Source organism: Streptomyces sp. NPDC091209, assembly GCF_044757755.1.
Classification (GTDB): Bacteria; Actinomycetota; Actinomycetes; order Streptomycetales; family Streptomycetaceae; genus Streptomyces.
In genome coordinates this window covers 1-179747 of sequence record NZ_JBIVVR010000014.1, presented here as the reverse complement: position 1 = coordinate 179747, position 179747 = coordinate 1, and the positions used below count along the sequence as shown (strand labels likewise).

Sequence of the window (179747 nt, the reverse complement as noted above, 5' to 3'; positions counted from 1 at the left end):
CCGGGCCCTCTCACGTCCCCGGGACCGTCCCCGCGCGATGACCACCGTGAACCTGCAGCCCTCCTGGCCGGGTCTCCTTGCCGCTACGCGCCCGGGGCGCGGAAGGCGACCTGCCGGCGGGCGGCCTCGTCGACCTCGTCCAGGGTGAGGAGCAGGGTGGCCCGGGTGCGAAGGCCGCCGCTGGCCTTGACGGTGAGGCCGGCGGCGGCCATGGAGATTGGGTCGGGGAGGTCGACGACGAGGACGATGTCGTCCTCGCCGAAGGCGAAGTACATGGCCTCGACGGTGCCGCCGAGGCCGGTGACGACCTGTTCGACGGCGGCGCGGCGGCCGCTCGCGCCCTCCTCGAGCAGCCCCTTGGCGCCTTCGTGCGTGTAGGTCGCCTGGATGAGGAACTTCGGCATCGGGACGCTCCCTGCCCATCGCTTGTCCGGTCCGCAAGGGCCTTCCCGCAGGCTCGTCGCCCGCCACCCACCCCCACCTGATTCACCCGGACCCCACCGGATTCACCCGGACAGCGGCAGAGCGCCGGTCACCGGCCGGCCGTCGTGCCGCGAGCCCCGCCACCAGGTGCCGGGCGCGGGCGGCGGGCAGTCCCGGCGCCGGTCCCGGGCACCCCCGTTGAGGCCGCCGAGACCGCCGTCGCGGCCACCGGCATGCGCCACGGCCGTGGGCGTCGGGTGAGGCAAGCACCCCCGAGCCGCGAGGCCGGGCAGGACGTCGGCGAGGACGGACACGTACCTGCTACCGGTCCTGAGCAGGGCGTTCAAGTTACGGCATATGCCCGGGGCCCAGGCGTGTCTCCTTGATCGTCTGCTCGTTGTCCTGCCGACGGGCCGTCGGGCCCGCCCCACCTGCCTGCCGGTACGAGCCGGGGCCCGGCGTCGCGGAACTCTCGCCGCGCGTCGAGCCGGCGCGGCCGGCCGGGGGGATTCAACTGCCGGAGAGGAAGTCATGAGCGACAAGCGCGATCAGTTCGCGGAACTGACGACGGTGCGGATGTGTTTCCGCGACGAGGGCGATCCGCAGGGGGAGCCGCTGCTGCTGATCATGGGACTCAGCTCGCAGCTGATCCACTGGCCGCAGGAGATCGTCGACGCACTCGTCGAGCGCGGCTACCGGGTGATCCGTCCCGACAACCGCGACAGCGGCCTGACGGAATGGAAGACCACACCGAGCCAGTACTACCTGAGGGCGCTCGCGCGGGACACGGTCGAACTGCTCGACCATCTCGACATCGAGCAGGCGCACGTCGTCGGCGCCTCGATGGGCGGGATGATCGCCCAGCTGCTCGCGATCGAGCACACGCCGCGCGTGCTCAGCCTGTGCTCGATCATGAGCACGCCGCACATCAGCATCGGCATGGCCGACGGCAATGTGCTGGAGGAGCTGACCAAGCCGCTGCCCCCCGGCCGTGAGGACGCGATCAAGCAGATCGCCGCCCTGTACGCGACCATCGGCTCGAAGACCTACGCCGACAGCGAGAGCGAGCGGCGCCTCGCGATGGCGACGCAGGCGTACGACCGCGCGCAGCACCCCGAGGGCGGAACACGCCAGGTGACCGCGGCCCTGATCGCGCCCGACCGCACCAGGAACCTCAAGCAGTTGAGGCTCCCGGCGCTGGTGATCCACGGTGGCGAGGATCCGCTGATCAAAATCGCCGGCGGCGAGGCCACCCACGCCGCGCTCGCCGACTCGGCCTATCTGCCGCTCGACGCGATGGGCCACGACCTGCCCGCGCCGCTCCACGACCAGATCGTCGCGAGCATCGCCAAGAACGCCGTGCGGGTGACAGGCCGCCCCTGATCCTGCGGCTCTGGCAGGACGCCGCCCCACCGGCTTCTGCCTCGCCGCCAGGACGGCCCGAGTCGCCGACCCGGCGACTCGGGCCGCACCCGCGGTCGTGAAGGACACCGTCCGGGACCCGCCCGAGGACCGGCACGGGATCTGCGTCCGCCGCCGTCCACGTCCGCCGGCACCTGCCCTGCACCAGCAGCCGAAGCACCCGACGGCTCCTCTTCCGGCCGCCGGCCCGGACAGCCGATGAACGGCCGGACTCCAGGACCGTCCACGCGCAATCGGCGTCCCTCCCCGGCGGGGCACACCTTCCGCGATCCGCGGACTCGCCCCTCCGGGCCCCGGCTCCCGCGTCGTCTCCTCGAACCGATTCCGAAGCCGCTCACGGCGCGGGCTGTCCTCGCCGGCGGACAGCAGCGAGTGATCGACTTCCGCTGCCGGCCGGTGAGTTGCCCCTGTCTCACGATCGCCGCCTTGACCGGTCCCTCCCTCCGCCGGGCCGGGCTTGGCGCAGGCTTCCCGCGGACCCGAGTGACACAGGTTCTTCACATGTGATCAAATCCGGGTGTTCCAGCAGGCCAGGGTGCTGGACCGTCATCTCTTCGCACCACGGAAAGGGACTCCATGAGAATCCGGATGTCCCGTCGCGCGCAGGTGGTCATGACTCCTGGCGTCTTGGGAATGCCACGGTTCCGGGGCGGGAGCGGACGGGTGAGCAGTGGTCATGCCGGTGTCTTCTGCTCCAGGTAGGCGCGGTCGGCTGATCGCCCAAACCGTGCTGCCGGCCGTGGTGGTGGCCCTGGCGGCCTGGCTGGTCCCGCGGGGACCCGATGCCGACGGCACACGCGAGGGCCATGCGCTCGGCGGAGGCTGGTACGACCAGGCCGACTTCGGGAACGAGAGTCTGCGGACCGGCAAGGAGTACTGGGTGAGCCTGCCCCAGGCGTGGAACGTCAGCGGTGAACCGGTGACCGTACTCAAGGCCCGGTTCGTCAGCCTGCCGAAAGGGCTGGAGCTGATCGGCTACAAAGTGGTGAGCACCGAGGACACCGACGGATTCGGGATGGGCTCGATGCTGACGGGTTCGCCGGCCGATGACATCACCGGCCTGCCGGAACGGCCCAACGCCTTCACGGTGAAAGCCCGCAGACCGGCCGATTGGTATCACGTGGCCCGGATCAGGGTGAGCGGACCGGTGACAGGCGACACGTCGCGGTGCCGGTTCTGGTACCGGCAGGGTTCGGTGACGTACCGGCAGGACCTGCGGTGCGTGAACCAGCTCCGCCTCGCCAGGAAATAGAACCACCGGATACGCCCGCCAGGACCTGCGGTCCGGGGGTGTCCTGACGTCGCGGGCCGAGGCGATGGACTCCGGGCGCCGAGACCGGCTTCGCCGAGACCGGCTTCGGCGAGACCGGCTTCGGCGAGACCGGCTTCGCCGTGCCCGGTCCGGTCTGCGACCGCGGCGCCGAGAGACGGTCACCACCGGCCAACCCGCCAGGCCGGCACGGGTGCGACCTCGATCGGGCACCACGTCGGCAGGGTCTCGAAGCCGTTCCGGCCTGCCTCGCCTGCCTCGCCCGCCCTGCCGCAGTGCGTCCGGGCGTCTTGCGGCGGTGCCGGATCCCGTGCCACGGCCGGCACATATCGGCTGGTCCCGGGGCCGCTGCGGCGTGGTCGGGGAGCGTCTGCATACTGCTCGTCATGAAGGTCTCGCCCGGCACCCGTCTGCACGTGTTGTTCACCATGGTGATGGTGGTGTGCGTGGTGGCCGGCGGTGCCTGTTTCGGTTTCGTCTTCGGCGGCTGGGCGGGAGCCGCGGTGGGGGCGGGCACGACGGCCGTGGGCGTCGGGCTCGGGGGCTTCTTCCACAGCCGGATCGCGATGGATCCCTTCCCGGGCGTCGAGAGCGGCGGGGCCTCGCAGGGCATCGCGGACGTGGTGGTCATGGGGGTCGCGCTGTACGAGGCCGCGGTCTTCCCGGTCGTCCCCGGAGGGGTGAGCGAGAGGGAACAAAGGGCCCGCCGGACGGTGGCGTACCGGCTCGCCGCCTACGACGGTCTTCCCCGCGCCGTCCGGATCTCGGCAGCCGGCGCACTGGAGGTCATCGACGAGGGCCTGGACAAACAGCGCGCCCGGACCGCGGTGAAAGCACTGTCGCTCGCGGCCTACGACAGCCGCGGCGGTCACTGACCTGCCGTGCCGGGAACACCTGCGCGCGTGCGCACCCGCGCCGGCAATGGCTCAGCGCCCGGGCGCCAGGACGGTGAGCACACCCGGTGGGATCCCCGGCAGGCCCAGTCGGGACGAAAATGAACACGCGCAACGTCCGCAGGGCGAACGCCGCCCGCGAGCACGAGCTCCGAGCTCGCGGACCCGGACGCCATCCTGACCCGTCACCTGCGTGGCCTTCCCGCAGGCAGCCGGTCGCCTCCACAGACAGAAGTCGCCGCAACCCGATCCCCCGGGCGCTCAGCCGGTGCCGGAGGGACGCGGACGACACCGCGCGGACAGCGGTCGAGCGTCCGTCGTGAACCTCAACCCGCCTCGGCCGCAATCCCCTTCTCCCAGGAGGGGGAGGATGCCAAGAGCGGTCGAGGGCTTCCCGGACTCTTCTCCGGTAACCGGTGGAGGGCCTGCCCCGAAGGCCGGCCGCTGACAGGCCCGCCGCCCGGCAGACGCCTCGCCCACCCCCGCACGGTCCGTCCCGCCGGACCCCTCCTGCCGCGACAGGACCCCCGGCCGCCGCCGCGGCGGACCGCTGAACCCACCGGCCCCCGCCCACCGAGAAGACCCCGGCCAGCAGGAGGAAGCAGCCATGCCCGACGACGACGTCGAAATGCACGGTCCGGCGAACGGGGAGGGACCGCCCCGCCGGTACGGGCCCGTCTCCCGCGTCGCCGTGCTCTCCGACGTGCACGCCAACATCCCCGCCCTCGACGCGGTGCTCGCCGAACCGGACGTCGCCGCGGCCGGCCTCGTCGTCCTGTGCGGCGACCTGACCTGGGGCCCCCAGCCGCAGGAGACGTACGAACGGATCGTCGCGCTGGGCGGCCGCGCCCTGTGCGTACGCGGCAACGCCGACCGCTACGCCGCCCGGATCGGCACGGCCGCGGGGACCGCCGGCACCCCGCGCCAGTCATGGATCGCCGCACAGCACTCGCCCGAGGCGATCGCCTTCCTCGGCCGCCTCCCCTTCGGGGCGGTCGTGGAGATCGACGGGCTGGGACCGGTGCACTTCTGCCACGGTTCGCCGCGCAGCGACCATGAACTGGTCACCCCGGGGACACCGCCGAAACGGTTCGCGGAACTGTCCGCGGCCCTCGACGCGCGGGTCCTGGTCACCGGACACGCGCACCTCCAGTTCGACCGCGCCGTGGCGGGCCTGCGCAGCGTGAACCCGGGCAGCGTCGGACTGCCGTACCACACGGGTGAACCGGGCACCGCGTACTGGGCGTTGCTGGGCCCCGATGTCCGGCTCAGGACCACCCGCTACGACGTCGCGGACGCCATGGCGCGCGCCCGCCGCGCCGCAGACCCGGACGCGGAACGGTACGCGGACACCCTGTCGAACCCGCCCGATCCGCAACAGATCATCGTGGAGGCGGAGACCCGGATCTTCGTGAACTGACCGCGCACCGCCGTCAGCGGATTCCTCCTGCTTCGCCGGCCCGTGCGGCGGCGCGCTGCTCCACGTGGTCAAGGACTACATCGCACAGCACAAGCGCCCAGACTGAGCGCGGGCAGCCGTGGGCGCGGGCAGACAGTGCTGACCCGTGCCCACGGCCAAGGCCAGAGCAGTCCAGAGATGCGATTCACCCCCGGCCCGAAGGCCGGGGCACTCTCGCAGGATCAGAGGTAGAGCAGAGCTGCACCGCGACCGGCACGACAGGAGTCGGCCGGGGCCGGCCAGCGGGCCGGCCCGCGGTTCCCGGGTCACCCCGTTGGGCCGTGCCCGGGGCCGGTCTCGGCGTCGCTCGATGACGACCGACGCCGACAAGGACCGACAGGCCGATGTCAACGCCGTTCGTGCCGGCCGCGGCCCCGCCCGGTGGGCGGGGCCGCGGCCCGGTGCCGTGCGGGTGGCCGCGGCCCGGTGCCGTGCGGGTGGCCGGTCAGGGGGCGACGATGCCTTCTCCGCCGATGCCGCCCGGTACGGTCCGCGAGCCCAGCGGGGTGAGTGAGCCGTCGTGGCGGACCGCGAACTCGTCGACGATGCCGTTGATGCCCGTCTGGACGTAGAGGTAGTGCCCGTCCGGGGTGGTCGCGGCGTCGACGGTGCCGGGGTCGGTGGGCGTGTTGCCCAGGGGGGTCAGCCGGCGGCCGTGGTCAAAGGCACGGAAGCCGCTGAGGGTCGAGCTGCCCGCGTTGGAGGCGTAGAGCAGGCTGCGGGCGGCGACGATCCAGCAGGTGGCCGACTGGCCCGTGGCCGCGAACGCCTCCTGTGATGCGGTGCCGTCGCGGTGGACGGTGAACGTGGCGACGGCGTTCGTCCCGGCCTCGGCCAGGAACAGGCCGTGGCGGCCGTTGGGGACGAAGGCGAAGGGCACGGCACCCGGCAGATTCGTCACGACAGGGGAGTGGGCGGGTGCGCCGGAGCGGTCCAGGTTGAACACCAGGAGGCTGCTGCCGTTCGCCTTGGTGGTGACGACGAGCTGGGAACCGTCGCCGGTGAAGCCCACCTGCCCCGGGGTGTTGGTGAACTGGGGTGTGGCGTTCGGGTCGAGTCCCAGCGCGCGGTGGCGTCGGGGCTGCTCGTGCAGGAGGCCGCGGTGGACCGTGTAGCCCTGGATGGAACCGCCGTCCAGGGCGTTGAGCACGTACACGTTGTCCTCGTGCACGGCGACGCTCACCGGGAACCGGCCGCCGGAGCCGATGACCTGCCGCAGCTTCAGGCGGTCGCCGTCCACCGAGAACACGGAGACGGTGTCGCTGCCGGCGTTGACGGCGTACAGCAGGGCGTGGTGCGGGTCGTAGGTCAGGGAGCCCTGCGAGGCGAGGTGGTCGGCGACCGAGCCGTCCAGTACGCCCCCGAGCCCGTTGGTGTCGTAGGTCCTGGCCTGGGTCAGCCGTCCGTTCGCCGCGCGCCGGTAGGCGACGATCTGGTTGCCCGCCGGGTTGTCGGTCTGGACGAAGACCGCATGGTGGCCCTCGCGGTGGTGCCCGTCGCCGCCGCCGTGCGCGGCGGCGGGCACGGACGGAGCGCATACGGCTGCTGCGGCGAGCGCGGTCGCGACGGCCATGCCGAGACGAGTGATCTTCTGCACGATGGTTCTGCCTCCACGAGGGACCGGGATCGGCGTCCCGCTGGAGGCCCGCGTCTCTGGTCGAGCCAGATTCGGGCACCGTGGCCGCGAGCGGAGACGACATGGACGAGGGCGGTGGCGGGCGTGCACGCAAACGCCGGCGGCGTCCCCGTGCGGGAGCCACCACTGCCCCTCGCCGGAAAGATATGTGATGTTCTGTCATAAATCTTGGAGGTGCTGCGGTTCGGCGCCGCCGGGTCGCGCGATGGCCGCCGCCGCCGTCCCCTGCAGGTCCTGCAGGTCCTGCAGGTCCCGCGGGGCCGGCGCTTCAGCCCGCACCCTGCTGTGATCGGCCGACCGGATGAAGTTGTCCCCCGCGCTGTCGGCACGGCGCCGCGCAGCAAAACGTGCGCGGTTCGTGTTCCTACGATGCGGCCAGGAGCGCCCCGGCGGGCAGGGCCCGTGCACGTCGGCCCCGTGCGATGCGGGCTTCTTCGACTCGGCTTCTTCGACCCCAGAAATGGCGGAATGCATGAGAGCGATGAACTGTGGCCGGCTCCGGACCTGGGCGGCTTCCGGCGCGACCCTCGTGTTCCTGGCGGGGGCGGCGGCCGCCGGCCCACCGGCGGCCGCGCACGACGGCGGCCTCGGGCCCGCCATCGAGGCGATCATGCACAAGCCCGGTTACGAGCACGCGCAGTGGGGCGTGCTGGAGACGGACCCGGAGAACGGCCGGGTGATCCACTCCCGGTTCGCGAACCAGTTCTTCGTCCCCGGCTCGACGGTCAAGCTGGTCACCATGTCGACCGCCTGGCACACCCTGGGCCCGGACTACGGCTTCACCACTCCCGTGATGGCGACCGGCACCCGCACCGGGTCGACGCTGCACGGGAACCTGGCGCTGGTCGCCCAGGGCGACCTGACCATGGGCGGACGCACCAAGCCCGACGGCTCGGTGGACTACACCGACATCGACCACACCGAGGCCGCAATCCCCGGCGCGACCCTCACCCCGGAGAACCCGCTCGCCGGCATCAACCAGATCGCCCGGCAGATCCGCGAGGCCGGCATCACCAGGGTCGACGGCAACGTCGTCATCGACCCCCGCCTGTTCGACCTCCCGGACCTGAGCCCGCAGCCCACCCCGCTGATCCTCAACGACAACCTGATCGACCTGCTGACGACCCCGACCAGGCCCGGGCAGGCGGCCAAGCTGTTCTGGCGCCCGCAGGTCTCCCCGTACCACGTCACCTCCACCGTCCGGACGGTGGCCGGCGGCGGGACCACTTCCGTCAACGTGACCGCCTCGCCCGACGGCACCCAGATCCACCTCACCGGCACCATCGCCGCGGGTTCGCAGCCACTGCTGCGGGTCTCCGGCATCAAGGACCCGAACGCTTTTGGCCGCACCGCGCTGATCGAGGCCCTCGGCCGCGCCGGAGTCACCGTCACCGCGCCGCCCACCGGCCCCAACCCGCAGGACCAGCTGCCCCGCTCCTACCGCCACGACCCCCGCGTCGCCGCGTACGTCTCCCCGCCGTACAGCCAGTACGCCAAGCTGATCCTCAAGGTCAGCCACAACCTCGGCGCCAACCTGGCCCTGTGCAACATGGCCGTCGCGCGCGGCAGCAAGAACTGCTTCGACGCGTTCCCGATCGAGCACGACTTCCTCACCGGTGTCGCGCACATCGACCCGAAGCAGTTCCAGCTCGCCGACGGGCGCGGCGGCGTGCCGGCCGAGCGGGTCACCCCGAAGGGCCTCGTCGAGCTCCTCACCTACTGGCTGCACACCCCCGACGCCACGGCCTTCCGCAGGCTGCTCCCGATCCTCGGCGTCGACGGCTCGAACGCGATGTCCTGCACCACGAACTGCCCGGCCAAGGGCAAGGTGTTCGCCAAGCCCGGCACCATTCTCGGTGACGACCTGCTGAACCAGCAGCTCGCCGCCTCGGCCCAGAACGAGGCCGGCTACCTGAAGACCGACGACGGCCGCCTGCTGACCTTCTTCGTCGGCGTCAACGGCGCCGCCAGCCCCGACCTGCAGAGCTTCCTGAGCATCTTCAACGACGTCAACCAGATCACCGCGCTCCTCCAGGAGCAGGCCTCGGCACACAAGTAGCACGCCGCCCAAAACCCGCCGCACGACCGCCCGGAGCGCAGGGGCCCGGCTCGAGAACGAGACGGCCGCTGCGCTCCGGGCACTCCGGCGGTCGGTGCGGTGCCCCCGTCCGCGGTTCCTCGGTCCGCCCGTGCCGGGCCGGCAGGGCGGCGAGCCGCCGCGGCCGTTGAGCGCGGCGGCATCGCGTTCTGCCGTCGGCCCGGGCAGGCGGTGCGCCCGGCACAGGGTCCCCCGCCGTGCCGGGGCCTGCCGCGCGGGGGCGGCTCCTCAGGCGCCGGGGCCGGGACCCCGGGGTGCAGCCGCCCTGGCGGGGCGGCTGCACCCTGCCGGCGGACCGTATACGGCCGGGCCGCGGCGCGCGGGCGTGGCCTCGGCCGGATATCTGGCCGCCGGTCGGTGCCGTGCCCGCGGCGCCCGTTGCCGCGGGGCCGGGGGTCAGCTGGTGAAGGTGAACCAGTTGATGTTGGTGAAGTCCGAACTGCTGCCCGAGAAGACCAGGTAGACGTCGTGGACTCCGGTGGCGGGGGCGGCCATGTTCGTGGGAACGGTCTGCCAGTTCTGCCAGCCGCCGTTGTTGGCGAAGTCGATCTCGGCGATCTTCGTGCCGCCGGTGCTGTCGAGCCGCACCTGGACGGCACCGCTGACACCGGCGGCCGCGCCCGAGGCCAGCCGGGCCTTGAACTGGCTGGGGGAGGCCGAACCGAAGTCGACGGAGGAGAACTTCAGCCAGTCGCCGTTCGCGATGTAGCCCACGTCGCTGCCGCCGCCGGTGTCGGAGCAGGCCTCGGTGGTGGTCCCGCTCTGTGCCGAGTAGGACTCGGCCTGGATGGTGCTGTAGGCGCTGACGGTGCCCGAGCCGCCGCCCGATCCTCCACCGGAGGCGCCGGCGCCCAGGGTGATGCTCCACGAGGTGGGCGCCCCGTCCTGGATGTGCCCGTCGACGGGGGCCGAGCCGGTGGGGCCGACGTCGTCGTAGGGGAACGCGTAGCCGATGCTGGCGTACTTGTGGACCAGGCGTGCGTAGTGGTTGGTGACCGCGTCCGTGTAGTACTGCGCGGGCGTCACGCCGTCGGGGTTGTTGTTCCCGCCCGGGACCAGCAGCGAGCTGCGGTTGATCGCTGCGGCGAGCCGGGCGGCGATCGCTCCGCGGGCGTCCCCGCCGGAGTTGTAGAGGGGGCCGGACGCGCAGCCGAAGATGTCGACGGCGCTCGGCTTGGTGAACGGCACGCCGTTGGTGTTGAGCCCGGAGAAGACGATGGCGTTGCCGGAGACGGTGCCGGTGTAGGAGCCGATGCTGCCCTGGCCGTTGATGGTCAGCGGGGTGGAGGCGTAGTGGCTCCAGACCCGGTTCAGGTAGTCGTTCCAGTAGCCGCCGAAGTCCACCGGTGAGTGCGAGGGCGCCATGACGCGCAGCACCCCGCCGGAGGAGTCGGTGACCACCAGCCTGTCCCAGGGGGCTCCGTCGGAGGCGTGCTGGGTCTGCAGGCCGGAGGCGATGGAGGCGAGGGCGCCGGCGGGCAGCGGACTGACCGACTGGGTGCCTGCGCTGCCGGTGCTGGCCATCGAGACCGGCAGCGCGACCATGTCGACGTAGGAGATGTTCGCGTACAGGTTGGCGCTGTTGAAGGTGAACTCGCAGAACGTCCAGCTGGTGGCCCAGTTGGGGTCGGAGCTGACCAGGGCGGGCTGCACCACGCCGGGCGGGGAGCCCGGGTTGACGAAGAACTGGAGTTTCTGCCCGACCGAGAACCAGACACGGCCGCCGATGATGTAGTCGGTCAGGGTGATGGTCCTGGCGGCCGAACCGGAGGCGCCCAGCGCGATGGAGTAGTCGGCGATGGGGGTCACCGCGGACGACGGGTTGGGCAGCCGGTTCAGGGCGCCGTTCGCCGAGACGAAGACCGGCCAGCCGCTGCTGTCGGTGCCGGATATGTAGGCGTAGACGGTGTCGTGCCCGGAGTTGTTCGCCAGTTTCACGGGGAGCGGGACTCCCGCTGCCGCCGCGGCGGAGGTCGACGGCGAGAGCGGCGAGAACGGGCTGAGTGCGGCCGCACCGGTGAGGGCGCCGGCCGCGGTCAGGAAGGAACGTCGGGAAACCACAGGGGCCCTCCCGGAGGGGGTGATGGTCCGTCAGCAATGCGACGGTGCGGGGGAGTTGGTTCATGTGAGGTTCTGTGCGGGGGTGACGTTATTGGACTGGACCAATAACGTCAAGGTTGCGGAACGATTACCTCCACGTGACGGCGCCCGCGGCTGGCGGCAGGCCGGGGCGGCGGCGTCCTCGGGGGCGGAGGGGGCCCGTCGTGTCGCGGGCGCGGGTGATCGCCCGCAGGTGCCGGCGGCCCGGAGGCGTCGGTCTTTTCGGGAGGTCCGCCGCGCCGCGGCCGGTGATGCGGACGGTGCGGCCGCGGTGGCCGCGGCCCCGTTGCGGCGGGCGGGGGCGAAGGAGCGGGGCCGGCGCCTGCGGGGGCCGACGGCGGGGGCGCGGTGGGGGTGCGGAGGGGGCGGGTGGGGCGGTGCGGAGACCGGTCCGGCGGCGCCGGGGACCGCGCCGGCCGTCTTCTCGCCGGGGCCTGCCGGCTCGACGGTGACCTGCGGGCGGAACGGGCGCAGCTCTACGCGCCCTGCAGGGCGTGGTGCCAGAATGAGGGGGTCCCGGCCGTCCCGTCACGCGCCTTTAGGGCCCGGGTGCGCGAAGTGGTGGGACCGGCGTCGCCCAAGAGGATGATCCTGTCCGGCCGGCGCACGTACGACCCGGGTATCGGACCGGTCGCCGACGAGGAGACAGCATGAGCGCTCTCATCGCTGAGGATGGGCTCGTTCACGAGGCCGGCCCGGTCCGGCCCGGGGGCATCGGCGCGCCCGGCTGCGTACGGCAGGGCCCGGACCCGTTGCCGGCGCGGCGCGGCACGCCGCCCCGCCGCCGCGACGCACGCACGGCCGGCCGCGCGCTGCCGGGCCCCGGCGCCGAACCGTCCCGCTCCTCGGGCGCCGTCCGCCGCCGGGCGCTGTGGCTGCTGCCGCACGGCCGCGGCACCGGCCCCGAGGGCCTGTGCGCGACCGGGGCGCCCGCCGGGGCCGTCGGCCCGCGGACGCTGGCGCCGGGCGGCAAGGGGTGCAAGGGGTGCGAGGCCGGGCGTTCGGGGGGCGGGCCGCCGTCGTCGGCGATGCGGGAGGCGGGCATCGCGCTGCCGTTGTAGCGGCGGGACCCGGGCGGTCTGTTCTCCCCGGGGAGCCGTGTGCGCCTGCCGCCTCCGGCCGGGGGAAGCGGGACCGGCACCGCCGTTGCAAAAAAACCGCTCACCCGGTATATTTTTCTTCGCTCGTACGGACGGGTGAGCTGGGCGGCTCGCCTCCCCCCCCCCGCCGGGGGGAGGAGGGGAGTTGTTCGGACGGGGTGGCCGCCGAGGACCGGTGCGCCGCGCCTCCTTCGCCTCGCCGCTCGTGTACTGGTCCACGACTGGGGGAGGTCCGGGATGGTGCGCTGCGTACAAGGGCAAGTGGTGATCGTCGGCGGGGGGCCCGTGGGGATGCTCCTCGCCTGCGAACTGGCGGGGCAGGGAGTGCGCACCGTGGTGGTCGAGTCGCGGACCGCCGTCTCCCGGTGCCCCAAAGCGAGCACACTGCACGCCCGCGCGGTGCAGAGTCTCGCGCGGCGCGGGCATCTCACCGGGCTCGTGGCCGAAGGGGAGGGCGAGGGCCCGGCGCCGGTCAGCAGCCCGTTCCACTTCGCCGGCATCCCGGGGCTGGCCATCTCGGCCCCGCCCGCCGAGCCGCAGCCGATCCTGAAGTGCTCACAGGAAGAACTCGAGCGCCACTTCGAGCGGCGGGCCCGGGCCGCCGGCGCGCGGATCCTGCGCGGGCACCGGGTGGCGGAGGTACGGCAGGGGCCGGGCGGCGTGAGCGTCACCGCGCAGGGGCCGGGCGGCGCGGTGGTCTGCACGGGCAGCTACCTCGTGGGAGCCGACGGGGCGCGCAGCCTCGTACGCCGTCAGGCGGGCTTCGCCTCCCGCACCTACCCCGCCACCATCTCGGCGATGGCGGGCGACGTCCGCGTCGGGGAGGGCGTGGGCCTGGAGGCGGGGTGGCACCGCACCGAGCGTGGCTGGGTCGTCGCCAAGCACGTGGGAGGCGGAACGGTCCGCCTGCGGACTCTCAACTGCCAGGGCGCGCACACCCGGCGCGATCTGCCGCTCCTGCTGGAAGAGCTGCACCGCGAGGTCAGCTGGATCACCGGAGAGGACATCGCGATGCGCGATCCCAGGTGGCTGAGCAGGTTCAGCGACTTCTCCCGGCTGGTCGCCTCCTACCGCAAGGGGCGCATCCTGCTGGCCGGGGACGCCGCGCACGTGCACTTCCCGGTCGGTGGCCAGGGGCTGGGCACCGGACTGCTCGACGCCGTCAACCTCGGCTGGAAGCTCGCGCTCACGGTACGCGGCAGGGCGGGCGAGGGGCTGCTCGACACCTACGACCGGGAGCGCCGGCCCGCAGCCCAGCGGGTGATCGACAACACGCGCGCCCAGCTCGCCCTGATGCGGCCCGGCCCCGAACTCGACCCGCTGCGCGCCCTGTTCGGCGAGCTGCTGGCCGGGGGAGGGGAGAGCGGTGTGCTGGCCTCCATGGTCAGTGCCCAGGACACCGTACTGCCCGCGCGCGCCGCGGACTCCTCGCCCTGGGAAGGGACGTTTCTGCGCAACGCCGTCCTGCGGACCCGGGAAGGCCCGGCCGATGTGATCGGCCTGCTGCGCGAGGGGTCCCCGCTGCTGCTGCTCTTCGGCGACAGGGGCGGCAGCGGCGGCTATGCCGAGCAGGCCCGGGGCTGGGCCGGGCTGGTGCGGGTGGTGCATGCCGAGCCGGTGCCTCAACTGCCCTGCGACGCCCTGCTGGTGCGGCCCGACGGCTACATCGCCTGGGCGTCGGGGGCCGGCGGGCCGGCCGCCGCCCTGACGGCGTACTTCGGCCGGGGCGCGGGAGCGCAGGCCGCCGGTGTCCTCGCCGGGGTGGTCAGCTGACGGGTGCCGGCTCGAGCTCGGGGTGCAGGGCCTGCAGCTCGGCGTAGACCGCGGCCCCCCTGGTCGCGGTGAGGTCCACCGAGGCGAGGACGGACGGAACGACCACACTGGGCAGCACATGGCGCAGCAAGGCGCTGACCCTGGGGGGCAGGTCCTGGTAATTGCACACGGCCTGGGACATGGCCTGGACGCCGGCGAAGGCTCCCACCAGGACGTCGGCGGTCTCGCCCGGCACCACATGGGGCAGCAGCTCGCCCTGGGCCTTGGCCTTGTCCAGCAGTTCGGCCCCCACTTCGCTCCAGCGCAGGAAGGGTCCGCTGCGGTCGAGCCCCTGGGCCTGCTGGTCGAGCGACAGGCGGACGCCCGCCCGGACCATGGGGTCCGTCTGCAGGCGGTAGGCGTGCAGGACCACGGTGTCCACCAGCTGCTGCACCATGCAGGCGCGCTCGGGGATGGGCACGTTGAGGTCCTGGGCGTGCAGGACGCCCTCGGCGAGGTGTTCCTTCGAGGGGAAGTGGAAGTACAGGGCTCCCTTGGTCACTCCGGCGCTGGCGAGGATCTCGCTGACGGTCGCCGCCTGGTAGCCGCGTTCCTCGAAGATCCTGGCTGCCGACGAGAGGATCGCGTGCCGGGTCCGGACCGCCCGCTCCTGCTTCGCCATGCCGGCCTCCTCCTGTCGATGAGCCCGGAGACCCAATAAAAAACCGTCCAGTTTGTATATTACAGCTGTTTGGTGTTTGCGTACCCCCTTCCAGCCGTACGGCATTCAATCAGTTGCGGAAAAGCATCGCCGGAGGAGCAGGAGTCCATGGACGGATCGCATGACGGCGTGGCCCCGGCGGGCGAAGGAGACCCCCGGTGATCCTGGTGACCGGGGCGACGGGGACGGTGGGCCGGGAACTGCTCGGGCGGCTTGCGCCCGGCCGGCGTGTCCGCATCATGGCCAGGCATCCCGCGAAGGTGACCGGGGCGGCCGCGACGGCGGAGACGGTCGCCGGGGACTACAGGGATCCGCGATCGCTGGCCAGGGCTCTGGACGGCGTACGGACGGCGTTCCTCGTCACGACCAGCGTCGCCGGTGACGACGACGACCGGTTCGTCCGCGCGGCACGAACGGCCGGAGTGCAACGGGTGGTGAAGCTCTCCGCCGCCACGGTGCTGGACGGGCAGGCCGACGATCTCATCACCCGTTGGCAGCGCGCCAACGAGGATCTGCTGCGCGCCTCCGGCCTGGAGTGGACCCTGCTGCGCCCGCGCGCGTTCACCTCCAACGCCCTGTCGTGGGCGCCGTCCGTCCGGTCCGCGCGCACCGTTCGCGCGCTGCACGGGACCTCGGGCAACGCCTGTGTGGACCCGCGGGACGTCGCGGAGGTCGCCGCACGCGTCCTGACCGAGGAGGGGCACGCCGGCCGCGCCTACACGCTGACCGGACCCGAGGCCGTCACCGCGGTCGGGCAGACGCAGCAGCTCGGCCGGCTGCTGGGCGTCCCGCTGCGTTTCGAGGAACTCACCCCGGACGACGCGCGCGCCGCACTCGCACGCCGTTATCCGGCGCCGGTGGTCGAAGCGCTGCTGGAGAGCGCGGAACGCCAGCGCGCAGGCGCGAAGGCCGGGGTGGAGGACACCGTCGGCACACTGACCGGCCGCCCGGCGGGCACGTTCGGTGCGTGGGCCGAGGACCATCTGGCGGCTTTCGCGCCGGGCGGGTGACCGGCGGGCGGACCCGAGTGGCATCCGCTTCCCCCGGAGAGCCGCGGCCTCCCCGGGGGAGCGGATGCCCGAGGGCGGTCACCGCAGGGGCGGGGCCATGGTCACGGTGCACCGGAACACGGTCGCCCCGCCCTGCCGGCCGGTGACGAGCACGGTCCTCGCGCCCTCCTCGCCCGTCCCCGCAACCAGGCACGCCTCGATCGCGCAGGGGGCGTCCAGCTCGACGTACCGCAGGAACTCGCTGGCGACGGCGAGCGGCAGGCAGGCGTGTCCCAGGGTCGCCGTCGCGGCCTGGCGGGCGGCCTCGAGGAGCAGCATGCCGGGCACGTGGTCGACCATGTGGTCGAAGAGCACGGGGTGGCGGGTGTCCACCCTCAGCTGCCACCGGTCCGGCTCGCCGACGGGGGAGAGGACCACGTCCATGGGGGACATGCGCCCGACGGTCTGCGGTGACTCCGGGGCCGTCAGCGGGAGGACGCGCGCGCAGCCGGGGTCGCGGACGGCACGCAGCCGCTGGTGGACCCGGGGGGCGATGCACGTCAGCGTGCCGCCTCCGGTCGCGACGAGGTCGCCGTCGCGGTAGATCTCCACCTCGATGCGGAACCCCGTCACCTCGCCGCGGCGCTCCTTCACGTCACGGCACCTGACGTCGAGTTCGAGCGAGGCGGGAGTTCCGTTGACGCGCAGATGCGCAGGCCGTACCGCCACGCTGAGATCGCTCACGAGGAAGTGGTGGCCGAACGGGACCCCGTACTCGGCGTGCGCCAGGAGCAAGCCGCTCTGGCGGATCGTCTCGGCGGCGATCAACGGGTCGTGGCAGCCGTCGACGTTCGTGTAGAAGCTGTGCCCGCGAGGCCACTGGGCGGCCAGGGCGAAGTGGTGATCGCCCCTGCGCGCCCAGTCGGTCAGCATGACCTCGGCGACGCTCGCGCGGTGGACGAGTTCCTTGGGAACAGTACTGGTCAGAGGCTGGAGGGCGAGGACGCCGCCTCCTGCGGGGGCCGCATGGCCCCCCAGACCCGTCATGCCGGGTATCACGCGGTTCATGCGGTACGTACTCGTAGACATGGTCCCCCCGAGCCGCCTTGGCCTTGGCCTGAATGTGGGTGGTGGATCCCCGAGGACATGGAAGATACATACCACCCGGTTTAATTTCTAGAAGGAATACGAAGTTCCAATGTGCAATATGTGGACCGAGTAGTTCCAAATATGCAGAGGACTGCCCGTATCCCTTCATGCCGACCGGAAGCGGACAAGCCGTCCGCGGCCGCGGCGCCGTGGGCCGCCCGCGGTCCACGGGGTGCGCGGGAGGCGTCACCCGCCTGCCGCTCGAGTCGCCCTCGAGCGGACTGTCCGACGGTGTCTTTCGGGAAAAGGAAAAAACCCTGATCAAGGCAGGTCGTCGGCGGCCGGGCGAAGCGAACCGGCGGCCGTGGTCCGGGTGTTGCCCCGCCGGCGGGAAGGCGCGGCGGCCGTGGGCGGGGAGGCGCCGGTGGCCGGATTTCGCCGACGGCCGGATCCGCATCCCGGCGCGTCGGAAAACAGCGCCGAAGCGGCACTGGCTTCGCTGTATCTTCGCAGATAAAATAGAGACCGCGTGTGCGGTTTGTTATCATCGTCCTCGTCGGCCGGGCCGCGAAGGTCCATGAGTGAGGAGCGCAAGTCCGATCCCATGGGCCCGTGTCGCGCGGCTCGGTGGGCGGCCGCGCCGACCACCCGGACACGCCTGCGGGTACGCGCCCGGTCCCTCGCGGGGCCTCGTACGACCCACGCCGGTCTGCCTTCCCGTGTGCACGCGCGGGGCGCGGCAACCCGCCCCCGGCAGGCCGCACGAGCAGGCACGAACGTGAGAGCCGGTCCGCGGTGCGGCCGGCCGACCGCAGTCAGGGGAGATCCGTCGATGGTGAAGCAGGAGCGTGCCGCGCGCACGCGCGAGTCCTTGGTGCGAGCGGCGGCCGAGGTGTTCGCACGGGACGGCTTCGCTCTGGCCTCGCTCACCTCCATCAGCAAGAGGGCCGGAGTGAGCAATGGCGCGCTGCACTTCCACTTCGAGAGCAAGCAGGCCCTGGCGCGCGGGGTCGAGGACGAGGCGGCCGCCATGGTCCGTGCGATCGCCGCGTCGGCGCGGGCAGGCGGCCCCGGTCCGCTGCAGCGGCTCATCGACGCCACCCATGCCCTGATGGAGCGGCTGGACCAGGACGTCGTGGTCCGGGCCGGCTTCGAGCTGGGCAGCGGCCCGCCGCGCCGCGAGGGGGCCGTGGATCTGCGCGGACAGTGGCAGAGCTGGGTCGAGGAGGCGCTCGGGGACGCCGAGCGCGAAGGCGTCCTCGCCCCGGGGGTGTCCGCAGCCGATGCCTCGGTCACGGTGGTGGCGGCGACCGTCGGTTTCGAGCAGCTCGGCGCGGACGACCGTACGTGGACGTCGGCGCAGACGCTGGTGCAGTTCTGGGATCTGCTGCTGCCCCGGCTGGCCTCGGCCGACGTCCTGAGCGGGCTGAAGCCCGGTGGTACGACGGCTGCGGCGCCCCGCCGGGGACAGGCGGGGCACGGACGGGCATGAGGTCCAGCCGTCCTGTAGCAAGCCTCGAGGGCTGGGGTCCCGGTGGATGCTGCACTGACCGCAGGGACCGGGCTCGGCCGAGCGCCCGGGTCGGTCTTCGCGACCCGAGGGCTCCGGGAGGCAGATTCGTCACGACAAGAGCATGAGCAATGCCAAGAGCGGCAAGCGCGAGGGGTTCCCGGCCGGGGAACGGGCCGCGATGAAGGAGCACGCCCAGGAGCAGAAGGCGGCGGCGCGGCGCGGCTCGCGGGCGGTCCACGGCGGCGCTGGCGGAGCAGGACGTACTCGCCAAGATCGCCGAGATGCAGGACACGGACCGGGTCATGGCCGAGCGGGTCCACGCCGTCGTCACCGCCGGCGCCCCACCCTGACCGGACCCGGGCCGATCGGTGCGGCCGAGCGGACGGAACGGCTCGGCCGGCTGCTCGGCAACCCCTGCGCTTCGGGGAACTGTCCCGGACCGGGCCCGCGTCCTGCCGGCGAAGCGTCATCCCGCGGCCGTCGTCGAGGCGTTGCCGGCCGCGGGATGACGCCGGCGTGCGGGGGACAAGGCGCACGGGGGAGGCCACCGCCGGCCGCCTGACCGGCCGTCCGGCCCGTCCTTCGCGGACCTGGGCCGAGGACCGCCTCGCGGCATTGGGCGCCGCGGCGCGGCAGACGGGTGCCGTGCCTGTCCGGGGACCGGGCGGGCCTCGCCGCGCCCTCCGGCCGTGGCGAGGAGGGGAAGGTCCCCGGGGCGCTCCTTCTTCGCGCGGTCAGTCGAACGGGGCGGCCCGCAGGGTCGAGGTGAACACGGGCCGGCCCTCCTGGTGGCCCGTGACGAGAACCGTCTCCGGGTCGTCGGGTGCGGCCCTGGGCAGGCGCAGGGCGTCGATCAGGCAGGGCAGGTCCAGTTCCACGTACCTCATGAACGCGCAGTCGAGGCCGAGCGGCAGGATCGAGGGTCTGTCCAGGACCGCGGTCGCCGCCTGGCGGGCGGCCTCGAGGAGCACCATGCCCGGAGCGTGGTCGACCTGGTGGTCGAAGAGGGTGGGGTGGCAGGTGTCCACGCGCAGTTGCCAGCGGTCCGGCTCGCCGGTGGGGGAGAGGACCACGTCGGTGGGTGAGAAGCGCCCCACGGCGGCCGGGGCCACCGGAGCCGTCGGCGGGAGGGGGCGGTCCCCGGCGTCGAGGACGCGCTGCGGACGCAGCCGCCGGTACACGGCCGGAGTGATGGTGTTGAAGGAGATCCGTCCCGACGCGGCGAGCCGCCTCTCGCGCAGCACCCTGGTCTCGACACACATGCCGGCCAGCCGGTGGCCTCGCTTCCTGATCTGCGAACAGGTGACGTCGAGGTCCAGCGCGGCGGGCGTTTCGCCGACCCGTATCTCCTCGGGACGCACGGTGAAGGCCAGCTCGTCCAGCAGGAACTGGTGGGCGAAGGGAACGCCGAACTCGGCGTGGGCGAGCAGGGCACCGGCCTGGCAAATCGTTTCAGCAGCGATCAGCGGGTCGTGGTGGGTTCCGTTCACGGGAGTGAAGAAGCTGTGGCCCCGCGGCCATTGGGCGGTCATCGCGAAGCGGGCGTCACCCAGGCGCTGCCAGCCGGTGAGCACGACCTCGGCGACGGCTGCCCGGTGCACCAGTTCCCTGGGGACCGTGGTGGTCAGGTGCCCGTGAAGCGGTTCGGCCGACCGGAAAGGTGACTGAGCGGCTTGCGTCGTCGTGTGCCCGATCGACGGACCTTCGAACCCGAACGTGCTCGCGGTCATCGCTCCCCCTGAACAGATCGGAGATGGCTGTGGAGGAAAAATAGAGGGCAACCGGTTTGATATCTAGAGGAATCGGAGCCTCCGTACGGGATCGTTCGCCGTCGCCGCCCGCGGTCGGCGGCACTGCTGTGCGCGGCCCGCCCCTTCTCCGGCGTTTCTCCGGCTCACAGCGCGGGTGGCACTTCGGGCCGCCCGCTCCGGCGCCTCTTGAGCGGCACTGAAGTGCCTCTGTAGCGCGGTACCGGACGGTGGCCGGAACCGAGAGGAGCGGACATGGGTGAAGCGGACGTCACACCCCTCGCGCTGCGGGTCGAGCGCGGACGGGCCGACGATGACGAACTCGCCGCGGTGGCCGTCGTGCTGTGCTCGCTGCTGGCCGGGCGGACGGCGGTGACCGGTGAGCAGGAGCCGCTTCCCGCCGTCCCCTCGTGGCGCAGTCCCCGGGGCCCCGGCAGCGAGTGGCGTTCCCCGTACGGCTGGCGATAGAGCCACGAGCGCCGGCCGCGAATCGGCAGGCGCTCTTTCCAGCACTGATTCACGCGCGTGCCAGCCCTCACCTCATGTAAACCGCACATGCGGTTTGTTGACTGGGTGCAGTCCGGCCGCGCTCATGAGGGAGGCAGGCACAGTGACAGTCCTCAATGACATTCTCCAAGTGACCGCCGAGCCTTCGGACGCGCGCGGCCGTGTGGCCGAACTGCACGCCATCCGTGCGCAGGCGCTGCGGGGTCCCAGTGAGAAGGCGACCGGGGCGCAGCACGCCAAGGGCAAGCTGACCGCCCGGGAGCGCATCGAGCTGCTGCTGGACGCGGGCTCGTTCCAGGAGGTCGAGCAGCTTCGCCGGCACCGGGCGACCGGTTTCGGCCTGGAGGCCAAGAGGCCGTACACCGACGGTGTCATCACCGGCTGGGGCACGGTCGAGGGCCGCACGGTCTTCGTCTACGCCCACGACTTCCGGATCTTCGGCGGCGCGCTGGGCGAGGCCCACGCCACCAAGATCCACAAGATCATGGACATGGCCATCGCGGCCGGCGCGCCGCTGGTGTCCCTGAACGACGGCGCCGGCGCCCGTATCCAGGAGGGCGTCTCCGCCCTCGCCGGCTACGGCGGCATCTTCCAGCGCAACACCAAGGCCTCCGGGGTCATCCCGCAGATCTCCGTGATGCTCGGCCCGTGCGCCGGCGGCGCGGCCTACTCCCCGGCGCTGACGGACTTCGTGTTCATGGTCCGGGAGACCTCGCAGATGTTCATCACGGGCCCGGACGTGGTCCGTGCGGTGACCGGCGAGGAGATCACCCAGAACGGCCTCGGCGGCGCTGACGTGCACGCCGGCACATCGGGCGTGGCGCACTTCGCGTACGACGACGAGGAGACCTGCATCCTTGAGGTCCGCTACCTGCTCTCCATGCTTCCGCAGAACAACCGCGAGTACCCGCCGTGTGTGACGTGCACGGATCCCCGGACCCGGCGCACCGAGGTGCTGCTGGACCTGGTTCCGGCCGACGGCAACCGCCCGTACGACATGGCCAAGGTGATCGAGGAGCTCGTCGACGACGGCGACTACCTGGAGGTCCACGAGCGCTGGGCGCGCAACATCATTTGCGCCCTGGGGCGGCTGGGCGGCCAGGTGGTCGCCCTGGTGGCCAATCAGCCGCAGTCGCTGGCCGGTGTGCTCGACATCGAGGCCTCGGAGAAGGCCGCGCGGTTCGTCCAGATGTGCGACGCCTTCAACATCCCGATCATCACGCTGCTGGACGTGCCCGGCTTCCTGCCCGGTGTCGGCCAGGAGCACGGCGGCATCATCCGGCACGGCGCCAAGCTGCTGTACGCGTACTGCAACGCCACCGTCCCGCGGATATCGCTGATCCTGCGCAAGGCCTACGGCGGCGCCTACATCGTCATGGACTCCCAGTCCATCGGTGCCGACCTGACCTACGCGTGGCCCACCAACGAGATCGCGGTGATGGGCGCCGAGGGCGCCGCCAACGTCATCTTCCGCAAGCAGATCGCCGAGGCCGAAGACCCCGAGGCCATGCGCGAGCGCATGGTCAAGGAGTACAGGGCCGAGCTGATGCACCCCTATTACGCCGCTGAGCGCGGCCTGGTCGACGATGTCATCGACCCGGCCCGGACCCGCGAGGTCCTCATCAACTCGCTGGCGATGCTCCGCAGCAAACACGCCGACCTGCCCTCTCGCAAGCACGGCAATCCCCCGCAGTGACGGAGCACTCGATGGCCGGACAAGAACGTGCGGTGCGAACGCGGGAGAGGCTGATCAGATCCGCCGCCGAGACCTTCTGCCGCGAGGGCTTCGCGGTGGCGTCCCTCTCCGTGATCAGCGCACAGGCCGGAGTGAGCAGCGGAGCGCTGCACTTCCACTTCGGCGGCAAGGCGGCCCTGGCCGACGCCGTGGGGGGCGCCGCGCTGGACCGGTTGCGGATCATCGCCGGGGTGGCGTCGCGGGAGGGGGCGGGCCGGCTCCAGTGCCTGGTCGATGTGACCCACGGGCTCGCCCTCGGGCTGCGCAGGGACGTGGTGCTGCGGGCGGGTTTCGGGCTGGGCCGCGACACGGCCCGCGTGATGCCCGGCGGTCTGCGTGAGCACTGGCGGTGCTGGGTCGAGGAGGCCGAGAAGGCGCGGGAGCTGCGGCCGGGGGTGGCGCCGGGGAACGCCGTGACCGCGGTGGTGGCCGCGACCGCGGGCTTCGAGGCGCTCGGCTCCCGGGAAGAGGTCTGGCTCATGCCGCGTACGATCGCCCGGTTCTGGGAGCTGCTGCTGCCGGCGCTGGCGGCAGGGGACCGCCTCGCGGCGTTGGAACCGGAAGGATCATCCGGCGGCTAGGAAAGACCAGCCGGTTTGTTTCCGCTCGCTGATGAAATCTCGACCCCGGCCGCCCATGCGCCGCGTTTCAGCAGGTGAGGGCAGGTGCGTTCAGATGGCCCCTGCTCTTCGCGAAGACGCGAGGGGCCGGGGCCGCTTGCGTGCGGCAGAGGGGAAGGTTTCGGACATGTCGTGGTGACCCTCTTTCGTCGGTGTTCGGCTGGATCGGTGCGCCGACTTGCCTGGAAATACAGGTCAATTGGCGCCCGGGTGGGAGCGGTTGGGGTGGTCATGGAGTCAAAGGGTGGCTGGAAATAGTCTGCCGGACCCCCCGGATGGACATCCGGGATTGACAAACCGACCGTGCTGTTTTTTTATCAAGGGGTCCGGTTGGCTGCACACCCGGGCCCCGGCGGCGGGAAACGCGGGAAACGCGCAGGCCGGGAACGGCTCCAGGCGACCTTTGGGGAAAACGTGGACATCGAAGTGCTTGGTGCGCTGTCCGTTCATGAAAACGGGGTGTCGATCACGCTGACGGCACCCAAGCCGCGGCAGGTCCTGGCCCTGCTCGCGCTCCACGCCGACCACGCGGTCCCTGTGGCCACGCTGATCGAGGAGCTGTGGGAGCAGAACCCGCCGCGCAGTGCGCGCACCACGTTGCAGACGTACGTCCTGCAACTGCGCGAGCTCATCGGCGTGGCACTGGCGTACGGCGAGAACGAGCGCTGCACCCCGAAGGACATTCTGGCCACTCTCCCCGGCGGCTACCGTCTGGAGACCCGTGGCGGAAGCGTCGACTACCGGGAGTTCGAGCGCAGGGCCGGTGCCGGCTACCGGGCGATGGACGCCGACGACTACCAGGGCGCCGCGCGCCGGCTGGCGGACGCGCTCTCGCTGTGGACCGGTCCCGCGCTCACCGACGTACAGGCCGGCAGCCGGATCGAGACGGAGGTCAGGCGCCTGGAGGAGCTGCGCCTGTGCGCGCTCGACCAGCGCATCGAGGCGGATCTGCGCCTGGGCCGCCACCGCGAGCTGCTGTCGGAGCTGACCGTCCTGGTCAAGCAGTACCGCCTGCACGAGAGCCTGCACGGTCAGTTCATGCTGGCGCTGTACCGCTCGGGCCGACGCGGCGAGGCGCTCAACGTCTACCAGCGGCTGCGCACCATGCTCGTCTCCGAGCTGGGCCTTGAGCCCTCGGCCGCGCTGAGCAGGCTGCAGCGCTCCATCCTGATGGCGCACCCCGAGAGTGCGGCCCCGCCCAAGGCGACTCTCCCGGTGACCGCTCCGGCGGGGGCCGGCGGCGGGCGGCTCGTGGCGCGGACGAACTGACCGCCCTGGCCTCGCGGCAGCCGGCGGCATGACCACTGAAGCCCTTCTCCCGGCCCCTCGAACGAGGGGCCGGGAGAAGGGCTTCAGCGCTGTGTACGGGGCGCCGAGGGCGGCCGTCAGCGGCTCGCCGCGCGGTCCGTGGCCAGCTGCTCGAAGCGGTCGGTCAGTTCTCGCTGCTGCCGGCTCAGGACCTCGATCTGGTGGCGCAGCCGGGCCACCTCGGCGCCCAGCGGGTGCAGGCCCGCCGCCCCTTCCGTTTCTCCGGTTTCTCCGAGTGCCGGGTCCTGCCGGTGGCGGATCGACTCCATACGGCCGCGCAGTACGGGCCCCGGCTCCACTCCGAGGTCGTGCACGAGCCGGCGTCGCGCCCGGTCGTAGACGCCCAGTGCCTCGGCCTGGCGCCCGCACTGGTACAGCGCGGTCATGAGCAGCTCGTAGAACCGTTCACGTAGCGGGTGAGAGGCCGTCAGCTCCGCCAGCTCGCCGGCGACCTCCCCGGCCCGGCCGGCCCGCAGGCAGGCGTCGTACAGCGTCTCCAGGGTGACCAGCCGGCTCTCCTCCAGCAGCGATGCCTCGGTCGAGCAGATGGTGCCGCGGCCCGCGCCCTCCAGCGCGGGGCCGCGCCACAGCGCCAGCGCCTCGCGCAGGACCTCGGCCGAACGCGCCGGGTCGGTGCCGGCCAGCGAGCGGCCCCGGGCCGTGAGGCGGTGGAAGCGCTGGGCGTCGGTGCCGGCCCGGCCCAGGCGCAGTACGTAGCCCAGCGGGCGGGTCACGAGCCACTCGTGGTGGCTCTCGCCGGAACCGGAACCGGAGCCGGGTGCGGGGACGGGCAGCAGCCGGCGCAGCCGGGCGATATGGGTCTGGAGGGCATTGGCGGCGTTGGCGGGCGGATGTTCACCCCACAATTCGTCGACGAGCCGGTCCGGGGAAACGACCTGGCCGGCCTTCACGACGAGCGTACCCAAAAGGGCGCGCTGCTTGGCGCCGGCCGGTGTGATCCGCATATCGGCGCGCTCGCCGAAGACCTGGACGGGACCCAGGATCCCAAACTCCATCTCATCCTCGCACGGGGAGAGTCGGCAAGTACGCGGCCGCGGATCCGTATTCGGCATTCACTCGGAAATGGCCGCGGACAGATCCTTTCGCTCTTACCGGACTCTAGGCGCTTCTCGGCGCCGGTGGAGGATCTATCAGCCGTACGCGGGGAGTCGTGGAGTGTTCCTTGAGGGGGATTCAGGTGCCTCGCGTTTTCACGGCCGGTCGCCGGTCAGGTCCGGAAAGCCCACCTGCACCCCGCGCCGGTGCCAGGCGCTCAGCAGCCGCAGCAGGGTCTTCGGATCGGGCAGGCCCTGCAGCCCGGGCGGGCCTGCAGCCCGGGCTGCAGGGCCTGCGGCCCGGTCCCGGGCGAGTCGGTTCAGCAGCCCGCGGGTGAGCGGGTCGGCGCCGCGCGCCGTCGAATCCGTTGCCATGGCCGGAAACCTAACAGCGCCTCCTAGGGCGCCGGAAGAGAACTCGGTCGGCCGGTACGGGCCTTTACATGACACGTCGGTGTTTTCTCGGCGCTATGTCGGCTGCCTGTGCGCCGGGTCCGGCGGCCCCATTGGAAGGTCGCTCAAGACGCACTCAATTTCTGCATATGCGACGGTCGGGGAAGGATATGGTGCCACTCGTCCGCCGTCGACGGAAAAGACAAGAAGGGCCGGAAGGCGACACTATTGAAAACTCGAACACCGACTTGTTGCCGAAGTCGGCCGGCAAAGTGCGGAGGGGAATCATGAAGATCAAGGTCCTGGGTCCGTTGAATGTCGAAGTCAACGGTATATCGGTCGTCCCGACTGCGGGCAAGCCGCGCCAGATCCTGGCGCTGCTCGCGCTCTACCCGGGCAGGGTGGTGCCCGTGTCCACGCTGATGGAAGAGATCTGGGGCACCCACCTGCCACAGAGCGCGCTGACCACGCTTCAGACCTACATCCTCCAGCTGCGCCGCAGACTGGGCACCGCCATGGGCCCGGACGCGCCCGGCTCGGCCAAGGACGTGCTCGCCACCCGGTACGGCGGCTACCTGCTCCAGATCCCGGCCGAGGCGGTCGACGTGCGCGCGTACGAGTGCCTGGTGGCGGAGGGGCAGCAGGCGCACGAGGACGGCGAGGACGCCCGGGTGGCCAAGTGTCTGCGCGCGGCACTGGACCTGTGGGAGGGGCCCGTGCTGGTGGACGTACGCGTCGGCCCGATCCTCGACATCGAGGTGATGCGGCTGGAGGAGAGCCGGCTCGTGGCCCGCGAGCGCCGCATCGACGCCGACCTGCGGCTGGGCCGGCACATCGAACTCATCGCCGAGCTCACCGACCTGATCGCCCGCCACCCCCAGCACGAAGGGCTGCACTCGCAGGCGATGGTCGCGCTCTACCGGTCGGGCCGGCAGGCCAGCGCGCTCGACGTCTACCGCCGGATGCGCCAGCGGCTGATCGCCGAGCTCGGCGTGGAGCCCTCGCCGCAACTCCAGCGGCTGCACCAGGCCATGCTCGCCGTCGACCCGCGCCTGGACGTGGCCAGCGGGCCGCGGCGCACCTCGACCTTCGATCTGTACGCAGCCTGAATCGAGCACCACTCAAGCCACACAGGTGACGCTCGGGCCGCGGCGGCGCCGTACGACGAACGTTTCCGCACAGCTTCCCTGAGGAGGGCGACCGATGGCTTCGCTGACGGCGGTAGAGGGGGCGGTGGGGCGGCGGGTACGGCTCCACTGCCTTGCCCACGCGGGCGCGGGGGTGGCCAGCTACCGTCGCTGGCCCGTCGCGGCCGGGCCGGGCGTGGACGTCGCGGCGCTGGTGCTGCCGGGCCGTGACAGCCGGCGGCGGGAGCCGCGCATCACCGAGCGCGCAGGACTCCTGGCGGATCTGCTGCCTCCGCTGCTGGAGGCGGCCCGGTCCGGACCGTACGCGCTGTACGGCCACAGCCTGGGCGCCCTGGTGGCGTACACGCTCACCCGGGCGCTGGCGGACGCCGGGGTGCCGCCGCCCCTGTTCCTCGCGGTGGGCGCCTGCCTGCCCCCGCACGCCAGTGCCGCCCTGGTGGCCGCGGCGGAACACTCCGACGAACTGCTGCTGCCCCTCCTGGGTGAGCTCGGCTCGCTGCCCAAGGGAGCAGCCGCCCACCCCGGCGGGCTATGGCACCGCAGTGTGCTGCCTGTCCTGCGCGACGACCTGCGCCTGGCCCGGGCACTGCGCCAGGCGGCCCTGGACCCCGTCACCGGCGGATCCGTGGACCTGCCCCTGCTCGTCTTCGCGGGCAGTGACGATCCGCTCGCCGTGCCCGCCGCCCTTGAAGAGTGGCGGCAGTGGACCACCGGGCCGATCACCGTACGCACCGTCGACGGCGACCACTTCTTCGCGGGCGCGGACGTACTGCCGGCCCTGGTCGGCGAGGCCTGCCGCGAGTACGAGGCGGCGGACGCCGCCGGGACCGCGGCGAGCGCGAGCGCGGGGGGTGCGCGGTGAAGCGCGTGGTCATCACCGGGGTCGGCGTGGTGGCCCCCGGAGCCGTCGGCACCGCCAACTTCTGGTCCCTGCTGACCTCGGGCCGTACCGCCACCCGGGGCGTCACCCTCTTCGACGCCGCCAGCTACCGCTCGCAGGTCGCCGCCGAGGTCGACTTCGACGCCGCCGCGCACGGCTTCACCCTCGCCGACACCGAACGCATGGACCGGGCCGCCCAGTTCGCGCTGGTCAGCGCCCGGGAGGCGGTGGCCGACAGTGGCCTGCACGCCGTACTGGCCGCAGGGAACCGGCTGCGCACCGGGGTCAGTCTGGGCAACGCGGCAGGCTGCGCCACCGGGCTCGCCACCCAGTACGCGCTGCTGAGCGACTTCGGCAGCACCTGGACCGTCGACCACTCCCGGGCCGCCGAGTGCCTCTACGACTACTTCGTGCCCAGCTCGCTGGCGGCCGCCGTGGCCCGCGACAGCGGCGCGCAGGGCCCGGTCAGCCTGGTCTCCAGCGGCTGCACCTCGGGCCTGGACGCGATCGGGCACGCCGCCGAGCTGATCCGCGAGGGCAGCGCCGACGTGATGATCGCGGGCGGGGCGGAGGCACCGATCTCTCCCATCGCCATGGCCTGCTTCGACCGCATCCGCCTCACCAGCCCCCGCAACGAGGACCCCGCCACCGCCTCGCGCCCCTTCGACCGCACCCGCGACGGCTTCGTGCTCGGCGAGGGCGCGGCCGTGGTGATCCTGGAGGAGCTGGAGCACGCGCGCCGCCGGGGCGCCCACGCGTACGCGGAGCTGTCCGGCTTCGCCTCGTACAGCAGCGCGCACCACATGACGGGGCTGCGGCCGGGCGGCCAGGAAATGACCGACGCCATCCGGGCGGCACTCGACGAGGCGCGGCTGAACCCGGTCGACGTGGACTACATCAACGCGCACGGGGCCGGCACCCTGCACAACGACCGGCATGAGACGCACGCCTTCAAGCAGGGACTGGGCGACCACGCCCGGCGCGTCCCGGTCAGCTCCATCAAATCGATGATCGGACACGCGCTCGGCGCCGCCGGAGCCCTGGACGTGGTGGCCAGCGTGCTGGCCATCGAGCACAGTACGGTGCCGCCGACCGCCAACCTGCACGAGCCCGACCCGACCTGCGACCTGGACTACACACCGCTGTTCGCCCGCGAGCAGCGCACCAGTACGGTGCTCAGCGTCGCCAGCGGCTTCGGCGGCTTCCACGCCGCCACCGTGCTGACCCGGCCCCGGCTGCGGGAGACGGCATGAGCGGCGTCAACGGCGCGAGCGGGGGCGTGTGCAGCCGCGCCCGGGCCCGGGCGCTGGTCACCGGCATCGGCGTGGCCGCGCCCAACGGGCTGGGTACCGAGGCCTGGTGGAGCGCCGTGCTGGAGGGCCGCAGCGGCATCGTCCCGATCACCCGCTTCGACGCCTCCGGCTACCCGGTGCGGATCGCGGGCGAGATCCGCGGCTTCGTCGACGAGGACCACATCCCCAGCCGCCTGCTCCCCTCCACCGACCGGGTAACCCGCCTGAGCCTGGTCGCGGCCAAGGAGGCCCTGCAGGACTCGGGTGCCGACCCGGCCGCGCTGCCCGGCTACCGGGCGGGCGTGATCACGGCCAGCTCCGCAGGCGGCACCGAGTTCGGCCAGCGAGGGCTGGAGGCATTGTGGGGCAAGGGCGCCCGGTACGTCAGCGCGTACCAGTCCTTCGCCTGGTTCCACGCGGCGGGAACCGCCGAGATCTCCATCCGGCATACGCTGCGCGGCCCCGCCTCCGCCATGGTCAGCGAGCAGGCGGGCGGGATCGACACGCTCGCCCGCGCCCGGCGCGAGATCCGCAAGGGCGTGGGCCTCATGGTGACCGGAGGCGTCGACTCGGCGCTGTGCCCCTGGGGCTGGGCCGCGCACCTGGCAGACGGCCGGCTGAGCACCGACCCCGATCCGGCGCGGGCCTACCGGCCCTTCGACGCGGAGGCCCGCGGCCATGTCGTGGGTGAGGGCGGCGCGCTGCTGGTGCTGGAGGACGCGGCGGCCGCCACCGCGCGCGGCGTCAGCGGGTACGCCGTGGTGGCCGGGTACGCGGCGACCTTCGACGGCGGGCCAGGGGAGGAGCGGCTCAAGGAGGCGGCCGAACTCGCTCTGGCTGATGCCCGGGTGAGACTGGACCAGGTGGACGTGGTGTTCGCCGACGGAGCCGGGGAGCGGGCCGCCGACCGGGCCGAGGCCGAGGCGCTGGCCGCGCTGTTCGGGCCGCGCGGGGTGCCGGTGACCGCGCCGAAGTCGATGACGGGCCGGCTGGGCGCCGGGGGTTCCTCACTGGACCTGGCAGCGGCGGCGCTCGCGCTGCGCGACAAGGTGGTGCCCCCGACCACCGGGACGCGGCGGGTCGCCGCGGACTGCCCGCTGGATCTGGTGACGGGCGCGGCGCGGGAGCTGCCCGGGCTGCGGACCGTGCTGGTGCTGGCGCGGGGGAGGGGCGGCTTCAACTCGGCCGCGGTGTTGCGGGCGGCCGATGCCTGAGCCGGCCTACTGGGCTGTCGGCTGGGTGACCGCATCCTGGTGGCAGCGCCGGGCCGAGGAGACGTACGGCGTCGCCGGGGCGGAGCTGACCGAGTGGCGGCCGTGGTCGCTGCCCGCGCTGCGCAAGGAGTTCAACCAGGCCAAGAAGACTGATCCGCGCTTCGCCGCCTGGTGGGAGGAGAACTCCAAGGAGGCGTACAACACCGGCCTCGCCAACGCGTCGGCGGCGTTCGACAACTACGCCAAGTCGAAGAGCGGCAAGCGCAAGGGCGTCCGGATGGGTGCGCCGCGGTTCAAGTCGAAGCGGAAGGCGCGTCTGTCCTGCCGGTTCACCACCGGCACCATCCGCCTCGAGGCCAGCGGCCGTCACGTCACCCTGCCGAGGCTCGGAACCATCCGCGTCCACGAGCCCACCGCCAAGCTCCTGCACCGCGTCCAGGCCGGCAGGGCGCGGATCCTGTCCGCGACCGTCCGCCACGAACGCGGACGCTGGCTCGTCGCCTTCCAGGTCGAGACCGCGCGGGACATCCGCCGCGTCGCACGCCCCGACGTCGCGGTCGGCATCGACCTCGGCATCAAGACCCTCGCAGTCACGGCCGACAGCACCGGCGAGATCCACACCGTCCCCAACCCGCGGCACCTGAGCACCGCGCTGAAGCAGCTGCGCCGCGCCTCCCGCGCCGTCTCCCGGCGCCGGGGCCCGGACCAGCGCACCGGGCGGAAGCCCTCCCGCAGGTGGGAGAAGGCCAACGCCCGGCGGAACAAAGTCCACCACCGGGTCGCGAACCTCCGCGCGGACGCCCTGCACAAGCTCACCACGAGCGTTGCCGGCCAGTACGGCACCGTCGTGATCGAGGACCTCAATGTCGCCGGCATGGTGAAGAACCGGCGCCTGGCCCGGCACATCGCCGACGCCGGGTTCGGCGAGATCCGCCGCCAGCTCACCTACAAGACCCGCCAGCGCCACGCCACCCGCATCATCGCGGCCGACCGCTGGTTCCCCTCCTCCAAGACCTGTTCCGGGTGCGGCGCGGTGAAAGCCAAGCTGCCGCTGCACGTGCGGACCTACGCATGCGACGTGTGTGGCCTGGTCATCGACCGGGATACGAACGCGGCACGAAACCTCGCCGCCCTCGCAGCAACCGCAGTCACTGGTACCGGAGTGGCCGGAGACCAGGACACCGCCCCGGCGGTGTCGAAGCCCCGTGGAGCCGACCACAAGACCCGCACCACCCGCCCCCGCCGCAAGACGGGGACGGGGCGGGCAGGTGGCGCAACCCTGCCGCACCAGCAGCAGAAGGAAGCGGGAGACCGTCCTCAAGCCGAGCCCCTGAAGCTCTGGTGACGTGACGGACCTTCCAGGCAGAAATGCCCGGAATGCTGAGACCTGACTACGGGCTCAGCAACGGCCGCGGAAGTCTTGGACACCACCCCACCCCGGCGGCGCGCAGCCCGAAGCCGCCCACCAGGACGGGGGTGGCCGGGTGGGTGGCGGTCACGAGCCGGGCCGGGGGAGGGGAACTGCCCCGGGACGCCGGAGGCGTTGTCCGTCAGGTCGACGCCGCCTGAGCTTCCGCCCGGAGAGTCTCGGCGGCCGGGCTCGAGGACGGCTCAAACGGCGGGGCTCGAACCCTTCCGCGAGACCGGCGTACGTCCGAAAGGGGAGGCCGGGCCTTCGGATCGAGGCGGACGCAGCGGGTGGCTTGAGCCGCGCTCCAGTCAAGCCCGTGCGGTCTGCGAGCGGTTCCGGACAGTGTCGTGTGGGCACGGCCGTCAGCCCAGCGCCGCACGACAACGTCTGTCGGCGGCCCTCAGCGGCAGGCGGACGGGTTCGCCGGTGCGAGGTCACCGGCGCAGTGATGGCACCGTGCCGGGCGGAGGTCGGAGTCCCGCCGCAGCCCGGACGCCGCTGGCCGGCGTACCAATGAGGAGGGTGTGGAAGATGTCGGATGCGCGTGTGCACCGCACGGTCCACGAAGTGATCGCGGCGGCCCCGGCCGGAGTGATGTACGGGCTGATCGCGGACGCCACCCGGTGGCCGCTGTTCTTCCAGCCCTGTGTCCATGTCGAGCAGCTCGACTTCGACGGGAAGCGGGAGCGGCTGCGCATGTGGGTCACCGCGGGCGAGACCGTCAAGTCCTGGGTGTCCAGCCGGCACCTGGACGTGGAGCGGCTGCGCGTGGAGTTCACCCATGACCTGCCCGCCGCGCCCACGCGGTCCATGAGCGGCGTGTGGACGGTGGTGCCGCTGGGTGAGTGCGCCGCCAAGGTGACCCTGCAGCACTCCTTCACCGTCGCCGGGGACGTGCCGGCGGACGTGGCCTGGGTCGAGCAGGTCACCCGCGACAACAGCCGCGCCCAGCTGGACCGGCTGGCCGAGCTCGCCGAGCGCTGGACGCGTCTGGACGACCTGGTGTGGTCCTTCGAGGACACCGTACGGGTCAACGCCCCCGGCGAGCCGGTGTTCGACTTCCTGTACCGGGCGCGGGACTGGCCCGCCGGACTCCCGCACGTCAACCGGGTCGACCTGGTCGAGGACGAGCCGGGAGTACAGCTGATGTCCATGGGCAGCCTGTCCGTCGACGGCGGCGCGCACAGCACCGAATCGGTGCGCATCTGCTTCCCGGGCACCCAGCGCATCTGCTACAAGCAGACCCGGACCTCGCCCCTGCTGACCGCGCACACCGGCGAGTGGTCGATCGAGCCCGACGAGTCCGGGGTGAACCTGACGGCCCGGCACAGCGTGCTGCTGTGCGAGGAGAACATGGAGAGCGTGCTGGGCGAGGGCACCGACGCGGTGGCCGCCGGCCGGCACGTGCGCGAGGCGATGGGCCAGGCAGGCCTGTCCGTACTGCGCCACGCCGCGCAGTACGCCATCGACTCGATCCGCGTCCTGTGACCGCGGTCCAGGACACCATGGCCGCCCCCGCACGGGACGAAGGTGAGGCGGCGCCCGCCACCGCGTCCGAGCGCGCCGCCCGGCTGGAGGCGGCCCTCGGCGACCCCCTTGATCCGGGCAACCCGCACGGACACCTGGCGCTGCTGCGCGCCGACGAGGCCCGCGACGCGCCGGCGGCCACCGAGGCACTGCTCGCCGAGGCGGGCCTGGGCGCCGAGTTCGTCCCGTACGACCTCGGCGGCCGGCTCACCGATCTGGAGGAACTCGCGCGGGTACTGCGCCCGTTGTTCCGCCGCGATCTCGCGCTCGGCTACGGATTCGGCATCACCTCGCTCTTCGCCGCCTGCGCGGTGTGGACCGCGGGGGACGAGCCGCAGCGCCGGGCGCTGGCCGCGCACCTCCTCGGCGGAGGCCGGGTCACGATCGTGCACCGCGAGGTGGCGCACGCCAACGCGATCCTGCGCAACGAGGTCGAGGCGGAGCCCGGCCCGGACGGCGGCTGGGTGCTCAACGGGCACAAGGACGCGGTCATCAACGCCCACCGCGCCGAGGCCTTCGTCGTGTACGCGCGCACCGCGCGCGAGGAGGGTCCGCGCAGCCACTCCGTGCTGCTGCTCGGCCCCGAGCCGCCCGCCTCCGGCGAGGTGCGCAGGCTGGGCAGGGTCGAGATGCCGGGCATGCGCGGCGCTCACTTCTCCGGACTCGAATTCGCCGATGTGGCCGCGGGACCCGAGGCGCTGGTCGGCGAGGTCGGCGAAGGGGTGTCGCTGGCGCTGCGCAGCTTCCAGATCAGCCACTGCCTGATTCCGGGCGTGGTGCTGGCCGGCGTGGACAGCGTGCTGCGCCAGGCGGTGCGCGCGGCCGTGGAGAACCGGCCCGACGGATGGCCTGCCCGGCGGTGGCAAAAGGTGCTCGCCGGGGTCTTCGCGGACCTGCTGGCCTGCGACAGCATGGCCGTCACCGGGCTGCGGGCGATGAGCCTGCTGCCGGAGGACTCGTACCTGCTGGCCGCCGCGGTCAAGTACACGATGCCGGACCTGCTGCGTGAGGACCTGGAGGAGCTGGCGACCGTGCTCGGCGCCCGCGGGTACGACCGCGGGCCGCTGCACGGCGGCTTTCAGAAGCTCGTACGGGACCTGCCGGTGGCCGGTCTCGGACACGCGGGGACGGCCGTATGCCAGGCGGTGCTGGTGCCGCAGCTGCCGGCGCTGGCGCGCACGGCGTGGTTCCGTACACCGGAGCCGCCGGCGGGGCTGTTCGAACCGGGGGCGCCGTTGCCCCCGTTCGACCACCGGCGCCTCGCGCACTCCGGTACGGACGACCTGCTGACGGCGACTCTGGTCGGCGCGGCGGGCCGGCTGGCGAAGGGGCGCTCCGGGTACGCCGACGGGTCGCCGCACGCGGTGCTGGCGGGGCTCGCGCAGGCGTTCGTGGCGGAGCTGCGGGTGCTGAGGGCGCGGTGCGCCGCGCTGAGCGCGCCGGTCGGCGGCACCGGATTCGATGCGCAGGCCTGCGCGCTGGCCGACCGGTACGCGCTGGTGCTCGCGGCGGCGGCGGTACTCGGCATGTGGGAGGGGCAGGCCGGGACCGGATCGTTCCTGGAGGAGCCCGCCTGGGCCCTGCTCGCGCTGAGCCGGATCGCGCGGCGGCTGGGGGCGGTGGTGCCGAACCTTCCCGAGAGCGTGGTGGGCTCGGTGCTCGGTGAGGTGCTGGAGCGGTGCCGGGAGGGGCGGAGCCTCGACCTGTACGGGACGGCGCTGGCGGGCTGAGGCGTGCGGTGACCTCGCCCGCCCGCCTTCGGGTCACGGCACCGGAGACGTGTCGGGGCGGTGGACGAACGCCTCGGCCAGATCGCCGTCCGTCCCGCGGGACCGGGACGGACGGCACTACACGCAGGAGACGACGATGGACCAGGTGAGATGCGCCGCCCCCCTTCGTGTGCCGCGGCCGCGCGGTCCGTGGCACGGGGTGAAGGAGAACCTGACCGGGCTCGGCAACGCGGTGGTCCACACGACCTGGAGCGAATGGCTGCCCAGCGTGCTGACCACACCCCGGCTGCGCGAGCTGCTCGGGCCGGACTGGGACCGCTACCGGCGTACCCCCGACGCCACCGTGCGCTACCGCTTCGCGGCCGCCCGGCTGCTCATCAAGTACACGGCGGCGGCGGCGCTCGGCATCCCGCCGGAGTACCTCGACCTGGCCTACCGGCTGGGAGGGCGCCCCTATCTGCGCGGCTTCGACCAGATCGAGCTGAGCCTGTCCCACACCGGCGACCTGATGGCCGTCGGGCTGAGCCGCACGGGCCGGATCGGCGTGGACGTGGAGCTGGCCGGCCGCAACGTACGGCTGGACCTGCTGGAGGCGCAGATCCTGACCCCGGCCGAGGCGGCGGAGATCGCCGGGTTGCCGGAGGCGGAACGGGTCCCGTACGCGCTGAAGCTGTGGACCCTCAAAGAGGCGTACAGCAAGGCGCTCGGGCAGGGGCTGCGGCTGGGCTTCAAGGAGTTCGGCTTCAAGGAGTCCGGCTTGACGGGCGCCCGGCTGCACGCCGCGGACGGCAGCGCGGCGACCCGGGGGGAGTGGGGCTTCGCCACGCACCCGGTGATGGGCCGCTACCTGCTGAGCACGGCCTGCCACGACGCGGGGCTGTACACCGCGAACGACACGTCGGTGGGGACCATGCTCGACCAGGGGTTCCTGTCGGCGATGAACCAGAGCGCGAGCTGACCTGCGGCCCGGGTCCGGGGCTTGAGGGCCCGGGGCTTGAGGTGCTCTGCGGCGGACTTCGAGGCGCGCCAGCGCTCTGCCAGGTCCCCGGCAGCGGGTTGCTCCACAGTGGACCCGGGAGTACCGCGCCCTCGGGCGCCCCGCTCTCCGGGTCCTCCGGCGTTCCGGGCGCCCCGTACGGGACGATCTGGACCGGAGGAGGGCGACCACATGGCCAGGCCGAGCCGCCCGCGCGCGGGCCGGGGACGAGGCGGCCGCCAGGCAGGCTCCGCCCTGCCGCTGACCTGGTGGCAGCACGACCTGCTGCTGGACTCACTGGAGCACCGCGGCACCGGCCGCCACGTCGAGCAGCTGTCCTGGCGCTGGTGCGGACCGCTGGACACCGAGCGGTTCACCGCGGCCTGGCAGTCCGTCGCCGACCGGGAGACGGTGCTGCGCGCCGCCGTCGACTGGGAGCCGTGGCCGCGCGTGGTCCTGCACGACCGGGCCGCCGTCGAGGTCGTACGCCACCGGGCCGGCGGAGTCGACTGGGACGAGCTGGTGGAACGCGACCGGCTGCGCGGCTTCGACCTGCGCGGCCCCGGACCGCTGCGGGTCACCCTGGTCGACGACCCGGCGCCCGCCGCGCGCGTGCTGCTCACCTTCCACCACGGACTGCTGGACGCCTGGAGCGTGTTCGTCCTCCTGGACGAGTTCTACCGGGCCTATCTGGCCGGCGGCGCGCTGCCCGGAGGGGAGAGGCGGCCCGACATCCGCGACTGGGCGCGCTGGCTGGAGCACCAGGACCCGGGCCCGGCACGGGAGTTCTGGACCCGGACGGTACCCGAGGGCGCGCCTGCCGTGCTGCCCGCCGCGCCCGGCCCGGACACCCTGGAGAGCGGCTGCGGCCGCGCCGAGGCGCGCTTGTCGGCCCAGGAGGCCGAACGGCTGTACCGCTGGGCCGCGGCCCAGGCGGTGCCCGAATCCAGTGCACTGCAGGCGGTCTGGGCGATGCTGCTGTATCGCGGCGCGGGCCTGAGCGGCCCCGCGCAGGTCGGATTCGGCGTCACCGTTTCGGGGCGCGGCATCGCCCTGGAGGCCGTCGAGCGGCTGCCCGCGCCGATGCGCAACTGCCTGCCGATGTCCGTCCAGGTCGATCCGGCGCACCGGCTGGGGCGGCTGCTGACGGTGCTGCGCGACCGCGCGCTGGACATGGCGGCGTACGAGTGGGTCTCCGCCGGGCAGATCCACGAGTGGACCGGCCGGGCCACGGGCGGCGGGCCGCTGCTGGCGAGCCTGGTAGCCGTCGGAAGCGTGCCGCGCCCGCCGCGGGAGCTGCGCGCCGGGCTGGCCGACCACGGCGTGCGGATCGAGCCGCTGTACGCGAGCGGTGCGCACACCGCCTTCCCCGTGGCCCTGCTCACGCAGCGCGGCCCCGACGGCTCGCTGACGCTGACCGCCGCACACGACCGGTCCCGGATGTCCGGAGCCGATGCGGTCCGTCTGGTCGGCCACTGCGCGCGGCTGCTGCGCGAACTGCCCGCCACCAGCGCCGAGACGACGCTCGCCCAGGTGCTCGCCGTCCTCGAAGGGGACGAGCCGCCGCGGATCGCCCAGCGGCGCGGCTCGGCCGCTCAGCGGGCGGCACGCTTCCGCCTTCACTCGATCGGTGAGCGATCCGACGTCGAGTGGATCCCTAGCGGGTCTTGACACCGTGGGACGACTCATCGTGAAGGAGCCGCCCATGTTCACCTACGACATCAGGCAAGATTTCCGGGAGGTCGAGATGTTCTTCTTCGGCTTGGTCCCGCTGGGGGTCGCGCCGCCGCTGCGGCTGGCCGGCGTGGACGAGGACGACACGGAGTTCCTCGAGGAGTCCACCATCGTCCGCGGTATCGACTAGCCCGTGTCGTACGGGACACCACCGGCCGACCGGCTTGCCGGTCCTCTCTCCGCTCGGCTCTCCACCCGCTTCTGCGCTCACCCGACCCTTCGCGTCGCGCGGCTGCGCCGTGTTGTCCGGCTCGCCGTACGGGGTGCGGATCCGGCCGTCGGCCGCCCCGTCGGCCCGGCCCGCCGGGTGGCCCATGGCCGAAACCGGACGGTTCCGAGCGGAACTCGATCCATCGCGTAGCGCCGCTCCAGCCCCGGCCGAGCGGTCTTTTGCACGCTGCCTGCCCGGACCCGGGCCGCCTGGCGGACCGGTTCGGCCGCTGCCGGGTCCGCCCCCGTGCGGGACAGCGCCGCCGGCCTCGCCGCGGCCGTCGAGCACCAGCGAAAGAAAGGAATCACCCGATGTCGCTGTCGAAGCAGCGCGCCGGCGCACCGCAGGTGTCGCCCTCGGCCGAGGCGTTTCTCAACGACCCCGGGCACGTGGGCGTGCTCACCACCGTCAGGCCCGACGGGACACTGCACACGGCGCCCGTACGGTTCACCTGGGACGGGACGGCCGGCCTTGTCCGGGTCATGACCGTCGCCTCCTCGCGCAAGGCGCGCAACCTGCTGACCGACCCCGGCGGCCGGGTGGCGATCTGCCAGGTGCAGGGCTTCACCTGGGTCACGCTGGAGGGCTCCGGCACGGTGGTGCGCGAACCTGAGCGGGTGGCCGAGGGAGCCGAGCGGTACGCCAAGCGGTACCGGTCGGCGCCGCCGAACCCGCCCGGCCGGGTGGTGATCGAGATCGAGGTCGACCGGGTACTGACCCTCAACACCTGAGCAGTACCTGCGCACCACCGCGGCCCCGGCACCCGAGCGCGCGGCGGCAGCCTTCCCGGCTGCGCCGCGCGCTCACCCGTATCGCGCGCGCCTACGCGACCGGCGGAGGAGTGCCGTCCGCCCACAGCAGGCGGAAGGACAGCAGGGTCAGCCGCCACCCGACGGGGGTGCGCAGGGCCTCGCCGTTGACGAAGGTGCCGGTGGTGAACAGCGGCGCGAGCACGCCCTGCGGCGGGACATGGCGCGGGTGGTGCACCTGGGTGGAGATCAGGTTGGCGCGGAGGGTGGCCCGGTCCCCGTCCAGGACGACCACGGCCGGGGAGCCCAGGTGCTGGGTGACGGCGAAGGACGACAGGGCCTTGCGGTGGAACCCGGCCATGCCCTCGGTGCCCTCGTGCCGGCTCATCGGCGGGAAGGCCACCACCGCGTCCGGGGTGAACAGCTCCGCCGCCCAGGCGTCGTCGAGCTCTTCGTCGTCGAGGGAGACCAGATAGCGGTTCAAAAGGGCCGCCACAAGAAGGCTTGCGGTGCCGGATTCCTCGAGGGTTTCGGTGGAGGTCATCCTTGAGAATGCGCCTGGCCCGTCCCGTCCGGGCAACCCCGCCTGACAAAGATCTGACATTGCTGACGCTTTTCTGTCATTGATTGTCGAAGGTCTGTATCAATCCGTCTTTACGCCCCGCCCGGGCCCTCGTGATACTGGCCGAACACCAGTGGGAAGAGGCGGGATGAGCACCTTTGATGTAGATGTCATTGTCGTGGGAGCCGGGCCCACCGGACTCATGCTCGCGGGCGAGTTGAGGCTCAATGGAGCCTCGGTGACAGTCCTTGACAAACTTGCCGAGCCGATTATGGAATCCCGGGCGCTCGGCTTTTCTGCGCGGACCATCGAGGAATTCGCCCAGCGCGGCCTGATCGCCCGCTTCGGCGAGGTCGGCGTCATTCCGGTCGGCCACTTCGGCGGCGTCCCGCTCGACTACCAGGTGCTCGAAGGCGGCTCGTACGGCGCCCGCGGCATCCCGCAGGCCCGTACCGAGGGCGTCCTCGGCGGCTGGGCGCGCGAACTGGGCGCCGAGATCCGCCGCGGCGTCGAGGCCACCGGCCTGGCCCAGGACGCCGAGGGCGTGACGCTCACCGCGCAGGGCGCGGACGGCACCCTCACCCTGCGCGCCCGTTACGTGGTGGGCTGCGACGGCGCCCGCAGCATCGTGCGCAAACTCGCCGGCATCGACTTCCCCGGTACCGAGTCGGCCGTCGAGCTGCGCTTCGCGGACGTGGCCGGCGTACCGCTGCGCCCGCGCTTCAGCGGCGAGCGCGTCCCCGGCGGCATGGTGATGGTCATCCCCATCGGCCCGGACCGCAGCCGCGTCATCTACTTCGACAGCGCCGAGCCTTTGCGCAAGAGCCCCGAGGCGATCACCTTCGAGGAGGTGGCCGCATCCTGGCAGCGCCTGACGGGCGAGGACATCAGCGGCGCCACGCCGCTGTGGGTCAGCTCCACCACCGACAACAGCCGCCAGGCCGCCGAGTACCGGCGCGGCCGGGTCTTCCTGGCCGGTGACGCCGCGCACATCCACCTGCCCATCGGCGCGCAGGGCATGAGCGCGGGCGTCCAGGACGCGGTGAACCTCGGCTGGAAGCTCGCCCTGGACATCCAGGGCCGGGCGCCCGAGGGCCTGCTCGACACCTACCACGCCGAACGGCACCCGGTCGGGGCCCGGATCCTGACCAACACGCTCGCCCAGCGCATCCTCTACCTCGGCGGCGACGACATCACCCCGATGCGCGAGGTCTTCACCGAGCTGGTGGAGAACCACGAATCGGTCCGCCGCCACCTCGTCGGCATGGTCACCGGCCTCGACATCCGCCACGACGTCGGCGCGGGCGACCACCCGCTGCTCGGCCGGCGCCTGCCCGACCGGGAACTCGTCGTCGACGGCGAGAAGACCTCGGTCTTCGCGCTGCTGAACGCCGGCCGCGCCGTGCTCCTCGAACTCGGCGGCGACCACGGCCTGCGCGAGGCGGCCGCCGGCTGGGCCGACCGCGTCGAGGTGGTCCGCGCCGACCAGCCCGACTGCGACGCCCCGGTGGACGGCATCCTCGTCCGCCCCGACGGCTACGTCGCCTGGCTCGCGCCCGAAGGCGCCGGCTCCGAAGGCCTCACCGACGCTCTCACCCGCTGGTTCGGTCCCGCCGGCTGAGCGCCTTTCCGTCCCGCTCCGTCCGTACCCTCCACAGGAAGCGAAGAAGAATGCCTTTCATCTCCCTTGAGGACAAGCACCTGACCGTCCTCAACCTCTTCACCACCGACACGCCTGAGAAGCAGGACAGCCTGATCGAGGAGATGCGGAAGATCGTCGACGCGGCGACGTACGACGGCTGGATGAACAGCACCGTGCACGCGGGCGTCGACAGCCTGGGCACCGCCAACTTCATCCAGTGGCGCAGCGGCGAGGACCTGGAGCGGCGATACGAGGGCGAGGAGTTCAAGCACCGCACCCTCCCCGTCTTCGGCGAGATCACCACCTCGATCAAGCTGCTGCAGAACGAGGTCGCCTACACGCTGACCTCGGACGCCCTCGACGGCAAGGTCGAGGTCGGCCCGCACCGCGACGACTACACCGTCCTCGGCGTCTTCTCCGTGACCGACGACGGCCAGGACGAGGCCATCGACGCCCTCGGCAAGGGCCAGGACTTCTTCGCCGAGGTCCCCGGCTTCCGCTCGCACGTGGTCCTCAAGGGCCTGCGCGCCCGCGGCCTGGACGGCAAGTTCGTCGTCTCCTACTCGCAGTGGGACAGCAAGGAGGCCTACGACTCCTACCGCGACCAGGCCCCGGAGCAGCAGTCCGCCGCGCGCCAGGAGGCCCAGAACCGTGTCCGCGCCGTCTCCACCGGGGCCCCGTACATCAACTCGTACACCGTGGTGCACTCCCGCTCCGCCGGCGAGTGAACCGGCGCGCTTTCCACGGCGCGACGGGACCGCAATGCCCTGGACGCCCGGCACCCCGCTCAGGGCGCCGGGCGTCCCGCGTACGTGCCCCCCATCCACGAGAAGGCGCACTGTGCACCCGCTCCGGCGGAATTCGAGAATCCCCCGTGCGGCGCGCTATCGCCAGGCGGGACCGTCAAGCCAGTGGCGAATTCAGGCCGCCACACAGCCCGCGTTTGCACCGCGCTCTCCCGCGCACACGCTGAGGAGCCAAACCTTATGCACAGCACGTTGATTGTCGCCCGGATGGCAGCAGCCTCGTCCGCCGATGTGGCAAAGCTGTTCTCCGAATTCGACGCGACGGACATGCCCCAGCGCATGGGAACGCGGCGCCGCCAGTTGTTCTCGTACCGGGGCCTGTACTTCCACCTCCAGGACTTCGACGAGGACAACGGAGGCGAGCTGATCGAGCAGGCGAAGGGCGACCCGCGCTTCGTCGGGATCAGCCAGGACCTCAAGCCCTTCATCGAGGCCTACGACCCCAAGACCTGGCGCTCACCGGCCGACGCGATGGCCGCACGCTTCTACAACTGGGAAGCGTCCGCATGACCCGCCGACGCGTCGTCATCACCGGAATCGAGGTGCTCGCCCCCGGTGGTGTCGGCAAGGAGAGGTTCTGGAACCTGCTGAGCGAGGGCCGCACCGCCACCCGCGGGATCACCTTCTTCGACCCCGCGCCCTTCCGCTCCCGGGTGGCCGCCGAGATCGACTTCGACCCGTACGCCCACGGGCTGACCGCGCAGGAGGTGCGCCGCCTGGACCGGACCGCGCAGTTCGCGGTGGTCGCCTCGCGCGGCGCGGTCGCCGACAGCGGCATCGAGCTGGGCGGGATCGACCCGCACCGCATCGGTGTCACCGTGGGCTCCGCGGTCGGCGCCACGATGAGCCTCGACGAGGAGTACCGGGTCGTCAGTGACGGCGGCCGGCTCGACCTGGTCGACCACGCCTACGCGGTCCCGCACCTCTACAACCACATGGTGCCGAGCTCCTTCGCCTCCGAGGTCGCCTGGGCCGTGGGCGCCGAGGGCCCCTCCACCGTGGTCTCCACCGGCTGTACCTCCGGCCTCGACTCGGTCGGCTACGCCGTCGAGCTGGTCCGCGAGGGGTCGGCGGACGTGGTGATCGCAGGCTCCTCGGACGCCCCGATCTCCCCGATCACGATGGCCTGCTTCGATGCCATCAAGGCCACCACCCCCCGCCACGACGATCCGCACAGCGCCTCGCGCCCCTTCGACGGCACCCGCAACGGGTTCGTGCTGGGCGAGGGCACCGCCTTCTTCGTGCTGGAGGAGCTGGAGAGCGCCAAGAAGCGCGGCGCGCACATCTACGCCGAGATCGCCGGCTATGCCACGCGCTCCAACGCGTACCACATGACGGGCCTGCGCCCCGATGGCCTGGAAATGTCCGAGGCCATCAACATCGCCCTCGGCGAGGCCCGCATGAACCCCGAGGCGATCGACTACATCAACGCGCACGGCTCGGGCACCAAGCAGAACGACCGGCACGAGACGGCCGCCTTCAAGCGCAGTCTCGGCGGCCACGCCTACCGCACGCCGGTCAGCTCCATCAAGTCGATGGTCGGGCACTCGCTCGGCGCGATCGGCTCCATCGAGATCGCCGCGTCCGCCCTGGCCATGGAGTACGACCTCGTACCGCCCACGGCCAACCTGACGACGCCCGACCCCGAGTGCGACCTCGACTACGTCCCCGTCACCGCGCGGGAACAGCTGGTCGACGCGGTCCTCACGGTCGGCAGCGGATTCGGCGGCTTCCAGAGCGCCATGGTGCTGGCCAGCCCTGAAAGGAACCTCGTATGACCGCGTCGGTAGTGGTCACCGGCCTCGGCATCGCCTCCCCCAACGGGCTGGGTGTCAAGGACTACTGGTCGGCGACTCTTGGCGGGAAGAACGGCATCGGCCGGATCACCCGCTTCGACCCGTCGAGTTACCCCGCCCGCCTGGCGGGTGAGGTCCCCGGCTTCGTCGCCGAGGACCACCTGCCCTCACGCATCCTGCCGCAGACCGACCGGGTCACCCGGCTCGCGCTGGTGGCCACGGACTGGGCGCTGCAGGACGCGGGCGTCGACCCCGCGCAGATGTCCGGGTTCGACATGGGCGTCATCACGGCCTCGGCCGCGGGCGGCTTCGAGTTCGGCCAGGGTGAGCTGCAGAGCCTGTGGGGCCGGGGCAGCCAGTACGTCTCGGCGTACCAGTCCTTCGCCTGGTTCTACGCCGTCAACAGCGGCCAGATCTCGATCCGCAACGGCATGAAGGGCCCGGCCGGCGTCGTGGTCAGCGAGGGAGCCGGCGGCCTCGACGCCGTCGCCCACGCCCGCCGCCAGATCCGCAAGGGCACCTCGCTGATCGTCACCGGAGCCGTCGACGCCTCCATCTGCCCGTGGGGCTGGGTGGCCCAGCTGTCCACCGGCAAACTGTCCACCAGCAACGAGCCCGCCCGCTCCTACCTGCCCTTCGACCGCGACTCCCGCGGGTATGTGCCCGGCGAGGGCGGCGCGATCCTCATCACCGAGGACGCCGACGCGGCGCGCGCCCGCGGCGCCCGCATCTACGGCGAGATCGCCGGCCACGGCTCGACGATGGACCCCAGGCCCGGCAGCGGCCGCGAGCCGGGCCTGCGCAAGGCCATCGAGCTCGCCCTCGCCGACGCGGGCGTCGACTCCGGCGACATCGACGTCGTCTTCGCCGACGGCGCCGGCGACCCCGAGCCGGACCGCATCGAGGCCGAGGCGATCACCGCCGTCTTCGGAGCCCGGGCCGTCCCGGTGACCGTGCCCAAGACAATGACCGGACGCCTGTACTCGGGCGCGGCCCCGCTGGACCTGGCCGCCGCCTTCCTCGCCATCCGCGACGGGATCATCCCGCCCACCGTGCACGTCGACCCGTGCCCGGACTACTTGCTCGACCTGGTCCTGGGCCAGCCGCGCCCGGCACCGGTGCGCAGCGCGCTGGTCCTGGCCCGCGGCAGCGGCGGGTTCAACTCCGCCATGGTCGTGCGCGCCGCCGAATAGGGCGGCCTCGTCCGCACCTACGCCACCACCCACGCAGCATCATGATGAAAGGGACTCCACCATGGCCACCAAGGCGTTCACCCTCGACGACCTCAAGCGCATCCTGAAGGAGGCCGCGGGCGTGGCCGAGGGCGTCGACCTGGACGGCGACATCCTCGACACCGAGTTCGACGTGCTCGGCTACGAGTCCCTCGCCCTGCTGGAGGCCGGCAGCCTCATCGAGCGCGAGTGCGGCATCTCCCTCGACGAGGAGGCCGTCAACGACGCGCACACGCCGCGGACCTTCATCGACGTCGTCAACATACAGCTCGCGCCTGCCACGGCTGCCTGAAGGGATCCGGACATGACCCAGCACGCCACCCCCAAGGTCGCCGTCGTCACCGGCGCCACCAGCGGCATCGGCCTCGCCTCGGCGCGTCTGCTCGCCTCGCAGAACCACAAGGTGTTCATCGGCGCCCGCAACGCCGACAACATCGCCGCCACCGTCAAGGAGCTCCAGACCGAGGGCCTGGACGTGGACGGCGCGGTCGTCGACGTCCGCGACACCGCCTCGGTGGACGCCTTCGTCCAGGCCGCCGTCGACCGCTTCGGCACCGTCGACGTCGTGGTCAACAACGCCGGCCGGTCCGGCGGCGGACCGACCGCCGACATCACCGACGAGCTGTGGCAGGACGTCATCGAGACGAACCTCAACAGCGTCTTCCGCGTCACCCGCGCCGTGCTCAGCACCGGCGGCATGCGGCACAAGGACCGCGGCCGGATCATCAACATCGCCTCCACCGCGGGCAAGCAGGGCGTCGTCCTCGGCGCTCCGTACTCCGCCTCCAAGCACGGCGTCGTCGGTTTCACCAAGGCGCTGGGCAACGAGCTGGCCCCCACCGGCATCACCGTCAACGCGGTCTGCCCCGGGTACGTCGAGACCCCGATGGCCCAGAAGGTCCGCCAGGGCTACGCGGCCGCCTACGACACCTCCGAGGACGCCATCCTCGAGAAGTTCCAGGCGAAGATCCCGCTCGGCCGCTACTCCACCCCGGAGGAGGTCGCCGGCCTGGTCGGCTACCTGGCCTCGGACACCGCCGCCTCCATCACCTCGCAGGCGCTCAACGTCTGCGGCGGCCTGGGCAACTTCTAGCAGGGCCCGCCCCCACGCACCCCCCGAACACCACCTGAGGAGAACCCGTCATGACCACGCGTGAGGTCGAGCACGAGATCACCGTCGGCGCCCCGGCCGCCGCCGTGTACCAGTTGCTCGCGGACGTGAGCAACTGGCCGCACATCTTCCCGCCCACCATCCACGTGGACCAGGTCGAGGCCGGGGACGCCGAGGAGAAGATCCGGATCTGGGCGACCGCCAACGGCCGGCCGAAGAACTGGACCTCGCGCCGCACCCTGGACCCGGCGGGCCTGCGCATCACCTTCCGCCAGGAGGTCCCGGCGGAGCCCGTCAAGCACATGGGCGGTACCTGGATCATCGAGCCGCTCGGCGAGGCGGAGTCCCGCGTCCGGCTGCTGCACGACTACAGCGCCATCAACGACGACGCGCACGACCTGCTGTGGATCGCGCAGGCGGTCGACAAGAACAGCACCTCCGAGCTGGCCGCGCTCAAGGTCAACGTCGAGGCGGCGCACGCCGCGGAGACCGAGGAGCTGACCTTCTCCTTCACCGACACCGTCCAGGTCGCGGGCTCCGCCAAGGACGTGTTCGACTTCATCAACGAGGCCCAGCTGTGGGCCGAGCGGCTCCCGCACGTGGCCGTGGTGCGCCTCGAGGAGGACACCCCGGGCCTGCAGGAGCTGGAGATGGACACCCGCGCCAAGGACGGCTCGGTGCACACCACCAAGTCGTACCGGGTGGTCTTCCCCCACGACAAGATCGCCTACAAGCAGGTCACCCTGCCGGCGCTGATGACCCTGCACACCGGCGAGTGGACGTTCGTCGAGACCGACGAGGGCACCGCCGCATCCTCGCAGCACACCGTCAGCCTCAACACGGAGAACATCGCGCGCATCCTCGGAGACGAAGCCACCGTCGCCGACGCCCGCGCGTACGTGCACACGGCGCTGTCCACCAACAGCTGCGCCACCCTCGCGCACGCGAAGGCCTACGCCGAGTCGAAGGCCTCCTGAGCATGGCGCCCGACCTTGCAACGGGCGGTGCCGAACCGGCACCGGGCGGCGCGGGCCGCCCGGACCGGCTCGGCACCGAGGTCCTGGTCGTCGGTGCCGGACCCGTCGGGCTGATGCTCGCCGCCGAACTCGCACGCGGCGGCGTGGACGTGGTCGTGGTCGAGAAGCGCAAGGCCCCGTCCACCGAGTCCCGGGCCTCCACACTGCACGCCCGTACCATGGAGATCCTCGACGCGCGGAAACTGCTGCCCGACGTCGGCACGCCGCCCCACGAGCCGCGCGGCCACTTCGGCGGCCTCCCGCTCGACCTCACCCTGCCCAGCACCCACCCGGGCCAGTGGAAGGTGCCGCAGACCAAGACCGAGGCGGTCCTGGAGGAGTGGGCGATCTCGCACGGCGTCGACATCCGGTGCGGCCACGAACTGGTCGCTGCCGGCGAGGTCGGCGAGTACGTCGAGGCCGAGGCCGTCGGACGGGACGGAGTCCTGCGGCTGCGCGCCCGCTACCTGGTCGCCTGCGACGGCGAGGACAGCACCGTACGGCGGCTGACCGGGGTGGACTTCCCCGGCCACGACGCCGGCCGGGAACTGCTGCGCGCCGACGTCGAGGGCATCGACATCCCCAACCGGCGTTTCCAGCGCCTGGAGCGGGGGCTGGCCATCGCCTGGCGCAACGACAAGGGCGTCACCCGCGTCATGGTCCACGAGTTCGGCTCGACGGCCGGCCCGCGCACCGCGGACGCTCCGTTCGAGGAGGTCGCCACCGTCTGGAAGCGGGTCACCGGAGAGGACATCAGCGGCGGTACCCCGCTGTGGGTGAACTCCTTCGGCGACGCCTCCCGGCAGCTCGCCTCCTACCGGCACGGGCGCGTCCTGTTCGCGGGGGACGCCGCCCACCGGCAGATGCCGGTCGGTGGCCAGGCCCTCAACCTCGGTCTGCAGGACGCCTTCAACCTCGGCTGGAAGCTCGCGCTCACCGTGCGCGGGCTGGCTCCCGAGAGCCTCCTCGACACCTACCACGAGGAGCGGCACACGGTCGGCCGCAGGGTCCTGGCGAACATCCGGGCCCAGGCCCTGCTGCTGCTCGGCGGCCCCGAGGTGGAGCCGCTGCGCGCGCTGGTGGTCGAGCTGACCGGCCTGGAGGAGGTACGGGCCCACCTGGCCGGGATGATCAGCGCACTCGACGTGCGCTACCCGGTGCCCGGCCCCGCGCACCCGCTGCTCGGCGCCCGGCTGCCGCACACCGTCGTGCGGTCCGGCGGGCGCGAGCGCGGCAGCACCGCCGAGCTGCTGCGCGCCCGCGGCGGTCTGCTGCTCGACGTGGACGGGACCGGCGTACGGGTGCCCGCCGGCTGGGCCGACCGGGTCACCGCGGTCGCCGGCGACCCGGAGCCCGGCTCGCTCCCCGGTGAGCCGGGGGCCGTTCTCGTACGGCCCGACGGCCACGTGGCGTGGGTGGGCCGGGACGAGGACGGGCTGGCCGAGGCGCTCGACCGCTGGTTCGGCCCGGCCCGCCCACCGACCCCCTGAGCGTCCCCGGAGCGGGGGCACGTCCGCAATCCCCCCACGTGCACGTCCGCACCCCGCCGCACACCCACGCACAACCCAGTCACCAGTGATCCCCACTGCCAGGAAGGACAGCCCATGCAAGGGAGCGAAGGGACAGTGGCGGACACCGACGTCATCGTCGTCGGCGCCGGCCCGACCGGACTGATGCTCGCAGGCGAACTGCGCCTGGGCGGAGCTCGCGTCGTCGTGATCGAGAAGCTGGCGGCGCCTACCGGGCAGTCCCGTGGCCTGGGCTTCACCGCCCGTGCCATGGAGGTGTTCGACGAGCGCGGGCTGCTGCCCCGGTTCGGCCAGGGCGAGACCCTCGCCACCAGCCCCGTAGGGCACTTCGGCGGGGCCCAGTTCGACTTCACCGTCCTTGAGGGCGCCCACTTCGGCGCCCGCGGCATCCCGCAGGGGCAGACCGAGGCCGTGCTGGAGGGCTGGGCCGCCGAACTCGGCGCCGACATCCGGCGCGGCTGGGAGTTCGTCTCGCTCGCCGGCGGCTTCCTCGACGGGGACCACGTCGAGATCACCGTCCGTACGCCCGAGGGCGACGAGCAGCGGCTGCGCGCCGCCTACCTGGTGGGCGCCGACGGCGGCTCCAGCCGCGTCCGCAAGGCGGCCGGCTTCGAGTTCCCGGGCACCGACGCCACCCAGGGCATGTACCTCGCCGACGTCACCGGCTGCTCGCTGCGGCCGCGGTTCCTCGGCGAGCGCCTGAGCAACGGCATGGTGATGGCGGCCCCGCTCGCCGAGGGCGTGGACCGGATCATCGTCTGCCCCGACGGCCGGCCGGCGCACGACCGCGAGCGGACCGTCACCTTCGAGGAGGTCGCGGAAGCCTGGCAGAGCATCACCGGCGAGGACATCTCGCACGGTGGCGCCGACTGGGTGTCCTCCTTCACCAACGCCACCCGCCAGGCCTCCGAGTACCGGCGGGGCCGGGTGTTCGTGGCCGGCGACGCGGCGCACATCCACCTGCCGGCCGGCGGCCAGGGCCTGAGCACCGGCGTGCAGGACGCGGCCAACCTCGGCTGGAAGCTGGTCGCCGTGGTCCGCGGCGACGCCCCCGCGGAGCTGCTGGACACCTACCACGCCGAGCGGTGGCCGGTCGGCCGCCGCCTGCTGGCCAACACCCGTGCCCAGGGGATCGTCTTCCTCGGCGGCGCGGAGTCGGACCCGCTGCGCGAGCTGTTCGGCGAGCTGGTCCGCTACGACGACGTCAAGCGGCACCTGGCCGGAGCGGTCAGCCACCTCGACATCCGCTACGACCTCGGCGCAGGTGAGGACGCCCACCCGCTGGTCGGCCGCCGGATGCCGGCGCGGCTGCTGGTCGGCGCCGACGGCGAGCAGCGCACCACGCGACTGCTGCACCCGGGCCGGGCCGTACTGCTCGACTTCGCCGACGATGCCGGGGCGCGCCGTACGGCAGCCGGCTGGCAGGGCCGCCTCAACGTTCACACCGTGTCCGCCAAGCCGGTTGACGGCCCGGACGTACTGGCCGGCGTCCCTGCGCTGCTGCTCCGTCCCGACGGGTACGTGGCCTGGGCCGGCGAGCCCGCGCAAGGGCTCGCGGCCGCGCTGGAGCGGTGGCTGGGAGCCGCTTCCGCCTGACCACCCCAGGGCGCCGCAGCCCCCGCCCCGCCGTCCGACCGGCGGGGCGGGGGCTCCGGCATGCGGGGGGGGGGCGACGTACGGGGCGGGCACGCGCAAAGCCCCGGTTCCGCGTCGGGGGAAACGCGGAACCGGGGCAGCTCAGGGGCGGCGCGTCAGACCGCGATGGCCTCCACGACCGAGACGGCCGCAGCGGTCTCCACGACCCGCTCCAGCTTGAAGCCGGCCTTCGCCACCAGCTCCGCGTACTGCGACCGGGTGCGCTCCTTGCCGCCCACGAGCAGCAGCAGCCACAGGTCGACGAGCTTCCCGGAGTGCGGCTCGTCGCCCTCCGGGACCACCATCTCCACCAGCAGCAGCTTGCCGCCCGGCTTGATCGCGGCGCGCACGTTGCGGAGGATCTGCAGGGCCTGCTCCTCCGGCCAGTCGTGCACGATGTGCTTGAGGACGTACGCGTCCGCACCCGACGGCACCGGGTCGAACAGGTCGCCGTCGGCCAGGGCCACGCGGTCCGCGACACCCTGCGCCGCCAGGAACTCCGCAGCGCCGTTCGCGGCGATGCGCGGGTCCGAGAGGATGCCCTTCGTGTCGGGCGCGCTGTTGAGGATGCCGGCCAGCAGCCCGCCGTTGGCTCCACAGAAGTCCAGGACCGTGCCGAACTGCGAGAAGTCGTACGCGGCCACGACCGGTGCGGTCTCGGTGGAGGACATGTTGCCCATCCCGCCGATGAACACCGCACCGTATTCCGGATTCTGCATGAGGTATTCGAAGGCGCCCATTCCGCGCCGCTTCGGCAGGCTCGGCTCGCCGGTTCGCACCGAGTCCAGGAAACCGTTCCAGTCGTCCCAGTGCGTCGGGTGGCCCATCAGCACGCAGAGGTCGCGCATCGTCACCGGGTGGTCGGCGCGCAGCGCGTCGGCCATCGCAGTCAGCGCCCAGAGGCCGTCGTCCTGGCGCGTGAACACGCCCTGGGAGGCGAGCAGGCGCAGCACCCGGCCCAGCGCCTCGGCATCCGCGCCGACCTCGGCGGCCAGGTCTTCGACCGGTCGCGGACCGGCCTGCAGGGCCTCGGCCACGCGCAGTTCGGCGGCGGCGTACAGGGCCTGGGTCACCATGGAGCCCATGGCCAGTTCGAGCAGGGCGAACGGGGGCGGGGCCAGCTCCCGGACCTGCTTCTGCAGGTCCGCCCGGGTCTTCTCCACGGCGCGGACGACTTCGGGGGGCGGCACAGCGGGCATGTGGTTCCTCCATGGCAGAAGAGCGAGAACTCTGTCCCAACCGCCGGAAGGGACCCGTCCCGCCACGGTAAGGAGGAGGGATAGACCCGCCCTGGAAAGCGACTTGCACATATCTGGAGCGGGGCGCACGCCTCGCACGCCCCAGGAGTCTCGCCGCGGCCGCCGGACGGCCGGCCCAGAACTGCTCGGCGGCCGCTCGACGTGGGCCGGAGACCGGTTCGTTCGGGACGAAGTACTCGGCATCCTTGGCCCGGCATCGCGTTGCGCAGCCCGACGCCCCTGGAGGTCGTCCGTGTCCCTTCGTACCGAGCCCCCCTCGCCGGAGACCGGCGCGCCGTGTGCACCCTGCCCGGGGACGCCCCGGCCGGCGCCGCGCCCGAGCGGGCCACCGCTCCCGCCGAGGTGCAGGCCCGTGCGCCTGCGCCACCGAGACGGCATCAGCGTCCATCCCTCGTACTCGACCGGCGTGCACCCGGCCGAGACCCCTGACCGGCTCCTCGCCCACCTGCGCAGCTCGTCGACGGCATGGCCGCCGAACTCGCGTCCGCCCGCGACCTGCTGACGGAGCACGGCCTGAAGGAGCTGCCGTGACCACCCTCTCCACCGCCCCGGCGGCGGCCCCGCCGCACACCGCGCACCGGCAGTTGCCTCGCGCGGGTGAGGAACGGACCTCAAGGATCGCCTGAGCGATCCTGCGGTCCCGCTGCACCGCCCCTCGACCCCCCTGGTCTTTTCTGAGGACCAACCGTCTGTAGGAGGAATCGAAAATGGCAAAGAGCGCGATCATCGTGGGTGCCGGGCCGGTCGGTCTGATGCTCGCGGGTGAGCTGCGGCTCGGCGGCGCGGACGTCGTCGTCTACGACAAGCTGCCCGCCCCCAGCGGCGAGTCGCGCGGCCTCGGGTTCACCAGCCGTACCGCGGAGGTCTTCGACCAGCGCGGGCTGCTCGGCAGGCTCGGCGACATCCGCTGGGGCAAGCAGGGCCACTACGGCGGTGTCCGCATCGACTTCTCCCTCCTGGACGAGAGCCACTTCGGCATCATGGGCCTGGCCCAGTCCGTCACCGAGGACATGCTCGGCCGCTGGGTCGACGAGCTCGGCGTCGAGGTGCGCCGCGGCTACGACCTGACCACCCTGACCGAGACCGAGGACGGCGTGGTCCTCGGCTTCCAGGGCCCCGACGGGTACACCGAGGCCACCGGCACCTACGTCATCGGCTGCGACGGCGGCAAGTCCACCGTGCGCATCCTGGCCGACATCGACTTCCCCGGCGACGAGGCCACCCGCGGCATGTACCTGGCCGACGTCGTCGGCGCGGACGTGCGCATGAGGCCCATCGGCGAGCGCATCGAGGGCGGCGGCATGGTGCTGTCCGTCACCCTGGAGCCGGGTGTGGACCGCATCGTCATCCACGAGCCCGGCGTCCGCCCGCACCACGGCGAGGGCGAGCTGGAGTTCTCGGAGCTCGCCGACGCCTGGCAGCGCATGACCGGCGAGGACATCCACGGCGCCTCCGCCTCCTGGATGTGCGCCCTGACCAACGCCACCGGCCTGGCCGCCCAGTACCGCAAGGGCCGCGTCTTCCTCGCCGGCGACTCCGCCCACGACCACGCCCCGCTCGGCGCCCAAGGCGTCAGCGTCGGTCTCCAGGACGCCGTCAACCTCGGGTGGAAGCTCGCCGCCGTGCTCGGGGACCGGGCACCCGAGTCCCTGCTCGACACCTACCACGCCGAGCGCCACCCGATCGGTGAGCAGCTGATGCGGGACGTGCACTCCATGTCGATGCTGTACCTCGCCGGCGAGGAGATGGAGCCGCTGCGCGCCGTCGTACGCGAACTCGTCACCCTGCCCGAGGCCGCCCGGCGGCTCGCGGGCCGCGTCTCCGGCCTGCACATCAAGTACGACGTGGGCGCCGAGGGACACCCCTTCCTGGGGCTGCGCCTGGCCCCGCACCGAGCCGTCGAGCGCGCCGACGGCAGCCGTACGAAGGTCGCCGAGCTCCTGCACGCAGGCCGCGGCGTGCTCATCGTCTCGGACGGGGACGGCGGCCCGGCCGAACTCGCCGCCCGCTGGGCCGACCGCGTGGACGTCATCACCGGCGCCTGGGCCGACCAGGAGGCCGACCACCACGACGCCCCACAGGCCGTGCTGGTCCGCCCCGACGGCTACATCGCCTGGGTGGCGCCGGCAGGCGGCGACCTCGAAGCCGCCCTCACCCGTTGGTTCGGGGCGCCCGCGGCCGTCCGACGGCCCGCCGCATGACACCCCCCGGCCGCCCGCGCCCCCGAGGAGGGGCCGGAGCTGAACGGCCGGTACCTGCTGGTCTTCTTCGCCTGACCACCGCCGACCTGGCGCTGCCCCATGCGCGGCAGCTCTGATGTTTGAGGAGTAGGACATGGCAAAGGGCGCGATCATCGTCGGCGCCGGGCCGGTCGGGCTGACGCTCGCCGGCGAACTGAAATTGGGCGGCGTGGACGTCGTCGTCCTCGAGAAGCTCCCCGCGCCCAGCGGCGAGTCCCGCGGCGTGGGCTTCACCCGCCGCGCGGCCGAGGTCTTCGACCAGCGCGGCCTGCTGGAGCGCTTCGGCGACGTCGAATGGGCCCAGGGCCACTTCGGCGGGGTCCACATCGACTTCTCCAAGCTGGACGACAACCACTTCAGCGTCCGCGGCATCCCGCAGTTCCGCACCGAGGAGATCCTCGAAGGCTGGCTGAAGGAGCTGGGCGTCGAGATCCGCCGCGAACACGAGGTGCTCGGCTTCCGCGAGACCGAGGACGGCGTCGTCGTCGAGTACGAGGGCCCCGCCGGCCGCGGCGAGGAGAGCGCCGGCTACCTGGTCGGCTGCGACGGGGCGCGCAGCATCGTCCGCCGGCTCGCCGGCATCGACTTCCCCGGCTGGGAGCCCACCCGCGGGATGTACATGGCCGACATCGTCGGGGCGGACGTACGCCAGCGCCCCATCGGCGAGCGCGTGCCCGGCGGCATGGTCATGGCCTTCAACCTGGAGGACGGCGTCCACCGGATCGTCATCCACAACGAGTCGCTGCGGCCGCCGGAGGACAAGAGCGGCCTCACCTTCGAGACCATCGCCGACGCCTGGCAGGACATGACCGGCGAGCGCCTGCACGACGCCGAGGTCCGCTGGATCAGCTCCTTCACCGACACCACCCGCCAGGCCGCCCAGTACCGCAAGGGCCGGATCTTCCTGGCCGGCGACGCCACCCACATCCACATGCCGGCCGGCGCGCAGGGCATGAGCGTGGGCGTGCAGGACGCGGTCAACCTCGGCTGGAAGCTGGCGGCCACCATCAACGGTTGGGCGCCCGAGGGCCTGCTCGACACCTTCCAGTCCGAGCGGCACCCGGTCGGGGAACTGCTCATGCGCAACACCCGCGCCCAGACCAAGCTCTACCTCTCCGGCGAGGAGATGGAGCCGCTGCGCGCGGTCATGCAGGAACTCGTCCAGGACGTCGCGGTGGCCCGCCACCTGGCCGGCCAGGTCTCCGGCCTCGACGTGCGCTACGACGTCGGCTCGGGCAGCCATCCGCAGCTCGGCCTGCGGCTGCGCCCCGACACCCCGCTCAAGCTCACCGACGGCAGCCCCGCCACCGTGCGGGACCTGCTCAAGCCGGCCCGCGGCGTACTGTTCGTGACCCCCGCGGCGGCCGACTCCGACGCACTGCGCGCCACCGCGGCGCGCTGGGGTGACCGGGTGGACACGGTCACCGGCGACTGGGCCGAGGGCGAGGGGGCCGTGCCGGACGCCCCGCACGCGCTGCTGGTCCGCCCCGATGGCTACATCGCCTGGGCCGCCCCGGACGAGGCCGGCCCGCATGAGGCGTTGGAGCGCTGGTTCGGAGCCGTTTGAGCGAGTTCTTCAGCGGTGATCTGCCGTGCGGGCTGATCTCCTCGTTCGAGGAAGGTGAAGAGCTGTCGGCAGATTGCACGCCTGAGGCAGCGTCCGCAGCGCGGCCCCGGCACCCAGGCGGCGCCGGCGCTGCGCGGAACCGGCCCGAGAGCACCCCCGCTCCACGCGAGGGGTGCTCTTCGCGTGTCACGGCGCCCGCACGCGTGCCCGACCGGCCCGCACGGCGCCCGAAACCGGTCCAGGACCGCTCTTCCACTCGGATCCGAGCACTGGTTGAGCGGCGGGACCGACCGTTGGCGGACACCACCCTGACCCCCGGGGGCAGGCCGGGCAGGCACACCGGCGGGGCCGACGCGTCGGCCCCGCGGTCCAGCCGTCCCCCGTCTCCTGAGCGGAGTGCTTCGTGACTAGCGGACGTATGGAAGTGTGCCTTGTCGGCGCCGGACCCCGCGGGCTGTCCGTACTGGAACGGCTCTGTGCGCAGGAGCGGAAGTCCCCCCGCTGGGACCAGCTGACCGTGCACATCGTGGAACCGGACCCACCGGGCTCCGGCCGGGTCTGGCGGCCCTCCCAGTCCCGGCACCTCCTGATGAACACCGTCTCCTGTCAGGTCACGGTCTACACCGACGCCAGTGTGGCCATCGAAGGGCCGCTGGAGGAGGGGCCGAGCCTGTACCAGTGGGCCAAGGCGCTGGGCCCCAGCGCTCTGACGCCCGGAGCGGGCACGCCGTACGACGACGAGACCCTCGCCGAGGCCCGGGACCTCGGGCCGGACACCTACCCCACCCGCGCCTTGTACGGCCAGTACCTGACCTGGGTGTTCGGCCGGGTGACCGCGAGCGCGTCCGCGAACACCACCGTCCGTGTGCACGCCTCGCGCGCCGTGGCCCTGGAGGACGCCGAGCCCGGCACGGGCCCCAGCGGGGCGCAGACCGTGCTCCTGGAGGACGGCACCCGGCTGACGGGCCTGGGCGCGGTGGTGCTCGCGCAGGGCCACGTGCAGGTGCGGCCGACCGACGAGGAGCGGGAGTTCGCCGCGTACGCCGCCCGGCACGGGCTGACCTACATCACGCCGAGCAACCCGGCGGACGTCGACCTGTCCACCGTCGCCCCCGGCGAGACGGTGCTGCTGCGCGGCCTGGGCCTGAACTTCTTCGACTACATGGCGCTGTTCACGCACGCCCGCGGCGGGCTGTTCGAACGCGTCGACGGCCGCCTGGTGTACCGCCCCTCGGGCCGCGAGCCGCGGCTGTACGCGGGCTCCCGCCGCGGCGTGCCCTACCAGGCGCGCGGCGAGAACGAGAAGGGCGCGCACGGCCGCTACCACCCGCGGCTGCTGACCACCGATTTCGTGGCGTCCCTGCGCGCCCGGGTACGGGGCGGGGAGCCGATCCGCTTCGGCACCGAACTGTGGCCGCTGATATCCAAGGAAGTGCGCACCCTCTACTACGAGACGCTCCTCGCGCAGCGCGCGGAGCCGGCCGCGGTGGCCGCCTTCGGGGAGGCGTTCCTGCAGGCAGGGGATGACGAGGCCGAGGACCTGCTGCTCAGCGCCGCCGGCATCGGCAACGACGAGCGCTGGGACTGGGACACGGTCGCCCGGCCGTACGGCGGGCAGGTCTTCCGGGACCTGGCCTCCTTCCGCGGCTGGCTGCGCGGCTACCTCGACGAGGACGTGCGCCGGGCCCGGGAGGGCAACGTCAGCGGCCCGTTCAAGGCAGCCCTGGACCTGCTGCGGGACCTGCGCAACGAGCTGCGCCTGGCGATCGACCACGGCGGCCTCGACGCCGACTCGCACCGCGACGAGCTCGACCGCTGGTACACGCCGCTCAACGCCTTCCTGTCGATCGGTCCGCCGGCCTCCCGCATCGACGAGATGGCCGCCCTGATCGACGCGGGCATCCTCGACGTGACCGGTCCGGGGCTGCGGGTGGCCACCGACCCCCTCGACCCCGCGGGCGCGGCCTTCGTCGGCACCTCCCCGGACATGGCCGACCTACGGGTGCGGGCCACGGTGCTGATCGAGGCCCGACTGCCGGAGATCGACGTGCGGCGCACCGCCGATCCGCTCATGGACCGGCTGCTGAGCACCGGTCAGGCCCGGACCCACCGCATCGCGGGCGCGGACGGCTCGTCCTACGAGACCGGAGGCCTGGCCGTCTCGCAGCGCCCGTACCACCTGCTCCAGGGGCAGGGGGTGCCGCACCCCAGACGGTTCGCGTACGGGGTTCCCACCGAGGCCGTGCACTGGGTGACCGCGGCCGGCATCCGGCCGGGCGTGGGCTCGGTGACGCTGGAGGACTCCGACGCCATCGCGGCGGCGGTGCTGGCGCTGCCGGAGCCGCGCCCCGCGCTGCGGCTGCCCGGGACGCCGGCGGTCGCGGCGGGGCCGGCGATGTCCGGCAACGCGGGCGCGGGAGCGGTTGCGTGAGCCAGACCGCCGTCCGCACCGCGGGCCCGGACACGGGGCTGCTGTCCCCGGTCCGGGCCGGCACGCCCGTCGAGGCCGCCGTCGCCGACGACGGCTGGGTCCAGGCGATGCTCGACGCCGAGGCTGCGCTGGCCCGCGCCCAGGCGCGGTGCGGCACGGTCCCGCCGGCGGCGGCCGCCGCGATCACCGCCGCCGCCCGGGCCTCGGACTTCGACACCAGGGAGCTGGCGCTGGCCTCGCGGGAGACCGCCAATCCGGTGGTGGGCCTGGTCGCGGCGCTCACCGCGCGGGTCGCGGCCCGCTCGCCGGAGGCGGCCGAGTACGTGCACCGCGGCTCCACCAGCCAGGACGTCTTCGACACCGGCGCGATGCTGGTGGCGACCCGGGCCCTGCGGCTGATCGTCGCGGACCTCAGGGCGGTGGCCGACGCCCTCGCCGGCCTGGCGGCCGACCACCGGGACACGGCGATGGCGGGACGCACCCTCGCCCTGCACGCCGTACCCACCACCTTCGGGCTGAAGGCGGCGGGCTGGCGCCAGCTGGTCCTGGAATCCATCGAGCGGCTGGAGCGGCTGGCCGAGGGCGGCCTACCGGTCTCCTTGGGCGGCGCGGCCGGCACACTGGCCGGCTACCTCCAGTACGCGGGCGACGGCGCCGACCCGGCGACCGTCCTGGCCGAGCTGGTGGACGCCTTCGCGGACGAGACCGGGCTGGCCGCACCGGTGCTCCCCTGGCACGCGCTGCGCACGCCGGTCGCCGACCTGGGTGCGGCCCTCGCGCACACCACCGGGGCACTGGGGAAGATCGCCGTCGACGTGCTGGTTCTGGCCCGCACCGAGATCGGGGAGCTGGCCGAGCCGGCGGTGGCCGGGCGGGGCGCCTCCTCGGCGATGCCGCACAAGCGCAACCCGGTGCTCTCGACGCTGATCCGCTCCGCCGCCCTCCAGGTCCCGGCGCTGGCCGCCGTCCTCGTGCAGTGCCTGCCGCACGAGGACGAGCGGTCGGCGGGGGTCTGGCACGCCGAGTGGCAGCCGCTGCGCGAGGCGCTGCGGCTGACCGGCGGGGCCGCGCACACCGCCGTGGAGCTGGTCCGCGGGCTCACCGTGTGCCCCGAGCGGATGGCGGTCAACCTGGAGGCCACTGGCGGGCAGCTCGTCTCCGAGCGGGTCTCCGCCGTGCTCGCCCCGAGGCTGGGCAAGGCGGCCGCGAAGGAACTGCTGACGCGGGCGTCGCTGCAGTCGGCCGAGACGGCCCGCCCGCTGGCCGCCGTGCTGGCGGAGTCCGACGCGCTGCGGGGGGTGCTCACGCCCGCGGATCTGACCGCGCTGCTCGACCCGGCCGGTTACACCGGTGCGGCCGGGCCGCTGGTCGACCGGGCGCTGGCCGTCGGCCGCTTCGACGCCGATACCTGAGGGCTGTCCGCAGAGTCCCGCCCGCCCCGAGCCCGGCTGTTCCTCCTGGACGGTCGAAACGACGCAGGAGCAGCTTGACATCCTCCCCCTCTTAAAAGAGGGGGATTCCAGCTCGTGCGGGTTGGGGTTCACGGGTGTTCGAGCGGCTGGTGGCCGTTGTCACCCCTGCGGCATCGGCTGTTCGCCGGGGGCGGGGGATCCCGCCCTGTCCTGCCGCGACATTGACTGCTGCGTTGGTATCGGCGTTGCAGGTGAAGGCGCAGAGGGAGCAGACGAACTCGGCTTGGTTCTTGCGCGAGTTCTTGTCGATCCATCCGCAGAGGCTGCAGCGCAGGGAGGTGTAGGGGGCGGGGACGTCTTCGACCCGGCCGGGGGCCTTGTGTCCGGTGCGTTGCCGGAGCAGGCCCCAGCCCTGGGCGAGGATCGCCCGGTTCAGCCCGGCCTTCTGTGCGACCATCCTGCCGGGTTCTGCCACGGTGCCGCTGGCCGAGCGGGTCATGTTCTTGATGTTCAGTTTCTCGAACCGCACCTGGTCGTAGGTGCGGGCGAGCATCGTGCTGGTCTTCTCGCACCAGTCCTTGCGCCGGTCTGCTTCACGGGCCTTGATACGGGCGGCCTTGGCGTATGCGGCGCTCTTGCGTTCGCTGCCCTTGGGTGCGCGGGCGGCCCGTCGTTGGTGTTTGCGGATCCGGGCGCGTTCCTTGACGGTGAGCTGGGGGCAGTTCAGTTTCCGGCCGTCGGAGAGGGCGGCGGTGATGGTCACGCCCCGGTCGATGCCGATGATCTCGCCCGTGCCGGGGCCGTCGACGGGCGCGGGGACGACGGCGAAGGCGATGTGCCACCGGCTGTTGCGCAAGGTGACGCGGAAGGTCTTGGCCCTGGGCAGTTCGGGCCGGCTGAGGCGGAAGCGGACCCAGTCGCAGCCGGGCACCCTGACCTGGGCCCACCGGCGGTTGAGCTTGCGCACCACCACCGACCGGCCCATGATCTGCTTTCCGGTCTGTGCGTTGAGCTTCGGTAAGCCGTCCGCCTCGAACTCTTTGATGCGGTCGGTGCCGATGACGCGGAAGCCCTCGTGCACGTGCTTCCTGCGCCAGGTCGGCTCACCGAACCCGGACGTGAAGCGGGCGTTCTTGGCCGTGGCGAAGTCCTTCAACGCCTGCTGCTGCACGTCCGCGTTCCCGGCGCCGAGCCATGCGTTCTCACGCCGGGCCTCGGTGAGTTGGCGGCACTGTTCGGCAAAACCGGGCGCCGCCCTGCGACCCGTGCGCCAGTGCGTGTGCTGCTCGACGGCAAGGTTCCAGACGTACCGGGCGTGCGCGCAGTGGCCGAGCATGACGCCCGCCTGCTCACCCGTCGGATACATCCGAAACCGCGCCATGACCGTGAACCTAGCCAACACGTTCCCCGACCGCCCACACCATCGATCAACATCACCCGTGCGAGTGACCGTTCCCGGCCACCGACCCGCCCGACCACCGACCGCCGGCCACCGTCGAGCGACCACCGTCGGCTCCGAGTTGCCGCACCTGCTTGAGGCCGGCCTCACCACCGTCTCGCCCGAGACGCCGAACCGCCCTGGCGGCGATTCGGCTTCCCCTGCCCCGCTCCGCGGGAGCGGGCATTCACCCCGGCCCTGAAGGACCGGGCACCCTGCCCGAAAGCAAGGGGGATCTCGGACCTCCGGTACCGGAGGAATTCGGTCCACGGGCGCGGGGGGCGAGGCGTCAGACGGTGCCGAGGCGGAAGCCGACGCCGCGGACGGTGACGATCCAGCCGGGGTTGCCCAGCTTGCCGCGAACGCTGCTGACGTGGGTGTCCACGGTGCGGCGCGACCAGGAGTTGCCCCACACCTGCTGGAGCAGCTGCCTGCGCGGGACGACGGTGTCGGGATGCTGCGCCAGCAGGCACAGCAGGTCGAACTCCTTGCGCGTGAGGGTGACCGGCGCGCCGTCGACGGTCACCTCGCGGGAGCCGACCTCGATGCGCAGCAGGCCGTGCCGGATCTCCTGGGCCGGGCCCGCGGCCGCCGTCGGCTGCCACTGCGTGCGGCGCATGACGGCCTCGATCCGGGCCAGCAGCTCGCGGATCCCGAAGGGCCTGGTGACGTAGTCGTCCGCGCCCGCTTGGAGTCCGAGCACGCAGTCGATCTCGGACTCGCGGGAGGTGACGATGATGAGCGGCACCCGGCTGACCGACCGGATCGCCCGGCACACCTCAAGCCCGTCCAGGTCCGGCAGTTCGAGGTCGAGCAGGACGAGGTCGGCGCTGCCGTAGGCCTGCAGGGCCGCACCGCCGTGGGCCGCCCTGGTACAGGTGTGGCCGTGTCGGCGCAGCTGGTGCGACAGCCCGTCCCCGGCGTCGGCGCCCACGACCAGGATGTGCCGACCGGAGACCGCGGGCGCCGGCCGGGGTGCGTCCCTGCCCAGTCCGTCGCGGGGCGACGTCTGACCGAGGGCGCCCGGTCCGGGCACGCTCTGGACGGGGCTCCTGTGGCCGGGCGCGTGCTGGCCGGGGGGCCACGCGCCAGAGGATCCGGGGCGCGGCGGCCACGCCTCCCGTACCAGCGCGCGGGACCGCGGCTCATCGTGCTCGGGGTGTGGAGCGGACGTCTGGTGCTCCGGCAGTGCCTGCGCCTGAACCTGACTCATGCCTCCCCCGGGGGGTCTTGGCGAGGCCGGACCGGTTCGGCCGCCGCCCGCGCCGACGCTAGCGGTGTGCGGTCGAATCCTGGTGCAGGGCCGGTCCAGGGTCCGCCCGGCCGCTCGCCGTCCGCGGCCGGCCCGCCCCTTACACCGTGAACACCTCGGTGGCGCCGTGGTTCGGGTCGCCCGCCCGCAGGTGCAGCTCGCCCGCCCCGGGCAGCATGACCACCGAGGCCACCGTCCTCTCCAGGCGGTAGATCCCGTGGTCGGCGATGCATACCGGTGGCCGGCACAGCACCGCGAAGTGCTCCTCCGCAGTGGCCTGTGGGTCGAGTCCGGCCAGCCCCTTCGTCACGGCCTCCAGCCGGTCGTCGGAGTTGACGCGGTCGGGGGCCGACTGCCGGTCGAGCGGGGCGAAGTCCTCGTGCAGGTAATGGTTGGTGTGCACGGCCTCCCGCGAGGCGGGCTCGGTCACCCGCAGCCCGGTCCCGCACACCTCGGCGTACACCGCGCGCCGCCGGTCGCACAGCACCAGGTTGCGCGAGCTGGACAGGGTGAGCCCGGCCAGTATCTCCAGGGCCTCGTCCACGCTCCCGGCACGGTCCAGCAGGTGGCGGATGGTCAGGTACGGCGTGACGCCGGGCCGCCACCGGCCGTCGGTCACCAGGTTCAGCCCGATTGCGAGCCCGTCGCTGTTCATGCCGAGATACCCGAGCAGGCCCGCGAAGCTGAGCACCGTCACCCGGCGCGGCCCGCCCGCCCGGGCCAGCGACAGCACCGCGATGTGGCTGTCGATGTCCGCGTTGAGGTCCACCGTCTGCGCCAGCACCGGCCGGGCGGCCGGCCCGGTGCGCGCGTACGCCGTGCAGTCCCCGGCGCTCGGCACCCCGGTGTAACCCATGACCTCGCGGCGCAGCTGCAGCAGCCACGCCTCGTCCTCGGAAATCCCGGCCCCCGCCGCCAGCCCCGCGACCTCCTCGGCGAGGTCCGGGACCGCCGCCGTGATCTCCGCGCGGTACGTGGTGATCGACGGCAGCAGCCCGGCGAACGTCAGCGGCCGGTCGGCGAGGGGCTCCAGCCGCGCCAGGCCGTCGCGGAGGAAGCCGCGCAGCGGGCCGGCGAGTGCCGCCCCGTGGGTGCGGCCCAGTTCGAAGGGGGTGCCGGCGGCCTTGACGTACGCGACGCTCATGCGGAGGCGGCCGCCTTCTCCGGGCCCTGGGAGAGGGCGTCGAGCACCTGCGGCCACTCGGCGCGCAGGATGCTGTAGAAGACCGCGTCGCGGCGGCGTCCGCCCGGCATGTAGTTGAAGGAGCGCAGGGTGCCCTCCTCGGTGGCGCCGATGTTGCGCAGGCCCTTGCGGGCCTGGACGTTGAGCTCGTCCGTCTTGAACTCCACCCGCTCGGCCTCCAGCACCTCGAAGGAGTGCTGGAGCAGCAGCAGCTTCGCCCAGTGGTTGATGCCCTTGCCGCGGAAGTCGTGGCCCAGCCAGGAGGCCCCGATCTCCAGTCGGCGGTCCTTCTCGGCGAAGCTCAGCAGGCTCATGCTGCCCGCGATCCGGCCGCTCTTCCTGTCGGTGATCACGTAGACGGCGCGGCGGCCGGCGGTGTGCTCGGCGAGGTTCGAGTCGAAGAACGCCTCGAAGGCCGCGTCGTCGCCGACGACGACCGTGAAGTAGCGCCAGATCTCGGGGTCGAGGGCCACGGCGCGGATGCCCTCGCGGTCCGCCTCGCTGAGCGGGGTCAACAGGACGTGCTCGTTCTCCAGCGTGGTGGCGGCTTTCTCGGACCAGCTCATGGTGAGGGACTCCCTAGGGCGAAGAAGGGGATGGCAAGAGGAGGGTGGGGCGCGTCCGGACAGCCGGGTCGGGCTTTTCCGGGATCAGTCCGGATCAGTCCGTCAGCACACGGAGTTTCTCCAACCGGCTGTGCACCACGTCGTGGTGGACGAGGAAGTCCTCGGGCTCGCGCGGGCTGCTCCGCACACCCTCCTCGGCCAGGGCCTCGCCGAAGTTCTGCCCGTACTCCGCGGTGCGCTTGGCCGCCGCCTGCACCGCCCGGTAGGCCTGGTCGCGTTCGACGCCGGCCTCCAGCAGCTCCACCAGCACCGACGACGAGCACACCAGCCCGTTCGTGGCGGCGATCGAGTCCCGCATGCGGTCCGTGTCGATACGCAGGTTCTCCAGCAGGTCCGCGGCCCTGACCGTCTGGAAGTGCGCCACCGTCAGCGCGTCCGGCAGCAGCACCTTCTCGACCGCCTGGTGGGCCAGGTCCCGCTCGTGCCACAGCGCCACGTTCTCGAGCGCCGTGTTGGCGTACCCGCGCAGCAGCCGCGCCAGTCCGCACAGCAGCTCGCTGCCCGTCGGGTTGGCCTTGTGAGGCATCGCGCTGGAGCCCTGGTAGGCCTCGACGCGCTGCTCCTCGACCTCGCGCACCTCGGTGCGCTGCAGCAGCCGCAGCTCCAGGGCGATCTGCTCGATGCAGGCACCCAGCACGGCCACCGCCTGGATCAGCTGGGCGTGCCGGTCGCGGGCCACGACCTGGCTGGGGGAGGGCTCGACGCCCAGCCCCAGCTGCTCGCACACGTACGCCTCTACGGCCGGGTCGATCAGCGAGTACGTGCCGACCGCGCCCGACACGGTGCCCACGGCGACGGCCTCGCGGGCGGCGGCCAGCCGCTGCAGGGACCGCTCGACGGCGAAGGCGTAGCCGCCCAGCTTGTGGCCGAGCGTGGTGGGCTCGGCGTGTACGCCGTGGGTGCGGCCCACCATCACCGTGTCCCAGTGCTCGAAGGCCCGGTCGACGAGCACCTTGCGCAGCCGCTGGGCGGCGGAGGTGAGCACGTCCGTGGCGCGGGCCAGGGTGAGGCCGAGGGCCGTGTCGACCAGGTCGTAGCTGGTCATGCCCAGGTGCACCCAGCGAGCGGAGGACTCCGGCATCTGCTCGGTGTACGCGGTCAGGAAGGAGATCACCTCGTGGTCGCGTTCCTTCTGGATCTCCACGACCCGGGACGGCAGCGGGGCCGTGGCCGCGCGCATGTCGTCGAGGACCGCGGCCGGTACGCGGCCGAGCCGCACCTGTGCCTCGGTCGCGAGGATCTCCACGCGGACGTAGGTCTCGTACCGGTACTCGTCCGAGAAGAGGTGCGCCATCTCAGGCAGGGTGAAACGAGGAATCATGGGACAGCCTTCGTCGTTGCGGTTGCGGTTGCGGTTGCGGTGGTTGGTCGGGCCTCCCGGGCGTCAGAAGGCCGCGAAGTACTCGCGCTGCTCCCACTCGGTGACCTGGCCCGGCACCGGGGCGGCCTGCAGGGCCCAGGCCTCGTACCGGCGCACCTCGCTTTCCTTGAGCCTGGCCAGACAGGCGGCCAGCGGGTCGCCCAGCAGCCGGGCGGCCCGGCCCGCCGTGAACGCCTCCAGCGCCTCGCGCAGGGACTGCGGGACGGTGTCCGAGCCCTCGCGGGGCCCGTCGGCCGAGCCCCCGGCGAGCCCGTCGAGGCCCTCGATGCCGGCGAAGAGCTGGGCGGCGATGTTCAGGTACGGGTTCGCGCTCGGCTCGCCGACGCGGTTCTCGATGTGCGCGCCGGCCCCCGAGCCGACCACGCGCAGCATGGCCGTGCGCGACTCCAGGCTCAGGCTCACCCGGGTCGGGGACAGGGCGTGCTGCGTGCCCAGGCGCTGGTAGCCGTTGACCGTGGGCACCGACAACAGGAACAGGTCGCGCAGCCAGTCCCGCAGGCCCTCGGCGTACGCCTTGCTCGTGGGGGAGAGCCCCGCCGAGAGGCCCTCGGCGCTGAAGACGTTGCGGCCGGTGGCGGTCTCCAGGACGGACTGGTTCAGGTGCCAGCCGCTCGGGTCCGCCCCGGCGATCGCCGGTTGCGACATGAACGAGGCGTGCAGGCCCCGGGCCGCGCACCAGCGCTTGGTGAAGACGCGGAAGAAGAGCATCGCGTCCGCCGTGTCCAGCGCCGACATGGGGTCGAACGTGGTCTCCACCTGCCCGGGGCCCATCTCGTGCTCCATCGACCGCACCGGCAGCCCCAGGCCGAGCAGGGCGAGGGCCAGCGGGTCGGTGACCGGGGCGACCGTGTCGTACGCGGCGTCCAGGTTGAACTGGTAGCCCGCGTTCATCGCGGCCACCCGCGGGGCCGGGCCCTGCAGGCCGAAGCCGTTCCCCTCGTTGCCCGGCTCGTCGTCCAGGCGGCGCGCCAGGTACCACTCGACCTCCAGGCCGAGTACGGGCGTCAGCCCGCGGCCGGCGTAGCGGTCCAGCACCCGGTGCAGCACGTGCCGCGAGGACAGCGGGTGGGGGCGGCCGTCGCGCAGGTACTCGTCGCCGATCACCCAGGCCGTGCGCGCCCCCTCGCCAGGCAGCACCAGGAAGGTCAGCGGGTCGGGCACCAGCACGAAGTTGCCCAGGCCGGCGATCTCGTCGACGCCGATGCCGTGCTCGCCCCGGTAGTCCACCGCCGTGGTGCAGGCTGTGTCCTTCAGGAACGGGCCGGGGCTGTAGTTCATGCCGTTGCGCAGCACCCCGCGGAAGGTGCGGACGGTCAGTGTCTTGGAGCGCACCAGGCCGTGCGGGTCACCCCACACCAGACGGACGAAGTCGATCCCGTCCAGCCCCGCCCCGATCCGCTCGGCGGCCGCCAGCCGGGCGTCGTCCCACAGCCCGTGTTCGGCGACGAACGCGTGGCTCCCGACGCTGCCCTCCGTGGCAGGGGTCGACCATGATCTGGAATACATGACGGGGAGCGTCCTTTCGTCAGGAGGTCGACAGGGGGCGTGTCAGGGGCGATGGAGGTCCCCGCGGGCCGGCGGCCGGCCCGCGGTGAGCCGGCTAGCCGACCCGGGACCGGGCCGGCTCCGGGGCGGCCCCCTCGACCGGGGTGCCGGTGACGGACCTCCAGTGCCAGGCCGAGTCGAAGGCCGTCACATCGGCCTGCTCCCCCTGCTCGGCGAGCGCGGCCGCCTGCTGCGTCATCCGGGCGATGAAGGCGGACACCTGGTGCGCCGCGAGCATCTCCTGCTCGGTGTACGGCTCCCCGTCGGCGCGGACGATGCGCAGGTCCATGAATCCGTTGAAGGGCCGGCCGCACACCTCGACCGACTGGGGGCTGCGGATCGTGAAGCGCACCATGTTGTTGACGTGCCCGTGGTGGTGCTGGTCGGAGAAGTGGGCGATGTCGGGGATGGTGGGCGGCACGAAGTGGTCGCGCTCCAGGACCTTCGAGGTCCGCGGCAGGTTGCCGGCGATGAAGTGCCAGGAGTTGTACTGCATGCGCGAGGACATCGCCCAGGCGGTGTCGGCGAGCGTGGCGAGCGAGTCGCCGTAGTGCCGCCGGGCCTCCTGCGCGGGGACCACGCAGCAGAAGAAGTCCGTGATGCCCCAGGCGCTGATCTCGTCCCAGGCCTCCGCGCGCAGCGCGCGGACCAGCTCCGGCAGCGACCGGATGCCGCGGCTCATCGAGAAGTCGGCCCTGAACGCGGCGGTGGTGGCGGCGACCGCCTCGTACACGACCGCCTCCAGACCGGTGCCGAACTCGCCGTAGGGGCGGGCCAGCCAGAGCGGGTCGGCGTCGTCGGCGAGCCGCAGCTCGGCCAGCCGGTCGCCGACCACGGGCAGCGTGGCGCGCAGGTGATCGGTGACCTGCCGGTCCCGGTCCGCGGCCACCTTGCCGTACGGGGCCGCTACCTTCTCCACCTTGTGGATCAGGGCGCCGTGGATCTCGCGGTACAGCTGGACGGTGCGGGTCACCTCCGGGCGGTGCGCGCCCAGCCCCGTGGCCAGGGCCATCAGCGCGTCGATGCCGGCGTCGGGACCGGCCGCGGGGATCCGCTCCCCGCCCAGGGCCCCGTTGTAGTTGCGGCGGGTGCGCTCCAGCAGCCGGCCCACGTTCTCCGGGGTGAGCTGCGAGCCGTTGACTTCTTCGATGCGGCCGTACCCGGCCGAGCGGATGAGCAGGCTGATGCCCACGACCAGCAGGGCGTCGTGGTCCGACCACAGCTCCAGCGGCAGGCCGGCCAGGCTGGTGAACACGCAGTCCGGGTGGCCCGGCCACAGCGTCTTGCCCACGACCGTGTTGGTGTCGCGGAAGTTCGTGTACTGCTTGTCCTCGACGTAGAGCATGAAGGGGGCGGTGCGCCGCGCGCCCTCGGTCAGCTGCGCCAGCAGCGCCTCGCGACCCTCGCGGCCCTGCTCCGCCAGCCAGCGGCGGCTGTCGGCCGCGTCGCGGTCGAACCGCTCCTGAGCCGTCGTCACCTCGCGCTGGTAGTCGTCCAGGTGCCGCGAGGTCCACGGAACCCGCAGCACGCCGGCGACCAGCGTGTGCTGCTGGGCGAGCGGCTGCTGGGAGGGAACGCGGACGACGACCCGGCCGCCGGTGGTCAGGCCGATCTCACCGAGGAACACGGTGCGCTCCGCGGGGTCCGCGACGGCCCCGGCCGGTTCGCGTGCGGCTCCGGACAGGCCGGCGACGACCTTCAGCGCGGCGGCGTCCGCGATGCGCAGGGCGCCCTCCTGGACCTCCGCGGGCACATGTCCGTCGAGCGTGAGCAGGGTGTCCAGGGCCGCGCGTATGTCGGCGGCGGCCGAGGCCTTCCGCCACACCCGGGCCAGCAGCCCGGGGAACCCGGCATCCTCCTCGCGTACCCGGTCCGGCTTGGGCGTGGCGCCGGCCGCCAGGCCCAGGCGGCTGGGCCGCCGGCTCTGGCGCTTGCGGGAGTTGGCGGCTCGACGGGATCCTTCGCGGTCTACGGGCGCGGTCATGCGGTGCCTTTCCCGGTGAGTGCGATGTGGCTCCACATCGCGTCGTCGGTGGGCGTCCAGTCCTCGTCGACGTAGATGCAGTCGACCGGGCACTCCAGGACGCAGACGGGGCAGCCCGAGCACAGCTCGGGGATGATCACGACGTCGAGCCCGCGGTCGAAGATCGCGCCGAATTGTTCCGGGCAGCTGCGCAGGCAGCTGTCGCAGGTGATGCACTCGGACGTCTCGATGCGGCGCGGGGGCTTGGTCCAGTTGCCGGCGCGGCTGCGCGTGGCGATCCGCAGATCTCGCCCGGACGGCACATCTGAAGAAGCGTTGCTTTCCACGGGCATGAGACCCCTTAGGCGTCGTGTCGATGACGGCTCGAACGGACGCTTCGAGCATCCGGGGTTCCTCTGGACCAACTCCTGAACCCCGGTCGGGGCGTGCTGGAGCGTCACACCCGGGACGCCGTCACGCCGGCCGGGCAGGAGCGTTTCGTAGAACTGACGGCCCCGGATCGCCGGCGTCACCCAAGCTGAGCGCGATGCGTACACGGCAGGCTGCTGATGGATCTGCACGTGGTGAGGTGCGTATGACACAGCAGCAGAAAGGGCCGGTGAGTGCATTCGGGAGCGTTACGGTGAGCTCCTGGCCCTTGCACGGATCGCAGAAAGCGCTCTGCTCAGCCGGTTCCATTTCACGCGGCTGTTCAAAGAGGAGACCGGGCTCACCCCTGGCAGGTTCCTGGCCGCGGTCCGCATCCACGAGGCCGAGCGGCTGATCGGGAAGACCTCGATGAGCATCACCGAGGTTTCCTACGCAGTCGGATACAACAGTCTCGGCTCGTTCACGAACTTCACGGCCAGCGTCGGAGTGTCCCCCAGCCGGTTCCGCCGGCTGGCGCGGGACGGGGGGACGGCCTGCCAGTGACGGAGCCCGGCCCGTGGTCGGGACGGGGCACGGTCGGCGGAACCGTCAGTCTGCCCGAGGGCCATGGGAACGCGCGCGTGTTCCTGGGTGCCTTCGCCACGCCCGTCGTCCAGCACCCGTGTGTCGCCTCGGCCGTCTTCGACGTACCGAGCGGCCGGCCGTCCTGCTGCACCCTGAAGAACGTCCCCGAGAAAGGGAGTTGGCACCTGCTCGCAGTAGCGGTGACCGACAGCCTCGGACCCGACCGGACGACCCGCCGGACCCCGCTCGTCGGGGGGGCGCGGCGTGATGTCCGTGACGGTGACCGCCGACGACGTCACGAGCGCGGTGGTGCGGCTGCGCCCGAGCCGGCCGACCGATCCGCCGGTCCTGCCGGCGTTGCCCGAGCTCGTGCCCCCGGTCACCTTCGTGTCGGCCCCCGGGTGTCCGTCCACCACCCCGCGTCAGGGTGCAGACGACCAGCCCCGGGCCGCGGGCCACCTCCGGCTGGAGTCCGCGGCACCGGTGCCGTGACGGGCGTGCCCGCAGTTCAAGGCATCATGTCCTGCCTGGTCTTGAGCCCCTCGGCGAGCAGGCTCCATTCCTTGCCGATGCGCTCGGCGATCGGGGCGATGACGCCGAGCCAGTGGGCCGGAACCGCCTCGATCAGCTCCCGCCAGCTGTCGTCCGGCTCGGCGGCGTGCAGCTGCATCCAGCGGAGGAACTCCCGGCCGCCCGTGGTGTAGCGGAGGGTGGGATCGGCGGCCATCTTCGCCGCCACCGTCGTCCAGGCCGGAATCTCGTCGGTGCGGTCCCTACGCTGCGGCGCGCTGTCGATGCTCGGTGCCACCCGCAGCGGCACATGGGCTGCGCCACCGGAATCCGCGCCACCGGAATCCGCGCCACCGGGAACTGCCGAGACGGGCCGCGAGGGTTCCCCGGACAGCTGTACGGACCGCACGGGGTGGACGGGGTGGACGGATCGCAGGGGCTGCGCCGCCGCGTCGGGTGTCCGGCGGCCGCTGCGCTCGGGGCTTTCGCCACGCCGCAGCCGGGCGCTCACGTCGTGGACCGTGCCGAGCGACACGTCGGTCTCCCGGGCGACCTGACGGAGCGGGGCGTTCGGGTGCTCGGCGATGTACTCGGCGGCCCGCAGCCGGCCCTCGCCCGGGCCCACCGGACGCCGCCTGCCGTCCCGGCCGATGCGCTTGCCGTCGAGCGGTCCCTCACTCGACTTCTCGCGCAGCGACGCGATCGTCTTCGCGCTCAGCCCGGTGATGCGGGCGACGGCACGGTCGGACCAGTCCGGGTGGGAACTCAGGACACGCTGGGCTCCGGACACGCGGTCGGTCTTCGACAGTGGCAGTCCGTGCGAGCCGTTCGCCTTCATGGCGATGACGAGCGCCTCGGAGTTCGAACAGTCGACGAAGCGCGCCTTGATGCTGCTGTCGCCGCGCAGCTTGGCGGCTTCCAGCCGGTGCAGGCCGTCGATGACGCGGTAGCCGTCGATCTGGACCAGAATGGGCGGCAGCTCCGCCGAGCCGGCCGCCTCGACGAGAAGCTGGATGTGCGCGGCGTCCGTGCCGCTCCGGCGCAGAGACAGGCCCGCCGACAGCGCGTTGACGAGGATGTCGCAGGCGGGAAGCCGCTCGAGGTTCTTCAGGTCGAATTCGCTGCGGGCCGACGCGTCGACGCCTTCCGTCCTGACGGAGCCGAACGCGTTCGTGGTCAAGATGGCCTGCGCGCTGCTCTGAGCCATTCCTTCACTTCCTCTCTGCTGCCGCTGCCGATGAGCATCGCAGGAGGGGCTCCAGCTGCAGTTGAGGGGAGATTGAGGTCTCCTGGAAATGCAGGACAGCGGGTGTCCGCCGGACCGGCGGACACCCGCTGCGGCAGCACCGCGGCGACGGCCGGCAGGGCGGCCGCCCGGAGTGCGAGCATCCCCGCGGGCCACGAGGCGGACCGTGCGGCGGGCTGTGTGGCGAGGCGGTCGAATACCTTCGCGGTGAGCGTGCCGGGGGAGAGGTGAACCACAGCGCGGGTAAAGGGGTCCCCGTCTGTGATATCAGGAAGGTCATTCCGTTCAGTAGGCGTCGGCCTGCCAGGTTTTGAACGATGGCCGCCGCTTTACGTAAACGGCTATTTTATTGCCGTTATGGCTCTCCGCGGAAGCGGATGTTGCATCTGCCTACTTTCCTCAGTTGAACCCGGAAATCCATGAAGGTGGCTATGAAATCATTCGTGAATGGTTCGGCGAGCACGGGGCGGCCAGTGATCGGGATCTGTGCGCGGACCGCGCCGGTCACGTTCCAGGGCAGCGACATGGTCGTCAGCTTCGCGCTCCAGTCCCACCTGGCCTTCCTGACCGCGGCGGGCTGCACGCCCCTGCTGCTTCCGCTGCTGCCCGGCGTCGAGGCCATGGCGGACCGGATCGACGGCCTGCTGATCCCGGGTGGCCCCGATGTGGATCCGGCGCTGTACGGCGAGAACCCGCACTCCGGCACGCGGGCGATGACCCCGGAAGCCGACCGCGCCGAACTGGCGTTGATCCGGGCGGCACTTGACGCCGAGCTGCCCGTGCTGGGCATCTGCCGCGGCATGCAGCTGCTCAACGTGCTGCACGGAGGCACGCTGCACCAGCACCTGCCCGAAGTCACGGGCCACGACGGCCACCGCCCGAACACGCCGTCCTTCACCCTCGGCTCCCACCCGTTGAAGCTGGAGCCGGGCAGCCGGATCGCCGGTGTCCTCGACGAGGACGTGCCGGTGACGGCCTGCCATCACCACCAGGCCGTCAACCGGCTCGGTGCCGGCCTCACCGCCACCGGCTGGGCGGAGGACGGTACCGTCGAGGCCGTCGAAGTCACGGATCGCCCCTTCGCCGTCGGCGTGCAATGGGAAGCAGGATTCACACCCGACCAACGACTTCATCACGCACTCGTGCACGCTGCCGGACGCTGACCCGCCGCCGACGTCGGAGGCCGGCTTCTGTACCGTGGCGCCCGCCTCGGCGAGCTTCGCCTCGATGCCGGGGACGTGCCAGTAGGCCAGGGCGAGGTCATGCCCGGGTCCGGCACCAGGCCGGTGTGCTGCCCCGCGACGTCGTAGCCGACGTAGTGGTCCCCGTCGGTCTGCGGCTCGCTCATCGGTTCATTCTGACTCCAGCAGGTTTCGAGCCGCTTCAAGGACCCCCTTGCCACGCTGTGTGCGCCGTGCATCCAGAAGGGGTATCCATGAAAAAGCTCGCATTGGTAAATGCGGTGATCGTGATCGGCCTGTCGGTTCCGGCCGCCACCCCCGTGGCGGCGGCCGAGGGGGCTGCCGCCACGGCCACGGGAACAATCGACTGGTCGCCGTGTCCTGACACCGACCCGAACCTCGGTGCGTTGCTCAAGGGCCTGGAGTGCGGCTCGGTGGAGGTCCCGCTCGACTACGCCCAGCCCAGCGGTCAGAAGATCAAGCTGGCGCTGACCCGCGCCAAGCACACCGTCACCGACGACCAGTACAAGGGCGTCGTGCTGCTGCACCGCGGCCAGTGGCCCGGCCCGATCAGCCGCGACATGCCCACCCGGTACGCCAAGGGCACGACCGGGCTGGCGAAGGACGTCGGCGCCGCTTACGACTGGATCGGCTTCGACCCGCGCGGCGTCGGGGCCAGCGAGCCGGCGATCGTGTGCGACCCGTCCTACATCAACCCGGTGCTGCCCGACCCCGTGCCGAAGACGGCCCAGGACGAGCAGAACGCCGTGGCCAAGGCCGAGGCGTACGCCAAGAGCTGTGGTGACAAGTACGGCGACCTGCTCAACCACTTCACCACCAAGGACTCCGCGCGCGACCTCGACCAGATACGGATCGCGCTCGGCCAGGAGCAGATCACCTACTACGGCATCGACTGGGGCGGCTACCTCGGCTCGGTCTACGCGACGATGTACCCGACCCGGGTGAAGCGCATGGTGCTCGACAGCGTGCCCAGCCCCAGCGGCGTGGGGTACCAGAACCAGATGTCCAAGAACATCACGTCCGAGTACAACGGCGGGCTCTTCTTCGCCTGGGTCGCCAAGTACGACTCCGTCTACCACCTGGGCACGACCGCCGACGAGGTCGAGGCGAACTACTACAAGGGCCAGGACGCCCTCCGTGCGGCGCCGGTCGACGGCAAGATCGGACCGGGCGAGTGGGCGAACGTCTTCGAGCAGGTCGTCTACCGCAGCTGGACCTGGGTGAGCCGCGCGAAGATATTCTCCGACTTCGTGGTGCGCGGTGACGCGACGGCGCTGCGCGCCGACTCCCCGACCCCGGGCTTCCCTCAGCAGAACCGCGTCGCGATGACCAACGCGGTCAACTGCACCGACGGCTGGTGGCCGAAGGACTGGAAGGTGTGGAGCGCCACTCTCGCCAGCCAGTACGCGGCCGGGAACCACCTCCTGACCTGGAGCAACGGCTGGTACAGCGCGCCGTGCGCGTTCTGGCCGGTGCAGACCCAGGCTCCGGCGCGGGTCGGCAACGGCAGCGCCAACGTCCTGCTGGTGCAGCCGCAGTACGACAGCGCACACGGGATGTTCGGCGCTCTCGACATGCGTATCCGGTTCCCCAACTCCCGTCTCATCATGGAGTTGGGCGGCCACAACGTCGGCTCGGCGTTGTCGGCGAACAACAACCCCTGCCTCAACACCTACGTCAGCGACTACCTGAGGGACGGCACCCGTCCCACCTCGTCGTGGGGCATCGACGCCACCTGCCAGGCGCCCGAGGACCCGGTGCCGCCGACGGCCTGATCCGTCGTCAGCCGGGCCCCGCATGATCACCATGCGGGACCCGCTGTCTCCATCCCCGAAGGCGTGCTCACCGCCGTCTACGGCGGAGCCGACACCGGCCGGCTGCTGTGCGACCACCCGGCCGTCGGGACGGTCTCCTTCACCGGCTCGACGGCGGCGGGGCGCGAGGCCGCGCGACGCTGCGCGGACGGCCTCAAGCCCGTCTCACTGGAGCTCGGCGGCAAGAGCCGGCGGCGGGTGCGCCTCAGGTGGGCAAGGAACCGCTCCACGATCCACCGCTTGGGCAGCACCACGAAGCCGCGCATGTCGTCGCTGCGTTTGACGATCGCCAGGACCAGGGCGAGAGCGGTGAGGCAGTGGGTGACGAGGCTGCCGGTGTAGCCGCCGTCGGCCCAGACCAGCTCCAGGCGGTGGCGGGCCTCGACGATCCGCGCGAGGAGTGTCTGCGCGGCGGTGCGGTCGCCGGTGTCCGCGGGGGTGACTATCACGGCGAGCAGCAGGCCGAGGGTGTCGACCACCGCATGGCGCTTGCGTCCGTTGATCAGTTTGCCGCCGTCGAAGCCACGGCTGTCGGCGCCGACGACGGCGTCCGCCTTGACGGACTGGGAGTCGATGGCCCCGGCGCTGGGCTCCGGGTCCCGGCCCGCTCTCGCGCGGACCTTGCCACGCAGCCGGTCGTGGAACTCGGTGACCAGGCCATGGTTGCGTCAGCGGCGGAAGAAGGCGTAGACCCGGTCTCACGGAGGTCCCACGGAGGGAAGTCGGCCGGCATGGCCCGCCATTGGTTCCGTTGTCGACCAGGTAGTGGACCGCGTCCAGTATTGCCCGGTGGCCAGTACGCCTCCGGCTGCCCGCCACGTCCCTTCAGCCAGCCCGGCACTGGTAGCAGCGGACGGACCGCGGCCCACTGCGTGTCCGTCATGTCGGTGGGGTAGCGGCGCTCGCGCGTTCCGTTGTCGGCAGCGTTCCCGAACCGGTGCGCGAGGCAGTCACACGACGGAGTTACCGCACTGGACCCTGCCGGCACGAGGGCGTACAACTGCGACAACAGGGCCTCCTGGATCGCTTGTTGGCGTAGACACCTAACGGGCTACCGTGAGGCCCTGCTTTCATGCCCGGCGTCCGCCGCTATCACCCGAACGAGGCCCCGCTTCCAAGTCGCCGACGGTCTCGTTACGGTGAGAGTCCAGGCGATCGATTGCTTGCTCGCTCCATGCACGGATGACCGATGCCTGCTCAGGGGCCAGGGTGTCGAGGAAGTGGCGCCGGATGTTGTCGCCGTGCACGAGGACTGCACTCTGGGCGGCGCGGGTGCCCTCGGCGGTCAGACCGATCCCTGCGCGGCGGCCATCTGCCCCGTACTGGGTGCGTGCGACGAAGCCGCGATTTTCCATGCGCGTGAGCTGATGCGAGACGCGGCTCTTGTCCCAGTCGAGCGACTCGGCGAGCTCACCGACACGCATCTCCCGGCCAGCGTTTCGCCACAGGGCCATGAGCACGCTGAACTCGGCCTTCGAGATGTCGCAGTCACGCTGCAGTCCCCGTTCCAGCTCCCTGGCGAGCAGGCGCTGAGCGCGCATCCAGGCATCCCAGATCTCCCACTCCTCGGGGTCCAGCGGTCGAGTCTGCGTCATAGCGCCGAGAATACCGCTACCAGTGGAGTTGTCACTTCAACTCACGTCGACCTAGAGTTGACGTATCAACTCTATTTGAAGGAAGAATCATGGCATTGCGCATCGCACTCATCCTCGGAAGCACCCGCCCCGGGCGCCGCGGCGACCAGATCGCCGCCTGGGCGCTGGAGACCGCACGAGCCCACGGCGGCGCCGACTACCAGCTCGTCGACCTCGCCGACCATGACCTCGGCAACCTCGACGAGCCCGGCAACCCGAACTTCCAGCAGTACCAGCACGACCACACCCGCAGCTGGGGCGCCCTGATCGACAGCTTCGACGGCTACGTGTTCGTCGTCCCCGAGTACAACCACTCCTACCCCGGTGCCCTCAAGAACGCCCTGGACTACGTGTACCGGGAGTGGAACGACAAAGCCGCCGGAATCATCAGCTACGGCGGATGGGTCGCCGGCGCCCGGGCTGCCGAGGCACTACGGCTCGTCCTGGCCGAACTCCAGATAGCCACGGTCCGCGCTCAGCCCACCATCTCGACACACCCCTCGTTCCACACCGGCGCCTTCGTCCCCCAGGAGGGTCTACAGACTGCCGTGGGCGGCATGCTCGACCAGGTGATCGCCTGGGCCGAGGCCCTTCGCGGGGCACGTGAGGCCAAGTCGCGGACGGCCAGCACTGTTTGAATGCGTGTTGTACTCCCATGACTGCCGCAATCGCTTGATCGAAGCTCCCGTTCGATTGGAACTCCTCAAGATCGGAACGACAACAAGCACTGAGGCCAGAGCAGTCCAGAGACGCGATTCACCCCCAGCCCAAAGGCCGGGGCACTCGCAAGATCAGAGGTAGACGTCGACGGAGTACAGCACCCGGGCGTGCACCGCGCCCACCGCCTCGGCGGCCACCGCTCCCGCGAACGCCTTGGCGCCCCAGAGCACCAGGTCCGGCCGCCCGCGCGGGCCACGGCGACCGGGTCCTCCATCATCGAGTCGTTGGACCGCCGCGCCTGCGGAAGCACCAGGTCGTCGAAGACTCCGGAGGCCTGCTCCCGGCTCAGCCGCTCGCGGTTTGGCCGTATGTCGAACAACGGGTCGAGCCCTGCTGCGGGGACCGTTTCGCCGCGGCGGCACGGTCGGACGTCTGGCGCCGGTCCCGTTGCCTGCGCACCTTCGACGTCTCGCCGGGACCGACACCCACCGCCGTCAGCCCGGCCGAGGTGACGGCGTCGAGCAGATCCGGCCAGCAGGCCGCCCGCACCTCGTGCCCGGCCGTCCGCAGCGACCACGCGAGCGGCACCAGGTTGAACACATGCGCCTTCCAGGGAAACGGCACGACGAGAACTCGCACAACGCACTCCGTTCAAATCGGGGGCTATCGAATTCTGTTCGCCGGCCTGCTTGCTCAACTCGCCGGCCTGCTCGTTCAACCGTGGGAACTCGGCAGTTGAACAAGACCTTCAGTTCATCAACAACGCGGAAAAACCGTGAACTTGACAGAGCCGAGCATTCGACGGGATGGTCGATCCACTCGATTGCCGATCCCATCCGAGGAGGTGAATCAGATGAAGACGCTTCGTCAGTGGAACGCTCTGCGCTCGCAGCGAAAGGGCGGTGTCCGCCCGGCCGGTAAGTACTTCAAGTGGGCGGCCTGATCAGGGCAGTCTCGTGGCCTGTGGAGGGTCCTGGCACCCTCCACAGGCCAGGGTTCTCGGCCTCAGGGATATCTGACCGTGGCAATCGAGGTGGGATCAGTGCACAGGTGGAGTTACGAACGTTTTGCCGTCGAGCAGAAGACTTTGAACGGGCTGGTGGATCGTTTTCTGGCCCCGGAAGCATGGCAGGAATCGCGCGAACCGCTGACCGGCGAAGAACGCGCCGAACTGCGTGAGACGATCGCCGGACTTCGGCACCCCCAGGTCATCGAAGAACTCTGCGCGATGGCGGCGACCCACCCCCGTGCGGATGTCCGCCTGACGGTTCTCGAAGGTGTCGGTCCGTTCACGGCCACTCTTCCCGCGGCGCGGGAATTCCTGGTCTGGCTGCTCGGCGACGACGAGGACTTCATCGTGTTCTCCGCCGCGAAGATCGCCGGCCGGCACCGCATCGGCGAGGCCTACGAGGAGCTGCTGCACATCACCGGACCGGCCGAGGCCGGCCTGTTCCGCAGCACCAAGCCGGTGGGCATCGGCGCCGCCGTCGTGGCCAAGGCGATGGACGAAATCCTCGGTGCGCAGGATCGCGCTGCCAGGCTGGAGATCGAGCGGGAGCACACCAGGACCGGCCAGTTGCCGCAGGGAACCGCACTGGGCGAACACTGGGACTACGACCCGCAGAACCTGCCCCGTCCCGTTCCCGACGCCATGGTGCTCGTCCCCGCGTCCGAGTTCGTCGCCGGAATCGGCATGGACGACGTCGTCCATCCGCTCTACGACGTGGACGACGCGGCCCCCCGGCAGACCCGCTACCTGCCCGACTTCCTCATCGACCGGTACCCGGTGACCAACCGGGAGTACGACCAGTGGGCGCAGAGCCCGCAGGCCGCCGAGCACGCGCTCTGCCACCCCGACGAGCCCGAGGACAAGGACCACCGCCGCGGGATCGTCGGCGACGCCCGGTTCGGCCCCGACCACCCCGCGACCGGTGTCGACTGGTTCGACGCCTACGCCTACCTCGCTCACCTCGGCAAACGGCTGCCGACCGAACTGGAATGGGAGAAGGCCGCACGGGGCGAGAACGGATCCCTCTATCCGTGGGGCGACGAATTCGACCCGGACGCGCTGCGCTGGTTCGGTGCCTCCTTCGGCGAAGCGCAGAGCCTGGAGCACTGGCGCGACACCCTGAGCACCTTCGACGAGACAACTCCCGCGGTCACCACGGTCCCGGTCGGCTCCCACCCCAGGAACGTCAGCCCCTACGGCGTCGCGGACCTGGTCGGGAACTGCTGGGAATGGACGGACACCAACTTCTTCACCCGTGACCGGATGAAGCCGATGATCTCCGGCAGGCCCCGCACCGAATGGGCGACGGCCGAGGAGACCTCGGTGGTCATCCGGGGCGGCGCGTGGACCTCCATGCGGGAGCAGGTCACGGCCTACTTCCGCGGCAAGGACCTCTTCACGGACCGGCACAACGAGATCGGGTTCCGAGGGGTGATCCGATGAGCTCGCCGCAGCGCATCCCGCGGTTCCGTTACGACGGCACGGTCACGGCGGAACAACGCGCCTTCTACGAGCAGTACGGGTTCGTCATCTACCGCGGCGTGTTCGACGCGCAGGACGTGGAGATCATCCAACGCGATGCCGAACGCCTGGAGCGCGACACGCTCGACGGGAAAGTGCCGGCCGAGCACCGCGACCAGGTGATCAAGCCCTCGTACGACGAGAACGGCCGGGCGACCCTGCACCGGCTGCCCTATTTCACCCTGCACTGCGCGGACACCCGGGAACTGATCGAGCGCCGGAAACTCGATGCGCTCGGCCCCGGTCTGCTGGGACGCCCGACATGGCAGTTCGAGGACGCCGTCGACGGAGCCGTGTGGCAGATGAAACGGGGCAAGCGAAGCTCCTACAGTGCGCTGGACTGGCACCTCGACTTCCCGCACGACCTCCCGCTGACCCCCCTGGTGAACGTGGGCATCTACCTGGACGAGGCCACCGTCCGCAACGGCTGCCTGATCCTCGTGCCCGGATCCCACCGGTATCCGCCGCGGCGACTGGAGCCCTTGGGACTTCCGATCGAAGCCGAGGCGGGCGACGTCATCTGCCACACCTACAACATCCTCCACCACTCCGGCCCGGTGCTCGACGACACCAGCCGGGCGACGCTGTACGTGTACTACTCCGCGGGACAGAAGCCCTCGGCGGGCACGGCGTACAGCCACCGGGCGGGCGAGGATTTCGCCAAGATGATCACCGGAGCGGAGGCCCACGCGCGATGACCACCACCACCCCGGACGTTCCGTCCGAAGTCCTGCAGATCGCCGCCTGGGCCGACGGTCCCACGGCGGAACGCGACGCCCTGCTCGACGGCTACCTGCGCACCCTGGAGCAGCTCGCCGACCCGCACCTGCTCGAAGAATGCCTCGCGGTCGGCCTGCTGCACGACACGCCCGGGATACGGCGCCAGGCCCTGGCCGCCGCCGTACGGCTCGCCCCGGAACTGGCGGCGGAGGCCGTCGGCTGGGCACTGGCCGACCCGGACGAGACCGTGCGCGGACCCGCACTCGCCTCCCTGGCCACAACACCGGCCCTGCGCTCGGCAGGCGGCCCCTCCGCGCTGCACGCCCTGCTGGCCGTCCTCGGCCGGTCACCGGACCAGATCGCCTCGGGCGTCGGGAACTACGTGACGGTGGCGGACGCGCACGCACTCGCCTCGGCACAGACACTGCTCGCCGACACGGCACTGGCCGGCACGGTCCTGGAGGACCTCCCCGTCCCGCTGTCGGCCGACCGGCTGCCCAGCCGGCTCTCCCCGGACGGGATGCGACACGTCCCGGCCGGACGGCTGCGCCGCGGGACGCACCCCGGCGGGGAACACTCCTTCGGCGACCCGGGCGAGCCCGTGGTGGACGAGGTCACGGTCGAGGGGTTCTACCTGGACACCTGCCCGGTCACCAACGACGAGTACGACGCGTTCGTCGCCGACGTCGGTGCCCAGGGCCACCTGTGGTGCCACCCGGACGAGCCGAGGAACACCGACCACACACGCTCCACCGCCGACGACCCCCGCTGCGCCGGCGACCACCCGGTGACCGGGGTCAGCTGGTACGACGCGGTGGCCTACGCCGCCTGGTGCGGCAAGCGGCTGCCCACCGAGGACGAGTGGGAACGGGCCGCCCGGGGAGACGACCACCGGCACCACCCCTGGGGTGCCGAGTTCCGGCCCGAGCTGGTGCGGGGCCTGCACTCGGTACTCGGGGAGGACGCCGGGACGGTCCTGGACCGCCGGGCGTGGCTGCGCCGGCTCACGGATCTGTCCCTCGCCGAACTGCCCGCGCTGACCGGTCCGGTGAACCTGCCGGGCAGCGAATCCCCCTTCGGCGTCCGGGACATGTGCGGCAACGTGTGGGAGTGGACGTCCACCCGGTTCCTGGACGGCCTCCCGCTCCAGCCACGCTTCGGCACCATGGACCCGGGCGACCTGTGGGGCGAGTGGTCGGCCGAGGTCAGTGTCCGCGGCGGAGCGTGGAGTTCGCCCCCCGCGCTGCTCACCGCGGTCAGCCGGGCGGGCAAGACGCTGGTGACCAGGAGCCCGGAGATCGGGTTCCGCTGCGCGGCGAGCGAATCCGAGGTGCCCGTTCGATGACCGCAGTACGGCGAATCCAGCGGGTTCTGCCCGAGGGCTACACCCGCTGTCTCGCCAACCCCGACTTCCGCCGGCTGCAGCCCGGATTCCTGGTCTCCTTCCTCGGCGACGGCATGAGCTTCGTCGGTGTGGCGTGGCTGGCCGTCGAACTGGCCGCTCCGGCCGACCGGTCCCTCGTGGTGGGACTCGCCGTCGCCGCCTACAGCATGCCCGCCGCGATCGGCTCCCTCACGCTGGGACGCTGGCTGAGCGGGCGCAACGCCAGGAGCCTGATCCTGGTGAACGCGCTCCTGCGCGGCGCCCTGTTCGCACTGATCCCGGCGCTGTACTGGACGGGGCTGCTGAACACCGCGACCTACATCGCCCTGCTCGCCATCTCCTCGGTCCTGCACGCCTGGGGGATCGCCGGCCGCCAGACGTTCGTCGCCGAGACCCTGCCGGCCAAGGACCGGCTGGCCGGCCACGCGCTGGTGGGCAGCCAGGAACAACTGTCGTTCATCACCGGACCGCCGCTGGCCGGTCTGGTCACGGTCGCGTTCGGGCCGGCCGCGGTGCTGGCCGCTGACGCGGTCAGCTATCTGTACCTCGCCCTCGTGACGGCCCGGGTGCGCGGCGACGGCACCCTCGAGCGCCGTCCCGCGGTGCCGTTGCGGCGCAGCGGCAGGACCCTCGCCCGCCACCCGGAGCTGATGGGCCTGCTCGCGCTCTCGTTCGTCTTCTACCTGCTGTACGGGCCGATCGAGGTGGCGGTCCCGGTCGTCGTGGCCGAGCGGATGGGTGGGGACCCCACCGCCCTCGGATGGATCTGGGGCGCGTTCGGCGTCGGCGCGGTGATCGGGACCTGGGTCACCGGAACGCTGCGGCGGCTCCCGCTGTGGCCGACCGTACTGGGCATCGTGGCCGGCTGGGGGCTGGCGATCCTCCCCTTCGCCGAGTTCGGCACCCTCGCCGCGGGCATCGCGGGCTTCGGCCTCGGCGGGCTGATCTACGCACCCTACGGACCGGTGACCATCACCCTGCTGCAACAGAAGGCACCCATCGAGGAGTTGGTGAGCCTCAGCGCCTTCCGCAGCGCGATCCTCGTGATCGCGACCCCGCTGGGCGCGGTACTCGGCGGCCCCCTGGTCGACACGCTCGGCGCGTCGGACACCATCGAACTGTCCGGCCGGACCACCGTCGGCCTCGCCGTCCTCGGCACGGTCCTGATCCTGCTGGTACGACGCCACCGGCACCGCCGGGAGGGGCGGGAACCACTCCTGGACACCGTGCGGCGGTGAACCCTGTCGGGACCCGCGCGACAAACCGGCCGCCGTGACGGCCACTTCGCCATGCCCAGCGCCTGGGCCCCACAGACAAGGAGCGGTGATGAAACTCGGGCAGCAAGAGATGCGCAGCCGGTTCGAGGGCGAGCGGGCCGTCCGGTTGGCCACCGTCGACGAGCGCGGGCGCGCCCATGTCGTGCCCGTCATCTTCGTGGTCGACGGCGACACCTTCTACTCACCGACCGACAAGCCGAAAAGCGGCAATCCGCGGCCCAAGCGGCTGCGCAACCTCGACCGCGACCAACGGGCCACGGTCCTGGCCGACTGCTACGACGAGGACTGGCTGAAGGCGTGGTGGGTACGGCTGCGCGGCACCGCCCGGGTCATCGACGAGGGCCCGGAGCGCACGCGTGCGCTCGGCCTGCTGGACCGCAAGTACGAGTCGTTCGACGGCCCCCGCTACCTCCAGGACGGCGGACCCGTGGTGGCCATCGACATCAAGGACTGGCTCGGCTGGGCGTACAGCGAGCGATCCGCGGAAGCCGGCCGACGGCGCTCGTGGCGCGACCGGTCATGGCTGCGGTCCAGCCGTGCTTGACCGGTGCTGAAGACGGCTTTGCCGGGCTGCGACTGGCACGGCACGTCCCCGCGCTCGCGGGGGCAGCTCACGCCGGGAGGCATCGTCTTGACATCCTCCCCTCTCTTTTAAGAAGGGGGAGGATGTCAATTCCAAGCCGAGGTCATCCAGCCGGCAGAACGTCGTCAGGTCAGCAGGGCAGAAGGTAGCGTCACGCACGAGCCCAGGGCGCAACCGCTGATGATCGTCCGGTGGCGTTTGGTCGATCAAGCGCGGTCGTGGAGCGTGACCTGGTAGCCGTCGGGGTCGGCGAAGGTGAAGGTCCGACCGAAGGGACCGTCGATCGGTGCGGAGACGATGGTGTGACCGTCGGCGACGAGCGCGTCGTGGATGGCCTGGACGTCGGTGGCGTGGAGCCAGATCGCGGCACCGATGCCGGGCTGAGCGACGGATGCGAGGTCGGTGCCGGGAATGACGTCGCGGAGTGCGAACGCGATCGGCTTCGTCTCGAAGACGACGGCGTGCGGAGGTCCGGCCGGCGAGCGGACGAGGCCCAGGTACTGCTCGTAGAACGCCTGCGAAGCGTCGAGGCCGCGCACTTGGAGCGAGATGAAGTCGGGGCCGGTGGCGGGCATGATGACGCTCCTTCTTTCGTGTCAGTTTTCTGACATGCGTCAACCTATGTCAGAATACTGACATGAGTCAAGAAGGTGTCGGCGTCAACCTGGAGACGTCACTGGGCTACCTGCTCAAAGAAGCGTCGAGCGCCCTCCGCGCGGCCATGGAGGAAGTGCTGCGGCCGCTCGGGATGAGCGTGACGCACTACTCCTGCATCGAGCTGCTGGCGCAACGACCGGGCTTGTCGAACTCCGAGCTCGCGCGGGGCGCGTTCGTGACACGGCAGACGATGAACGTGCTGCTCCAGACCCTGGAACGAGACGGCTACGTGACCAGGCCTGCGGAGGCACCCGTCGGGAAGGTGCTTCCCACGCGGCTCACGCCTCGCGGCCGACGAAGCCTCGAGAAGGCGAGCGCAGCCGTCCGGTCCGTCGAGGCCAGAATGCTGGCCGGCCTGACCGAGACCGAGCAGTCAGACGCGTTCCGGATCCTGCAGAGCATGATCCATTCCCTGCGCGGTGACAACGAGGGTGCATAGCTCGTTCCGCGGCGCTCGTCGCGCTCGGACAGGAATGCAGCCGAGCCTGAAATCCGTGTCGGCGACCTCGAAAACCGACAGACCCCGACTACACCCTCTACTGCGATGGAGCCGCTTACGGGCAGGACGAGAAGGGCCGTGCCCGGGCACGACCCTTCTCGTCCTTGCCCGTTCCGCGTCGCGGAAGCGGCGGTCTTCGTCGCGGCACCAGAAGATCCGGTCAGCGCTCGGATCGCTGACCGGATCTCTGATCGGATCCTGATCGGATCCCTGACCGCATCAGCGGTCCAGGATCGTAGCGAAGACCTCCGTCAGCGCCTGCTCCGCGTCCTTGCCGGCGCCGGTGCTGCGCCAGGCCACGTGCTGGTCGGGACGGATCAGGAGCGCGCCGGCACCAGTGATCTGCCGGACGGCCTCCCATCCGCCGTCCACGTCGGCGTACTCGGCGCCGTCGCCGATGCGGACCGCGTTGACCTGGACGGAGAACTTCTCCGCCACGCGTGCGGCCGCCTCGCTCCACGCCGTCCCCTCCGGGCCGGTGATCAGCGTGAAGCCGGTCCTGCCCGTCAGGTCGAGGGTGGACAGGCGCTCGCCGTCCCGGGTGATCCAGGCGTGCGGCAGCCGGTGGCCGGGGCGCGACGTCGGCGTGTGCTCGTCGCGCATGGGGACGCGGGCCGGGCGCTCGGTGCCGTCGGAGACGACCGCTCCCTCCTCGTAGGCGAAGCCGATCTCCATCTCGAACGACTGGCAGCCGCCGCGGTGGGTGTTGAATATTTCCAGGGCCCGCGCCCGCACAGTGTCGCCGAGCGGGGACGGGTCGAAGTACGCCGCCAGACGCTGCCCGCGGCGCCCCGCCGGGATGTTGTGGCCGCCGCCGATGGCGTCGATGACCGCCTGGTGGTGCTGAGCGGCGGAGACCGCCCAGTCGACGTTCTCGCGGCCTACGGGCCGGCGCTCGGCCTCGTAGGTGTCGATCAGGCTCTCGGGCGCGCTGCCGTTCAGTACCGCAGCCAGCTTCCAGGCGATGTTGTGCGCGTCCTGGATGCCGGTGTTGAGACCGAGGCCCACGGCGGGCGGCTGCTTGTGCGCGGCGTCGCCCGCGATCAGCACCCGGCCGACCCGGTACTTGTCGGCGAGGACCGCGTTCACGATCCAGTCCGTGATCTTGTGCACGGTCACTTCCAGATCCGGCACCTTCAGCACTTCACGGATGCGGTCGACGACCGTCTCGTTGTCCCAGCGGCCGGCCGGGCCGGGGGCCATGTGCAGGCCCCACTGCTCGCAGGCCTTGCCCCAGCTCGGACCCATCTCGATGAGGTTGACGGAGAGGTCGGGGTCCTCCGGGCTGAGGTAGTGCGTGATGAGCGTGCCCTCCTCCCACCACTGCGACAGGTCCGCGGAGAAGTACACGGTCGTCGTGTTGACGTTGCTGGGCGGGCCCTGCAACTCGATGCCGACCTTGGAGCCGACGAAGCGGCCGCCGTCGGCGCCGAGGAGGTACTGCGCCTTGACCGTGATGACCTCGCCGGTCTCGACGTTGCGCACCTCGGCGACGACGTGGTCGCCCTCGTCGGAGAAGTCGATCACCTCGTGGCTGAAGAGGATCCGCCCCGGACTGCGCTGCTCCGCGTGACGACGCAGGATCGGCTCCAGCCACATCTGCGGCAGCTTCGAGGGCAGTTCCGGCCCGGCCGCCCCGTAGCGCTCCGTCAGTTCGCCACCGCCGAAGGCGTCCATCTCATGGATCTGGCGAGCGTCGATCGGCCCGTCACCAGCGAACGTGGTCGCCCAGCGCACCTTGCCGAACTTGTCCAGCGGCGCCGCCTCCGCGAGGACGTCATCGCGGATCCCGTGCTGGCGGAAGATCTCCATCGTGCGCTGATTGAGGTAGTGCGCCTTCGGCACCCTCGACGTGTCCGCGTGCCGCTCCACCAGCAGGTGGTCGATGCCCTGGTCAGAGAGAAAGACGGAGGCGGACAGGCCACACCCGCCGCCGCCCACGATCAGGACCGGAACCTCGATTGACGTCATGTTCGCCCTTCCAGAATTCAGATGGCTTTCCCGCACAGCCTGACAACGTCATCCGCAGCCCTGGTCAAGAACGACTGGACTCCGAAAAGCCGCCGGCCGGTCACGCGGGTGACCGGCCGACTACGTGCCTCAGGGGAAGGGGGCGACAACTGCCATGGATTTCCTAATCATTCATAGTCGTCTCTGGTCAGGCATCTCACGTAGCTTGGTTTTGTGAGGCTGTCGGAGTGGGCGCGTCAGCAGGGCGTGAGCTGCCAGACCGCCTGGCGGTGGGTGAGGGACGGGAAGATGCCCGTTCCGGTCCGCCAGGCGCCGTCCGGGACGTGGCTGGTCGACGAGGTTGCCGCCCCGTCGTCCGGGCGCGTGGTGGCGTACTGCTGTGTGTCGTCAGCCGGTCAGAGGGCCGACCTGGATCGGCAGGTCGCGCGGGTGGTGTCCGGCGCGAACGGGCTGGGCTGGCTGTCGCGGAGGTCGTGACCGAGGTCGGGTCGGGGCTGAACGGGCGCCGCCGCAAGCTGCACCGGCTTCTTGCCGACCCGGGCACGGCTGTGATCGTGGTCGAGCACCGTGACCGCCTCGCCCGGTTCGGCGTCGAGCACCTGGAGGCCGCGCTGTCGGCGTCCGGCCGGCGCCTGGTCGTCCTCGACCCTGCCGAGACCGCGGACGACCTGGTGCGGGACGTCAGCGAGGTGCTGACCTCGATGTGCGTACGCCTGTACGGGCGGCGTGCGGCGAAGAGCCGGGCCGCACGCGCGGTGGCCGTGGCGACCGGCGAGGCCGGCGAGGACGGCGAGTGAAGGAGTTCCGGCCGCAGCCGGGGTTCGTGGTGCAGGCGTTCCGGTTCGCGCTGGATCCGAACGCCGCCCAGGAGGCCGGGCTGCGTTCGCACTGCGGTGCGGCGCGCGCGGCGTACAACTGGGCGGTGGGGTGGGTGTCGGCGTCGTGGTGGCAGCGCCGGGCGGAGGAGTCCTACGGCATCCCTGCCGACGGGCTCACCGAGTGGCGGCCGTGGTCGCTGCCCGCGCTGCGCAAGGAGTTCAACCAGGCCAAGAAGACTGATCCGCGCTTCGCTGCCTGGTGGGAGGAGAACTCCAAGGAGGCGTACAACACCGGCCTCGCCAACGCGTCGGCGGCGTTCGACAACTACGCCAAGTCGAAGAGCGGCAAGCGCAAGGGCGCCTGGCGCCCGGATGGGTGCGCCCCGGTTCAAGTCGAAGCGGAAAGCACGCCTGTCCTGCCGGTTCACCACCGGCACCATCCGCCTCGACATCGACGGACGGCACGTCACCCTGCCGAGGCTCGGAACCATCCGCGTCCACGAGCCCACCGCCAAGCTCCTGCACCGCGTCCAGGCCGGCAGGGCGCGGATCCTGTCCGCGACCGTCCGCCACGAACGCGGACGCTGGCTCGTCGCCTTCCAGGTCGAGACCGCGCGGGACATCCGCCGCGTCGCACGCCCCGACGTCGCGGTAGGCATCGACCTCGGTATCAAGACCCTCGCGGTCATGGCCGACAGCACCGGCGAGATCCGCACCGTGCCCAACCCGCGGCACCTGAACAGCGCCCTGAAACGGCTCCGCCGGGCCTCCCGCACGGTCTCCCGCCGACGCGGCCCCGACCGCCGCACCGGACAGAAACCCTCCCGCAGGTGGGAGAAGGCCAACGCCCGGCGGAACAAAGTCCACCACCGGGTCGCGAACCTCCGCGCGGACGCCCTGCACAAGCTCACCACGAGCGTTGCCGGCGAGTACGGCACCGTCGTGATCGAGGACCTCAATGTCGCCGGCATGGTGAAGAACCGGCGCCTGGCCCGGCACATCGCCGACGCCGGATTCGGCGAGATCCGCCGCCAGCTCACCTACAAGACCCGCCAGCGCCACGCCACCCGCATCATCGCGGCCGACCGCTGGTTCCCCTCCTCCAAGACCTGCTCCGGGTGCGGCACAGTGAAAGCCAAACTGCCGCTGCACATCCGGACCTACGCATGCGACGTGTGCGGCCTGGTCATCGACCGGGACGACAACGCAGCCCGCAACCTCGCCGCCCTCGCAGCAACCGCCGCAACCGCAGCAACCGCAGTCACTGGTACCGGAGTGGCCGGAGACCAGGACACCGCCCCGGCGGTGTCGAAGCCCCGTGGAGCCGACCACAAGACCCGCACCACCCGCCCCCGCCGCAAGACGGGGACGGGGCGGGCAGGTGGCGCAACCCTGCCGCACCAGCAGCAGAAGGAAGCGGGAGACCGTCCTCAAGCCGAGCCCCTGAAGCTCTGGTGACGTGACGGACCTTCCAGGCAGAAATGCCCGGAATGCTGAGACCTGACTACGGACTCAGCAACGGTACATGCGGAACTTTGCCATGCCGTCAGGGTAATAGCGCGATAACGCCATACCAGCGGAATGTTCAATTCACGCTTCGTATCCCCAAGGAACTCCACGCCCGGCTCACCGCCCGGGCGGCTGCCGACCGGCAGCCCTCAACGCCGAGATCCTGCACCTGCCCGAGATCGCCCTCGACGCCGTCAGGGCGACGACGCCCTGACGGCGATTCCTCTGCCCTGCCCTGCTCCGCAGCAGCTCGCATTCACCCCCGGCCTGAAGGCCGGGGCACCCTGCAAGGAAACGAGGTGGATTCGGGCTCACACCCCGGCTGCGACCGAGTCAGCTATTGCAGCTTTCTTCACGACGGGGAGGATCTGGTCGACGGCCCTGCGCGAGGTCATCATGCAGACACCGACGCCCACGCCGTCGTACACCGCACCGCAGACCGCGAGTCCGGGCTGGGTCGCCACGGTCTCGCGGATCCGCCGCACCCGGTCCACGTGGCCGACGGTGTACTGCGGCAGGGCGCTCTCCCAGCGGCTCACGCGGGACGCCACCGGGACACCGGTCACGCCGGTGGCCTCGGCGAGCTCGGCCGTCGCCAGCGCGACCAGGTCGGCGTCGTCGAGCTGGAGCAGGTGCTCCTCGCCGAACCGTCCGAGCGAGCAGCGCACGATCTCCACCTCGCCCGCCAGGTGCGGCCACTTCACCGTGGTGAACGTGACCTCCTTGACGGCCTTCCTCTCCTCCGCCGGCACCCGGTAACCGGCGTAGCCGCGGCCCGAGAGCCCGCCCGGGAACGCCGTGCGCGGGTAGGCGAGCGTCACCATGGCCACGCTGGAGTACGGCACCTCGGAGAGCGCCGAGACAGCGGAGGACGTACCCGGGACCCCGGCGAGCAGGCTGCCCGTCGGGCCGGCCGGGGTGGCGATGATGACCGCGTCGGCGTCGATGACCTCCGAGTCGGTGGCCGACCCCACGGTCACCTGCCAGCGGTCACCCTTGCGGGTCAGGTCCCGGACGGGGGTCCCGGTGCGCAGGGCCGTGTCCGGCGCGGCGTCCAGTACCTGCTGGACGATCGCCGCGGGCAGTGTGCCGAAGCCGCCCTCGAGGGTGGCGACGCTCACCGGCGGGGGTTTCTCGCCCTCTTGCAGGTGCGGCACCAGCGAGCCGGCCGCGTCCGCGAGCGAGATGTGATCGCGGGACGCCCTCGCCAGCGGGGTCAGGGTGGCTTCGAACGAGAGGTCCGCGGCACGCCCGGCGAACACACCGGCGAGGAACGGCTCGACGAGGCGGTCCACGACCTCCTGGCCGAACCGCCCGCCGACGAAGGACGCGACCGAGATGTCGCCCTTCAGGTCGAACGAGGGCAGCACGAGGTCCTGCTGCGCCCGCTCCACGCCCTCGGCGGACAGCACCCCGGACCGGGCGAGGTCGTCGATGTCACAGGGCACACCCATGAACTGACGGTCGGGCTGGTGCCTGATCGTGCCCCCGGTCCAGATCGCCGACGCGGTGACGGGGCCCGCCGACATGATCTGCTCGCCGAGTCCCGCCTCCTTGATCAGGCCGGTGGTCTTCTTGCGGTTGGCGTACAGCGACTCGGCGCCCTCGTCGACCGCGACTCCTGCCACGTCGGAGACCAGCAGCTTTCCGCCCAGCCGGGACGAGGCCTCAAGGAGCGTTATGCGCACCGGCTCGTTCCGCAGGTGGAAGGCCGCCGCCAGTCCCGAGATCCCGCCACCGACGATGACCACGTGGGGCTTGCCGCTCGCCTGAGCCTGTTCGCTCCCAGTCATTCCACCAGCTCCTTCATGGTTACGGTGTCGTAAGGCCCGTACGGCCGGCGCCGAGACAGGCCGTGGGCAGTCTGGCCGAGCGCCCCGGACCCCGGGTGGAGGGCGCCTTGAAGGCGGGCCGATCTTTCGCGATTGCCCGCCGGTCGGCTGTTCGACCGCGGGCTTTCGGCATTTGAACAGGGTGGTTCGACGGCAACATCGGAGGTGCCCGGGCATTTGCGTTTCGTGCCGTGAACGTATTAATTCATTGCTTAAAAACCGGGCGCGGGATGTTCCGATCGCCGCCTCCGCGTATCCGGCGAATTGGCGTTCCGGGGCATTGGAACCTGGACCTCACGAAAGGGAAAAACGTGCCGTTCGAGAAGGTCGCGCTCATCACGGGCGCCAACAAGGGCATCGGATTCGCCATTGCGCGGCAACTCGGCGAGCAGGGGATCACCGTTCTCATCGGCGCCCGGGACGAGGTGCTCGGCAAGCAGGCCGCCGACGCGCTGGCAGACGAAGGCGTGACGGCCGTGCCGCTCCGGCTCGACGTGAGGGACCCGGCCTCCGTGGGGGAGGCGGCCCGCGAGATCGAGCGGCGGTTCGGGCGCCTGGACATCCTGGTGAACAACGCCGGCATCGCGGGCGGCTTCACCGGGACGCCCAGTGAGGCGACCGCCGTCGACCTGCGGGAGGTCTTCGAGACCAATGTGTTCGGGGTGGTCACCGTGACCCACACGATGCTGCCGCTGCTGCGCCGTTCCCCGGCCGGCCGCATCGTCAACCTGTCCAGTCACGTGGGCTCGCTGACCCTGGCCTCGGCTCCGAGCGGCCCTCTGGCGGGCCTCAACATGATCGCCTACCAGTCCTCGAAGACCGCCCTGAACGCGGTGACGTTCGCGTACGCGAAGGAGCTGCGGGAGACCCCGATCAAGGTCAACGCGGCGCTCCCCGGAGTGGTGGCGACCGACATCAACCAGAACCGCGGGTTCCGGTCACCAGCCGAGGGCGCGGAGATCGCCGTCCGGCTCGCCACGCTGGACGAGGCCGGCCCGTCGGGTCAGTGCCTGTCCGACGACGGCCCCGTTCCGTGGTGATGCGCAACGTCACCGTCCCGCGAGGGACCTCGGCCGTTCGCGGCCATCACACCTGACAGCCGGGCCGGGCAAGGACTGGCGGGCACACAACATGGAGGCAGACAGTGGCGGTTGCAGAGACGATCCTGGTGACAGGCGGCACCGGCCGGCAGGGTGGGGCGGTCGCCCGCGACCTGCTGCGGCGGGGTTTCTCCGTGCGTGCCCTGGTCCGCGACCCGCAGAAGGCGCAGGCGCGGGCGCTGGAGGAGGCGGGCGCGGTCCTCGTCCGCGGTGACATGGACGACGAGGCGTCGCTGGCGGCGGCGACGGAGGGTGTGTACGGGGTCTTCAGCGTGCAGACCTTCCGGGGCGCCGGCGGCGTCGAGGCCGAGATCCGGCAGGGCAAGGCGGTGGCCGACGCCGCGGTGCGGGCCGGGGTGAAGCACTTCGTCTACAGCTCGGTCGGCGGTGCGGACCGGGACACCCGCGTCCCGCACTTCGAGAGCAAGCTGGTGGGGGAGCAGTACCTGGCGACGCTCGACCTGCCGGCCACGGTGCTGCGGCCGGCGATGTTCCACGACATCCTCCTCGACATCGCTCCCCGCGCGAGGCAGGGCGAGCTCGTCCTGGCCATGTGGCTCGACCCTGAGACCTCGGTGCAGATCATGGCGACGAGCGACATCGGCGCCTTCGCCGCGGACGCCTTCGAGAACCCGCAGGAATGGATCGGCCGGACGGTCGACATCGCCAGCGACGAGCTGACCGGGCCGCAGATGGCCGCGGCGTTCGAGACCGTCTCCGGCATCCCGACCCGCTTCCAGCAGCTGCCCATCGAGCCGCTGCGCGCGGGTCGCCCGGACCTGGCCAACATGTTCGACTGGTTCGAGCGTGACGGTTTCCAGGCCGACCTGACCGAACTGCGCAAGAACAGGCCGAACCTGGTCTCCGTGGAGGCGTGGCTGAAGGACAACTGGACCGCCCCGGCGGTCGCGGCCCGCGGCTGACGCCCGAGCCGGCCGTGGTGGACGCCGGGGCTCAGGCGAAGATCGGGTTCCGGGTCCGGGTGCGCTTGAGCTCGAAGAACCCGTCGGTCTCGGCCACCGCGAGCACGCCGTCCCAGAGCTTCACCGCGGCCTCCCCCCGCGGTGTGGGCGTCACCACGGGTCCGAAGAAGGCCACCTCCCCCACGGCGATGACGGGGGTGCCCACATCGGTGCCGACGCGGGCGATGCCGTCGTGGTGCGAAGCACGCACCGCGCTGTCGAACGCGTCGGACCCGGCCGCGTCGGCCAGGGCGGGATCGAAGCCCGAGGCGGCCAGGGCCGCCTCGTAAGTGGCCCGCTCCTTGGGCGCCTTGCCGAGGTGGAACCGGGTGCCGAGTTCGGTGTAGAGCCGGCACAGCGCCCCGGGTCCGTACGTGTGCTCGGCGGCGGCGCAGACCCGTACCGGCTCCATTCGCAGGGCCAGGTCACGGTGCCAGCGCTCGTCCAGGTCCGCGCGTCCCTCGTTGAGCAGCGTCAGGCTCATGATGTGCCAGCGGATCTCCAGGGGCCGTCGCTCTGCGACCTCAAGGACCCACCGGGATGTCATCCACGCCCAGGGGCAGCTCGGGTCGAACCAGAAATCCACCGGGGTCGGGGTTTCGTGTGCCAACGTCGGCCTCCTCAAGGCGATTGCGAGTTCGCGGTCGGCACAGCCTGACAAGCGGGGTCGGATTCCCGGTTGAGTGTTAGTAGAGGTGGGCTCCGTTCAAACGCGAGAATTCCCCGGTTGAACATTCTTGTCAATGACGTGAGAAACTTGGCCGGTTGCGGCGGAGAGAAGCGTCGACTTATCGTCTGGAATCCGAGAAAAGACACTCTGAGGGGAAAGCGATGTCCGCATCGGCCGAGGTCCGCGACCAGTCGGATTCCTACGCGCTGCTCGAATTGATTCAGGGTGCCGTCATCACCCAGGCGATCTCCGTCGCAGCCCGGCTCGGCATCGCCGACGTGCTCGCCGACGCGCCGCTTTCCGCCGAGGACATCGCACTGCGGGTCGAAGCCGACCCGCGGGCGACCCACCGGATCCTGCGCGCGCTGTCCGGCCACGGAGTCTTCGCGGTCCGTCCGGACGGGCGGTACGAGAACACGGCGCTGTCCGGCAAGCTCCGCGAGGACGCTCAGGACTCGATGCGGAAGTTCGCCCAGCTGATGAGCCACCCCCTGCTGCACGAGGAGTGGGGCCACCTGCTCACCACCGTGCAGACCGGCGAGGCCAACCTGCCCAAGCTGCGCGGCATGAGCACGCTGGACTTCTTCCACGCGAACCACGCCTACGCCGCCGCGTTCTTCCAGGCGTTCGGCAAGGTCTCGGAGTCGGAGACCGACCCGGTCCTGGCCGCCTACGACTTCTCCCGGTTCCGCACCGTCGTGGACGTCATCGGCGGCCGCGGCTACCTCCTGGCGGGGGTCCTCCAGCAGGCGCCGAACGCCAAGGGCGTGCTGTACGACTTCGAGATCGCGACCGTGGACTCGGCCTCGCTCTTCGAGGAGGCCGGCGTCGCGGACCGCTGCACCGTCGAGCACGGCGGCTACCTCGGCAAGCTGCCGAAGGGCGGTGATGCGTACCTGTTCAAGCGCATCATCCACAACTTCTCCGAGGAAGACGCTTTGACCGCCCTGCGCAACGCACGCGAGGCGATCGGCCCCGACGGCAAGCTGCTGTGCATCGAGTACCTGCTCCCCGAGAACAACGAGCGCCACATCGGCCACACCATCGACCTCTGGCTGATGCTGATGATCGGTTCCCAGGACCGCACCCTCGCGCAGTACACCGAGCTGTTCGCCAGGGCGGGCTTCAAGATCAGCAGGGTGATTCCCACCGCGTCACCGATCTCGATCATCGAGGCGATCCCGGTCTGACGGCCCTGCCCGGCCTCCTCTCACCTTCCAGCGCACCGCTATCACACAGGAGAACTCCCGATGGCTCAACGGATGGGCAACCCCTCCCTGGTCGTTCCCGGCGCCCTGCAGCCCCTGCTCGACCTGTCCGAGGTCATCGGCAAGGTCGGCGTGCCGCAGTCGACCCTCGACTTCATCCGGCTGCGCGTCGCCGCGCTCAACGGCCGGGTCTACACCTTCCCGGCCGAGCCCGCGGACAAGCGCCTGCCCCTGGTGGACACGTGGCGGACCGAGCCCTCCTTCACCGACGCCGAGCGCGCCGCCCTGGAGCTGGCCGAGGCCGTCACCGTGCAGACCGACGCCCGGAGCGCGCCGTCGGACGAGGTCTGGGCGAACTCCTCCAAGCACTACACCGACGTGCAGCTCGGCGCCCTGATCATGCACATCAGTCTGGTCAACTTCTGGAACAGGGTGAACGTGGCCACCCACCAGGACGACGCGGTCTGGCGCTGAGGAAGAGGAGACATCACCGTGCTGAAGCTCATCAACGCCGGCCTGGGCCGGACCGGCACGACATCGCTCCAGGTAGCCCTGGAGCGGCTCGGCCTCGGGCCCTGCTTCCACATGTTCGAGATCGTCGACGACGAACAGCGCCTCGCCCAGTGGGAGCGGATCATCTGCGACGGCGAGCGCCCCGACTGGGCCGCGCTCTACGACGGCTACACCTCCGCGGTGGACGGTCCCTCCACCGTCTACTACCAGCAGATCAGCGAGGCGCTCCCCGGGACCAGGGTGGTCCTCACCGTGCGCGACGCCGAGGGCTGGTACAAGAGCACCTACGACACGCTGTACCAGTTCGCGCTGCGGACCATGGAGCACCCGCCCGAGCCGGGCTCCCGGCAGGCCCGGCTGTTCCGCGTCGTCAACGCCCTGGTCTGGGAGGGCCTCTTCGACGGCCGGTTCTCGGACAAGGACCACGCCATCGAGGTCTACCACCGGCACACCGAAGACGTCGTGCGCGCCCTCGGCGCGGACAACGTCCTCGTGTACGACGTGAAGCAGGGGTGGGAGCCGCTGTGCGCGTTCCTCGGGGCCGAGGTTCCCGACGAGGAGTTCCCGCGCGCCAACAGCTCCGAGGAGATGCGTCAGCGGATAGCCCAGGCAGCCGGCGCCGGCCCGGTCCCTGCCGGTTGAGTCGGCGAGTCCCGGCATCACGACGAGAACGGCAGCCGGCGTCCGAGGACGCCGGCTGCCGTTCTCGGGTTCTGAGCGCGCCCCGTGGGCCCGCGCCGATCACCGGCGCGGGCTCACGGCATTGCGTGTGTGTGGTTGCCGCCCGCGTGCAGAAGGACGGCCGGCGACACCACGAGGGGCCGCATCATGTGCTGCTCGTGCTCCAGCATGTGGCAGTGGTGGACGCCCCTGCCGACGACGGGGAACCGGACCGCCACGGTGACCAGCTCGCCCAGTGTGGCGTTCGGCGTGATCTGGCCCGCCGTACCCACCCGGATGACGTCCTTCTCTCCGAGCTCGTGCGCTTCCAGCACCCCCGCGGCCTTGAACGCGATGGGCCTGGCCGAGCCGCGGGTGGCGCGGTCGAACCCGGTGATGTCGTAGTTCTCGCGGGACTGCACCTGGAAGTGCGACAGATGGATGTGCATGGGGTGCGGGGACGCGGCGAGGTTGAGGTACTTCCAGATCTCCACGCTGCCGAGCGCGGCGGTGAACGTCCTGCCGTCGTCGTACGCCATCGCCGTCCTGCGCAGCGTCTTGACGGTGCCCTCGGCGTCCTGGACCTGGACGGTCCCGGGGGACGGGAACGTGATCCCCGCCGGGTCGACCTCCTCCATCTCCCACAGCTCGGGAATGTTCGTCGAGCCGGGACCGACCACGACCACCCACCGGGGGGCGACGTCGTGGGGCAGGTCGTGGTGGGTGAGCCGCTTGAACGTGGGCGAGATGACCTCCGGCAGCACAAACCGGCTGGACGGTCGCTGGTCCGCGACGCGGAACTGCATCACGTCGGGCTCCAGCAGGTCGTTGGGCTTGTCGGAGGCACCGGGCGCGATGCCCTCCAGCGTGTTGACCAGCTTCAGGGCCCGCCCCCGGAACGCGCTGAAGTCGATCAGTACGTCGGCGCGCTCGCCGGGGGAGAGGTTGAGCGCCCCCTCGACGGTCAGCGGCTTGTCGATCAGGCCCTGGTCGGTCCCGATCACCCGCAGCGCACCCGGGACGGGCCGGCCGTCCGACAGCAGCATCAGCCGGTATATCCGGGAGTTCGCGGCGTTGACGATCCGGAACCGGTACCAGCGCGGCGCGACCTCCAGGTACGGCCAGACCACCCCGTTGACCAGGGTGTAGGGGGCCGCGTGGGTACGCATGAGCCGCTGCGGGCCGATCATCTCCACCTTGTGGACCAGCCGGCCGGCGAGGGCACCGGACTCGTCCACGTCGAAGTTGCGGTCGCTGAGGATCAGCGGCACGTCGCGGGCACCGTCGGGCAGGTCGAGCGCCTCCTCCTCCTCGTTGCGGGAGAGGAACAGGCCCGCGAGCCCGGCGTAGACGCTGAAGCGGCTCACGTGGTGGGTGTGGTCGTGGTACCAGAGCGTGGTCGCGGCCTGGTTGTTCGGATAGGCCGACAACTGCACGTCGCCCGGACCTATGAGGTTCTCCATCCAGCCGTCGTTGCCGCCGCCGGTCAGCATGCCGTGCAGGTGCACCGCGGCCCACGGCGCCAGGTCCGACACGTCGGGGACCACCTGGGTTCCCGACGTGCCAGGGTAGTTGGAGAGCGGGTCGGGTGAGCGGCCCGTGGTCGAGCCGAAGTCGACGGCCTTGACGGGGATGTTGCCCGTCAGCTGGTTCTCCCAGACGATCCGCAGCGGACGGCCGCTGACCGTCTGGATCGTCGGGCCCGGGTAGACACCCTCGTACGTCCACATCGTCACCGGCGGCATCTCCGAGTGCACGGTGACGTCGGCGGTGCGCATGCGGACGGTCAGCTCGTCATGGTCGCCGCGGTCGCGGGGGCGCAGCACCGGCGGGACCCGCAGCGGATCCCTGAACTTCGTCAGCTTCAGCTCGGGCGCCGTCGGCTCGGGCCCGCCGGCCGTCAGGGCGGCCGCACCATCTGACTTGAAGAAGGGGGCGGCGGTCACCAGGGCGCCCAGCCCGGCCATGGCGCCGTAACGCAGCAGCGTGCGGCGGTTCGGCCCGGATGGCTCGAATGTTTCGGAAGCTGTGGGATCCATTCGCCCGACGGTAGGGGCAGCCGCTTTCGTCGAACTCGAGCTCGGCTCCAGGACGTGCCTTTCCGGCAGGGCCCGGCGCCGGTGGACGGCCCTGCCAATTCGGCAAGGCCGTCCGGGAGGCGGATTTCAGACCGCTACAGGCTCGGTGTCCCGGTTGATGAGCGTCGCGTAGTGGCCACCGCGCAGGAGCAGCTCGTCGTGGGTGCCGCGCTCGGAGACCCGGCCCCGGTCCAGCACGATGATCTCGTCGGCGTTGCGGACGGTCGACAGCCGGTGGGCGACCGTGATGGTGGTACGGCCCACGCTGGCCGCGTCGATGGCCTTCTGTACGGCCTGCTCGGTATGGGTGTCCAGGGCGCTGGTGGCCTCGTCGAGCACCAGGATCGGCGGGTCGCGCAGGATGGTGCGGGCGATCGCCAGCCGCTGCTTCTCGCCGCCGGAGAACCGGTACCCGCGCTCGCCGACCACCGTGTCGTAGCCGTCGGGCAGCAACATCAGATAGTCGTGGATGTGGGCGATCCGCGCCGCCGCGAACAGCTCCTCGTCGGTCGCGTCGGGCTTGGCGAACCGCAGGTTGTCCGCGACCGTGGCGTGGAACAGGTACGTCTCCTGGGAGACGACGCCGACCGCGGCCGTGAGCGTGTCGAAGGACAGGTCGCGTACGTCGACCCCGTCGATCGTGACGGAACCGGACGTGACGTCGTACAGCCGCGGGATGAGGTAGCTGAGCGTGGTCTTTCCCGAGCCGGTCTCTCCGACGATCGCGAGGCTGCGGCCCGCGGGGACGGTCACGTCGACGCCGACCAGCGTCGGCTGCTCCGTTCCCGCATAGGAGAAGCCGATCCCCCGCATGCGCACCTCCCCCCGCAAGGCGGCCGGCTCGACCGGCCGCTCGGGCTCGGCGATGTCAACGGGCAGGTCGAGATACTCGAAGATGCGGCCGAACAGCTCGAGAGAGCCCTGCATCTCGATCCCGACGGTCAGCAACCGCTGCGCCGGGCGGAACAGGCTCTGCTGGAGGGACGTGAACGCGACCAGGGAGCCGATGGAGATGGCCATGTGGCCGTTGTCCGAGGTCAGCCCCGAGACCCAGTAGATCATCGCCGGCATGGAGGCTATGACGATCCAGATCGTGGACTGGTACCACAGGCCCGCGGTGGTGACGCGCACCTCGACGTCGGTGAGCTTGCGCGACTGCCGCGCGAAGGTGTCGGTCAGGGAGTGCGAACGGCCCATGGTGTGGCTGAGCAGGATCCCGCTGATCGACAGCGACTCCTGCATGGTCGACGACAGCTCGGCGAGCTGCCTCTGCCGGTCACGGGTGATGTTCCGCCGCTGGTTCCCGACGCGACGGCTCACCAAGGCGAATGCCGGAAGCATGAGCATGGACGCGAGCGTCAACCGCCAGTCGAGCAGGAACATGGCGGTGGTCGCGGCGATGACGACCGTCACGTCGGACAGCAGCGCCGTGGCGGTGGTCGTAATGGTGACCTGCATCCCGCCGATGTCGTTGGAGATGCGCGACTGCACCTCGCCGGTACGGGTGCGCGCGAAGAAGGCCAGCGACATCCGCTGGAGGTGGGAGTACACCGCCGTGCGCAGGTCGTGCATGACGAGCTGGCCCACCGTGGCCGACACGTGCGTCTGCCAGACGTTGAACGAGCTGGTGGTGACCGACACCATGATCATGCCGAGGGAGAGCAGGGACAGCAGCCCCAGCCTGTCCTGCGGCAGCGCCGTGTCCATGATCTCGCGGATCAGGAACGGGTTGACGAGGGCGACCAGGGAGGAGCCCGCGACCAGCAACACGACGGACAGCAACTGCCTCCGGTACGGGCGGAACAGCCCGAGGATGCGTCGCAACTGGCCGTCTTTCATCAGTGCCTGGGGACGCGTGGTGCCCGAGCCGGCGCTGCTCACCCTGGCCTCCTTCTCTTGTTGGTCAGTTCCAGTCGACACAACGCAGGACGACCGCGGAGTTGAAGCCGCCGGGGCCCCGCGCCGGAACGAGAGCCGTGGACACGGGCATGTGCCGCGGCGTGGTCAGCGGATCCAGGTCGTGCCTATACCAGCTGTCTGATCAGTGCCGTCCATTGGGCGAGCTCCGCTTCCGACAGCGGTGGCACGCACGGCTGGTCGGCAGGCAGGGCGGCGGATTCCTTCCATGCGCAGGGGGGACACATGCCGCTCCACGCAAACCCCGTCCACAGCAGGCCTTCGCCCAATGTCTTCCATAGAAATCGCATAGCGGACCTGGGCCCCGCGCCCATATCGATCTCCGTTCGTAGGGGAACCGCCCGAGGTCATCTTGTGCAACGGTGCTCGACACGACGTCGGGACCGTGTCGAGTTCCGCTGGAGGACGGGCGCCTCAGCGCGCGGCCAGCAGTCCGCGGCTGCGCAGCACCAGGCGCTCCAGCGGGCTGAAGAACAGCAGGTCGATGGCGACGCCGACGACGAAGATCAGGATGATGCCGAGCAGCACACCCGGCATGTCGGAGAACTCCCGCTGGTTCTGCAGGTAGCGGCCGAGGCCGATCCCCAGATCGGGGGAGGAGGCGATGAGCTCGGCGGCCATCAGCGACCGCCAGGAGAACGCCCAGCCCTGCTTCAGACCGGCCAGGTACCCGGGCAGGGCGGCGGGCAGCAGCACGTGCCGGGCGCCGCGCAGACCGTTCGCACCGAGCGTACGACCGGCCCGTAGGAACAGCGGCGGCACCTGGTCGACCCCGGCGATCAGGCCGTTGGCGATCGAGGGCGCCGCACCCAGCAGAATCACGGCGTACATGGCCGAGTTGTTGATGCCGAGCCAGATGACGGCGGCCGGCACCCAGGCGACCGAAGGCAGCGACTGCAGGCCCGTCAGCACCGGCCCGATGGCGGCCCGTATCGGCTTGACCCGGGCGACGAGCAGGCCGATCGGCGTACCGATCGCGACGGCCGCCACGAAGCCCGTGACGCCGCGCCAGAGGCTGGTCCAGATGACGGAGAACAGGGTGCCGTCGCTCCAGAGGAGCGTGAGCGCGTGCCACACGTCGGCCGGACTCGACAGCTTCTCGGGGCTGGCCAGGTGCAGGCTGTAGGCGAGCTGCCAGAGACCGACGACCAGCACGACGCCCAGGATCGGCGGCAGCACTTTCGCCCTCAGTACCTGGCTGAACGAGGCGCGCTGCGCGTGGCCGGCCTCCAGTGCGTCCAGGCCGGCCCCCAGCGTGTCGAGGCCGGCCCCCGCGCCGTCGCGGCGGGCGGCGCGGCCGCTCGCCGCGGGCCGGGTGTCAGTGCTGGACATGGCGGCGTATCTCCCCACGCAGGTGCTCGGTGATTTCGATGGACAGCGCCGCGACCTCGGCGGATTCGCCCCGCAGCGCATGCGGCAGGTCGACGCGCCACTCCCGGGCGATCCGGCCGGGCCGGGACGACAGCAGGACGACGCGCTGGGCGAGGCGCACGGCCTCTCTGACGTTGTGGGTGACGAACAGGACGGTGAGCTTGCGCTCGTTCCAGATCCGGGTGATCTCCTCGTGCAGGACGTCCCGGGTGATGGCGTCGAGTGCGGCGAACGGCTCGTCCATCAGCAGTACGGTGCTGCCCTGGGCGAGCGCGCGCGCCACGGCCACGCGCTGGCGCATGCCGCCGGAGAGCTCGTGCACCCGCTTGCGGTACGCGCCGCCGAGGCGGACCAGCTCCAGCAGTCGCTCGGCCTCGGGCCTGCGGTTCTCGCGCGGCACGCCCGCCAGGCGCAGCGCCAGCTCGATGTTCCGACCCGCGCTCAGCCACGGGAACAGCGCGTGGTCCTGGAACATCAGCGACGGCCGGGTGCCGGGTACGTCGATGGTTCCGGCGCTGGGCTCGTCGAGCCCAGCCACCAGGTTCAACAGGGTGGATTTGCCGCAGCCGGAAGCGCCGAGCAGGGTGACGAACTCGCCCGGGGCCACGTCCAGGTCGATGTCGTCGAGCACGACGGAGTCCGCACCGGGGCGGCCGAAGGCCTTGGAGACGTGCGAGAGCCGGACCGCTGGGTAGTCGTCCGTGGTCTCGACGACGGGGACGCACTTCGGGATGGTCAGTGCCGTGGTCATTGCGGAAACCTCCTGCGGGCGTGGACGGGGGCACTGCGCGGAGCTACGGGGTGCGGGTCGTCACTTGACGCCGAGCCCGGCGTCCGCCACGGCGGGCCGGCCCGCCGCCGTGAGTATTTTGTTGAGCAGGGTCAGGTCGACGATCCCGGAGAGTTCGGGCTTGTCGAGCAGGCCCGCGGCGACCGCGTGGTCGGCCCCGGTCTGCAGGGTGCCGGCCAGCGGGTCGTCGATGAAGTCGATGCTTGCCCACGCGGGGTCGAGGATGGCGGGCGGCAGCGCATTGCCCGTGTCGGCCTTGAGCCGCAGGTTGGCGTCGGCCTTCGCCTTCTGCGGGTCGGCCTTGATGAAGGCGTTGGTTGCCAGCGAGCCGCGCAGCACGGCCTCGACCACGTCGGGGTGCGCGGTCAGAAACTTCTGCGAGACGATGATGTCGGTGGTCACGAACTTGCCGTCCGGCCACAGCGACTTCTCGTCCAGCAGGACCTTCGCGCCGAGCGTGACCAGCCTGGAGGCGGTCGGCTCGGGCACCCAGGCGCCGTCGATGGAGCCGGACTTGTACGCCTCCGGCACCACCTTGTTCTCCGTACGGAGCACACTGACGTCGCCCGAGCCGGAGGCCGCGTCCACCTTGTAGCCCTTGCCCGCCAGATAGTTGAGCAGGGCGACGTCCTGGGTACCGCCCAGCTGCGGGGTGGCGAGCTTCTTGCCCCGGAGGTCGTCCAGCGAGCTGATCTTCGCCGGGTTGACCACCAGCTTGACACCGCCGGAGGCGGCGCCGCCGATGACCCGCAAGGACGTGCCGTGCGACTTGACGTAGCCGTTGATCGCCGAGTTCGGGCCGATCCAGCCGATGTCGATCGAACCGGCGTTGAGCGCCTCGATTTCGGCTGGACCGGCGTTGAAGAGCTGGGACTTGATCCGGGTCGACCCCAGCTCCTTCTGGAACAGGCCGTCCTGCAGGCCCACCAGGGCGGTCCCGTGCGTGAGGTTCGGGAAGTAGCCGATCTTCACGGTGTCGGCGGAGAGCTTCGCACCCGAGGCGCCGTCGGTCTGCTTCGCCGGGGCTGCCTCGGCACTGGAGCCGTAGCCGCAGCCTGACAGCAGTCCGGCAGCCGCGGTGACCGCTACGGCCGCCATGGCCACGCGCCCGATCGTCTGGTAGTGCATCAGACCCAGTCCTCCTCGTTGGTTGCTTCGGCTGTGCGCCGTACGGTCTCGAAGGGCTCATCCGCCATGCCGGCTGCGAGGGTGGTGCCGTCGGCCGGGTCGATCAGCAGGAACGAGCCCGTCCGGCGGTTGTCGGTGTAGGGGTCGAGCGCGAGCGGCTCGGCCGTGCGCAGCACGACGTGGCCGATGTCGTTGACCTGCAGGCCCTCGGCACCGGGGCGCCGTTCGAGCGTGCTGATGTCGATCCGGTACGAGATGTCCTTGACCACGGCGCGCACGGTGCGGGTGGTGTGCTTGAGCAGGACCTTGGCGCCGACGTGCAGGGGGCGCTCGTTGAGGTGACAGACGCTGGCCTCGATGTCCTGGGTGGGCGCCCCGGCCGTGCCCCCGGCCGCGATCAGGTCGCCGCGCGAGACGTCGACGTCGTCGGTGAGCCGGACGGTGACGGACTGGGGCGCCCAGGCGACGTCCGTCTGCGTGCCGAGCGCGTCGATGGCCGCGACGGCAGTGGTGTGACCGGAGGGCAGGACGGTGACGGCGTCCCCGACCCGCAGCACGCCGGAGGCGATCTGGCCGGCGTAGCCCCGGTAGTCGAGGTGCTCGGCAGTCTGCGGGCGGATCACGTACTGGACCGGTAAGCGGGCGGGCTCCTCCCTCGGGTCGCTGCCGACCGGGACGGTCTCCAGGTGCTCCAGCAGGGTCCGGCCGCCGTACCAGTCCATGGTGGCGGAGTGCTCGACGACGTTGTCGCCGGCCAGCGCGGAGAGCGGGATCGCCACGACGTTCTTGACCCCGAGCGTGGCGGCGTACGAGGTGAACTCCTCGGCGATCTTCGCGAAGACGCACTCCTGGTAGCCGACGAGGTCCATCTTGTTGACGGCCAGGACCACGTGGGGCACCCGCAGCAGGGCGGCGACCGCGGTGTGCCGGCGGGTCTGCTCGACCATGCCGTTGCGGGCGTCGACGAGTACGACCGCGAGGTCGGCGGTGGAGGCGCCGGTGACCATGTTGCGGGTGTACTGCACGTGCCCGGGGGTGTCGGCGAGGATGAACCGGCGGCGGGCGGTGGCGAAGTAGCGGTAGGCGACGTCGATGGTGATGCCCTGCTCCCGCTCGGCCCGCAGGCCGTCGGTGAGCAGCGCGAGGTCCGGGGTGTCCTGCCCGCGGCTGGCCGAGGCGCGCTCGACGGCCTCCAACTGGTCGGTGAGGACCGACTTGGAGTCGTGCAGCAGGCGGCCGACCAGGGTGGACTTGCCGTCGTCGACGGAACCCGCGGTGGCGAAGCGCAGCAGCGTGGTGGCGCTGAGCTGCTCGGTGGTGGTGGTCATCGCTAGAAGTACCCTTCGCGCTTGCGGTCTTCCATCGCGGCCTCGGACAGCTTGTCGTCGGCCCGGGTCGCGCCCCGCTCGGTGAGGCGGGAGACGGCGATCTCGGCGATCACCGCGTCGAGCGTGGCGGCGTCGGAGTCGACGGCGCCGGTGCAGGACATGTCGCCCACGGTGCGGTAGCGGACGAGCCGTTTCTCGACCGTCTCGCCGTCCTTCGGGCCGCCCCACTCGCCTGCGGTCAGCCACATGCCGCCCCGCAGGAAGACGTCCCGTTCGTGGGCGAAGTAGATCTCCGGCAGTTCGATCTTCTCGCGGGCGATGTACTGCCACACGTCCAGCTCGGTCCAGTTGGAGAGCGGGAAGACGCGCACGTGCTCGCCCGGCGCGTGGCGGCCGTTGTAGAGCTGCCACAGCTCGGGGCGCTGGCGGCGCGGGTCCCACTGGGAGAACTCGTTGCGCAGGGAGAAGACGCGCTCCTTGGCGCGGGCCTTCTCCTCGTCGCGGCGGCCGCCGCCGAAGACGGCGTCGAACTTGTGCTGCTGGATCGCCTCGGTCAGCGGGACGGTCTGCAGCGGGTTGCGGGTGCCGTCGGGGCGCTCCTTGAGCGTGCCGGCGTCGATGTAGTCCTGGACCGAGGCCACGTGCAGGCGCAGGTTGTGCTGCGCCACCGTGCGGTCCCGGTAGTCGATGGCCTCGCGGAAGTTGTGACCGGTGTCGACGTGCAGCAGCACGAACGGCACCGGTGCGGGTGCGAACGCCTTGAGCGCCAGGTGCAGCATGACGATCGAGTCCTTGCCGCCGGAGAAGAGGATCACCGGCTTCTCGAACTCGCCCGCCACCTCGCGGAAGATGTGGACCGCCTCGGACTCCAGCGAGTCCAGGTGCGTCAGCGCGAAGGGGTTCCCCGACGCCTCGATCAGGCGATGGGTCATGGTCGTCATGCCAGGCCCCTCTCGGTCAGGAAGGTGTGCAGCTCGGCTGCGGAATCGGCCACCGAGCGGCCCTGCGTCTGGATGCGCAGCTCCGGGCTCTCAGGTGCCTCGTACGGGTCGTCGACGCCCGTGAGACCGGAGATCTCGCCGGCCGCCTGCTTGGCGTACAGGCCCTTCACGTCGCGCTGGGAACAGAGCGTGACCGGGGTGGCCACGTGGATCTCCAGGAACGGTGTGGCGCGGGCGGCGTGCCGGGCACGGACGGCGGCGCGGGAGTCGGCGTACGGGGCGATGACCGGAACCAGCGTCTTGACGCCGTGGGAGGCCAGCAGCCCGGCCACGAAACCGATCCGCTGCACGTTGGTGTGCCGGTCCGCGCGGCTGAAGCCCAGGCCCTCAGAGAGGAACGCGCGGATCTCGTCGCCGTCGAGCACCTCGACCTCGTGTCCCTGGGCGCGCAGGCGCTCGGCGAGGGTGCGGGCGAGAGTGGTCTTGCCCGCGCTGGGCAGCCCGGTCAGCCACACGGTGGCGCCGCGCGCAGCGGCCGGGGCCGCCTCCGCGGTGTCCCCGGCGGCCAGGGTGTGAGCCGTGGTCACGGTGATGTTCTCCCGGGAGGTAGATGGCGTACTTTCAGGGATGGGCCGTACGTCCCCCGCGCTGCAGGGCGTCGGCGCGGGCAGGGGCGGCGGGACCTTTCAGGCGGTGGCGAACTCGACCAGCGTCCGGCCGAGCACGTCCATGTCGATCCGGTGCCAGGATCCGGGCAGCTCGAGGCCCCGGCCGTTGGGCAGGGCCGCCGCGGTCGCCGCAGCCGCCGCACGCAGCCAGGCGCTGGTGCTGTCGCTGTTGAGGACCAGCGTCTGCGTCCGGAATCCGGCGAGTCGGCCGGCCGGGACGGTGAAGTCGCCGCAGATCGTGACGTCGTACAGCAGCGTGTGCGCGTTCGCCTCGTTCATCGCCCAGATCGGGCTCCTGCGCCACTGCGCGACATCGTCGGGGGTGAGGCCCAGGACGGGGCCGAGGAAGTACTCGGCCGCCTCGTCGCGCCGGTCGCCTTCCTCCAGGATGGCCCGGAGCGTCTCCGCGGAGTTCGACGGGGGCTTCGGGAACCCCTCGACCCGGAAGAACGGCTCGTGGAGAGCCAGCTTGGCGATCGGCGTGCCCGCGAGCGCCGCCTGGAGCGCCACGTTCGCGCCCGTGGACCCGGCGAACACGGCCGCTGAGCCGCCCGCCTCCTCGATCACCGCCTGGAGATCCTCGATCTCCCGCTCGACGGCGTACTCGGGAGCGTCACCGCTCTGGCCGCGCCCGCGGCGGTCGTAGGCATACACGGTGCAGTGCTGCGCCAGCTCGGGAACGAGCTCGTCGAAAATCGTGTGATCGCGGAACGCACCGTTGAGCAGCACGAGTGGGGGGCCCTCGCCCGACTTGTCGTAGGCGATCGTCGTGCCGTCCCGGGAAACGACCTTGCGCATCACGCACTCCTCGTGCCGACCGGAGGTGCTCTCACCTCGCCCTGTGTCTGCAGCTTCGAATGCGCCGGTGCATCACCGGTCGAGAACCGATAGCGGCCCGCTTGCACCGCCTGCTGCTCCCGGCGGCGCCCAGTAGCTGACCTGCGGTTCTTCCCGGGAGAACGCAAACAGCCGTTCTTCACGCTTCGAGGTGTCGACCAACGAAGCGCTGAGGAACGGCTGGTGCGTAGGGCGTCGGAGGCCTGCTCCCGGGGTCAGCCCCGCAGGGTGGCGATGGCCTTCTCGATGCGCCGCCGGCGCGTCTCGGGCATCTTCGCGCTCTCGACGGCACGCACGTGCTCGCGCTTGCGGCTGTACGTGAGGTGGTCGTACGCGGCGCGGGCGACCGGGTCGTCGTCCAGGGCCCGGGCGAAATCCTCCGGCTCGACGACGACGCGCGGCTCGGTGTCGAGCTCCAAATCGACCTCGACCTCCTCGCCGATCTCGACACCCGCGGCCTGCCGGTTGGCGTGGCTGAGGCCGATCAGGTGGCGGCCGCGCAGGAAGGCGACCCGGCTCTTCCAGGAATGCCCGTTGAGCGTGATCGTCACCGGTGGCCGCGAGCCCTCGCCGAGAGCTTCCACCACCTCGGGCGGAACCAGCAGGCCCCGCATGGGCTCGGGCGGCTCGACGTGGGACAGAAACTTCATGATCTACCTCTGATCTTGCGAGAGTGCCCCGGCCTTGAGGCCCGGGAGGATGTCAACTCCTGTTGTTCTGCCGGCTCGCCGCGGATCCGGCCCGCCCGGCTCCGGTGGCCGCTCCCGCTTCCCGCACGGGCCCATCGCCGTGTCCGGGACGGCCGTGAGGCAGGGAACCGCGGCTACTCGGCGTAGGGCTGGTCGGTTCCCTGGGTGCTGAAGCCGAGACTCCAGACGTAGCCGTCCGGGTCGGCGAAGGTGCCGCCGTACCCGCCCCACGGCAGAGCGCCGGCGGGCTTGAGGACCGTGGCGCCGGCCTTCGCGGCCTCCGCCATGATCTCGTCGACCCGCGCCTCGCTGCGCACGACGTAGGTCAGGACCAGTCCGCTGAAGCCGCTGCCCTCATGGTCCGTGCCCACCTGGTCGGCCAGTCCTTCGCGGCTGTAGAAGCCGACGGGCGAGGCGCCGTCCGATTCGAAGAACACCGAGATGCCGTAGTCACTCTGGACCTTCCAGCCGAGCCCCTCGGTGTAGAACTCCTTGGCCCGGTCCATGTCCCGGACGCCGAGAAGGATCGAGCTGACGTGTGCCTTCATGCCGTACTCCTTGAGCTGTAGAGGTATACGTGTCGGACATCCGGGCCGGGGCCCGGCTGCCACAGGGACGGAGGTCAGGACGGTGTGGGGGCGGCAGCCTCCCAGACGAACCCGTCCAGGTCGGTGAAGGCGTCGGCGGTGCTGCCGAGGACGATGCGGTGCGAGCCCGTGCCGTCGGCGGGGACGCCGACCTCCTTGGCCAGGGCGCGGCGCCTGTACAGCGCCATTTTGACGGGGTGGGACTGACCGGGGGCGAACTCGACGTACATGCTGCCGACGCTCTTGGTCACGGTCATGCCCCGGCCGGCGTAGAACTGCTTGGTGGCCCTCACCGCCTCGACGCCGATCAGCAGGACGACCTCGTCGATCTCGCGGGTGTCGGGGCCGGTGTCCTTCTTCGCCGAGGTCGCGATCTTCCAGATCGTCCCGTCCGGGGCCTGGAGGACGCCGCTGTAGCCCCACAGCGACTTCGCGGCGGGCTTCAGGACCGTGGCGCCGGCGTCCACGGCGGCACCGATGAAGCCGTCGACGGTGGCCGGCCCGGACACCGTGAGCGCCAGGGTGAAGCCGCGGAATCCGGTGGAGTGCGCCTGGGACGCCCGCAGGTGCAGGTACGTGTCCACGCCGAAGGCGCTGTAGAAGCGCCGGGCGGCCTCGACGTCGGCCACCTCAAGGGTGATGGCCGCGATGGACGTGGTAACTGGGGTGGAAGTGGTGGTTGCCATGACCATCACCGTAGGGGCCGTGCGGCGGCCGGGGCTTCTCGATTCCTGACCGGTCTTGAGACCTGCTTCGCCACGCACGCCGGCATCCCCTCCACCCTGATCGCCGACCCGGCATCGCGGCGGGCACCCGCAGCCTCGGCACGGCCGGCCGCCGCTTCCGCCGCCTGGCGCCGGAACGCCCCGGGCGGCATGCCGACCAGCTCGGTGAAGCGGGTGGTGAACGTGCCCAGCGACGCGCAGCCGACCGCGAAGCAGACCTCGGTGACGCTGACGTCGCCCCGCCGCAGCAGCGCTGTCGCCCGCTCGATGCGACGCGTCATCAGATACGCGTACGGCGACTCACCGTAGGCGGCCCGGAACTGCCGACTCAGGTGCCCGGCGGACACGTCCACATCACGGGCGAGCGCCTCCACGTCCAGTGGCTGCGCGTATTCCCTGTCGATCCGGTCGCGGACGCGGCGCAGCCGCGCGAGATCAGCCAGGCGCTGCGCCTGGATGCGTGCACGCCGCCATTCAGGCTTGCACATGAGAACCCTCTCCTTCGTCTTTCGTCCTCGATTTCCTTCGACGTCTTCCTTACGACGTCTTCGACGTGTCGGGGGTGCCCACTCCGGTGCGCCGCCGCGTTCCTCATGGGTGGTGGCGATGCCGGCCCGCACGGCTGCATCGGTACCCGCACTGCTCAGCGAAGCTCCTGGATGCGGACCAGGTTGCCCGCTGGGTCGCGGAAGGCGCAGTCGCGGATGCCGTACGGCTGCTCGGTCGGCTCCTGGACGACCTCGGTGTCACCCGCCTGCACCTTCTCGAACGCGGCGTTGACGTCCGGGGTGGCCAGCAGGATCCATCCGTAGGTGCCCTTGGCCATCATCTCCGTGACCATGCGGCGCTCGTCCTCGGTGATGCCGGGATCGGCGGCAGGCGGTGTCAGCAGGATCGAGGTGCCCGGCTGACCGGCCGGGCCTACCGTGATCCAGCGCATCCTGCCCTGGCCGACATCGCTGCGGACCTCGAAACCGAGGACGTCGCGATAGAAGGCGAGCGAAGCGTCCGGGTCGGCATGCGGCAGAGAAGCCGTGTGAATGGTGATGTCCATGGCGAGCAGGCTAGAGGCGGCTCCGTGAACCGAGCTTCTCGATTCCTGACCGATCCGGACACGCCCGGACGTTCGCGGGCATGTCACGCGGAGCGCACTCGCTCCCCGAGACAGAGCCCCCGAGGCCCCGTCAGCCGCTCTCCAGGGCCAGCTCCTTGGACTCCCCGCCGCCCAGGTCCCGCGCGGCTGCAGCTTCACGGTGGTGCCCCGCCCCGCGGACCGGCCCCAGGGACACGAGATGTGCGGCTGCCGGCGGCCGTCCCCGTTATGTTTTCCGCGGTCCTGCAATGGGACCGCTGGCCTCCGGCCCCGGCATGACTGTGTCCCCCTGTCGAAGGCATGACCTGGGGGGTGGTGTCACCGGGTCCGGGAGGTGCCGTCGGAGACTCTGATGAGAGATCCGGCCACCGTCCGGTGTCCGGTCCGGCGCACGCCCGGCGGAGTTTCTCGGGGCGGGCCCGCCTCCGGTGTTCGCGGGCTTCGGCAGCTTCGTCGCGGGCGGTCCCGAGCACCCGTCCGCGCTCCTGGTGAAGGCCTTCCGTACCGCTGGCGGCCGCGATCCGTGAGGCCCTCGTGATCCCGCCTTCCCGTCCCCACGCACAGGCCGACAGGACGGCCTCGCGGCCGTCCTGTCGGCCTCTGGGAAGTGCCTAGCTCCAGGCGGCGCCCGCGGGCTCCTGGACGGTGGCGTTCAGCCGGTTGAAGAAGTTCGTCGTCGCGATCATGAGGATGATCGCGGCGAGCTGCTGCTCCGTGAAATGGTCGGCGGCCTCGTCCCAGACCGCGTCCGGCACGGCCTGCCCGCTGTGGTCGGCCAGCCGGGTGGCGGCCTCGGTCAGTGCCAGGGCGGCGCGCTCGGCGTCCGAGAAGAACGGCGCCTCGCGCCAGGCAGCGACGGCGTGCAGGCGCTCGTCGGTCTCCCCGGCCTTCTTGGCGCCCGTGACGCCGGCGTGGACACAGGAGCTGCAGCCGTTGATCTGGCTCGCGCGCAGGTGCACCAGGTCCAGCGTGTGTTGGTCGACCCCGCCCTGGTGAATGGCCTTGTAGAGGTTCTGAATGCCCTTCATGGCGTCCGGCAGAACCTTGGCGGCGTTCGTCATACGAGCCTTCATCGGGTGCTCCCTCAGCGGTGTTCTTCGTTCTTCCGTCCGTCACAACACTGACGGATCCCGCCCCACGGGTGGGACCGGCGAACGAGGGAAACCTTTCGAGCGGCGGCACGCCCCCTCCAGTGACCAGCGGCGATTAGGGAGCCTCATGCGCGTCTCAAGCACTGCTTGAGCGAGCCTCATGCGTGCCTGTGCCACCGCTCCAAGGAACCTCATGCGCCCCTGTACGACCGCACAGCTGACGGACTGAACCGGGCGATCCTCGCGCAGGGCCGGGGCCTGCTGCGCCAGCGCACCGGACACAAGGCCCCCGGCCGGGTCGAAGACGTCCCCGCCCCCTACACCTCCCTGCGCTGCAGTGTCTGCGGATGGATCGACAAGAACTCGCGCAAGAGCCAAGCCGAGTTCGTCTGCTCCCTCTGCGGCTTCACCTGCAACGCCGACACCAACGCAGCAACCAACGTCGCGGCAGGACAGGGCGGGATCCCCCGCCCCCGGCGAACAGCCGGTGCCGCAGGGACGACACCGCCCAAACGGCGGGCGAGCGTCCGTGAACCTCAACCCACCTGGGTCGGAATCCCCCTCTTTTAAGAAGGGGAGGATGCCAAACAAGGCTGAGGTCAGGGAATTCGGCCGGAAACGGACCGCCATCGGGCGAGGGAATCCGAGTTCAAGCCAACTCGAGGGACGCTCCACCAGGACTCCATCCCTCTGGTGAAGAACCTTTGTGTACCCAGTTCCGTACGAGCCCCCGCTCCACGGCTCCTGACCCTCGGTGAGCGTCACATGACGATCCAGATCCCGGCACCATCCCCCACAGAAACGGTTCCACCGCCCGTTCCTTCCCCCACCGTTGTGAGCCGATACGCTGCCTTCGTCGCCGGCCGGCGCTCCAAGTGGGTCGTGCTTGTGCTGTGGTTCCTGCTCATGGGTATCGGTGGCTCGCTGGCCGCCGGCCTGGCAGACGTACAGGACAACGACCCTGAGGCCTGGCTGCCGTCGAGCGCCCAGTCGACCAAGGCGGTGCAGCTCGCGGAGCAGTACTTCGCCGACAAGGACTCCAGCACCGCAGTCATCGTCTACGCCCGCGAGGGAGGCCTCACCCAGGCCGACCTGTCCCGGATCGACGGCGATCGTGCCCGGCTCGCCGACAAGGTGGCCATCGGCAAGGTCTCCTCTGCCGTGGTCTCCGAGGACAAGGTCGCGGCCTTCGTGAGCGTTCCGCTGCGCACCTCGCCCAGCGACAACAAGGTGCTCACCGACAAGGTGACCGAAGCCGGCAAGCTCATCTCCGACGGCGCCCCCGCTGGTCTCGACGTCAAGATCACCGGCGAGGCCGGGAGCATCGCCGACTTCGCCGAGGTCTACTCCGGCATGGACGGCGCCCTGCTGGGTGTCGCGCTCGGCGTGGTGGCGCTGCTGCTGCTCGTGACCTACCGCAGCCCGGTGCTGTGGCTGATTCCGCTGATCACCGTGGGGCTGGCCAGCCAGGTGGCGAGCGGCGTCGTCTACCTCCTCGCCAAGCACGCGGGGCTGGTGGTCAACGGTCAGAGCGCCTACGTACTCATGGTGCTCTCGGTAGGCGTGGGCACCGACTACGCCCTGCTGCTCATCTCCCGCTACCGGGAAGAGCTGCACCGGCACGAAGACCGCCACACGGCGATGTCGCTGGCCGTGCACGGCTCGCTGTCGGCCCTGGCCGCCTCCGCCGCGACGGTGACGATCGCGTCGCTGTGCCTGGTGTTCGGCAGCATGAACAGCACCCAGGGTCTGGGACCGGTCGTCGCCATCGGTGTGGTCCTGGTGTTCTTCGCCATGACCTCGCTGCTGCCGGCGCTGCTGGTGATCCTGGGCCGCTGGGTGTTCTGGCCCGTGAAGCCGCGCGTCACTGCGGGATACGACCCGAACTCGGCGCAGGGGCACGGCACGTGGGCAAAGATCGCCGAGGCCGTGGGACGGCGCCCGCGCGCGGTGTGGATCGGCACGGCGTTGGTGCTGGGCGTCATGGCGCTGGGCATCGCCGGCGTGCAGACCGGCCAGACGCAGGCGGAGCAGTTCACCGGCAAGGTCGACTCGGTCACCGGCCAGCAGGTTCTGGCCAAGCACTTCCCCGCAGGCTCGTCCGCTCCTGCGGATGTGTACGTCCGCGACGCCGGGGCCGAATCTGCGGCGGCCGTCGTCGCCAAGGTGCCCGGTGTGTCCTCCGTCAGCACCCAGGTGGCCAAGGGCGGCTGGACGCACCTGACAGCAGTGCTCCGCGACGCTCCGGACTCCGCGGCCGCCAGGGACACCGTCCGGGACATCAGGACGGCGCTGGACGGATCGACCGGGCCGGCAGCCGACGCGGTCGTCGGGGGCCAGAGCGCGGTGGCGCTCGACGTCTCCGTGGCGCAGGGTGACGAGGAGACGCTGCTGATCCCGCTGATCCTCGCGGTGGTGGTGGTGATGCTCCTCATCCTGCTGCGGGCTGCCATCGCATCCGCGGTGCTGCTCGGGTCCGTGGTGCTGTCGTTCGCGGCGGCCGTCGGCACGGCCTCGCTGCTGTTCCACGCACTCGACCACGCGAAGATCGACCGCGGGCTGGTGCTGTTCGGCTTCATCTTCCTCGTCGCGCTGGGCGTCGACTACACCATCTTCCTGATGACACGCGCAAAGGAAGAGGTGCGGCTGCGCGGGCACCGCGAGGGAATCCTCACCGCGGTAACGGTGACCGGCGGTGTCATCACGTCGGCGGGCGTGGTGCTGGCTGCCACGTTCTGCGTCCTTGCGGCCATCCCCACGGTGAGCGCACTGCAGCAGGGGCTGCTCGTAGCGGTCGGCATCCTCCTCGACACGTTCCTGGTACGCAGTCTGCTGGTTCCGGCGCTGGCCCTGGACCTGGGGCCGCGCTTCTGGCGGCCGGGCCTGACGCCACAGGAGACGGCGCCGCACGAGTCCGCGAAGAGCCGGGCCGAAGCACCGTCAACCGTCTGAGTTTGCGGTGTGACGTCGCGGGTCACTCGACGAGCTGATCCGCGGTTCTTCCCGGGACGACGCAGGCGGCCGTTCCTCACGCTTCGAGGTGTCAAGCAACGAAGCGCTGAGGAACGGCCGCTGCGTTTGTGTGCCCCTTCCCCTGACGGCCTGCTCGTCTGCGGGGAGGCGCACCTGGGAGGCGTTCGTCGCCGAGCGCTCGGCGGTCTGAGCGCCTGCCCGTATCCCAAACGCCGCTGCCGGGGCTCCCAAGAGCCCCGGCAGCGGCGTTCATCCGCAGGCGCAGACGGGCTCAGCGCGGCTCCAGCTCCTTGACGAGCGCCCGCTCCACCGGTGTGAGCGGCACCTCCCAGCACAGCCGCTCCGGGTGCCCGGGCACGGGGTCCTCCAGACGCAGGAACCGCTCCGGGCGTTCGGGATCCACCCCCGTGTAGTAGCTGCCGTATGCCTTCAAGGCGCTGTACACCTCACGCAGGCAACGGCGGGCAAATGAATGCATCATGTCCGACCTCACTTCAGGGCCGTGGTGACGGGCCGTTCAGCCCACATTCCGGGGGTGCGGCCGAGAAACACTGGACAGCCGCCTCAAGCACGGTCGAGAACCGCTCCACCGCCGTCCGTGCCCGCCTCGGCCCGCAACCGGCTTCCGCCGGTGTCCCGCCCGGGCAGGCCCTTACCCGTCACCCGTCGGCGGACGGCGCGGCCGGTGGCCAGGCGCGGACCGGCCGCGCGCAACCGCACGCCGGACGGCCCGGACCACCCGGCGGGCCCTGCCGCGCCACGCTTGCGGCGACGCCGGGCGAGCTCCCCGGACGGGCCGGCCGGAGCCGCCCGGGAAGCGTTCAACTGCGTTCCCGCGTCCGCAGTCGCACGCGGCACGTGCCGGTTAGATCGAAAACACGCCGGAAAGGCCGCCGACCCGCCGAAGAGAGGACGCCTTGACTTCCCCTCCCTCCTGAGGGAGGGGGATTCCTACGGCTCGCGCTGTGGGGTTTCCTGTTTCGTCACCGACTGCCCGCCCGGAGTGCTCCGTTGAGGTCTTGCACCAGCTCCACAGGCTGTCACCGCCAGTCCGGCGGCCGGCAGGTTCTTCGCCGCGTTCACGTCCCCGTCGTGGACCGTGCCGGGTCAGCAGGTGGTTCAGGCCGACGTCGGTACCGACGGCCGTTTCCTTGGCCGGCACGGGCTGCACGGACGGGTCGTCGCACAGCAGCGAGACGAACCAGCGTCCGGCCGGATCCTGGGAGACGGTCACCGTCGAGGGGGACACGCCGGCGGGCAGCGGCCTGGACCAGACGATGTCCAAAGGCTCACGCATCTTCGCGAGCGTCAGCCGGCCGTCCCGGAAACGGAACGCGTTGGCGGTGTACTCGGCGGACCTGCGTGACTTCTTCCTCGACTTGAACCTCGGGTACTTCGCCCGCTTGCCGAAGAAGTTGGTGAACGCCACCTGCAGGTGCCGCAGTGCCTGCTGCAGCGGAACCGACGACACCTCGTTCAAAGTAGGCCAGTTCCCCGGTCTTCTTCCAGACCGTCGGCATCGCCGAGGTCTGGTTGCAGTTCACCCGCTCCTGCCGCGTCCACGCCTGCGTACGCGCGGCCGGCGCCAGGTCGTAGACCTTGCGCACGCATCCGAACGTGCGCGACAGCTCGGCCGCCTGCGCATCGGTTCGGACAGAAGCGGTACTTGAACGCCCGCTTCACACGAGTGGCCAAGGAGAAATTCAGATGACCGCGGGAGCACGCCACCCCGCACGCCGTCCGTGTACCGCGTCCAGTCGCCGCCGGTCGAGCGGCGACGCGCGGCGGTCCAGCCGGGCCGCGAGCAGCCGCGCCGCCCGGTCGTACTCGCCTCCCGCGATCAGGGCGTGCAGCAGGGTCTCCTCCACCACCTCCTGCTGGGCCTTGCTGGCACCCGTGCGCGCCACCAGGGGAAGCAGCGGCCGAAGCCGCCGTACCGCCTGCCGCCAGTCCTCCCGGACGACGGCCGACAGTGCGTCGCACAGCGGAGCGACCACCAGCGCGAACACCGCCTGGTGGTGGGCCAGCGCATGGGCCCGCAGCTGCCCGAGGGCGTCGAGGTCCCCGGCCGCGGCGAGGGCCAGCGCGCTGTGCAGGGCTGCGAAGCTCGTCGCCGGTGCGTCCAGCCAGTGCCGTGGAGCGGCGTGCAGCAGTTCGGCGACGGGCAGATCGCCACTCCAGCTGTCCGTCATGCGCGCCCGCCACAGCATCGAGGCGGAGTCGACCAGCAGCCGGCCCCCGCTCACCTGGCAGGCGATGAGTTCCCGGCGGTAGCGGCGCAGCAGCGCGGGCCGGTTGTCGAGCGACAGCTCGTGCAGGGCGGCGTGCCAGGAGACGTGGGAACGGTGACCTGCCCCGTCCCCGTGCCGGCGTAGCCATTCGTCCAGCCAGGCCAGGCCGGCACGGTGTTCGCCGGTCTCGTAGTACACGTGGGCCCGGGCGTGGACGGCGTGCCCCGCACGGGGCTGTGCGGCGAGTGCCCGGGAGGCCAGGGTCTCGGCCTCTTCCCAACGTTCCTGTTCCTGCCGGACGAAGGCCAGCTGCCCCAGGTACCACCAGTCGTCCCCGTAGGTTCCCGACAGCCCCTCGACCAGCGCCCATGACTCCTCGGCGTGGGTCACACCGTTGAAGGAGACGGTCGGTACGGCCGCACTCACCGCCAGTGCGTCCCGGGGATGGCCGGCGATGTGGCCCAGCAGGGCCGCTTTGCCCCGCTCCTCGGTACCGGTCAGGCAGGCGTCCACCGCGGCGACCAGGCTGCGTTCGCGGTCGTCCGCCCGTACGGTCGCGGCCCGTCGGGCGGACGTGAGTGCCGGGGGTGTCTGCCCGGCGCCCCCGGGCTCGTGGCCGAGCAGTGCCAGAGCCGCGTGGCCGACGGCGAAGTCCGGGTCGACGGTGACGGCTTCGGTCAGCAGTTCCTCGGCGCCGAGGCTGCCCGCCAGGATGCGTTTCAGGGCCCGGTCGTACAGCTCCGCCGCCTCGGGCGACGTGCTCAGGCGCTGCCCGTAGTGGTCGGTCGGTGCGGGGGCACGGCGGTCGGTGAGCACGTCCAGCAGGCTGCCGGCGACCTCGGCGGCCTGTGCGCGGATCTCCGGAACGGCGGTGGTCTCCAGCAGGTTCCCGCGCCGCGCGGCCCCGATCGTCCACAGCCGCAGGGCCGGGGCGCCGGCCGAGGGCACCAGCCGCCCGTCGCCGGCGGTGTCCAGCCCCAGACCGGCGGGGCCGGTGCGGCCGTATCCGCGTTCCAGCACGCAGCGCACCAGGGGATCCATCGTGCCGCGCGGGCCCGTCCGAGCGCCGGTGCAGTTGACCACCGCACCGACCCGCAGCCGTGTGCCGTCGCTGAGGGCGACCTCCACCGCGCCGTCGACCGGCACGGCACCGAGCACCCTCCCGGCGCCGGTTCGCAGCAGGCCCGACGCCAGCAGTCCGCGGAGCGTGGCCGCGGCCGCGGGTGCCATGCGGTGGCGGTGCACCTCCCAGGTCCGCAGGTCCTCGTCCAGGAAGCGGGCCCGGTCGGCCACGGGCAGTTGCTGCCACAGCGCCGCCGTCAACGGGCGCAGCCCGTCCAGGGCGGGGCGCCAGTCCCCGCAGGCGCGTCGGGTGGCGGACAGGTGCCCTCGCACGCTCCGGCGCAGCGTGTCGAGACCGCGTGTACCGTCCAGGTCCGGCGGCGCCTCGGCCGGCGGGGCAGCGGAGGGCAGGTGCTCCTGGGGAAGGAGCCCGTGGCGGGACACCGCGTACACCACGCGGTCCGGGCGGGCCAGCGTGGCGGCCAGGTCGACCATGGTCAGACCGGTGCCGACGAGAAGGACGTCCCCCTTCCCGGCGGGGCCGTCGAGAGCGCCCGGCGCCCAGGGGTCGGCGACGAAGCGCCCGGATTCCCTGAGCTCGGCGCCGGCCCAGTCCTGTGCCGGGGCGAGGCTGCCCAGCGCCAGTACGGCCGCGTCCACCCGCAGCTCACCGCCGCCGGCGAGCCGCAGAGCCGGCCCGGATCCCTGCTCGCGTACGGCGACGACTTCGTCCCGCACCCGGTGCAGGCGGGCGTGCCCGCAGGCGTCGGCGGTGCGCTCGACGATGTCGGTCAGGTACTGCCCGTACACCTGGCGGGGGACGAAGTCACCCGGCGCGGTGTGCGGGTTCCGGTCCGTCAGCCAGCGCAGGAAGTGCCCGGGGTCGTCGGGGAAGGCGCTCATGCGGCCGGCGGGCACGTTGAGGAGATGGCGCGGATCGGACGTGCCGTAGGCGACACCCGGCCCGGTTCGCTCGGCCGGGTCGATCAGCCATATCCCGACCGTCCGGCCGAGCCTGTCGGCCTGCCGCATCAGCTGGACCGCCGTGAGCGACCCCGCCGCGCCGGCCCCGACGACTGCGACGCGGCGCATCAGAGCCGACTTCCCGCACGCGTGGCGTCGTCCGTGCGGACGCCGCTGAAGCCCCCGCCCGCCGTGCCGCCGGCCGGGGCGGTCGCGGGGCCGCCCCCCGTCTTCTCGCAGGGGGTCGTGGTGCCGTCACGGGAAACGACCTTGCGCATATGCACTCCTCACGCCGAACGGAGGTCTCTCACCCCCACCCGGTGGCATCCTTGAGCACCTTGCTCGACCACGGGTCGAGGAACGGTCGCGAGCCAGGTGGACCCCGGTCATGCGCAACTCCGTATCCGCAGGAGGGGGAGAAGAGGTCCCGGCATGCGGGCCACCAGCGAGCGCGAGGCCCGCCCGGCGGTGTTCCGGTGGCTTCATCGGTTCCGGGTGAAGGCCCGCCGGCCGGCACACGCGCACGCGGTCGCGGCCGGTGAACGCCGTGAGGGCTGTGCCCGCTTCGCGGTCGGCGCGGGCAGTCACCAGTTCCGTGTGACGGGCCGGCGGTGGTTCGCCGGACCGGGCGGCGCCTCGCGCGCGGGTGCGGGTGCCGGGGCGGGGCTGCCGAGCGGACGTGCCGCTCAGGAGACCACGGGCCGGCCCTGCCCGCCGGCGGCACGGGGCCGGTCACGGTCCGCGGAGGGAGTCCAGGCCGCGGCCGTCAGGCGCAGGGTGCGCTCGCGGCCGGCGGCGGTGATGTCGTAGGGGACGAGCATGATCTCGTCGGCGCCCAGCGCGGCGGCCAGCCGTCGCAGGCCGGCGGCGACGGTGGCCGGGCCGCCGCGCACGAGCTGCAGGTCCTCCAGCATCCTGGAGATCAGGTACCGCTCCCGCGGCTCGGGCAGAGCGGTCCCCGGGGACGTCGCCGTGTGCTTCTGCCGAAACCGTGCGGCGGCGGTGTCGTGGGCGAGCCGCTCGGCCTCCTCGTCGGTCCCGGCGCACTGGACGTTGACGGACGCGATGACATGGGGACTCGTGCCGAGCGGGCCGGGGGAGAAGGCCGACCGGTAGCGGTCCAGGGCCGCGGGGCGGGACGTGGGCCCGAGGTGGGCGCCGTAGGCGAAGGGCAGCCCGCGCGTGGCGGCGGCGCGGGCGCCGTTCTCGGAGGTGCCCAGGACGAACACGCCGGGCGGCACGGGCAGCGCCGGGGAGAGTTCCAGGTCCTGGAAGGCGTGGCCGCCCGGCCAGCGGCCGTAGAGGAAACCGATGAGTTCGTCGAGGAGCTGGGGGAACTCCGCGCGTGCCTGCGCAGGCCGGCGCAGGGCGCGGTCCAGGAGGGTGCCGCTGTCCGTGCCGCCGGTCGCGCGGCCGACGCCGAGGTCGATCCGGTCGTCGTGCAGCGACTGCAGCACGGCGAACTGCTCCGCGATGGTGAGCGGCGCGTGGTTGGTCAGCATCACCCCGCCGGAGCCGACCCGGATGCGGTGCGTCACCGCTGCGATGTGCGAGATCAGCACCGCCGGTGAACTGCCGGCGCAGCGGGGGGAGTTGTGGTGCTCCGCCACCCAGAAGCGGTGGTAGCCGCACGCGTCGGCGGTCACCGCCGTGCGCACGACGTCGTGCAGTGCCTGGCGGGCGGTGCCGCCGGGCGCGACCAGCGCCACGTCCAGCACGGACAGCGAAACCATGGAACCTCCCTGGAGGGTGCGGGGCGGTGCTCGTGGGTGTCAGGCCGCGGCCGTCCGCGGGTCCGGCGCGGCCGGGGGCGACGGCATCAGCAGTGCGACGGCCGCGAGCAGGGCGAAGGCCAGGGCGAACAGGGCGGCGGTGCCCGACAGCGACAGATACGCCAGCAGCACGCCCGCCGTCAGCGGGCCGAGCGGCTGGAGGATCTCCGTGGTGAACCCCAGGGCCGTCGTGGTGCGGCCGTAGATGTTCTCCGGCACCGTCGTGGCCAGGATGGTCCCGAACACCGCCCCGTTGACGGGGGTCAGCAGGCACAGGGCGGAGTACCCGGCGGCGAACGCGATGCCGCTGCCGGTGTACCAGGCGAGGGCGAGCATGACGGCGGCGAGCGCGGGACCGGCCGCCATCACCGTCTGCATGCGCAGCCTGCGCTGGAGGAAGGGCGCGATCAGCGAACCGGTCAGCCCGGTCACCGCCGCCGCGCTCATCGCGAGGCCCACCGCCGCGGCGCCGTTGTGCTCCCGCCCGATGCCCAGCAACAGGGCGTAGGCGAGGGCTTGGAACGCGAAGTTCTCGCCCGCCGCCAGCCCGGCGACCGTGCGCAGGAACGGGTCGCGGACCACGTAGCGCAGTCCCGCGGTCAGGCGGGGCAGGAACCGCTCGCGCGGCGCGGCCTTGGCCCCGCCGCTGCCCTCCTGCGCCTCCTGCGCCTCCTGCGCCTTCTTCGGGTCGGCGGCCCGGTCCGCCGCACCGCCGGCCCGGGCGGACCGGGCGGCCTCGGCGCGGCGCAGCGACCGGTACAGGGCCAGCACGCACAGCGCGGACACCGCGTAGGTGACGGCGTCGATGGCGAACGGCAGCCACAGCGAAGCCGCGATGAGCAGACCGGCCACGGCCGGGGCGACGATCCCGGCGGCGTAGGCCCGCGCCTGGTTCAAGGAGATGGCCGTGCCCAGCTGCGCGGCCGGCACGACCCGGCGGACGGTGGCGTTCTGGCTCGGCCGGAACAGCTCCACCCCCACCTGCGCCACGACCACCGTGACCACGGCCAGCGCGATCGGCAGCCGGTCCAGGTACGTCCACACGGCGACGGTGGCGACCGTGACCAGGCGGGCCAGGTCGGCGGCGAGCATCAGGCGCCGGTGGCTGTAGTGGTCGGTGAGGTACCCGGCCGGCATCCGCAGCACCATCGCCGTCACCAGCACGGCGGTGCCGATGGTGCTGGTCGCCGACGTCGAGTACCCGCTGCTCAGCAGGGCGAGCGGCAGCACCAGCGCGGTCATGGACGTACCGAAGTCGGACAGCGCCTGCCCCACCCACAGCAGCCGGAACTCCCGGTTGGCCCGCAGCGGTACGGCGGCGGGAGCCGCCTGGGAGGCGGCCGTGGTCGCCTCCATCACGCACCGGTCCGGCCCGCGGCGGCGGGCAGCAGGTCGTCCAGCAGGAAGTTGCCGTTGGTACGGCCGCCGGGGCGGGCCGTGCGCAGACGGTCCAGGAACAGCGCCACACCGGCCGACCCGCTCGCGAGGTCGCAGCTCTCGCGCACGGTCTGCTCACCGGGGAAGACGATGCCCTCGGGCCGCTCGATCGCCATGCACAGCACGGACTCGGCCACCCGCTCCGCCTCCGCCAGCAACTCGGCGTCGCCCAGGAACTCGTAGGCGTCGAGCAGGACGTTGCCCAGCCCGCTCGTCCCGTGGAACAGCTGCGGGAACACCGTGTACTTGCGGCGGACGTCGGGCAGCAGCCCGGTGATCCGCTCGCGCAGCACCGGATCGCCGGTGACGTGGTGGTAGCGCAGCAGCGTGGTGAGGACACCGGCCGTGCCGTGGTCCCAGTAGTGGCGTACGACCATGACGGGCTTGTCGTCCGTGGCCACCGTCGCCGGGAACGACAGCCGGCCGCCGGCCCCGGCGACCACCTGGGCCAGGTCGAAGTCCAGTGCGGCCCGGCCCAGTTCCAGCGTGGCCCGGTCACCGGTGGCGTGGTGCAGGGCGAGCAGGAACAGGGCGATGCCCGAGGCACCGTCCGCGTAGCCGACCGGGGTCGGCCGGGCCGGGTCGGGCCAGTGGGCCAGGCCGTCCTCGCGGTGCGCCGTCCCGGCCAGGTGGCCGCCGACGGCGACGGCACGGTCGAGGAACTCCCGCAGCCCCGAGTCGCGCCACAGCCGCAGGCACGCCATGCCGTGGCCGGCCGCCCCGGTCAGGACACCGGGCTCGGACAGCAACTGCGGGTGGCCGTGCGCGTCCCGGAGCGTTTGTACGGCGATGTCCAGGCGGCCGATGGCCGACTGCGCCCAGGCCACGCCCGCCGAGCCGAAGTACAGACCGGCCGGCATCGCGTCGTGCGCGGTGGAGTGCCGCAGCGCCCAGGCGTGCAGATCGTCGGGCACCGTGCCCCGCAGCCGGTGCAGCACGTACAGCGGACCGTACGCGCCGTGGGCGAGCGAGAGCGGATTGGTCCGGAACACGGCGGCGTCGGCCGGGAAGAGCCGGTCCTGGCGGTCGAGGTCGGCGGTCCGCGCCCAGAAGTCGGTGACCCCGTGGAGGGTGGCCTCCACCCGCTTGTGCAGCTCGGCGCGCGCCGTCGTGTCCGTCACCGGGGGCAGTCCCAGCGGGGGCGGCCGGCGCCAGGCGTCCGCGAAGGGCAGCGCCTCGATCCGCCCGCGCAGGGCGGCCGGGTCGGGCAGCTCGGCGTCCTCGTCGTACAGGTCGGTGATCAGCCGGACGAGTTCCGCGGGGAGTTCGAGGTCGGCGGCCGCTTCGGCCAGCAGTCTGCGCGGCATCGTGGAGTCGATGAAGTCGGTCTGGTGGCAGAGCAGGACACAGCCCAGGATCAGGCCGCCGAGGGCGTAGTGGTCGGTGCGCCGGTCGCCCTGCGCGGCGAGCCTCGCGCGGCGGGTCACCATGCCCGGCGTGTACAGCCGTGCCCCGCGCGCCGGGCCCGCGGGAGCGTCCTCGTGGAAGGCGGACTCCATGTCGATGACCTGGACCCGGTCGTCGCCGGTGACCATGACGTTCGTCAGCGACAGGTCGCCCAGCACGATGCCGCGTTCGTGGCAGACGGCGATCGCGTCCGCGACCTGGAGCCACAGCGTGCGGAACCGCTCGTAGTAGTCGGTGAGACGTCCGGCGCTCAGGTCGAGGTTGTAGACGGGGTTCTCGACGATGCCGAGGTGCCCGAGGTGGGTGCCCTCGATGAACTCCTCGACGAGGAAGGAGTGTTCCCAGTCGGTGAAGAACGCCACCGGGCGCACGAACAGGCCCGTGTCGGCGAGTTCGGTGAGGATGTCGTACTCGTGCCGCAGCAGGTGGACGGCGTCCGTGCCCTCCGGCCCGATCTGCACGCCCGGCCGCGCCTCGCGGATCACCACGTCCGCGCCCGTGTCGTTGTCGATGCCGCGGTAGATGCCGCCACGGTTGCTGAACTTCATCGCGCTGACGATGGTGAAGCGCCCGTCGGCGAGGGTGATGCCGGCGTCGGCGGACCCGTCCGTCCCCGCGGGTCCGCCGCCGGCCGCGTCCCGTGCCGCGGGCTGCTCCGGGGCGGACTCCCCGGTGAAGGGGTCCGTGACCCAGGCCGGGAGATGGAAGTACGGGTGCCGGATGTCCACGACCGGCTCGCCGTCCGGGGTGCGGATCAGCAGCTCCTTCATCCCGGAGGGCCGCATCCGGGAGATCGACACGAAGCCGCCGTAGCGGTAGTGGACCACCCGCGATCCGGGATAGCGCCGGTCGGAGAGGATGTGCGGGCCGTCGAAGCCGGCCAGGGCCTCGGTCAGCGCGTCGCCGACCGCCCGGAACTCCCGCTCGTCGGCCGGGTACACGGTGATGAACTTCCCGCTCGCACCCCGTGGGAAGGACTTGCCGTTGGACTCGAGCATCGCCGCCGGGTCCATCAGGAACTTGAAGTGCACGCGGGCCTCCCGCAGCAGCGGCAGCACGGCGCGCAGCGTGGCCGCGCTCGTCCGGGAGGTCGCCGACACATGCAGCTTCCACCCCTGGGCGACGGCCGGCACCTGCGGCGGCGCGGTCAGCAGCCAGTAGCCCCGCCGCCACAGCAGCCACGACGCGGGCATCGCCGCCCGGTACTCGCGCAGATGCTCCCCGCCGGGCGCGCGGCGCTCGAAGTCCTCGAACCAGCGCGGGTGGTGCGTCATATAGGTCTGGATGATCTCCCACTCGAGCTGCATTCCGCCCATCCCCTCTGCCGAGACCGGAAGTTGATGACGCGCCGTCCGGCCGGGCCGGGGAACCGCTGTCCCCGGCCCGGCAGAACGCCGTGACCGCGCGAACGCCAGCCGTCAGAAGCAGCTGATGTTGTGGCAGGAGCCCCCGCTTCCCGCGGGGTCGCTGATGATGGAGGCCTCCTTCTCGGGGTTGAGCTTCTGCAGGCCAAGGACGGCGTCCTGGCCGGCCGCCAGGTGCGCCTCCACGTCGCCGCCGGCCTCCGCGGCTTCTGCGGTTTCTGCGGTTTCTGCGGGCTCGACGGGCTCGGCGTCGGGACGGATCTCCTCGGACATGACGTCACTCCTCACATCGACGGGTACGGGGCGTGCGGCGGTGCCGTGGCTCGCCGGCCGCCGGGCGGCGGCCCGGACAGCCGGTCATCGGACGTCTAGAAGCAGCTGATGTTGTGGCACGAGCCACCGCTGTCGGCCGGCGGCACGATGCCGCCCGCCGCCTCCTTCTCCGGGTCGAGCCGCTGCAACTGCAGGACGGCGTCGGCGAGCGAGTGGGCGGCCACCTCGGCCACGCGGGCCACCTCGGCCGCCTTCTCGACCTTGGTGGAGTCGTCCTCGCCCTGCACGGGTACCTGGTCCGCTTCCGCCATGGGATCTCCCTCCCTCATGAGCACGAGACCGGCCCGGTCCAAACTCCGGTCCGGCTGGCCCCAGACGGTAGGAACACCCGCCACAAGAGCGGTTCGCGGACGGTGAAAACGCAGCTCCGACCCCCTGCGACGGGACGCCGAACGGTCCGCCGGTACGCGCACCGACCGGCACCACCATCCGCTCCACAACCCTGACCTGCACATATACCGATTACGAACCGCTTCGCAGTCACAGGCTCGACACTCGGGCCGGTGAAGGACGACCCGTACCGGACCACGGCCTCACCGAGAAAAAAGGGGGGGCGGCCATGCGGCTGGCCGAGCTGATGGCGCTGCGCCAGACGATCGCGGCGGGCGCCCTGGTCTCGCTCACCGAGCGCTGCCCGCTGAGCTGCGCCCACTGCTCCACCGCCGCCACCCGCCGCGGCCGCGACCTCGACAGCGCCGCGCTGCTCGGCTTCCTGCGCACCTTCACGCCCGCGGCCCGCCCGGACGTGCTGATGCTGACCGGCGGCGAGCCCCTGCTGCGCCCCGGCCTGGTGATCGAGGCGGCCGCCACCGCCCGCGCCCGCGGCACCCGCACGGCGGTGCTCTCCGGCGCGTTCTTCGCCGACGGCGGCCCGCTGCCGCCCGCCGTCCGTGACGTCGCCCGCGCCGTCGACCACTTCTCGCTCAGCCTCGACGCGTTCCACGAGCGCCACGTCCCGCGCCGGGACGTGTTCGACGCGCTCGACGACCTGCTCGGCACCGGCGTCGCGGTCAGCCTGCATCTCCTCCAGAACGGCCCGGCCGACCCCTACCCCGACGAGGTCTGCGCGCAGGTCCTGCGCCGCTTCGGAACGGACGTACCGATGCTCGTCGGGCAGGTGCGCCCGGTGGGCCGCGGCGGCGCGCTGCGCCCGCGCCCCCGCCCGCCGGCCGGCCCCGACCCGTGGGCGGCCGCCCCCTGCGACATGGCCGCCTGGCCGGTCGTCACCACCGACGGCACGGTCACCGCCTGCTGCAACCAGGACGTCGCCGACCGCCGGGTGCGCCCCGGCCACCTCGGCCTCGGCGACATCCGCACGACGACATGGCAGACCGTGCGCGAGCGCGCGCACGCCAGTCCGATGCTGCGGATGATCCGCACGGTGGGCCCCGTCCACATCGCCGCCCGCGCGGGCCTGCCCGCCGACGGCTACTGCGCCACCTGCCACCGGCTCGACGGCTCGGACGCCGCCCGGGACTTCACCGACCGCGCGGGCTCAGGCCCGGCCGGTGAGCTGCTGCAGGCGGCCGCGCTGCACCGGGGCGAGCGGGGCGGCCCCGCCGCGCTGGTGGCCCGCCACGGTCCCGCCCGCCACGCCCACCTCGTCGACCCGGGCCACGACCCGGCCGGCCGGCCCCGGCAGGAGCACACGCCGTGACGGCGGCCCCCCGGCCCGCCGCCCCGGGCGTGCGGCACACCCGGACACCCCTCGGAGCCGAACTGCGCACCGTCCTCGGTCTGGTGGCCCCCGTCCTGCACCGCAGCGCCGCCCGGCTGTGGCAGCCGCAGGACCTGCGGGCACGTTATCTGCGCTACCTCGTCACGATGCACACGGTCATCCGGGCCTCCGTACCGCTGATGGAACGGGCCCAGGCCCACTGCCGCGAGGCGCCCGGCACCGACCCGGCGGCTCGGCCGCTGGGCCGCTACCTGTCCGCGCACATCCCGCGTGAACGCCACCACGACAGCTGGCTGCTGCGGGACATGGAGGCCGCCGGACTCCACCTCGGCCGAGAGCTCGCCCGGCCCCCCTCGCCGGAGGTCGCCCGGCTGGTCGGTGCCCAGTACTACTGGATCGACCACTTCCACCCGCTGTGCCTGCTCGGCTATGTGGCGGTACTCGAACTCAACGCCCCCGCCGCGCCGTTGATCCCCTGGCTGGCCGACCGCACGGGTCTGCCCCCGGCCGCCTTCGACACCCTGCGCCTGCACGCGGAGATCGACGGCGGCCACGGTACGGCGGTACTGGGCGCCCTCGACGAGACCGCGCCGGCGCCGCAGCTACGGGCGGCGGTCAGGCTGAGCGCGCTGCACACCGTGCAGGCGCTCGCCGACGTACTGAACGCCCTGACCGACGCGACGGACCGCACCGGCCGTCCTGCCGAGCGAGAGGATCACCGACTTGACGTATTCCCCTCCCTGAAGGGAGGGGGTTCTTACGGCTCGCGCCGCGAGGTTTCCTGTTTCATCGCCGACTGCCCGCCCGGAGAACTCCGTTGAGGTCTTACACCAGCTCCGCAGGCTGCAACCGCCCGTCCGGCGGCCAGAAGGTTCTTCGCTGCGTTCATGTCCCGGTCGTGGGTCGTGCCGCAGTCGCACGTCCAGGTGCGGACGTTCAGCGGCATCTTGTCGGCCAGGGTGCCGCAGGTGGAGCACAGCTTGGACGAGGAGAACCACCGGTCAACGGCGATCACCTCACGTCCGTACCAGGCAGCCTTGTACTCCAGCATGCTCCGGAACTGCGACCATGCCGCATCGGAGATGGCGCGGGCGAGGCTCCGGTTTTTGACCATGCTGCGCACGGTCAGATCCTCGATCACGAGCGTTTGGTTCTCACGCACGAGCCGGGTGGTCAGTTTGTGGAGGTGGTCCTGGCGCCGGTCGGCGATCCGGGCGTGGATCCGGGCGACCTTGCGCCGGGCCTTGGCCCGGTTGGCTCCGTCATCCCTGGCCTTCTTCGCCAGGCGGCGCTGGGCCACAGCGAGCCGGTCGCGGTCACGGCGCTCGTGTCTCGGGTTGGCGATCTTCTCACCGGTGGACAGGGTCAGCAGGTGGTTCAATCCCACGTCGATGCCGACCGCCGTATCCGTGGCGGGAAGCGGCACGACGGCGGGGTCCTCGCACAGCATCGACACGAACCAGCGTTCGGCCGCGTCCTGGGACACGGTCACCGTGGACGGCTTCGCCCCCGCCGGGAGCGGCCGGGACCAGACGATGTCCAGCGGGTCCGTCATCTTCGCCAGCGTCAGTTTCCCGTCACAAAAACGGAACCCCGAGGTGGTGTACTCGGCGGACTTCCGGGACTTCTTCCGCGACTTGAAACGCGGGTACCCGGCCCGCTTGGCGAAGAAGTTGGTGAACGCCACCTGAAGGTGCCGCAGGCACTGCTGGAGCGGCACGCAGGAGACGTCATTGAGGAACGCCAGTTCCTCGGTCTTCTTCCAGGCGGTCAGCATGGCCGAGGTCTGGTTGTAGTCGACCCGCTCCTGCCGTGTCCACGCCTGTGTCCGGGCCGCGAGCGCCAGGTTGTAGACCTTGCGGACACAGCCGAAGGTACGCGACAGCTCTACCGCCTGCGCATCCGTGGGATGGAAGCGGTACTTGAACGCCCGCTTCACGTGAGCCGTAGCCATGCCTCACAAACTAGCGGGACTACTTCAGCTGCGAGTCGGAGCACGGTCTTTCGCCCCAGGGGCGAACCCCCCTCGCCGCCCTGCTCCGCAGGGATTTCGTTTCCTTCCCCGCCTAAAGGCGGGGGTATCCACGAAAGGACACAGATGACACCGGACAGCGGTGAGGAAGACACCGTCGGCGGCGCGGGGGAGCACGGCACCGCACCCGTACTGCGCGCCCTGGAACAGGCCGGCTTCCCCGTGCGGGCGTTCACCGGCGAGCAGCGTGCCGTCTTCGCCGCGCTCACACCGCAGGAACTCGAACTGATCCTCGACCTGAAGGCGCGCCTCGACGTCGTGGAACCGGAGGTGCAGGCGCACACCGTCGTCGCGGGCGCGGCACTGTTCTGAGAAGCCCGCACGAACGGGCTCGCACGAACGGCCGTACGACCGGCCGTCCGGGCGGCCGCGCACGAGCGGCCGTACCTGTTTGACGACGTCCGACGGCGAGCAGCGAGGGGAGGGCTCATGCAGCAACGCAAGGTGATCACCGCGCTCTTCTGCGATCTGGTCGGATCCACCGAACTGTCGGGGGCGCTGGAGCCGGAGACGCTGCGCTCCGTGGTGCTGCGCTACTTCGACGCGATGCGCGGCGGGATCGAGTCGCACGGGGGGACGGTGGAGAAGTTCATCGGGGACGCCGTGATGGCGGTGTTCGGCGTGCCGCACATGCACGAGGACGACGCGCACCGGGCCGCTGCGGCGGCCCTGGAGATGATCGCCGCCCTGGACGGGCTCAACACCGAGCTCGAACGGGACTTCGGCAGCACCCTCGCGGTCCGCATCGGCCTGAACAGCGGGGAGGCCGTGACCTCGCAGGACCTTAAGGGGGACGGCACGGCCGTCTCCGGCGAGGTGGTCAACGTCGCCGCCCGGCTCGAACAGGCGGCGCAGCCCGGACACATCCTCATCGGCCCCGCCACCCGCACGCTCCTGGGCCCCGCGGCGGTCGTCGAAGCGGTGGGCCCGCTCGCCCTGAAGGGCAAGCGCGACCCCGTCGGCGCGTTCCGGCTGCTGAGCCTGACAGCCGGGGACGGGCCGCCGGGAGCATCGCGGCCCGCCGCCGCCCTCGTCGCACGCGCACGGGAGTACGACCGGCTGACGGCGGCGTGGACGCAGGCCTCACGGGAGGGCACCGGCCGCCTGATCCGGCTCACCGGCGACGCCGGCATCGGCAAGACGCGCCTGCTGCGGGAATGGCTCGCGGCCCGGTCCGCCGAGGGCTCCCTCGTCGGCACCGGCCGCTGCCACTCCTTCCGCGACGAGGCCAGCCTGGCGCCCCTGGCGGCCGCGATCCGGGAGGTGCTGGACACCGCGACCGCCGGCACCACGCCGGCACCCGCGGGCCCAGGACCACGGCCGGACCCCGCCCCGGCCCGGCCGTGGGACGAGGCCGCCTACGAGGTGCTGCGCGGCGGACTGCTGGCGGACGGCACGCCGAGCCCGTCCGCCGAGACGACCTGGGCGGCCGCCGCGACGGTGCTGCGCACCCTGGCCGCCGCGCGGCCGGTCGCGCTCGTCCTGGACGAACTGCAGTGGGCCCGGCCCCAACTCCTCGAAGGAATAGCCCGGCTGACCGACGCCCTGGCCGGATCACCGGTACTGCTGATCTGCTCACAGCGCACCGGCGAGGACGAGCCGCCCGCCACCGCCGACGAGATCGGTCTTCGCCCGCTGTCCCGCGCCGACTCGCTGCGCCTGGCCCGCGCCCTGGCAACCGGCGACCTGGACGACGGCGTACTGCGCACGGTCGTGGAGCGCGCCGAGGGCAACCCGCTGCATCTGGAACAGCTGCTGACCATGGTCGGGGACGGCGCCGACCCGGGCGAGCTGCCGGTGACCGTCACCGCCGTCCTCGCCGCCCGCATCGACGTCCTGCCGCAGCCACAACGAGCGGTGCTCGACGCGGGCGCGGTGATCGGCCGCCGGTTCGCCGTCACGGAGGTCCGCCGGCTCCTCGACGACCCGCCCCCGGACGCCGCCCGCCCCGCCCGCCGGGAACCCGTACCCGTGGAAGGCCCGGTGCGCGACCTCCTGCGACGCGGCCTCCTCGAACCGGCTCCCGGGGCCCCGGCGGCCTACCAGTTCAGCTCCGGGCTGCTGCACGACGTCACCTACCGGGCCCTGAGCAAGACCCGGCGGGCCGCCTGGCACGAGCAGTTGGCGATCAGTCCCGCGGCCGGTGCGGCCCGGGCCGCCCACCACCTGGAAGCGGCCTACCTGCACCGGCGCGACCTCGGGCTGCGGGGCGAACACGTCGAGGGCCTGCGGGGCCGGGCCGCCGACGCCCTCGGCGGCGCGGGCCGGCACGCGCTCGCCCGCGCCGACCTGTCCTGGTCGGCGGAGCTGCACGCCCGTGCCCTGGCCCACTGCGCCCCCGGCGAGGCCAGGTGGCGCCATGCCGCGCAGGGACTGGGGGAGACCTGGCTGGCGCTCGGCCGGACAGCCGAGGGCGGCGACCTGCTCAGACAGGTCCGCGACGCGGCGGCCGTGGCCGAGGACCGGCTCGCCGGGGCCCACGCCGGCCTGCAACTGGCCTCCCTGGACCCCGGCGCCGCGCCAGCGACGGCCGCCGACGCGGCACGTGCCGCCCTCGCGGTGTTCGGGGAGTTCGACGACCGGCTGGGCCTGGCGCGTGCCCATGTGCGGCTCGCGCAGGAGCAGCAGTACGCCGGACGGCATCGCGCCGCGAGCGATCTGCTGACCGTCGCGCTGGGCCACGCGCTGGCCGCCGCGGCGGCCCCGGAGCGGGCCATGGCGCTCGGCGCGCTCGGCATCTCCCTGTGGCACGGACCCACCCCGGCCGGCGAGGCGGTGGAGCGCTGCCGTGCCCTGCTCGCCGAGCACGGCCCCGGCAACCCCGTCGTGGTGGTCGCGCTGAACTACCCGCTGGCGAATCTGCTCGCCCTGTGCGGCCGCATCGGCGAGGCCCGCGGCTGTCTGACGGACGCCGAGCGGTTCGCCGCCGGGCTCGGCTACGCGGAAGTGGCCGCGTTCGGGCCGCTGTTCGCCGCCGGGGTGGAGGTCCTCGCGGGATCGACGCGGGAGGCGGAGCGGCTGCTGCGGCAGGCCGTGGAGACGTTCCGCACGGTGGGCGGTCCGGTCCTGCACGCGGTTGCCTGCCGGGACCTCGCCCGGGTGCTGATCGCCCGCGGGCTGCCCTGGGCCGCGGTGCCGGCCGATGTCCGGGACGTGACGTCGGGCCCGGAGCCCGCCGGCGCGGGCCGGCCCGGCGGGGCTGTCCCGGCGCCCCGAGCGGCGCTGTCCCCGGCGGACGCGGCCGACGACTTCGGGGTGCGGGCCCTGGCCGCCGCCGTGACCGGGGACGCCGTGAACGCGCTGCGGCTGGCCCGCCGCGCCGTGGCGGCGGCGGACACCACGGATTCACCGATCGGCCGCGCGACCGCCCGGCTCGACATGGCGCAGGTCCTGTGCGGGACGGGACGGCCGTCGGCCGCCGGGCGCAGCGCGGGCCAGGCGGGCCGTCTGTTCCGGGCCAAGGGCCATGCCGTGGGAGTGCGGGCCGCGGCCCAACTGGCCGCCCGGGCAGCCGAGATGACCCGGGAGCGGCCCCGGGGCCGCACCGCGACGAGCGGAGGCGGCCGGTGACGGGCGCGTTGAGCTGGGGGCTGGGGGACCGGCGGCCGGACGACATCCGGGTCCCAGCGGCGGCCATGGACGGCGCCGTCACCCCCGCGTGGGCGTGGGGCGGTTCCACCGGCCGCGGCGTACGGGTGTGCATCGTCGACAGCGGGGTGGAGCGCGGCCACCTCATGGTCGGGCGGGTGGCATCGGCGCACGTGGTCGTCGAGGGGGACGACGGCCGCCCGCGTACGGTGGCCTCCGACAGCGGCGATGCGTGCGGCCACGGCACCGCCTGCGCGGGGATCGTCCGCGAGGTCGCCCCCGACTGCGAGCTGCACAGCGTGCAGGTGCTCGGGGAACGGTTCACCGGTACCGGCGACTTCCTGCTGGCCGGTCTGCGGTGGGCGGTGGAGCAGGGCTTCGACGTCATCAACATGAGCCTGTCGACCACCCACGAACGCTTCATCCGCGAGCTGCACGAACTGGCCGACGAGGCGTACTTCCGCCGCTGCGTCATCGTCGCGTCGGCGCACAACAGCCCTGTGGTCAGCTTCCCCTGGCGGTTCAGCTCCGTGGTGTCGGTCGGAAGCCACCAGGAGGACGACACCGGGCTGCACCTGTACAACCCGAGTCCGCCGGTGGAGTTCTATGCCAAGGGCCAGGACGTACGCGTGGCGTGGCTGGACAACTGCGTCACCCGCACGACCGGCAACAGCTTCGCCACCCCGCGCATCGCGGGACTGTGCGCGCTGATCCTGGCCAAGCACCCGGCGCTGACCGTCTTCCAGCTCAAGACGGTGCTCTATCTGACGGCGGCCAACGTCCGTGCGACGCAGGCGGCCCACGAGACCACCCCCACGCCCGTGCCCGCCGCTCCCGTGACCACCCCCGCACCCCCGCACCCGCCCGCGTCCGGCGCGGACCCGGTGGGCGACGGTCTCGTATCCGCGCACGGCGCCGGCCGGCAGGCGGCACCGGCGGATGACGGGCAGCGCCCCGACGACGGCCGGCCCGGATCGCCCCCGTCCCCCGAGACCCAACCGGAGAAGTGAGGTCCGCAGTGCCCCCAACGCTTCCTTCCGACGACACCCACGCGCTGCTGCAGTCCGTGGTCGACGTGGCCCGGGCCATCTTCGCCGCCGCCGCGAGCTCGGTGTTCCTGCTGGACGAGACGGCCGGCGAACTGGTCTTCCAGGCCGTCTCCGGAGAAGGCGAGGACCTGCTCGTCGGCACCCGCTTCCCGGCCCACCGGGGCATCGCCGGCTGGGTGGCCTCCTCGGGCCAGGCGATGATCGCCGACGACCTGGCGAAGACCCGGACCTTCGCCCGGGACCTCGCCGAGTCCACCGGCTACGTCCCCAACGCCCTCATGGCCGCACCGCTGCTGTCGCAGCAGCGGGTCCTGGGCGTCCTGGAAGTGCTCGATCCCTCGCCCCGGCCCCGGGCAGGCCTCGAAGACCTCGACCTGCTCTCCCTGTTCGCCGCGCAGGCGGCCATCGCCCTGCGGGTCGCGGGCCGGTCCGCGACCGGCCCCGGCACGGCGGCCTGGAGCGCCACCGACGAGCAGATGACGGACGCCTTCCGCGCCTTCCTGCGCGATCGGGCCCGCTGACCGCGACCCGGCAGCAATAGGGCATGATCATGACAATCGACGGGGGCGGTGTCCGGGACAACAGCACGCCGCACGCCGCTCACGAGCCCGCCACCGGCGGCAGGTCCACGGCCGCCGGGCCGGTGACCCGGCGGCCGAACTCGTGGGTGAACCCGGACATGCCGTACGAGGCCATATGGGCGCTGACCTCCCCGGCGGGCGGCATCAGCAGGCTGCACTCGTGCAACTCCTCCACCTCCGCGATCACCTGGTCGTACCGGAACGGCGGCGTGAGCGAGGCCAGCCTCCGGTAGGCCAGCCGCTGCTGCTGAGGCAGATCGCGCCAGAATGCCTCGTACCGCTCCCGCAGCACGAGTTCACCGACCGCCATCTCGTCCAGCAGGGACGGCGCCCCGCTCAGCCGGTCCGCGTAGTCGGCCAGCCGCACATGGCGCAGCGAATCGAGCTTCGCGGCGATGATGCGGATGGCCAGCGGAAGCCCCTCGCAGCACTGGACGATCCGCCGCGCCGACGCCTGGTCGCTCATCACCCGCCCGAACCCGACGATCCGGCCCAGCAGTTCGGTCGCCTCCGCCCCCTGGAACGGCGGAAGCTCCACCCGGGCCACCGCCTCCAGACCGCTGAGCCGGTACCGGCTGGTCACCAGAGTGCAGCTGGCACCCGACCCGGGCAGCAGCGCCAGCACGGTCTGCTGGCCCACCGCGTCGTCCAGCACCAGCAGAATCCGCCGGCCCGCCACCCAGGTCCGCCACCGGGCGAGGGCCTGCGCGACGTTCTGCGTCCTGGGCAGCCCGACACTGTCCAGCAGCGCGCGCAGCACCGACCCCAGCGAGCGGCTGCCCAGCTCGGTCATGATCAGCCCGTCCGGGAAGGCGTCGGCCAGAAGATGGGCCACACGGACGGCCAGCGCGGACTTGCCCACCCCCACCGGCCCGGACACGACCATCACCCCGCCCTCCCGGCGGCCGCGGAAGTACCCGAGCGCCCGCTGCACCTCCTCGGCGCGCCCCACGAAGTCCGGCAGATCACGCGGCAGCTGATTGCCCGGTCCCCGATGGCGCTCGGGTGCGGGAACCTCCAGGAGACGACGGTGCAGCACCGCCAGCGCGGGCCCCGGCGCGACCCCCAACTCCCGTGCCAGCGCCCGCCGTACGGTGTCGAAGTGCGCCGCGGCCTCGCTCCGCCGGCCGGTCGCCGCGAGCGCCGTGATCCACGCCGCGGCGAGCCGTTCGCGCAGGGGATGGCACACGACGTGCTCCTGGAGCCGGTCCAGCACGATCGCGTGGCGGGCACGGTCGTTCTCCAGCTCGGCCCACTCCTCCAGGGCCGACACCTGCATCTCCTGGAGCCGGTCGACCGCCGCGGTCAGATGCGGCACGTCGCCGAACTCCGCCAGCGGCCGGCCCTGCCAGAGTTCGAGGGCCTCGACGAGCGCGTCGCACGCCGCTTCCGTGTCCCCGTCGCGGGTGCGCCGCCTGCCGGTCCGGGCCAGTTCCTCGAACCGCAGCAGATCGCACTCCGACGGATCGAGCCGCAGCAGATATCCGCCCGGTGTGTGGGTCAGCCGTCTGCCCAGCACACGGCGCAGACGCGAGATGTAGGCCTGGAGGTTCTTTCTCGCGGTCCGCGGGGGCCTGCCGTCCCAGAGGGCGTCGATGAGCCCGTCGACCGGTAACACGTTGTTGGCCTGGCTGACGAGCAGAGCCAATAACAGACGCGGTTTCGGCCCGCCGAGATCGGCCGGTCCGTTCCGGTCGTCCAGTACGCACAATTCCCCGAATGCAGTGACCAACCGACTCATGTATCGACATTGTCACAAGCGATTCTTCCCCGCAGGAGGGCCCGACCAGCAAGTTCCTGCTGTTTAGAGGCATGAACCCGGTGCACGCCGAGACCGCCGCGGCCACCGTGTACCGGGCAGCGGCTTTGCGATGATGCGACTGCGGAGCCGCGAAGGACAGGCACGGACACCACTCCGCCCGAATAGCACATCAGGAATGAATGCGTCACCCACCTTTTGTCCATATCGGAACGCCATATTCCCGCCCAGTGGCGCAAGGCGTGAGGCGGCAGCACTGCACGGCTTTCCGCAGGCAACGCAGCGGAGAGCCCGGACGGGCCGCCGCGATCGCCCACCACACCGTGGAACGCGGGCATTGCCGGGAACCGTGACAGCGCCGGCCCGAGCCCCGCTCGTCCGGGCGACTGCCGGGCGGCGCTTGCACGGCGACGGCCTGTCACAGGTCGCCGGCCCCCGCGCCCTGTGCACCCCGGACGGCATCGTCTGCTCCGTATGCCCGGGGGAAGTTCGAAGAGGAGGCCGTCACGAAGTGATGCTGACGGCCTCCTCGGCGACGTTGTCCCAAGGCGTCGATACGGGTGCCTGTGGGCCTACTTGCCTTCCACACTGGCGGCAGCGAGTTCCGCGGGCAGCTGCTTTCCTGGTCCGGCCGGTGGCCCTCCCCGGTACAGGTAACGACGACCCTGCAGAACGTAGAGTCCGTCCCCGCCGGTGAGGACGAAGTGGTCCGGATTCTCCTTTCCGTCATTCTTGCTGAGGTAGATCAGATAGGTGCGACCGGTCTGCATCAAACGGGACGTGTCGGGTGACTCGATGTCCTGTGTGCCGAGTTGCTGCACCTTGATGGCCGATCCGGAGATCTTTCCGGCAAGGATCTTCGACACCCTGAGATCAGTCACGGTGATCGGAAATCTGTCGCGTACGGCGGTACTGGACCCGACCGCGTCGGCGAGGACCACCGCCGTACTGTCCTCTTCCATGCGGCTGAGATCGGTGTACCGGTTGACCAGGGTGACGGATATCCGCTGCTTCGGCCGGGGCTTCGCTTGTTCCGCGGCGCAGCCGCTCGACAAAAGGACCACCAGGGCGGCCGCGCCTACGGCGGCAGCCCGCAGGACAGGGTGCCGGGCGGGGGAGAAGCGCATGCTCAGTACAGGGCGTTCGCGCCGTTGATGTCGTCCTGGCGCGGCGTCCAGAAGCCGCAGACGTCGTACCAGCCGTCGATGGCCCTGTCCATGATCGAGACACTGCTGCAGCTTGAACCGCTGGCCGCCGCGGTGTGGGCGAGGCCCAGGGCGTGGCCGAGCTCATGGACCATGATGGCCTGGCGCTTGGCCGCGCCGTAGTCCTGCGTGTAGTAGTCGTTCCACCACGTCACTATGGTGGTGTCCCAGGTCCCGCCGCTGCAGCTGTTGGTGACAGGGTCCTGCTGGCTGGTGTTGAGTGTGATGCCCACGAACTGCGAGCCCTGCCACGTCGCCCCGAAGTTGCCGTTGGCGACGCGGATGTTGGCTCCGCTGGTGACCTTGTTCATGTTGAACTGCGTGCTGGTCGAGTTCCACGCGTCCACCGCGTTCGCCGCGGCCGCAGCGTAGCTCGACGTCGTGGTCGAGTCCTGCCACTTCAGGGAGCCGGTGGTGAACTGACAGCCGAAGGTGGCGTATGCGGATGCCGGGGACGCCGGTATGACGACGGCGGCGGAGGTGACGGCGAGCGCGGCCAGAATTCTCTTCCAGTGCTTCACGTAAAAGTCCTCTCGGTTCGTTCTTGTCTCTGACGGTGCGATGCGAGTGGGCCGGCTCAGTTCGGCAGTTCGGGCTGCAACGCTGCCGAGACCATGTCGAAAAGGCCCCAATATCCTTCGACCCAGCTGCTGTCCGGCAGCCCGGTGCTGGTGGCTACATGCGTGAAGGCCTCCACTCCGACCCAGCCCTGGAACTCGCCGGAGTCGTCGATGATCTGCAGCATGGGACGGGGGTGGGAGTTGTAGGCGTAGCAGGCCTGTCCCTGGGCCAGGGACTGGCACCAGTACTCCTCGGTGTTGCGGCGGCCCCCGCCGATCTCGCCCAGGTAGCGGACCCGGTCCTTGTCGGTGCCGGCGCACGAGGTGTTCGGCTGGAGCCAGCCCATGCACGGGCTTGTGGCGCACGGCTTCCACGGGTTCGAGGCCGCTCCGAAGCTCCAGGTACCGCCTGATCCCTCCCGCCCCACGATCCCCGTGCGCGTGGCGGGATCGGACGAGGACGCCTTGGCCACGACGAACGCACCCCGGTACGGTTCCGCGTTGTAGCGCGGGTCGTCGACGAGCTGACTCATGGTCGCCCGGCTCGCGCGGTCCAGCGAGGCGTTGCTGCCGTAGCCGACACCGAAGTTGGCGTACGTGGAGAAGGTGCCCTGAGCCGGGATCTCCACGTCGTTGCCATAGGCCCCGTAGAAGGTGGGGCTCGTGATGCGGGCCGCCCGCCCGTCGGCCAACCCCGTGGTGACGTTCCACCGTTCGGTGACCGGCTGCGCCAACGCCGTGCCTGCGGCGGTCCTGGTCCAGGTCACGGCAAGGTGCCCGTCCGACGTGTAGTCGAAGGTGCCCTGATAGCCGCCCATCGGGTCGTCGGTGAATCCGTCGACCGTGCGGACCGCACAGGCGGGGACCTCCGCTCCGCAGTCCGCGGTCATCGCGTTCACCCGCTGCGGCTGTTCCCGCTGGTTCCAGGTCCAGTAGTTGGTGGTCACCGTCCCATCGGGCTGGAAGGCGTAGTACCCCAGCCGGACCCAGTTGCGGTAGTTGTTCGCCGTCGCGAGGTTCAGGTACCCGACCGAGACGACCCAGTTCGCTTTGCCGCCGGGCAGCGGCGTGACAGCCCGTGCCGGTCCTGCCGTCGCCAACATCGTGGCCAGGAGCGCCACGACCGCCGCCAACGCCCCGGCCCATCGAGTAACGACGGCTCTCATCACGCTGCTCACCAACAACTCCACCCCTCAGGCGCCCGCCAGGCCTGTGCCAGACACATCCCTTTACCCGCAGCCCTGGTGCGAGTTCACGGGAAGCGTGAACTCGCACCAGGGCTGCGGGTAAAGACGAGTGCACTCCCACCCCACAGACACGGAGACCGCGTGAACGGCTCGGCCGGCAGACCTGACGACGACGCCCGCGTCATCGCCGACTCCCTGGTACAGCCCGAGCTCTTCGGCGAGCTGTACCACCGTCACGCCGCCGCCATCCACCGCTACTCGGCGCGGCGCCTGGGCGAGCAGGCGGCCGAGGACATCACCGCCGACACCTTCCTGAGTGCGTTCCACACCCGCTCCCGCTACGACCTCACCCGCCCGAACGCCCAGCCCTGGCTGTACGGCATAGCCGCCAACCTCATCGGGAAGCAGCGCCGCACCGAGGTCCGGGCCCTGCGGGCCTTGGCCCGCACCGGTTACGACCCCGTCGCCGAGGCCTGGACCGACCGAAGCGACAGCCGTGTCACCGCCCAGGCGGCGCAGGCACCGCTGGCCGCGGCGCTGGCCGCGCTGTCGGCGGGCGACCGGCACGTCCTGCTGCTCGTCGCCTGGGCGGACCTCAGCTACCAGGAGGTGGCCGAGGCCCTGTCCATCCCGGTGGGCACGGTGCGTTCCCGCCTCAACCGGGCCCGCAGGAAGGTCCGCCTCACCATCGGCGGCGTGGACCCCCGCCTCGTACACGATTTCCCGGAGATGGTCGGCAGTGGATGAGATGACGGCGGTACGACGGTTCCGGGCAGAGGCCCCCGTACCCGACGACGCCCACATCGCCGCCGGACATCGCCGGCTCCAGGCAGGGATCGCCCGGACCCGGACGGCACGGCGCCCGCGCCAGCGGTTCGCCATGCTCGGCGCGGTCGCCTCGGTCGTGGCGACCGCACTGCTGTCCACACTGGTCCTGCGGCACGAGGACACCTCACCCGCCGCGCCCCTTCCACCTGCGCAGCGCTGGGTGTACCAGGAGGTGCGCTGGGACACCTGGCAGTGCGGCACCGGCACCGACAGGTACAGCGAGGTCGGCTCCTTCAACCTGGGCCCCGCCTCACCGTCGTGCCACGCGGCACCGGCAGCGCCCAGGGACAAGGACAAGTGGATCCGCTACGACGGCTCCGCGCTGGCCACGCCCGACGACAGCACGACCGACCCTCGGGACGTCGACATATGGGAAGGGAACTACCAGGCCGGCTGGGAGATGCTGCCCCCCGAGGCCGCCGACGATCTGGTCACTGACTTGCCCGCCGACCCGGCCGCCGCGCTGCGTCTGATCCGTACGCGGTCCGACCCCGCCCGGTTCGCAAGCATCCAGAGGCTGACGCCCTCCCAGCGCGACTTCGCCAAAGTGGTGGGCGTGTTCTCCACGGCCCCCGACCTCCCCCGGGACAAGGCCAGGACACTGTACGAGGTCATCAGACGGCTGGCCGGAGCGACGGAACCGGCCCGCGTCATGGACGGCGCCGGGCGGACCGTCCTCGCGATCGGGGTCGAGGGCCGGTACCGCGACTCCTCGGACGAACGCAACGGCATGCAGGTGCTGCTCGACCCCACGTCCTTGGCCTACCGGGGGGTGCGGTACGTGGCCGGACTCGACTACTACATCGGCGGCCAGGCATCCGAAGGCCCCTTCGTGGCCAAGGGAACGGTCGTGGCCACGGCGACCCGCATCGCGACCGCACTCGTGAACGGGGCAGGCCAACGCCCATGACCCTGGCGCGGCTTCAGGGAGAACGCAGCAGTTCGTCGGCGGCGGCCGCCGCCGCGTCGAGCGCCGCCGCCGGGCTCTTCCGCCCGGTCAGCGCCGCCCGGATCTCGGGCGCGAGCAGCTCCATCACCCGCCGCGAAGCCGGATGCGGTTCCCCGGCGAAGACGCTGGCCAGCGCCGCCTGGTACTGCATCGCATACGGCGAATCGCTGGGCACGACGACGTCGGCACGGGGCGAGAGGTAACCGCTCGCCCGCCCCAGGGAACGTATCTGCTCCGGCCGGGTCATGAAGGCGAGGAACTGCTCGGTCTGCGCCCGGTGCCGCGACCTGGCGCTGACGGCAAGGGATCCGGGGGTGCCGAACGCGGCCTCCCGGGCGGGCCCTTTGAGCGGGCCGCCCACCAGTACGTTCTCCTCACCCCAGGCCCTGGCGGCCAGGTCGGCGTCCGCGAGGACCACCGAGTACCCCATCGCGGCTTGTTGCCGGCCGAGCGCCTGCCCGTCGAGCCGATTGGCGTTCCTCAACGCCGATTCGGGAACCGCGCCCTGCCGGTAGAGGCCGGTGAGGAAGGTGAGCGCCTCGACTCCCTGCGCACTGTTGAAGGCGACCCGTGTGCCGTCCTCGGAAAAGACGCGGCCTCCCGCCTGCCACAGCAGGGGATAGAAGTTGAGGTTCAGCGAGGCGTCGTCCGAGGCGGAGTAGTCGAGCAGGGCGATGCCCTTGCTGCGCAGTTTGGGTGCGGCCGCCTTGATCTCGTCCCAGGTGGTGGGGGGCCTGCGAACACCGGACTCGGACAGCAGCCGCTTGTTGTAGATCGTGGTCGTCACGGTCTGGTAGATCGGCGCGCCGTAGATCCGGCCGTCCCGCGTCACCGCGTCCAGCGCGGCGGGCAGGAACTTGTGCACGGTGTTCTTCAGCGCCGCGTCCAGCGGGACGAGTTCGCCCTTCGAGGCGAACCGGGGAATCTGGTCCGGCATCAGAAGGACGGCGTCCGGCCCGTCGTCACCCGCGAGGGCGTCGGCGATGCGCTGGTCCCTGCCCGCCCACGGCAGATGCCTCACCGTGACCTCGACACCCGGGGTCGCCTTCGCGAAGTCCTTCTCGACCTCATCCCAGTACGCCGTATCCGCCTGGGGATCGGTGATCACCGGGTACATCCAGATGACGAGGCGGACCGGCGCAGGGCCGCGCCCGGCGCCGCATCCGGCGAGCAGCAGGGCGAACACGAGCCCCACGCAGGCCACCAACCGTCCGGAGCCGGCCGGCATCCTGCTCAGGTCCCCACCGCGAGACGAACGCCGATGCCGATCCCGGCCGAGGCATCACAGATCACGTTCCCCAGCAGTCCTCTCAGACGGGCTCCAGCGCATTCCGCGAGCCCTGACCCGGATGATGCCACACCCGCGATTGCGGACCCCGTGAATCGTCCGGACTTCAGGCACGGGGTACCAACTCCTTTTACTGGCTTCGTTGTTGAGCTTGTTCGCTTGTTCGCTTCGACGGACACCCTTGGTGTTGTTGGTCAGGCTGAGCGTGGCGGTCTCGTACGCGACAGGACTGCGCCGGCCGAGTCCGCCACGGCTCAGGTACTTCTCCAGCGGCCGGCCGGGCTGATCCGTCTTCCAGCAGCGGCACAGGGCCAGTCGCCGGCTCGCGGCGGCCGCCCGACCCGGGTGAGGGCGATCGTGGAGCGGTGGGCCGAGATCGAGCAGTCGGTCTCCGAGGCCTGATCGGGGGCAAGGCGCCGCAGACCTCGGCGCACTCGGGGGTGGCGTGGCGGCGGAAGAGGCGGGCGTTCGCCTCGGTGCTGTGTTCCTCGCTGCGGCGCTCGTCGATGTGTGCGGCTGCGGTGTAGGCGAGTGCCTTCCAGCCGCGGGCCCGGGCGGTCGAGCCGCACACCAGCAGGCCGCGCAGATGCCCGGGACGGGTTGCCGCGTGGGCCATGGCCACGAAGCCGCCCAGGGACATGCCGACGACCAGGGGCCGCCGGCCGGTCGCCGCGTCCGCCTCGGCGACCGCGGCGTCGAGGGCTTCGACAGCCACGGCGAGGGTGAACGTCCCGCCGTGCAGGGCGCCGTGGCCGGGCAGGTCCGGGGCGCTCACCCGGAAGTCCGGGGCGAGCCGCCGGGCGTGGGGCAGCCACATGGATGAGGACACGCGGATGCCGTGCACCAGCACCACGGCGGCGGACGCCGCGTCGCCATCGAACACACGCAGTCCCGGCGGGGTCATGGCAGCCTCCGTGTGACGCCTGCCCGGTGCTGGGGGAGTCGTCCCGTGGCGGGCCGGGTCAGGGCCGTTTCCCGGTCGAGCCGCTCATGGGCACCGAGGTGCCCGGGGGCTCCCGGAGCCCGCGCGGAGCGAGCGGTCTCCTCGGTCGGCAAGCGGTCCGAGACCTCGGCGGCCGCGGCTGTGGAGCGGAGTCCGCGGGTGCGCACGACCTCGTGGAACGGTGTGCCCCGGCCGGCCGTGTGGCCTTTCGCCGGCGGCAGGACGGCCTTGCCCCACAGGCCGCGTCGGGACAGTGCGTCAGGGTGGGACGGGAACGTGGTCATGGCAGGTCTCATCTCATGACGGGCGGGGGAGCGGTTCGGGGGTGGGGCGTGCCGCGGTACAGGGTGTCAGTTCGAGCTCGTGGGCGCGCCGGTAGCCGCGTCGGTCGTAGAAATGCGAGCCCAGCAGGCCCGGTAGGACGGAGCCGAGCGCGTACGCTCCCATGGGGCCAGCCACGCGGTGGTCACCTGGGGGGCGTCGCCGCCGTAGAACAGCAGGGATCGGGTGCCTTCGACGACATGGCGGGCCGGCAGGAGCCGGCCGAGCGTGTCCAGACCGGCCGGCAGGGCCTCGGGCGGGATGGCGCCGTCCGACAGCGGGACGCCGATCAGGGTGACGACGAGGAGGGCCAGGATCTGGCCGGGGCGCCGAGCAGCGCTCGGCACAGCTGTCAGTTGGCCGGCGAGTGTCAGTCGGCGGGTTTGTTCGCGTGAACCAGCCACCGCCAGCGCCGGCGCTCGGTGACAAGGGTGCCGACGGCCAGCAGGGTGGCGGGGAGCGCCGCCCAGACGGGCCAGGCCAGCCACGAGGAGATCGCTGCTGCGGCGAGTTGGAGCAGCACGAGCAGGATCGTGGCCCAGCCCGGCACCGCGATGATCACGTTTGCCTTGTCCCCCCGGGTGGAGAAGAGCGTGGGAAGGCCGATCAAGACCACAACGGACGCGGCGGCAAGCAGCCATGAGTAGCCGGCCAGGGCCCAGGGGGTGGCCACCCACGCGATGAGCTCCGTCGCGAAGCGCAGGGCGGACGCGGCGCGGTCGTCCGGCCGTCCCGAGGTCGTTTCCCTACCAGCAACGTCGGCCACCTGCGGACGATCTCACGGCACCCGGCCGGCTGTCAGGGGGTTGGGGCACACCATGGCTTTCCGTATGCCCCGCACAGCAGGTGGGACTGAAGCACTGCCCGCTGGTTTCCCGCAGTCATCGCATCCGCTCCTTCCCGAACCACCGGGGTTCCGGGCCGGGTGCCCGGTCCTTCAGGGCCGGGGTGAATGCCCGCTCCCGCGCGGCGGGGCAGAGGCAGCCCCTATGCCTCCTGGGCGGAACGGCGTTCACCATCCGCGACGGCGCGGCGTACGAGCGATATAAGCCATGAGTTCAGGGAGCGGTCGTCGGCCTCGGCGGCGGTCTTGGCCTGCTCATGCAGATCGTCGGGGAGTCTCAGGTTCACATGCTTCATGGGACCATGATGAAGCTGGAATGGTCCCTTGTCACGTTTCCGGATGTACCCGACGCCGCGGCAGGAGCAGCAGATGCTGCTGCACTGCGCGCACGCCACGTACGTGTGGAACCTGGCCGTCGAGCAGCATGCGCACTGGCACCCGGGCCGCAAGGCCGCGCCGGGCAGTGTCGGCAACTCACCGAAGCCCGGCGTGGTTTCGCAGGTGAGAACGGAGAGCGATGGTTGATCGTAGCCAGCACCGCTTCGTGATCGAGCTGTCCAGGAATGTTGATGAGAACTGGCAGCACCCCGGAGGCGGTCCCAGCTGTCTCCCCGCCCTCGCTGCGAGTTCGCGGTCCTCGGCGGCGTGGAGCAGGACGGCCAGTTGTGCAGTAGCCGCAGGCTCGTTCGGCTCCGTGGAAGGATGAGCACATGTGGTTGCGACTGCCCTTCGGGGACGAGTTACGGGCCCGGCTGGGATCGCCCAGGCGCTCTCGCAGACTGGGCAGCAGCCCTCGCTCGCGCGTGTGGCGCGTCGAGTTGCCAGAGGCAACGGCGGTGGTGAAGCAGATCGTCGACGGTCCTGATGCCGACGAGCGATACGCCCGCGAGGTGGCCGCCCTGCGGCTCGCCGCCCGAGCTGAAGTTCCCGTAGTGCCCGTGTTGCTGGCCACCGATCCCGGCGAGCGGGTCTTGGTGCTGGAGCATCTGGATCACCGACGCCCGGCCAGCGACTGGATCGTCGACTATGCAGCCGCGTTGGCGCGTCTGCATGCCACCGCCCGCCCGCAGGACGTTGGGGTACTTCCCCGGTGGCAGGGCCCGAACCAGGCCGATATCGAGTCTTTCCTTCGGCTGGCCGGGGCTTTGGAGCTTCCTGTCACCTCTGGCGTGTCCGGCGAACTTGATGACCTCGTGAACCGGCTCGGCCAGGCATCTGGGCATGCCCTTCGCCACGGGGATCCCTGTCCCGGTAACGATCTCCACACCGCCACGGGGATCCGATTCATCGACTTCGAGCAAGCGTCACTGGGCAGCGGCTTGATGGAGCTCGCCTACCTGCGCATCGGATTTCCGACCTGCTGGTGTGTCACTTCAGCGTCGGAGCCGCTACTGGAACGGGCGGAGAGCGCATACCGCAACGAGTGGCGCACCCTGACCGGCTCCGATGCCCAAGACGGACTCGCGGACGCATGCGCCGGCTGGCTGCTCCGCGGCGACGCGCTGGTTGAGCGGGCACGCCGCGAAAGCACTGATCACCTGGCCCGGATTCCGCACCGGGACTGGACGTGGGGCACCGCGACCGCCCGGCAACGGCTCGTCCACCGGCTCGGTGTCGTTGGCCAGATGACGGCCGACCACACCTGTCTCAGCGGCGTGAGCAGCCTCAGCACCGCTATGCGCCAACGAATGCTCGCTCGCTGGCCCACGCTTCAGCCAGTCCCGACAAAGCGACCATAGAGGTCGGCTGACACCCCCAGAATCGTCGACGAGTCACTGGCATGCCGACCTATCTCGTGCCCGGCGGCAGCGGTGGTCAGACGATGGCTTGTTGTTCGGCACGGGCACGGGCACGGGCGCGGGTGGCGGCGAGGCGGTAGGAGTCGGTCCCGGTGGCCGTCGACGCCTACCTGGACTCCGGCGAGTACATCCGACCGGCCCGTTCCGGGTGTGTGGTGCCGGGGCGCTGTCATGCACGGCGGCCCGGCACCACAGTGGTGACGCGCGGTGCTTACCGGACCGCCTACCTGACGTCGACGAAGTCGCCGGGGGCTGTCGAGGCGGCGGTGGTGGCGGTGCCCGCGAAGACGTAGCGGTAGTAACCGTCGACCGTGGCCGTGGTGGTGGTCTTCAGGACGCCGGTGCTGTTGGTCTTGACCGTCTTGAGGGTGGTGTAGGTGCTGCTGCCTTTCTTGCGGAACTGCAGTTTCGCGGGCTGGGACACGTAGCCCGCGAACTTGCCGGTCGACCAGTTCGCGCGGGCGAGCTTGCCCGTGACCGTGATGGTCTTGCCCTTCTTGACCGGCTCGGGCGTGGCATCCGCGGTCAGCGTGGAGGACTGCTTGATCGCGACGGTGGCGACGTCGTCGTTGTAGCCGGCGTTCGCGTACAGGTCCCAGGCACCCAGGAACAGCTTCCAGGTCCCGGCCACGCCGTTGTCCTTCATGTCGGTGGCGGGGTGGATGTTGAAGACGGCCTTGCAGCTGTAGACGCCCTGGGTCGCCGACTCCGTGCAGCTGGGGTCGTCGTCCGTCCCCAGGCCGCCGGTGATGCCGTCCGTGGTCGAGCTGTCGGTGCCCTGCCACAGGAAGGCCTCGGTGAGGGCGACGCCGTTGTGGTCGGAGGCGGTGTACGTGACGGTGACGGACTTCGTGCCGGTGGTGCCGAGGACGATGTCCTTGCCACCGTTGATGACCGCGTTCGAGAACTTGGTGTTGCCCAACGAGTCGTTCGGACGAACGGCCTTCGAGGTGAAGGAGCCGAGCTTCGCCGACGCACCCGGACGCTCCGCCGCCTGGGCGGCTGCCGGAAGAGCGAGCGCGGACAGAACGAGGGCACCGGAAACAACGGCGGCCGCAACGCGTATACGCATGAATCCCCCACAGGAACCTGAGAGGCCGGCGGCCGAAGTCTCCCTCGGGCCCGGCCTGTTGATCTCTGCATCATATGAACTCGGTTCGGAAACAGTGAAGATCCTCTGTGCCCGCTCCCACCGGCTGACGCACATACGCCGATTCCGGCTCCGCTCTGCCTGCCAACGGCTGCCGCCCGGCCGGACACCTTCCGGACCGCTCCGGCGGGCGAAGAATGACTCCGCGCTGACGCCACGAGCCCCCGGGACACTGCCAGCCTGGGGAAGGGGCGGTGGATCGTCAGTAGCCGCCCCAGTCGGGAGCGCCGCCTTCGGAAGACGGTCCGAGGTCCGATTTCTTCGACAGCCCGGAATCCGATGCCGACCACGTGGAGGCGATTTCGTCCTTGTGCCATTTCCCGGGGGAGTTGTGGTTCATCAGGCCGCCCGGCGTAGGCGATGCGCAGCAGGAACGGCACGTTGGGGCGGGGCGCGCGTCAACTCCGCGCACTGACGGAACAGTTGGGCGTTGCAGCCAAGCGTTACGGCGGTGCGCTTGATTGGTAACGCACCCCGAAAGACACGCCTGAGGGGCCGGCACAATGTGCCGGCCCCTCAGGTTTCAGTAGCGGGGACAGGATTTGAACCTGCGACCTCTGGGTTATGAGCCCAGCGAGCTACCGAGCTGCTCCACCCCGCGTCGGATTGCTCCACTGTACGCGATCCCTCCCGGCCCCTGGACCATGATCGCCTGGCTGCCGTGAGGTGACGGCGAAGGCCGCCCGGAAGGCAGGCCCGCCGGCTGTTGCTGCCGAGCCCGCCCCGCTGCGTACGACGGCGTGAGCACATCGATCGTCTGTGAGAAGACGTATCTCAACCGATCTTGGAACATGCGGGTCGAACAGGGTTCCCGGGCGGGTGATCTTCCGGCGGTACGCGCATGAGGGCAGGGGCTCCTGGTGGCTCGGGGTGCGATCCCATTCCGAGCGGTTCCCTGAGGCCCTGTTGTCCCATGTGTACGGCGGTTGCGCCTGCTTCAACGCGACGTCCGCGAAACGCTCCAGGGCCGAAAACACTGGTCCGGTGACCTCGGCACGCGCCTCGACGCATTCCGCCGACTGAACCGGTACAACGCCCGACGCCGTCACTCCCGCGAGACCGGTTCTCCTGCAACGTGCTTCACGGCATCCCCGAAGAGTTTCCCCACCGCACCCCGACTGTTGGCCGCGCCTGGCTATCTTCGCCTCGCCTGGTTCCGGCAGCAGGAGAGGTAGTGTCCATGAGCACCCCGGCCCACCGCACCCCGACACGGCAGTCTGCAGCCGCCCCGACGTCGGCCCGGCAGCGTCGGGAAGGGAGTCCGTCCGGGAACTCGGTGGAGCACGCCTTCCTCCGGATGCAGTCCAGCGCCGGCAACCAGGCCACGACCGCGGCGGTGCAGCGCGCCAGGGGCGCGGACAAGGGGAAGGCGCCGGAGGCCGGCGGCGCGTCCGCCGGAGCGAAGAAGAACTATCGCGACCAGATCGCCGGGCTCCTGGACAGGTTCAAGAAGAGCCTCGAGCCCATCGACACCTTCATCAAGGGTGTCCAGGCCCCCACCAACGCGGGCTTCACCCAGCAGGCCGCCGCCGCGGCCAACGAGGGTCTCAAGCACTCCACCGCCGCCTCGGGTACCTCCGCCGCGTCGGGGAACCTCCTCACGGAGTTCACCGGCACCGTGGTCAATGGCATGGACGCGTACAAGAACATGCAGGACGCCAAGAAGCACGAGACCGGGGCCGGCCACCACACGGCGAAGAAGAAGGCCAAGACCAAGGGGACCGACACGGTCATCGGAGCCGCCGGTTCGGGAGCCTACAGCGCCGCCATCGCCAAGGAGGTGACCAAGCTCCAGAAGGCGGCGGACGCCGCGGTGGCGTCCGAGGCGAGCGGTATCGCCAGCGCTTCCGTCGGCGCGATCAAGGGAATACGGGCAGCCTTCCGCGTCGGGGGAGCGGCCCGCAAGTACAAGAAGGTGAAGGAGCTCGGAGATCCCCATCTCGTCCACGCGGAGTCGCTGGCCCGCCTGAACGAGTCACGGGAGCAGGCCGACTGGGCCGCGGCGGAGGCGTACGTCGAGCTGGATGCCTACTGGGACCACGAGGGCGAGGGACGGCTGGAGCTCGTTTCCGAGGCCATCGACGCCGCCTGGGAGGCGATGGGTGAAGCCCGTGACGCCGCCGAGAGCCTCCAGCGCGCAGAGAGAGACGTGGAAAAACTGAACACGGTGCAGGAGTACGCGAAGAAGAAACAGCTCACCAAGATCGGCAAGGAGACGGTCGGCGGCGCGCTGGGCGAAACCACCAAGGCCGCGGCCGGCGTCGTGACGGCGGTCGCGGCGGGAACAGCCGGGCTGGCGAGCAACCCGGTCGGATGGGGCCTCGCCGGGGCCGGGGCCGGCCTCGTCCTCGGCGTCACCATGTACAAGGCGCTCCGCGCCGCCACGAAGCGCTACGAAGAGGTCCGCCACCCTGAGCGCTGGGCGCCGCAGGGCGAGACCCCGGCGGAGGCCGCATCCCGCAATGAATCGCTGAAGCATGCCCTGAAGTTCTGGAACAAGGTGTCGAAGGGCGAACGCCAGGCCATGGCGCGCGAGATCTACGCCTTGGCGGCGGGTCCCGACATCCGAGGCAGCGGCAGCACAACGGCCGAGATGAGGGAATCCGCCAGGGCCCTCCTGATCGCTCTCAAATCAGGCCCCACCAACCACAAGCTGGAACCGGAAACGTGGGCGGACACCCTCAACGACCCGGCGAAGACCAGCGGTTGGATCAAGGAGATAGCGGAACAGCTGGCGTCGGGCTGACCGTAGCCGTGGGTGCGGCGCTCGGGCACGCCCGGCATCTTCGGCAGCACAGGTGCCGACCGATCCAGCGCCTGGATCTGCGACTTCTCGTCCACGCAGCGGGCCGACGTCTACTGCGTGAAGGTGACGGGCCAGGGCCACTGGGTGCGGCAGTGGCAGCCGGCGTTCCGGGACCGGCACCACCGCCGGCACCCCGGCCAGTGGATCCGCGTCTGGCGCCCCGCCCACCAGGAGTGCCATCACTCACCCCGTCGCTGACGCCGGCATCCGCCCGTGAGGGCGGCCGGCGGTTCACACCGGAACCGGCCCCGGCGCGCCCCTTTGCGAGCGCGCCGGGGCCGGTTCGTCAGATCGCACCCGCACGTCGGGCTTCGCGTGTCGAAACCGCGTCCTGGGACGGGCAAGTGACGGGCTGTGGTCCGAGAGCCCGCCGGGGGTTGGGCTGTGTTGCCGGAAGCGTGATCACGCGGCGTCCCTCGCCGGGGCGGGTGCCCCGGGGCACGTCACAGCGCGAACACCGGGACCCCGGGGGCATGGGTCACACCGGACACTCCCCGTGTCCGCGAGGGCGCCGCGGGCGGCGGCGCGAGGGCCGGCCCGATCAGCGGCATGACGGCCGCCAGCATCTCCGCCTCGCTCGCGGTCCCGTCCACGACCAGATCGGCCGCTGCCCGGGAGGGCGCGACGTGGGCTGCGTGGCGGTCCCTGCCGGTCTGCAGATAGTTGCGCAGGGACAGCCGGGGGTTCTGCCGCTGCGCCTCGATCTTCCGGAGGATCTTGCGGGCCAGGCGTATGTCGTCGGGGGTGTCGACGTACACCCGCCACGCCGCCCGCCGGACCACGGACGGCAGTGTCAGCGCGAACAGGCCCTCGACCACCACCAGCAGCACGCCGGGGCGCAGCAGCGCCGCGTCGATGGCGTGTGCCACCGCTGTCTCGTCGATCGACCCCGGATGGTTCCAGTCGAGGACGGCGTGCCCGTCGGCACTGATCGTCCACACACCCTTCAGGGGGTCGTGCGCGGACACGTAGTAGTCGTCCAGATGGATCAGCGCCACGCTCTCGGGACACTGCAGCGACAGGGCTTCGGCAAGGGTGGACTTGCCGGATGCGGTGCCGCCTGCGACCGCCAGTACACCCGTCATACCGGGCGCTCCTCATGTGCTCAAAAGGGATAGACGAAGCGGCCAAACGAGCCGGGTGCAGGGAATGTACGGCGGTGTGATTGTTTATGGCAAGCAGGGAAACGCGGCCCGGTTCGGCGGAGGCCGGGGCCGCGACCTTCGGCCGACCTGCGCACCGGTCTCGGCGATGCCGCGGACCTTCGGCGTGGCGTAACGGCCCTTGGGTGCGGGCGTGACGTCGACGCGCGGGAGCGAGTAGTCATGCATCCGACTCGACGTCTGCTCACCATGGCGGCCGCCGTCGCCGCCGTCCTTGCGACCGCCCTGTCCGCTGCTCCGCCGGCCGCTCCCGCTGCCGCTTCCGCACCGTGCGCATCGACATGGCAGGCCGTCCAGAAGGTGGCCGTGCGCCGCGCCCCCCCGCCGCACCCCGGCGATCAGGCCGACATGAGAACCGGCCGCTTCCACCTGCTGCTCACCCTCGGCGGGCGTCCGGTGATGCGCGGATGGCGTGAAGGCCGTGGTCCACCATGCCGAGGTGCGACTCCTGCCGCACCCGCCGGCGGCGCGCACTGCTGGGCAAGGACAAGGGCGCCGGACGCCGGTGAGTTACAGAGCCCACCAGCAATACAGCCGTTGTCCGGACGTCCGAGCGCGCTGAGCCAGTCCGGCCAGGGCTTCCAGGACACCGGCCGTGGACTCGACGCTGATACCGATCTGCCGGAGCTCGTCGGTCTTCGACCACGGCTCGGCACAGCGAACGAGGTCGTCCCGCGATGCCGAGGCGAGAGCGGCAGTCAAGGTGTCCGTCAGACTGACCACGAAGGCCCCGCCGTCCTCCGGGGCGGACAGCAGTTGCCCGGACCGCGGACGTTCGCCGGCGTCCTCGTAGCTGCAGCCCGTCATGATGGCTTCGAGCCGGGCGATCGCGACGACCGGGTCGATGTCCTTGAAAAAGACCACGTCGAGGTCCGCCTGACCCGGCCCTCCCGGAGTCTGGAGGACAGCGACAGCAGCCTGATCGTCAGCTGCAGAGAAGTAGTCGCACAGTGGCATGCCGAGGATTCTGGCACCCACGGCTGACAGCCCTGCCGACACATCCAGGGCGCTCGCTGACAACTGCAGGCCCTAGTACTCCAGCCGTAGATCGTTATAGCGAGTGAAGTGTTGCTTCTTGGCGTCGGTAGTGGCTGGTGCGGGCTCGGTGTTGGTGGCATCGGCGCCAGATCGACCAGGCCTCGGGGCGGGCCAAGATGCGGGCGGCTGCCAGGACTCAGGCTGGTGAGCAGCCGTTGAACTTCGTTTCAGGTCAACGCGATCAACCGGCCGGGGTCGGTCGTGTGGCATTGTCGTGGGCGGCGATCACGGCGAGCGGAGCGTGGGCGAGCATCGCGAACACCGGCCAACGCCGCCAGGAGGTCCAGCGGCCGACCTGGTGCTCGTCGAGTCCGGCCGGATTTGCCAGGCGCCGAGGACTTCGCGGAGGGGTCGCGGCGCTCCAGGCCAGGCCAGGCCGGGCGGATTTCACTGGCAGCTGGACGGTCGGGCAAGCCGGTCGGCGTCGGTAAACTAGGCGTTCGGCACCAGGCGAGGGGCGGCGGGCGTGGACTACGGTGACAAGCTCTTCTGGCTCTCGGTCCTGATCCAGCGGAGGTACGCGCAGATCTGCGCCGAGTACGACCTGACTTCCTTGCAGGCCACGCTGCTGTGCGCGGTCAAGGACGAGCCGCGGCAGATGGCGTACCTCGCCGCCTCGCTCGGCATGACCAAGAACGCGCTGAGCCAGCTCGTCGATCGCACCGAGCGGCGCCACCTGGTCAGCCGAGCGAGTTCAGAGCAGGACCGGCGGGTCATCATGCTCAGCGTGACGCCCACGGGGAAGGTGCTCGCCGAGGCGGTGTTCGCCGAGACCACCAAGCGCCTGCCCGACGTCGCGGAGAACCTCGACGCCGACGACCAGCGCGACCTCGAACGCCTAGCCACCGCCATCGTGGACGCGTCGGGCGTCTCGGCGTCCACCTCGTCCTGACATACCGCGCAGTCCTCCTAGGCGCCCTCATGCCTTGCGTCAGTTCACGCCATGAACTAATATTGTTCATGGCGTGAACTAGTCAGGGTTCATGCCATGCCCTGGCGAGAGGTGACGACATGGTCACGCGGGAAAACGGTGCGATCGCGGTCTTCGGTGCGACGGGACAGCAGGGCGGGGCGGTCGTCGACGCGCTCCTGGCCCGAGGAGCGCGGGTGCGGGCCCTCGTCCGCACCCCCAAGTCCGATCGAGCGCAGGCGCTGGCCGCCCGGGGCGTCGAGCTGGCGACCGTCCGGATCGACGACCCGGCGTCAACGGTCGCCGCGCTGGAGGCGGTCGACGCGTTCTACTTCATGACCCCGGAGGCGAACAGCCTCGAGGAGATCGAGGAGGAGGTCCGAGTGGGCACCGCCCTCGTCGATGCGGCGGCCGCAGCGCGCGTGCCACACGTCGTGTTCAACTCGGTCTTCGGAGCGGATCGCGAAACGGGCGTGCCGCACCACGACTCGAAGCACCGGATCGAGGAATACCTGAAGCTTTCCGGCCTGAGGGCCACGATGGTTCGCCCGACCGCCTTCATGGAGAACTTCGCGACCGTGATGGCGCCGAGCCTGGAGGACGGAACGATCGTGCTGAGGCTGCCGCTGCCGAACGACATCGCCCTGAAGATGATCTCGATCAAGGACATCGGCCAGGTCGCCGCCGCGATCCTGCTCGACACCGCGGACGTGCCCGGCGGAGCCATCGAGGTCATCGGCGACGAGCCAACGGGCCCCCAGATCGCCGCCGCGTTCGGCGCGCACGCCGGGCTACCGTCACGCTACGAGGCCCTGCCACTGAGTGTCCTCGGCAACGACCTCGACAAGGCGATGTTCCGCCAGTTCGCCAAGGCGTCCGAATACCCGTCAGACCTCGCAGCAGTGAAGGCGATCGAGCCGACCACCTGGGACCTGGCAGAGTGGATCCGCTCCACCGGCTGGACCGCGCCCGCGGACCGGGTCCGTTCCTAATACTCCAGCCGTAGGCCGTGATCTTGCCGGCGTGGCGGTCCCGGACATGGCACGGCCACCGCGTGATCCTCCTCCGTTGTGTCGACATCAGATGATCAAGCGGTGGCCGTGGGCCACAGAGTAGAACCTGACCGTTGGCGAGCCGAGACCGACAGGCTGCTCGCCTTGGTCGCCGCCAGGTTCGGTCGGATCGAGACTCGCCGCCGCGCCGCCCGGTTCCTGGTCGGGCTGCTGGCCGGCCTGCCCCGGAAGAACTGTTGGAGCATCGCCGAGCACGCCGGTGAGGTGGATCCGCACGGCATGCAGTACCTGCTCGGGCGAGCCAGCTGGGACACCGACGGCGTCCGCGATGACCTGCGCGACTACGTCACCACCAACCTCGGCGACACCGATGCGGTGCTGGTGGTCGACGAGACCGGTGACCTGAAGAAGGGCACCTGCACGGTCGGGGTCCAGCGCCAGTACACCGGTACCGCTGGGCGGATCGAGAACGCTCAGGTCGCGGTCTACCTGACCTACGCCGGCGTCCGCGGCCACGCGATGATCGACCGCGAGCTCTACTTGCCGAAGTCCTGGACAGGCGACCCCGACCGGTGCGCCGAAGCCGGGGTGCCCGCCGACATCGAGTTCCTGACCAAGCCCGCGCTGGCCACGGGCATGATCTGCCGCGCCCTGAACGCTGGGGTGCCAGCGCGATGGATCGCCGGGGACGAGGTATATGGCGCGGATCCCGCCCTGCGGGACGAGCTGGAGATCCGCCGGGTCGGGTATGTGCTGGCCATCGGCTGCGATCGTCGCGTCCCGACCGCGTTTGGGCTCATCCGCGCGGACACGCTCACCGCCAGCCTGCCGAAACGAGCGTGGCAGCGGCTCTCGGCCGGGGCCGGGGCGAAGGGCGAGCGCTACTACCACTGGGCCCTGGTCGCCCTGGTCCCGGCTGCGGATTCCGTGCTGGATCCCGCAGGCGATGACCGCAAGGACGCCGATACCCAATGCCGGTGGCTGCTGGTGCGCCGTCACCGACGAACCGGTGAGCTGGCGTTCTACCGCTGCTACAGCCCAGAACCGGTGCCGCTGCGCGAACTGGTCCGCGTCGCCGGCCGCCGCTGGACGGTGGAGGAATCCTTCCAGGCAGGCAAGGGCCTGGCCGGGCTCGACGAACACCAGGTCCGCCGCTGGACCTCCTGGCGGCGCTGGACAGTGTTCGCGATGCTCGCCCACGCCCTGCTCGCGGTCATCGCCGCGAACGAGCACTCCGCCCGCCCCGCCTCGGCCGGGTTGATCGCGCTGACCTGCATCGAGATCCGCCGCCTGCTCACCTTGCTCATCATCGAACCCAGCCGCGTCACGGCCTGCCCCCACGCCTGGTCCACCTGGCGCCGCCGCCACCAATACCGGGCCCGCACCAGCCACTACCACCGCCAAGAAGCAGCCCTCGGCTGGCCATAACGATCTGCGGCTGGAGTACTAGGTGCCCCCGCCGGGCCCTTGTGACGGCCAGTCGGGTGCGGGGTCCTCGGCGAGCAGCGGCCGGAGGGCGCCGAGGACCGCGCCGACACAGACGTCGCGCAGCTGGGTGCGGGTACAGGTCGCCTGGGTGAGCCAGTCGACGCAGAGGACCTGGACGAAAACCAGCCAGCTCTTCAGGACGCCAGAGACGGCCTCGCGGGCGCTCTCGTCCGCGAGCGGGAGTACGGCCAGCAGCCGCGCACGGAGCGCGTCCAGCTCGTTCGTCATGATCGTCTGGATCACCGGGTCGCCCGCGAGGACCCGGTTCGCGGCGAGGACGGCGTTGCGGTTCGCCACGAAGTAGTCGAGATGGACGTCCATGCCCTGGATGAGCTGCTCGACCAGGGAATCGGCGGGGTCGAGCCGCGTCTCGGCAAGCAGCTGGTCCGCCGCCTGCTGGTAGACGGCCGCGAAGAGGGCGTGCTTGCTGGGGAAGTGACGGTAGAGCAGGGCCCGCGAGACACCGGCCTCTTCTGCGACCTCCTCCATCAGCACATCGGCGTAGGGGCGTGCGGCGAAGAGCCCTGCGCCGACGGCGAGGAGTTGGGTGCGGCGGCCGGCGGGAGTGAGTCGCTTTCGGGGAGGCACGCACGAAGTTTAGTTGACATGGGTCTACTAGCGCATCCACTGTAGTAGACGCATGTCAACTAAGCTCCGCCAGGACGACTTGGAGGGACTATGGCCAGGGTTCTTCGCGTACTCACGCAGGTGATGGGCTGGACCTGCGTGGCGATCGGCCTGCTCCACGTGGCACTCGGCAACGCGGCGATCCCCGGCGCCCGTTCCGCCGGCACGACCGTCGACAGCTGGGGCCGGTTCATGGGGGCCAGCTTCGTCGGCTACGGGCTGGCCTGGCTCTGGGCCGCGCGGCAGCGTCCGATCCCGGCTCGGGCGGTGCGGTGGCTGGCCGGCGTCTTCCTGCTGGGCGGCGCGGGCCGGCTGCTCTCGCTCGCCGTGCACGGCTGGCCGCAGTGGTTCCAGATCGCGCTGGCGGTGATCGAGCTCAGCCTGCCGCCGCTCTTCTTCTGGCTGGCCGGCGCGGAGGAGCAGGCCCCGCACACCGACGTCGAGTCCGTGCCCGCCGGGCGATGAACGCGCCTGAGCTCGTCCAGATCGAACGCCTGGGCGGGGACGTTGAGGCTGCCGGTCGTCGACAGCTGATGAGGGCGCAGTGCTTCCCAGGCGTTGATCGCCTGTCCGGGCAGGGGGCCGACCGGTTTGGTGAACGCCGTTCCGGTCTTGCGTGCCCACCTTCGACCACGTCCACAGGCTCAGCGGCTGTCCGTGGTTGCGCCGGGACTCCGCGGCTTGCCGCGCACCTGTCGGCGTACCGGGTCCAGGTCGGCGACGGGGATCAAGCCCTGTATCGGGAGCCTGGCGCCATGCCTGCTGCGCGCGGGCCTCGTCGCCTACGAGGATCTGGCGGGCGACGTCGTTGGCGAGGGTGCCCCCAGGCCCAGGAGGTGGGCGACCACGCGGACGTTCTCGAACTTCCCGCCGGCCTTCGGCTCGTCATAGCGGTGGACGGGCACTCGGCGGCCCTCAAGGGATCGTGCGCGCTCGATCATCTGGCGGCCCTTGATGCTGGTCTCCTGCTCGGTGCGGAGCGTCTCAGTGATGCCGGAGGCGGGGCGCAGCGTGAGCAGGCCAAAGGGTGCCAGGCCTTGCGTGCCGGGCGGTGCCCGGCACACTCCCGCCCGCAATGCCTCTAGCAGTGCCTCCACTCCTGCCTCTATGGTGGGTCTATGCCGAAAATCTCCGTGGACCTCAGCCCTGAAGAACTGGAACGTCTGAACGACTACGCCAAGACCAAGGGTGTTTCCACCCGCTCCCTTGCGCACAAGGTGCTCGTGGCCGAGGTGGACCGGGCCGCGTTCCTGGACGCTGCCCGCAGCGCCTACTCCGTAGCGCTGGCCGCCGTCGAGGACGCTCCGGAAGGCCTTCGGTGAGCCCGATCGTCTACGTGGATCCAGGATGGCTGCTCACGATCCAGTCCGAGGCTGCACCTCCCAACGTGGACATCAGCGATTGGGGGGCCCTGCACTGGACGGGCACCGCCCACCGCTACGAGCAGATCGCGGGCTCTCCGTACTACGAGGAGCCGGAGGTACGTGCGGCGACGTTTTTGTACCTCGCGCTCACGCTGAAACCGTTCGCCGACTACAACCTGGTCATCGGCTGGTCGGCCGCCCAGGCATACATGCAGCTCTCCGGCCGGCCGGTCGCCCCGGAGTCCAAGGCTCTGTGGGCCCTGGCCGGGGAGATCCGCGCCGGGGAGGCAGGACTGAGGGACACCGCGGCGGCCATCCGTTCGTGGCGCACCGGCTCCCAAGCCTGACCGGTTCCGGTGCACACCGCCGGGACCGTGTCATGTCGGCTACCGGCTAACCCTCGGTTTCTGCCGCAGCAGCGCCAGCACCGCATCCGCGTCGCCCGGATCCAGGTTCCGCAGCGGCCTCGGCCTCCGGTCGTCCCCGCGCCTGCGGGGTTAGCTCCCTCGCCGCGGGAGGGCCGACGGCTGCACGGACCTGCCCTTGACAGGCGGATGGACGGCTGAGCCGATGCTCCATCATCCCGGGCCTTGCTACCGCGCAGAGTTCGGCACGAAGGCGCGTACCGCCCCGCGCCCTCCTCCGGGTCTTATTTCAGCAAGCCACCCACCTGTCCGTCGCGCTGCCGCCGACGGGTTCATCCGACATGCGCCGGCTGGGAACCGCTGTCCTCATCCGCCGGGAGCAGCCCAGTGCCGGGTGGGGTCGGGCGGAGCGGCTATAGCTTGCCCCGGCCGGGTATCTGCCGCCGCTTGGCCTTCCGTTCGTCGATGATCAGCTGAACGCGCACGCCGAGACCGTGGCAGCCACCAACGTTCTACGGCGGCGGCCGGGGCTGGTCCGTCGCAACGCCAACCCGGCATAGCGAGAAGCCCCTGGCTTCAGCCGGGGGAGGAGTCACGACAGGCGGATGTGGAGGACGGTGAGGACGGCCGGTCACAGTGGCAGCCGACTGCTGTCGCCGCTGCTCACGGCCTGGTCGGCGACGACGCCGATGAGCACCGGCACCAGAGTTTCGCTCCGGTTGCTGTGTACACCCTTGACGGAGCCTGTGTGGACTGCGACGGTATGGCCCGGCATTCGCACAGAATCCAAAACTTTCCACCCTTACCCATCATGCGTCTTTGTCATCCCCTTCGGCTGTTCTCACACCTGACGCGGGGTCACCCAAGCCTGTCCGCGAGCCTGAGTGCCCATCGGGTAGCCCCCATCCGAAAGAAGGACAACGTGCGCCTCCACATGCCCCGCACGCTCCACATGGCCCGCACACTCCGGACACGCCGCGCATTCCACCCCGAGTACGTCCCGGCCCGCACCGGCAGCCGCCGTAACCCCGCCCGCAGACGCACCGGTACCGCGGTCGGCACCGTCCTGGCCCTGCTCGTCGCTTCAGCCGCCTGGGTCCTGGGCACCGCACCACAGGCCGGCGCGCTGCCCAACGGGCTGGCCCTGACCCCGCCGATGGGCTGGAACAGCTGGAACAAGTTCGGATGCAACGTCACCGAGCAGAAGGTCGAATCCGTCGCCGACTACCTGGTCTCCTCCGGGCTGGCCGCGGCCGGCTACACCTACGTCGACATCGACGACTGCTGGATGGCCGGCAGCCGCGACTCCGCCGGCCGTCTCGTGCCGGACCCCGTCAAGTTCCCGGACGGCATCAGCGGCACCGCTGCGTACGTGCACGGCAAGGGCCTGAAGCTGGGCATCTACGAGAGCGCGGGCACGAAGACCTGCGCCGGCTACCCCGGCAGCCTCGGCCATGAGCAGACCGACGCGAACAGCTTCGCCTCCTGGGGCGTGGACCTGCTCAAGTACGACAACTGCAACGACGACGGGACCTCGGCCCAGCGGCGCGACACCACCATGCGCGACGCCCTGGCCGGCAGCGGCCGCGCCATCGTGTTCAGCCTGTGCGAGTGGGGCGTGGACAACGTGTGGACGTGGGGCGCGGGCGTGGGCAACATGTGGCGTACCACCGGCGACATCAACGACAGCTACGGCTCCCTGCTGTCGATCTTCCACGCCAACGTCAAGCTGGCGCAGTACGCCGGCCCCGGTGGCTGGAATGATCCCGACATGCTCGAGGTCGGCAACGGCGGCATGTCGTTCACCGAGGACCGCAGCGAGTTCAGTCTCTGGGCCGAGATGGCGGCCCCGCTGATCACGGGCAACGACCTGCCCAACTCCACTGCCGCCACAGCGTCCGTCCTCGGGGACCGGGACGTCGTCGCGGTCGACCAGGACGCGCTCGGCAGGCAGGGGGTGCAGGTGTCCTCCGCCGGAGGCCTGAACGTACTGGCCAAGCCACTGGCCGGCGGCGACGTGTCGGTGGCGCTGTTCAACGAGAACTCCGGCGCGGCCACCATCTCCACGACCGCGTCCGCGGTCGGCCTGCCCGCCTCGCCCGCCGGCTACAGCCTGGACAACCTGTGGTCGCATGTGAAGACCACCACCAGCGGTGCGATCTCGGCCACCGTGCCCGGCCACGGCACGGTCCTGCTCCGGGTGTCCACCGGCTCGGCCACCAGCACCGGCACCACGCACGCCCTCGTCGGCGCCTCCTCCGGCCGCTGCCTCGACGCGTTCGACAACCAGACCGCGCCCGGCACGAAGATCGAGATCTGGGACTGCAACGGCGGCGCCAACCAGAAGGCCACCCTGACCGCGGCCGGCGAACTGCGGCTGTACGGAGGCACGCAGTGCCTGGATGCCACCGGCGCCGCGACCACCGCGGGCACCAAGGTCGAACTGTGGACCTGCGGCAGCGGCACGAACCAGCAGTGGCGCCTGAACGCCGACGGCACGATCACCGGCGTCCAGTCCGGCCTGTGCCTCGACGTCACCGGCGGCGACCAACCGGCCGGCAACGTCAACGGCACGCAGCTGGAGCTGTGGAACTGCAACGGGGGCGCCAACCAGCAGTGGCGCCTGAGCTGAACGAACCGGGGCACACCGCGAGTGCCTTCGCGCCGTTTCTGCCCACCGGCCGGCCCCGCACCGACCGGGGCCGGTCGGACAGACCGTCCGGCGCGCCCCGGATCCGATGCCCACGAACACGATCCGGGCCGCCGGGCCGCGACCGGCCCGTCACGCAGTCAGGGAAGCGCCAGTACGGGGAGTGTCCTGAACCAGGCTCCGGCCCGTAGCGAAGCTCCCCCTTTGACCTGGACAGCTTGATACCGGGACGGAAGGTTTCCGGAGGAAGCAGTCACCGAGAACGAGGCACGATTCCTGGACCGCTCGCGGAACGCGGTCGTGGACGGTCGACGTACGCGTCAGCCGGCCCGAAGACCGACCGCCAGCGTCAGTTCAAGGACCCGGTGTGGCGATGTGAGATCCGGAAACAGCTCCCGCAGCTGCGACATCCGGTACCGGACCGTCTGGGGATGGACGAACAACACCGCCGCCACCTCGTCCCGCCTGCCCTGGTGCAGCAGCCACGCCCGCAACGTCTCCTCCAGCCGCCGTGCGGTCGCGACAGGCAAGGTCCGCAACGGTGCGAGGGCTCGGGCACGCAGGTCTGCGAACGCGTCCGTGTCGGCGCTCAGCACCAGCTCGGGCAGGTGGTCCTCGGTGTCGCGAATATCGGAGGAGAGGGAGCGCGCGCGGGCGGCTCGTGCGTACGAGGCGGACGCACGAGTCCATGGCCGGGCCGGGCCGACCACGGCGGTGCGGTCGGTCAGCTGCCGCAAGAGATGTGACCGGTCGGCATCGGGGACGAGCAGCACACCGGTGGCGTCCGGCAGATCGTCCAGGACGAGGGTGCTCGGGTCGAGCGCGCGGTAGGCGGGCCGGGCCTGGGCGGCGGGCAGCAGGACCGCGGTCAGTGAAACCGGAGGCTGCCACCCGGCCCGTTGGGCAGAGGCCAGCAGCACGTCCGGGCTCGCGCCGGCGAGGAGGTCGCGGGCCAGGTGTTCCAGGTGGCGCTCGTGGTCCCTGCCCCGGGCGGCCAGTTCGTCGGCGTGGCCCGCGGCGCTCGCGGCGGAGAGCTCGTCGATGTAGGCGAAGGTCAGCTCGGCGAACTTGGCGACCTCGGCGGCGGGCAGGCCCGCGGGTACGGCGCCCGCTGCCAGGCATCGCCAGGCCACGCGGGCGCCGACGCGGTAGGCGCTGAGCAGGGCGTCCATCGAACGGCCGTCGCGCACCTCGCCGCGGCCCAGCTCGTAGGCCGCGTCACCGGCGTCGCCGCCTGTGGCGTTCCCGCTCGCGAGGTCCAGGTAGTGCCCCAGGGCGGTGCGGACGGCTCGGCGGATGGTGGCGCCCATGTGGCCCGAAAGGGCGTTGGCGTAGGAAGGGACCTCGTCGATGATCGCCTGGACGACCTCGTCGGCAGTGGTCTTCAGCGCGGCCCGAAGTGCGGTGACCGTCGTCTCGTCCAGGGCCAGTTCGCTGGCCCTCTGGATTGCATGGCTCACGTTTTTGTTCCCTGCGAACAATTCCGCCGATCAGATTCACGTCCTGCGGTCAGGACTTTACGCCCTGAGACGCAGCAAGCTGGGGCCATGACGAGTACAGCCCTCCGCAGCAGGGCGTGGAAACTGCTGGAGATGGTCACGACGCCGCTGCTGCCGTCGGACTACCTCGACCTGGTCAGCCCGCTGCGTGCGGGCGCCGACCTGCGGGGGCGCATCGAGGCCGTGCACCCCGAGACGGGTGACGCCGCGACCATCGTGCTCAGGCCGGGACGGGGCTGGCGCGGCCACACAGCCGGTCAGTACGTGCGGATCGGGGTCGACGTCGACGGGGTGCGCCTGTGGCGTGCCTACTCCATCACCTCGCCGACGAACCGCGAGGACGGCCGCGTCACGATCACCGTGAAGGCGATCCCGGACGGCAAGGTCAGCAACCACCTGGTCCGCAGGGCGAAGCCGGGCACGCTGATCCAGCTCGACCAGGCGACCGGTGACTTCGTGCTGCCGCAGGCCAAGCCCGCCAAGGTGCTCTACCTGACGGCCGGCAGCGGCATCACGCCCGTGATGGGCATGCTGCGCGACACCGAGTTCGACGACGTCGTCATGGTCCACTGCGCGCCGCAGCCGCAGGACGTGATCTTCCGCGGCGAACTGCACGAGCTGGTCGCGGACAAGAAGCTGCGGCTCACCGAGGTGCACACCGACACGGACGGCCTGCTCGACATCACCCGTCTCGACGAACTCGTGCCCGACTGGGCCGAGCGCGAGACCTGGGCCTGCGGGCCCGCGGGCCTGCTCGACGCCGCCGAGGAGCACTGGAGCGAGCACGGCGTCCCAGAGCGCCTGCACACCGAACGCTTCCGCCCCGGCATCGTCGTCGCCGGCGACGGCGGCAAGGTCACGTTCAGCGCCACCGGCAAGAGTGTCGACGCGGACGGCGCCACGCCGTTGCTGGACATCGGCGAGGAGGCCGGCGTGCTCATGCCCTCCGGGTGCCGCATGGGCATCTGCTTCGGCTGCGTCACGCCGCTCAAGGCGGGCGCCGTCCGCGACCTGCGCACCGGCGAGATCACCGAGGCCGAGCCGGGCGTCCTCATCCAGACCTGCGTGTCCGCCGCGGCGGGCCCCTGCGACATCGAACGGTAGGAGCACCTTGACCGCCATCGACCCCACCGCCCACCTGACCGCGGAGCAGATCGAGGAGCTGGGCCGCGAGCTGGACGCGATCCGCGACGAGGTGATCGCCGGCCGCGGCGAGAAGGACGCCGCCTACATCCGTAAGGTCATCTCGGCGCAGCGCAAGCTCGAACTGGTCAGCAGGGGCGTGCTGCTGTTCTCGATCTTCCCGCCCGCGTGGCTGCTCGGCACCGCAGGTCTGTCCGTGGCGAAGATCATGGACAACATGGAGATCGGCCACAACATCCTGCACGGCCAGTGGGACTGGATGCGGGACCCGAAGATCCACTCCACCACCTGGGAGTGGGATCACGTCTCGCCGTCCGAGCAGTGGAAGCACTCGCACAACGAGCTGCACCACACGTACACCAACGTGATCGGCAAGGACAACGACCTCGGCTACGGCATCATGCGCGTCGACGAGGACCAGAAGTGGCACCCGTTCCACCTCGGCCAGCCGCTGTGGAACTTCATCAACGCCTGCTTCTTCGAGTACGGCATCGCAGCGTACGACCTGGAGCTCGGCAAGAACCTGCACAAGCGCCGCCGCAAGAACCCGGAGTTCCGCGAGCGGGCCAGGGCCGTGGGCCGCAAGATCCGCAAGCAGGTGCTCAAGGACTACGTGATCCACCCGCTGCTGTCGGGCCCGTCGTTCCTCCCCACACTCGCCGCCACGTTCACCGCGAACCTGGTCCGCAACGTCTGGACCCACTCGGTGATCATGTGCGGGCACTTCCCCGAGGGCGTACAGGTCTTCGAGCGCCGGTCGATCAGGGGCGAGACGCGCGGCCAGTGGTACCTGCGCCAGATGCTGGGCTCGGCGAACATCAGCGGCAGCAAGGCCATGCACTTCATGACCGGCAACCTGTCGCACCAGATCGAGCACCACCTGTTCCCGGACCTGCCGAGCAACCGGTACGCCGAGGTCGCGGTGAAGGTGCGCGCGCTGTTCGAGAAGTACGAGCTGGAGTACGTCACCGGCCCGCTGCCCAAGCAGGTGTTCTCCGCGTGGCACAAGGTCTTCCGGCTCTCGCTGCCGAACAAGAAGCCCAAGGTCGAAACGCCGGACCGCGAACAGGAGCTCGTCGCCGCCTGACTTCCGGTATCGGTTCAGATCTCCCGGCCGAACCGGCGGCACCGCCGGTTCGGTGAGATCCGTTGCGGACGGTGGGCGGCCGCGACATCAGACCGTACGACACGGGATCCGGGGCAGGCCGGGGACTCCACGAAACGGGGTGCAGCTCATCCCTCACGCCGCAAGGCGGCGGGCACACACGTGCCCGCCGCCTTGCGGGGCCCTCTCAGACCTGCACGAGCACGGTGCACCAGACCTCGTTGTTGTCGCCGATACCGCAGTCGCCGATCTCTCCGGTCCGGACCTTCGTCCAGACCCCCTTCGCCCGCCAGTGCCAGGTACCGACCCGCGAGAACCGCTCGTGGTAGCCGTGGCCGACGAAGGTGAAGGCGTCGACGTCATGGCCGGTCCCGTTGCCGCCCCGCGTTCCGTTGCCGAACGACTCCTGCTTGCACTTGGCGTGCTTGAACTCGCTGCCGGTGCCGCCGCCCCAGTTCCACACGTCGCAGTAGTGGGGGCCCTCGCCGAGACTCATCGTGTAGTGCATCGTCTCGCCGGTCCTGTTCTTCACCGCGCCGCACAGGGAGCCCCTGCAGCCTTCCGCGGAGGCGGTCGTCGCCCCCGCGACAACTACTGCGGACGCCATGAAGGCGGCGGCAACGACAGTGACAGCTGTCCGGTTCGCTCGGGAAATCATCGTGCGCATGAATGGTCCGTTCTCTTGTTGCGCCGGCTCGGCCGCGCCTCGCCCGACCTCTGGCAGGGCGGGTGCCAGGTTGTCCCTGGAAGCCCTGCGTGAGCCGGTGTCGGCGTTCCCCGCGGCCGCGGCGCTTGCCGTGGTCCGCCCGAAGGCATGTAGGTTGAGGATCAACGGTGAACCTTGCGAAAACCTTGTGACGGCTGTCCTGCGACCGCCCCGGAACCAATGACGGAGGGCCGTTCGGAAGACCGGCTCCCGCTCGGGCGGACCAAGTCCCCGCCGCAGGACGGCCATTCCATCGCCCATCCCACCTGAGGCACGATGAACCTGCGCCTGCTCGGACCTGTGGAACTGCACGTCGCGGGGCACGTGGTCGACGTCGGGCAGCCACGTCGTCGAGCGGTCCTCGCAGCGCTGGCGGCCGACACCGGCCGGCCGGTCCCCGTGAGCACGTTGGTGGAACGGGTCTGGGGCACCGCCGCGCCCGACGGCGCGCGGTCGGTCCTCTATTCGCACATCAGCCGTCTGCGGCGGCTCTTTGACGGTGCGTCACCCACGGCGGGCGCGGGCGAGGCGCAGGCGCCCCGGACACCGCTGTGCATCCGGCGATCCTCCGGCGGATACATTCTGGAGGCGGACGAGCACACCGTCGACCTGCTCCGTTTCCGCTCGCTCGTCCTGCAGGGCCGCGAGCCGCACCTGTCCGGCGCCCGCCGCGCACACATCCTGCAGGAGGCGCTGCGCCTGTGGCGCGGTGCGCCGTTGGCGGGGCTGGCAGGGGAGTGGGCGGAGCGCACACGGACCGCCTGGACACAGGAACGCCTGCAGGCGGCGCTCGCCTGGGCCCACGCCCTGCCGCGACAGGAAAGGCACAAGGAAGTACCCGCTGTCCTGCAGCCCTTGCTGGCGGAGCACCCGCTGTGCGAGCCGCTCGCCGTGGCGCTGATCCAGAGCCTGGCCACCGCCGGAAGAACCGCCGAAGCAGTGGACACCTACACAGGGATCCGCCGGCAGCTCTCCCTCGAACTCGGCGTGGCCCCGCGCCGTGAACTGCAGGCGGCCTACGAGGAGATGCTGCGCCGCACCGGACGGCAGGAGCCGCCGGGCGTGGGATCCGACCCGGCCGCTGTCCGTACGCGCGCCCCGGTCCCCGCCCCGGTCCCCGCCCAACTCCCGATGAACGTGAGCCACTTCAACGGGAGAGAGGAGCAACTGGCCGAACTCACACGGCGCCTGATCTCCGCAGACGGCACGGACGAGGAGCAATGCGCGGCGGCAGCGGTCGTCTCCGCCGTCTCCGGCATCGCGGGCGTCGGCAAGACCGCACTGGCCGTGCGCTGGGCACACCGCATGCGGGAGGAATTCCCCGATGGACAGCTCTACGTCGATCTCCGCGGCTACGATCCGGACGAACCGGTCTCCGCCGCACAGGCCCTCGCCGGGTTCCTCACCGCCCTGGGAGTACCCGCCCAGGAGATACCGCCGCGGCTCAACGACCGGGCGGCGCGCTACCGCACAGCGGTCGACGGACGCCGGCTGCTCATCCTCCTCGACAACGCCGCCTCCGCCGCGCACGTACGCCCGTTGCTGCCCGGAAGCCAGACATGCAAAGTCGTGGTCACCAGCCGGGACTCGCTGTCCTCCCTGGTGTCGCTGCACGGCGCGCACCGAGTGCTCCTCGACGTCCTGTCCCCGCACGAGGCGCACACCCTGCTGCGTGACCTGATCGGGGCACGCGTCGACACCGACCACGCCTCTGCCGCAGCCCTGGCCGAACAATGCGGGCGCCTGCCCCTGGCCCTGCGGGTGGCAGCCGAACTGGCCCTGTCACGTCCCCAGGACCCGCTGGCCCACCTGACGGAGGAACTGCGCGACCACCGGCGGCGCCTGGACCTGCTCGACTCCGGCGACGGAGATCCCCGGGCCGCCGTCCGGGCCGTCTTCTCCTGGTCCTACGACCGCCTCCCCGAGCACGAGGCACGCCTGTTCAGGCTCCTTGGCCTGCACCCGGGACCCGATACGGACGTCCACGCGGCCGCCGCCCTGGCCGGCGACACCGTGGAACGCACGCGACGGTCCCTGGACGCCCTGTCCCGCGCGCACCTGGTGCACCGGATCGCACCCGACCGCCATGGCATGCACGACCTGCTCCGCGCCTACGCCGCGGAACTCGCGAGCCGGCACGACGGGCCGGCGGAGCGCGACGCCGCACTGAACCGCCTGCTGGACCACTGCCTGGCGGCGTCGGCAGCGGCCATGAACGTGCTGTATCCCGCCGAACGGCACCTGCGTCCCGCCGTCGACATACCCGGCACCGGTCTGCCGCCCCTGCGTACGGCCGACGAGTGCCGCGCGTGGCTGCGCACCGCGCAGCCCACACTGGTGGCACTGTGCTCCCGGACCGAGGAGCCCGGGCCGTCCCGGCACACCGTACGGATCGCCACCACACTCCACCGCCACTACGAACGTTCGGGGCACTTCGCCGACGCGCTGACCCTTCACACGCACGCCCTGCGGGCGGCCCGCGAGGCGGGAGACACCCGTGGCCAGGTCGACGTCCTTGCCTGTGTCGGCGCGGTCCACCGCCGGCTCGGAGACTACGAGAGCGCCCACCGGCACCACATGGATGCGCTGGCACTGTGCCGCAGCGCCGGGTATCCGGCGGGAGAGGCGCGGCACCTCACCAACGTGGGCGTACTGCACGAGCTGCAGGGCCGGTACCGCGAGGCCGCCGAGCACCACGAGAGAGCGGTCGGCCTGTTCCGCACGGCCGGCGACGCCCACGGCGAAGCCGACGTACTGAACAACCTCGGCATCGTCCAGGAGCTGCTCGAGGACTACCAGGCCGCGGTCGAGCGATACCGGCAGGCGCTGGCGCTGTACCGGCGGACGGACCACGCGTTCGGAGAGGCCAGCACCCTCGGGAACATGGGGATCGTCCTGGCGCGACTGGGCGACCACTCGGCCGCGGCCGAGCGCTTCGAGCGGGCCCTCGCCCTCTTCCGGCGGCTCGGACACACCGGCGGAGAAGCCCACGCGCTGTCCAACCTGGGGGACGCGCGCTGCCATCAGGGCCGGTACAAGGAAGCCGCCGAGCACCAGCACCAGGCCCTGGCCCACTTCCGCCGGACGAAAGAACCCTACGGAGAGGCGGGCGCGCTCAACGGCCTGGGCGAGGCCCTGCACGGCACCGGACAGCACACCGAAGGCCTCGAAGCCCACGCGGCAGCGCTGGAAGTGGCCCGTGGAATCGGAGAACAGGAAGAACAGGCCCGCGCCCACATCGGTACGGCCCTCATCCGGCGGGACACCGGAGAGCGGACGCAGGCCATCGACCACCTTCACCAGGCGCTGTCCCTGTACACCGCGCTGGGCTCCCCCCGCGCGGAGGAGACGCGCAGGACCCTCCTCTCCACGCGCCGGGAGCACGGCCAGGGTGTGTCTCCTCACCCGGGCGAGGCTCGACCCGGGCTTGGTCCGCTGTGACGGACATCCGAGACCAGGGGTTGCGCCCCGCAAGGACGTCGGCCGGGCGGCGGGGCGGGAAGGCCGGCTGCCGAACACCCGCCACTACCTCGTAACGGGTCAACAAGCACGCGAAGCTCCTGGCGGTACGGGTGGTCTTGGTCGAGAACCCGTCCACCAGGAGCTTCGCCGCTTCGCTGAACCGTCCAACTGCGCCGAGGCCCGATAGTTGTCACCGGCGGAGCCGAACAGGTCGGCAGAAGGGCCGGGCCGAAGCAGCCTGGTTGTCACCCGGAAGGCAGGCTGCTTGTCACAGACGCTGGGTGCCTTTCGGTCCCTCACCTCGTGGTCCGCCGGCGGCTCGGGCCCGACGGCCGTACCGGCATGGCGTGACGGCGCCGGTCACAACGACGCGCATGCGCCGTCTCCCCGGGGCGGCGCGAACCGGAAGCGCGTCACCAGGGCACCTCTCCCTCGTCGTCGAAGAAGCGGCCCGTCGGCCCGTCGGCCGATACGGTGGCCAGCCGGATCGCGGCGGCTGCGCCCTGCTGGGGGGTGCGCACTCCCCGGAAGCCGTTGAGGTCGGTCGCCGTGAAACCGGGGCAGACGGCGTTGATCAGGATGTGGGTGTCGGCCAGTTCCTTGGCGTACTGCACGGTGACGGCGTTGAGGAACGTCTTCGACGGAGCGTAGGCGACGGAGATGGGGCCCGTCTCGGCGCCGGGCGTGGTCTGGAGCGTGAGGGAGCCGACGCTGCTGGAGACGTTCACGATCCGCGGCGACGGCGAGCGGCGCAGCAGAGGGAGCAGGGCGTTGGTGACGCGGATGACGCCGATCACGTTGGTCTCCACGGCCGCCCGTACCCGGTTCACGTCGACCGTGGTGGGCTCCTGCGGTCCGCCGCCGGTGATCCCCGCATTGTTGACGAGCGCGTCGAGCCGCCCGGCACGCTCCTCCAGCAGCCGAGCCGCCGCCGTCACGCCGGCGTCGTCGGTCACATCCAGCGGCACGCCGAACGCGTCGGCTCCGGCCGCGCGCAGCTTGTCCACAGCGGCCTCGCGCCGCTCCTCGTTCCGCGCGCCGATTCCGACGGACCAGCCGAGGGCGCCGAGCCCGGCGGCGATCTCGTACCCGATGCCCTTGTTGGCCCCGGTCACCAGCGCGACCTTGTGGTGGTTCACGGTGTTCGTCTCACTCATGACATCGATACTTCTCCCCGCCGGGCAGGGCGTCCAAGACCGACTGGGTGGACGGCGATACCGCCCGGGTATCGCTCCTGGCCGTCCCGGTTAGGCTGGCGGGGTGGAGACACGTGAGCTGCGGTACTTCGTCGCGGTCGCCGAAGAGCTGCACTTCGGCCGGGCCGCGCGGCGGCTCGGGATCGCCCAGCCCCCGCTGTCGCGGGCGATCGGCGGGCTCGAACGGCGCCTGGGTGCCCTCCTGCTGGAGCGCGGCAGCCGGGGTGTCGCCCTGACCGGGGCAGGGGCGGTGCTGCTGCGGGAGGCGCGGGCGGCGCTGGACGCCGTCGAGGCCGCCGAACGGCGCACCCGCCGGGCCGCCCTCGCGGCGACCGGCCGCCCCGCCGTGGTCCTGGCCGCGAAGGCGGGCGCCTCCGGTGAACTGCTGGCGAAACTCCTCGACGCCTACGCCGCCGAGCCCGGCGCCGTCGCCGTGGACGTCGTGCTGTGCGGGCCGGGCGAGCAGGCACGGGTGCTGCACGACGGCCGGGCCGACGTAGCCCTGCTGCATCGGCCGTTCGACGACACGGCCGGCTTCGACACCGAGGACCTGCACTGCGAGGGTCAGGTCGCGATCCTCCCGGCGGGCCACCCTCTCAGCGCCCGCCCCCACGTGCGGCTCGCCGAGGTCACCGACCTTCCCGACCTGCCCCTGCCCCGCTGGCCTCGCCCTGACGGCACCTTCCCGGACGGCCCCGGACCGCAGGTGCGCGACCACACGCAACTCACCCAGCTCATCGCCCTCGGCCGCGCCTGCGCGGTCGTGCCGGAGTCGGGCCGCACCGGACTGCGCGAGGACCTCACCGCCGTACCGGTCCCCGACGCCCCCCACGTCACCACGGTCATCGCCTGGCCCCCGCACAGCCGCTCAACGGCGGTCGCGGGGCTGGTCCGCGCCGCCACTGCCCTGTGACCGACGGCGGTGAACGCCGGGACACCGTGCTGGATTTCGGGGACGGCGTCCGGTCTGCCAAGACCGTCACCTGACCTGCGCCGCGGCGGGAGCAGTCCTGGACCGGCTGTTCCCGCCGCAGCCGGTTCAGGACTTGGCGGGCCAGAACTGCACGAGGTAGCGCTCCACACCGTGGCCGGTGCCCTCGCCCTCCGACAGGGCTGCGGCCTCGGCCCGGCCCGCACAGTGGACACGGACGTGCCACGAACCGCCGGAATCCGCCAGCGTGATCAGGTCGTCCATCCGGCCCGTGTGCATGGACCACACGGCTACCTGACCACTGATGGACTCGAATTCGGCTTCGGCGGTCTCGTCCCAGTCGGCCCGGTCCTGCCGGGGTGGCGGCCCGTCCCACACCTCGACGCCGACCGCGGCGGTGTGGGTATGACCACCGCTGGTGATGTCCAGGCGCCCCGGGTGAGTGCTGAGGAACGCATGCCGGTCGAAGTCGTCCGGGAAGGGAAGCGGCAGGTCCGCGTCGTCGGACTCCTGCAGCCCGAAGGCGTGAAAGCCCACGTACGCATTCACGTCCTGCTGCCGCACAAGCTCTGCCATGAGCTCCCCTTCGATGTGGCAGACGACTGGTCCTTGCCCTGATCGTAAGTCGGCCTGACTGTGCGTTCGATGCCCCTTGGAGGATGCACGCGCCGCCGCGGCCGTGCTCGCCGGCGGTTGCGGATGACAGAGGTGAGGTAGCGAAGCTGATCCACGGCGAGCTCTGGGCGGGGAAGAGATTCCCCGCCGCGGAGGTGAACGAACGACACGGCCGTCCCAGGCTGGGGACTCTTGAGTTCGGAGTGATCGGGGATGACGGTCTCCCGCCACGGCAGCCGATGACCGTGTTGCGGGAATGCGCCGAGCACGGCCTTGCGCAGGGGACCGTGAGAAGCGGCATGGCCCGTCGACGTCCCCCGAATGACGGGCCACGCCCGTCCTGCCGCGGCGGTACACCCCAGCTCTCTCAACTCCGGGAGATGCCTGAGCCGCCTGCGGTCGAAAGGTCCGAGCGGGCCGGCCGGCATTGAAGTGATCGATGTTGGCCCGCTCCGTCTCGGCGTCCAGGACGACAGCGGATCCAGCGCATGCCGAGTTCGCCGAATCCGACGTCGGCCCCGACTCCCGTTAGGGCGTCGTTGGCCAGGACGAAGGCGGGCGGGGCATCGGCGTGCGAGGTGAACCGCTGGCACTCCCTCGAAACCCGCCGACGTCACTCCGAAGCCAAAGAGAAGCCGCTGGCTTCCCCGGAGGGTGCGGCTCGCTGATGCTTCGGGGAACTGCACTGGACACAGGAGGGTTTGACAAAATGTCAGCAAATTGTTACAATAAGTATTGACATTTTCGCCTGCTGAGCTATGGCCATGGTGACGGGTTCGACTCCGTGGTGGACGTTCTTGGTGTTGTTGCTCCTGGCTCTCCTGGCAGCCCATGCGGCCTGGGAGCTGTTCAGGACTGTTCTGGATGCATGCGAAGCGGCTCCTCTGGAGCCACGACAAGTTGAGGAAGATGCGGACGGGTCGTCGTTCGTACGGGAGGCGGGACCCGCAGTGGGTTCCGAGGGAGGAGGTCACATGACAGTAAGTAACAAGAAGAAGTGGGGCATTGTTGCCCTGCGTTTTGCTGGGACGTCGGTCGAGTGGTTCCACCTGGCCGCAGCTGAACAGGCGAAGATGTCGTAGGGGCGCACCGCATACGGTGCGCCCCCTCGCGCTATACCCAATCGAGTTCGAGCGTGGGGGCGGGTCGCCGCCTGGGGGCATGGTGGGTCGCATGTCTTGGCCCCTGAGTGCTTCCATGCCGCGCAGTCGCCCTTGCGCGGGGGAATCCCCCAGGGCCTTCAACTCGCCTGCAGGCCCTGGGGGAGGTGGTCAAAGCCGCGCTCTTCTGTCGGAGATTCGGGCCTCACATGCTGTCAGGGCTGCCCTGATGACGGTGGCACGGTTTTCGTGTTCAGCCTGGGCTGCCTGCTGTTCGGCCGGGCTGGGACGGAGGATGCCGCGCGACTCCCGGTGCCGGTACATCATCTCGGCGAAGCGGGAGGTGTCGGTCTCCATATCATCGAGTTGTTCGCGCAGGTACTCCCAAAGCTCGCCGTCGGGCCAGTCGAGCGTGTTGCACGGGATGCCTATACGGTGCATCTTCGCGTCCCGCGGGCACAGGACCCGGTTCATCGACTGCTCCTTGACGCGGTCGAAGGCCTCCGCAAGGTCACCGCCGTTCACCGCAAGACGCGCTGTGAAGGCTTCGCGGAGCTCAGCCTGCCGTTCGGGTGCGAGTTTGCCGAAGCTGCGGATCCTTGCGAGGGTCCGCTCGGCCATCTCCCCACGCTGATCGGGTGTGTAGTCGCCGAGGCTGCCCATGGCCTGGACCTGGCGGGCGCGCCGGGTGAGGATCTGCTCGCGGCTGTGTTCGACGGCAGGCGGGGCGACCACCTCGATGCCCGGCACCTCGACGGCCTCGCGCCACTCCAACGTCGTCTGGGCGGCTGTCTCTCGCCCCTGCCAGTGCTGATGCCACCGAGGAGCCCCGTTGGCATTTCCCTGCTGCCACCACAGGTCCGGCCACTGCGGCTGGCGACCGGCGGCCGGCCGGAAACGCTGCGGCGCGGCGAAGGCCCGGTCGGCTGCCGGTGTCGGCACGGTGCCGACGTAACGGAGGGTTGCGGGGGCGTTGTTGAGGAACTGGTGGAGGAGCGCTGCAGTGCAGCGGGAGTCGACCGCAGCACTGTGCGCGGCCTTGCCCAGGCGCCGGCGCAGCATGAGCGTGGTGAGAGTGGGCAACCTGACCCGGGTGTCCATGAGCTGACTGAGCGCGGTGACCTGGGTGCACAGGGCGGGCATGGCGGGGACGGTGATTCCGGCACGCCGGAACTCGGCCGTGAGGAACGCCCCGTCGAACACGAGGTTGTGGGTCACCACGATCGCATCGTCGAGCAAGTGCAGCAGATCGGGGGCGATCTGCCCGAATGTTGGGGCGTCGGCGACGTCCCGGGGGTAGATGCGGTGGATCTGGCTCGCCTCGGCCGGAATCGGCAGGCTTTCGGGATTCACCAGCGTGGAGGCAGTGCCCAGCATGCTGCCGTCGCCGGTCATGCGGGTGACCGCGACCTCCACGATGCGGTCGCTGCCCGCGTCGAGCCCGGTGGTCTCCACGTCCACGACCGCGAAATGCACGTCGTCGACGCTGGCGCCCGACGGGTCCCTGGTGAGAAAGCCCAGGTTGAACACACTGTCCCCCCAACTTGATCAATATTGTGAAGGAATCATGGAGGCTGCTCCCGGTGAAGGCAACTGCGGCATGAAAGTTGTCCCAGCAGCCCTCGGTGCAGAACGGCGGGGTCATGGTGACGGGCCCGTGAGGCTGGTCGGCGGGGCTACGCCGAGGCGTCGTCCACAAAGTCGTCGGCGAACGCGAGCCCGGAGTCACGGGCCCCGCGAGGAACGCCTGGCTACCACCTCGCGAGCGTGCTACTTGGCGAAGGCCGCCAACTGGCGTTTTCAGCCACACGCATTGAGCCTGAGTGCTTCACCCGGCAGGTGAGCCGTCGACTTGCCGGCGCTGAGCGCTTGAGCTGGCGGGCAGGGGCGGGCTGGCTTCTTACCCGCGGGGGCGGGGCAACAGCAAGGCGTATCCATCGCCTTCCACCACATCGCTCGCGTTGTCTCCGGCACGAGCGCCTGAGGCGGCCGCTGGAACTGATGGCGAGGCGGGTCAGAGGAAAAGCAGGTGCCGACTCATGGGCCGTGCGGGCAGCATGCCCGCATGTCTACCGAAGTCAGCGGGATGGTCGAGTGCCGACCAGGTGCCCGCCTCTGGGGCCCTGACGACGAGGACTCCGTGTGGCACGCCGCCATCGACCTCTTCCTGCTCAACAACGGCAACGCCTATGACGCCCTCGCCTGCGTCTTCGGTATCCGGAACTCCTTTGGCTTCCGCCCTCTGGCCGAAGGTCGCGGCTTTCCGGGCGACGCGTCCGAGAGTCTGCAGACCGAATACGCCGCGTGCGGCGGACCTCCTGACGTCCACGGCACGACATGGATCACCTGGGCCGAGCTTGCCTCCACCGACTGGCAGGAAACAGATATTTCCGGCACACGAAGCCGAGAATTGGTCGCCGGAGACGAAACTGCCTGGGGACCGGTCTGGAACGTGATGCGGACACTCAGCGAACTCCACGGAGCGGACCATGTGCGACTTGTCGCCTGGTTCCACTGACCTCGACTCCGCGGCGAAGCGCCGCTTGTCCGATGGGACGCGGCCTTGATCGAACGCGACATCATGCTCAACGAACTTGCCCAGGGGCTCCGTCCGATGTCACAGGGCATCACATGGTTCGACGCACTCCGCCCGCAGGAGCAGTCCGAGGCGCTGCTGTTCCTGCGCCACCACTGTCTCCAGGCACGCGCCGTCGCCGAAGACGGACCGGAGAACATCCTGCGTGCCGGGCTGCGCCCGACGCACACGCCCGCGGTACTGATCACACGCGGTCGGATCGACCATCAACTGGGGAAGATCGCCTCTCTCGCTCCCCGCGACGAACGCCGAAAGGCGTTCCGGCTGCTGGTCGCGGTACTCGCAATCGCCGACGGACGACGTCGCGAGCGCTTCTGCTCCGAACGTCACAACGACCAGAAATCCTGCAATGATCACTAGATCAACAGCTTCAGCGCCCGCTCCTGGGCTGTGGGCGTGATGTCGGCAAGGCCCAAGCGCTCGGTCGGTGAACTCCCTTGCGAACCTGCCCGGTTGCATCTGCACTACGGTCACGGGCATCCGCGATGCCGGGCGCTCCCGTCCAGCGGTCCGGCCTGTGTGCCGGGCGATCGCGCAGGGGCGGACTCGCGCGGGGTGTGTACTCACGGCAGGCTCGTGCTCCGTGTCACGCCTGCCGATATGGCCCGAGCCTGAATTCGCCAGGGGCTGTAAGAGATCCGGCCCGGCCGTACATCTCCCGGTTGACAGCCGTTGACGGGCTGAACATGGAGGTGCTGTGAGACGACGACGAACAACCGCCGGGGAGTACGGTGACCCGGCCGGACACCGGGCCCTGGAGGCTCTCTATACGGCTCATGCTGATCGGGTCCTGGCGTATCTGCTGCACCGTACGGACCGGGAGACAGCACAGGACATCCTGTCGGAGACCTTCGTGCTGGCCTGGCGCAAGTCCGGGTCCGTACCCGACGATGCCCTGCCGTGGCTGCTCGCCTCGGCCCGGCGGCTGCTCGCCAACCGCGTGCGGTCCGACCAGCGGCACCGTGCGCTGACCGAGCGCTTGGCGGTGATGGCCGACCGGACGGGGGCCGCGGAGATCGGGGACGCGATAGGGACGCGGGCCGAGGTGGCCGCCGCGCTGTCGGCGCTTTCCGAACAGGACCGGGAGGTACTCGTGCTGAGTGCCTGGTACGGACTGACGGCCAAGCAGGCGGCCGTGGTCATGGGCTGCACGGCCACTGCCTTCGCTGTGCGCCTGCACCGGGCACGCAAAAGGTTCAGGGCGGCGCTGCCCCGTGCGGGCCATGCACAGCCGGTCCATGGCGCTCTTGCCCAGGCCCACTTCACCCAACGGGAGTCAGCATGAAGCAGACCGTCACCAGGCGCAGCCAGGCGTCCGACCTCGACGCCGTCCGCGCCCTGCGCCCCACCGGCGACGGCACCGACGGCTGGGCGGCGTCCGAAGACGGCCAGGCCGTCCTGCGGGAGGTCCTGCGACGTACCGAGCAGCCGCGTGGCACGGCCGGTTCCGGGCGGCGCAGGCACCTGTTCATGGTGGGTGCGGTCACGGCCGTCCTCCTCGGGGGCGCCACCACGGCTGCCGTGGCCACATTCGGGCCATGGGGCGTGGACGGGCGCAATGTCATGTGTGCTCGCACGCTGTCGCCCGAGGCGGACCTGAGCCAGCTGCCGCTCAAAGCCATGAAGGATTTCGATCCGCAGGACGCGGCGCGTTCCTGCGCGGCGGCCTGGGACCGGATGTGGAACCGGCCCCCACAGGGCACAGTGCCACACACTCCCAAGCCGGCCCGGTTCGCGGCCTGCTATTTCCCCAACGCCCAGCCCGACAGCGGCGAGTCCTCCGCCACCGACGGCCATGGGGAACTCGGCGGGCCGGTGGTCTACCCGGCGGACGGCTACCCCACAAAGGAGGCAGCCTGCGCAGCCATCGGCTCCAGGCCCGTGGCAGGCGGTTGAGACCGACGGTTTACGCCAGTTGACATGTAAGGGCGATCCGGGGTGCTCCGGGTGGCGGAGCCCGCGAGCCATCGCTCGACCAGGTTCAGCCAGGATGAGCCGGCCGGCGTGAAGTGCAGGTGGAACAGCTGGTCGCGGGCCGGGATGCTGTCTTGCGGCGAGGCTTGTGAAGTGCCGTTTAAAAGTCGTGGCTCACAGCTTTTCGTCCGGTCAGCGGGCGATCGAGATGGCGAAGGGCGCGAATCCGCTGGACCGGATCACGTGAGGCACGAACAGGACTGCGGCCTCGACGGCCTGCGCGGTCTCGATCCCGCCGAGGTCCGTGATCCACTCCCGGTGCCAGCCGAGGTCTTCGAGAAGCCCGTGGACGGCCTGCTTGGCCCCCGGGTCCTCACCGGAGAGGAAGGCGGTGGGCGGCTGGACGAGCGCGGCAGGCGCTGTCATCACCGTGTAGAGCATGGTGTTGAGCGTCTTGACGACGCGCGTGCCGGGGAGCGCAGCTTGGAGTTGCTCCCCGAGGCTTGAGCCGGGGTAGAGCAGGTTGGCGGGCAGTCCGTCCGGTCCGTCGACGGTGGCGTTGGAGACGTCCACGAGGATCTTGCCGTCCAGCTCCTCGCGCAGAGCGAGGAGCCGTTCCAGCGAGCCGGCGCCCGGCGTGGCGTTGATGACGATCTGCCCTGTCCGGGCAGCGTCGGCGGCGGCGCCGGGCGTGCGGTCCGCCACGGTCACCTCATGCCCGGCCCGGGTCAGGGCTGCGGACAGGCTGCCGCCGACGCGGCCGTTTCCGAGTACGGCGATCATGGTCATGCTGATCTGGTCCTTCCGGTGCTTGTTGTTCTTGGAGGTCGTCAGCGCGAGAGCGTGGCGACGGCGTCGGCGTGAACACCGGGCGAGGCGGCCAGCAAGCTCTCGCTCTGCGGCGTCCAGGGGCGGCCCTCGGCGTCGGAGATGCGTCCGCCGGCCTCGGCTACGAGCAGTGCGCCGGGCAGCAGGTCCGCCCGGGCCCCGGCGAACTGCCAGAAGACGTCGATCCGGCCGGCGGCCACGTTCAGCAGATGCAGGGTCGCGGGCACGGACGTCCGCACCACGAGCGCGTCCAGCAGCATCGCGGTGATCGAGGAGCCGATGCGCCGCACGATCGCTTCGTCCTCGTCCGGCCTGGCCTGACTCGTGGCCACGAGGCTCAGCCCGAGGTCCGTGGCCTCGGAAACGCGCAGCGGCCGGCCGTCGAGGTAGGCGCCGCCGCCCGCGAGCGCGGTGTAGGTCTCGCCGGTCAACGGCAGGTGGACCGCGGTGAGCACCGCCCGGTTGTCGCGCACGAGTGTGGCGGTCACCGCCCACTCCGGCAGGCCGTGCAGGTGGTTGACATTGCCTTCAGCAGGATCCACGACCCACCACTCGCCGGACGGCAGTGCCCCGCCTTCGAGCTCTTCCTCCACCCAGCCGGCCCCCGGGCGCAGAAGCGCGAGGCGTGGGCGCAGGACATCGAGGGCCGCCTCGTCGTTGGCGGCGAGCGCGCGCATCAGCTCTTCGCGCGTCCGGTGGCGGACCACGCCGCCGAACCGCTCCCGCAGCACCGAGCCCGCCGCACCTACGGCGATCGCGGTCTGCGCGAGCAGTTCGGCGTCGGACACGGAACCGGTGGCCGCGGCACTTCCGGTGCTCTGGATCGATTCGGGCATGGCGGTACTCCCATCTCAGCAGGGGATGAAGCCGAGGGCGCGAAACGATCGATCTCTGCGCCCGCACCTCGAAGGTATGACCAGCAAGCATTAACCTCAAGTGCATGTAAAGCACGGCTAGAGTGACTCGCATGCAATTGGATTTGAACCTGCTCGCCGCTCTCGACGCGCTCCTGGAGGAAGGAAGCGTGACCGGCGCGGCCGAACGCCTGCACGTGACCGCCCCGGCGATGAGCCGAAGCCTCGGCCGGATCCGGAGAACGACGGGCGATCAGATCCTGGTGCGCACCGGACGCACCATGACCCCGACGCCGTACGCGATCGCCGTCCGGGAACAGGTCCACGACCTGCTCCAGCAGGTCCAGAGCGTGCTGGCGCCAAGCCGTGAACTCGATCTCACGACACTCGAGCGCACCTTCACGCTCCGCTGGCACGACTCCCTCGTCGCCCTCGGCGGCCCCACGCTCCTCGCGGAAGTGCGCAGGCAGGCACCAGGCGTACGGTTGCGCTTCATCGCGGAATCGAGCATCGACACCCCCGAACTGCGGCGCGGCGAAATCGACCTCGAGGCGAACGCGAACCGCCCGGCCCAGCCCGAAATCAGCGCCGACCAGGTGGCCGAAACCCGCCAGGTCATCGTCATGCGGCAAGGGCACCCGCTCGCCCGTGCCGAAGCCGTCACCGCCGCGCGGTACGCCGAGGCCGAGCACATCACCATCTCGCGGCGCGGAAGGTTCGACAACGCTCTCGACGAGGCCCTGGCACGGCTTGGCCTCACCCGACGTGTGGTGGCGACCGCGCCCACCGAACGAGCCGGATTCGAGTTCGTGCGCGAGTCCGACCTCCTTGTCACGGCCCCCGAATCCACGACACTCTCAGCCGCCGCGGATCTCGGTCTGGCCCTCCTCCCACTGCCGTTCGAACTGCCCCCGGCCCCGGTGTACCTGTCGTGGCATCAGCGCTACGACACCGACCCCGCACATGTGTGGCTACGCGACCTGGCGCGGACCGCGCTGACGGGTCCGGGGAGAGGCCGGGATCAGGCAACGCACTGAGTTCCGGCCGAGGGGCAGCGTCAGGACCTGGTCGCCTTCCTGAACCGGGATCTGCTGCTCGGAGCGTGCCGGCTGGCCGCGTGAACCTGACCGACCTGCACCGCCGGCTCCTTGCCGATGTACTCGTGATCGGCACCCCGTACCCCTTGGTGATCACAGGCGTTACGCCGTCCAGGCCCACGGCGGCTCGGGTGGAGACCGAAGCGGGGGAGCGGGTCCCACGCCACACGCCGACGCCGCGCTCCGCGCATGTCAGGCGGCCCGCACCCCACGTACCGCCGCCGAGGTCCACGCTCCGTGCGTCGGCCCCGATCACCCACGGCCCGGCCGCGCCTTCGGGCGGTACGGGACAGCCCACGGCCGTGAGAGGTTCCTGGCCCGGGGCGGGCCGGCCGGCGTCGATGGCCGCCTGCCACACGGGCGCGGCGACAGCCACCGGCGGCCGACGGGCCGCCGGACCCAGCACGAGCCGGATTCGTCGCCGCGCGCGCGGTGGAAGTCCTGCGGGACAGCGGCCCATGAGCCCGGACCGGTCCGGCCGGCTGCCCAAGCCCAGCCCCGGCGAGGTCCTTGTGCGCCTCGCGCATCTCCCGACCGCGTTCCCGGAGCCCCTGGCCGACCCGCGGTTCACCGCCGCCCGGCCCGGCTTCGGACACCGCTTCGCCTGCGAGTGCGGCAAGGGCCTGGTCGGTGTGAAGTCGACGGGGCGCTCGCCGCTCTTCCGCAACCTCATTCAGACCCGGACGCCAGGAATGGGGCGACCTACGCGGGAACGTGGGACCGTGGCAGCAGTCGTGCCCCGTCGACATCCCCCGAGCGACGGGCTGTGACTGCCTGCCAACACGGTTCCTCGGACCGCCTGCCGGACCGCGCGGGACGGGCGTCCATACCCGGCGCTCAACGCTCCCCGATGAAGCAGGCCTCTGCTCTTCGTTCAGAACCCTCAACGATCCGCTGCGCCCCGGATGGCTGACTGCCGCCGCGTGACGGGCCACGTTATTAGCATGAATATATGACTATTTGCGCTGAATGAGAAATTAATTGGCATTTCTTAAGAAGCGGATTTCTAGGGCGATTTGGTCATGACCGGGGGTGAGGATCAGTACGTGTCCGGCCGAATGGTCCGGGCAGTGCCGGGGCGTCAGCCCCGGTTCGTACGGAAAGGTCTGAACATGATCAACGGGTTGAAGAGGGCCGCGGCCCTGGGGGCGGCGACGGTGGCCCTGGCTGCGGGCGCGGTCGTCGGTACGGTCGGTACCGCGTCGGCCGCCCCGCAGGACCACCGGCCGTCGGCGGGGTCGCAGGATCACCGGCCCTCGGCGGGGTCGCACCACTGCGAGAGGGCGGCGGGCCACTGGGCACGGCAGTGGCGCCCGGCGTTCCGGGACCGGCACCACCACTGGCACCCCGGCCAGTGGATCCGCGTCTGGCGCCCCGCCCACCAGGAGTGCCACCACTCACCCCGTCGCTGACGCCGGCATCCGCCCGTGAGGGCGGCCGGCGGTTCACACCGGAACCGGCCCCGGCGCGCCCCTTTGCAGGCGCGCCG

The 179747-nt window shown here is 71.3% G+C and carries 159 protein-coding genes, 1 tRNA gene and 5 pseudogenes; 91 read left to right on the top strand and 74 right to left on the bottom strand.

Features of this window, described 5'->3' with window-relative positions:
* Positions 1–83: 83 nt before the first annotated feature.
* Positions 84–404, bottom strand: coding sequence for a GYD domain-containing protein (locus ACIQRL_RS33210; RefSeq protein ID WP_401338544.1), 321 nt, complete (start codon positions 402–404; stop codon positions 84–86).
* A gap of 550 nt (positions 405–954) precedes the next feature.
* On the opposite strand from ACIQRL_RS33210, the gene ACIQRL_RS33205 reads away from it, so the two are divergent.
* From ACIQRL_RS33205 to ACIQRL_RS33190, 4 genes are all read left to right on the top strand, one after another.
* Complete coding sequence (locus tag ACIQRL_RS33205; protein ID WP_401338542.1) at positions 955–1806, top strand: alpha/beta fold hydrolase; 852 nt, start codon at positions 955–957, stop codon at positions 1804–1806.
* 766 nt (positions 1807–2572) lie between these two features.
* Positions 2573–3097: a hypothetical protein gene (locus tag ACIQRL_RS33200; protein WP_401338540.1), complete on the top strand. Its 525-nt coding sequence runs from the start codon at positions 2573–2575 to the stop codon at positions 3095–3097.
* A 404-nt stretch (positions 3098–3501) separates the two neighbouring features.
* Entirely contained in the window at positions 3502–3990 is a 489-nt protein-coding gene (locus ACIQRL_RS33195; protein WP_401338538.1) for a hypothetical protein, read from the top strand.
* A gap of 625 nt (positions 3991–4615) precedes the next feature.
* Complete coding sequence (locus ACIQRL_RS33190) at positions 4616–5428, top strand: metallophosphoesterase family protein (RefSeq protein WP_401338536.1); 813 nt, start codon at positions 4616–4618, stop codon at positions 5426–5428.
* 484 nt (positions 5429–5912) lie between these two features.
* Here ACIQRL_RS33190 and ACIQRL_RS33185 read toward each other — a convergent pair whose 3' ends face one another.
* A complete protein-coding gene (locus tag ACIQRL_RS33185) occupies positions 5913–7064 on the bottom strand; it encodes a lactonase family protein (RefSeq protein ID WP_401338535.1) in 1152 nt (383 codons plus the stop codon).
* 511 nt (positions 7065–7575) lie between these two features.
* Here ACIQRL_RS33185 and dacB point away from each other — a divergent pair.
* Positions 7576–9162 (top strand): D-alanyl-D-alanine carboxypeptidase/D-alanyl-D-alanine-endopeptidase, encoded by a 1587-nt coding sequence (gene dacB / locus ACIQRL_RS33180; RefSeq protein ID WP_401338534.1) that lies wholly within the window; start codon positions 7576–7578, stop codon positions 9160–9162.
* Between the two features lie 435 nt (positions 9163–9597).
* On the opposite strand, the gene ACIQRL_RS33175 is transcribed toward dacB, so the two are convergent.
* Positions 9598–11262 (bottom strand): beta-1,3-glucanase family protein, encoded by a 1665-nt coding sequence (locus ACIQRL_RS33175; protein WP_401338532.1) that lies wholly within the window; start codon positions 11260–11262, stop codon positions 9598–9600.
* Between the two features lie 689 nt (positions 11263–11951).
* On the opposite strand from ACIQRL_RS33175, the gene ACIQRL_RS33170 reads away from it, so the two are divergent.
* Positions 11952–12362: a DUF6009 family protein gene (locus ACIQRL_RS33170; RefSeq protein WP_401338529.1), complete on the top strand. Its 411-nt coding sequence runs from the start codon at positions 11952–11954 to the stop codon at positions 12360–12362.
* Positions 12363–12638: 276 nt separating this feature from the next.
* The gene (locus tag ACIQRL_RS33165) at positions 12639–14174 is read left to right on the top strand and encodes an FAD-dependent monooxygenase (protein ID WP_401338527.1); all 1536 of its coding nucleotides are present in this window, start codon (positions 12639–12641) and stop codon (positions 14172–14174) included.
* Here ACIQRL_RS33165 and ACIQRL_RS33160 read toward each other — a convergent pair.
* Complete coding sequence (locus ACIQRL_RS33160; protein ID WP_401338525.1) at positions 14167–14835, bottom strand: ScbR family autoregulator-binding transcription factor; 669 nt, start codon at positions 14833–14835, stop codon at positions 14167–14169. The genes ACIQRL_RS33165 and ACIQRL_RS33160 overlap by 8 nt on opposite strands.
* Positions 14836–15032: 197 nt before the next feature.
* Here ACIQRL_RS33160 and ACIQRL_RS33155 point away from each other — a divergent pair, with 197 nt between their 5' ends.
* Positions 15033–15884 (top strand): NAD(P)H-binding protein, encoded by an 852-nt coding sequence (locus ACIQRL_RS33155; RefSeq protein ID WP_401338523.1) that lies wholly within the window; start codon positions 15033–15035, stop codon positions 15882–15884.
* A 78-nt stretch (positions 15885–15962) separates the two neighbouring features.
* Here ACIQRL_RS33155 and ACIQRL_RS33150 read toward each other — a convergent pair whose 3' ends face one another.
* Entirely contained in the window at positions 15963–16952 is a 990-nt protein-coding gene (locus ACIQRL_RS33150; RefSeq protein WP_401338520.1) for a ScbA/BarX family gamma-butyrolactone biosynthesis protein, read from the bottom strand.
* 832 nt (positions 16953–17784) lie between these two features.
* Here ACIQRL_RS33150 and ACIQRL_RS33145 point away from each other — a divergent pair.
* Together ACIQRL_RS33145 and ACIQRL_RS33140 are read left to right on the top strand one after the other, a co-directional pair.
* Complete coding sequence (locus tag ACIQRL_RS33145; RefSeq protein WP_401338518.1) at positions 17785–18444, top strand: ScbR family autoregulator-binding transcription factor; 660 nt, start codon at positions 17785–17787, stop codon at positions 18442–18444.
* A gap of 142 nt (positions 18445–18586) precedes the next feature.
* Positions 18587–18809, top strand: a pseudogene (locus tag ACIQRL_RS33140) (hypothetical protein); the annotation flags it as partial.
* 390 nt (positions 18810–19199) lie between these two features.
* Here the strand turns inward: ACIQRL_RS33140 and ACIQRL_RS33135 are convergent.
* The gene (locus ACIQRL_RS33135; RefSeq protein WP_401338516.1) at positions 19200–20195 is read right to left on the bottom strand and encodes a ScbA/BarX family gamma-butyrolactone biosynthesis protein; all 996 of its coding nucleotides are present in this window, start codon (positions 20193–20195) and stop codon (positions 19200–19202) included.
* Between the two features lie 273 nt (positions 20196–20468).
* On the opposite strand from ACIQRL_RS33135, the gene ACIQRL_RS33130 reads away from it, so the two are divergent.
* The 4 genes from ACIQRL_RS33130 to ACIQRL_RS33115 all read left to right on the top strand — a co-directional run bounded on the left by ACIQRL_RS33130 (position 20469) and on the right by ACIQRL_RS33115 (position 24344).
* A complete protein-coding gene (locus tag ACIQRL_RS33130; RefSeq protein WP_401338514.1) occupies positions 20469–20681 on the top strand; it encodes an acyl-CoA carboxylase subunit epsilon in 213 nt (70 codons plus the stop codon).
* 142 nt (positions 20682–20823) lie between these two features.
* Complete coding sequence (locus ACIQRL_RS33125) at positions 20824–22416, top strand: acyl-CoA carboxylase subunit beta (protein WP_401338512.1); 1593 nt, start codon at positions 20824–20826, stop codon at positions 22414–22416.
* An 11-nt stretch (positions 22417–22427) separates the two neighbouring features.
* Complete coding sequence (locus tag ACIQRL_RS33120; protein WP_401338510.1) at positions 22428–23036, top strand: ScbR family autoregulator-binding transcription factor; 609 nt, start codon at positions 22428–22430, stop codon at positions 23034–23036.
* A 453-nt stretch (positions 23037–23489) separates the two neighbouring features.
* Complete coding sequence (locus ACIQRL_RS33115) at positions 23490–24344, top strand: BTAD domain-containing putative transcriptional regulator (protein ID WP_401338507.1); 855 nt, start codon at positions 23490–23492, stop codon at positions 24342–24344.
* 116 nt (positions 24345–24460) lie between these two features.
* Here the strand turns inward: ACIQRL_RS33115 and ACIQRL_RS33110 are convergent, their stop codons facing one another.
* Positions 24461–25399, bottom strand: coding sequence for a BTAD domain-containing putative transcriptional regulator (locus ACIQRL_RS33110; RefSeq protein ID WP_401338506.1), 939 nt, complete (start codon positions 25397–25399; stop codon positions 24461–24463).
* A gap of 195 nt (positions 25400–25594) precedes the next feature.
* A complete protein-coding gene (locus tag ACIQRL_RS33105; protein WP_401338504.1) occupies positions 25595–25813 on the bottom strand; it encodes a hypothetical protein in 219 nt (72 codons plus the stop codon).
* Between the two features lie 305 nt (positions 25814–26118).
* Here ACIQRL_RS33105 and ACIQRL_RS33100 point away from each other — a divergent pair, with 305 nt between their 5' ends.
* From ACIQRL_RS33100 to ACIQRL_RS33050, 11 genes are all read left to right on the top strand, one after another.
* Entirely contained in the window at positions 26119–26940 is an 822-nt protein-coding gene (locus tag ACIQRL_RS33100; protein ID WP_355857440.1) for an AfsR/SARP family transcriptional regulator, read from the top strand.
* Between the two features lie 94 nt (positions 26941–27034).
* Positions 27035–27841 (top strand): thioesterase II family protein, encoded by an 807-nt coding sequence (locus ACIQRL_RS33095; RefSeq protein WP_401338502.1) that lies wholly within the window; start codon positions 27035–27037, stop codon positions 27839–27841.
* Positions 27838–29112: a beta-ketoacyl-[acyl-carrier-protein] synthase family protein gene (locus ACIQRL_RS33090; protein WP_401338501.1), complete on the top strand. Its 1275-nt coding sequence runs from the start codon at positions 27838–27840 to the stop codon at positions 29110–29112. The genes ACIQRL_RS33095 and ACIQRL_RS33090 overlap by 4 nt, the downstream gene beginning before the upstream one ends.
* Complete coding sequence (locus ACIQRL_RS33085; RefSeq protein ID WP_401338499.1) at positions 29109–30365, top strand: beta-ketoacyl synthase N-terminal-like domain-containing protein; 1257 nt, start codon at positions 29109–29111, stop codon at positions 30363–30365. The genes ACIQRL_RS33090 and ACIQRL_RS33085 overlap by 4 nt, the downstream gene beginning before the upstream one ends.
* The gene (tnpB, locus tag ACIQRL_RS33080) at positions 30358–31710 is read left to right on the top strand and encodes an IS607 family element RNA-guided endonuclease TnpB (protein ID WP_401338497.1); all 1353 of its coding nucleotides are present in this window, start codon (positions 30358–30360) and stop codon (positions 31708–31710) included. Before ACIQRL_RS33085 ends, tnpB (ACIQRL_RS33080) begins: the two co-directional genes overlap by 8 nt.
* Before the next feature lie 597 nt (positions 31711–32307).
* Entirely contained in the window at positions 32308–33264 is a 957-nt protein-coding gene (locus ACIQRL_RS33075) for an aromatase/cyclase (protein ID WP_401338495.1), read from the top strand.
* On the top strand, positions 33261–35033 hold the full coding sequence (locus ACIQRL_RS33070; protein ID WP_401338494.1) for an acyl-CoA dehydrogenase: 1773 nt from the start codon (positions 33261–33263) through the stop codon (positions 35031–35033). The genes ACIQRL_RS33075 and ACIQRL_RS33070 overlap by 4 nt, the downstream gene beginning before the upstream one ends.
* Before the next feature lie 136 nt (positions 35034–35169).
* Positions 35170–35991 (top strand): 4'-phosphopantetheinyl transferase family protein, encoded by an 822-nt coding sequence (locus tag ACIQRL_RS33065; protein ID WP_401338492.1) that lies wholly within the window; start codon positions 35170–35172, stop codon positions 35989–35991.
* A 210-nt stretch (positions 35992–36201) separates the two neighbouring features.
* A complete protein-coding gene (locus tag ACIQRL_RS33060; protein ID WP_401338491.1) occupies positions 36202–37680 on the top strand; it encodes a condensation domain-containing protein in 1479 nt (492 codons plus the stop codon).
* 34 nt (positions 37681–37714) lie between these two features.
* Positions 37715–37873, top strand: a complete 159-nt coding sequence (locus ACIQRL_RS33055) for a hypothetical protein (protein ID WP_401338490.1) — start codon at positions 37715–37717, stop codon at positions 37871–37873.
* A gap of 392 nt (positions 37874–38265) precedes the next feature.
* Entirely contained in the window at positions 38266–38685 is a 420-nt protein-coding gene (locus ACIQRL_RS33050; protein ID WP_401338488.1) for a pyridoxamine 5'-phosphate oxidase family protein, read from the top strand.
* Between the two features lie 91 nt (positions 38686–38776).
* Here ACIQRL_RS33050 and ACIQRL_RS33045 read toward each other — a convergent pair whose 3' ends face one another.
* Entirely contained in the window at positions 38777–39247 is a 471-nt protein-coding gene (locus ACIQRL_RS33045; protein ID WP_401338486.1) for a nuclear transport factor 2 family protein, read from the bottom strand.
* Positions 39248–39413: 166 nt separating this feature from the next.
* Here ACIQRL_RS33045 and ACIQRL_RS33040 point away from each other — a divergent pair, with 166 nt between their 5' ends.
* From ACIQRL_RS33040 to ACIQRL_RS32995, 10 genes are all read left to right on the top strand, one after another.
* A complete protein-coding gene (locus tag ACIQRL_RS33040) occupies positions 39414–40886 on the top strand; it encodes an FAD-dependent monooxygenase (protein ID WP_401338484.1) in 1473 nt (490 codons plus the stop codon).
* A 50-nt stretch (positions 40887–40936) separates the two neighbouring features.
* Positions 40937–41635, top strand: a complete 699-nt coding sequence (locus ACIQRL_RS33035) for an antibiotic biosynthesis monooxygenase family protein (RefSeq protein WP_401338482.1) — start codon at positions 40937–40939, stop codon at positions 41633–41635.
* A gap of 258 nt (positions 41636–41893) precedes the next feature.
* Positions 41894–42223 (top strand): TcmI family type II polyketide cyclase, encoded by a 330-nt coding sequence (locus tag ACIQRL_RS33030; RefSeq protein ID WP_387714484.1) that lies wholly within the window; start codon positions 41894–41896, stop codon positions 42221–42223.
* Entirely contained in the window at positions 42220–43491 is a 1272-nt protein-coding gene (locus ACIQRL_RS33025) for a beta-ketoacyl-[acyl-carrier-protein] synthase family protein (RefSeq protein ID WP_401338481.1), read from the top strand. The genes ACIQRL_RS33030 and ACIQRL_RS33025 overlap by 4 nt, the downstream gene beginning before the upstream one ends.
* Entirely contained in the window at positions 43488–44702 is a 1215-nt protein-coding gene (locus ACIQRL_RS33020) for a ketosynthase chain-length factor (RefSeq protein ID WP_401338479.1), read from the top strand. The genes ACIQRL_RS33025 and ACIQRL_RS33020 overlap by 4 nt, the downstream gene beginning before the upstream one ends.
* 61 nt (positions 44703–44763) lie before the next feature.
* On the top strand, positions 44764–45033 hold the full coding sequence (locus tag ACIQRL_RS33015; RefSeq protein ID WP_401338478.1) for a phosphopantetheine-binding protein: 270 nt from the start codon (positions 44764–44766) through the stop codon (positions 45031–45033).
* Positions 45034–45045: 12 nt separating this feature from the next.
* Positions 45046–45834, top strand: coding sequence for a 3-oxoacyl-ACP reductase FabG (gene fabG, locus ACIQRL_RS33010; protein ID WP_401338476.1), 789 nt, complete (start codon positions 45046–45048; stop codon positions 45832–45834).
* Positions 45835–45884: 50 nt separating this feature from the next.
* On the top strand, positions 45885–46829 hold the full coding sequence (locus ACIQRL_RS33005) for an aromatase/cyclase (protein ID WP_401338475.1): 945 nt from the start codon (positions 45885–45887) through the stop codon (positions 46827–46829).
* A 2-nt stretch (positions 46830–46831) separates the two neighbouring features.
* A complete protein-coding gene (locus tag ACIQRL_RS33000; RefSeq protein WP_401338473.1) occupies positions 46832–48358 on the top strand; it encodes an FAD-dependent oxidoreductase in 1527 nt (508 codons plus the stop codon).
* A 114-nt stretch (positions 48359–48472) separates the two neighbouring features.
* Positions 48473–49993 (top strand): FAD-dependent monooxygenase, encoded by a 1521-nt coding sequence (locus tag ACIQRL_RS32995; RefSeq protein WP_401338471.1) that lies wholly within the window; start codon positions 48473–48475, stop codon positions 49991–49993.
* Between the two features lie 155 nt (positions 49994–50148).
* Here ACIQRL_RS32995 and ACIQRL_RS32990 read toward each other — a convergent pair whose 3' ends face one another.
* Positions 50149–51231, bottom strand: a complete 1083-nt coding sequence (locus tag ACIQRL_RS32990) for a methyltransferase (protein WP_401338470.1) — start codon at positions 51229–51231, stop codon at positions 50149–50151.
* 412 nt (positions 51232–51643) lie between these two features.
* Here ACIQRL_RS32990 and ACIQRL_RS32985 point away from each other — a divergent pair, with 412 nt between their 5' ends.
* The 5 genes from ACIQRL_RS32985 to pcaB all read left to right on the top strand — a co-directional run bounded on the left by ACIQRL_RS32985 (position 51644) and on the right by pcaB (position 58941).
* The gene (locus tag ACIQRL_RS32985) at positions 51644–51793 is read left to right on the top strand and encodes a hypothetical protein (RefSeq protein WP_401338468.1); all 150 of its coding nucleotides are present in this window, start codon (positions 51644–51646) and stop codon (positions 51791–51793) included.
* A gap of 205 nt (positions 51794–51998) precedes the next feature.
* Positions 51999–53492, top strand: a complete 1494-nt coding sequence (locus ACIQRL_RS32980; RefSeq protein ID WP_401338466.1) for an FAD-dependent monooxygenase — start codon at positions 51999–52001, stop codon at positions 53490–53492.
* A 133-nt stretch (positions 53493–53625) separates the two neighbouring features.
* Positions 53626–55098, top strand: a complete 1473-nt coding sequence (locus ACIQRL_RS32975) for an FAD-dependent monooxygenase (protein ID WP_401338464.1) — start codon at positions 53626–53628, stop codon at positions 55096–55098.
* Positions 55099–55501: 403 nt separating this feature from the next.
* Positions 55502–57529, top strand: a complete 2028-nt coding sequence (locus tag ACIQRL_RS32970) for an FAD/NAD(P)-binding protein (RefSeq protein ID WP_401338462.1) — start codon at positions 55502–55504, stop codon at positions 57527–57529.
* Positions 57526–58941, top strand: a complete 1416-nt coding sequence (pcaB, locus tag ACIQRL_RS32965) for a 3-carboxy-cis,cis-muconate cycloisomerase (protein WP_401338459.1) — start codon at positions 57526–57528, stop codon at positions 58939–58941. The genes ACIQRL_RS32970 and pcaB overlap by 4 nt, the downstream gene beginning before the upstream one ends.
* A gap of 91 nt (positions 58942–59032) precedes the next feature.
* Here pcaB and ACIQRL_RS32960 read toward each other — a convergent pair whose 3' ends face one another.
* The 8 genes from ACIQRL_RS32960 to ACIQRL_RS32925 all read right to left on the bottom strand — a co-directional run bounded on the left by ACIQRL_RS32960 (position 59033) and on the right by ACIQRL_RS32925 (position 68676).
* Positions 59033–60322: an RNA-guided endonuclease InsQ/TnpB family protein gene (locus ACIQRL_RS32960; protein ID WP_401338457.1), complete on the bottom strand. Its 1290-nt coding sequence runs from the start codon at positions 60320–60322 to the stop codon at positions 59033–59035.
* Positions 60323–60668: 346 nt separating this feature from the next.
* Entirely contained in the window at positions 60669–61415 is a 747-nt protein-coding gene (locus tag ACIQRL_RS32955) for a response regulator transcription factor (protein WP_401338455.1), read from the bottom strand.
* A 316-nt stretch (positions 61416–61731) separates the two neighbouring features.
* On the bottom strand, positions 61732–62775 hold the full coding sequence (locus ACIQRL_RS32950; RefSeq protein ID WP_401338454.1) for a C45 family autoproteolytic acyltransferase/hydolase: 1044 nt from the start codon (positions 62773–62775) through the stop codon (positions 61732–61734).
* Positions 62772–63380 carry a GNAT family N-acetyltransferase gene (locus ACIQRL_RS32945; protein ID WP_401338452.1) on the bottom strand — a complete coding sequence of 203 codons (609 nt, stop codon included), beginning with the start codon at positions 63378–63380 and terminating at the stop codon, positions 62772–62774. The genes ACIQRL_RS32950 and ACIQRL_RS32945 overlap by 4 nt, the downstream gene beginning before the upstream one ends.
* A gap of 94 nt (positions 63381–63474) precedes the next feature.
* Positions 63475–64761 (bottom strand): adenylosuccinate lyase, encoded by a 1287-nt coding sequence (gene purB / locus ACIQRL_RS32940; protein WP_401338450.1) that lies wholly within the window; start codon positions 64759–64761, stop codon positions 63475–63477.
* A 63-nt stretch (positions 64762–64824) separates the two neighbouring features.
* Entirely contained in the window at positions 64825–66327 is a 1503-nt protein-coding gene (locus ACIQRL_RS32935; RefSeq protein ID WP_401338448.1) for a glutamine synthetase, read from the bottom strand.
* Between the two features lie 94 nt (positions 66328–66421).
* Positions 66422–68350, bottom strand: coding sequence for a hypothetical protein (locus ACIQRL_RS32930; RefSeq protein WP_401338447.1), 1929 nt, complete (start codon positions 68348–68350; stop codon positions 66422–66424).
* Positions 68347–68676: a 4Fe-4S dicluster-binding protein gene (locus ACIQRL_RS32925; RefSeq protein ID WP_401338445.1), complete on the bottom strand. Its 330-nt coding sequence runs from the start codon at positions 68674–68676 to the stop codon at positions 68347–68349. Before ACIQRL_RS32925 ends, ACIQRL_RS32930 begins: the two co-directional genes overlap by 4 nt.
* A 280-nt stretch (positions 68677–68956) precedes the next feature.
* Between ACIQRL_RS32925 and ACIQRL_RS32920 the strand changes: the two genes are divergently transcribed.
* Both ACIQRL_RS32920 and ACIQRL_RS32915 read left to right on the top strand, forming a co-directional pair.
* A complete protein-coding gene (locus ACIQRL_RS32920) occupies positions 68957–69262 on the top strand; it encodes a helix-turn-helix domain-containing protein (RefSeq protein ID WP_401338695.1) in 306 nt (101 codons plus the stop codon).
* Between the two features lie 285 nt (positions 69263–69547).
* Complete coding sequence (locus ACIQRL_RS32915; RefSeq protein ID WP_401338444.1) at positions 69548–69775, top strand: hypothetical protein; 228 nt, start codon at positions 69548–69550, stop codon at positions 69773–69775.
* Positions 69776–69791: 16 nt separating this feature from the next.
* On the opposite strand, the gene ACIQRL_RS32910 is transcribed toward ACIQRL_RS32915, so the two are convergent.
* The gene (locus ACIQRL_RS32910; RefSeq protein WP_401338442.1) at positions 69792–71000 is read right to left on the bottom strand and encodes a ParB/RepB/Spo0J family partition protein; all 1209 of its coding nucleotides are present in this window, start codon (positions 70998–71000) and stop codon (positions 69792–69794) included.
* 470 nt (positions 71001–71470) lie between these two features.
* Between ACIQRL_RS32910 and ACIQRL_RS32905 the strand changes: the two genes are divergently transcribed.
* The 3 genes from ACIQRL_RS32905 to ACIQRL_RS32895 all read left to right on the top strand — a co-directional run bounded on the left by ACIQRL_RS32905 (position 71471) and on the right by ACIQRL_RS32895 (position 74397).
* A complete protein-coding gene (locus ACIQRL_RS32905; protein WP_401338441.1) occupies positions 71471–72202 on the top strand; it encodes a gamma-glutamyl-gamma-aminobutyrate hydrolase family protein in 732 nt (243 codons plus the stop codon).
* A 272-nt stretch (positions 72203–72474) separates the two neighbouring features.
* Positions 72475–74016 (top strand): alpha/beta fold hydrolase, encoded by a 1542-nt coding sequence (locus tag ACIQRL_RS32900; protein ID WP_401338439.1) that lies wholly within the window; start codon positions 72475–72477, stop codon positions 74014–74016.
* 63 nt (positions 74017–74079) lie between these two features.
* Positions 74080–74397: an aldehyde dehydrogenase family protein gene (locus ACIQRL_RS32895; protein WP_401338438.1), complete on the top strand. Its 318-nt coding sequence runs from the start codon at positions 74080–74082 to the stop codon at positions 74395–74397.
* On the opposite strand, the pseudogene ACIQRL_RS32890 reads toward ACIQRL_RS32895, so the two are convergent.
* Together ACIQRL_RS32890 and ACIQRL_RS32885 are read right to left on the bottom strand one after the other, a co-directional pair.
* Positions 74307–74630, bottom strand: a pseudogene (locus ACIQRL_RS32890) (transposase); the annotation flags it as partial. The gene ACIQRL_RS32895 and the pseudogene ACIQRL_RS32890 overlap by 91 nt on opposite strands.
* Before the next feature lie 495 nt (positions 74631–75125).
* Positions 75126–75650 (bottom strand): MarR family winged helix-turn-helix transcriptional regulator, encoded by a 525-nt coding sequence (locus ACIQRL_RS32885; RefSeq protein WP_401338435.1) that lies wholly within the window; start codon positions 75648–75650, stop codon positions 75126–75128.
* An 89-nt stretch (positions 75651–75739) separates the two neighbouring features.
* Here ACIQRL_RS32885 and ACIQRL_RS32880 point away from each other — a divergent pair, with 89 nt between their 5' ends.
* A complete protein-coding gene (locus tag ACIQRL_RS32880; protein ID WP_401338432.1) occupies positions 75740–76327 on the top strand; it encodes an NADPH-dependent FMN reductase in 588 nt (195 codons plus the stop codon).
* A 367-nt stretch (positions 76328–76694) separates the two neighbouring features.
* Here the strand turns inward: ACIQRL_RS32880 and ACIQRL_RS32875 are convergent, their stop codons facing one another.
* Entirely contained in the window at positions 76695–76988 is a 294-nt protein-coding gene (locus ACIQRL_RS32875; protein WP_401338429.1) for a hypothetical protein, read from the bottom strand.
* A gap of 460 nt (positions 76989–77448) precedes the next feature.
* Between ACIQRL_RS32875 and ACIQRL_RS32870 the strand changes: the two genes are divergently transcribed.
* The 5 genes from ACIQRL_RS32870 to ACIQRL_RS32850 all read left to right on the top strand — a co-directional run bounded on the left by ACIQRL_RS32870 (position 77449) and on the right by ACIQRL_RS32850 (position 82804).
* Positions 77449–78801 (top strand): formylglycine-generating enzyme family protein, encoded by a 1353-nt coding sequence (locus ACIQRL_RS32870; RefSeq protein WP_401338428.1) that lies wholly within the window; start codon positions 77449–77451, stop codon positions 78799–78801.
* Entirely contained in the window at positions 78798–79577 is a 780-nt protein-coding gene (locus ACIQRL_RS32865; protein WP_401338427.1) for a phytanoyl-CoA dioxygenase family protein, read from the top strand. The genes ACIQRL_RS32870 and ACIQRL_RS32865 overlap by 4 nt, the downstream gene beginning before the upstream one ends.
* Complete coding sequence (locus ACIQRL_RS32860) at positions 79574–80944, top strand: SUMF1/EgtB/PvdO family nonheme iron enzyme (protein WP_401338425.1); 1371 nt, start codon at positions 79574–79576, stop codon at positions 80942–80944. The genes ACIQRL_RS32865 and ACIQRL_RS32860 overlap by 4 nt, the downstream gene beginning before the upstream one ends.
* Positions 80941–82221, top strand: coding sequence for an MFS transporter (locus ACIQRL_RS32855; RefSeq protein WP_401338422.1), 1281 nt, complete (start codon positions 80941–80943; stop codon positions 82219–82221). Before ACIQRL_RS32860 ends, ACIQRL_RS32855 begins: the two co-directional genes overlap by 4 nt.
* Positions 82222–82309: 88 nt before the next feature.
* Complete coding sequence (locus tag ACIQRL_RS32850; protein WP_401338421.1) at positions 82310–82804, top strand: pyridoxamine 5'-phosphate oxidase family protein; 495 nt, start codon at positions 82310–82312, stop codon at positions 82802–82804.
* A gap of 245 nt (positions 82805–83049) precedes the next feature.
* Here the strand turns inward: ACIQRL_RS32850 and ACIQRL_RS32845 are convergent, their stop codons facing one another.
* Positions 83050–83418, bottom strand: a complete 369-nt coding sequence (locus tag ACIQRL_RS32845) for a VOC family protein (protein ID WP_355858566.1) — start codon at positions 83416–83418, stop codon at positions 83050–83052.
* Between the two features lie 62 nt (positions 83419–83480).
* Here ACIQRL_RS32845 and ACIQRL_RS32840 point away from each other — a divergent pair, with 62 nt between their 5' ends.
* The gene (locus ACIQRL_RS32840; RefSeq protein ID WP_329297254.1) at positions 83481–83939 is read left to right on the top strand and encodes a MarR family transcriptional regulator; all 459 of its coding nucleotides are present in this window, start codon (positions 83481–83483) and stop codon (positions 83937–83939) included.
* Between the two features lie 279 nt (positions 83940–84218).
* Here ACIQRL_RS32840 and ACIQRL_RS32835 read toward each other — a convergent pair whose 3' ends face one another.
* On the bottom strand, positions 84219–85970 hold the full coding sequence (locus ACIQRL_RS32835) for an FAD-dependent monooxygenase (RefSeq protein ID WP_401338419.1): 1752 nt from the start codon (positions 85968–85970) through the stop codon (positions 84219–84221).
* Positions 85971–86183: 213 nt separating this feature from the next.
* Between ACIQRL_RS32835 and ACIQRL_RS32830 the strand changes: the two are divergent.
* The 3 genes and pseudogenes from ACIQRL_RS32830 to tnpB (ACIQRL_RS32820) all read left to right on the top strand — a co-directional run bounded on the left by ACIQRL_RS32830 (position 86184) and on the right by tnpB (ACIQRL_RS32820) (position 88246).
* Positions 86184–86767: pseudogene (locus tag ACIQRL_RS32830) on the top strand (IS607 family transposase).
* A pseudogene (locus ACIQRL_RS32825) lies at positions 86764–86850 on the top strand (hypothetical protein); the annotation flags it as partial. The pseudogenes ACIQRL_RS32830 and ACIQRL_RS32825, both read left to right, overlap by 4 nt.
* Positions 86851–87160: 310 nt before the next feature.
* Positions 87161–88246, top strand: coding sequence for an IS607 family element RNA-guided endonuclease TnpB (gene tnpB / locus ACIQRL_RS32820; RefSeq protein WP_401338417.1), 1086 nt, complete (start codon positions 87161–87163; stop codon positions 88244–88246).
* Positions 88247–88608: 362 nt separating this feature from the next.
* Here the strand turns inward: tnpB (ACIQRL_RS32820) and hemG are convergent, their stop codons facing one another.
* Complete coding sequence (gene hemG / locus ACIQRL_RS32815; protein WP_401338415.1) at positions 88609–90090, bottom strand: protoporphyrinogen oxidase; 1482 nt, start codon at positions 90088–90090, stop codon at positions 88609–88611.
* A gap of 350 nt (positions 90091–90440) precedes the next feature.
* Here hemG and ACIQRL_RS32810 point away from each other — a divergent pair, with 350 nt between their 5' ends.
* Together ACIQRL_RS32810 and ACIQRL_RS32805 are read left to right on the top strand one after the other, a co-directional pair.
* A complete protein-coding gene (locus ACIQRL_RS32810; protein ID WP_401338413.1) occupies positions 90441–91169 on the top strand; it encodes an SDR family oxidoreductase in 729 nt (242 codons plus the stop codon).
* Positions 91170–91273: 104 nt separating this feature from the next.
* A complete protein-coding gene (locus ACIQRL_RS32805) occupies positions 91274–92152 on the top strand; it encodes an NmrA/HSCARG family protein (RefSeq protein WP_401338411.1) in 879 nt (292 codons plus the stop codon).
* Positions 92153–92183: 31 nt separating this feature from the next.
* On the opposite strand, the gene ACIQRL_RS32800 is transcribed toward ACIQRL_RS32805, so the two are convergent.
* On the bottom strand, positions 92184–92801 hold the full coding sequence (locus ACIQRL_RS32800) for a disulfide bond formation protein DsbA (RefSeq protein WP_401338409.1): 618 nt from the start codon (positions 92799–92801) through the stop codon (positions 92184–92186).
* 221 nt (positions 92802–93022) lie between these two features.
* On the opposite strand from ACIQRL_RS32800, the gene ACIQRL_RS32795 reads away from it, so the two are divergent.
* From ACIQRL_RS32795 to ACIQRL_RS32785, 3 genes are read left to right on the top strand one after another with little or no spacing between them, the layout of a single operon-like run.
* Positions 93023–94051: a methyltransferase gene (locus ACIQRL_RS32795; protein ID WP_326782989.1), complete on the top strand. Its 1029-nt coding sequence runs from the start codon at positions 93023–93025 to the stop codon at positions 94049–94051.
* A gap of 60 nt (positions 94052–94111) precedes the next feature.
* Positions 94112–94543 carry a carboxymuconolactone decarboxylase family protein gene (locus tag ACIQRL_RS32790; RefSeq protein ID WP_326782988.1) on the top strand — a complete coding sequence of 144 codons (432 nt, stop codon included), beginning with the start codon at positions 94112–94114 and terminating at the stop codon, positions 94541–94543.
* An 18-nt stretch (positions 94544–94561) separates the two neighbouring features.
* Positions 94562–95224: a sulfotransferase family protein gene (locus ACIQRL_RS32785; RefSeq protein ID WP_401338407.1), complete on the top strand. Its 663-nt coding sequence runs from the start codon at positions 94562–94564 to the stop codon at positions 95222–95224.
* A gap of 113 nt (positions 95225–95337) precedes the next feature.
* Here the strand turns inward: ACIQRL_RS32785 and ACIQRL_RS32780 are convergent, their stop codons facing one another.
* The 15 genes from ACIQRL_RS32780 to ACIQRL_RS32710 form a co-directional block, all read right to left on the bottom strand.
* Positions 95338–97281 (bottom strand): multicopper oxidase family protein, encoded by a 1944-nt coding sequence (locus ACIQRL_RS32780; RefSeq protein WP_401338405.1) that lies wholly within the window; start codon positions 97279–97281, stop codon positions 95338–95340.
* Between the two features lie 126 nt (positions 97282–97407).
* Positions 97408–99159: an ABC transporter ATP-binding protein gene (locus tag ACIQRL_RS32775; protein ID WP_401338693.1), complete on the bottom strand. Its 1752-nt coding sequence runs from the start codon at positions 99157–99159 to the stop codon at positions 97408–97410.
* Between the two features lie 492 nt (positions 99160–99651).
* A complete protein-coding gene (locus tag ACIQRL_RS32770; protein ID WP_401338402.1) occupies positions 99652–100569 on the bottom strand; it encodes an ABC transporter permease in 918 nt (305 codons plus the stop codon).
* Positions 100556–101359, bottom strand: a complete 804-nt coding sequence (locus ACIQRL_RS32765; RefSeq protein ID WP_401338400.1) for an ABC transporter ATP-binding protein — start codon at positions 101357–101359, stop codon at positions 100556–100558. The genes ACIQRL_RS32770 and ACIQRL_RS32765 overlap by 14 nt, the downstream gene beginning before the upstream one ends.
* Before the next feature lie 60 nt (positions 101360–101419).
* Positions 101420–102526: an aliphatic sulfonate ABC transporter substrate-binding protein gene (locus tag ACIQRL_RS32760; protein ID WP_401338398.1), complete on the bottom strand. Its 1107-nt coding sequence runs from the start codon at positions 102524–102526 to the stop codon at positions 101420–101422.
* Positions 102526–103854, bottom strand: a complete 1329-nt coding sequence (locus tag ACIQRL_RS32755; RefSeq protein ID WP_401338396.1) for a sulfate adenylyltransferase subunit 1 — start codon at positions 103852–103854, stop codon at positions 102526–102528. Before ACIQRL_RS32755 ends, ACIQRL_RS32760 begins: the two co-directional genes overlap by 1 nt.
* 2 nt (positions 103855–103856) lie before the next feature.
* Complete coding sequence (gene cysD / locus ACIQRL_RS32750; protein ID WP_401338691.1) at positions 103857–104786, bottom strand: sulfate adenylyltransferase subunit CysD; 930 nt, start codon at positions 104784–104786, stop codon at positions 103857–103859.
* Positions 104787–104791: 5 nt separating this feature from the next.
* Complete coding sequence (gene cysC, locus ACIQRL_RS32745) at positions 104792–105382, bottom strand: adenylyl-sulfate kinase (protein WP_401338395.1); 591 nt, start codon at positions 105380–105382, stop codon at positions 104792–104794.
* Positions 105383–105481: 99 nt separating this feature from the next.
* Positions 105482–106261, bottom strand: a complete 780-nt coding sequence (locus tag ACIQRL_RS32740; RefSeq protein WP_401338393.1) for an alpha/beta fold hydrolase — start codon at positions 106259–106261, stop codon at positions 105482–105484.
* A gap of 254 nt (positions 106262–106515) precedes the next feature.
* Positions 106516–106950: a YdeI/OmpD-associated family protein gene (locus tag ACIQRL_RS32735; RefSeq protein ID WP_401338390.1), complete on the bottom strand. Its 435-nt coding sequence runs from the start codon at positions 106948–106950 to the stop codon at positions 106516–106518.
* Positions 106951–107123: 173 nt separating this feature from the next.
* On the bottom strand, positions 107124–107537 hold the full coding sequence (locus ACIQRL_RS32730) for a VOC family protein (RefSeq protein WP_401338388.1): 414 nt from the start codon (positions 107535–107537) through the stop codon (positions 107124–107126).
* 74 nt (positions 107538–107611) lie between these two features.
* Positions 107612–108268, bottom strand: a complete 657-nt coding sequence (locus ACIQRL_RS32725; RefSeq protein ID WP_401338386.1) for a glyoxalase — start codon at positions 108266–108268, stop codon at positions 107612–107614.
* Positions 108268–108789 (bottom strand): helix-turn-helix transcriptional regulator, encoded by a 522-nt coding sequence (locus ACIQRL_RS32720; protein ID WP_401338384.1) that lies wholly within the window; start codon positions 108787–108789, stop codon positions 108268–108270. The genes ACIQRL_RS32725 and ACIQRL_RS32720 overlap by 1 nt, the downstream gene beginning before the upstream one ends.
* Positions 108790–108944: 155 nt before the next feature.
* Positions 108945–109355, bottom strand: coding sequence for a VOC family protein (locus tag ACIQRL_RS32715; protein ID WP_401338382.1), 411 nt, complete (start codon positions 109353–109355; stop codon positions 108945–108947).
* A 650-nt stretch (positions 109356–110005) separates the two neighbouring features.
* Positions 110006–110467: a carboxymuconolactone decarboxylase family protein gene (locus ACIQRL_RS32710; protein WP_326782977.1), complete on the bottom strand. Its 462-nt coding sequence runs from the start codon at positions 110465–110467 to the stop codon at positions 110006–110008.
* A 165-nt stretch (positions 110468–110632) separates the two neighbouring features.
* Between ACIQRL_RS32710 and ACIQRL_RS32705 the strand changes: the two genes are divergently transcribed.
* Together ACIQRL_RS32705 and ACIQRL_RS32700 are read left to right on the top strand one after the other, a co-directional pair.
* Complete coding sequence (locus tag ACIQRL_RS32705; protein ID WP_401338379.1) at positions 110633–111055, top strand: zinc ribbon domain-containing protein; 423 nt, start codon at positions 110633–110635, stop codon at positions 111053–111055.
* A gap of 264 nt (positions 111056–111319) precedes the next feature.
* Positions 111320–113437 (top strand): MMPL family transporter, encoded by a 2118-nt coding sequence (locus tag ACIQRL_RS32700; RefSeq protein WP_401338377.1) that lies wholly within the window; start codon positions 111320–111322, stop codon positions 113435–113437.
* Positions 113438–113729: 292 nt separating this feature from the next.
* Here the strand turns inward: ACIQRL_RS32700 and ACIQRL_RS32695 are convergent, their stop codons facing one another.
* The 9 genes and pseudogenes from ACIQRL_RS32695 to ACIQRL_RS32655 form a co-directional block, all read right to left on the bottom strand.
* The gene (locus ACIQRL_RS32695) at positions 113730–113939 is read right to left on the bottom strand and encodes a DUF6059 family protein (RefSeq protein ID WP_401338375.1); all 210 of its coding nucleotides are present in this window, start codon (positions 113937–113939) and stop codon (positions 113730–113732) included.
* Positions 113940–114409: 470 nt separating this feature from the next.
* Positions 114410–115153 (bottom strand): annotated as a pseudogene (locus tag ACIQRL_RS32690) (RNA-guided endonuclease InsQ/TnpB family protein).
* An 8-nt stretch (positions 115154–115161) separates the two neighbouring features.
* A complete protein-coding gene (locus ACIQRL_RS32685) occupies positions 115162–117843 on the bottom strand; it encodes an FAD/NAD(P)-binding protein (RefSeq protein WP_401338372.1) in 2682 nt (893 codons plus the stop codon).
* Complete coding sequence (locus ACIQRL_RS32680; RefSeq protein WP_401338369.1) at positions 117843–117992, bottom strand: hypothetical protein; 150 nt, start codon at positions 117990–117992, stop codon at positions 117843–117845. Before ACIQRL_RS32680 ends, ACIQRL_RS32685 begins: the two co-directional genes overlap by 1 nt.
* 408 nt (positions 117993–118400) lie before the next feature.
* The gene (locus tag ACIQRL_RS32675) at positions 118401–119447 is read right to left on the bottom strand and encodes an MsnO8 family LLM class oxidoreductase (protein ID WP_401338367.1); all 1047 of its coding nucleotides are present in this window, start codon (positions 119445–119447) and stop codon (positions 118401–118403) included.
* 39 nt (positions 119448–119486) lie between these two features.
* A complete protein-coding gene (locus ACIQRL_RS32670; protein ID WP_401338365.1) occupies positions 119487–120842 on the bottom strand; it encodes an MFS transporter in 1356 nt (451 codons plus the stop codon).
* Positions 120842–123637 (bottom strand): class III lanthionine synthetase LanKC, encoded by a 2796-nt coding sequence (gene lanKC / locus ACIQRL_RS32665; protein WP_401338362.1) that lies wholly within the window; start codon positions 123635–123637, stop codon positions 120842–120844. The genes ACIQRL_RS32670 and lanKC overlap by 1 nt, the downstream gene beginning before the upstream one ends.
* 111 nt (positions 123638–123748) lie before the next feature.
* Entirely contained in the window at positions 123749–123967 is a 219-nt protein-coding gene (locus tag ACIQRL_RS32660; protein ID WP_401338360.1) for a hypothetical protein, read from the bottom strand.
* A gap of 95 nt (positions 123968–124062) precedes the next feature.
* Complete coding sequence (locus tag ACIQRL_RS32655; RefSeq protein ID WP_401338358.1) at positions 124063–124278, bottom strand: hypothetical protein; 216 nt, start codon at positions 124276–124278, stop codon at positions 124063–124065.
* A 308-nt stretch (positions 124279–124586) separates the two neighbouring features.
* Between ACIQRL_RS32655 and ACIQRL_RS32650 the strand changes: the two genes are divergently transcribed.
* Positions 124587–125684, top strand: a complete 1098-nt coding sequence (locus tag ACIQRL_RS32650) for a radical SAM protein (protein WP_401338356.1) — start codon at positions 124587–124589, stop codon at positions 125682–125684.
* Positions 125681–126526: an iron-containing redox enzyme family protein gene (locus ACIQRL_RS32645; protein ID WP_401338354.1), complete on the top strand. Its 846-nt coding sequence runs from the start codon at positions 125681–125683 to the stop codon at positions 126524–126526. The genes ACIQRL_RS32650 and ACIQRL_RS32645 overlap by 4 nt, the downstream gene beginning before the upstream one ends.
* On the opposite strand, the gene ACIQRL_RS32640 is transcribed toward ACIQRL_RS32645, so the two are convergent.
* On the bottom strand, positions 126463–127659 hold the full coding sequence (locus ACIQRL_RS32640; RefSeq protein WP_401338351.1) for an RNA-guided endonuclease InsQ/TnpB family protein: 1197 nt from the start codon (positions 127657–127659) through the stop codon (positions 126463–126465). The genes ACIQRL_RS32645 and ACIQRL_RS32640 overlap by 64 nt on opposite strands.
* A 144-nt stretch (positions 127660–127803) precedes the next feature.
* On the opposite strand from ACIQRL_RS32640, the gene ACIQRL_RS32635 reads away from it, so the two are divergent.
* From ACIQRL_RS32635 to ACIQRL_RS32620, 4 genes are all read left to right on the top strand, one after another.
* Positions 127804–128049, top strand: a complete 246-nt coding sequence (locus ACIQRL_RS32635; RefSeq protein WP_401338348.1) for an aroma-sacti cluster domain-containing protein — start codon at positions 127804–127806, stop codon at positions 128047–128049.
* A 117-nt stretch (positions 128050–128166) separates the two neighbouring features.
* A complete protein-coding gene (locus ACIQRL_RS32630) occupies positions 128167–131307 on the top strand; it encodes an adenylate/guanylate cyclase domain-containing protein (RefSeq protein WP_401338346.1) in 3141 nt (1046 codons plus the stop codon).
* A complete protein-coding gene (locus ACIQRL_RS32625; RefSeq protein WP_401338344.1) occupies positions 131304–132335 on the top strand; it encodes a S8 family peptidase in 1032 nt (343 codons plus the stop codon). The genes ACIQRL_RS32630 and ACIQRL_RS32625 overlap by 4 nt, the downstream gene beginning before the upstream one ends.
* An 8-nt stretch (positions 132336–132343) precedes the next feature.
* The gene (locus ACIQRL_RS32620) at positions 132344–132895 is read left to right on the top strand and encodes a GAF domain-containing protein (protein ID WP_401338341.1); all 552 of its coding nucleotides are present in this window, start codon (positions 132344–132346) and stop codon (positions 132893–132895) included.
* A gap of 79 nt (positions 132896–132974) precedes the next feature.
* Here the strand turns inward: ACIQRL_RS32620 and ACIQRL_RS32615 are convergent, their stop codons facing one another.
* The 4 genes from ACIQRL_RS32615 to ACIQRL_RS32600 form a co-directional block, all read right to left on the bottom strand.
* On the bottom strand, positions 132975–134696 hold the full coding sequence (locus ACIQRL_RS32615; RefSeq protein WP_401338339.1) for a BTAD domain-containing putative transcriptional regulator: 1722 nt from the start codon (positions 134694–134696) through the stop codon (positions 132975–132977).
* Between the two features lie 590 nt (positions 134697–135286).
* Complete coding sequence (locus ACIQRL_RS32610) at positions 135287–135841, bottom strand: hypothetical protein (protein WP_401338337.1); 555 nt, start codon at positions 135839–135841, stop codon at positions 135287–135289.
* Between the two features lie 2 nt (positions 135842–135843).
* The gene (locus tag ACIQRL_RS32605) at positions 135844–136440 is read right to left on the bottom strand and encodes a matrixin family metalloprotease (RefSeq protein ID WP_401338335.1); all 597 of its coding nucleotides are present in this window, start codon (positions 136438–136440) and stop codon (positions 135844–135846) included.
* Between the two features lie 56 nt (positions 136441–136496).
* Positions 136497–137657, bottom strand: coding sequence for a hypothetical protein (locus ACIQRL_RS32600; RefSeq protein WP_401338333.1), 1161 nt, complete (start codon positions 137655–137657; stop codon positions 136497–136499).
* A 150-nt stretch (positions 137658–137807) separates the two neighbouring features.
* Here ACIQRL_RS32600 and ACIQRL_RS32595 point away from each other — a divergent pair, with 150 nt between their 5' ends.
* Both ACIQRL_RS32595 and ACIQRL_RS32590 read left to right on the top strand, forming a co-directional pair.
* Positions 137808–138413 carry an RNA polymerase sigma factor gene (locus tag ACIQRL_RS32595; protein ID WP_401338331.1) on the top strand — a complete coding sequence of 202 codons (606 nt, stop codon included), beginning with the start codon at positions 137808–137810 and terminating at the stop codon, positions 138411–138413.
* Entirely contained in the window at positions 138406–139404 is a 999-nt protein-coding gene (locus tag ACIQRL_RS32590; protein ID WP_401338328.1) for a hypothetical protein, read from the top strand. Before ACIQRL_RS32595 ends, ACIQRL_RS32590 begins: the two co-directional genes overlap by 8 nt.
* A gap of 13 nt (positions 139405–139417) precedes the next feature.
* Here the strand turns inward: ACIQRL_RS32590 and ACIQRL_RS32585 are convergent, their stop codons facing one another.
* The 6 genes from ACIQRL_RS32585 to ACIQRL_RS32560 all read right to left on the bottom strand — a co-directional run bounded on the left by ACIQRL_RS32585 (position 139418) and on the right by ACIQRL_RS32560 (position 143135).
* Positions 139418–140638: an ABC transporter substrate-binding protein gene (locus ACIQRL_RS32585; protein ID WP_401338326.1), complete on the bottom strand. Its 1221-nt coding sequence runs from the start codon at positions 140636–140638 to the stop codon at positions 139418–139420.
* A 223-nt stretch (positions 140639–140861) separates the two neighbouring features.
* On the bottom strand, positions 140862–141635 hold the full coding sequence (locus ACIQRL_RS32580) for an alpha/beta fold hydrolase (protein WP_401338323.1): 774 nt from the start codon (positions 141633–141635) through the stop codon (positions 140862–140864).
* Positions 141632–141958 carry a hypothetical protein gene (locus tag ACIQRL_RS32575; protein ID WP_401338321.1) on the bottom strand — a complete coding sequence of 109 codons (327 nt, stop codon included), beginning with the start codon at positions 141956–141958 and terminating at the stop codon, positions 141632–141634. Before ACIQRL_RS32575 ends, ACIQRL_RS32580 begins: the two co-directional genes overlap by 4 nt.
* A 66-nt stretch (positions 141959–142024) precedes the next feature.
* Positions 142025–142342, bottom strand: coding sequence for a hypothetical protein (locus tag ACIQRL_RS32570; RefSeq protein WP_401338319.1), 318 nt, complete (start codon positions 142340–142342; stop codon positions 142025–142027).
* A 23-nt stretch (positions 142343–142365) separates the two neighbouring features.
* Complete coding sequence (locus ACIQRL_RS32565; RefSeq protein WP_401338317.1) at positions 142366–142761, bottom strand: hypothetical protein; 396 nt, start codon at positions 142759–142761, stop codon at positions 142366–142368.
* Between the two features lie 221 nt (positions 142762–142982).
* On the bottom strand, positions 142983–143135 hold the full coding sequence (locus ACIQRL_RS32560; RefSeq protein WP_401338315.1) for a YlcI/YnfO family protein: 153 nt from the start codon (positions 143133–143135) through the stop codon (positions 142983–142985).
* A 73-nt stretch (positions 143136–143208) separates the two neighbouring features.
* On the opposite strand from ACIQRL_RS32560, the gene ACIQRL_RS32555 reads away from it, so the two are divergent.
* Both ACIQRL_RS32555 and ACIQRL_RS32550 read left to right on the top strand, forming a co-directional pair.
* The gene (locus ACIQRL_RS32555; protein WP_401338313.1) at positions 143209–143364 is read left to right on the top strand and encodes a hypothetical protein; all 156 of its coding nucleotides are present in this window, start codon (positions 143209–143211) and stop codon (positions 143362–143364) included.
* 185 nt (positions 143365–143549) lie between these two features.
* Entirely contained in the window at positions 143550–144578 is a 1029-nt protein-coding gene (locus ACIQRL_RS32550) for a phosphotransferase (RefSeq protein WP_401338311.1), read from the top strand.
* 283 nt (positions 144579–144861) lie between these two features.
* On the opposite strand, the gene ACIQRL_RS32545 is transcribed toward ACIQRL_RS32550, so the two are convergent.
* Together ACIQRL_RS32545 and ACIQRL_RS32540 are read right to left on the bottom strand one after the other, a co-directional pair.
* Positions 144862–145710: a hypothetical protein gene (locus ACIQRL_RS32545; RefSeq protein ID WP_401338309.1), complete on the bottom strand. Its 849-nt coding sequence runs from the start codon at positions 145708–145710 to the stop codon at positions 144862–144864.
* Between the two features lie 605 nt (positions 145711–146315).
* Positions 146316–146389: transfer RNA gene (locus tag ACIQRL_RS32540), tRNA-Met, on the bottom strand.
* Between the two features lie 579 nt (positions 146390–146968).
* Here ACIQRL_RS32540 and ACIQRL_RS32535 point away from each other — a divergent pair.
* Both ACIQRL_RS32535 and ACIQRL_RS32530 read left to right on the top strand, forming a co-directional pair.
* Entirely contained in the window at positions 146969–148534 is a 1566-nt protein-coding gene (locus tag ACIQRL_RS32535; protein WP_401338307.1) for a hypothetical protein, read from the top strand.
* Between the two features lie 12 nt (positions 148535–148546).
* Complete coding sequence (locus tag ACIQRL_RS32530; protein WP_401338305.1) at positions 148547–148792, top strand: hypothetical protein; 246 nt, start codon at positions 148547–148549, stop codon at positions 148790–148792.
* A 245-nt stretch (positions 148793–149037) separates the two neighbouring features.
* On the opposite strand, the gene ACIQRL_RS32525 is transcribed toward ACIQRL_RS32530, so the two are convergent.
* On the bottom strand, positions 149038–149679 hold the full coding sequence (locus tag ACIQRL_RS32525) for a uridine kinase (protein ID WP_401338303.1): 642 nt from the start codon (positions 149677–149679) through the stop codon (positions 149038–149040).
* Positions 149680–150267: 588 nt separating this feature from the next.
* Positions 150268–150621, bottom strand: coding sequence for a hypothetical protein (locus ACIQRL_RS32520; RefSeq protein WP_401338301.1), 354 nt, complete (start codon positions 150619–150621; stop codon positions 150268–150270).
* Positions 150622–151261: 640 nt separating this feature from the next.
* Between ACIQRL_RS32520 and ACIQRL_RS32515 the strand changes: the two genes are divergently transcribed.
* The 3 genes from ACIQRL_RS32515 to ACIQRL_RS32505 all read left to right on the top strand — a co-directional run bounded on the left by ACIQRL_RS32515 (position 151262) and on the right by ACIQRL_RS32505 (position 154146).
* A complete protein-coding gene (locus ACIQRL_RS32515) occupies positions 151262–151687 on the top strand; it encodes a MarR family transcriptional regulator (RefSeq protein WP_357987987.1) in 426 nt (141 codons plus the stop codon).
* Positions 151688–151806: 119 nt separating this feature from the next.
* A complete protein-coding gene (locus ACIQRL_RS32510) occupies positions 151807–152697 on the top strand; it encodes an NmrA/HSCARG family protein (protein ID WP_401338299.1) in 891 nt (296 codons plus the stop codon).
* A 108-nt stretch (positions 152698–152805) separates the two neighbouring features.
* Positions 152806–154146, top strand: a complete 1341-nt coding sequence (locus ACIQRL_RS32505; protein WP_401338297.1) for an IS701 family transposase — start codon at positions 152806–152808, stop codon at positions 154144–154146.
* A gap of 18 nt (positions 154147–154164) precedes the next feature.
* Here the strand turns inward: ACIQRL_RS32505 and ACIQRL_RS32500 are convergent, their stop codons facing one another.
* The gene (locus ACIQRL_RS32500; RefSeq protein WP_401338295.1) at positions 154165–154794 is read right to left on the bottom strand and encodes a TetR/AcrR family transcriptional regulator; all 630 of its coding nucleotides are present in this window, start codon (positions 154792–154794) and stop codon (positions 154165–154167) included.
* A gap of 90 nt (positions 154795–154884) precedes the next feature.
* On the opposite strand from ACIQRL_RS32500, the gene ACIQRL_RS32495 reads away from it, so the two are divergent.
* Positions 154885–155298, top strand: coding sequence for a DUF4345 domain-containing protein (locus ACIQRL_RS32495; protein WP_401338293.1), 414 nt, complete (start codon positions 154885–154887; stop codon positions 155296–155298).
* Positions 155299–155615: 317 nt separating this feature from the next.
* Here ACIQRL_RS32495 and ACIQRL_RS32490 read toward each other — a convergent pair whose 3' ends face one another.
* Positions 155616–155930, bottom strand: a complete 315-nt coding sequence (locus ACIQRL_RS32490) for a hypothetical protein (protein ID WP_401338291.1) — start codon at positions 155928–155930, stop codon at positions 155616–155618.
* Positions 155931–155951: 21 nt separating this feature from the next.
* Between ACIQRL_RS32490 and ACIQRL_RS32485 the strand changes: the two genes are divergently transcribed.
* The 3 genes from ACIQRL_RS32485 (at position 155952) to ACIQRL_RS32475 (ending at position 159194) form a co-directional block, all read left to right on the top strand.
* Positions 155952–156155, top strand: a complete 204-nt coding sequence (locus ACIQRL_RS32485) for a hypothetical protein (RefSeq protein ID WP_401338289.1) — start codon at positions 155952–155954, stop codon at positions 156153–156155.
* Entirely contained in the window at positions 156152–156544 is a 393-nt protein-coding gene (locus tag ACIQRL_RS32480; protein ID WP_401338287.1) for a hypothetical protein, read from the top strand. Before ACIQRL_RS32485 ends, ACIQRL_RS32480 begins: the two co-directional genes overlap by 4 nt.
* Positions 156545–157514: 970 nt before the next feature.
* On the top strand, positions 157515–159194 hold the full coding sequence (locus tag ACIQRL_RS32475; RefSeq protein ID WP_401338285.1) for a glycoside hydrolase family 27 protein: 1680 nt from the start codon (positions 157515–157517) through the stop codon (positions 159192–159194).
* Between the two features lie 338 nt (positions 159195–159532).
* Here ACIQRL_RS32475 and ACIQRL_RS32470 read toward each other — a convergent pair whose 3' ends face one another.
* Positions 159533–160672, bottom strand: coding sequence for a helix-turn-helix domain-containing protein (locus ACIQRL_RS32470; protein WP_401338283.1), 1140 nt, complete (start codon positions 160670–160672; stop codon positions 159533–159535).
* Between the two features lie 87 nt (positions 160673–160759).
* On the opposite strand from ACIQRL_RS32470, the gene ACIQRL_RS32465 reads away from it, so the two are divergent.
* Positions 160760–161815 (top strand): ferredoxin reductase, encoded by a 1056-nt coding sequence (locus ACIQRL_RS32465; protein WP_401338280.1) that lies wholly within the window; start codon positions 160760–160762, stop codon positions 161813–161815.
* A gap of 7 nt (positions 161816–161822) precedes the next feature.
* Entirely contained in the window at positions 161823–162941 is a 1119-nt protein-coding gene (locus ACIQRL_RS32460; RefSeq protein WP_401338278.1) for a fatty acid desaturase family protein, read from the top strand.
* A gap of 205 nt (positions 162942–163146) precedes the next feature.
* On the opposite strand, the gene ACIQRL_RS32455 is transcribed toward ACIQRL_RS32460, so the two are convergent.
* A complete protein-coding gene (locus tag ACIQRL_RS32455) occupies positions 163147–163566 on the bottom strand; it encodes a hypothetical protein (RefSeq protein ID WP_401338276.1) in 420 nt (139 codons plus the stop codon).
* Positions 163567–163941: 375 nt separating this feature from the next.
* On the opposite strand from ACIQRL_RS32455, the gene ACIQRL_RS32450 reads away from it, so the two are divergent.
* Positions 163942–167106, top strand: coding sequence for an AfsR/SARP family transcriptional regulator (locus ACIQRL_RS32450; protein ID WP_401338274.1), 3165 nt, complete (start codon positions 163942–163944; stop codon positions 167104–167106).
* A gap of 434 nt (positions 167107–167540) precedes the next feature.
* Here the strand turns inward: ACIQRL_RS32450 and ACIQRL_RS32445 are convergent, their stop codons facing one another.
* Positions 167541–168284, bottom strand: coding sequence for an SDR family oxidoreductase (locus ACIQRL_RS32445; RefSeq protein WP_401338272.1), 744 nt, complete (start codon positions 168282–168284; stop codon positions 167541–167543).
* A gap of 103 nt (positions 168285–168387) precedes the next feature.
* Between ACIQRL_RS32445 and ACIQRL_RS32440 the strand changes: the two genes are divergently transcribed.
* A complete protein-coding gene (locus ACIQRL_RS32440) occupies positions 168388–169236 on the top strand; it encodes a LysR family transcriptional regulator (protein WP_401338270.1) in 849 nt (282 codons plus the stop codon).
* A 126-nt stretch (positions 169237–169362) separates the two neighbouring features.
* On the opposite strand, the gene ACIQRL_RS32435 is transcribed toward ACIQRL_RS32440, so the two are convergent.
* Both ACIQRL_RS32435 and ACIQRL_RS32430 read right to left on the bottom strand, forming a co-directional pair.
* Complete coding sequence (locus ACIQRL_RS32435; RefSeq protein WP_401338267.1) at positions 169363–169830, bottom strand: hypothetical protein; 468 nt, start codon at positions 169828–169830, stop codon at positions 169363–169365.
* 1310 nt (positions 169831–171140) lie between these two features.
* Positions 171141–172499, bottom strand: a complete 1359-nt coding sequence (locus ACIQRL_RS32430) for an exonuclease domain-containing protein (RefSeq protein WP_401338264.1) — start codon at positions 172497–172499, stop codon at positions 171141–171143.
* 535 nt (positions 172500–173034) lie between these two features.
* Between ACIQRL_RS32430 and ACIQRL_RS32425 the strand changes: the two genes are divergently transcribed.
* The 4 genes from ACIQRL_RS32425 to ACIQRL_RS32410 all read left to right on the top strand — a co-directional run bounded on the left by ACIQRL_RS32425 (position 173035) and on the right by ACIQRL_RS32410 (position 175461).
* The gene (locus tag ACIQRL_RS32425; protein ID WP_401338262.1) at positions 173035–173487 is read left to right on the top strand and encodes a hypothetical protein; all 453 of its coding nucleotides are present in this window, start codon (positions 173035–173037) and stop codon (positions 173485–173487) included.
* 45 nt (positions 173488–173532) lie between these two features.
* Positions 173533–173925 (top strand): DUF5958 family protein, encoded by a 393-nt coding sequence (locus ACIQRL_RS32420; RefSeq protein WP_401338259.1) that lies wholly within the window; start codon positions 173533–173535, stop codon positions 173923–173925.
* A 337-nt stretch (positions 173926–174262) separates the two neighbouring features.
* On the top strand, positions 174263–174850 hold the full coding sequence (locus tag ACIQRL_RS32415) for an RNA polymerase sigma factor (protein ID WP_401338257.1): 588 nt from the start codon (positions 174263–174265) through the stop codon (positions 174848–174850).
* Positions 174847–175461, top strand: a complete 615-nt coding sequence (locus ACIQRL_RS32410) for a hypothetical protein (RefSeq protein ID WP_401338254.1) — start codon at positions 174847–174849, stop codon at positions 175459–175461. The genes ACIQRL_RS32415 and ACIQRL_RS32410 overlap by 4 nt, the downstream gene beginning before the upstream one ends.
* Before the next feature lie 210 nt (positions 175462–175671).
* Here ACIQRL_RS32410 and ACIQRL_RS32405 read toward each other — a convergent pair whose 3' ends face one another.
* Positions 175672–176268, bottom strand: a complete 597-nt coding sequence (locus tag ACIQRL_RS32405) for an NADPH-dependent F420 reductase (RefSeq protein WP_401338252.1) — start codon at positions 176266–176268, stop codon at positions 175672–175674.
* 41 nt (positions 176269–176309) lie between these two features.
* Entirely contained in the window at positions 176310–177143 is an 834-nt protein-coding gene (locus ACIQRL_RS32400; RefSeq protein ID WP_401338250.1) for an inositol monophosphatase family protein, read from the bottom strand.
* Between the two features lie 131 nt (positions 177144–177274).
* Here ACIQRL_RS32400 and ACIQRL_RS32395 point away from each other — a divergent pair, with 131 nt between their 5' ends.
* Positions 177275–178198, top strand: coding sequence for a LysR family transcriptional regulator (locus ACIQRL_RS32395; protein ID WP_401338248.1), 924 nt, complete (start codon positions 177275–177277; stop codon positions 178196–178198).
* Between the two features lie 1172 nt (positions 178199–179370).
* Complete coding sequence (locus ACIQRL_RS32390) at positions 179371–179670, top strand: hypothetical protein (RefSeq protein WP_401338246.1); 300 nt, start codon at positions 179371–179373, stop codon at positions 179668–179670.
* Positions 179671–179747: the final 77 nt, after the last annotated feature.

Bases quoted from the DNA above. Each gene is read 5' to 3' on its own strand.
- ACIQRL_RS32445 (WP_401338272.1), bottom strand. From the start codon at position 168,284: ATGAGTGAGACGAACACCGTGAACCACCACAAGGTCGCGCTGGTGACC.
- ACIQRL_RS32740 (WP_401338393.1), bottom strand. From the start codon at position 106,261: ATGCGCAAGGTCGTTTCCCGGGACGGCACGACGATCGCCTACGACAAG.
- ACIQRL_RS32395 (WP_401338248.1), top strand. From the start codon at position 177,275: ATGCAATTGGATTTGAACCTGCTCGCCGCTCTCGACGCGCTCCTGGAG.
- ACIQRL_RS32400 (WP_401338250.1), bottom strand. From the start codon at position 177,143: ATGCCCGAATCGATCCAGAGCACCGGAAGTGCCGCGGCCACCGGTTCC.
- ACIQRL_RS33055 (WP_401338490.1), top strand. From the start codon at position 37,715: ATGTTCACCTACGACATCAGGCAAGATTTCCGGGAGGTCGAGATGTTC.
- cysD (WP_401338691.1), bottom strand. From the start codon at position 104,786: ATGACCCATCGCCTGATCGAGGCGTCGGGGAACCCCTTCGCGCTGACG.
- ACIQRL_RS32715 (WP_401338382.1), bottom strand. From the start codon at position 109,355: ATGGACATCACCATTCACACGGCTTCTCTGCCGCATGCCGACCCGGAC.
- ACIQRL_RS32775 (WP_401338693.1), bottom strand. From the start codon at position 99,159: ATGAAAGACGGCCAGTTGCGACGCATCCTCGGGCTGTTCCGCCCGTAC.
- ACIQRL_RS32435 (WP_401338267.1), bottom strand. From the start codon at position 169,830: ATGGCAGAGCTTGTGCGGCAGCAGGACGTGAATGCGTACGTGGGCTTT.
- ACIQRL_RS33135 (WP_401338516.1), bottom strand. From the start codon at position 20,195: ATGACCGCGAGCACGTTCGGGTTCGAAGGTCCGTCGATCGGGCACACG.
- ACIQRL_RS32835 (WP_401338419.1), bottom strand. From the start codon at position 85,970: ATGACGTCAATCGAGGTTCCGGTCCTGATCGTGGGCGGCGGCGGGTGT.
- ACIQRL_RS32935 (WP_401338448.1), bottom strand. From the start codon at position 66,327: ATGTATTCCAGATCATGGTCGACCCCTGCCACGGAGGGCAGCGTCGGG.
- tnpB (WP_401338417.1), top strand. From the start codon at position 87,161: ATGGGTGCGCCCCGGTTCAAGTCGAAGCGGAAAGCACGCCTGTCCTGC.
- ACIQRL_RS32910 (WP_401338442.1), bottom strand. From the start codon at position 71,000: ATGGCTCAGAGCAGCGCGCAGGCCATCTTGACCACGAACGCGTTCGGC.
- ACIQRL_RS32765 (WP_401338400.1), bottom strand. From the start codon at position 101,359: ATGACCACGGCACTGACCATCCCGAAGTGCGTCCCCGTCGTCGAGACC.
- ACIQRL_RS33130 (WP_401338514.1), top strand. From the start codon at position 20,469: ATGGGTGAAGCGGACGTCACACCCCTCGCGCTGCGGGTCGAGCGCGGA.
- ACIQRL_RS32790 (WP_326782988.1), top strand. From the start codon at position 94,112: ATGGCTCAACGGATGGGCAACCCCTCCCTGGTCGTTCCCGGCGCCCTG.
- ACIQRL_RS33105 (WP_401338504.1), bottom strand. From the start codon at position 25,813: ATGGCAACGGATTCGACGGCGCGCGGCGCCGACCCGCTCACCCGCGGG.
- ACIQRL_RS33045 (WP_401338486.1), bottom strand. From the start codon at position 39,247: ATGACCTCCACCGAAACCCTCGAGGAATCCGGCACCGCAAGCCTTCTT.
- ACIQRL_RS32545 (WP_401338309.1), bottom strand. From the start codon at position 145,710: ATGCGTATACGCGTTGCGGCCGCCGTTGTTTCCGGTGCCCTCGTTCTG.
- ACIQRL_RS33110 (WP_401338506.1), bottom strand. From the start codon at position 25,399: ATGGAGTTTGGGATCCTGGGTCCCGTCCAGGTCTTCGGCGAGCGCGCC.
- ACIQRL_RS33095 (WP_401338502.1), top strand. From the start codon at position 27,035: ATGGCTTCGCTGACGGCGGTAGAGGGGGCGGTGGGGCGGCGGGTACGG.
- ACIQRL_RS32650 (WP_401338356.1), top strand. From the start codon at position 124,587: ATGCGGCTGGCCGAGCTGATGGCGCTGCGCCAGACGATCGCGGCGGGC.
- ACIQRL_RS32475 (WP_401338285.1), top strand. From the start codon at position 157,515: ATGGCCCGCACACTCCGGACACGCCGCGCATTCCACCCCGAGTACGTC.
- ACIQRL_RS32615 (WP_401338339.1), bottom strand. From the start codon at position 134,696: ATGAGTCGGTTGGTCACTGCATTCGGGGAATTGTGCGTACTGGACGAC.
- ACIQRL_RS33015 (WP_401338478.1), top strand. From the start codon at position 44,764: ATGGCCACCAAGGCGTTCACCCTCGACGACCTCAAGCGCATCCTGAAG.
- ACIQRL_RS33165 (WP_401338527.1), top strand. From the start codon at position 12,639: ATGGTGCGCTGCGTACAAGGGCAAGTGGTGATCGTCGGCGGGGGGCCC.
- ACIQRL_RS32410 (WP_401338254.1), top strand. From the start codon at position 174,847: ATGAAGCAGACCGTCACCAGGCGCAGCCAGGCGTCCGACCTCGACGCC.
- ACIQRL_RS32880 (WP_401338432.1), top strand. From the start codon at position 75,740: ATGGCATTGCGCATCGCACTCATCCTCGGAAGCACCCGCCCCGGGCGC.
- ACIQRL_RS32560 (WP_401338315.1), bottom strand. From the start codon at position 143,135: ATGAAGCATGTGAACCTGAGACTCCCCGACGATCTGCATGAGCAGGCC.
- ACIQRL_RS33195 (WP_401338538.1), top strand. From the start codon at position 3,502: ATGAAGGTCTCGCCCGGCACCCGTCTGCACGTGTTGTTCACCATGGTG.
- ACIQRL_RS32450 (WP_401338274.1), top strand. From the start codon at position 163,942: ATGAACCTGCGCCTGCTCGGACCTGTGGAACTGCACGTCGCGGGGCAC.
- ACIQRL_RS32710 (WP_326782977.1), bottom strand. From the start codon at position 110,467: ATGAAGGCTCGTATGACGAACGCCGCCAAGGTTCTGCCGGACGCCATG.
- ACIQRL_RS32995 (WP_401338471.1), top strand. From the start codon at position 48,473: ATGCAAGGGAGCGAAGGGACAGTGGCGGACACCGACGTCATCGTCGTC.
- ACIQRL_RS32455 (WP_401338276.1), bottom strand. From the start codon at position 163,566: ATGGCGTCCGCAGTAGTTGTCGCGGGGGCGACGACCGCCTCCGCGGAA.
- ACIQRL_RS32405 (WP_401338252.1), bottom strand. From the start codon at position 176,268: ATGACCATGATCGCCGTACTCGGAAACGGCCGCGTCGGCGGCAGCCTG.
- ACIQRL_RS32425 (WP_401338262.1), top strand. From the start codon at position 173,035: ATGTCTACCGAAGTCAGCGGGATGGTCGAGTGCCGACCAGGTGCCCGC.
- ACIQRL_RS33035 (WP_401338482.1), top strand. From the start codon at position 40,937: ATGCCTTTCATCTCCCTTGAGGACAAGCACCTGACCGTCCTCAACCTC.
- dacB (WP_401338534.1), top strand. From the start codon at position 7,576: ATGAGAGCGATGAACTGTGGCCGGCTCCGGACCTGGGCGGCTTCCGGC.
- ACIQRL_RS32905 (WP_401338441.1), top strand. From the start codon at position 71,471: ATGAAATCATTCGTGAATGGTTCGGCGAGCACGGGGCGGCCAGTGATC.
- ACIQRL_RS32580 (WP_401338323.1), bottom strand. From the start codon at position 141,635: ATGACCCCGCCGGGACTGCGTGTGTTCGATGGCGACGCGGCGTCCGCC.
- ACIQRL_RS32655 (WP_401338358.1), bottom strand. From the start codon at position 124,278: ATGGCGGAAGCGGACCAGGTACCCGTGCAGGGCGAGGACGACTCCACC.
- ACIQRL_RS32670 (WP_401338365.1), bottom strand. From the start codon at position 120,842: ATGGAGGCGACCACGGCCGCCTCCCAGGCGGCTCCCGCCGCCGTACCG.
- ACIQRL_RS32960 (WP_401338457.1), bottom strand. From the start codon at position 60,322: ATGGCGCGGTTTCGGATGTATCCGACGGGTGAGCAGGCGGGCGTCATG.
- ACIQRL_RS32845 (WP_355858566.1), bottom strand. From the start codon at position 83,418: ATGCCCGCCACCGGCCCCGACTTCATCTCGCTCCAAGTGCGCGGCCTC.
- ACIQRL_RS32990 (WP_401338470.1), bottom strand. From the start codon at position 51,231: ATGCCCGCTGTGCCGCCCCCCGAAGTCGTCCGCGCCGTGGAGAAGACC.
- ACIQRL_RS32685 (WP_401338372.1), bottom strand. From the start codon at position 117,843: ATGCGCCGCGTCGCAGTCGTCGGGGCCGGCGCGGCGGGGTCGCTCACG.
- ACIQRL_RS32725 (WP_401338386.1), bottom strand. From the start codon at position 108,268: ATGGTCATGGCAACCACCACTTCCACCCCAGTTACCACGTCCATCGCG.
- ACIQRL_RS32660 (WP_401338360.1), bottom strand. From the start codon at position 123,967: ATGTCCGAGGAGATCCGTCCCGACGCCGAGCCCGTCGAGCCCGCAGAA.
- ACIQRL_RS33025 (WP_401338481.1), top strand. From the start codon at position 42,220: ATGACCCGCCGACGCGTCGTCATCACCGGAATCGAGGTGCTCGCCCCC.
- purB (WP_401338450.1), bottom strand. From the start codon at position 64,761: ATGATTCCTCGTTTCACCCTGCCTGAGATGGCGCACCTCTTCTCGGAC.
- ACIQRL_RS33005 (WP_401338475.1), top strand. From the start codon at position 45,885: ATGACCACGCGTGAGGTCGAGCACGAGATCACCGTCGGCGCCCCGGCC.
- ACIQRL_RS33060 (WP_401338491.1), top strand. From the start codon at position 36,202: ATGGCCAGGCCGAGCCGCCCGCGCGCGGGCCGGGGACGAGGCGGCCGC.
- lanKC (WP_401338362.1), bottom strand. From the start codon at position 123,637: ATGCAGCTCGAGTGGGAGATCATCCAGACCTATATGACGCACCACCCG.
- ACIQRL_RS32730 (WP_401338388.1), bottom strand. From the start codon at position 107,537: ATGAAGGCACACGTCAGCTCGATCCTTCTCGGCGTCCGGGACATGGAC.
- ACIQRL_RS32680 (WP_401338369.1), bottom strand. From the start codon at position 117,992: ATGCGCAAGGTCGTTTCCCGTGACGGCACCACGACCCCCTGCGAGAAG.
- ACIQRL_RS32770 (WP_401338402.1), bottom strand. From the start codon at position 100,569: ATGTCCAGCACTGACACCCGGCCCGCGGCGAGCGGCCGCGCCGCCCGC.
- ACIQRL_RS32465 (WP_401338280.1), top strand. From the start codon at position 160,760: ATGACGAGTACAGCCCTCCGCAGCAGGGCGTGGAAACTGCTGGAGATG.
- ACIQRL_RS32840 (WP_329297254.1), top strand. From the start codon at position 83,481: ATGAGTCAAGAAGGTGTCGGCGTCAACCTGGAGACGTCACTGGGCTAC.
- ACIQRL_RS32630 (WP_401338346.1), top strand. From the start codon at position 128,167: ATGCAGCAACGCAAGGTGATCACCGCGCTCTTCTGCGATCTGGTCGGA.
- ACIQRL_RS32510 (WP_401338299.1), top strand. From the start codon at position 151,807: ATGGTCACGCGGGAAAACGGTGCGATCGCGGTCTTCGGTGCGACGGGA.
- ACIQRL_RS32865 (WP_401338427.1), top strand. From the start codon at position 78,798: ATGAGCTCGCCGCAGCGCATCCCGCGGTTCCGTTACGACGGCACGGTC.
- ACIQRL_RS32975 (WP_401338464.1), top strand. From the start codon at position 53,626: ATGGCAAAGGGCGCGATCATCGTCGGCGCCGGGCCGGTCGGGCTGACG.
- ACIQRL_RS33145 (WP_401338518.1), top strand. From the start codon at position 17,785: ATGGTGAAGCAGGAGCGTGCCGCGCGCACGCGCGAGTCCTTGGTGCGA.
- ACIQRL_RS32695 (WP_401338375.1), bottom strand. From the start codon at position 113,939: ATGATGCATTCATTTGCCCGCCGTTGCCTGCGTGAGGTGTACAGCGCC.
- ACIQRL_RS32795 (WP_326782989.1), top strand. From the start codon at position 93,023: ATGTCCGCATCGGCCGAGGTCCGCGACCAGTCGGATTCCTACGCGCTG.
- ACIQRL_RS33210 (WP_401338544.1), bottom strand. From the start codon at position 404: ATGCCGAAGTTCCTCATCCAGGCGACCTACACGCACGAAGGCGCCAAG.
- ACIQRL_RS32525 (WP_401338303.1), bottom strand. From the start codon at position 149,679: ATGACGGGTGTACTGGCGGTCGCAGGCGGCACCGCATCCGGCAAGTCC.
- fabG (WP_401338476.1), top strand. From the start codon at position 45,046: ATGACCCAGCACGCCACCCCCAAGGTCGCCGTCGTCACCGGCGCCACC.
- ACIQRL_RS32945 (WP_401338452.1), bottom strand. From the start codon at position 63,380: ATGAGCTGGTCCGAGAAAGCCGCCACCACGCTGGAGAACGAGCACGTC.
- ACIQRL_RS33030 (WP_387714484.1), top strand. From the start codon at position 41,894: ATGCACAGCACGTTGATTGTCGCCCGGATGGCAGCAGCCTCGTCCGCC.
- ACIQRL_RS33040 (WP_401338484.1), top strand. From the start codon at position 39,414: ATGAGCACCTTTGATGTAGATGTCATTGTCGTGGGAGCCGGGCCCACC.
- ACIQRL_RS33085 (WP_401338499.1), top strand. From the start codon at position 29,109: ATGAGCGGCGTCAACGGCGCGAGCGGGGGCGTGTGCAGCCGCGCCCGG.
- ACIQRL_RS33150 (WP_401338520.1), bottom strand. From the start codon at position 16,952: ATGTCTACGAGTACGTACCGCATGAACCGCGTGATACCCGGCATGACG.
- ACIQRL_RS32535 (WP_401338307.1), top strand. From the start codon at position 146,969: ATGAGCACCCCGGCCCACCGCACCCCGACACGGCAGTCTGCAGCCGCC.
- ACIQRL_RS33160 (WP_401338525.1), bottom strand. From the start codon at position 14,835: ATGGCGAAGCAGGAGCGGGCGGTCCGGACCCGGCACGCGATCCTCTCG.
- ACIQRL_RS32780 (WP_401338405.1), bottom strand. From the start codon at position 97,281: ATGGATCCCACAGCTTCCGAAACATTCGAGCCATCCGGGCCGAACCGC.
- ACIQRL_RS33120 (WP_401338510.1), top strand. From the start codon at position 22,428: ATGGCCGGACAAGAACGTGCGGTGCGAACGCGGGAGAGGCTGATCAGA.
- ACIQRL_RS32640 (WP_401338351.1), bottom strand. From the start codon at position 127,659: ATGGCTACGGCTCACGTGAAGCGGGCGTTCAAGTACCGCTTCCATCCC.
- ACIQRL_RS32555 (WP_401338313.1), top strand. From the start codon at position 143,209: ATGCTGCTGCACTGCGCGCACGCCACGTACGTGTGGAACCTGGCCGTC.
- ACIQRL_RS33190 (WP_401338536.1), top strand. From the start codon at position 4,616: ATGCCCGACGACGACGTCGAAATGCACGGTCCGGCGAACGGGGAGGGA.
- tnpB (WP_401338497.1), top strand. From the start codon at position 30,358: ATGCCTGAGCCGGCCTACTGGGCTGTCGGCTGGGTGACCGCATCCTGG.
- ACIQRL_RS32635 (WP_401338348.1), top strand. From the start codon at position 127,804: ATGACACCGGACAGCGGTGAGGAAGACACCGTCGGCGGCGCGGGGGAG.
- ACIQRL_RS32885 (WP_401338435.1), bottom strand. From the start codon at position 75,650: ATGACGCAGACTCGACCGCTGGACCCCGAGGAGTGGGAGATCTGGGAT.
- ACIQRL_RS33065 (WP_401338492.1), top strand. From the start codon at position 35,170: ATGGACCAGGTGAGATGCGCCGCCCCCCTTCGTGTGCCGCGGCCGCGC.
- ACIQRL_RS32855 (WP_401338422.1), top strand. From the start codon at position 80,941: ATGACCGCAGTACGGCGAATCCAGCGGGTTCTGCCCGAGGGCTACACC.
- ACIQRL_RS32760 (WP_401338398.1), bottom strand. From the start codon at position 102,526: ATGCACTACCAGACGATCGGGCGCGTGGCCATGGCGGCCGTAGCGGTC.
- ACIQRL_RS32755 (WP_401338396.1), bottom strand. From the start codon at position 103,854: ATGACCACCACCACCGAGCAGCTCAGCGCCACCACGCTGCTGCGCTTC.
- ACIQRL_RS32610 (WP_401338337.1), bottom strand. From the start codon at position 135,841: ATGCGCTTCTCCCCCGCCCGGCACCCTGTCCTGCGGGCTGCCGCCGTA.
- ACIQRL_RS33075 (WP_401338495.1), top strand. From the start codon at position 32,308: ATGTCGGATGCGCGTGTGCACCGCACGGTCCACGAAGTGATCGCGGCG.
- ACIQRL_RS32550 (WP_401338311.1), top strand. From the start codon at position 143,550: ATGTGGTTGCGACTGCCCTTCGGGGACGAGTTACGGGCCCGGCTGGGA.
- ACIQRL_RS32390 (WP_401338246.1), top strand. From the start codon at position 179,371: ATGATCAACGGGTTGAAGAGGGCCGCGGCCCTGGGGGCGGCGACGGTG.
- ACIQRL_RS32495 (WP_401338293.1), top strand. From the start codon at position 154,885: ATGGCCAGGGTTCTTCGCGTACTCACGCAGGTGATGGGCTGGACCTGC.
- ACIQRL_RS32850 (WP_401338421.1), top strand. From the start codon at position 82,310: ATGAAACTCGGGCAGCAAGAGATGCGCAGCCGGTTCGAGGGCGAGCGG.
- ACIQRL_RS33050 (WP_401338488.1), top strand. From the start codon at position 38,266: ATGTCGCTGTCGAAGCAGCGCGCCGGCGCACCGCAGGTGTCGCCCTCG.
- ACIQRL_RS32675 (WP_401338367.1), bottom strand. From the start codon at position 119,447: ATGGTTTCGCTGTCCGTGCTGGACGTGGCGCTGGTCGCGCCCGGCGGC.
- ACIQRL_RS32860 (WP_401338425.1), top strand. From the start codon at position 79,574: ATGACCACCACCACCCCGGACGTTCCGTCCGAAGTCCTGCAGATCGCC.
- ACIQRL_RS32575 (WP_401338321.1), bottom strand. From the start codon at position 141,958: ATGACCACGTTCCCGTCCCACCCTGACGCACTGTCCCGACGCGGCCTG.
- ACIQRL_RS33000 (WP_401338473.1), top strand. From the start codon at position 46,832: ATGGCGCCCGACCTTGCAACGGGCGGTGCCGAACCGGCACCGGGCGGC.
- ACIQRL_RS32900 (WP_401338439.1), top strand. From the start codon at position 72,475: ATGAAAAAGCTCGCATTGGTAAATGCGGTGATCGTGATCGGCCTGTCG.
- ACIQRL_RS32735 (WP_401338390.1), bottom strand. From the start codon at position 106,950: ATGAAGTTTCTGTCCCACGTCGAGCCGCCCGAGCCCATGCGGGGCCTG.
- ACIQRL_RS32720 (WP_401338384.1), bottom strand. From the start codon at position 108,789: ATGTGCAAGCCTGAATGGCGGCGTGCACGCATCCAGGCGCAGCGCCTG.
- ACIQRL_RS32980 (WP_401338466.1), top strand. From the start codon at position 51,999: ATGGCAAAGAGCGCGATCATCGTGGGTGCCGGGCCGGTCGGTCTGATG.
- ACIQRL_RS33020 (WP_401338479.1), top strand. From the start codon at position 43,488: ATGACCGCGTCGGTAGTGGTCACCGGCCTCGGCATCGCCTCCCCCAAC.
- ACIQRL_RS33205 (WP_401338542.1), top strand. From the start codon at position 955: ATGAGCGACAAGCGCGATCAGTTCGCGGAACTGACGACGGTGCGGATG.
- ACIQRL_RS33100 (WP_355857440.1), top strand. From the start codon at position 26,119: ATGAAGATCAAGGTCCTGGGTCCGTTGAATGTCGAAGTCAACGGTATA.
- ACIQRL_RS32930 (WP_401338447.1), bottom strand. From the start codon at position 68,350: ATGACCGCGCCCGTAGACCGCGAAGGATCCCGTCGAGCCGCCAACTCC.
- ACIQRL_RS33170 (WP_401338529.1), top strand. From the start codon at position 11,952: ATGAGCGCTCTCATCGCTGAGGATGGGCTCGTTCACGAGGCCGGCCCG.
- hemG (WP_401338415.1), bottom strand. From the start codon at position 90,090: ATGACTGGGAGCGAACAGGCTCAGGCGAGCGGCAAGCCCCACGTGGTC.
- ACIQRL_RS32950 (WP_401338454.1), bottom strand. From the start codon at position 62,775: ATGAGCGTCGCGTACGTCAAGGCCGCCGGCACCCCCTTCGAACTGGGC.
- ACIQRL_RS32485 (WP_401338289.1), top strand. From the start codon at position 155,952: ATGCCGAAAATCTCCGTGGACCTCAGCCCTGAAGAACTGGAACGTCTG.